183 protein-coding genes, 4 tRNA genes, 3 rRNA genes and 3 pseudogenes (2 of these 193 only partly in view) are annotated in these 230686 nt (G+C 41.5%); 71 read left to right on the top strand and 122 right to left on the bottom strand.

Annotated elements, in window-relative coordinates; genetic code table 11:
- From DSM08_RS06505 to DSM08_RS06475, 7 genes are all read left to right on the top strand, one after another.
- Nucleotides 1-468, top strand: the 3' portion of a protein-coding gene (locus DSM08_RS06505; RefSeq protein ID WP_149525399.1) for an RNA polymerase sigma factor. Its footprint begins 90 nt before the window's first position; the window shows 468 of its 558 coding nt (coding positions 91-558); its start codon lies off the left edge, out of view; the stop codon is at nt 466-468.
- 213 nt (nt 469-681) lie between these two features.
- Complete coding sequence (locus DSM08_RS06500; protein ID WP_149525398.1) at nt 682-1866, top strand: FecR family protein; 1185 nt, start codon at nt 682-684, stop codon at nt 1864-1866.
- 166 nt (nt 1867-2032) lie between these two features.
- Complete coding sequence (locus tag DSM08_RS06495; protein ID WP_149525397.1) at nt 2033-5407, top strand: TonB-dependent receptor; 3375 nt, start codon at nt 2033-2035, stop codon at nt 5405-5407.
- A 10-nt stretch (nt 5408-5417) separates the two neighbouring features.
- A complete protein-coding gene (locus DSM08_RS06490) occupies nt 5418-7100 on the top strand; it encodes a RagB/SusD family nutrient uptake outer membrane protein (RefSeq protein WP_149525396.1) in 1683 nt (560 codons plus the stop codon).
- A gap of 9 nt (nt 7101-7109) precedes the next feature.
- Nucleotides 7110-9149: an FAD-dependent oxidoreductase gene (locus tag DSM08_RS06485; protein WP_149525395.1), complete on the top strand. Its 2040-nt coding sequence runs from the start codon at nt 7110-7112 to the stop codon at nt 9147-9149.
- A 77-nt stretch (nt 9150-9226) separates the two neighbouring features.
- A complete protein-coding gene (locus tag DSM08_RS06480; RefSeq protein WP_187773993.1) occupies nt 9227-10789 on the top strand; it encodes a DUF4886 domain-containing protein in 1563 nt (520 codons plus the stop codon).
- 34 nt (nt 10790-10823) lie between these two features.
- Nucleotides 10824-12776: an NHL repeat-containing protein gene (locus DSM08_RS06475; RefSeq protein ID WP_149525393.1), complete on the top strand. Its 1953-nt coding sequence runs from the start codon at nt 10824-10826 to the stop codon at nt 12774-12776.
- A 59-nt stretch (nt 12777-12835) separates the two neighbouring features.
- Here DSM08_RS06475 and DSM08_RS06470 read toward each other — a convergent pair whose 3' ends face one another.
- From DSM08_RS06470 to DSM08_RS06460, 3 genes are all read right to left on the bottom strand, one after another.
- Complete coding sequence (locus DSM08_RS06470; protein WP_149525392.1) at nt 12836-14353, bottom strand: RagB/SusD family nutrient uptake outer membrane protein; 1518 nt, start codon at nt 14351-14353, stop codon at nt 12836-12838.
- A 17-nt stretch (nt 14354-14370) separates the two neighbouring features.
- Nucleotides 14371-17481: a SusC/RagA family TonB-linked outer membrane protein gene (locus tag DSM08_RS06465; protein WP_149525391.1), complete on the bottom strand. Its 3111-nt coding sequence runs from the start codon at nt 17479-17481 to the stop codon at nt 14371-14373.
- A gap of 655 nt (nt 17482-18136) precedes the next feature.
- Nucleotides 18137-19783 (bottom strand): sulfatase family protein, encoded by a 1647-nt coding sequence (locus DSM08_RS06460; protein WP_149525390.1) that lies wholly within the window; start codon nt 19781-19783, stop codon nt 18137-18139.
- 105 nt (nt 19784-19888) lie between these two features.
- On the opposite strand from DSM08_RS06460, the gene DSM08_RS06455 reads away from it, so the two are divergent.
- Genes DSM08_RS06455 through DSM08_RS06445 form a run of 3 tightly spaced genes read left to right on the top strand, consistent with a single transcriptional unit; the run spans nt 19889 to nt 24223 of the window.
- The gene (locus DSM08_RS06455) at nt 19889-21274 is read left to right on the top strand and encodes a WG repeat-containing protein (RefSeq protein ID WP_187773992.1); all 1386 of its coding nucleotides are present in this window, start codon (nt 19889-19891) and stop codon (nt 21272-21274) included.
- A 52-nt stretch (nt 21275-21326) separates the two neighbouring features.
- Nucleotides 21327-23588 (top strand): sensor histidine kinase, encoded by a 2262-nt coding sequence (locus DSM08_RS06450; protein WP_149525388.1) that lies wholly within the window; start codon nt 21327-21329, stop codon nt 23586-23588.
- Nucleotides 23585-24223, top strand: coding sequence for a response regulator transcription factor (locus DSM08_RS06445; protein ID WP_149525387.1), 639 nt, complete (start codon nt 23585-23587; stop codon nt 24221-24223). The genes DSM08_RS06450 and DSM08_RS06445 overlap by 4 nt, the downstream gene beginning before the upstream one ends.
- 111 nt (nt 24224-24334) lie before the next feature.
- Here DSM08_RS06445 and DSM08_RS06440 read toward each other — a convergent pair whose 3' ends face one another.
- The 4 genes from DSM08_RS06440 to DSM08_RS06425 all read right to left on the bottom strand — a co-directional run bounded on the left by DSM08_RS06440 (nt 24335) and on the right by DSM08_RS06425 (nt 30062).
- Entirely contained in the window at nt 24335-24520 is a 186-nt protein-coding gene (locus DSM08_RS06440) for a CsbD family protein (protein WP_149525386.1), read from the bottom strand.
- A 76-nt stretch (nt 24521-24596) separates the two neighbouring features.
- A complete protein-coding gene (locus tag DSM08_RS06435; RefSeq protein ID WP_149525385.1) occupies nt 24597-26726 on the bottom strand; it encodes a catalase in 2130 nt (709 codons plus the stop codon).
- A 148-nt stretch (nt 26727-26874) separates the two neighbouring features.
- The gene (locus DSM08_RS06430; protein WP_149525384.1) at nt 26875-29406 is read right to left on the bottom strand and encodes an ABC transporter permease; all 2532 of its coding nucleotides are present in this window, start codon (nt 29404-29406) and stop codon (nt 26875-26877) included.
- Nucleotides 29403-30062, bottom strand: coding sequence for an ABC transporter ATP-binding protein (locus DSM08_RS06425; protein ID WP_246172493.1), 660 nt, complete (start codon nt 30060-30062; stop codon nt 29403-29405). The genes DSM08_RS06430 and DSM08_RS06425 overlap by 4 nt, the downstream gene beginning before the upstream one ends.
- A 50-nt stretch (nt 30063-30112) precedes the next feature.
- Here DSM08_RS06425 and DSM08_RS06420 point away from each other — a divergent pair, with 50 nt between their 5' ends.
- A complete protein-coding gene (locus tag DSM08_RS06420; RefSeq protein ID WP_149525382.1) occupies nt 30113-30799 on the top strand; it encodes an arylesterase in 687 nt (228 codons plus the stop codon).
- Between the two features lie 159 nt (nt 30800-30958).
- On the opposite strand, the gene DSM08_RS06415 is transcribed toward DSM08_RS06420, so the two are convergent.
- Nucleotides 30959-31405, bottom strand: a complete 447-nt coding sequence (locus DSM08_RS06415) for a hypothetical protein (protein ID WP_149525381.1) — start codon at nt 31403-31405, stop codon at nt 30959-30961.
- 205 nt (nt 31406-31610) lie between these two features.
- On the opposite strand from DSM08_RS06415, the gene DSM08_RS06410 reads away from it, so the two are divergent.
- Complete coding sequence (locus tag DSM08_RS06410) at nt 31611-33140, top strand: SulP family inorganic anion transporter (RefSeq protein WP_149525380.1); 1530 nt, start codon at nt 31611-31613, stop codon at nt 33138-33140.
- 67 nt (nt 33141-33207) lie between these two features.
- Here the strand turns inward: DSM08_RS06410 and pstB are convergent, their stop codons facing one another.
- From pstB to DSM08_RS06380, 6 genes are all read right to left on the bottom strand, one after another.
- Complete coding sequence (gene pstB / locus DSM08_RS06405; RefSeq protein WP_149525379.1) at nt 33208-33954, bottom strand: phosphate ABC transporter ATP-binding protein PstB; 747 nt, start codon at nt 33952-33954, stop codon at nt 33208-33210.
- Nucleotides 33944-34801 carry a phosphate ABC transporter permease PstA gene (gene pstA, locus DSM08_RS06400; protein WP_149525378.1) on the bottom strand — a complete coding sequence of 286 codons (858 nt, stop codon included), beginning with the start codon at nt 34799-34801 and terminating at the stop codon, nt 33944-33946. Before pstA ends, pstB begins: the two co-directional genes overlap by 11 nt.
- Nucleotides 34791-35681, bottom strand: a complete 891-nt coding sequence (pstC, locus tag DSM08_RS06395) for a phosphate ABC transporter permease subunit PstC (protein ID WP_149525377.1) — start codon at nt 35679-35681, stop codon at nt 34791-34793. Before pstC ends, pstA begins: the two co-directional genes overlap by 11 nt.
- Entirely contained in the window at nt 35671-36546 is an 876-nt protein-coding gene (locus DSM08_RS06390; RefSeq protein WP_149525376.1) for a PstS family phosphate ABC transporter substrate-binding protein, read from the bottom strand. Before DSM08_RS06390 ends, pstC begins: the two co-directional genes overlap by 11 nt.
- Before the next feature lie 204 nt (nt 36547-36750).
- On the bottom strand, nt 36751-37896 hold the full coding sequence (locus DSM08_RS06385; RefSeq protein WP_149525375.1) for an Sb-PDE family phosphodiesterase: 1146 nt from the start codon (nt 37894-37896) through the stop codon (nt 36751-36753).
- A gap of 117 nt (nt 37897-38013) precedes the next feature.
- Nucleotides 38014-38556, bottom strand: a complete 543-nt coding sequence (locus DSM08_RS06380) for a TlpA family protein disulfide reductase (protein ID WP_149525374.1) — start codon at nt 38554-38556, stop codon at nt 38014-38016.
- A 207-nt stretch (nt 38557-38763) separates the two neighbouring features.
- Here DSM08_RS06380 and DSM08_RS06375 point away from each other — a divergent pair, with 207 nt between their 5' ends.
- The 5 genes from DSM08_RS06375 (at nt 38764) to DSM08_RS06355 (ending at nt 46936) form a co-directional block, all read left to right on the top strand.
- Nucleotides 38764-39954: a FecR family protein gene (locus tag DSM08_RS06375; protein ID WP_187773991.1), complete on the top strand. Its 1191-nt coding sequence runs from the start codon at nt 38764-38766 to the stop codon at nt 39952-39954.
- 255 nt (nt 39955-40209) lie between these two features.
- Nucleotides 40210-43626, top strand: a complete 3417-nt coding sequence (locus DSM08_RS06370) for a SusC/RagA family TonB-linked outer membrane protein (protein WP_246172492.1) — start codon at nt 40210-40212, stop codon at nt 43624-43626.
- A gap of 9 nt (nt 43627-43635) precedes the next feature.
- Entirely contained in the window at nt 43636-45327 is a 1692-nt protein-coding gene (locus DSM08_RS06365) for a RagB/SusD family nutrient uptake outer membrane protein (protein ID WP_149525372.1), read from the top strand.
- A 19-nt stretch (nt 45328-45346) separates the two neighbouring features.
- On the top strand, nt 45347-46180 hold the full coding sequence (locus tag DSM08_RS06360) for a hypothetical protein (RefSeq protein WP_149525371.1): 834 nt from the start codon (nt 45347-45349) through the stop codon (nt 46178-46180).
- 171 nt (nt 46181-46351) lie between these two features.
- Nucleotides 46352-46936, top strand: coding sequence for an RNA polymerase sigma factor (locus DSM08_RS06355; protein WP_149525370.1), 585 nt, complete (start codon nt 46352-46354; stop codon nt 46934-46936).
- An 18-nt stretch (nt 46937-46954) separates the two neighbouring features.
- Here the strand turns inward: DSM08_RS06355 and DSM08_RS06350 are convergent, their stop codons facing one another.
- The 4 genes from DSM08_RS06350 to DSM08_RS06335 all read right to left on the bottom strand — a co-directional run bounded on the left by DSM08_RS06350 (nt 46955) and on the right by DSM08_RS06335 (nt 50074).
- Complete coding sequence (locus tag DSM08_RS06350; RefSeq protein ID WP_149525369.1) at nt 46955-47581, bottom strand: Crp/Fnr family transcriptional regulator; 627 nt, start codon at nt 47579-47581, stop codon at nt 46955-46957.
- Nucleotides 47582-47591: 10 nt separating this feature from the next.
- Nucleotides 47592-48968 (bottom strand): MBL fold metallo-hydrolase, encoded by a 1377-nt coding sequence (locus DSM08_RS06345; RefSeq protein WP_149525368.1) that lies wholly within the window; start codon nt 48966-48968, stop codon nt 47592-47594.
- 137 nt (nt 48969-49105) lie between these two features.
- Entirely contained in the window at nt 49106-49519 is a 414-nt protein-coding gene (locus DSM08_RS06340) for a DUF6691 family protein (RefSeq protein WP_149525367.1), read from the bottom strand.
- 6 nt (nt 49520-49525) lie between these two features.
- Nucleotides 49526-50074, bottom strand: coding sequence for a YeeE/YedE family protein (locus DSM08_RS06335; protein WP_149525366.1), 549 nt, complete (start codon nt 50072-50074; stop codon nt 49526-49528).
- A gap of 190 nt (nt 50075-50264) precedes the next feature.
- Between DSM08_RS06335 and DSM08_RS06330 the strand changes: the two genes are divergently transcribed.
- The 3 genes from DSM08_RS06330 (at nt 50265) to DSM08_RS06320 (ending at nt 52590) form a co-directional block, all read left to right on the top strand.
- Nucleotides 50265-51050, top strand: a complete 786-nt coding sequence (locus DSM08_RS06330) for a sulfite exporter TauE/SafE family protein (protein ID WP_149525365.1) — start codon at nt 50265-50267, stop codon at nt 51048-51050.
- 153 nt (nt 51051-51203) lie between these two features.
- Entirely contained in the window at nt 51204-51512 is a 309-nt protein-coding gene (locus tag DSM08_RS06325) for a DUF4342 domain-containing protein (RefSeq protein ID WP_149525364.1), read from the top strand.
- A 169-nt stretch (nt 51513-51681) separates the two neighbouring features.
- A complete protein-coding gene (locus DSM08_RS06320; protein WP_149525363.1) occupies nt 51682-52590 on the top strand; it encodes a transposase in 909 nt (302 codons plus the stop codon).
- Between the two features lie 573 nt (nt 52591-53163).
- Here DSM08_RS06320 and DSM08_RS06315 read toward each other — a convergent pair.
- Nucleotides 53164-53589: a Dabb family protein gene (locus DSM08_RS06315; RefSeq protein ID WP_149525362.1), complete on the bottom strand. Its 426-nt coding sequence runs from the start codon at nt 53587-53589 to the stop codon at nt 53164-53166.
- Nucleotides 53590-53810: 221 nt separating this feature from the next.
- Between DSM08_RS06315 and DSM08_RS06310 the strand changes: the two genes are divergently transcribed.
- The 4 genes from DSM08_RS06310 (at nt 53811) to DSM08_RS06295 (ending at nt 62909) form a co-directional block, all read left to right on the top strand.
- Nucleotides 53811-59078 carry a translocation/assembly module TamB domain-containing protein gene (locus tag DSM08_RS06310; RefSeq protein WP_149525361.1) on the top strand — a complete coding sequence of 1756 codons (5268 nt, stop codon included), beginning with the start codon at nt 53811-53813 and terminating at the stop codon, nt 59076-59078.
- A complete protein-coding gene (tamL, locus tag DSM08_RS06305; protein ID WP_246172490.1) occupies nt 59068-61365 on the top strand; it encodes a translocation and assembly module lipoprotein TamL in 2298 nt (765 codons plus the stop codon). The genes DSM08_RS06310 and tamL overlap by 11 nt, the downstream gene beginning before the upstream one ends.
- Nucleotides 61366-61484: 119 nt before the next feature.
- Nucleotides 61485-62429, top strand: a complete 945-nt coding sequence (locus DSM08_RS06300; RefSeq protein ID WP_149525359.1) for a malate dehydrogenase — start codon at nt 61485-61487, stop codon at nt 62427-62429.
- A 27-nt stretch (nt 62430-62456) separates the two neighbouring features.
- The gene (locus tag DSM08_RS06295) at nt 62457-62909 is read left to right on the top strand and encodes a retropepsin-like aspartic protease (protein ID WP_149525358.1); all 453 of its coding nucleotides are present in this window, start codon (nt 62457-62459) and stop codon (nt 62907-62909) included.
- Here DSM08_RS06295 and DSM08_RS06290 read toward each other — a convergent pair.
- A complete protein-coding gene (locus tag DSM08_RS06290; RefSeq protein WP_149525357.1) occupies nt 62876-64105 on the bottom strand; it encodes an MFS transporter in 1230 nt (409 codons plus the stop codon). The genes DSM08_RS06295 and DSM08_RS06290 overlap by 34 nt on opposite strands.
- A gap of 127 nt (nt 64106-64232) precedes the next feature.
- The gene (locus tag DSM08_RS06285) at nt 64233-65141 is read right to left on the bottom strand and encodes a transposase (RefSeq protein ID WP_149525356.1); all 909 of its coding nucleotides are present in this window, start codon (nt 65139-65141) and stop codon (nt 64233-64235) included.
- A 284-nt stretch (nt 65142-65425) separates the two neighbouring features.
- On the opposite strand from DSM08_RS06285, the gene fsa reads away from it, so the two are divergent.
- From fsa to rnr, 3 genes are all read left to right on the top strand, one after another.
- Complete coding sequence (fsa, locus tag DSM08_RS06280; protein ID WP_149525355.1) at nt 65426-66085, top strand: fructose-6-phosphate aldolase; 660 nt, start codon at nt 65426-65428, stop codon at nt 66083-66085.
- A gap of 86 nt (nt 66086-66171) precedes the next feature.
- Nucleotides 66172-66630: a Fur family transcriptional regulator gene (locus tag DSM08_RS06275; protein ID WP_149525354.1), complete on the top strand. Its 459-nt coding sequence runs from the start codon at nt 66172-66174 to the stop codon at nt 66628-66630.
- Nucleotides 66631-67184: 554 nt separating this feature from the next.
- Nucleotides 67185-69314, top strand: a complete 2130-nt coding sequence (gene rnr / locus DSM08_RS06270; RefSeq protein ID WP_149525353.1) for a ribonuclease R — start codon at nt 67185-67187, stop codon at nt 69312-69314.
- 186 nt (nt 69315-69500) lie between these two features.
- Here rnr and DSM08_RS06265 read toward each other — a convergent pair.
- Nucleotides 69501-69734, bottom strand: a pseudogene (locus DSM08_RS06265) (discoidin domain-containing protein); the annotation flags it as partial.
- 67 nt (nt 69735-69801) lie between these two features.
- Between DSM08_RS06265 and DSM08_RS06260 the strand changes: the two are divergent.
- The 5 genes from DSM08_RS06260 to rpsJ all read left to right on the top strand — a co-directional run bounded on the left by DSM08_RS06260 (nt 69802) and on the right by rpsJ (nt 73500).
- Complete coding sequence (locus DSM08_RS06260; RefSeq protein ID WP_149525351.1) at nt 69802-69999, top strand: hypothetical protein; 198 nt, start codon at nt 69802-69804, stop codon at nt 69997-69999.
- Complete coding sequence (rpsL, locus tag DSM08_RS06255) at nt 69974-70381, top strand: 30S ribosomal protein S12 (RefSeq protein ID WP_103907777.1); 408 nt, start codon at nt 69974-69976, stop codon at nt 70379-70381. The genes DSM08_RS06260 and rpsL overlap by 26 nt, the downstream gene beginning before the upstream one ends.
- 19 nt (nt 70382-70400) lie before the next feature.
- Complete coding sequence (gene rpsG / locus DSM08_RS06250) at nt 70401-70868, top strand: 30S ribosomal protein S7 (RefSeq protein ID WP_149525350.1); 468 nt, start codon at nt 70401-70403, stop codon at nt 70866-70868.
- A gap of 128 nt (nt 70869-70996) precedes the next feature.
- Entirely contained in the window at nt 70997-73120 is a 2124-nt protein-coding gene (gene fusA, locus DSM08_RS06245) for an elongation factor G (RefSeq protein ID WP_149525349.1), read from the top strand.
- 74 nt (nt 73121-73194) lie between these two features.
- Entirely contained in the window at nt 73195-73500 is a 306-nt protein-coding gene (gene rpsJ, locus DSM08_RS06240) for a 30S ribosomal protein S10 (protein WP_013667229.1), read from the top strand.
- Nucleotides 73501-73641: 141 nt separating this feature from the next.
- Here rpsJ and DSM08_RS06235 read toward each other — a convergent pair whose 3' ends face one another.
- Nucleotides 73642-74280 carry a porin family protein gene (locus DSM08_RS06235; protein ID WP_149525348.1) on the bottom strand — a complete coding sequence of 213 codons (639 nt, stop codon included), beginning with the start codon at nt 74278-74280 and terminating at the stop codon, nt 73642-73644.
- A 106-nt stretch (nt 74281-74386) separates the two neighbouring features.
- Entirely contained in the window at nt 74387-75022 is a 636-nt protein-coding gene (locus DSM08_RS06230; RefSeq protein ID WP_149525347.1) for a porin family protein, read from the bottom strand.
- A 315-nt stretch (nt 75023-75337) separates the two neighbouring features.
- On the opposite strand from DSM08_RS06230, the gene DSM08_RS06225 reads away from it, so the two are divergent.
- Nucleotides 75338-75408: transfer RNA gene (locus tag DSM08_RS06225), tRNA-Cys, on the top strand.
- 31 nt (nt 75409-75439) lie between these two features.
- Nucleotides 75440-75619: a spore protein gene (locus tag DSM08_RS06220; protein ID WP_149525346.1), complete on the top strand. Its 180-nt coding sequence runs from the start codon at nt 75440-75442 to the stop codon at nt 75617-75619.
- Nucleotides 75620-75656: 37 nt separating this feature from the next.
- On the opposite strand, the gene DSM08_RS06215 is transcribed toward DSM08_RS06220, so the two are convergent.
- Nucleotides 75657-76403: a copper homeostasis protein CutC gene (locus DSM08_RS06215; RefSeq protein WP_149525345.1), complete on the bottom strand. Its 747-nt coding sequence runs from the start codon at nt 76401-76403 to the stop codon at nt 75657-75659.
- Between the two features lie 130 nt (nt 76404-76533).
- Here DSM08_RS06215 and DSM08_RS06210 point away from each other — a divergent pair, with 130 nt between their 5' ends.
- Nucleotides 76534-76941 (top strand): hypothetical protein, encoded by a 408-nt coding sequence (locus tag DSM08_RS06210; RefSeq protein ID WP_149525344.1) that lies wholly within the window; start codon nt 76534-76536, stop codon nt 76939-76941.
- Nucleotides 76942-77119: 178 nt separating this feature from the next.
- Here DSM08_RS06210 and DSM08_RS06205 read toward each other — a convergent pair whose 3' ends face one another.
- From DSM08_RS06205 to DSM08_RS06180, 6 genes are all read right to left on the bottom strand, one after another.
- Nucleotides 77120-77965 (bottom strand): glycerophosphodiester phosphodiesterase, encoded by an 846-nt coding sequence (locus DSM08_RS06205; protein ID WP_187773990.1) that lies wholly within the window; start codon nt 77963-77965, stop codon nt 77120-77122.
- Nucleotides 77966-78052: 87 nt separating this feature from the next.
- Nucleotides 78053-79300: a DUF3748 domain-containing protein gene (locus DSM08_RS06200; RefSeq protein ID WP_149525342.1), complete on the bottom strand. Its 1248-nt coding sequence runs from the start codon at nt 79298-79300 to the stop codon at nt 78053-78055.
- A gap of 3 nt (nt 79301-79303) precedes the next feature.
- Nucleotides 79304-80227 (bottom strand): dihydrodipicolinate synthase family protein, encoded by a 924-nt coding sequence (locus DSM08_RS06195; RefSeq protein ID WP_149525341.1) that lies wholly within the window; start codon nt 80225-80227, stop codon nt 79304-79306.
- 25 nt (nt 80228-80252) lie between these two features.
- Nucleotides 80253-81806, bottom strand: a complete 1554-nt coding sequence (locus DSM08_RS06190) for a sodium:solute symporter (RefSeq protein WP_149525340.1) — start codon at nt 81804-81806, stop codon at nt 80253-80255.
- Nucleotides 81807-81816: 10 nt separating this feature from the next.
- Nucleotides 81817-83445: a ribulokinase gene (locus tag DSM08_RS06185; protein ID WP_149525339.1), complete on the bottom strand. Its 1629-nt coding sequence runs from the start codon at nt 83443-83445 to the stop codon at nt 81817-81819.
- A 12-nt stretch (nt 83446-83457) separates the two neighbouring features.
- Nucleotides 83458-85065 carry a fucose isomerase gene (locus tag DSM08_RS06180; protein WP_246172489.1) on the bottom strand — a complete coding sequence of 536 codons (1608 nt, stop codon included), beginning with the start codon at nt 85063-85065 and terminating at the stop codon, nt 83458-83460.
- Between the two features lie 144 nt (nt 85066-85209).
- On the opposite strand from DSM08_RS06180, the gene DSM08_RS06175 reads away from it, so the two are divergent.
- Nucleotides 85210-86064 carry an AraC family transcriptional regulator gene (locus DSM08_RS06175; RefSeq protein ID WP_149525338.1) on the top strand — a complete coding sequence of 285 codons (855 nt, stop codon included), beginning with the start codon at nt 85210-85212 and terminating at the stop codon, nt 86062-86064.
- A 4-nt stretch (nt 86065-86068) separates the two neighbouring features.
- Here DSM08_RS06175 and DSM08_RS06170 read toward each other — a convergent pair whose 3' ends face one another.
- From DSM08_RS06170 to DSM08_RS06125, 10 genes are all read right to left on the bottom strand, one after another.
- Complete coding sequence (locus DSM08_RS06170) at nt 86069-87004, bottom strand: polysaccharide deacetylase family protein (protein ID WP_149525337.1); 936 nt, start codon at nt 87002-87004, stop codon at nt 86069-86071.
- Between the two features lie 46 nt (nt 87005-87050).
- Nucleotides 87051-87908 carry a glycerophosphodiester phosphodiesterase family protein gene (locus DSM08_RS06165; RefSeq protein WP_149525336.1) on the bottom strand — a complete coding sequence of 286 codons (858 nt, stop codon included), beginning with the start codon at nt 87906-87908 and terminating at the stop codon, nt 87051-87053.
- The gene (locus DSM08_RS06160) at nt 87902-89581 is read right to left on the bottom strand and encodes a SusD/RagB family nutrient-binding outer membrane lipoprotein (RefSeq protein WP_149525335.1); all 1680 of its coding nucleotides are present in this window, start codon (nt 89579-89581) and stop codon (nt 87902-87904) included. Before DSM08_RS06160 ends, DSM08_RS06165 begins: the two co-directional genes overlap by 7 nt.
- Before the next feature lie 12 nt (nt 89582-89593).
- Nucleotides 89594-92923: a SusC/RagA family TonB-linked outer membrane protein gene (locus tag DSM08_RS06155; protein ID WP_149525334.1), complete on the bottom strand. Its 3330-nt coding sequence runs from the start codon at nt 92921-92923 to the stop codon at nt 89594-89596.
- A 66-nt stretch (nt 92924-92989) separates the two neighbouring features.
- Nucleotides 92990-94060 (bottom strand): sialidase family protein, encoded by a 1071-nt coding sequence (locus DSM08_RS06150; RefSeq protein ID WP_149525333.1) that lies wholly within the window; start codon nt 94058-94060, stop codon nt 92990-92992.
- A 149-nt stretch (nt 94061-94209) separates the two neighbouring features.
- Entirely contained in the window at nt 94210-96381 is a 2172-nt protein-coding gene (locus DSM08_RS06145) for a hypothetical protein (protein ID WP_149525332.1), read from the bottom strand.
- Nucleotides 96382-96400: 19 nt separating this feature from the next.
- Complete coding sequence (locus DSM08_RS06140) at nt 96401-97576, bottom strand: sialidase family protein (protein WP_149525331.1); 1176 nt, start codon at nt 97574-97576, stop codon at nt 96401-96403.
- A 3-nt stretch (nt 97577-97579) separates the two neighbouring features.
- Complete coding sequence (locus DSM08_RS06135) at nt 97580-99364, bottom strand: purple acid phosphatase family protein (RefSeq protein WP_149525330.1); 1785 nt, start codon at nt 99362-99364, stop codon at nt 97580-97582.
- A gap of 307 nt (nt 99365-99671) precedes the next feature.
- On the bottom strand, nt 99672-101357 hold the full coding sequence (locus DSM08_RS06130) for a protein-disulfide reductase DsbD family protein (RefSeq protein WP_149525329.1): 1686 nt from the start codon (nt 101355-101357) through the stop codon (nt 99672-99674).
- A gap of 114 nt (nt 101358-101471) precedes the next feature.
- The gene (locus DSM08_RS06125; RefSeq protein ID WP_187773989.1) at nt 101472-102548 is read right to left on the bottom strand and encodes a PLP-dependent cysteine synthase family protein; all 1077 of its coding nucleotides are present in this window, start codon (nt 102546-102548) and stop codon (nt 101472-101474) included.
- Between the two features lie 182 nt (nt 102549-102730).
- Between DSM08_RS06125 and DSM08_RS06120 the strand changes: the two genes are divergently transcribed.
- Nucleotides 102731-103189 carry an Lrp/AsnC family transcriptional regulator gene (locus DSM08_RS06120; protein ID WP_149525328.1) on the top strand — a complete coding sequence of 153 codons (459 nt, stop codon included), beginning with the start codon at nt 102731-102733 and terminating at the stop codon, nt 103187-103189.
- A gap of 6 nt (nt 103190-103195) precedes the next feature.
- On the opposite strand, the gene DSM08_RS06115 is transcribed toward DSM08_RS06120, so the two are convergent.
- The 6 genes from DSM08_RS06115 to DSM08_RS06090 form a co-directional block, all read right to left on the bottom strand.
- A complete protein-coding gene (locus tag DSM08_RS06115) occupies nt 103196-103792 on the bottom strand; it encodes a TlpA family protein disulfide reductase (protein ID WP_149525327.1) in 597 nt (198 codons plus the stop codon).
- 9 nt (nt 103793-103801) lie between these two features.
- Nucleotides 103802-104356 (bottom strand): TlpA family protein disulfide reductase, encoded by a 555-nt coding sequence (locus DSM08_RS06110; RefSeq protein WP_149525326.1) that lies wholly within the window; start codon nt 104354-104356, stop codon nt 103802-103804.
- A gap of 54 nt (nt 104357-104410) precedes the next feature.
- Nucleotides 104411-105511 (bottom strand): efflux RND transporter periplasmic adaptor subunit, encoded by a 1101-nt coding sequence (locus DSM08_RS06105; RefSeq protein WP_149525325.1) that lies wholly within the window; start codon nt 105509-105511, stop codon nt 104411-104413.
- Nucleotides 105512-105521: 10 nt separating this feature from the next.
- Nucleotides 105522-108692 carry an efflux RND transporter permease subunit gene (locus tag DSM08_RS06100; protein ID WP_149525324.1) on the bottom strand — a complete coding sequence of 1057 codons (3171 nt, stop codon included), beginning with the start codon at nt 108690-108692 and terminating at the stop codon, nt 105522-105524.
- Nucleotides 108693-108701: 9 nt separating this feature from the next.
- Nucleotides 108702-110090: a TolC family protein gene (locus DSM08_RS06095; RefSeq protein WP_187773988.1), complete on the bottom strand. Its 1389-nt coding sequence runs from the start codon at nt 110088-110090 to the stop codon at nt 108702-108704.
- A 111-nt stretch (nt 110091-110201) separates the two neighbouring features.
- The gene (locus DSM08_RS06090; RefSeq protein WP_149525322.1) at nt 110202-110558 is read right to left on the bottom strand and encodes a hypothetical protein; all 357 of its coding nucleotides are present in this window, start codon (nt 110556-110558) and stop codon (nt 110202-110204) included.
- Between the two features lie 151 nt (nt 110559-110709).
- Between DSM08_RS06090 and DSM08_RS06085 the strand changes: the two genes are divergently transcribed.
- From DSM08_RS06085 to DSM08_RS19415, 6 genes are all read left to right on the top strand, one after another.
- Nucleotides 110710-111021 carry a hypothetical protein gene (locus tag DSM08_RS06085; RefSeq protein WP_187773987.1) on the top strand — a complete coding sequence of 104 codons (312 nt, stop codon included), beginning with the start codon at nt 110710-110712 and terminating at the stop codon, nt 111019-111021.
- A gap of 3 nt (nt 111022-111024) precedes the next feature.
- The gene (locus tag DSM08_RS06080; RefSeq protein WP_149525320.1) at nt 111025-111732 is read left to right on the top strand and encodes a DUF2931 family protein; all 708 of its coding nucleotides are present in this window, start codon (nt 111025-111027) and stop codon (nt 111730-111732) included.
- A 72-nt stretch (nt 111733-111804) separates the two neighbouring features.
- A complete protein-coding gene (locus DSM08_RS06075) occupies nt 111805-112431 on the top strand; it encodes a Crp/Fnr family transcriptional regulator (protein WP_149525319.1) in 627 nt (208 codons plus the stop codon).
- Between the two features lie 70 nt (nt 112432-112501).
- On the top strand, nt 112502-112741 hold the full coding sequence (locus DSM08_RS06070; RefSeq protein WP_149525318.1) for a YgaP family membrane protein: 240 nt from the start codon (nt 112502-112504) through the stop codon (nt 112739-112741).
- A 79-nt stretch (nt 112742-112820) separates the two neighbouring features.
- Nucleotides 112821-113222, top strand: coding sequence for a transposase (locus tag DSM08_RS06065; RefSeq protein ID WP_149525317.1), 402 nt, complete (start codon nt 112821-112823; stop codon nt 113220-113222).
- Complete coding sequence (locus tag DSM08_RS19415; RefSeq protein ID WP_149527657.1) at nt 113189-114166, top strand: IS3 family transposase; 978 nt, start codon at nt 113189-113191, stop codon at nt 114164-114166. Before DSM08_RS06065 ends, DSM08_RS19415 begins: the two co-directional genes overlap by 34 nt.
- On the opposite strand, the pseudogene DSM08_RS19410 reads toward DSM08_RS19415, so the two are convergent.
- The 23 genes and pseudogenes from DSM08_RS19410 to DSM08_RS05945 all read right to left on the bottom strand — a co-directional run.
- Nucleotides 114098-114541, bottom strand: a pseudogene (locus DSM08_RS19410) (cytochrome-c peroxidase); the annotation flags it as partial. The gene DSM08_RS19415 and the pseudogene DSM08_RS19410 overlap by 69 nt on opposite strands.
- A gap of 507 nt (nt 114542-115048) precedes the next feature.
- Nucleotides 115049-115579: a glycosyl-4,4'-diaponeurosporenoate acyltransferase CrtO family protein gene (locus tag DSM08_RS06050; protein WP_149525315.1), complete on the bottom strand. Its 531-nt coding sequence runs from the start codon at nt 115577-115579 to the stop codon at nt 115049-115051.
- Nucleotides 115580-115585: 6 nt separating this feature from the next.
- The gene (locus tag DSM08_RS06045; RefSeq protein ID WP_149525314.1) at nt 115586-115939 is read right to left on the bottom strand and encodes a YciI family protein; all 354 of its coding nucleotides are present in this window, start codon (nt 115937-115939) and stop codon (nt 115586-115588) included.
- A gap of 1 nt (nt 115940) precedes the next feature.
- Entirely contained in the window at nt 115941-116180 is a 240-nt protein-coding gene (locus DSM08_RS06040; RefSeq protein WP_149525313.1) for a DUF1761 domain-containing protein, read from the bottom strand.
- 261 nt (nt 116181-116441) lie between these two features.
- Complete coding sequence (locus DSM08_RS06035; RefSeq protein WP_099365238.1) at nt 116442-117008, bottom strand: Crp/Fnr family transcriptional regulator; 567 nt, start codon at nt 117006-117008, stop codon at nt 116442-116444.
- Nucleotides 117009-117043: 35 nt separating this feature from the next.
- A complete protein-coding gene (locus DSM08_RS06030; protein WP_149525312.1) occupies nt 117044-117610 on the bottom strand; it encodes a dihydrofolate reductase family protein in 567 nt (188 codons plus the stop codon).
- 97 nt (nt 117611-117707) lie between these two features.
- Nucleotides 117708-118058, bottom strand: a complete 351-nt coding sequence (locus DSM08_RS06025) for a DUF4180 domain-containing protein (protein WP_149525311.1) — start codon at nt 118056-118058, stop codon at nt 117708-117710.
- A gap of 42 nt (nt 118059-118100) precedes the next feature.
- Nucleotides 118101-118478 carry a nuclear transport factor 2 family protein gene (locus DSM08_RS06020; protein WP_149525310.1) on the bottom strand — a complete coding sequence of 126 codons (378 nt, stop codon included), beginning with the start codon at nt 118476-118478 and terminating at the stop codon, nt 118101-118103.
- A gap of 14 nt (nt 118479-118492) precedes the next feature.
- A complete protein-coding gene (locus DSM08_RS06015; RefSeq protein ID WP_149525309.1) occupies nt 118493-119005 on the bottom strand; it encodes a GNAT family N-acetyltransferase in 513 nt (170 codons plus the stop codon).
- Nucleotides 119006-119017: 12 nt separating this feature from the next.
- The gene (locus DSM08_RS06010) at nt 119018-119377 is read right to left on the bottom strand and encodes an MmcQ/YjbR family DNA-binding protein (protein WP_149525308.1); all 360 of its coding nucleotides are present in this window, start codon (nt 119375-119377) and stop codon (nt 119018-119020) included.
- 6 nt (nt 119378-119383) lie between these two features.
- On the bottom strand, nt 119384-119764 hold the full coding sequence (locus DSM08_RS06005) for a nuclear transport factor 2 family protein (protein ID WP_149525307.1): 381 nt from the start codon (nt 119762-119764) through the stop codon (nt 119384-119386).
- Nucleotides 119765-119836: 72 nt separating this feature from the next.
- Entirely contained in the window at nt 119837-120619 is a 783-nt protein-coding gene (locus DSM08_RS06000; RefSeq protein ID WP_149525306.1) for a MerR family transcriptional regulator, read from the bottom strand.
- 177 nt (nt 120620-120796) lie between these two features.
- Nucleotides 120797-121273, bottom strand: coding sequence for a VOC family protein (locus DSM08_RS05995; protein WP_149525305.1), 477 nt, complete (start codon nt 121271-121273; stop codon nt 120797-120799).
- A 254-nt stretch (nt 121274-121527) separates the two neighbouring features.
- Entirely contained in the window at nt 121528-121803 is a 276-nt protein-coding gene (locus tag DSM08_RS05990) for a hypothetical protein (protein ID WP_099365229.1), read from the bottom strand.
- 137 nt (nt 121804-121940) lie between these two features.
- Nucleotides 121941-122783 carry an alpha/beta hydrolase gene (locus DSM08_RS05985; protein ID WP_149525304.1) on the bottom strand — a complete coding sequence of 281 codons (843 nt, stop codon included), beginning with the start codon at nt 122781-122783 and terminating at the stop codon, nt 121941-121943.
- A 10-nt stretch (nt 122784-122793) separates the two neighbouring features.
- Nucleotides 122794-123285 carry an SRPBCC family protein gene (locus DSM08_RS05980; RefSeq protein WP_187773986.1) on the bottom strand — a complete coding sequence of 164 codons (492 nt, stop codon included), beginning with the start codon at nt 123283-123285 and terminating at the stop codon, nt 122794-122796.
- The gene (locus DSM08_RS05975) at nt 123282-123653 is read right to left on the bottom strand and encodes a hypothetical protein (RefSeq protein ID WP_149525302.1); all 372 of its coding nucleotides are present in this window, start codon (nt 123651-123653) and stop codon (nt 123282-123284) included. Before DSM08_RS05975 ends, DSM08_RS05980 begins: the two co-directional genes overlap by 4 nt.
- A gap of 144 nt (nt 123654-123797) precedes the next feature.
- Nucleotides 123798-124331: a GNAT family N-acetyltransferase gene (locus tag DSM08_RS05970; RefSeq protein WP_149525301.1), complete on the bottom strand. Its 534-nt coding sequence runs from the start codon at nt 124329-124331 to the stop codon at nt 123798-123800.
- A 12-nt stretch (nt 124332-124343) separates the two neighbouring features.
- A complete protein-coding gene (locus DSM08_RS05965) occupies nt 124344-125336 on the bottom strand; it encodes a PD40 domain-containing protein (protein WP_149525300.1) in 993 nt (330 codons plus the stop codon).
- The gene (locus DSM08_RS05960; protein WP_223110873.1) at nt 125337-126185 is read right to left on the bottom strand and encodes an arginase family protein; all 849 of its coding nucleotides are present in this window, start codon (nt 126183-126185) and stop codon (nt 125337-125339) included. It lies immediately after the preceding gene.
- A 112-nt stretch (nt 126186-126297) separates the two neighbouring features.
- Entirely contained in the window at nt 126298-126759 is a 462-nt protein-coding gene (locus DSM08_RS05955) for an SRPBCC domain-containing protein (protein ID WP_149525298.1), read from the bottom strand.
- Nucleotides 126756-127268 (bottom strand): DinB family protein, encoded by a 513-nt coding sequence (locus DSM08_RS05950; RefSeq protein WP_149525297.1) that lies wholly within the window; start codon nt 127266-127268, stop codon nt 126756-126758. The genes DSM08_RS05955 and DSM08_RS05950 overlap by 4 nt, the downstream gene beginning before the upstream one ends.
- 126 nt (nt 127269-127394) lie before the next feature.
- Nucleotides 127395-127865 (bottom strand): hypothetical protein, encoded by a 471-nt coding sequence (locus tag DSM08_RS05945; RefSeq protein WP_149525296.1) that lies wholly within the window; start codon nt 127863-127865, stop codon nt 127395-127397.
- Nucleotides 127866-128148: 283 nt separating this feature from the next.
- Between DSM08_RS05945 and DSM08_RS05940 the strand changes: the two genes are divergently transcribed.
- Entirely contained in the window at nt 128149-128784 is a 636-nt protein-coding gene (locus tag DSM08_RS05940; RefSeq protein WP_149525295.1) for a CGNR zinc finger domain-containing protein, read from the top strand.
- A 567-nt stretch (nt 128785-129351) separates the two neighbouring features.
- Nucleotides 129352-129615: an RteC domain-containing protein gene (locus DSM08_RS05935; protein ID WP_223110872.1), complete on the top strand. Its 264-nt coding sequence runs from the start codon at nt 129352-129354 to the stop codon at nt 129613-129615.
- Here DSM08_RS05935 and DSM08_RS05930 read toward each other — a convergent pair.
- From DSM08_RS05930 to DSM08_RS05915, 4 genes are all read right to left on the bottom strand, one after another.
- Entirely contained in the window at nt 129571-129924 is a 354-nt protein-coding gene (locus DSM08_RS05930) for a hypothetical protein (protein ID WP_149525294.1), read from the bottom strand. The two genes, DSM08_RS05935 and DSM08_RS05930, sit on opposite strands and share 45 nt — an antisense overlap.
- 85 nt (nt 129925-130009) lie before the next feature.
- Nucleotides 130010-130942 (bottom strand): ISAon1 family transposase, encoded by a 933-nt coding sequence (locus DSM08_RS05925; protein WP_223110871.1) that lies wholly within the window; start codon nt 130940-130942, stop codon nt 130010-130012.
- Nucleotides 130935-131288 (bottom strand): ISAon1 family transposase N-terminal region protein, encoded by a 354-nt coding sequence (locus tag DSM08_RS05920; RefSeq protein WP_149525293.1) that lies wholly within the window; start codon nt 131286-131288, stop codon nt 130935-130937. Before DSM08_RS05920 ends, DSM08_RS05925 begins: the two co-directional genes overlap by 8 nt.
- Before the next feature lie 142 nt (nt 131289-131430).
- A tRNA-Pro gene (locus DSM08_RS05915) sits at nt 131431-131504 on the bottom strand.
- A gap of 272 nt (nt 131505-131776) precedes the next feature.
- Here DSM08_RS05915 and DSM08_RS05910 point away from each other — a divergent pair.
- Nucleotides 131777-132664, top strand: a complete 888-nt coding sequence (locus DSM08_RS05910) for a hypothetical protein (protein WP_149525292.1) — start codon at nt 131777-131779, stop codon at nt 132662-132664.
- Between the two features lie 41 nt (nt 132665-132705).
- Nucleotides 132706-133011 carry a Smr/MutS family protein gene (locus tag DSM08_RS05905; protein WP_149525291.1) on the top strand — a complete coding sequence of 102 codons (306 nt, stop codon included), beginning with the start codon at nt 132706-132708 and terminating at the stop codon, nt 133009-133011.
- On the opposite strand, the gene DSM08_RS05900 is transcribed toward DSM08_RS05905, so the two are convergent.
- Nucleotides 133006-134070: an SMP-30/gluconolactonase/LRE family protein gene (locus tag DSM08_RS05900; protein ID WP_187773985.1), complete on the bottom strand. Its 1065-nt coding sequence runs from the start codon at nt 134068-134070 to the stop codon at nt 133006-133008. The two genes, DSM08_RS05905 and DSM08_RS05900, sit on opposite strands and share 6 nt — an antisense overlap.
- A gap of 411 nt (nt 134071-134481) precedes the next feature.
- On the opposite strand from DSM08_RS05900, the gene DSM08_RS05895 reads away from it, so the two are divergent.
- Entirely contained in the window at nt 134482-135867 is a 1386-nt protein-coding gene (locus DSM08_RS05895; RefSeq protein WP_149525289.1) for an NAD(P)-binding domain-containing protein, read from the top strand.
- Between the two features lie 153 nt (nt 135868-136020).
- Nucleotides 136021-137469: an IS1182 family transposase gene (locus DSM08_RS05890; protein ID WP_149527655.1), complete on the top strand. Its 1449-nt coding sequence runs from the start codon at nt 136021-136023 to the stop codon at nt 137467-137469.
- A gap of 241 nt (nt 137470-137710) precedes the next feature.
- On the opposite strand, the gene DSM08_RS05885 is transcribed toward DSM08_RS05890, so the two are convergent.
- Nucleotides 137711-138712, bottom strand: coding sequence for a 3-keto-disaccharide hydrolase (locus DSM08_RS05885; protein WP_149525288.1), 1002 nt, complete (start codon nt 138710-138712; stop codon nt 137711-137713).
- 25 nt (nt 138713-138737) lie between these two features.
- Entirely contained in the window at nt 138738-140153 is a 1416-nt protein-coding gene (locus tag DSM08_RS05880; protein ID WP_149525287.1) for a Gfo/Idh/MocA family oxidoreductase, read from the bottom strand.
- Nucleotides 140154-140275: 122 nt separating this feature from the next.
- Here DSM08_RS05880 and DSM08_RS05875 point away from each other — a divergent pair, with 122 nt between their 5' ends.
- Nucleotides 140276-141679 (top strand): 3-keto-disaccharide hydrolase, encoded by a 1404-nt coding sequence (locus DSM08_RS05875; protein ID WP_149525286.1) that lies wholly within the window; start codon nt 140276-140278, stop codon nt 141677-141679.
- Between the two features lie 76 nt (nt 141680-141755).
- On the opposite strand, the gene DSM08_RS05870 is transcribed toward DSM08_RS05875, so the two are convergent.
- The 5 genes from DSM08_RS05870 to alaS form a co-directional block, all read right to left on the bottom strand.
- Entirely contained in the window at nt 141756-143930 is a 2175-nt protein-coding gene (locus DSM08_RS05870; protein ID WP_149525285.1) for a DUF4954 family protein, read from the bottom strand.
- Between the two features lie 8 nt (nt 143931-143938).
- A complete protein-coding gene (glmS, locus tag DSM08_RS05865; RefSeq protein ID WP_149525284.1) occupies nt 143939-145780 on the bottom strand; it encodes a glutamine--fructose-6-phosphate transaminase (isomerizing) in 1842 nt (613 codons plus the stop codon).
- 136 nt (nt 145781-145916) lie between these two features.
- Nucleotides 145917-146609 (bottom strand): response regulator transcription factor, encoded by a 693-nt coding sequence (locus tag DSM08_RS05860; RefSeq protein ID WP_149525283.1) that lies wholly within the window; start codon nt 146607-146609, stop codon nt 145917-145919.
- A gap of 104 nt (nt 146610-146713) precedes the next feature.
- The gene (locus DSM08_RS05855; RefSeq protein ID WP_149525282.1) at nt 146714-147817 is read right to left on the bottom strand and encodes a TlpA disulfide reductase family protein; all 1104 of its coding nucleotides are present in this window, start codon (nt 147815-147817) and stop codon (nt 146714-146716) included.
- A gap of 6 nt (nt 147818-147823) precedes the next feature.
- The gene (alaS, locus tag DSM08_RS05850; protein WP_149525281.1) at nt 147824-150439 is read right to left on the bottom strand and encodes an alanine--tRNA ligase; all 2616 of its coding nucleotides are present in this window, start codon (nt 150437-150439) and stop codon (nt 147824-147826) included.
- Nucleotides 150440-150577: 138 nt separating this feature from the next.
- Here alaS and DSM08_RS05845 point away from each other — a divergent pair, with 138 nt between their 5' ends.
- The 6 genes and pseudogenes from DSM08_RS05845 to DSM08_RS05825 all read left to right on the top strand — a co-directional run.
- Nucleotides 150578-151411 carry a universal stress protein gene (locus DSM08_RS05845; RefSeq protein ID WP_149525280.1) on the top strand — a complete coding sequence of 278 codons (834 nt, stop codon included), beginning with the start codon at nt 150578-150580 and terminating at the stop codon, nt 151409-151411.
- A gap of 19 nt (nt 151412-151430) precedes the next feature.
- The gene (locus tag DSM08_RS05840; protein WP_149525279.1) at nt 151431-152294 is read left to right on the top strand and encodes a universal stress protein; all 864 of its coding nucleotides are present in this window, start codon (nt 151431-151433) and stop codon (nt 152292-152294) included.
- A gap of 101 nt (nt 152295-152395) precedes the next feature.
- Nucleotides 152396-153724 (top strand): OmpA family protein, encoded by a 1329-nt coding sequence (locus DSM08_RS05835; RefSeq protein WP_149525278.1) that lies wholly within the window; start codon nt 152396-152398, stop codon nt 153722-153724.
- A gap of 366 nt (nt 153725-154090) precedes the next feature.
- On the top strand, nt 154091-154705 hold the full coding sequence (locus DSM08_RS19115; protein ID WP_223110870.1) for an IS110 family RNA-guided transposase: 615 nt from the start codon (nt 154091-154093) through the stop codon (nt 154703-154705).
- 41 nt (nt 154706-154746) lie between these two features.
- The gene (locus tag DSM08_RS19110; RefSeq protein ID WP_223110869.1) at nt 154747-155316 is read left to right on the top strand and encodes a transposase; all 570 of its coding nucleotides are present in this window, start codon (nt 154747-154749) and stop codon (nt 155314-155316) included.
- Between the two features lie 378 nt (nt 155317-155694).
- Nucleotides 155695-157236: pseudogene (locus DSM08_RS05825) on the top strand (IS1182 family transposase); the annotation flags it as partial.
- A gap of 169 nt (nt 157237-157405) precedes the next feature.
- Here the strand turns inward: DSM08_RS05825 and DSM08_RS05820 are convergent.
- Entirely contained in the window at nt 157406-159199 is a 1794-nt protein-coding gene (locus DSM08_RS05820) for a DEAD/DEAH box helicase (protein WP_149525277.1), read from the bottom strand.
- Nucleotides 159200-159680: 481 nt separating this feature from the next.
- On the opposite strand from DSM08_RS05820, the gene DSM08_RS05815 reads away from it, so the two are divergent.
- Nucleotides 159681-161171 carry an amino acid permease gene (locus tag DSM08_RS05815; RefSeq protein ID WP_149525276.1) on the top strand — a complete coding sequence of 497 codons (1491 nt, stop codon included), beginning with the start codon at nt 159681-159683 and terminating at the stop codon, nt 161169-161171.
- A 74-nt stretch (nt 161172-161245) separates the two neighbouring features.
- Here DSM08_RS05815 and DSM08_RS05810 read toward each other — a convergent pair whose 3' ends face one another.
- The 6 genes from DSM08_RS05810 to DSM08_RS05785 form a co-directional block, all read right to left on the bottom strand.
- Entirely contained in the window at nt 161246-161806 is a 561-nt protein-coding gene (locus tag DSM08_RS05810) for an HPP family protein (protein WP_149525275.1), read from the bottom strand.
- Nucleotides 161807-161865: 59 nt separating this feature from the next.
- Complete coding sequence (gene rlmB, locus DSM08_RS05805) at nt 161866-162642, bottom strand: 23S rRNA (guanosine(2251)-2'-O)-methyltransferase RlmB (protein WP_149525274.1); 777 nt, start codon at nt 162640-162642, stop codon at nt 161866-161868.
- A 79-nt stretch (nt 162643-162721) separates the two neighbouring features.
- Nucleotides 162722-164551, bottom strand: coding sequence for a DNA polymerase III subunit gamma/tau (locus tag DSM08_RS05800; protein WP_149525273.1), 1830 nt, complete (start codon nt 164549-164551; stop codon nt 162722-162724).
- Between the two features lie 137 nt (nt 164552-164688).
- Entirely contained in the window at nt 164689-165414 is a 726-nt protein-coding gene (locus tag DSM08_RS05795; protein WP_149525272.1) for an MIP family channel protein, read from the bottom strand.
- A gap of 321 nt (nt 165415-165735) precedes the next feature.
- Nucleotides 165736-166236, bottom strand: a complete 501-nt coding sequence (locus DSM08_RS05790) for a hypothetical protein (protein ID WP_246172487.1) — start codon at nt 166234-166236, stop codon at nt 165736-165738.
- A 110-nt stretch (nt 166237-166346) separates the two neighbouring features.
- Complete coding sequence (locus tag DSM08_RS05785) at nt 166347-166934, bottom strand: C40 family peptidase (RefSeq protein WP_246172485.1); 588 nt, start codon at nt 166932-166934, stop codon at nt 166347-166349.
- A gap of 526 nt (nt 166935-167460) precedes the next feature.
- On the opposite strand from DSM08_RS05785, the gene DSM08_RS05780 reads away from it, so the two are divergent.
- The gene (locus tag DSM08_RS05780) at nt 167461-168366 is read left to right on the top strand and encodes an EamA family transporter (protein WP_149525270.1); all 906 of its coding nucleotides are present in this window, start codon (nt 167461-167463) and stop codon (nt 168364-168366) included.
- Nucleotides 168367-168430: 64 nt separating this feature from the next.
- Complete coding sequence (locus DSM08_RS05775) at nt 168431-170701, top strand: inorganic phosphate transporter (protein WP_149525269.1); 2271 nt, start codon at nt 168431-168433, stop codon at nt 170699-170701.
- 61 nt (nt 170702-170762) lie between these two features.
- Here the strand turns inward: DSM08_RS05775 and mtaB are convergent, their stop codons facing one another.
- Nucleotides 170763-172082, bottom strand: coding sequence for a tRNA (N(6)-L-threonylcarbamoyladenosine(37)-C(2))-methylthiotransferase MtaB (mtaB, locus tag DSM08_RS05770; RefSeq protein ID WP_149525268.1), 1320 nt, complete (start codon nt 172080-172082; stop codon nt 170763-170765).
- Nucleotides 172083-172428: 346 nt separating this feature from the next.
- On the opposite strand from mtaB, the gene DSM08_RS05765 reads away from it, so the two are divergent.
- Genes DSM08_RS05765 through DSM08_RS05755 form a run of 3 tightly spaced genes read left to right on the top strand, consistent with a single transcriptional unit; the run spans nt 172429 to nt 175565 of the window.
- Complete coding sequence (locus tag DSM08_RS05765) at nt 172429-173250, top strand: thymidylate synthase (protein WP_149525267.1); 822 nt, start codon at nt 172429-172431, stop codon at nt 173248-173250.
- Nucleotides 173251-173267: 17 nt separating this feature from the next.
- Nucleotides 173268-173771 carry a dihydrofolate reductase gene (locus tag DSM08_RS05760; RefSeq protein ID WP_149525266.1) on the top strand — a complete coding sequence of 168 codons (504 nt, stop codon included), beginning with the start codon at nt 173268-173270 and terminating at the stop codon, nt 173769-173771.
- A gap of 45 nt (nt 173772-173816) precedes the next feature.
- Complete coding sequence (locus DSM08_RS05755) at nt 173817-175565, top strand: M61 family metallopeptidase (protein ID WP_149525265.1); 1749 nt, start codon at nt 173817-173819, stop codon at nt 175563-175565.
- Nucleotides 175566-175671: 106 nt separating this feature from the next.
- Here the strand turns inward: DSM08_RS05755 and DSM08_RS05750 are convergent, their stop codons facing one another.
- Together DSM08_RS05750 and DSM08_RS05745 are read right to left on the bottom strand one after the other, a co-directional pair.
- Entirely contained in the window at nt 175672-176178 is a 507-nt protein-coding gene (locus DSM08_RS05750) for an outer membrane beta-barrel protein (protein WP_149525264.1), read from the bottom strand.
- A gap of 270 nt (nt 176179-176448) precedes the next feature.
- Complete coding sequence (locus DSM08_RS05745) at nt 176449-177357, bottom strand: transposase (protein WP_149525263.1); 909 nt, start codon at nt 177355-177357, stop codon at nt 176449-176451.
- A 674-nt stretch (nt 177358-178031) separates the two neighbouring features.
- On the opposite strand from DSM08_RS05745, the gene DSM08_RS05740 reads away from it, so the two are divergent.
- The 3 genes from DSM08_RS05740 to DSM08_RS05730 are packed head-to-tail and all read left to right on the top strand — an operon-like array spanning nt 178032 to nt 181612.
- Nucleotides 178032-179792: an AMP-dependent synthetase/ligase gene (locus DSM08_RS05740; protein ID WP_149525262.1), complete on the top strand. Its 1761-nt coding sequence runs from the start codon at nt 178032-178034 to the stop codon at nt 179790-179792.
- 9 nt (nt 179793-179801) lie between these two features.
- Nucleotides 179802-180785 (top strand): YihY/virulence factor BrkB family protein, encoded by a 984-nt coding sequence (locus DSM08_RS05735; RefSeq protein ID WP_149525261.1) that lies wholly within the window; start codon nt 179802-179804, stop codon nt 180783-180785.
- On the top strand, nt 180785-181612 hold the full coding sequence (locus DSM08_RS05730; RefSeq protein ID WP_223110868.1) for a DMT family transporter: 828 nt from the start codon (nt 180785-180787) through the stop codon (nt 181610-181612). The genes DSM08_RS05735 and DSM08_RS05730 overlap by 1 nt, the downstream gene beginning before the upstream one ends.
- Before the next feature lie 132 nt (nt 181613-181744).
- Here DSM08_RS05730 and DSM08_RS05725 read toward each other — a convergent pair whose 3' ends face one another.
- The 9 genes from DSM08_RS05725 to DSM08_RS05685 all read right to left on the bottom strand — a co-directional run bounded on the left by DSM08_RS05725 (nt 181745) and on the right by DSM08_RS05685 (nt 193332).
- Nucleotides 181745-184453 (bottom strand): carboxypeptidase regulatory-like domain-containing protein, encoded by a 2709-nt coding sequence (locus DSM08_RS05725; RefSeq protein WP_149525260.1) that lies wholly within the window; start codon nt 184451-184453, stop codon nt 181745-181747.
- An 84-nt stretch (nt 184454-184537) separates the two neighbouring features.
- The gene (gene cls / locus DSM08_RS05720) at nt 184538-186010 is read right to left on the bottom strand and encodes a cardiolipin synthase (protein ID WP_149525259.1); all 1473 of its coding nucleotides are present in this window, start codon (nt 186008-186010) and stop codon (nt 184538-184540) included.
- A gap of 162 nt (nt 186011-186172) precedes the next feature.
- Complete coding sequence (locus DSM08_RS05715) at nt 186173-186865, bottom strand: sulfite exporter TauE/SafE family protein (protein ID WP_149525258.1); 693 nt, start codon at nt 186863-186865, stop codon at nt 186173-186175.
- A 3-nt stretch (nt 186866-186868) separates the two neighbouring features.
- Nucleotides 186869-187291: a FixH family protein gene (locus tag DSM08_RS05710; RefSeq protein ID WP_149525257.1), complete on the bottom strand. Its 423-nt coding sequence runs from the start codon at nt 187289-187291 to the stop codon at nt 186869-186871.
- 79 nt (nt 187292-187370) lie between these two features.
- Nucleotides 187371-188768: a cytochrome c oxidase accessory protein CcoG gene (gene ccoG, locus DSM08_RS05705; protein ID WP_149525256.1), complete on the bottom strand. Its 1398-nt coding sequence runs from the start codon at nt 188766-188768 to the stop codon at nt 187371-187373.
- 18 nt (nt 188769-188786) lie between these two features.
- Entirely contained in the window at nt 188787-189698 is a 912-nt protein-coding gene (locus DSM08_RS05700; protein WP_246172483.1) for a cbb3-type cytochrome c oxidase N-terminal domain-containing protein, read from the bottom strand.
- Nucleotides 189699-189716: 18 nt separating this feature from the next.
- Nucleotides 189717-189902: a hypothetical protein gene (locus DSM08_RS05695; protein WP_149525254.1), complete on the bottom strand. Its 186-nt coding sequence runs from the start codon at nt 189900-189902 to the stop codon at nt 189717-189719.
- Nucleotides 189903-189927: 25 nt separating this feature from the next.
- Complete coding sequence (ccoN, locus tag DSM08_RS05690; protein ID WP_149525253.1) at nt 189928-192075, bottom strand: cytochrome-c oxidase, cbb3-type subunit I; 2148 nt, start codon at nt 192073-192075, stop codon at nt 189928-189930.
- A 606-nt stretch (nt 192076-192681) separates the two neighbouring features.
- Nucleotides 192682-193332, bottom strand: a complete 651-nt coding sequence (locus tag DSM08_RS05685; RefSeq protein ID WP_187773984.1) for a lytic transglycosylase domain-containing protein — start codon at nt 193330-193332, stop codon at nt 192682-192684.
- Nucleotides 193333-193794: 462 nt separating this feature from the next.
- Between DSM08_RS05685 and DSM08_RS05680 the strand changes: the two genes are divergently transcribed.
- On the top strand, nt 193795-195237 hold the full coding sequence (locus DSM08_RS05680; RefSeq protein WP_149525251.1) for a pseudouridine synthase: 1443 nt from the start codon (nt 193795-193797) through the stop codon (nt 195235-195237).
- A gap of 68 nt (nt 195238-195305) precedes the next feature.
- On the top strand, nt 195306-195773 hold the full coding sequence (locus DSM08_RS05675) for a pyrophosphohydrolase domain-containing protein (RefSeq protein ID WP_149525250.1): 468 nt from the start codon (nt 195306-195308) through the stop codon (nt 195771-195773).
- Between the two features lie 383 nt (nt 195774-196156).
- Here the strand turns inward: DSM08_RS05675 and DSM08_RS05670 are convergent, their stop codons facing one another.
- The 20 genes from DSM08_RS05670 to ettA all read right to left on the bottom strand — a co-directional run bounded on the left by DSM08_RS05670 (nt 196157) and on the right by ettA (nt 223266).
- Entirely contained in the window at nt 196157-197383 is a 1227-nt protein-coding gene (locus tag DSM08_RS05670) for an IS110 family RNA-guided transposase (protein WP_149525249.1), read from the bottom strand.
- Nucleotides 197384-197749: 366 nt separating this feature from the next.
- Nucleotides 197750-198976: an IS110 family RNA-guided transposase gene (locus DSM08_RS05665; RefSeq protein ID WP_149525248.1), complete on the bottom strand. Its 1227-nt coding sequence runs from the start codon at nt 198974-198976 to the stop codon at nt 197750-197752.
- Between the two features lie 109 nt (nt 198977-199085).
- Complete coding sequence (locus tag DSM08_RS05660; protein ID WP_149525247.1) at nt 199086-200036, bottom strand: TIGR01212 family radical SAM protein; 951 nt, start codon at nt 200034-200036, stop codon at nt 199086-199088.
- A 414-nt stretch (nt 200037-200450) separates the two neighbouring features.
- Entirely contained in the window at nt 200451-201386 is a 936-nt protein-coding gene (locus tag DSM08_RS05655) for an ISAon1 family transposase (protein ID WP_223110908.1), read from the bottom strand.
- 28 nt (nt 201387-201414) lie between these two features.
- Nucleotides 201415-201780 carry an ISAon1 family transposase N-terminal region protein gene (locus DSM08_RS05650; protein ID WP_149525245.1) on the bottom strand — a complete coding sequence of 122 codons (366 nt, stop codon included), beginning with the start codon at nt 201778-201780 and terminating at the stop codon, nt 201415-201417.
- Nucleotides 201781-201957: 177 nt separating this feature from the next.
- A 5S ribosomal RNA gene (rrf, locus tag DSM08_RS05645) occupies nt 201958-202069 on the bottom strand.
- A 95-nt stretch (nt 202070-202164) separates the two neighbouring features.
- A 23S ribosomal RNA gene (locus DSM08_RS05640) occupies nt 202165-205046 on the bottom strand.
- A gap of 225 nt (nt 205047-205271) precedes the next feature.
- Nucleotides 205272-205345: transfer RNA gene (locus tag DSM08_RS05635), tRNA-Ala, on the bottom strand.
- 13 nt (nt 205346-205358) lie between these two features.
- Nucleotides 205359-205435: transfer RNA gene (locus DSM08_RS05630), tRNA-Ile, on the bottom strand.
- A 120-nt stretch (nt 205436-205555) separates the two neighbouring features.
- Nucleotides 205556-207084, bottom strand: a 16S ribosomal RNA gene (locus DSM08_RS05625).
- The 16S, 23S and 5S rRNA genes sit together here with 2 tRNA genes alongside, the layout of an rRNA operon.
- 1131 nt (nt 207085-208215) lie before the next feature.
- Nucleotides 208216-212784 carry an efflux RND transporter permease subunit gene (locus DSM08_RS05620; RefSeq protein ID WP_149525244.1) on the bottom strand — a complete coding sequence of 1523 codons (4569 nt, stop codon included), beginning with the start codon at nt 212782-212784 and terminating at the stop codon, nt 208216-208218.
- Nucleotides 212785-212801: 17 nt separating this feature from the next.
- Entirely contained in the window at nt 212802-213908 is a 1107-nt protein-coding gene (locus tag DSM08_RS05615) for an efflux RND transporter periplasmic adaptor subunit (protein ID WP_149525243.1), read from the bottom strand.
- 111 nt (nt 213909-214019) lie between these two features.
- Complete coding sequence (locus tag DSM08_RS05610; protein WP_149525242.1) at nt 214020-214385, bottom strand: hypothetical protein; 366 nt, start codon at nt 214383-214385, stop codon at nt 214020-214022.
- 72 nt (nt 214386-214457) lie between these two features.
- Nucleotides 214458-214637 carry a cbb3-type cytochrome oxidase assembly protein CcoS gene (ccoS, locus tag DSM08_RS05605; protein WP_149525241.1) on the bottom strand — a complete coding sequence of 60 codons (180 nt, stop codon included), beginning with the start codon at nt 214635-214637 and terminating at the stop codon, nt 214458-214460.
- Between the two features lie 10 nt (nt 214638-214647).
- Nucleotides 214648-217044, bottom strand: a complete 2397-nt coding sequence (locus DSM08_RS05600; RefSeq protein ID WP_149525240.1) for a heavy metal translocating P-type ATPase — start codon at nt 217042-217044, stop codon at nt 214648-214650.
- Nucleotides 217045-217054: 10 nt separating this feature from the next.
- Nucleotides 217055-218419: an oxygen-independent coproporphyrinogen III oxidase gene (hemN, locus tag DSM08_RS05595; protein ID WP_149525239.1), complete on the bottom strand. Its 1365-nt coding sequence runs from the start codon at nt 218417-218419 to the stop codon at nt 217055-217057.
- A gap of 1 nt (nt 218420) precedes the next feature.
- Complete coding sequence (locus DSM08_RS05590; protein ID WP_149525238.1) at nt 218421-218840, bottom strand: Rossmann-fold NAD(P)-binding domain-containing protein; 420 nt, start codon at nt 218838-218840, stop codon at nt 218421-218423.
- 487 nt (nt 218841-219327) lie between these two features.
- Nucleotides 219328-220386 (bottom strand): response regulator, encoded by a 1059-nt coding sequence (locus DSM08_RS05585; protein ID WP_149525237.1) that lies wholly within the window; start codon nt 220384-220386, stop codon nt 219328-219330.
- A complete protein-coding gene (locus DSM08_RS05580) occupies nt 220386-221573 on the bottom strand; it encodes a PAS domain-containing sensor histidine kinase (RefSeq protein ID WP_149525236.1) in 1188 nt (395 codons plus the stop codon). The genes DSM08_RS05585 and DSM08_RS05580 overlap by 1 nt, the downstream gene beginning before the upstream one ends.
- A 10-nt stretch (nt 221574-221583) precedes the next feature.
- On the bottom strand, nt 221584-223266 hold the full coding sequence (gene ettA, locus DSM08_RS05575) for an energy-dependent translational throttle protein EttA (RefSeq protein WP_149525235.1): 1683 nt from the start codon (nt 223264-223266) through the stop codon (nt 221584-221586).
- Between the two features lie 170 nt (nt 223267-223436).
- Here ettA and DSM08_RS05570 point away from each other — a divergent pair, with 170 nt between their 5' ends.
- Together DSM08_RS05570 and DSM08_RS05565 are read left to right on the top strand one after the other, a co-directional pair.
- Nucleotides 223437-226001 (top strand): ATP-dependent Clp protease ATP-binding subunit, encoded by a 2565-nt coding sequence (locus DSM08_RS05570; protein WP_149525234.1) that lies wholly within the window; start codon nt 223437-223439, stop codon nt 225999-226001.
- 149 nt (nt 226002-226150) lie between these two features.
- Nucleotides 226151-226564, top strand: a complete 414-nt coding sequence (locus tag DSM08_RS05565; RefSeq protein ID WP_149525233.1) for a hypothetical protein — start codon at nt 226151-226153, stop codon at nt 226562-226564.
- 43 nt (nt 226565-226607) lie between these two features.
- Here DSM08_RS05565 and recN read toward each other — a convergent pair whose 3' ends face one another.
- Nucleotides 226608-228260 (bottom strand): DNA repair protein RecN, encoded by a 1653-nt coding sequence (gene recN / locus DSM08_RS05560; protein ID WP_149525232.1) that lies wholly within the window; start codon nt 228258-228260, stop codon nt 226608-226610.
- 92 nt (nt 228261-228352) lie between these two features.
- On the opposite strand from recN, the gene DSM08_RS05555 reads away from it, so the two are divergent.
- Both DSM08_RS05555 and DSM08_RS05550 read left to right on the top strand, forming a co-directional pair.
- On the top strand, nt 228353-228991 hold the full coding sequence (locus DSM08_RS05555) for a SprT-like domain-containing protein (protein ID WP_246172479.1): 639 nt from the start codon (nt 228353-228355) through the stop codon (nt 228989-228991).
- Nucleotides 228992-229033: 42 nt separating this feature from the next.
- Nucleotides 229034-230686, top strand: the 5' portion of a protein-coding gene (locus DSM08_RS05550) for a M28 family metallopeptidase (RefSeq protein WP_149525231.1). It continues 12 nt past the right edge of the window; the window shows 1653 of its 1665 coding nt (coding positions 1-1653); it begins with the start codon at nt 229034-229036; its stop codon lies off the right edge, out of view.

The following is a 230686-nucleotide window of genomic DNA, read 5'->3' as shown; positions in this document are numbered from 1 at the left end:
CCGCTTCTTTACAACCGAATAATCAAATTGATCAAGAGCCCTGAAATTGTAGAAGAAATCTTGCAAGAGGTCTTCCTTAAGGTTTGGAATATGCGCGCACAGCTGGAAGTGGACCGGGGTCTGAAGACGCTTCTTTGTCGGATCGCCGATAACCTGGCCATCGATCATTTCAGAAAAGCGAGCCGGGATAAGGCCCTACAGGAAGAACTGTGGGCATCTTCCGTTGGCTTCTATTTACACACGGAGGAGTCGATCTTTGACAAAGAAAAGCAACGAATCCTGAACGAAGCCATACAACTTCTTTCGCCCAAACGAAAGGAAATATTGACGCTATGCAATATTGAAAACAAAAGTTATAAGGAAGTTGCCAGCATGCTCGGTATTTCGGTAAATACCGTCAGCAATCAGCTGGTGAGCGCCATGAAAGACATTAAAAATTATATACATTCCAAATACAAGGGCGCATAAAGTCTTCGTCGCGCTAAAGCCCTTTCAAACCCAATGCAAAGCCCTTTCTAAGCCGTATCAAACCTCTTTTCAAAGGGCTTTGATTGGGGTTTGAAAGGGCTCTAATTGGGCACCTCCTCGAACAAGGTTAAAAAAATGCATTTCTCAATAGTGCATTCTATATAGTCGTTCGTATATAGAGATAAGTAAGTAACCAAAACTTAGACTATCTAAATGAATGACACTAACAAAGAAAGGATCAATATCCTTCTGAACCGATATATAAATGATAAGCTATCCAAGTTAGAATTTGACGAACTCATGCATTTGGTCGATGCTTGCGACGATGAGCCTTTCCGTGAATCGGTGCGCGAAATTATCGATCGGAATACATCACAACTTCCTCGCGAGTTTGTGGATAACCGAATTTCTACAGTTCATGCGAATCTCCGGTTGCTTATTGCTCAAGATATTCAGGAGCAAGAGGTGGCGCGAGTTCGAAGAATTAGACCGTTGTGGTATTGGGCGGCGGCAGCCTCGCTTGTACTTGCAGGTTTGTTCACCTATCAACGATTCCAACAAGCGCCTGTTCCAGAACTAGTACAAACGGCGCCCCTGGACGACATTGAACCCGGCAGCAATAAAGCCAGCATCATCATCGATGGTCAGGAACATATCCTGAAAGATGGGGAGCAGGGGTTGATTATTGGAGACAATAGCATCAGCTATGAAGACGGGGATGTCGCGCTTGCAGGAATACAGACCAATAAAACCATCAGAATTGTGACTCCCTATGGCGGACAGTATAACCTCGTATTATCCGATGGTTCTAAGGTTTGGTTAAATGCGGGGAGCGAAATCAGCTATCAGACAGACTTCGCCAGGGAGAACCGAACTATTGATCTGAAAGGCGAAGCTTATTTTGAGGTTCAAAAGAATAAGAACTTACCATTTATCGTCCGCAGTCGCGAGCAGGAAATACGTGTTTTAGGAACAGAATTCAACATCAATGCCTATTCCGATGAGAAAATAATAAAGACCACCCTAAAAGGGGGCTCACTGCGGGTGACAGCGAACAAGCAGCAAACGGTTTTAAAGCCAAATCAACAAGCGCAGTTCAATACAGGCTCCAATGCCCTAGCAACCAAATCGGTCGATGCGGATGCCGCTATTGCGTGGAAAGAAGGGATTATCGATCTGCATGGCATGAGTTTGCAGGAATGTATGCGCAATATTAGTCGCTGGTATGATGTGGAGATTGTTTACCAAAACGATATCCCCGCTATCGAATTGGGAGGTAGAATGAGCCGTGGACTCAAACTATCCACCTTTCAGAAGTTCTTGGAAAACAACTTTAGTATCCATACCAAGTTAACCTCCGACAGAAAGCTTACCGTAGCCTACGCTAATAACAAATAACCAATATAATAACCTCAGGAATTACCATGAAAACGAACGCAAACCCACCATAGAAATAATCGATAGACTAGCAAAGAAGGGAGATGTTGGCCCATCTCCCCAGATAATGTCTAGTATAATTATTGGGAATAATAACCAAACTTAAAACATTATAGATTACAATATTATGAAAAACTATCAAGGATTGAGAAATCCTTATCCAATTCGTTTTATCAATACTTTTTTATCCCGTATTCGATATCAAATTATGATTTTTAAAATCCTATGCATCTTCCTTGTCATTGGAAGTTTCCAGCTGCAAGCGAAGTCATTTTCTCAGCAGCTTTCGTATAAAAAGAAGGCGGCGAAAGTAGAAAGTGCATTTAAATACCTCGAAGACAAGACCAGCTTCGTGATCTTGTATGATCTGAAAGAGCTGAAATCACTCAAACCAATGGATATCAATATCTCCAATGCGAGTGTAACGCAGTTCCTAAATACCCTGTTGAAAGATCTTCCTTATGATTATACGATTGAGGATAAAACTATTCTTATCAACAAAGCTAATAAACCAGCAAAGCAAGTGTCAACGGCAAGCAGCAAGGTTACTACTGTGGCTCCGATACAACAAACGCTTCGCGGAGTTGTAAAAGCGGAAGACGGCTCGGCTCTGGAAGCAGTTAGCATCGTGGATGTGAATAGCAAACAAGGTGCAAGCACAGACGCTAGCGGTAATTTCCAGATTACGATCAACTCCTTCCCTACTACGTTGCGCTTTAGCTTGGTAGGCTATGCTACTGCAGAAAGACAAGTAACTTCAGCTTCGCAGGTTCTTAACATCAGCTTGGCGCCACAGGTAAGCGACTTAGATGAAGTTGTTGTGATAGGTTATGGTACGCAAAAGAAAGTAAACTTAACGGGGGCAGTTGCCGTTGTTAAAAGTGAGCAGTTAACAAAACAACCGGTCGGACAAGCATCCACTGCGCTACAAGGTGCGGCTCCGGGACTGACGGTGACACAAGGTTCCGGACAGCCAGGACGCGATGATGGCGGTCTGCGTATCCGTGGTATCGGGACTTTAGGCAATGCCAACCCATTGGTATTGATCGACGGTGTTGAAGGAAATATCAACAACGTGAACACCAATGATATCGAGAATATCTCGGTTCTTAAAGATGCCTCTTCGGCTGCTATCTACGGTTCGCGTGCCGCAAACGGAGTTATTTTAGTAACCACCAAGCGTGCGAAGAACGAGGGCGTCACAGTAGATTATAACAACTATGCGGGTTGGCAGACTCCAACGCAAATGACGGACATGGTTAGCGGCTTGGATCATATGAACTTATTGAACGAGGCCTATACCAATACCGGCAAGAGCCCCATCTTTACGGAGCAGATGATCAAAGATTATACAGCCGGCATGGAAAGCAATCCTGACCGCTTCCCGAATACGGATTGGCAAAATCTGACCATGAAAAACAATGCGTTCATGCAGAACCATTATATCGCCGCGCAGGGTGGATCGGAAAAGGTGAAAGTTTTAGGATCCTTAGGTTTCTTTGATCAGGACGGTATCTTGGAAAACACCAATTTCAGACGTTATAACTTTAGATTGAACAGTGATCTGCAGATCTCCAATAAGGTAAGCGCAGCTTTAGACTTTTTCTTCACCAAATCGGAATTGAAAGAGCCGGCAGGCGGAACTACTTCCATTTTCCATTGGATGCGTCGTATTCCGGCAAATCAAGCGGGGATTCTATCGACAGGTCAATATGGCGAGGGATGGAACGGCGATAACCCAATTGCAAAAGCAAGAGATGGCGGGTTGAACCTGGAAAATCCTTTGAATTCCGTTTTTAATATCGATTTAAAGTATAAGCCTATTGACGGAATGACCGTTAATTTGGTTTATTCTACGAAATACGAGATCAATCATGAGAAGTTGTTCTACAATACCGTGCAATCCTATTATTGGAATGGCGATAAAGCATATTTGACTCCTCAGAAAAACAGCTTGACGGAAAAATATGAACAATATTGGTACAACAACCTACGTGCAGTTGTTTCTTATGAGAAAACATTGGCTTCAGACCACAACTTCAATGTGATGGCAGGTTTCCAACAGGAAGACCAACGTGATAATTTCTTATCAGGCTATCGTGAGATTTTCTTGATCCCTGAATTACAGGAGTTGAATGCTGGAAATCAAGAAAATAATATAGCGCGCGGAACCTCCTCAGAATGGTCGCTACGTTCGGTTTTTGGACGCTTAAACTACGACTTCCAAGGGAAGTATCTATTTGAAGCGAATGCTCGCTATGATGGGTCGTCAAGATTTGCTGTAGGGAATAAATTTTCATTCTTCCCCTCTTTCTCCGCCGGATGGCGCGTTAGTCAGGAGCCTTTTATGGAATCCTTGAGCTCGGTTGTTTCCGACATGAAGATCCGCGGTTCTTGGGGTAAATTAGGAAATCAAAATATCACAGGCTTATATTCATTTGCCTCTTATTTCAATATTGGTGCTACAAACTATGCTTTTGGAGAGAATATCAGTACCGGCGCGGCATTGACGACGATGGCAAATTCGGATATTCGATGGGAAACGACAAATGTGAGCAATGTAGGTCTTGATTTGACTCTTTGGAGAAATCTGAACATTACAGCAGATTATTTCTATAGAAAAACCTCAGGGATTCTACTACAATTAGACATTTCAAGATATCTGGGTTTCTCTACGCCACCTTTCCAAAATGCTGGAGTTGTTGAAAATAAAGGTTGGGATGTGTCTGTTGCATACAACAACGCTATCGGCGACTTTAAGTACAATGTGGCAGTCAATCTTTCTGATGTGCAGAATAAAATATTGGACATGCGCGGCGTATTACGTACTGGTCTGACAGTAAACCATGAGGGACATCCAATCGGTTCGCTATATGGCTACGAAGCGATTGGTTATTTCAGCTCAGCGGAAGATGTGGCTGGCTCAGCAACACAGATCGGTAACATCGCGCCGGGGGATATCAAATATAAAGATCAGAACTGGGATGGCAAGATTGACGCAGCCGATGAGATCATTATGGGAAGCCCGATTCCTCGCTATACTTACAGTGCTAATTTAGGTGCTTCGTATCGCGGATTGGATATCGCGTTGTTCTTCCAAGGTGTAGGAAAGGCAGATGGATACTTGTATGGACAAGGAATTATGCCTTTCTATCAGGGCGGAACGATTCAAGAGCAACATAAAGATCGTTGGACTCCGGACAACCCGAACGCGGCATTCCCTCGCTTTGCTTTCAATGAGAATAACAACATTCAAAACTCTACTTTCTGGATGAAGAATGCGGCGTACCTAAGATTGAAAAACGTGACTTTAGGATATAACGTACCACTTCCGACATCAGCTAATATGCCAGTGCGTGCATTGCGCATTTTCGCTTCCGGACAGAATTTATTTACGAAAACAAACTTCTGGAAAGGATATGACCCGGAAGGTCCGATCAGTACCGGTGGATGGTATCCGCAAATGAAAGTTTACAGTTTTGGATTAAGTGCCAAGTTTTAATTAAAGAATCATGAAAAGAAAAACATTATCATATACATTAGGACTGCTACTCAGTATTTCGCTCTACTCGTGCAAGGAAGATTACCTGATTAAATACCCTTTGGATAGCCCTTCTACGGAGACTTTTATCTCGAATGAAGAGGAACTCAATATGGCGATCACAGGCGCGTACAACGCGCTATATCAAGCGCCAAAGGCAACGCCTATGCCTTTCCCGTTGACAATAGACTATGCATCTGATATTGGTTGGGAAAGAAATACCAATGCCTTACAAATATTAGGCTTAGGAAATGCGGATGCGAACAATGATTTCACTTCTGATTTCTGGAACTTACTGTATGTGGGGATACAACGCTGCAATACCATTTTAGACAAAGCTGAAGGCTTGAATGGCGTGGTCCCTGCGGAAACCCTGAACACAAGAATAAGCGAAGTAAGATTTCTGAGAGCTTATTATTATTTCTTCCTGAATGAGCTTTTCGGCGGAGTTCCATTGCTTACCACGACCATCTCGCTTGCTGACTCGAAGAATGTGACTAGAGAATCAAAGGAAGCGGTGAACGACTTCATTATGTCGGAAATAGATGCAATTGTTGGCTTTCTTCCAGAGACCGTTACAGGCAATAATCTAGGTCGCGCGACGCGTGGCGCTGCGTTGGCTTTAAAATCAAGATCAGCTCTTTTCAACAAGAAATATCAGGAAGCGGCCGACGCGGCAAAGGCTGTCATGGAATTGAATCAGTATCAATTGCATAATAACTTTGAGCAGCTATTTAAATATGCGGGCGAGTCTTCTAAGGAGATTATTTGGGCAATTCAATATAAGCGAGGCTTAGCGACGCATAGTATCTCATCGCAGTTCTACTCGAGATTGATGCAAGGCTTTTCGAATAAAATACCGGTTCAATCTTTAGTGGATTCTTACGAATGTATTGATGGTTTGAATATTGATAAATCACCTTTATTTGACCCTACCAAGCCGTTCAAGAATCGCGACCCTAGATTGACGCAGACCGTGGTATTGCCGCAGACACTTTCCTTAGGTGTGATCTTTGAAACGCATCCGGATAGTACCATGACTTGGGATTATAGAGAGGCTACGCCTAAGCGTATAGCCAACACGGATGCTACGAACGCTTATGCGACTTTCTCAGGTTATTTATGGCGCAAATACGCGGATCCTGCGGATTTCATCGACCGTTCGAATTCGGAGTTGAATGCCATCTTATTCCGATATGCCGAAGTACTATTGAATTACGTAGAGGCGAAGACTGAGCTTAATCAGATTGACAATTCGGTTTATGAAGCGATCAATCAGGTTAGACAACGTCCTTCTGTTGCGATGCCAGCCATCAGTACTGGCAAGTCGCAGGCACAGATGCGTTCCATCGTGCGTAAAGAAAGAAAGTATGAGCTAGCTGCTGAGGGTCTTCGCTTATTCGATATCCGCAGATGGAACATTGCGCATCAGGTGATGCCAGGCGATCTGCTAGGCCGTATCCGCACCGGATGGTTGGCAAATGCACCGACGATTGACGAGAATGGTACACCGAACTATAGCCAGGTGACGAATAGAACAGAGATGCGCGTCATTGAGAAGCGTAATTTCAATGCAGATCGTGACTACGTATGGCCTATCCCTCGCATTGAAACGGAAACTAATCCTAACCTTACACAAAATAAGAACTACTAATATTTACCTATGAAAAAGCTATTATTGATATGCTTTATGGTCTTCAGTATTTCCAGCTTTGCTAAAGCTGGAAATAAGACTGTAGAGGTCGACATTTGTATTTACGGCGGGAGCTCCGCTGGAATTATCGCCGGATACACAGCAAATAAGTTGGGCAAGAAAGCGCTTGTAATTGAGCCGCGTAACTACTTGGGCGGTCTTACGACGGGCGGTCTAGGTGCAACAGACATCGGGAATAAATTTGCCATTACTGGATTAGCGCGTGATTTCTACCGCCGACTAGGCGTTGAATATAATCGCTTTGAACAATGGACATTCGAGCCGCATGTGGCAAGCAAAGTCTTTAACGATTATATACAAGCTGCAAAGCTTGACATTGAAAAGAACTACCTTTTAGAAGAAGTCATTAAAGAGGGAAATACGATTAAAGAAATTGTAGTTCGTAAGAACGATGCTTCGAATCAGCAGCTTAGAATTAAGGCGAAGATGTTTATCGACTGTACCTACGAAGGTGATTTAATGGCAAAGGCGGGTGTTAGCTATGCTGTGGGTCGGGAGGCAATTTCTCAATATGGCGAAAGTCAGAATGGGGTGCAATTGCAAGAAATCCACCAATTCCCTGATGGAATCGACCCTTACAAGATTCCCGGAAAACCGGAAAGTGGCTTACTGTGGGGAATATCCAACGAGAAGCTAGCACCACATGGTTCCGCGGACAAAAAAATTCAAGCATACAACTTCCGTTTGACGCTGACGCAAGATAAAAGCAATCAGATTCCATTTACCAAGCCAGACAACTACAATCCAGAGCAATTTGAATTGTTGTTAAGACAAATCGCTAAAGAGAAATGGACAACGATCTTCAGTAACCTTGATATTGTTGATCTTCCGAACGGAGAGAAAGAATACAGACATACAGGCGGCTTTTTGATTAAGTACATGCCTAACGGCAAGACAGACTTCAACAACTTTGGTGCTTTCTCAACCGACATGATCGGTGAGAATTACGATTACCCGGAGGGTGATTTTAAAACAAGAGAAGCGATTTGGAAGAAGCATGAGGACTACACAAAAGGATTACTCTATTTCTTAAGTCACGATGAGCGCGTTCCTGCACATATCCGTGCTGAAATGAAATCATGGGGTTTCTGTAAAGACGAGTTCAAAGAAACTAATGGTTTTTCCAACCAATTATATGTTCGTGAAGCACGCCGTATGATCGGACGTAAGGTCATGACTCAAAAACACTGTGAAGGTGAAGAAGTGATCGACGACCCGATCGGCATGGCGGCTTACCAAATGGACTCTCATAATATCCAACGTTTGGTAGTGAACGGCATGGTGAAAAATGAAGGTGATGTGCAGAAGCCAGTACCTGCACCCTACCCCATCTCTTACCAAGCTATCACTCCAAAAGCTGAAGAATGTTCGAACCTGTTAGTTCCTGTTTGTATGTCATCTTCACATATCGCTTTTGGATCTATCCGTATGGAGCCAGTATTCATGGTTTTAGCGCAATCGGCAGCTACTGCAGCTACACAAGCTATTGACAATAAGCAATCTGTTCAAGATATCGATGTTCAGAAATTAATCAACAAGCTTCAAACTGATCCCCTTGCAGATGGCAGCACGCCAGAGGTCTTGGTTGACAACCTAGACGAGGAAAATGTCACAGTTACCGGCAATTGGAATACGATCCGTGGAGGATATGTTAAAAACAAATATGCCTTAGATCAAAAAGATGAGAATGCTTCTATCAGCTTTCATGCGAACATCGCGGAAACAGCAAAGTACCGTATCTATTTTTACATCGCTGAAGATAAGGCGCTAGCTGAGCAATTAAGTTTTGAGATCTTTGATGGAAAGTCAAAAAAACAAGTCAATATCAATAAATCGGATATCAAAAGCCTAGGCTTGGCATCAGGTGAGTGGGTTGATTTAGGCGAATATCAAATCAATAAGAACGCAAAGAGTTATGTGAAAGTTAAGGCTGTACAGAACTCCGGCAGAGTGATTGCCGATGCGGTGATTTGGAAAAAAGTAAAATAAAGCAATAAGTTAAACTCACTTAAATATTTGATATGAAACTCAAGTGGATAGGTCTATGTATAAGCCTTTCAATAACCATGCTATCGCAAGCTGTTCAAGCCCAAGAAAAGGATAGCTTGGTGTTCCTAGGCGACACGCTAAGCCTAACACCGAAACAAATAGGTGAATGGGAAAAATCCGGAAAGCAGTATCTGCGACCGGTTAATGACCAACCTTCAAAATTTATTATCAACAAATTAGGTACCCTTTCATTCGAAGGTCAGCGATTCCAAATCGCTGACCCATTGGATGATGGAGTAACGAAGGTGCTAGTTATCGGGAATAGCTTTTCCGACGACGGTGTGGAGTATTACCTGCACGATCTGGCTAAACAAACCGGCAAGCCATTAGTAATTGGCAACCTTTTTCGTGGGGGTGCTCCATTAGACTTCCATCTAAAAAATGCACTGGAAGATATAGCCATCTACGACTACCGCAAGACCTTTATTGATGGCGCAAAGATCAATACCCGAAAGACTTCTATCCTGTCGGCATTGAAAGATGAGAATTGGGATATTATCTGCTTTCAGCAAGCGAGCGTCTTGTCAGGAGATTTGACCTCTGTTCAAAAAGATCTGCCAGAACTCTTCAATTACGTTCAAGCGAATTACCCGATCTCCAGCGTTCGCTATGCATATCATCAAACTTGGGCATATGCCAAGAATGCATCTACAAAGAACTTCGAGAAGTATAATCGCGACCAGAACTATATGTTCCAACAGATCGTCCAAGTGGCAAAGGAAGTGAAGCACATCATGCCTGTCGATATCCTAATCCCTTCAGGAACAGCAATTCAGAACGGGAGAACGTCCTATATCGAGGATAACTTCACCAGAGAAGGATATCATCTGGATCTAAAGATTGGCCGCTTCACGGCAGCATGCGCCTGGTATGAAAGTCTATTTGGCGATTTGGAAAACAATAGTTTTAAACCTTTCAATCTGAGCAAAACGCAGGCTGCGATAGCGCGCGAAGCTGCTATCAACGCCGTAAAAAATCCTTTCGTAGAAACAGTATCTGCAGAACGACTCAAAAAGATAGAGAAAATAGCATTTGCAACCATACAAGTCAACTTTGGAGCTGACTTGGTTATGCCAGGATGGAACTCTTTCTTATTTGAAAAAGCGAATACAAAGCTTTCCGACCTCAGCGATAATCAGAATAAGAATACCGATGTATCCATCCGCTTGCTGCAGAACTTTGATGCCCGAGCTGCCAATGGACCGCAACGGACAGCTACGAATTTCAAGATGCCGGCGGAAGTGTCCAAATCCTATTTTATTGTAAGAATTGATAAGGAAAATCAGAAGAGCCCATTCTTAGAAATTGCAGGACTCGACAGTTCAAAATCCTATAAAATCAACATTTACGCTGCTCAGAATAGCCAACAGAATCCTTTATTTTACTGGATAAAATCCGAAGCTATAAAAGGGAAAAAGTCTTTAAATAGCAGCTTCAATTTGGATAAAACCGCTACTTTCGAAGCAATAAAACCTACAAAGGATGGCAAACTGTTCATCGGCTTTGAATTGACAAAAGGAATTCAAGATGCAACAGCCGTAATCAATGCTTTAAGCATCACAGAATCACCAAACAAATAAGCGCTCTGACCGCTTAAGAACACGCGAAACTTACATGAAGACAAAATCAATTTTATTAGCTCTATCCCTTTGTTGTTTATTAACACCCAGCCAAGCCCAGTTTCAGAATCACGGCCCTCAGGTATTTGCGAAAGCAGTGCAAGGAAGCCATTTCATGAAGGATAAGCAGGGTAAAGAATACCTATTTACTGTTGTTCGAGGAATTCCAGGTAGAATATTGGGATATGAACTAAGTACTGGAAACAAAATATTAGAATCCGAATTAACGGGTACTGACGGCTCTTGGGACATGACGGTGTCGACGGATAATATCCTATATGCTACAGGAAATGGACATATTTATTCCTACAAGCTTGGCGATGCTAAACCTACCGCCCTACCGCTAAATGAACTCCATCAGAAAGTCGTTTGGGATTTACATCCCGCTGAAAACGGCGTAATTTACGGTGGAACCTATCCGGATGGCTTGGTATTCAAGTATCATCCCAAGACGGGTTTCGAAGAAGTTTCGGGCGGACCCATTTACGAAGGCGAAAATTACGTACGCGGATTGGTGTATAACAAAAACGATAAAAAGATATACGCTGGTACCGGATCGAATGCTAAGTTTATCCTACTCGACCCGAAGACGAAGCAAAAAACAACTTTGCTTCCTCATGTCAAAGACTTCAAGGAGTTCTTCTATGACATGGATATTGTGTGTAACATCAATGGAAAGGATCTTATCCTAGGTTATATCAACAGTAATACAAACTCGCAGAACTTTGTATATGATATACAATCCAAAGAAATCCTGCGCTTCCTCCCTCCTTTCGACATGAAATCTGTGGTCAAAGATCCGAAGTCTAATACCATTTATTACACCTCGAGATCTCAAGTTTATGCCTTAGACTTAGGAAATAAGAACGCGGAACCTATCGCAATTAGCGATATCAAAGGTGCTGGCAAAGCCGGGACATGGACTAACAAAGGCGAATACCAGGTTTTCAGCAATGCGCAAATCGTCTATCGTATCCAGCCGAAAACAAAGCAAAAAGATAGCCTGACCCTGGAAGTACCAAACTCGCCTATTCATATTCAAACGATCTATTGGGGGCCGGACGATAAAGTCTGGAGTGCCGGATATCTTGCAGGGCAGCATGGAAGCTATGACCCAAAAACGGGAGAGCATCAAGAGTATCCCGGTCTCCATCAAACGGAAGGTATGAGCAGCCTGAACAACAAGCTGTATTTCGGCATCTATACCAAGGCGCATATCTATTCATATGACTTGACGAAACCATGGAAAGTAGGCTCCGGAAACCCTAAACATCTAGGACAGATCAAAGATCAAGACCGACCATTTGCAGTTATTACGCTAGCAGACCGAAACGAGCTGATCTTCGGAACAGTGCCACCATATGGCGAATTAGGCGGTACGATCAGCCATCTTGATGCAGAAACCGAGCAGATCAAGACGTTCGAAAATGTCATTCCCAACCAATCGATCATTTCATTACTTAACCATAATGGACGCGTATTTGGTGGATCGTCAATCTCCGGAGGCTTAGGTATTCTACCTACAGAAAAAAGAGGGAAGATCTTCGAATGGGATCCTGAGCGCAAGCAAGTATTATGGACAGATAGCGTAGCAAATTACTGGTCTATATCCGGGTTATTTTCCGGACCGAACGGCCATATCTGGGGATTCGCAGATGGTACGTTGTTCGAATACGACCCGGACCAAAAGAAAGTGATCTATGAGCTTCCTGTCTATCGTTATCCGAAATATCCTAGTCATATTTGGCGCAACGGTTTAGGTGTTTATCATCCGAACGGGATGATTTATTTTACGCTTTCCGATAGCATGTACAGTTTCGATCCGAAAAGCAAGAAGCTTACAAAGCTAAGGGATAATGCATCCCTGATGATCCTTGGAAAGGATAATAAATTATACTTCCGAAGGGATACCGACCTCTGGAGCTATACGCCCGAGGAAAAGCACTAAAATAAAAAAAGGCAGCGACTTCAAAAGTCGCTGCCTTTTCTCTTATCTAAAGCAACAGCTTAATAGCTATAATGCTCATTCTGCTCAAGCGCTTTATTTCTATCCCATGCATCTCGAGGAATTGGGAATACGATCGGCGTGGTCTTCAACCAAGGTTTCTGCGCCACATTTAGATCCGCATAGTTAGGGCGTTCTTGTTCAATGAATTTCAAGAAGCGACCGCTACGGTTCAAATCAGAGAAACCGCCTGTAGGTTCCCAAATAAACTCCAGACGACGCTCTTTAAAGATTGCATCCAGTGTCTGGCTCTTGTTAAGGGTTGTTGGAAGGTTGTCCAATCCGGCGCGCGTTCTAATTTTATTCACCTCGCCAATCGCCTTTGCCGACTGGTTCAACTCATTCAACGCCTCAGCATAGTTCAACAAGATCTCCGCAAAACGAATAACCGGTGGATTGACCCCTGAGTTGTTTAACGTCGGCTTCTGCCAATACTTCGTCATAATAAATCCCGATCTGGACCAACCTGCAGGTACATTGGTCGGCATTACAAATGCAGGCATATCCTGATGCTTCTCGCCAGGACCAATGATAGAAGCCCAATAGCGCTTATCTTTTATTTTCCCGCTGGCATCTTTTTCATGCGCATTCACCCAGTGCTGCTGTGGTACGAAGTTACTCCATGCCGCGCCGCCGGTAAATTCCGCAGGAGCCCCACGAGGTGCCGTACGCTTCACTAAGTTATTGCCCTCTGCATCCACACCTTCTTTAAATTGCGTAGAGAATAGAATCTCCGCATTATTCTCGTTCGTCTCCATGAAAACCGAGCGATAATCTGGTAACAAAGAGTAATGGCCTTCAGCAAACAATTCCTCCGTCACGCTAACCACCTCCTGATATTTCTTCTGCCACAAATACGACTTATTCAATAATGCTTTACAAGCGCCGGACGTCACTTTACCCACATTATTGCCTTCCCATTTTACAGGCAAGTCCGCCTTTGCTTCCTGTAGATCCTTCTCGATCTGTCCCCACACATCGGTAGAACTTGATCTCGCAATCTGCAGATCCGAACTCGCATCCAGAGGCTCTAAAATCAAAGGAACACCGCCAAAATAAGTTACCAAACGATAGTAGAATAAAGCACGAACAAACTTCGCCTGCGCAATGATTTTCTTCTTCGCATCTTCCTCGCCGTCCGTCATGCTTGCCACTTTAGCTATAACCGTATTCGCGCGGCTGATCCCTAAATAGGCTGCGGTGTACACATCGCGCAAGATTGTATTTGTTGAAGGAAAAGCTAAGGAGTGCAATTCGATACGGTTTGCACTACCGTCCATCTCATACATATCTCCGGAAATAGCCCATTCTATATCTGCTGCATCGCGAACATTGGTAAAAGCTTCCTCTTTCTGCAGCGACCCATAAACACCGATCAGCGCAGCCTCCGCATCGGAGATGCTGGTGAAAAACTTATCCTCCACTAGTATATCGGTAGGTGATAACGTTAAAAAGCTATCACTGCACGCTGTTGCTGAACTCAACAAAGCAAACAACGCTATATTTCTTATTATTTTCATTGTTATTCTTCTTAAGGTTAGAATCCTACTTTCACTCCAAACATAAAGGTTCTCGGCATTGGGTAAACCCCATCATCCACACCCGATGCTAACGGGTTTGTCGACCCTACTTCCGGATCGAATCCTGAGTACTTCGTAAATGTTAATGCGTTTTGAACCGAACCATATACGCGTACGCGCTTCACCATCTTACTGTTTTCGAAGATATTCGAAGGCAAGCTATAGCCTAGCGTAATGTTGCGAAGACGCAGGTAAGAACCATCTTCAATATAGAAAGATGATAAATTCGCATAGTTCCCATTGACATCGGTGTACTTTAAAATTGGCACCGAGTTACCACCATTTTCAGGAGTCCAACGGTTCAATACCTCTGCTGATGCATTGATTACGCCACTACCGCCAAAATATTTAATCGGATAGGTCGAAAACTTAGCGACGTGAAAGATCTCGTTTCCAGCAACACCCTGCCACAACATATTCAGATCGAAACCCTTGTACGATAGATCCATGTTCATACCGTAAGTCAAGCTAGGCCAAGGTGTCCCCAACATTACGCGGTCTTCATCCGTTAAAGCATTATCGCCATTTACATCGCGGTATTTAAAATCTCCAGCCGAAGCATTTGGTTGGAAAGCCTTATCGACTTCCGCATTCGTCTGATAGATACCATCCACGATATACCCTCTAAAGTAACCTATAGGATTTCCAACTTCCGTATACGAACTGTTCATGCTTGTAAAGCCTACAATCGGTCCCGAAATTGGGTTTCCGGCACCCATTGAAATCACTTCATTCTTTAAAGTTGATAGATTCACACTCACATCATACTTGAACTCATTGCCGCTCGCATAACCCAACAATAATTCAAAACCCGAGTTTCTGATCTTACCGCCGTTTACTGAAGGAGCTGATTCAAAACCCGCCTCCAACGAAACCGGTAAGCTCACGAGCATATCGCGCGTATCTTTGATATAGTATTCTGCTGTTAAATAACCCTTGTTGTTCAGGAAAGTCGCATCCACACCAAAATTGATCTGCTCACTGGTTTCCCATTTCAAGTCCATATTGCCCGGACGCATCATACTCGCTCCAGTCACCAAAACTTGGCCTGGCCCCAATATATAGTTGTCTGATACGCGACCTAAGCCGTAGGTGCTCGAATAGCCGAAGGCTCCGATTGCGTCATTACCCAATTGTCCCCAGCTACCGCGAAGCTTTAAGCTATTGATAGGCCCAGCCTGATTGAAGAAGCTCTCCTCAGAGATATTCCATCCTGCCGATACCGATGGGAAGTTACCCCACTTATAAGATGGTCCAAAATTAGAAGATCCATCACGACGAATACTTGCCGAGAAGAGATACTTATTATCGTAGGAATAATTGACACGGCCAAGATAGGAAGCCAAAGTGTAAACCGAACCTGTACCGGAACCACGACGATTGGCTTCGGAACTCGTATTCACGACGCGGATTGTTTCATTTTGGAATTCGCGCGCTGTAATTGAAATCCAATCGCTCGCATTGCGTTGAGCGGTTTGACCTACAATTGCCGATAGGTTGTGTTTATCAAATTGTTTGGTATAACTTAGCGTATTCTCGATCAACCAATTTAAACCTTGAGTCTGTGTTTCGCCCAATACAGCTTGCGGGTTGCTATAGAATCCGCGTTGCACCTTAGGTTCCCAGGTGCTCGTACGATTGGAGTTGAAATCCAAACCTACACTCGACCGGAACTTTAATCCCTCCATAATGGTCAACTCTCCGAAAGCATTACCATAAAGACGCATATTTCTAAGGTAGTTTTCATCCGTCTTCGCACGCAAATAAGGGTTATCACCCTGCGTAGAATAGTATGCTGAAGAACCACTAACCACATCCTCCAAGCCTAAGGTAGGGTAGAATTGCTGCGCTAGGTTGAAGATACCCAAGCGGAAATCCTCATTCTGCTGTCCCTTCCCTTGTGTGTATGTGAAAGCCATACTACCACCGAATTTTAAGCGCTCATTGGCTTGGATATCGACATTCGCACGACCTGTATAGCGTTTATTCCAAGTCTCAATCAAGGTACCGGTCTGATCGCGATAGCCTAAGGATAGTGCATTCTTAATCTTTTGGTTGCCCCCTGTCATAGAGACATCTAAGTTATACATAGGCGCCGTACGGAAAACTTCGTTGATCCAGTTGGTTCCCTCGCCCAAAGAAGCTGGATTTGCCCATTCTGGATTAGGAGCCATATTTGAGTTTTTGTAAAGCTCATTGGCAAGCGTCGCAAATTGCTCAGCATTTAAGAACTTCGGCTTTTTCCATAAGCTCTGAAATCCGGTATAGGCATTCACATCTACCGATGTTACCCCTTCTTTACCACGCTTGGTCGTAATCAAAATAACCCCGTTTGCCGCGCGAGCTCCATAAATGGATGCGGCAGCAGCATCTTTCAATACTTCGATGGACTCAATATCGTTGGGATTAACGATCGACATACCATCCACTTGATCCGAACTCCCGCTGATTCCGATATTGCCACCGCCTACCGGGAAGCCATCAATAACGTAAAGCGGTTGGTTTCCACCCGTGGTCCCTACCCCGCGGATACGAACCGAACTCGAACCGCCCGGTGCACCACTGGTTTGTGTAATCGTCACTCCAGGGACTTTACCCTGAATAGCAGAAGTAAAGGAGTTTGTTGCTACTTTCTCCAAATCGCTCGCCTTCACCGAGGATATCGAACCGGTCAATTCTTTTCTGCGTTGCGTACCATAACCTACAACGACCACTTCTTCTAAATTGGCCTGTTCAGATTCCAAAATAACTTGTAAATTGCTGTTATTAGCAACAGTTACCTCTTTTGGTACGTACCCGACATAGGTGAAAACCAAAGTTTTCCCCTGGAGTTGACCCGCGATCTCAAATTCGCCGGCATTATTCGTGCTAGCAGAAGCCGAGCCGTCCTTCACTCGAACAGTTACCCCCGCCAATGGCTGATTATTTGAATCGGTCACCCTTCCCGATAGTTTCTCCTGTGCATACACCTTTAAATAAGACATCTCCGTTGCATGAGCATACAAATCGGTTTGACTTAATAAAGGAGAACTCAAAAAGAAACATAGCATGTAGATTTTTGATCTCATAATGTTGAATTTATAATGTTGATTTTATTTTTAATAACAATACTATGCTGGACTCGTTCGAAACCAGGCAATTAGCTAGCTTGATCTGAATTTATTGAATTTCAATAAAATCCTCTGTCCTATCGGCTAGATCAAGAGAGCTAAATATGTAATGTTATAGGCTTTAAGTTTTTCTCAGTTAGTACAGTACGCTTAGGAAACCCTAAACGCTCGCAACATGACTCATCGTCAATTGGGTACGTTAACGAATATACAAGTTTTTTGTAAAAAAGATATAATATAGCCAAATTTTTGTTCCCGTAAGGAGGAAATTTCGTCTTGCCCCAGTCGAGTTTAGGAAAGACCTCCTTTTGCATAGTTCTCTTTCAAAGCCCTTTCAGAACCCTTATAAACCCCTATCAGAACCCTTCTCGAAAGGCTTTAATTTGGGTAAATAAGGGTTATGGAAAAAGTGAGAGTAGACGAAGGTACCTTTGCAACAAAACCTTCCTGTGTCCATAGTAACAGGAACAGTGATAATCGATCTTAATCGTCATTAAAAGAATATACTTTCTGAAGAACAGAAGGACACGGACGGCGCAAAATAGGAGGCAGAAAGAAATCCACGACACTAGTTCGTGGATTCGAGGTTAATTGATTTGGTTGGTGAGTATTTTTAATCTGCTTGATTTAAAATCTTTGCAGCATCTTGATCATCGTATTGTATTATTAAATCTTTTAATGTGTTTTTTAAGTGCTGTATTGTCTTTTCGTATTTCTTCTGCCCGTATAAATTATTCAGCTCTTTTGGGTCTTTCTTCAGATCGTAAAGCTCCCAAGCTTCTTGTCCTTTATAAAAACGAACCAGTTTATAGCGTTCTGTGGTTATCCCAAAATGCGGAGACACATGGTGCGGTTGTGGAAATTCATAATAATGATAGTAGCTAGCTTCGCGCGTCACTACGTTCTTTCCGTTCACTTTCAATAGATCAAGGAAAGATGTTCCTTGTATATCCGAAGATACGGAAACTCCGGCAATTTCCAATAAGGTTGGCGCCCAATCTATATTTAACACATGCTGTTTGAATTTCGTGCCTGGCTTAATGACCTTGGGATAGCGGATGACGAAAGGTGTCTTCAAGGATTCCTGATAAATGAAACGTTTGTCGAACCAGCCGTGCTCACCGAGGTAGAATCCTTGATCGGAGCCATAAATGACAATGGTATTCTCTGCTAACCCATGCTGATCCAAATAGGCCAGCAGCTTTCCGATATTGCGATCCAGCGAATTGGCGGTTGCCAGATAATCTTTTAGGTAACGTTGATATTTCCATTCGGTCAATGCGTTGCCCGTTAATTTCTTTGCATCATAATCTTTTGCAATTTCATCATAATAAGCTTGTACCTTGGCAGCTTGCTCTTTATTCAGGCGTTCGTACATACCCTGATAGACCAAGCGTTCTACGGCCTGCTTCTCGCGATCGTTCAATACCTTATCGCCATAGCGCCGCTGTGTTATTCTTTTGCGCTTTGCCGCTGCCTGTTCATCCGACAGTCCAAACTTCGCATGTACTTTTAGATCGTCTGAAATGCGCATGCTTTTTTCGATGGTCATGTCCTGATCGGCGGCTGCTTTTCTACCTTCATAAGAATCATAAAATGTTTCCGGCAGAGGAAACTCGACATCATCATAAATGCCTAAATCTTCAATTGACGGTAACCATTCGCGATGGGTAGCCTTCTCACCCACAACCAAAAAGAAAGGCTTGTCCTTATCTCGTTTATCCATCCAATCAGTTGCAAACTCGGTTATGATATCCGTCACATAACCCTCATATCGCGCTGTATCGTTCTTCGAATCAATGAAATCGGGATTGTAATAATATCCTTGACCGGGCAAAATTTTCCAATCATCGAATGCATCGCCTGGCAATGAACCTAAATGCCACTTCCCTATCCAAGCGGTTTGATAATCACCTTGTTTCATCAACCGGCTGAACAGCGTTTGGTCCATATCAAATTTACCTTCATTGGCTAAGTATCCATTTTTATGGCTGTACTTTCCGGTAAGCAGATTTGCGCGCGAGGGGCCGCAGATGGAATTGGTGACCAGAAAATTTTCAAATAAGCCACCCTCTTTCGCTATCCGGTCAATGTTTGGCGTTTTCACGTGCTTATTACCATAAGCACCGATTGCCTGATAGGCATGATCGTCAGAAAAAATAAAGATGATATTAGGTTTCTTCTCCTGTGCATAGATCTGCATGGCGCTGAAAGACAGTAAACTTAGAGCAGAAAATAGGAAGGAAACGTATCTTTTCATAGCTAGCGGATTGGGTTTATTTAAACGAAGGTAGCAAATTAGCCATAATCAGGGATATGGAAATCTAGAAGAATTTGGCAACTTTGTTTTAGATAAATGCGAACTATGAAATCATTATTTCTTTCCCTATCCCTAAGTGTATTTTCGCTAGGGTCTACTTATGCTCAGATGCAAAAATTTTTCAAATTAGACTACCGATTTGTTGCTTCTGAAATGCCGAGCGATGCCGAGATGGCCGAGATAGAAGCCTTTCAAACAGTCTATGTTAATGACAAACTGATCAAAGTATCTCCAAGCACTTTGGAAAGCCCAATTTATTTAATAAACAAAGAGTCGAACAAGGGTTCTATCCTATTCCCAGAAGAGAAACAATTTGTTGAGGTTAGCACTGGCGGTACAACGATGGACGCGGTTGAAGGCATGAGTTTTGACTTTGTCGAGGGGAAGACCAAAAAAATTGCAGGTTATGATTGTAAATTAGCTCAGCTGCGTATTGAGTCTTTCGCAGAAGGTGTTGAGGCAAGTATTATTGACTTTTGGTATACCGAAGCTATCCCATCAATCTATTGGGGCGAATTTGAAATGCTATCATTAATTCCAGGCGCGGTATTGGAATTTACGAGTGCAGGAAATGGATTTGTCGTCACGAAGGTTTCGAAGGTTGATGTAAAGCAATCGGAATTTGAAGTTCCGAAAGACTATACCCTATTAGAATTAGATGAAGAAGAAGCGAATGAGGTAGATTCAATCGGTAGTTTGACAGGCATGCAAGTGGCGGACAACCGTTTTATCTATTCAAATGATGAGGGCACGCTATATGGTTTGGCAGACCATGATGACCAACATATCACTGGTTTGGAATTCACATTTATTGATTATTATCGGGATGACGTTGCTATCGCATCCGATCCAGATAACAAGTTTGGTTTAATCGACATCAACGGAAAGCCTGTTGTTCCATTGAAATACGAATATGTAGCGGTGGATTATAATTCGGAAGCGTATCTTTTTAGTGAAGATGGAAAAGTAGGTTTATTGAATAAGGAGGGAAAAATATTAGTGAAGCCGGAATATGATCAAATTGCAACGATGATCGATGGAAAAGCCGCAGTTTCTAAGGACGATCTTTGGGGAATCATCGATGTAAATGGTAAAATCGTTATTCCTTTTGAATACGAAATGATTACTGAACTAAATAAGACGAATTTCGTTGTTTACCACGAGGGAATAATGGCGCTATACAATTTAAAAACGAATAAATTGGTCAAAGAGGGCTACGACTATATCTCGCTATCGCAAGATTCGCCATTGATTACCGTGCAGCAAGGTGCAAAGTTTGGTTTCATCAATCCATTGGGGGAAGTTGTGATCCCGATCAAATATACGGCGGCCGGTACCTTCGCGAGCGGCGAAGCTATTGTTGCAGAAGATCCCGATGGTGAAGACCAATATATCATTAATATGAGAGGCGAGCGCGTGGAGGAAAACTAACTCAAAAAAGAAAGACTTATCTTCGCCCAAGAATAAATGCTGTTAACGGTTCATGTTGAGATATTACGCCATATTTACTAAATACGTTCCTCGGATAATCATTTTATCTGTCATGCTTTCCTTGGGGAAGTCTGTGATGGCGCAAGATCTGCTTAGCAGTTTAGCGTCGCAATATCAGAAAAGTGCAGCGAATAGCGCCGAGCGATATTTATTGACCGGCAAATATGCGCAGGCTATGTTTTTTAATGATCAGGTGGACGAAGCATTTAAACTTTTGCATGATAATATTGCCTCGGCATCGAAACTTAAAGAGGCTAAATATGTTGCTTATCTGCAGACCGTATTGGCTATTAATTTTCAGATTGCAGAGAACCCGGCGCAGGCGAATATCCAAATCTCCAAAGCTAGGAGCAACATGGCTCGAACGCTGGACAACGAAACCAAAGGCTACGTGATGTATGGGCAGGGTTGGATTCAATCGCGACAGTTGAAGGAAGCTGAAGCGGTGCGTAGTTTTGTCACAGCGCTAGAATATTTAGATAGAGCGCCGCATTCGAATACTTTGTTAGGCCGGAAATCGTCCATCTATAAGGAATTAACGGCAATATATTCCAACTGGAATGAAACTGAATTGCAGGATAAGTACTCTAAGTTATCCTTAGACTTGGCGATAAAGCAAAAGGATCCGTCTTCCATATTTGATGGGTATATGTCTTTAGGATACTTACATGAGCAGCAGTTTTTAAGAGATGAAGCAGATTTGAAGCATCGGGATCTAGCAGAAAAATACTATCTACAGGCATTAGAAACCTATCAGAATAATAAAGCTGAAATTCCTTTTTCCTCTAATTTATCCTTTGTTTCCAGCAACTTAGCACATCTTTATTTGCGGTCATATCCGGCCTCGTATCGCGCGAAAGCAAAGAAATATGCCGAATTAGCGAAGCAGCATGGGCAAGAAAGCAATGAACATAATCATGTATCATCGGCATATGGTATTATGGCGGAAATGGCGATGCAGGAGAACAACCCTGCCTTAGCCAAGGAATATCTATTGGCATCGCTTTCCGAGATCAACAACTCAAGCAATCAGGATCAGAACGTTTTGATGAGCATCTATGAAAGTCTTTCGAATATTAGTGAGAAGGAAAAGAAATTTGATGAGGCGGTAAACTATTATAAGCGGTATATCGAAATATTCAAGCGGGTTTACGATCAGGAGCAATTGAATTTAGGGAAGCGACTGGAAGCGCAGTTTGAGAAGGGTCGGCAAGAGCAACAAGTGCAGAATTTACGCTTGGAATCGGAAAAGAAAGAACAGCAATTGAGTTTAATGGCAGCTCTTGGTATTCAACAGAAGCAAGATCTGGAAAACATGAAGCTTATTCAAGATAACCAATCGAAAGAATTGGAATTAGCGAAACTGGAAACTGAGAAACAGAATCAGGAACTGCGGATGTCGAAACTCGAGGCACAAAACATAGCCGCGGAGATCAGCAATTATCAGCAGGAAATCAATTTCAGGGAAAAAGTAAACACTTATTTCATTCTTTCGTTTGCGACTATATTTTTATTGTTCTTGGTCTTGTTATATGCTTATCAACAGCGTTCCAAGCATATGAAACAGAATGATGCGCTGCATCAATTAGCGTTAGAACAGGAGCGTCAGCATTCAAAAATATCAACGCTGACCGCCATGCTGCATGGGCAAGAATTGGAAAGAGGCAGATTAGCTCGCGACCTGCACGATGGTTTAGGTGGGTTACTTTCAGGCACGAAGCTTCATTTATCGCAATTAAACGACCGCATTACAGAAAACAACAAGGAAACCATGGACAAGACGATGGGGCACTTGGATTTAGCTGTGGATGAGTTACGCCGTGTTGCCCATAATTTGATGCCAGATCTGTTGCAAAAGTATGGATTGGAAGAAGCGTTATCAGACTATGCTACTCGCATGTCAACCGACACATTAGACGTGGATGTGCAGTTTCTGCACTACGATAAGCAGCTTCCGATCGATAAACAACTTATCGTGTATCGAATTATCCAGGAATTGGTAAATAATGCGATTAAGCATGCCAAGCCAGCACAAATCTTGATACAGGTAGTGGAAGAAGAGAACAGCTATCAGATTACGGTAGAAGATGATGGCGCAGGATTCGACTTTAAAACATTAAAAAACAATCAGTCTGCCGGACTGCATAATATCCAATCGAGAGTAGAATTCTTAAAAGGATCAGTCCAAATTAACTCGGAAATTAATCAAGGAACGAGCATTGAGTTTCAGTTTCCCAAATCTCAAAACGTATGATAAACATTGCGATCGCGGATGACCACCCTTTATTATTAGAGGGTCTACGAAATATACTATCCAAGGAAGAGGATCTAACGGTTGTCGGATGCTTCCCTAGTGCTGAGGCACTACAAGCGGCACTAAAGTATGAAAAGATTGATATTCTCTTATTGGACATCAACCTTTCTGACACCAATAGCTTAGAACTTATTCGTCCACTGCGTGCGAGTTATCCTAGCATGCACATCATCATTATTAGTGTGCATAATGAATATGCAGTTATCAACTCAGCCTTTGAAGAGGGCGCGGAAGGGTATATTCAAAAGAACTCCTCTATTGATGAGATTCTGACAGGAATTCAGCATATCTTGCATGGTAAGCGCTTCATGTGTTCTCAAACCAAGAGCATCGTTGATAAAAAAAATCAGAGCGAACTGAAGAGCGTCCCGAAACTGACCCGCCGCGAGAAGGAGATATTAATAGAAGCAGCAATGGGATTAACAACAATTCAGATTGCCGAAAAACTATTCATCAGCCACCATACGGTTGAAAGCCATCGAAAGAATTTGATTGAGAAATTCAAGGCCTCAAATTTGAGTTCGGCCATTAAAATGGCTTATGAATATGGGCTTATTTTGGAGGTAAAGTCATAAATCAAGAAGGGTTGTCCAAATTGAACAACCCTTCTCTTTTTAAAAAAACTTCTATTCGTTTTCATCCGAATTTCCGCTTTTCAATATCTGACTACTCAGAAGTCAAATTGATTACATTTCATCTAACCAAGATTCAACTTCTTCTTTAGTCTTCCCTGTTTTCTTTTGAAGTTTTCCTAATAACTCGTCTTCTTTTCCTTCTGCATAAAGTAGATCATCATCAGTAAGATCTGCGTATTGTTGCTTCACTTTTCCTTTGATTTCGTTCCAACGGCCTTTCCATGTTAACTTGTTCATACTTTTTCTCCTTTTTAATGTTTATTAATGTGATTTATATAGAGAACAACTCAAAAACAAAATAGTTTGCTTTTTTTTAAACTGGTATTTTTCTATCGGCTTCTCTTTCCCAAATACGATGACCCTTCATGACTTCGATGAAATCGCCTGTTAAATCGTTAGCCGATTCAAGCACGACACCTTTGTCCAAGCCCTTCATTTTAATATAACTGAGATCAATCAAAGACTCCGCACCTTTTGCAAATGCCAAGGCTTTGCAATGTCTGTATCCCTCGTTAATAAATTGAATATAGTCGGGTTCCGATTTTAAAACTTCTATCGAGTCTCCCTCTGGCGTATAGAAGGCATCAAAGCATACGGAAGCGTCGGTTAAGTAAGAATGCTGAACTTCTTCCGTATCTCCTTCTTTATACTTCAGCGCGCCTACTTTTGTCGATATCAAAACTGCTTGTGCTTTCTCTGCTTTCAGTGCTTTTCTCATTTTGTCGACTGATTTCTTGCTCACGCCGTCAGCGACGAGGAACGCCACTTTTCGTGTTTCAATACTACCCTCTCCTGCTTTAGTCTCCATGCTTAACGCTGGCGATTTCTCAATTTCGGGTTTATTCGGTTTAATTGGGTAGTTTGGATGATTTTGACGTGCAAACTGCAAGGTCAATTCATCCAATTGCTGAGGAGGCTCAATCCCTAGGTTTTTACCAACGCCATTTGCTAATTTCTTATCGATTTGATTTAAAATTGCCAATTCGCGCCTACGCACGGCAACCGAATTGACCTTGGATAATTCAAAGCTAAAAGCGCTGATAATATGTTGTTGCTCGGCTTCAGATTGTGAATTGAAGAATAAGCGAGCTTGTGTAAAATGATCAGCAAATGAACTAGAACGTCCGCGGATCTTCTTCGCATCTATTTTTTCAGCATGCGATTCAAAACCTTTTTCACCTTTCAGCATCGCATGATATGGACATCCTCCACCTAAACTGTTTGGAAAATAGCTGACATTGCCTTTCAGAACGTCGGTTCTATGGAAGCCATCTTTTTGGTTGTTATATTTCCCATTAACGGGTCTATTAATCGGAAGTTCATGGAAATTCGGCCCACCAAGGCGATAGTTCTGTGTATCGGCATAAGAGAACACTCTACCCTGCAATAGCGGGTCGTTACTGAAGTCTATACCAGGTACTAAACGGCCTGGGTCGAATGCGATCTGCTCAGTTTCCGCAAAGAAGTTTTCCGGGTTTCTGTTCAGGGTCATTGTTCCTATAATTTGAACAGGCACAAGCTCTTCCGGTATTATTTTAGTAGGGTCAAGAATATCAAAAGAGTATTTCATCTCATCTTCTTCCGGAATCAACTGCACGCCTAAATCCCATTGCGGAAAGTCTCCATTATCGATGGCTTCCCATAAATCACGACGGTGAAAATCAGCATCGTATCCAGATATCTTTTGCGCTTCTTGCCAAGCTACCTGATGAACGCCCAATTTAGGTTTCCAATGGAACTTAACGAAAGTCGCCTTACCTTGGTCGTTGATGAATTTGAACGTATGGACACCAAAACCCTCCATCATTCTTAAAGAACGAGGGATAGCACGGTCGGACATAACCCACAACGACATATGCGCTGATTCGGGCATCAAAGAGATAAAATCCCAAAAGGTATCGTGTGCCGAAGCGGCTTGCGGAATTTCTTTGTCTGGTTCTGGTTTCACCGCATGTACGACGTCTGGAAACTGCATAGCATCCTGAATAAAGAAGACCGGGATATTGTTTCCGACAAGATCGTAATTCCCCTCTTCGGTATAGAATTTTACGGAGAAGCCACGTACATCGCGTGCTAGATCGGTAGATCCTTTAAAGCCCGCTACCGTAGAAAATCGAGTAAACAAGGGCGTCACAGTTCCTTTTTGTAGGAACTTGGCTCTTGTGTACTTGCTCATATCCGCCGTAGCTTCAAAAACACCATGTGCTCCGGATCCACGCGCGTGAACCACGCGCTCAGGAATACGCTCGCGATCAAAATGGGCTAGCTTATCCTGATAGATAAAATCTTCCAATAGAGATGGACCGCGTTCTCCAGCTTTTAACGTATTATTATTATCATGAATAGGAACCCCATCATTGGTTGTCATGGTCCGATTTTGATTATCAACAACATGAGCATCAATCTGAACAGTCTTAGGATTTGGCTTATTCTGTTTTTTCATAGTTAAGAGGATTGAGTGTTTTATTAATACGTTGTAACAACAATCCATCATGAAAAAGGTTCTTGGGAAATAAAAAAATCTAGCCTCTATATAACCTCATCGACATATATAGAGACTAGATTTGAGGCTTTAATTGCGCTTCTTAATTCTACGACGTTCTCAATACTTCCAGTGGCGATTTTCGCAAAACCGAAAGGCTGTTTAACAGTCCGATTATGACTGTCATTGCACTGACCAAAAGGATGAGCAGCAATACAAAGCCGATATTTGGAACAAATGCGCTTTCGAAGACAAAGATAGCGAGGATATTACTTGCTATCAGCGAGATGAACAGACCAGTAATTGCCGCTAATAGGCCGAGAAACATGTATTCGCTAATGGTAATAAGGAATATTTGTTTTCGACTCGCTCCTATCGTACGTAATAACACATTCTCACGAATACGCTGGTACTTACTGATCCGCACCGAAGAGATCAATACGACGATTCCGGTAAGAATACTGAATCCTCCGATAAATTGAATAATGAAACCGATTTTTTCTAGAATGTTGTTAAGAATAACTAGGATCGCATTCATATCGATTACCGAGACATTCGGAAACTGATTGACTACTTTTTGTTGAAACTGGCTCGCCTCCCGTTCTCCCGACACCTTGGTCATCATGAGATAAAATTGAGGGGCATCATCGATACTTCCTTTGGCAAAGACCATACGGAAATTTGACTGAAAGCGGTTCCAATCTACTTGCCGCAAGCTGCTCACTTTAGCAGGCAAACGCATTCCTTGGACATTCATCGTTAAGATGTCTCCGACTTTTACACCAATTCCTTCAGCGTAGCGTTCATCTAAAGATACCGAAGCCGTATCACCAGCGGCCACCTGTCCTACCCACTTCCCCGCTGTTACCTTCTCAGATGCAGAAAGGCTATCTCGGTAGGTCGCCCGTATCTCTCCGCGAAATGCACGATTAGAAATCTCAATGGTGGTATCTTTCAACACGTCTTTCAAGGAGGTGCCATTTACCTCTTCCATGAACATTGTTACGATCGGCACACTTTCTACTATTGGATAGCCCGCAGCCGTCGCCATATTTTGAAGGGAGTCCCGTTGAGATGGTTGAATATCAAACATCAGCATATTTGCCTCATTTTGCTCCGCAGAGACAGAAATGCGCTTCAGCAGAATATCCTGAACGAAATATAGGGTTGAAATTAACGTGGTTCCTAAGCCAATAGAGACGATCAAAATAACTGTTTGATTGGTCGGTCGCCAAAGATTGGAAAGTCCCTGGCGCCAAAGATATGGCCATTTAGAAGGGAAAAACTTGCGTATAAGCCAGGTAAAACCTTTCGCTACTCCATAGAGTAAAAAGAAAGTCAAGGATATCCCTAGGCTAAATAATAGGGTCTGTGTCCAATTCTCCATTTGTATCCTGGCGAACATAACAATGAAGCCAGCAATCAAAAGATAGATCCATCCCTTTAACGGGTCCTTAAAAAGCCCCTCATCATCATCTTGGACGCGCAAGGAATTCAGCGGAGATATATGCCGGACGGAAAGTAATGGCAATAAAGCAAATAATACCGCGATCACTAAACCGATGATAATCCCTTCAAAAATAGCAGGCCATACGATTTGTGTAGTCAACTGAACAGGAAGCACATCCTGCATCACAAAAGGGATGGCATACTGTATTGCCGTACCGAGCACAGCGCCGATAACTCCTCCGATCAATCCTATAGCAGCAAATTGAATCAGAAAGATAAAGAATGCTTGTTTTGCGGTCGTTCCTAAGCAACGGAGGATAGCAACCGACATCAACTTTTCCCGAACGTAGATCTGCACCGCAGAAGAAACTCCAATGCAGCCCAACAACAGCGCAACAAAGCCAACCAACTCCATAAAACTGGCCATATCAGCAAATGACCGTCCGGTGTTTTCTTTCGTCGTCGCAATGGTCGAACTCCGAAGCTGAAGCGTACTGAGTTTGTCTTTCCAATCCGCTATCTTCTTATCGACAGCAAAATTTTTAGGTAGTTTAAAATAGAAATGATATTCAATGCGGCTACCTTGCTGCTGTAGTCCCGCATCTTTCAACTGTTCCAAAGGGACGAACAGACTCGGAGCCATTGCGCCCGAAAAGGCACTCTGACCGGGTTGAGACGTCATGCTTCCCAAAATAGGATAGCTTTTAGTCCCTAACTGTACTGTATCTCCTAGAGAAGATTCATATTGTAAAAACAGCGAGTTGTCGATGTAGAGCCCTTCATTCTTTCCAAATTCTTTAAAAACGTGATCCGGATGAGTTTCTACAGCACCGTAAAATGGATATGGCCCTTCCAACGCCCTGACCTGAACAAATCGGGAAGCATTTGCCTTTGGAATACGTAGCATCGACATGAAGCGCTCCTCTTTAGCGAATCCTAAGCTGAGATCTTTAAGCGAATCAATAAAGGCTAAGGTCTCCGCTGTAGGTTTGCGATTGCTCTCCAAAGCTAAATCAGCACCAATCAACTCTGCCGCCTGATTATCAATATCAACTTTCAGGTTTCGATTGAACGAATTCATGGAAACCAAGGAGGCAATACCTAAGATAATAGATGATATAAATAGAAATAATCGAGATCTGTTCTTTCGACTATCTCGCCATGCCATTAAGAAGATCCATCGCCAATTCATTGAATCTGCCCTCCTTTAATGGGAATAACCTGTTGTGTCTTTGCAGCTAATTCAAGGTCGTGGGTGACTATAATAAGGGTCGTACCGGAAGCCCTATTGAGTTCAAAAAGCATCCCTTCAATAATTTGGCTTGTCGCCGCATCCAGGTTTCCAGTTGGTTCGTCGGCAAATAGAATCTTGGGTTTGTTCGCAAAAGCGCGAGCAAGCGATACGCGTTGCTGTTCACCTCCGGAAAGCTGCGAGGGATAATGATTGGCTCTTGCAGCAAGACCAACACGTTCCAGCAGCTCCATAGCGACTGCTTGATTATTGCGAATCCCCTTCAGCTCCATCGGAACCATAACATTTTCCAAAGCTGTCAACGTCGGCAATAGTTGGAAGTTCTGGAATACGAATCCCACATGTTCATTACGTATCTGTGCCAGCTTGTCTTCGCTTAACCCGGTTAATTCGATACCATTCAAGCGAATGGAGCCTTCGGAAGCCTGGTCAAGACCAGCACATAGGCCCAGCAAGGTGGATTTACCACTCCCCGACGGGCCTACGATGGCTACCGTCGCCCCTTCTTCCACTTGAATATTAATATCTTTTAAAACTGGAATATCCTTCCCTTCTAAGCTGTAGTTTTTGAAAACATGCTGTAATTCTAAAATCATAGTAGACATATATCACTAAAAGTATATCTTTTTTTGGTTAATTTAGTTCCATGAACTATATCAAAACGACTTTTTCGACATTATCAGCCATAATTTTACTTACGGCTTGCAATAATCCCCAAACGCAACAAGCGACTGAACAACAACAGGATACTGTAGTCCGAGAAGCGACACCCACTGAGAAAAAGCAGAATATTGTTTTCTTTGGTAATAGTTTAACTGCAGGCTTAGGTTTAGAGAATCAAACTGAGGCATTTCCTGCATTGATTCAACAGAAGATCGACTCATTAGGATTAAACTATACCTGCATTAATGCCGGTTTAAGCGGTGAGACAAGCGCTGGAGGAAAAGATCGTATTGATTGGTTACTGAAAGAACCTATCGACGTTTTTGTGCTGGAGTTAGGAGCAAATGACGGACTGAGAGGAATTAAACCTGAGGCCACGAAGAAGAATTTGGGGGAAATAGTCGATAAGGTTATCAAAGCTTATCCCAATTGTAAATTGGTATTGGCGGGGATGAAAGTTCCGCCGAGTATGGGCGAAGCTTATTTCAAAGAGTTCGAAGCAATCTTTCCAGCATTGGCTCAAGAAAAGAACATGACCTTGGTTCCTTTTCTACTAGATAATGTTGCTGGAATTACGAAGCTCAATCAACAAGACGCAGTGCATCCGACCAAGGAGGGACAGCTTATCCTAGCTGAGAATGTTTGGAAGCATTTAAAAGGCATCCTGTAATTCTGCATGCAGCGATTGCGAGCGCGTACGGTTCACCATCGCTATTGGTTCGAGGTATCCCGATATTTGATTGGCAGCACATCAGCGACGGAAAATATTGTTAATAAAAAAGGCCACCTACATCAGGTGGCCTTTATATTTTAACGTATTACCGATCGGCTACTTCACAAATACCTGTTGGGTTTGCTTTCCGAGTTGCACATGAGGAAACTGCTTATCAAAGTCGATCATGACATCACCTTCTTCAATCTTCCCATCCGCATTCGAATCCCATTCGATTGCTACATAATACTTCACCGAATCACCTTTAGTCACCTCAGGCTTTATAAGCTTTAGGTAATCCTTGGGCAATTCGAAATCCACGTTAAATGGGATGGCTTTTGCATCAAAGTCTGCCACAGCAATCTCCGTTGCTGCAGCATCAGCTAGGTTTGCTGCAACTGCAAATAAGGTGGCTTTTCCTTTTGTATTTGAAATGGTTGGCGTCGTTGTTCCGATAAACTCAACCCTTAATGCCTTTTCTTCTTTGAAAGATTCCGATGAGTTCTTCAAACCGCAGCTTGAGATCAGCATCGAAACACCTAAAATTAATAATAATTTACCCATAAATAATTTAATTTTCTTATTTAGATAAACGTATAAAATCGTATTACGCTAAATAAAAGGAAACAACCGTGCCAAAAATCTTTTCACTAAGAAAATTTAACGATTAACTAGACCTATAAAACATTAAAAATTGTCAGAAATTGAAATCTCTTAGATTTCGAAAACCTATCTTTGTCTGTTTTTAATTGCCCAACTAAACACATTCATGTTCAAATTCTCCATTCAAGACGTAAGACAAATCAATTGGAAGACGGAAATTCTCTCCGGCTTAACCGTCGCGATGACGATGATTCCGGAATCCTTATCCTTTGCGATCTTGGCAGGTCTAAGTCCGCTGACGGGATTATATGGAGCATTTTTAATGGGTTTAGTGACGTCGATCTTAGGAGGTAGACCAGGTATGGTATCCGGCGGTGCTGGAGCCACCATCGTCGTCTTGATCGCTTTAATTAGTTCGCATGGGGTGGAATATCTATTCGCAACAGTGGCACTCGCCGGAATATTACAGATAACAGTAGGTGCATTCAAACTGGGCAAGTTTGTGCGATTGATTCCTCAACCGGTCATGTTCGGCTTCTTAAATGGTCTCGCCATCATTATCTTTATGGCACAACTTGAACAGTTTAAAATCGTCGAAAACGGTGTAGCACAATGGATGACAAGTTCCATGCTTTATACCATGTTAGGATTAACAGCCTTGACCGTTGCGATTGTATTAATCGTCCCTAAAATCACCAAAGCGGTACCTTCATCTTTAATAGCAATCTTAATCGTATTTGCCATAGTACAGTTAATTGGCATCGATACGAAGAAGGTTGTAGATATCGCAAGTATTGCCGGAGACTTCCCTCCATTTCATATCCCGGCAGTTCCATTAAACTTAGAGACGCTGCAAATCATTTTCCCATATGCGTTGATTATGGCTTCAGTAGGTTTAATCGAATCATTATTAACGCTTAGTATGGTGGATGAACTGACGAACTCAAAAGGGTCCTCCAATAAGGAAGCCGTTGCACAAGGAACAGCTAATATCGTCAATGGATTTTTCACCGGTATGGGAGGTTGCGCGATGGTCGCGCAGACCCTAGTGAATATCAATGCAGGTGCGAGAACAAAACTATCCGCATTCATTGGAGCAATAACTATTCTAATTATCATCTTGGTAGGCGCTCCTTTTATCGAATTAATTCCACTTGCGGCACTCGTCGGTGTGATGATGATTGTAGCTATTACCACCTTCAAATGGGGCTTCTTTAAGATGCTGAGCAAAATGCCGAAGTCCGATATCTTTGTGGGCATTTTGGTCGCAGCGATTACCGTAGTGCTCCATAACCTTGCATTAGCCGTGCTCGTAGGTGTAATTATCTCCGCACTTGTCTTTGCATGGGACAGTGCTGTGCGGATCCGCGCAAGAAAATCAAACGATGAGTATGGCAATAAAGTGTATGAAATTTATGGGCCGCTGTTCTTTGGTTCAGTGACTCACTTCATGGACAAATTTGAGGTTGATCAAGATCCAGAGCGCATTATCATAGACTTCCGAGAATCAAGAATTGTCGACATGTCCGCCATCGATGCAGTCAATAAACTGACCTCTCGCTATGCTAGCCAACAGAAAACTGTAGTACTTCGTCATTTAAGCGAAGATTCGATTAAGCTATTAGACAATGCTAAAGGAATTATTGAGGTTAATATTCTAGAAGATCCGACTTACAAAGTCATGCCCAAAAAATAAAAAAACCGACTTTTTCAAGTCGGTTTTCCTGCATCAATATCAGATGTGCATTATCAAGTTTTATCTTCTATCCGAATTGCCCGTTAATATAATTCGCGGTCATTTCATTTAAAGGGTTTCCGAAAATCTGCTTCGTCGGTCCCTCTTCTTTCACTTCACCTAAATACATAAATACCGTTTTATCGGCAATACGTTGTGCCTGCTGCATATTGTGTGTCACAATAACAATGGTATAATTTTTCTTCAGATGAGTGATTAGTTCTTCAATCTTCAAGGTACTTACAGGGTCCAAAGCTGAACATGGCTCATCCATCAGAATTACTTCCGGACGTAAAGCCACTGCTCTCGCAATACATAATCGCTGCTGCTGACCACCAGATAAGCGAGTCGCCGGCATCTTCAAGTCATTCTTCACTTCTTCCCAAAGGAATGCCTCGCGCAATGCTTTCTCGATCACCCCCTTATCATGTGGGAGATTATTAATTTTCAAACCGTAAGCGATGTTATCATAGATACTCTTCGGAAATGGATTTGCCTTCTGAAACACCATCCCTATACGTTTTCTAATTTCCGTTACAGGAACACCTTTGGAATAAAGATTAAGTTCCTCCAGTTTCAAACTACCGTCAATCTTCGCATCGGGAGATAGGTCATGCATGCGGTTAAAACTTCTCAACAAAGTACTCTTCCCACATCCCGAAGGACCAATCAATGCCGTAATCTCATTCTCTGCAAAAGAAATGTTAACATTCTTTAATACATGCTTTGCTCCAAAGCTGATATTCAAATTTTCAGCTGATAATTTAGACTTCATTTTTTCTATACTTATAACGAATGTAGAACGCAGTAAGGTTCAATAAAAAGACAACAACAACAAGCACTAAAGCCGTTCCGTAAGCGATAGGACGAACCTCATCGATGGACTGATGCTGTGTCGATAACATATATAAGTGGTATGGCAATGCCATAAACTCTTGGTTGATAAATCCGGTGGTGCCATTGATATAGAATGCAGCACCCGTGAATAAAATCGGTGCGGTTTCACCAGCTGCGCGACTTAAAGTCAATACGACTCCCGTCAAAATACCTGACATCGCAGAGGGAATAACCACATCTTTGATGGTCTCAAACTTCGTTGCTCCCACTGCAAGCGCAGCTTCGCGCGTGCTGTTTGGAATTCGCATTAATGCCTCCTCGGTAGTTGTGATGATATAAGGCAAGGAAAGCAAGCCCAATGTTAATCCGGCAGCCAACAAGGACGTCCCGAGTTCCATAGACTGTACAAACAGTGCCAGACCAAATAAACCGTAAATGATACTCGGCACGCCTGATAGATTACGAATAGAAGCTCTGATTGTTCGGGTCAACCAATTGTCCTCCGCATATTCGTGCAAGTAAATCGCACAACAAACACCAAATGGTATCGAGAATATCGCGGTGATCAAAGTCAATAATACAGTTCCTATAATTGGAGTTAGAATTCCTCCCTTTGTCATTCCGTCTGTTGGAACAGTCGACACAAATTCCCATGAAAGTTGTCCAGCACCCTTGGAAACAATCTCCCAAATAACAACAACTAAAAAGAAACAAACCAGGGTGGTACTAGTCAATAGAGTACCCCATTCTACAACTTTAGATAATTTCGATGATCTATACTGCATGGAATTTTCTAAAACGGTTAATGAAATACTCCCCTAGCATATTTGCTGCAAGGGTCATCATAAATAGAACGGTTGCTATGGCATAAAGTGCAAAATAGTGCGTCGTTTGATAAGGTACTTCGCCCATTTCAATCGCAATTGTCGCTGTCATCGTTTTTACTGAGTCAAAGAAACCAGTCGGCATCAATGCGGCATTACCCGTTGCCATCAATACGGTCATCGTCTCTCCGATGGCACGCCCAACACCTAACATCACCGCAGCGATAATACCAGGCGCAGCAGCAGGAATGACGACTTTAATCAAAGTTTCCCATTTCGTCGCTCCGACACCATAGCTTGCTTCCTTATAAGTCTTCGGAACAGCGTGAATAGCATCCTCAGCAACAGTAATAATTGTAGGTAAAGCCATAACCGCTAAGAGGATAGCACCATTCAAAGCGTTTAAGCCATTCGACAAGTCCGCTAAACTAGCGATACCCGGACTCACTACTACAATACCTAAAAAGCCAATTACAACCGATGGAATTGCAGCCAACATCTCTACAGTAGGTTTCAAGATATTCTTAACTCTCGGACTCGCATATTCTGCGATAAAAGCGGCTGTACCAATTCCCAACGGAATAGCAATTAGCATCGCGCCGAATGTCACCAAAGTCGTACTTAGAATCAACGGAAGCATGCCATACTTCGGATCATTAGCCGTCGGATTCCACTCCATCCCTGTGATAAAGTCCAAAGGCTTTACATCCAGGAAAAAAGAAAAAGAATTATAAACTAGCATGGCAAGAATACCGCCTAATAATGCTAGAACCAGTAAACCTGTTGCTTTAAAAACATATTTAAAACAAAGGTCTAAAGACAATCGAGTTTTATATTTCATGTTGTTGATTTTCTAGCGTATAATAACCGTGATCTTCAATCAATTTTCTACCGATTCCACCACGCTCAAAGTTGATAAAAGGCCTTACTTTATCCCAGGATTTAGCCAATACAAATTGGTATAAGGGACGTTGGAAATAGTACAAGCTATTGTTAATAGCGTCAGGATCCAATGGAGAGTAAGCTACTGCAGTAGCATTTTCGCGAATCTTTAAAATCTTCACCTTCTGACCACTATTCGGATCATGAGCAACATAGCCAGCTCCCACATAACCAATACCCGTTTTATCAGCTTTTACTCCCTCAATAATCTGGGCATTACCAGTCATTTCCTTTGCAGTGTTGGAGAATTCAATCTTAAGCTTCTTCTTGATAAAAGAATGCGTTCCTGAACTGCTCTGTCTACCATAGATATTAATAGGCTGATCAACTTCAATGATCTCATTCCAGTTCTTGATCTTACCACTTAAAATCAGTCCTAGTGTATCTACAGAAAGCTCCTCCAAAGGCAGGTCTTTATGCACCACAAATGCCGTTGCATCTTCCGCGAATACAATCGTCTTTATCTCTATATCTTTCTCCTTAAATTGTTGAATCTCTTCATCCGATAATGGGCGCGATGAGTTTGCAATATCGGCTTGACCATTCATGAGCGAGGTTATCCCTAAACCAGAACCACCGCCAGAAATCGCAATACTGAAAGTGGGATCGAGCTCTGTGAATTCTTCAGCAAGGTTGACCGCCAAATTCACCTCTGTATCAGAGCCTTTCATCTTAATCGAACTCGTATTCGTACTACACGAATTGAAAAACAATAGAGAAATGACACAAAAACTCGGGAAATAGTTAATAATCTTTTGTTTCATCCCTACAAAATTGAGGTTTCAATATTACCTCAATGTTAAGCTAATATTATCGTAATGGTAGATTATCAGATTCATGTAAGAGAATTGTAAAGTTGATGAGAACTGAATATTAATTAGCGGCAAAAGTACAGCATAGTGCATAAAAAAAGCCGCCCAGCAGAGCTGGACGACTTCGATTATGAATTGTAAAAGGTTAGTTGAATATTATAACTTAACATCAAACATTAAGTGCTTGTCGCTACGGATAAAAGTAGACACTACTTCATACGATAATTTAGACTGTCCGGCTTCCGCGGTTAGGATTTGTTTAGACTCTGGATATAGAACAATCCGTTTTGTTCCATTTCCGGATTTCAACTGCATCTCAAAATAAAGATCAGAATTGTTCGATATTTCATAATACTTCGTTGTTGATCCTGAATTTTTATTTGTCTTTTCATGATACGGAGCACCAACCGAAACGCAAGCATTCATCAGATTTCTAACATGCTCTTCTTTGCCAAATAGATATTTACTAGACCATGCTACAGTACGTCCTGCTTCCAAAGCTTCTCGGATACCAGCTGCCGAACGATCTTTTGACATAATCAGCGTCATGGTGCGGTGTACACCCTCCTGCCCAATATTATAATCATGGGCAATTAGGTTATGAATATCCGTATTTCCGATAATGGTCAAATTACGGTCTAATGCCCAATCCAACGCTTTTTTATGAAATCCTAAACCATTCACTACTTCAATACCGTGAAGTTTCTTCTCCTGGTACATTTTTTCAACAAAATCAATCCATTCGTAAGAGCCTTCTATCGTCGTTGCCTTCCATCCCGGGTGATTCCAAAAAATAAAAGCCTTCTGAGCAGCAACCTTATCGATGGCTTCCTGATCTAAAGCAGAATCATTATTCTCAACCAAAGTAGAAGCGTCTTGGATAAACAGCGCATTGAAATGTCCTGGAGGAGTTTTACGAGTAACCTCTGTCCCTTTCACCAAAACAATATTATTTTCTTTTGCTAGTTCTACCGCCAAATCGTGGGAGCGATTATGATCTACTTTAACATCTTTTGAATGCGGATTGTATTCCATATGCTCGGTATAAGAGATTGCATCTAACCCTTCGCGCCATGCTTCCTGTACGCGGACATTAGGCCATACATGTCCGTCTGTAAAGACCGTATGCATATGGAAATCACATTTCAACACTTGGAGACCATTAACATTCGGAATATTTAAAATCTGACGCTTTGCAGGATATGCGAATTCTTGAAGGCGCATAATTCCAGGATCAGTCTGTGCCTGGAGAAACGAAACGCTTAATAGCAAAGCGCTTGCTAGGGCTGAAGTAAATTTCATGATAGAGGTTATTTTATTTTATCCAAAAATAAAAGCAGGTTATTAATAGAATATTAAATCTATGTTTAATTTTATTTAAAAACCCTTCCTCTAAGGCTATTTCGAAAGAGATTTCAACTAAAGATAAGAAATATCCGCTCGCTCTTTCGTTAATTGGAGCAAATTGTTGCGAAGTTTCGCTGATCCAAAATCAATCATCCCGATCTTTTTCACTACAATTTCTCCGTTTTTTGCGATGATGACAGTCATCGGGATAGAGTTCGTATGCATTTGTGAGGGCAATGCTGAACCTAAGGAGTATAAAGGAATACTATATTTTCTCTTTTTAAAGAATTTCGCCGCTTTCTCCGGATCCTGATCCATCTCAACAGCCGCAAATACAATATCCTCTTCAGACGCTAAAGAAGAATAAAGTTTTTCTAAAGAAGGTAGTTCAGCTATACAGGGCTGGCACCAGGTAGCCCAAAAATTCAAAACAATCACTTTCCCTTTCATTTCCGATAACTTGATCAGCTTTCCATCTTTATCAACCAATGCCAAGTCAGAGGAATCAACATCGCTGTCCGAAGTCACTGTTACTTCTTCCTGTGCAATTAGCTCAACAGAAGTAAAAAGAAAAAAAATCAAGAAAGAGAGGGCGAAAGGATATTTAAACTTCATGAATTACATTTTAAGAATACCAAACAAACGATTCCGTCTCAAAAATATGGAAAAACTATGTTTTTAAAAATTTTCATCATTCCATAAAAACCCCAACAGGGATGAAAACTCTTGATGGCCATAATCTGTCGCTTCAAAAAATTTCACTTTTCTACTAAGGTTTATCCGCCCCTGTCGTTTGAACAAGTAACAACCATTATAAACAACATGAAATTAAGTGCTGAAATTGCTGCTCTCATCAAGAAGCATTTAGAGGGAAATTTGTCATCAACCGACGCTATTGAATTGAACCAATGGCTTGAGGAAGATATAAGTCATCAACAGTTTTTCGATAAACTCATCCAAAGTGACGAACTGTATGAAGATGCACTTTCCTATTTACAACTAAAATCCGACGATAGCGAAGATTGGTTGAATAGCTTAAAAGCAAAAACTATTCAGAAAATAGACAGCCAGAAGGAAAGACCACTAAAACGCAGAAATAATTGGTTGGGATATGCCGCAGCAATCATACTTCTAGCCGCTATTTCATACGTTTTCCTAATCCCAAACTGGGAAAAACAAGCAAGTCAACTTCCAACTTCCTTTAGCGACATACAGCCAGCTGAGAATAAAGCCGAATTGAGACTCTCCAACGGTCAGACCATCCAATTAAGAGCTGATAAAGACGGAATAAAGATCAACGAGCAATTAACCTATCAAGACGGAACAGACTTACTCAAGCTCGATGATCAAGAACTTTCAAAGTTGACTGCGACCGTACAAGTTCCAAAAGGCGGGAAATATCAAGTCACCTTGCCCGACGGTTCAACGGTTTTTTTGAATGCTTCAAGTCAACTTAGTTATCCTTTAAGATTCCCTCAAGAGCGTAGAGTAGTGAAGTTAGAGGGTGAAGCCTACTTTTCGGTAAACGAATCTTACCATCAAGGGATGAAAAAGGCATTTATCGTAACATCACGAGATCAGGAAGTCCACGTAACGGGAACAGAGTTTAATATCTCTGCTTACCCCGACGAATCAGACATCACAACAACATTAGTGGAAGGAAGCGTCAATGTATTACATGGGCAGAAGCTGTCCAGCCTAAAACCGAATCAGCAGCTAACCTGGAAAAACAAAAAGGCGAGGGTTCAAACGGTGGATGTCACGAGCTTCATCGCCTGGAAAAACAACAAGTTCCTGTTCAACGAAACGGACTTACGCCAAGTAATGAAGGATATCTCTAGGTGGTACGACATCGAAGTGGGATATAATGGCACCATTCCGGCAACCTACTTCTACGGAGAGATCGAACGTAATAAAAACCTTGCAGAGGTGCTGACATTATTGGAAAAAAGCGGACTCAAATTTAAGCTAGATCATCAAGGTAAAGAACCTAAACTAATTGTACTCCCTTAAAATCATACCTATTAACGACAAACCATGAATAAATCGATACCACCCTGAACAGGCATCAGATTATCAAAAAAATACCGAACAATGGTTGCAACATTGCTCGGCAGATATTAAGATAATCTTGAGCCAAGAACGAAATGCTGAATTTAATCCTTAACCAATGTTTAATCCTAATTGTACAAAAATATGATTTTTATACAACAAAACGATGGTACGCGCAGTTGCGCAATACCAAAAATAAAACCATGGGTACTCCATATGAAATTAACCTTTTTTTTAACCGTCTTATGTGTGTTTAAGCTATCTGCAAATGGTTTCGCACAGCATGTCTCGCTAAAAGCGGTCAATAGCCCTCTGATTGAGGTCATGCGGAAAGTGCAGCAACAAAGTGGCACACCCTTTTTGCTGCAAGGAAAAGAATTAGCGAATACCAAGATTGACGCCGAATTGAAACAGGTCGAACTACAGAAAGCATTGGCTTTGATTCTCGCCGACAAACCCATCTCTTGGGAGATATCGGGCGGAACGATTATTCTCCGAACGGACCTGCAGAAACGATTGATCGATAATAGCGAGAAAAATCGAACCGCTGTTCAGCAACGAATCTCTGGAAAGGTCGTTGGCGACGATGGAAAACCGATTGCCCGAGCCTCGGTGACTGTCAAAGGTACCAACTTGGGAACAACAACAAATGAACAAGGTGATTTCGAATTGGAAAGTGTAAATAGCAATGCAACAATCGTTGTCACCTATCTCGGATACTTGCGCTCTGAAACTTCATTGAACGGTAGAACTGCCGTACGCATCAACCTTAAGGAAGAAATGAGCGATTTGGATGAGGTCATCGTTATTGGCTATGGAACTCAGAAAAAGAAATTAAACACGGGTGCAACTGTACAGGTTAAAGGGGAAGACATCGAAAAACTCAGCACGCCAAATGTACTCGAAGCCATGCAAAGCCAATCCCCCGGCGTCCAAATTACCCAAAGCTCAGGGATGCCCGGGGAGAATTATAAAGTCACGATACGCGGACTCGGAACGATACACAACTCCAACCCGCTATATGTTATAGATGGTGTACCGGGGGGTGACATCAATAACCTAAACCCTGCTGATATTGAAAGTATCGATGTATTGAAAGATGCAGCATCGGCGGCAATCTACGGTTCAAGAGCAGCTAACGGGATTATCCTTGTGACGACCAAACAAGGAAAAGCCGGCAAAATGTCTGTTTATCTCGATTCCTACTTAGGTATGCAGCAAGCGCAAAAGCTGCCCTCCCTCCTAACGGCAAAGGAATATATGATCATTCAAGATGAACGTCGATTTAATGAGGGTTCAACCCCGTATAATTGGGAAAGCATTATTCCGAAACAATACCAACAAATCCAAGATGGCACATGGAATGGCACAAATTGGATTAAAGAGGCGTACAACGAAAATGCAACCTTATTTAACACAGCAGTTTCTCTCCTCGGCGGAACTGACGCCTCCAAATTCTCCTTTGGTTATTCTAACAGCCACCGGGAGGGAATTTTTGGTAAACCGGTACAGCCAGACTACAAAAGAAATAACGTCCGCTTAAATTCCGATCATGTCATCCTAAAAAATGAAGCGTTCGATATCATCAAATTTGGCGAAAACATTACATATACATTTAATAAGAAAACGGGATTGGGTATCGGAAATATTTTCTGGAATGATATCCACAATTTGTTGGTTGGAAACCCATTGCTTCCACTCTACAATGCAGAAGGCGAATACTACGATCAACCAAGCAAAGTTGCCGACAAATGGGGATTGGATGGCGCTATCGCGAATCCTATTGCTGAGATGGTGTACCGCAGAGGTCAAAACTTAAGCAACAGTCACGCATTGAATATCAATGCCTACCTGGAAGTGCAACCCATTAAAAATCTAAAATGGAGAAGCAGCTTCGGCTATAAAATGAACAGTTACAACTACAGACAATACACCCCCGCCTACCAACTATCAACCACTTTGGTCAACGCTGATGACGATATTTCCCAAAATCAAGGAATGGGATACAGTTGGGTCGTTGAAAACACAGTAAACTACCGTTATGCGACGAACGGTGGCCATGATTTCGACTTCCTCATCGGTCAGTCTTTAGAGAAATCAGGCATGGGCTCGGACCTAAGTGCGACACATACCAACTCATCCTTCCCAAATAGCTGGGAACATGCTTGGATCTCCAATGCCCAAGGCTATGATGGCTATATTCCTGCAGTAAGCGGAATGGGATGGGGACAAGGAAGCCTTGCTTCATTCTTTGCGCGTGCGATATACAACTATAAGGAAAAATATATGGCCAGTGTAAGTCTCCGTGCCGATGGCTCCTCCAATTTCGCAACGGGCGAACGATGGGGATACTACCCTTCTGTTTCTGTTGGTTGGCTATTGAGCAGCGAAGACTTTATGGAAGCATCCTCCGAATGGCTGGACTTCTTTAAATTACGCGCCAGCTGGGGACAAAATGGTAATCAAAGTATCCCGAACTTCAATTACCTTTCCACCGTAGCCATCGATAATCGCAATGGCTATTATTTCGGAAACAATAAGAATACGTTGATTAAGGGCGCTTACCCTGATATTCTCTCCAATCCAATTGTCACTTGGGAAACCTCAGACCAACTTAATATAGGCTTCGACGCTCGCTTCGCAAAAGATAGGCTCGCAGTTGTATTCGACTGGTACAACAAGAAAACAATTGACTGGTTGGTACAAGCGCCGATCCCAAAAATATTCGGAACGGGTGCACCCTATGTGAACGGTGGTGAAGTTCAAAATAAGGGTGTCGAACTCGGCTTAAACTGGAGCGATAAGAAACAGGATTTCCGTTATAGCATAGGAATAAATGGAGCCTACAATAAAAACAAAGTGTTGAAAATCGAAAATGATGAAGGCATTATCCACGGCGAGAACCATGTGCTGAGTCAAGGAACCACGGAAATGTATCGTGCACAGGTTGACTTCCCAATTGGCTATTTCTACGGATACAGAACAAACGGAGTCTTCCAAACACAAGAACAGATTAATGAGCTTAGGGCCAATGGAGTTGGGGTATTACCAACTGCACAACCGGGAGATCTTTATTTTGTGGATACAAACCAAGACGGCTCCATCACTGATGCGGATAAAGTAATGATTGGAAATCCACATCCCGACTTTACTGCAGGTATGAATATCAGCTTAGGCTATAAAGGCTTCGACTTCGCAGCAACTGCTTTCGGTGCCTTCGGCCAACAGGTGGCTAAATCCTACCGCTCATTTGCAGATAGTCCCTTGCAGAATTATACGACGGAAATATTCGGTAGATGGCATGGCGAAGGAACCTCCAACAAGATACCTAGGCTAACCTCGGGAAGTCACACCAACAATCAATATGTGTCCGACTTATATATTGAAGATGCAGATTTCCTGAAACTGCAGAATATTACTATCGGTTATGACTTTGCTAAGCTATTTCCAAAGTTACCATTCAGCCAAACACGTCTTTATTTCACCGTACAAAACCTTTACACCTTTACCGGCTATTCAGGCATGGACCCTGAAGTCGGATACGGAGATACGGCACCTTGGGTTTCCGGAATCGATCTGGGATTCTATCCACAGCCTAGGACTTATATGTTTGGTATTAACCTTAAATTTTAATCGAAGATCATGAAAAAGACAATTATATTATTAGCTACCGCATTCCTCATGACCTCTTGCGAAAAGTTCCTGGACACCGATAGCTTAGATAAAAAGAATACAGGAAATTTCCCGGTCAACGTGGCAGATGCCAATCAGATGCTCACCGGAATATATGCCAGCCTTAGTCGTGCAGTTTCCAACCCACAGCATAGTCACTTTTACATGGCCGAACTCGCATCCGACGACCGCTTCGGTGGCGGAGGAGAGAACGACCGTGATATGCAAGGTCTAGATCATTTAATGAATACACAACCCGATCGCTTCCTTAACTTTTGGGAAGCACGATACGAGGGAATATTCCGTGCAAACACGGCAATCGAAACCCTAGATAAAGTATCCGGATGGAGCGGCGATGCTGAGAAAAACCAACTGCTCGGAGAAGTACACTTTCTTCGCGCACTATATTATTTCGAACTCGCTCAAATGTTTGGTGAAGTGCCTTTACTAGTCGAATCTGTCGCTACTGTCAAACCAAAGGCTTCAGCCGATGAAATATTCGCGCAAATAGCATTTGACCTACAGAAGGCTATAGAGCTGATCCCGGCACGTGCCTATAATGCAGTTCCTTCGGGCCATGCAACAAAATGGGCAGCACAAGCCCTATTGGCGAGAGCCTATCTTTTCTATACGGGCTATTATAAAAAAGCAGACTTGCCAGTCGCTGGCGGCGGAACTATAGCTAAAAATTTAGTAATTCAGCATCTCGAGGATTGTATCCAAAACTCAGGACACAATCTAGTCCCTGAATTTAGAAACCTTTGGCCGTACAGCAATGAACATACCGCGAAAGACTACGAATACGCGAAAGATAACAACCTTAAATGGGTCGGCGATGGACATATGGAAACCGTCTTTGCTGTTAAATTTGGAACTTTAGCAGATTGGGGCGATCAATATATTCTCGGATATTCCAATCAGTATTTATTACATTTTGGTTTGCGCTCTAACAATGGGCTTGCCGGCACTTTTCCATTTGGGCAAGGTTGGGGAGCAGGACCTGTCAATACTAGTTTATGGAACGAATGGCGACAAGCTGAACCGACCGATATCCGAAGAACCGCATCTATTATCAATGCCGATGTAGATTTACAAGATTACGTCTATGGCGCAGATAATCAGATGGAAGAAACTGGGTTTTGGCAAAAGAAGTACATCCCTGTAACCGCCTATCGCGAAGGTGCTTTACTACCTTCTTACGCGGTATTAAGCGACGCTGCAGCGGTAGACTATCAACTTGCACATACGCAAGACTTGGTTTTGATTCGCTTCGCCGATGTGCTCCTGATGCATGCCGAGCTAAAAGAGGACGCAACAAATCTCAATCGAGTTCGCGCAAGAGCAAAACTACCTGCTGTAGCTTATTCTCTCGCCGCGCTAAAGCGTGAGCGACGTTGGGAACTAGCGTTCGAAGGATTGCGTTATTTCGATCTAATGCGCTGGCATGACGCGGCAGATGCCTTAGCGAAACAAGAAGGGGTCACCATCAAAAACAAAGGCGTAAATACGGCGATGAAAGGCTTTGGCGGCGGATATAAAGCTCGCTATGAAGCAACGGGTGGATTCTGGGCGATTCCAAACTCAGAAATAATCCTAACCGACGGTGTATTAACACAAAACAAAGGTTGGGGAACGCCTGCAGCGGAATTTACAGGTTGGTAATATCAAATAGAGCTTAATCATGAAACAAATTATAACATATATCGGTCTCCTAATCCTCGGATTATTGGCGTATGCCTGCGAGCCGATTGAAGACCGTATGGAACTTGGCAGTACCATTACTGCCGACCAATTAGACATTACGGCGGCTCCAGTGATCATCAATGGAAAGAAATCCAACAAAGTCGTGCTTGACAATAAAAGTCCCGTTCTTTCTTCTTGGGACTTTGGAACCGGAACCACACAGAAAAAAACCGATACCGTTCTATTGGTGACCACAGGAACGAGTGAAATCATCTTCACCGGTTTAAATCCAGAGGGCACCAAAATCACTAAAAAAGTGGAAGTAACAGTTGATGAACTGACCTTTCCTGTACCATTAGAATGGGGATACCTAACTGGAGGAACCGAACGGAATTGGAAATGGGATGAAACAGCACCCGCCGTATGGGGCAATGGTGGTTATCTAGGCAACTCTGCTCCGGCATGGTGGACATTGAAAGAAGCCGATATTAACGGACAAGCACCGGGTGAAGGCATTGGCGCAAAGATGACATTCAGCCTTCGGGGAGCCAAGTTGACCAAGACAAAATCTACAGGAGAAAAAGAAGAAGGAGCATTCTCATTTGATATGACCAAAGTCACCAAGCTTGATGACGGAACCGTGTGGGCAAAAGGCAAACTTACTACAAGAGGTGTCACCGTACTATGTGGCAAATCTCCAAATGAGGGCAATGCACCGGTTTATGAATACGACATTATGATTCTGAACAACGAAAAAATGATCCTCAGCTATGCCGAGCCGGGCGCCGCAGCCTGGGGAACCGCATGGTTTTGGGTATTTCGAGCCGAATAAATCAATAAATTAATAGTTAGTGTGAATAGGGCTGTATCATCGAAAGAGATACAGCCCTTTGTCATATTTGCTTTTTTAACGTCTAAGCTAAGATTAGACTAATAGTTAGCCCTTGCATTTCATTTTTTAATGTTAAATTTACGGTAGCCAGTTATACAACTTAAAAATCACATGAATAAGAACTTTGAACAGCAAATACTTGATTTGCGCGCTGGAAAAGAATCAGCCCTCAGTTTCTTCATGGATAGTTATGCCCATTCACTCCGTTTCTTTGCGATGAAAATGGTCAAAGATAAACTCATTAGCGAGGAAATCGTTTCCGACGCCTATGTCAAATTATGGGAAAGAAAATCAAATTTTAGCTGCGCGGAAACCATTAAGTCCTTCCTTTATCTAGTCACCAAAAATGCTTGCTTAGATTACGTAAAGCAAGGACGCCTCCGATTCGAGCATGAAGAAGAGTGGTTGTATGAATTAGAAAATCCAGACAAGGATATGCTGACTAAGATCATATACTTTGAGTTGCTGGAATTGATCGTTAAAGAAATAGAGAAGCTGCCCAAGCAGCAGGCACAAATTTTCAAAATGTCCTTTTTTGAGGGTAAGAATGCTGACGAGATATCGTCAGAATTGGGGACAAGCGCAAACAATGTTTACTTTGCGCGCTCTAAAGCAATCTCATTGCTTAAAGAAACATTCAAAAATAAGGATATCTCATTCTATGCCATGCTAATATCCTTGATTTCAACGAACTGACATCTATAGCAGGCGCAACTAAACTAACACCCTAATTTCGTTCCTTAGCAGCACAATCTGTTCTTCGTTTTCTAACTTTTTTAATATCCTAGAGACCACGACCCTAGAGCTATTCAAATCAGAAGCAATATCCTGATGCGTTAAAGTCAAAATCGGATTTTCCGTCAATTTTACCTTTTCTTTCAAATAATTCATGATGCGCATTTCCATGTTGGAAAACGCCAAGTTGTCAATAGCGCCCAACATCTCGTTCATTCTGGAAGAATAACTGCTCAGGATAAATTCCCGCCAGGAGCTGTATTTGGCGAGCCATTCATTTAAATATTGATTGGGGATCATCGCCACCAAGGTATGCATCTCCGCTTGTGCTCTGATCTCACTTTTCTTCGTCCCAACGCAACAAGCAATCGACATCGTGCAAGTCTCTCCTTTGGCCAAATAATAAAGCAGAATCTCCCCTTCTTTCGAATCTTCACGCACAATTTTAATGGCGCCGTCAATCAACAGTGGCATGGAGCGCACATACTGTCCAATATCGATAATGACTTCTCCAGTTTCGAAAGTCTTCATAATAGCAACCGCCTCAATCTCTTCGATCAAGGCGGGTTCTAATATATTTTGATAAGCGTCTGCTATTAAACTCATAAAGCGTTTGCTAGGTTGTTTCTTTTCCTTTGTTTTTCCAATCAATGAAACTGCCTGCATAATTATAAACTTTTTCAAATCCGTTCCTTTCTAAAAAGGAGGTCGCGATTGTGGCGCGGTCACCGGATTGACATTGTATAATAATTTTCTTGTCTTTATACTCCGTTGGCAGTTTCTTCGGTAAGTTACCAATAAATTTATGAATTGCTCCAGGAATGTGAGCCGTTTCAAATTCTGTTTTACCTCGAACATCTAATAGAACTGTATCATCCCTATCTTTCCAAGCCGCAACCGTATCAGCATCGACAAGCTTTGTTTCCTCCAAAGGCACACCGGATAAATCCGTCACAAATCCGTGGATATGATCCATTCCAATACGCATCAGCTTTCGCGTAATCTCTTCCTGACGCCCCTCTTCAGCCACAATAACCAATTTCTTATCGTAAGGCAACATCCAACCGGCCCAATTCGCAAGAGAATTATTATTTTGAATATTTATAGAATCCTTTACATGTCCTTTGGCAAACTCGACCTTATTGCGCGTATCGACTAGAATACTATCTGTTTTCGCCAAACCTTCCTCAATAGACAAGGTCGGATGGGTCGGCACTTCCACTAACAATGGTCTATCGATCTTGTTTAGCTTCTTCATCATCGCAAAGTAGGTTGGAGCCTCCGGTTGATCGCTCAATAGATAGTTCTTAAAACCTTCATAGTCGTCGCCGAATTGGAAAGCCCAATTACGTATTTTTTCATACCCAACTGTACTGCTAGGCACGGCTCCTAGGGCTTTCCCACAGGCAGAACCTGCGCCATGGCCAGGCCATACCTGAACATAATCGGGCAATGTCACAAACTTCTTCAATGATTGAAACATCTGTTCTGCGCCAATTTCCTTCGTACCGATCAAGCCTGCCGCTTCCTCAAGCAAATCAGGTCGGCCGATATCGCCAACAAAAACAAAGTCGCCTGTAAAGATCATAACAGGTTCATCGGATGCTGGATGATCGCGAAGAATGAAACTGATGCTCTCCGGAGTATGCCCCGGTGTATGCATCACGGTAAGGCTCAAGTTCCCAACTTTAACTACATCCCCGTCTTTTAATCCCTCGTGTGCAAATTCGTACTGCCAATTCTCGCCGCCTTCATCTGATAGATATAACTTTGCGCCAGTAACCTCCGCGAGTTCGCGAGAACCGGCCAGAAAGTCAGCGTGGATATGCGTTTCAGCGATGTGAGTTATCTCCAAATTGTTCTGCTTTGCAATGTCCAAATAAACATCGATATCTCGCTGTGCATCAATAACGATCGCAACTTTTTTTGCTTGGCAGCCTATAAAATAACTAGCTTGAGCTAGCGTCTTGTCGTAAACTTGTTGAAAAAACATCTTTAAATTTATATTTCGTTTAAAACTTGTCCCTATTGTCTATAATTAAAACGTGGACAATAGAAACTTTCATAATATAACAAAGCTATAGCTTAATTTCAGCATAGACAGTTACAAATGTTACACAGAACGATAGATTAGTGAGGCAATTTATGTTTCAGCAAACCATAAAGATAAGTACCCAATAGGGCGAATGCGATTACAATCAACATCGGATAAACGCCAGCACCCAATAAAACAAAGATCGGACCAGGGCATGCCCCTACTAAAGCCCAACCCAAGCCGAAAAGGATACCTCCAATAAGATAGCGAGGAATAGATTTTGCCTTATCGGCAATAACAATATCACCACCGTCTACATCCTTCGCACGCGTGCGTTTAATCAGCTGCACAGCAATTACACCAACTACAAGTGCCGTTCCGATAAATCCATACATATGAAATGATTGGAAATTGAACATTTCATAAATCCGAAACCATGACGCAGCTTCCGCTTTATACATCACCACACCAAACAATATTCCTAAAAGGATAAATAATACTTTTCTCATAATAGTCTAGAAGATTAAGGGGAATAATACGTGAACCATCATTAGCCCACCAATAAAAAATCCGATTACCGCCACCAAAGATGGCCATTGCAGATCGCTCAAACCTGATATTGCGTGTCCGGAGGTACAGCCGCCTGCGTAACGTGTACCGAAACCTATTAAAAGACCTCCAATCGCTAAAATAAGAATGTTCTTTACACTCATCACTTCAAAAATTTCCGAAGGAGAGTACGCTGCTCCGGCGGATTCAATGCCTATTGCTTTTAACTGTACAATACTGCTTTCCGAAATCGCTGGCACTTGATTGTCGGACAGATAATGCGCCGCAACAAAACCTCCAATAACAGATCCTACAAGAAACAATAGGTTCCAACGCTGTGCTTTCCAATCGAAATCAAAAAAACTGCAGGACTTTCCAGCGCCCAATGCAGAACAGAGATTCCTAAAATTGGATGAGAATCCGAAGCTTTTCCCTAGATAGATTAATGCCACCATGATTAGCGCAACAAGCGCTCCACCCACATACCATGGCCAGGGTCCTAAAATTAATTCCATATTTCCTTTCATTTTTTTACAAAGGTACTGCCCTGATAACAGACGAATGGTAACATAAGTTACACCGACAAGCGCATACGCACCCCATTCCTAATTGATCATTTCTAGGTCAGTAATCTCCCTCTGTAACAAAGGTAACCAAAATAGCAAAGCGAAACTGTCACCTTTGAACCATCAAATTATAGAAGGAATGGAAATATTAGGATTTATAGCAGCTATAGGTATAGGATTGATATTGGGGTTAATCGGTGCTGGAGGTAGTATATTAACTGTCCCGGTCATGGTTTACTTATTTGCAATCGATCCCTTTTTAGCGACGACTTATTCCCTGTTTATCGTGGGCATCAGCAGCTTGGCGGGTATTGTACCGTATACCTTAAAAAGACAAGTGGATTTTAAGACTTCCATATTCTTCGGACTTCCGTCCATTTTGGGGGTATTTGTCTCTCGGCGTTATATACACCCTATAATACCAAATGATATCATCCAGATTAACGGTTGGATGCTCAGTAAGGATATGCTCTTAATGTTGCTTTTCGCAGTGCTAATGGTCTTCGCTGCACTAAATATGATCTGGAAGAAGGAGATAGCAACAGACGTTCATCAAGCAAATGACCAAATTGGAAAAATAATCATTCAGGGAATATTAATTGGGATCTTAGTTGGATTAGTTGGCGCAGGTGGAGGATTTCTAATTATCCCTGCACTGATTATTTTCAATAAAATGTCACTAAAGACCGCTATTGGTTCTTCCTTATTGATTATCGCATTGAACTCCTTATTTGGTTTCATCAGCAGCACAAATATCGACGAGATTCACTGGCCGCTATTGCTCGAAATCACAGCAATCGCACTCGCTGGTATGCTCCTCGGCAGCTGGATAAGCCAAAAAGCGGATGCTGCAAAATTAAAACCTTTCTTTGGCTATTTTGTACTGTTCATGGCAATATGGATCCTCTACCAAGAGTTGCATTAGTCTCATCGAATTCACCGAATAAAACGTGTAGTTCACCGAATTTTATACTCTTTTAACCTATTCCTAGTTACAGATATTAAGAAGTTCACGTACTTTTGAATAACAAATTAAACAAGTAACGTAAATAATTGTTAATCAAATAAAAGAAGAGATATGTCAATCAAAGAAACATTCACTATTACAGGTGAGAACTTATTAAAAAGAGTAAAGGAATTAATTGCTGAAGGTAATGTTACAAAGATCAGCATTTCAGACAAATCAGGAAAAGAGATCATGAGCTTCCCTGTGACCCTAGGTGTTATCGGTGTCGTATTAGCACCCATATTCGCAGCCGTTGGTGCACTAGCAGCATTACTAACGGAGTGTAAAATCACAGTAGAGCGTTCGGAGAAGCCTACAGAACCTGAAAAAGAAGCTGCCCCAGAGCAGAACGATGGCCCTAGAGATATTGAAGTCCATTAATAAAATAAAAAGAGATGCCGAGGCATCTCTTTTTATTTTATAGTAGTTAGTAATGCGAATTAAGGGTTGAAATATATTGGAAAAATCTTCTTAAAAAGAGGGTCGAAAACTTGTATAAAAGCCTGATTATCAGTATATTTATAATGTTCCTTAAGCATTATAAAACAACATGATCAATCAGGCCAAGGCTCTAAAATTAATAAAATTATACCAGTATGTGTGTGATAAATATGACAGTGAACTGCAATATTACTGTCAGCGATTTTCAAACAATAACAAACCTGACTTTACTGATCAGGAGGTTTTGACCATCTATTTATTCAGTGTGCACGAGGAACAGCGGCTAAGGATCAAGCAGATTCATAAATTCGCCTCGGATTATCTGATGGATTGGTTTCCCAAGCTAACTTCGTACGTAGCATTCAACACCCGTATCAACCGCCTTTTTGATGTTTTGAGATCTCTCTGTCAGTCAGTTATAGAGGACTTTGCTCCAGAAGAGTGCTCCAAAGAATTTTCCTTACTGGACTCTATGCCCATCATAACCTGCAGTGGGACTAGAAGAGCAAAGGTAGCTCTGGAGATAACGGATAAAAGCTTCTGCTCAACGAAGAGGCTTTGGTATTTTGGATTAAAACTTCATGCGCTCAACAGCTATAACAAATCCAAGCTGCCTCGTCCGGAAAGCATAGTAATAAGCAAGGCATCTGAAAGTGACCTGAACATATTTAAGGAGAATTGGGCATCCATCGCAGGTAGGACGTTCTTTGGTGACAAGATATACCGTGACGCCCCATTCTTCGAGTGGTTTTATAAAGAAAAGAAATCAATTATGTATACCCCGATAAGGGAAACCCAAGGAAAGCCGGATTGTTTAAAAAACAGGGATCGTGCTTATAATGATCTGTTTTCAAGAGCAGTATCTAGGGTAAGACAACCAATCGAATCCTTTTTTAATTGGATAAATGAAAAAACACAGATACAAAACGCAAGTAAGGTCAGATCTACCAAAGGACTATTAGTACATGTGTTCGGTAAATTAACAGCCTGTTTCATAAAGCCTATTTTCAACCCTTAATTCGCATTAGTATTTAGTACTTAGTAGTTAGACCTATGGCGGCTACCGGAATTTAGATTTTAGATGTGAGACATTAGAGGTTAGATTTTGGACGTGAGATTTGTCTTTGAACCAGAAAAAAAAGGATGTAAGGATGGTCAGGATCAATAATCTGCTAATGTTGGAGACGTTTAGTGAAACGTCTCTACGCGGCTCGCCATGATTACCACCTATATGGTTCAAAATTGTATAGAAGCCAATTGGACGCCAATGCGTAGAGACGTTTCACTAAACGTCTCCTGAAACTTACGATTAAGACCAACATCTAACACCGTACTAGATCCTGACAATCCTTAAATCCTTCCTTTCCTGGTTCAAAACAAACATCCAAACGAAACATCCCGCGAATCCTTAAATCCTTCCTTTCCTGGTTCAGACTCTACTGTCTCATATCTAAAATCTAACATCTAAAAGACACCTAAACCCCACTTCCCTTTCAAACCCAATGTAAACCCAATACAAACCCCAATCATAGCCGCTCCGAAAGGGTTATGATTGAGGTTAGAATTGGATTTGATTAACGTCTGCTATTTGTTACATCAGAATCGCGTCTTTTACTTCTACCTTCGTCCAGTACTTTTTGTAGATTTCTATTGCGGCGAGGTGATCAGGGTGATTTTCGTACACGTTTATTTCATCCATATTGTTGAAGGTAATCAGCAGGAGATATGAAAATGAGTTGTCGACGACGGGGCGTGGGGTTGTCGGAGCGGGCTTGCCATATTTTAATTCCTTGATACCTTCTATCTTGCTGAGGGTTGTAAAGAAATTCAAAAAATCCTTCTCTTCTTCCGCTGTAATGCCTTCTTTGAGCCAAAAATAAACTGAGTGTACAATTGTTTCCTTTGATAGGGATGTGTCCATATTTGTAGTATTTGTTTTAGGTTCTGCACAGCTGTTGAGGACAGAGCCTGCCGCTGCTCCCACAAGGAGGCTTCCGATAAATGCTTTTCTTTTCATAGGTAATGTTTAGATTGATGTTGTAAACAATAAATATACTAATTTACTAGAATATTCTACCTGTCGATTGATTAGCAATAATTTAGCGCATTTTGCACAGCAAAAGCTATATTTGTAGGGATATTGGGGATAATTAAATTGTCGAAAAACAAACAAAAACCCTTTTATTACGTTAATACTTAAGTATAAAAAGATAATCACAAAACAAGACATCTTCAGCTTTGAATAAATTCGGCCGTATTGCAATCAAAACTTTCTTATGGATAATTGGTTCCATCATCGCTTTGCTATTACTGGTTATTTTCCTCGTAAGATTACCTGCTGTACAAAATTACATTGTCGGCAAGGTGACGAATTACTTGGAAAATAAGATCGGTACGCAGGTAGATATCGGTCATATCAATATAACCTTTCCTAAAAAACTAGTATTAGAAAACGTCTTCTTCGCAGATCAGTCAAAGGACACTTTAATTGCCGGCGAGCAGTTGCTCGTTGACATCAATATGTTCAAACTATTAAAAAACACTGTCGAAATCGAAGAACTCGAGTTGAAAGGTATCACTGCAAAAATCAACCGTAAGCTACCGGATAGTGCTTTCAACTTTAGTTACATCGTCAACGCCTTTGCCACCGAAAAAGAAAGCACAGCGACTGCAGATTCTACGTCGGCATTAACATTCGATATCGATAAGGTACTGTTCGAACGGATTAAGTTTGTATATAAAGATGATGTTATTGGTACCTCGGCCGATCTTTATCTTAACCATTTCGATACTCGCATCAAAACCTTCGATCTTACGAAAAATATGACCTTCGATATGCCGAAGATCAATATCGACGGTTTGCAGGCAAGGATTAAGCAATGGCAGGTTACTGCGGAAGAGGAAGCACCCGATGCCTCCGACTTCGGAATTACCGACCCATCCGTAGAAGCGTCCTCGCTCTTACCAAATTTGGCAACTGAGGTTCTCGGCTTGAAGAATATTTATATACAGTATGATGACGAGGCATCGAACATCAATACCAAATTTACGATTAAAGAACTCATCGCGAATGTCGATCAGATTGATCTGAACAAGGAACTGGTCAAACTGAAAGAGGTAAAACTAACAGACTCAGAATCTGAAGTATTCCTAGGAAAATCTGCTCCAAAGGCAGAGACGGAGAGCGCTGACAGCAGTTCTGTAAATTGGATTGTATCGGTTGATAAGATTGGTATTGCGAAAACAAACGTTTGGTTTAGAGATGATAATCAGCCAAGAATGAAAGGTTTGGACTATTTCAACTTGAAGTTGACCGACCTTGCCGGCGCGATGGACAATGTCTACTATTCAGCGGATTCCATTTCCGGAAATCTGGCAAACCTTGCCGTTAAAGATCATTCGGGATTTGAGCTACGACAGTTAAAAGGTGATTTCGTATACACCAATACCGGGGCTATCGTAAAAGATTTCTTGATCGAAACTCCGAATTCAATAATCCGTGATAATATAAAAGTTTCTTACCCTTCCCTAGCCGCCGTTTCAGAAAATCCTAGCAACGTCACGATCGAGGCTACGCTAAAGAAGACGCAGATCGATATGCGCGATATCCGCTATTTGGCTCCGGATCTCGAAAAAGAGGAAACGATGAAGCCTTTAATGGATAAGAAATTCTATATCGATGGAAAGGTATTAGGAAAATTGAACGATTTAAGAATTCCGAAAGTGGAGTTCAAAACATTAAATAACACCCATCTTATCGCCTCGGCTCACATCAAAGGGCTTCCGGACATGAACAAAATGTATCTGGATCTAGACATCCGAAAGATGACGACGAGTCGTGCTGACCTTAACCGTTTGATTGCTCCTTCCTTATTACCAGACAGCATTCAATTACCAAGAAATATTAGCTTGGTTGGTACGTTCAAAGGTGGCATGAGCGGTTTTGATACCGATTTGAAATTGGTTACGGAACAGGGAAATGCAACTGTCAACGGGACATTAAATATGGGTAGAGATACAACCTATAATGCTTTCGTATCGGTTGATAACTTCAATTTAGGCGAATTCTTAAAACAAGATTCCGTTTTAGGTTTCATTGCCGCACAGGCACAGGTAAAAGGCACCGGCTTGAATCCGAAGACGATGGTTGCTGATGCGACCGGAACCTTAAAACGATTCGACGCCATGGGTTATGGCTACCGAGATATCGACTTTGACTTTACAGCGGATCGAGGTGACATTTCGGGCAATCTACATAGTCCGGATCCAAATGTGCAGCTGAATGCAAGCATCCAAGCAAATATGCAGGGGCAATATCCGAGGCTCTATGCCGAGATGATGATCGACAGCATCAACTTAAAGAATTTGAAGTTGATGGATGAAAATCTACGTTATCATGGAAAAATCATCGCAGATTTCGAGACTTTCGACTTAGATCATTTGAACGGTTCCCTACAGATTGCAAATTCGTCTATTGCTTACAATGATGATCGATATGTGCTAGATACGGTCGCATTAACAGCACAGGCGGACACGAACAGAAACATTTTAATACTCAGTTCCGAATTTATGAATGCGCATTTGGCGGGCAAATATAAATTGACTGAGTTAGGAGCTTCAGTACAAGATATCATCAGAACTTATTATAACCCATCTAATGATCATACGCCGCTTGTTTATTCCCCACAGCAGTTTGAGTTTAGTGCGCGCTTGAATAATGCGAGGATTATCAGAGAGTTTTTCCCAGCATTGGAAGAATTACAAGATATAACCTTAGACGGTACTTTTAATAGTGAGGATAAGGCCTTGATGGCGAAGTTGCTCGCGCCAAAGATAATGTACGACGGTACTGAAGTTGAGAATATTGGTATGGATATTATCACTGTTGACAGCACCATGTATTATAACGCCTTGATCGAGCACATCAAAGTGAGCGGTGTGGAATTGCGTAATACCGTATTAAGTGGAAATGTCGTTGAAAACAAAGTCGACTTGGGACTTTGGATAAAAGACAAAGAAGACAAAGAACAGTACCATTTGGGTGCGAATATGTCGGTTGATGCTAATAATTACAATTTCTCATTGAAAGAGGACGGCTTAATGCTGAATTATGAGAAATGGGGCATCAATCCGAATAACTTATTAAGTTTTGGTAGCGCAGGGATTCGAGCAAATGACTTCCATCTTTCCAAAGATGGTCAGGAGATGATTATTCAGTCGAAAGACTCCACCATGAACTCCCCTATCGATTTAACCTTTAATAACTTCCGTATTGAAACCATTACGCGCATGTTGAATTCCGAGAACCTAACATTAGGTGGGGGAATCAATGGTACTGCAACGGTTTCACGATTGGAGGCGAACCCTGTATTTGTTTCTGATTTGAACATCGAAAAGTTCTTCTTCGGAAAAGATACGATTGGGAATGTGATGTTGAAGGTAAACAACATTAAAGAAAACACATACTCCGCCGACGTTAGAATTACCGAGAATGGCAATGATGTTCAATTGATTGGTGATATTATCGTTCCGGCAGAAGGCGATATGCAAATCGATGCGACTTTGGATCTTAAACCAATGACCATCAAAACAATTGAAGCCTTTAGTATGGGGCAACTTAAAGGCTCCCAAGGCGACTTATCAGGATCTTTGCGTATAACCGGCACGACATCTGCCCCTCGTATAAATGGTGATTTGACTTTTAATGATGCCATTATTAACGCCTCGATGTTGAACTCCAATATGAAGATTGACAACCAGAAGATCTACTTTAACGATCAGGGAATCACCTTCCGTCAATTTAACTTGTTAGATTCGAGAAACAACGTTGCTCGCCTGAACGGGTCGATAAGAACAACAACCTATACGGACTTTGTATTTAACTTGAACCTGACCACGGATGATTTTGAAGTGATGAACTCAACTCGTGAAGACAATGACATGTTCTTTGGAAAGATGTACATCACATCCAATCTACGTATTACAGGAGATTTGAATAAACCTAGAATCGATGGTAATGTGAAGGCTAATGATCGTACGGATTTTAGTTTCATCGTACCAAACGATGACCCTGGAGTAACGCAACGTGACGGCGTGGTTAAATTTGTGGATAAGAGTGATACCGCACGTGCTAACGTTTTCGCGAAACTAGATTCCATGACGACTGCGACGACGCTGTCGGGCTATGACATCGCCTTAAATTTAAGTACCGATCCGGACGCAAAGTTTAAAATTATTCTGGATGAAGGAACGCAGGACGCCTTAAATATTCAAGGTATCGCCGAGATTAACACCACAATCGACGCCAACGACAAGATTACGATGTCAGGAACATTCACGGTCGAAGATGGTGATTACACGTTCTCATTCGGTCCGATATCGAAAGACTTTAGGTTCCAAAAAGGTAGTACAATTACCTGGAACGGGGATCCGCTGGATGCCCGATTGGATATCACTGCCCTTTACTCTGGTAAGTTCGCAACATTAGAACTGGTTCAGAACCAAATCGGCGCAGAGAGTCAGAACCTTTATAAGCAACGTATTCCATTCAACGTAAAATTGATTTTGACTGGTGAGCTGTTTAAGCCGCAAATCAACTTCGATATAGATGTCGATGAGAATAACGCAGTGGCTTCACAAGATGTAATCAGCAAGGTGAATATCGCCTTAGCGAATATACGAGAGGATCCTGCAGAACTTAACAAGCAAGTTTTCTCGCTAATTGCCTTAGGTCGCTTTATGTCCAATAATCCATTTGAAAGTTTATCGGGCGGTGGACCGGAGTCATTAGCGCGAAGCACGGTGAGTTCTTTCCTAACGAGCCAGCTGAATAATCTTGCTTCCGATTTGATCAAAGGAGTGGAATTAGATTTTAACTTAAATTCGGAGGAAGACTATTTGACGGGATCAGCGCAAACACGTACGGATCTGAACGTCGGTATTTCTAAAATGTTATTTGATGATCGATTGAAGATCACAATTGGTTCGAACTTCGAGGTTGAGGGCAATTCTAGACCGGGAGAAAAAGCAACAAATATTGCCGGTGATATCTCTCTTGACTATCAGTTATCGAAAGATGGTCGCTATTTTGCGCGCGTATATCGTAAGAATCAATATCAAGCGACGCTACAAGGACAATTTGTTGAGACGGGTATTGGTTTCATCATCAACATGAGCTACGACAGATTCAGAGAATTGTTCATGAGCTCAAAAGCTATCGCAGCGTATAACACCGATAGCCGAGGATTTAGAAGACGTTTCGATGTTGAGCGTATGGATACGGATTCGGTATATCGCGACAGCGTCCGCATGGTCATCCGCGATAGTTTGATGACGCACAGTCCTGAGTACAGAAAACGCATCGAAAAAGAGCAACAGGAAGAATTGAAAAAACAACAAGAACAACAAGATAGCACGAGGAATTTGCCTGATACAAGCAAAGTAACCGAGCCGAAGAAAGCTGCGATAAAAAATGAAGAAGAGGAAGGGGAATCCAATGAGAAATAAACTAATATTACCTTGCTTTTTAGGGTTATTACTTAGCAGTTGTAACCCCACCAAATATGTTGCAGAGAACGAAAAGCTTTATAAGGAAGGTGATGTAGTCATACATCATGATTCTATTTCTGAAGAGCGTAGAGAAGGCTTTGAAACTTTTCTAGAATCATCGCTTATGCCGAAGCCAAACAAGAAGTTTGCTGGCATTTACTTTAAATTAGGGATGTGGAATATGGGTGGCGGTCCTGATTCAACCAATAACTTCGTTCGTAAATGGTTAAAGCGCAATGGTGAAGAACCGGTATTATTGAGCGATGTGAATCGTGAATACAATCAAAACCTCTTACGCGGTAAGATGGAGAATCTGGGGTTCTTCCAAGCGCGCGTAACTTCCGATACCCTAATCGATGGCAAATTTGCTACTGTTCGATACGACGCATTCCCCGGAAAGATATACCGTATCAATAAGGTGCAAATCGATATCGATAGTACAACACAAATCGGACGCTCTATCCATGACGTTCATAATAAATCGGTGTTACGCCCTGGCAACAACTATAATCTTGACGTCATTCTGAATGAGCGCGAGCGAATTGACAATGAACTTAAGTACAAAGGATATTACTATTTCGGCGCAGACAATATTTTAGTGGAAGTGGACAGCACAATCGGGAATAATAAAGTTGATATGTTCCTAACGATCAAACCAGAGACTCCCGAAAAGGCAAAAACACCGCAAAAAATCGGGAATGTTTATATATTCCCTAACTATCGCGAAACCACAGGCACGAATAGACGTCGTATCCCTCGCGGGACAGAGAAATATGATGGCAAATATTATATTATTGACCGGGAAAACCGCTTTCGTAAGAAGGTGTTGGCAAATCACATCTTCCTAGAACCTGGAAAACTGTATCATCGTTGGGAACATCAGCAAACGATCAATCACTTAGTTAATTTAAATGCTTTTAAATTTGTGAAGAACGACTTTGTTGATAGTCCGGATTCTGCAAATACACTCGATGTTTATTATTACCTCACGCCGATGCAAAAACGGGCTTTGCGCTTAGAATTGATCGCGAAGACCGCTGCAGTATATAATGGTACCGAGGCGAATATCAATTGGACCTTTAAGAATGCATTTAAAGGCTTTGAAACAGTTACATTATCCGTATTCGGTGGATATGAAACGCAAACGGGCGGAAATGTCAATTTGAATTCCAGCTATATCCGCTATGGCGCAGAAGTTGGGATCAATTGGCCACGACTCCTTTCACCTTACAAATGGGCGCCGGGAAAACAATATATTCCTAGAACCTTCTTGAAGGTTGGCTATGAATTCCTGAACAGAAGAACGGCTTATACCCTGAATTCTTTCACGACGAACTTCGGTTATGCCTGGAAAGAAAACGGGCAGAAAGAGCACAACTTAACACTTGCGGAGATTATCTACGTTCAGCCTCGTGGGATATCCGATGAGTATAGGGCGCAGATGGATACCGTCCCTACCCTTCGCCATATTGTCGATCCGCAATTCTCGTTTGGCCCTAATTACACCTATACCTTCACCAATACGATGGAGGAGAAAAAGCATACTTTTTATGCTAAAGCTGGTTTAAATACGTCGGGAAATATCCTGGGTTTGATTCAAGGTGCAGACTACAAAGAGGGAAACATCAAAGAATTGTTTGGGACACCGTATTCACAATTTGTGAAGGCTGAGGCTGATTTACGTCATTATATGAAATTATCGGCGTCTTCGCAATTAGCATCCCGTATTATGATCGGAACAAGTTACTCTTATGGTAACTCCCGTTCCCTTCCCTACTTAAAACAATATTTCACAGGTGGTCCAAATGGGTTACGTGCATTTAGAGCGCGTTCAGTAGGCCCCGGGTCGTCACTTCCTGAAAACATCGGAGAAGACAACTTCTTCGCTGACCAAACCGGTGACTTAAAGCTGGAATTAAACACAGAATATCGTTCTAAAATCGCTGGCATGTTCCATTGGGCAGCTTTTATCGATGCTGGAAACGTATGGCTGCAGCGCGAGGATGAAAACAAACCAGGTGGAAAATTCAGTAAGGCATTCTTGTCAGAACTGGCCGTTGGCGGCGGTGTCGGACTGCGTGTGGACCTAGACTTCTTGATAATACGTACAGATTTTGCAATTCCGTTCCGCGTACCTTATCGCGATAAAGGCGACCGTTGGGTGTTCAAATATATCGATATTCGTGAACGCGACTGGCGCCGTGACAACTTAGTATTCAACCTAGCAATCGGATATCCATTCTAAGGTCAAGGCTTTTTCAATCAACTTGTGACATAGCGCATTATTCGAAATTTTAAGGGGGATTTACAAGTGATTCACGATAAAATTTATTACATTTAAAGGTAAATACAAACCCCAATACTATGAAAATAACCGTTGTTGGTGCAGGCGCAGTTGGAGCAACTACCGCAGACAATCTGGTAAGACGCAATGTAGCAGAAGAAATTGTGCTGCTTGATATTAAAGAAGGCTTCGCAGAAGGTAAAGCACAAGATATGATGCAAACCGCTGCTTTATTAGGCTTCGAATCGCATATCAAAGGCGTCACGAACGATTATCAAGCGACTGCAGGTTCCGCCGTAGCAGTTATTACCTCCGGAATTCCGCGTAAACCCGGCATGACGCGCGAAGAACTAATCGGAACGAATGCCGGAATCGTTAAATCAGTAGTAGAAAACCTGATTAAACACTCTCCAGACATCATTATTCTTATCGTTTCCAACCCAATGGATACGATGACTTATTTAGCTTTGAAAACCAGCGGGCTTCCAAAGAATCGAATCATTGGAATGGGAGGTGCATTAGATTCCGCACGTTTCAAATATCAGATCAGTGATAAATTGAATGCATCGGCAAATGATCTAAATGCTATCGTTATCGGTGGCCATGGCGATACGACCATGATTCCATTGATCAAACATGCCACTTGGAACAGTGTAAAAGTTTCATCTTTCCTAACAGAGGAGGAAGAAGGGGAAATCGTAAAGAAAACGATGGTCGGTGGAGCTACATTAACTGCCTTGATCGGTACCTCGGCTTGGTATGCACCAGGAGCCGCGGCAGCAGCGATGGTCGAAAGCATTGTTAAAAATCAAAATAAACTGTTCACAGCTTCTGTATTCTTGGAAGGCGAGTTTGGACAGGAAGATATAAATATCGGCGTCCCTGTAATTATTAACAATAAAGGTTGGGACCGAATAGTACCTATGGAGCTTTCTGATAAAGAGCAAGAATTGTTTGCTGCTTCGGCCGACGCGGTTCGAAAAATGAACGACGTTCTTTATGATGAAGGCATTTTAAAGAAGTAAAAAACAGACATATAACCTATACTTTACATGTATAAAATCCCATTTGAAGTCATCGGCCTACAAGCCGATGGCTTTCATATTATAACTAAAACCACTATCTACGACAAGACGTTCAAGATTGTTATTGACACAGGGGCTTCAAAGACCGTTCTCGATAAACAAACGCTCTTAAGTTCGGGATTAGCAGAAGACAATTTCCAAAATACAGATATCCTTTCCACTGGATTAGGCACTAATACCATGGAAAGCTTTATGCTTAGTATTCCAGAGTTGAAACTTCATGATTGGTCGGTGAAGAATTTCACAGTCGCAGTTCTTGACTTGAGTTCGATCAATTATGCCTATACGCAAATCGGAATAGCCCCTGTCATCGGAGTTTTAGGCGGTGATATCCTTAAAGCTTACGGAGCGATCATCGATTATAAAAAAAATGAGCTCAGGCTAAATCAACGGAAATTAGCTTTAAATAGGCGCCGTTGAATATGAATTCTTAGATAGATATAAAAGCCAACAGATATTAGCACCCCGCATGCTCCCATAATGTAGAGGGTGTTTTTTATGCCTACAATTTCAGCAATAGCTCCTGTTAATAAACTACCAATAGGGAATATCCCTTGAAATGCCATTACATAATAAGACATCGCCCGAGCCCGATACGCTGGCATGGCATGAGTCTGAATATAGGTGTTGATTGACGAATTCTGCATCATCATCGCAAAGGAGACGCCCATAGTAAAGAATAAAGCTGCGGGAAGATATTGCGCGTATGCTAACAAAGCTAATGAAATACCCATCGCTAAAGCGGAGAATAGGACCCGATAACGAAGGTTATCGCCAGATTTTAGACGTGCCATGTTGATGGCACCAATCATTGCGCCTAATCCAGCTGCACTCTCAAACCAAGAAAAAGTGCGCTCATCCCCTGCAAATAGTTCTCGAGCGACGGCTGGTAACAAGGATGTATAGGGAATTACTAAAAGACTCGAAAAGGTCAAAATAACAATGAGCGACATAATATGCGGAGACCTTTTCAGGTACTCAAATCCATGCTTCAGCCCTTCAAATGCACTTTCGTTAGGGATTATAATCACCTTTTCCTGCACCTTCATCAGCATTAAACATATGATAACCGGGATAAAACTGATAAAATTTAGCGTAAAACAAGCTAATTCACCGTAAGTAGATAGCAACACCCCGCCAATCGCGGGTCCTACCATTCGTGCAGCATTGAATATGGACGAATTCAAAGCTATTGCATTCGGCAGATCCTTTCTATCATCAACTAAAGAAACCAATAAGGATTGTCTACCAAGCACATCAAAAGCATTGATAACACCTTGGATAAAGCCTAGAATTGACAAATAAAGAACAGATTCTAGTTTCAAATAAACCAACAACGCCAACAATCCGGCTTGTATCATCAAGCCTATCTGCGTAATAAATACTAATCTATACTTTTTATGCCTATCGACGAAAGCACCGATAAACGGTGATAGCACTAAAGAAGGCAATAGGGAGATAAAAGAAACGAATCCTAACCAGAAAACGGAGCCTGTTAACTGATATACCAACCAACTAATAGCTATCCTTTGCATCCAAGTTCCCAAAAGTGAGATGGCTTGTCCAATGACGTGGAGTCTAAAGTTCGGATATGCTAATGATCTAAATAACTGCATAGATATAGGGTCGCCTATATAATGTAACCCAAAGCAACCTAAAGAGTTTGCCCTAATACGATAAATGTAGCATTTTATAATAGTAAACGGAAACTAATCAATAGTATTTAGTAGTTAGTAATGCGAATTAAGGGTTGAAAATAGGCTTTATGAAACAGGCTGTTAATTTACCGAACACATGTACTAATAGTCCTTTGGTAGATCTGACCTTACTTGCGTTTTGTATCTGTGTTTTTTCATTTATCCAATTAAAAAAGGATTCGATTGGTTGTCTTACCTTAGATACTGCTCTTGAAAACAGGTCATTATAAGCACGATCCCTGTTTTTTAAACAATCTGGTTTTCCTTGGGTTTCCCTTATCGGAGTATACATAATTGATTTTTTTTCTTTATAAAACCACTCGAAGAACGGGGCGTCACGATATATCTTGTCACCAAAGAACGTCCTACCTGCGATGGATGCCCAATTCTCCTTAAATATGTTCAGGTCACTTTCAGATGCCTTGCTTATTACAATGCTTTCCGGACGAGGCAGCGTGGATTTGTTATAACTGTTGAGCGCATGAAGCTTTAATCCAAAATACCAAAGCCTCTTCGTTGAGCAGAAGCTTTTATCCGTTATCTCCAGAGCTACCTTTGCCCTTCTAGTCCCACTGCAGGTTATGATGGGCATAGAGTCCAGTAGGGAAAATTCTCTGGAGCACTCCTCTGGAGCAAAGTCCTCTACAACTGACTGACAGAGAGATCTCAAAACATCAAAAAGGCGGTTGATACGGGTGTTGAATGCTACGTATGAAGTTAGCTTGGGAAACCAATCCATCAGATAATCGGAGGCGAATTTATGGATCTGCTTGATCCTTAGCCGCTGTTCCTCGTGCACACTGAATAAATAGATGGTCAAAACCTCCTGATCAGTAAAGTCAGGTTTGTTATTGTTTGAAAATCGCTGACAGTAATATTGCAGTTCACTGTCATATTTATCACAAACATACTGGTATAATTTTATTAATTTTAGAGCCTTGGCCTGATTGATCATGTTGTTTTATAATGCGTAAGGAACATTATAAATATACTGATAATCAGGCTTTTATGCAAGTTTTCACCCCTCTTTTTAAGAAGCTTTTTCCAATATATTTCAACCCTTAATTCGCATTAGTACTTAGTAATTAGACCTGATGATGCTAATCTTAGGTGGAGCATAAGCGTCAATTAGTTGACGTTCATCTTTTCAATCTGAAACAATATAGCTACCTTTGTGGCAACAAAGCGATTAGCTTATTTTAGGACAAGAATAAACACAATCATTCAACACTTTACAACATGAAATTTTTTATTGATACCGCTAATTTAGAGCAAATCAAAGAAGCGCAAGATTTAGGCGTTTTAGACGGTGTAACAACAAATCCTTCCTTAATGGCTAAAGAAGGTATTTCTGGCGAGGAAAACGTAATTAATCATTATAAAGCGATTTGTGCAATCGTCGATGGCGATGTGAGTGCGGAAGTAATTTCTACGGATTACGAGGGTATGATTAAAGAAGGAGAAGCTTTAGCGGCATTGGATAGCAAGATCGTTGTAAAGGTTCCGATGATTAAAGACGGCGTAAAAGCTATCAAATACTTCAGTAAAAAAGGGATTAAAACAAACTGTACATTGGTATTTTCTGCTGGTCAAGCTTTATTAGCTGCGAAAGCAGGAGCAACTTATGTATCTCCGTTTATCGGTCGTTTAGATGACATCTCTGTTGATGGTTTAGGCTTAATCGAAGAGATCCGTGAGATCTATGATAACTACGGTTTTCAGACACAAATCTTAGCAGCTTCTGTACGCCACAGTGCACATATTTTAGGCTGTGCGAAGATTGGAGCTGACGTAATGACAGGTCCTCTATCAGCAATCACCGCGCTTTTAAAGCACCCATTAACGGATAGCGGATTGGCGCAATTCTTAGCAGATCACGCAAAAGCTGCAGGCAAGTAAGCAAGCATCAAATGCAAATATACAGGCCTCCGGACTTGCGTTCGGAGGCTTTTTTATTCACATAAATATTTCGTAAATTTAACCTTATGAAAGTGGACATGGACTCGGAAAATTTAGATCATCAACAAGAAGAATTCGCACAAATTCTAAAGGCAAATAAGTTAAAAATTACCCAGCCTAGACTCCGTGTTTTGGACACCATCTCTACTAAAACTGCAGCGATATCTCAACCCGAATTAGAAAAAATATTAGGCTCCGAAATAGATCGGGTTACCTTATATCGAATACTCGCGAGCTTCGAAGAGAAGGGGATTCTTCATAAAGTTTTTGACCTGAACGGTACAGCGACTTATGCCCTTTGTTCGACGAAATGTACCGAGCATCATCACCACGACCAACATGTACATTTCATCTGTTCAGTATGCAATTCGGTATTTTGTTTAGATGAAACGAACGTTCCAAAAATCAATCTTCCGAAAGGTTTCAGTCTGCAATCCATCGCCGTAAATGCTGTCGGTCTATGCAATCAATGCACAGAAAAATAAGCTAGAAACTCAACTTTTTTTTGTAATTTTCCCCCTCTATGCCATTCCACTGGAGTGGTACCCCGTGCTCCTAAAGTAACCAAAATTACTTGCTAAACACACCTCATTTTTTACTTGCTAATATTTATCATTATAATTTATAATACTTTATAAAATAACAACTTACAAAGTATTATAAAAACAAATAATTCAATATTTATGTTTTAGCAAACCACTTAAATATAAACAGCGAAATGAAAGAACTTTACAAAAACACTGATAATCAGTCAAATACATACAAATAGGCTGGTACAATATTTTAGCAAAAAAAATATTATACACTTATAATCAGGTAATTAAAAACGCTAAAATCAATTTTTTATACACTTTCAAAATCCAAATTTACACTACTCGATCCGTACGAAAAACTAGCACGAAATTTGAACTATTTTTCCATACCTTAGTTCTATTGTCGTTGGGGACAAATAACAGGAGTGTATCGGCTATCGTCAAAGCCTCCCCTCCCCTACAACAATTAAAATAGCTCCGTTAAATTTGGAGCACAACACAGACATATGAAATCAAAAAAAGAAAACCCTTACAAAGAAGTTTTAACCCAACTGATCGTAGACGTTTTTGAAAAATCAGGAAACACAGCACTCAACTATAAACAGGTTGCCGCCAAACTCAATGTTAAAGATTCGGATGCTAAAGTGGCCATCGCCGACATACTAAACGACGGCACTCGCGCGGGTCAATTTGAGCAACCAGAAAGAGGCAAATTCAAGCTTCGCCAACTCAATGTTTACATCACGGGTAAAGTTGATATGACAGCCGACGGATCGGCTTATATTGTACCCGAAGATGAACTCGAAAACGACATCTATGTCGCTCCTCGAAAACTTCGTCAAGCCTTACATGGCGACCGTGTGAAGGTCCATGTTTACGAGCGCAAAAAAGGACGTAAGCGCGAAGGCGAAGTAGTGGAAATTTTGGAACGCGCGAAGACTGACTTCACCGGAACTATTGACATGTCTAACAGCTACGCATTCTTCTTACCGGATGACAGAAAAATGTTGCATGACATCTTCATTCCGCTCGACAATCTGAATGGAGCGAAGGACGGAGAAAAAGTTTTAGTGTCGATCATCGAATGGCCGAAGAATGCTAAGAACCCTATCGGTCGTGTAAAACACGTACTTGGTAAAAAAGGAGAAAACAACACGGAGATGAACGCGATCTTGGCAGACTTTGGATTCCCTTTGGAATTTCCGAAAGAAGTCGAAAAAGAAGCTAACGCCATCCCTGAAGATATCACTGCGGAAGAAATTGCGAAAAGAAGAGATTTCCGAAGCACCACTACCTTTACTATTGACCCTGCCGATGCAAAAGATTTTGATGATGCCATCTCCTATCAAGTATTAGAGAATGGTAATTATGAAATCGGTGTTCACATTGCTGACGTGTCGCACTACGTTATTCCTGATACGGCACTTGATAAAGAAGCGTTCGAAAGAGGAACCTCAGTTTATCTGGTAGACAGAGTTATTCCGATGCTCCCTGAGCGACTTTCGAATAATTTATGTTCACTTAGACCTAATGAAGACAAACTTTGTTTCTCGGCCGTATTTGAGCTTGACGACAAAGCCAATGTTATAGACCAATGGTTTGGAAGAACGGTCATCCATTCGGACCGCCGCTTCAGTTACGAAGAAGCACAGGAAATCATCGAGGGCAAAGAAGATACTTTGGCGCCTGCAATCTTAAAACTTAATGAGCTAGCTTTTATTCTTCGCGACCGCAAGTTCAAGAACGGGGCCATCAGTTTTGAATCGGAGGAAGTAAAGTTCCATTTAGATGAAAATGGCAAGCCAATAGGCGTGTATACGAAAATCCGTAAAGAAGCCCATAAGCTGATCGAGGATTTTATGCTCCTTGCAAACCGTAAGGTTGCCGAGTTTATCGGAAAACAAGGGCGTGGGAAAAATAAACTTCCGTTTGTTTACCGTTTCCATGATGTTCCGAACCCAGAGACTTTAACGAATTTCTCGCAATTCGCATCGCGTTTCGGCCATCGCTTGGTTATTAAGTCTGACAAAGAGACCGCAAAATCATTAAACAGCTTAATGACGAAGATAGAAGGATCAAAAGAGCAGAATTTGCTAACCTCACTTGCTGTGCGTTCTATGGCGAAAGCTATCTATACCACGAAAAAGACTTCACATTACGGTCTAGCATTTGATTACTATACGCACTTTACCTCTCCTATCCGCCGCTACCCCGATGTGATGGTGCACCGACTGTTGCAATATTATCTGGAAGGTGGCAACAAGATCAATGCGGATCACTACGAAAAGATGTCCGAGCACTCCTCACAGATGGAAAAGAAGGCAGCGGAAGCGGAAAGAGCATCTATCAAGTACAAACAGGCAGAATTCCTACAAGATCAAATTGGTGTCGAATACACAGGAATTGTTTCCGGTGTTACGGAATGGGGTATGTATGTAGAAATCGAAGAGAACAAATGCGAGGGTATGGTTCGCCTTCGCGATATCACGGATGATTTCTATACCTTGGACGAGAAGAATTATGCGATCATCGGTCAACGCAAGAAAAAAGTATATCAATTAGGCGATGAGGTTCAGATCAAAGTTAAGAAGGTGGATTTGGAGAAACGACAGATTGACTTTACGTTAATCAGCTAGCACAGCAGCTTAAACAGACAGCGATGCTACGCTGAACGATATTATAGAATAACATATTGTTCTTCAATATCGTTTTTAACATATCAAAAAAAATAAGGAGCCCCGCCATTTTTCCATGACGGGGCTTCTTATTCTAAAATATGCCTTTGATTAGAACTTTTTTTCGAGCAAGCTGATTATCGATTATTAATAGAGATCGAGCTCTGCAATAGAGGCATGGTTCTCTCCTTTAAAATCATTCACTGTGACGATTCGAAAATATCTGAAAGTCTTTGAGGTAGCAAAAGGAAAGTACTGACGTCCGTTGAGCGCCCCACGACCTGAATAAGCGACTTCCCAATGCTGATTGTCCATGCTAACTTCTACCTTGAATTCCTTAATCTTTGCAGCCGCCCCTGTATTATCTGGACGCGTCAAATACGAAACACCATTTGCTGTTAAGAATTATCGAATTCAACACAAGGTCCCGTACAGCAACATTTATAGCATGAAAAAACCATTGACGTATGGTCAGGAACTGCAACAGAACGGCCGTGGAATCGACGCATCCATTTTATTTAAAAACTTTATCTCACAACTCTTTACGATTCGAAATATTCTTTATATCTTTGCAGACTTAAAAATTAATTTTACACAAATTAAAAACACAAAACAGGTAAATGCCTACTATTCAACAATTAGTTAGAAAAGGTAGAGTAGCTCTGGTTGATAAGAGTAAGTCACCAGCGTTGGATTCATGTCCACAGCGAAGAGGTGTGTGTACACGTGTATACACTACTACCCCTAAAAAACCAAACTCAGCAATGCGTAAAGTAGCTCGTGTTCGTTTAACGAATGGAAAAGAAGTGAATGCTTACATTCCAGGAGAAGGACACAACCTACAAGAGCACTCAATCGTGTTAATCCGTGGTGGTCGTGTTAAAGATTTACCAGGAGTTCGTTACCACATCATCCGTGGTGCATTAGACACATCAGGTGTAGCAGGCCGTAACCAACGTCGTTCTAAATACGGAACAAAACGTCCAAAACCAGGTCAAGCAGCTGCTCCAACAAAAGGTAAGAAATAATTAAACGGAGGAAAAGAAAATGAGAAAAGCAAAACCAAAAAAGAGAATCATTTTACCTGATCCAAAGTTTAATGACGTTCAGGTAACACGTTTCGTAAATAACATGATGTTCGACGGTAAGAAATCTATCGCGTACTCAATTTTTTACGATGCTGTAGAATTAGTAGAATCAAAAACGCAAGAGAACGGTTTAGAGACTTGGAAAAAAGCTTTAAACAACGTTATGCCAGCAGTAGAGGTTAAATCTCGTCGTGTTGGTGGTGCTAACTTCCAAGTTCCTATGGAAGTTCGTCCAGAGCGTAAGATCGCTTTAGGAATGAAATGGTTAATCTCTTATGCTCGCAAACGTGGTGAAAAAACTATGTTCGAGAAATTAGCAGGAGAAATTATTTCAGCTTCTAAAGGTGAAGGTGCTGCTGTAAAGAAGAAAGAAGATACGCACAAGATGGCGGAAGCTAACAAAGCGTTCTCACACTTCAGATTCTAATTTTGAAGATAAAGAATCAAATATGATTACACCGACTTTAGATAATAGAATATTCATTATCGAGAGTCGGTGTATTTGTTTAAGAACAAAGCAACAAAAAACGCCAATAGGCAAACTGCAAAATTAATATGGCAAAAGACTTAAAATTAGTTAGAAATATTGGTATCGCTGCCCACATCGATGCTGGTAAAACTACGACTACAGAGCGTATCTTATTCTACTCTGGAGTTAACCACAAATTAGGAGAAACTCACGAAGGTTCTGCTACTACAGACTGGATGGCGCAAGAGCAAGAGCGTGGTATCACGATCACATCTGCTGCTGTTACTGTATTCTGGAACTACCGTAATAAAAAATACCAAGTAAACGTAATTGATACTCCTGGACACGTTGACTTTACTGTAGAGGTAAACCGTTCATTACGTGTATTAGACGGGTTAGTATTCTTATTCTCAGCTGTTGATGGTGTTGAGCCTCAATCTGAGACTAACTGGCGTTTAGCTGATGGTTACAAAGTTCCTCGTATTGGTTTCGTTAATAAAATGGACCGTTCAGGAGCTGACTTCTTGAAAGTTGTAAAACAAGTGAAAGAGATGTTAGGTTCTGAGGCTGTAGCGCTTCAATTACCTATCGGTGCTGAGGACGACTTCAAAGGTGTAGTTGACTTAATCAACAACCGTGGTATCGTTTGGAACGAAGCTGATAAAGGTATGACTTTTACAGAAGTTCCAATTCCTGACGATATGTTGGATGAGGTTGCTGAATACCGTGAGAAATTATTAGAAGCTGTTGCTGGATATGATGAGTCTTTGATGGAGAAATTCTTCGAAGATCCAGATTCATTAACAGAGCGTGAGATCTTAGACGCTTTACGTAAAGCTGTTTTAGATAACGCTATCGTTCCTATGGTTTGTGGATCATCATTCAAAAACAAAGGTGTACAAACAATGCTTGACTTCGTTATGGAGTTATTGCCTTCACCTCTTGACCAAGAGGCTGTTAAAGGTACTGACCCACGTAACGGTGAAGAGATCGTTCGTAAGCCATCTGAAACTGAGCCTTTCGCGGCATTAGGATTCAAGATTGCTACTGACCCATTCGTAGGTCGTCTATGTTTCGTACGTGCATACTCAGGAGTATTAGAGGCTGGTTCTTATGTATTGAACACTCGTTCAGGAAACAAAGAGCGTATCTCTCGTATCTTCCAAATGCACGCTAACAAGCAAAACCCAATCGAAAGAATCGGTGCTGGTGATATCGGTGCGGTTGTAGGTTTCAAAGACATCAAAACTGGTGATACACTTTGTGACGAGAAAAACCCTATCATCCTTGAGTCTATGACTTTCCCTGAGCCAGTAATCGGTTTAGCGATCGAGCCTAAAACTCAGGCTGACGTAGATAAATTAGGTATCGCTTTAGGTAAATTAGCTGAGGAAGACCCTACATTCGTAGTAAAATCTGATCAAGAGACTGGTCAAACAGTTATCTCAGGTATGGGTGAGCTTCACTTAGATATCTTGATCGACCGTTTGAGACGTGAGTTCAAAGTAGAAGTTAACCAAGGTGCTCCACAAGTAGCTTATAAAGAGTCTATCAACGGAACATCTGAGCACCGTGAAGTTTACAAAAAACAATCAGGTGGTCGTGGTAAATTCGCGGATATCAAAGTTGTTATCTCTCCTGCAGACGAAGATTGGGATGTTGTTAAATCACCTCTTCAATTCGTTAATGAGATCGTTGGTGGTGCTATTCCAAAAGAATACATTCCTTCGGTTCAAAAAGGATTTGAATCATCGATGAACAATGGTGTATTAGCTGGTTACCCACTATCAGGAATGAAAGTGCGTTTGATCGATGGATCTTTCCACGCAGTCGATTCAGATTCATTATCTTTCGAATTAGCTGGTAAAATGGCTTACCGTCAAGCATTACCTAAATGTTCTCCAGTATTAATGGAGCCTATCATGAAAGTTGAAGTATTGACTCCAGAGGAAAACATGGGTGATGTAATGGGTGACTTAAACCGTCGTCGTGGTCAGATGCAAGGTCTAGACTCACGTAACGGAGCTCAAGTTATCAAGGCTTTAGTACCACTTTCGGAGATGTTCGGATATGTTACTCAATTACGTACTATCACTTCAGGTCGTGCAACTTCAACAATGGAGTTTGACCACTATGCTGAAGCACCTCGTAACGTAGCTGAAGAAGTTATCGCGAAATCAAAAGGTAAAGTAAAAGGTCTAGAAGACTAATATTAGCATACAAAACAACCGATCCCTGATTATAAATAGCTCTAATCGGGGGTCATTTTAAAAACAAATATATAATGAGCCAAAGAATCAGAATCAAATTGAAATCTTACGATTACAACTTGGTTGACAAGTCAGCTGAGAAAATCGTGAAAACAGTAAAACCTACAGGTGCAGTTGTTAGTGGTCCAATTCCATTGCCTACTGAGAAAAAAATCTATACAGTTTTACGTTCTCCACACGTTAACAAAAAAGCACGTGAGCAATTCCAATTATGTTCTTACAAGAGATTGTTAGACATTTACTCATCAAACTCTAAAACTGTTGATGCGTTAATGAAATTAGAATTACCTTCAGGTGTTGAAGTTGAAATCAAAGTGTGATAGATTTCTTTGAGAAAACAAAACTCCCCTTTATTGAAAGATAAAGGGGAGTTTTTTTATTTAGTTATTGGGTGTAAGATCTCTGGTACAAGCGTGTCGTCTGAACATGAGATTTCTAGAATCTGATTGCGAACAGCTTTCTTAAAATTGAAAACCCACTCCAACAGAAATCACCCTATTTTTGATGTTTTGCCCGTCGCTATCTGGGTTCAAGTTCGTCAACCCCAGTCCATATCCAGCGTTGATTAAGAATCCATTGCTTAACTTATAGCCAGCTAAAAAGTTAATACCGGCTTCGAATGCATTCATGTCCTTATCATCGCCTGAGAAGGATAGATCGGTATCCTCGGTTGACTCATCATTACCCGTAGTCTTTGATTTGACTTTTCCGCTGATGTTATATCCAGCATATGGGCCAGCTCCTAAAAATACGGAACCTGGACCAGCGGGAATATAATACACCGCGTTTACAGGAATCTCAATAGACATGGTGTTGATAGTGATAGTTCCTGTCGTTCCTCCCTCCTCGCCTTTATACTTCGCTCCTTTTCCCTGTAAGGAAAGGCCTGGTTGGATAGAAAATTGAGGAGCCACGGGAATATCGGCAAATCCAGTAACATAAAATGTCGGGTTCATCTTGGCATAGTCCTCCAAGCCCTCAATGGCCACTTCGGAATATTTCGCCAAATTTAAACCTGCTTTCAGGCCATAACTCACTTGGGAGAAGGCTGCACCTGAGAATGCCAGTGAGGCAATTACTGCTAAAATTAATCTTTTCATGATTTTACGATTTAGTTTATGATTGTATATCAATGACATGACAAATTTTAAGCCACAAAAAAAGGCAATCTTTCGATTGCCTTTTCACATAAGGTATTATTTTCAATTAGAATTGGAAACCAACTCCGAATGATAATACGCGGTTAGATGTTTTCTCACCATCACCTGGATTCAGGTTAGATAAACCTAAACCATAACCAGCGTTAATTAAGAAACCGTTGTTCAATTTGTAACCTGCTAAGAAGTTAACACCTGCATCGATTAAGTTCATGTCTTTATTATCGCCAGAGAATTCAAGTTTTCTGTCGCCAGAAGTACCACCTTCTCCTAAAGAACCGTCCCATTTATCTTTACCTGAGATGTTGAAACCTACGTAAGGACCAGCACCTAAGAATACATTACCAGCACCAGCAGGGATGTAGTAAACTGCATTCACTGGAACCTCGATCGACATTACATTACGAGATAAAGATCCGCTAGCATTGTCACCTGATGCTTCGTATTTAGCACCTTTACCTTGTAAGGATACTCCTGGTTGAATCGAAAACTGAGGAGCAACTGGAAGGTCAGCATAACCTGTTACATAAAACGATACGTTGTTTTTTTGATAATCTTTTTCAAGATCGCTAACATTAGAGTATTTACCTAAGTTAACACCAGCTTTTAAACCATAGCTAGTTTGAGCTTGTGCTCCTGCTGCCAATAAAACTACAGCTCCGAATGATAGTAATAATTTTTTCATATTCTTTAAATTTTTCTTTTTCAACAGGTCAGCATCTGCTAACACGGTAACACACTTACAAAGTTTAGACCAAAAAAATAGCGAAGCTAACTACATCAATATATATTCATGATTTTCAAACACTTACGTTTAATAAAAATTTAAACAATCTAAAATTCAGTTCCGAAATAATTGAATACTAATGATTGATTTCTTGATAAAGCGATTAAAATCAGACGCTTATCTATGAAAAAATCATTTCAAAGAATAAAAAGCAAAAAAGGTTTTTATATGTGAAAAGTAAATCCTATTTTTGCATGCCTGTAAGGGTAAAAGGGTCGGATGGCCGAGTGGCTAGGCAGAGGTCTGCAAAACCTCCTACAGCGGTTCGAATCCGCTTCCGACCTCGTTTGAACATTAGAAAAAATATTAACAACAATGGGAGTTACACGTTTAAAAAGAAAAGATAGAAGAAATAAAACTGTTTCACGTGTTGAAGTACAGTTTTTGAAACTTGGACGTAATATTGAATTAGGTTCAAAAAACAAAATGTCTGCGAAAGGTCAAATCGCTAAGAATGATGAGATCTTAAACAAATTAGCTGCTGACGCTAAATAAGCATTTGTTTTAAAATATTTAAAGCCTTTAGTTTTCACTAAAGGCTTTTTATTTGTTCTATAATTTGGGCAACTCTTTCAGAAGAGCTGCTTATTACGTTTTCATCCATCCCCGTTACATTTATTTGATTATAGGCCATTTTAGAGGCTTCTACGACCTTAGCGGATGAATGTACACTCCTTACCCCTGTAAATTCTATTATTGCTTTGACATTGCTCTCATCGATCCCAGCGCCCGGCATAATTTCGATTCGACCATCAGCTTGAGCGAACAGAGTTTTTATAAGTTCTCTTCCCTCCCATGCAGAATTTTTTAATCCTGAAGTTAGGATTCTATCGCACCCCAATTCGATAATATCTTCAAGGCTTTTTAAAGGCTCAGCGCATCGATCGAATGCTCTATGAAAAACCACACACATGGGCTTCGCCAAATCAACTAGCTCTTGCATGCGCACCTTATCAACTCCTCCGTCCTTTGTCAGTATGCCGATCACGACGCCATCACATCCCACTTCTTTACAATACAGAATATCTTCCTTTATTTCAGCAAACTCATCGTCGGAATAAAGAAAGTCTCCAGCACGTGGCCTGATTAATACATGGACTCCAATTTCTAATGCTTCGCGAACGAGCTTAATTTGTCCATATGAGGGTGTTGTGCCACCATTCTCCAGGTTTTGACATAATTCTACACGACTTGCCCCGCCCAACTGCGCTTTCTTCGCTGAGGACAGTGAATTCGCACATATTTCTAAATGAATTCCATTTATACTTTTTTCTATCATATTGCCAAATATATTTCTTTTACGATGAATATGTATTAAATTAGTATAATAATCACAAAATCAGTCATCTACCAAAACCAATCTACTAATTATTTGTTAAAACACTTACGAGCATCAAAAAATAAATGTTATGCCACTTATTTCGCAACACAAGGAAGTGCAACTCCATCTCTCCCACATGTATGATTCTCTTCAGGACAGTGTCGAGAAAATGAAACAAGAGCTACAAACAAGTCGTACTCAATACGAACAAGCTTGTCATAAGCACATCGAGTCTGGCTTCCAATTTGAAAATCTTTGGTTGAATGCTGATCGTAATTATCAGCGTAAATTCAGGGAATTTGAAACTCATTGTGTCCTTTTGGATATTCTAGGGGACTATCGGGATGAAGAAGGTAACTTCATTCATATTTCTGAAATTACTTTAACCTTAGAATCGCTTCTTCGTTCATTTGAACAGCAAGAAGCTTATGAAGTATGCGCTATTATTAAGAAATGGCAAGAGCACATGCTTTCCAAGTATTACACAACTATCTAAGAAATAAAACAATCTACCTAAGCGAATAACTATTCAATTTTCTGAGTGACTTAGCCAGTTTATTGCCAAGCCTAGGCAACGACTTTTCTTCCTTTTTTAAGTTTTCGGCAGCATATTTCATACGTTAAATAACATCACTGTAATTTAATAAACAAGCCGGCTAGCGAGCCGGCTTTAATTATTTTAGCTTGATCCAAGCTGCATTATTCTTTACCCATTTGGATACTTCAATGGGCACATCGGTACACAGGTAATCAGATCCCAGAGACAATCCCAAAAGGAAATCATCCACAGAACGACCTGGCCACAAGCTGACCGTCATCCCTTGCTTTTTAGCGTCTTTCACCATCGCACGCGTCGTCTGCGTAATGTTAGCCGCGATACGCTTGATTCCAAGTTCCTTTGTCTCGTCTATTAAAGCTTGTGTCAAAGCCTCACCTTTGATAAACATCAAATCGGCATCGGGGTATTTAGCCTTCAAATAGCGCAAGGGACGTTTATCAAAAGAAGTTAGCAGATAGTCTGAATCTTGCGGACGGTTTGAATAAACCTTGTTATAGAGCATATCGCAATATTTGTGGAGCTTTGCTTCTTCATACAATGGTTTATTGGTTTTCATTTCAAATTCAATGTAAACTCCAGGCTTATCTTTAAAATAAGCAACGACCTCATCTAGGGTCGGTATTTCATTGCCCTTAAGTGTTTTTAGCTTTTTTATCTCGGAAAGGGTCATTTCTTCGATTGCCCCCTCCCTGCCTACGATACGCTTTAAATTATCATCATGAAAAATAACCAGCTGTCCGTCTTTGGAAATACGGACGTCCGTTTCATAGCCTCGCATACCTTGTTCATAGGTTGCTTTAAAGGCTGCTAATGTATTTTCATCATATTCATATGCGCCAGCACGATGTGCAAATATTTTCACTTCATTGAGCTGAGCCACTGACACTGAAATCGTCGATAAACTTAGAGAAATTCCTAAAAGCGATAGCTTGAATGCTTTTTTGATGGTTCTAATTTTCATGGTAGTATTATGCTTAGGTTGAAGCATAAAAATACTGAAAAAAGAATAGGTCCAAGGTAAATTATTTGTTAACAAATCAACAGGATATCAATAATTAGCCATTTTTATTTGAATAAACTCTCCATCCTTACCTTTTATAAATTGGTTGTACAAAATCTTCCTTTCACCAACATCAAATAATGGAGCACCTACGAGTTGTCCTTCACTCACATCACGATCTGTTAATTTGAGGAGTTCCTTTGTATGGATTTGAAAAACATATAGATTATTATCCGCTGTGAAAGTTATCCATTCCCCCGATGCATCAATGTTAATCGGCGAAGCAACAGAAAAGTCAAAATTTGAAACAAAACTTAATTCTCCAGTATTGGTATTGCATTGTACAATTTGATTTTTATTGAACTGATCTTTGGCCAATGCATATATAGATTTGCCATCGGGACTCGCTCTCAACCAATGGCGTAGGTTTGAAAGACCTTTAGGACTTCGGCTAAGTCTTTTTTGTCGTATGCCTTGCGGCACTTTTGGACGCTCGCCTTCCATTCCGACAGCAGACTTATCCTTAAATGCGAGATTCAAATCTACATCAACTAAAAAAATTTCTGTTATTGTTTCACCCGAAGCATTCACGGTGTTACCTTGAAAAGCGATACAATATGTATCGCCATCCTCCAACGAACTCTTCACCCAACATTCATCAAAAGCTTTATTGATTTCGTCGGATCCGGGTTGCGGGCTTTTCGTTACATCAGAGACAATCACAGCATAATAGGTTCCTTGCACATTACCACTTCTGTCTTCCACAAAATCTTGCTGTTTCACAGGAAACATAAGACCCACCACACGTAATTGTGGATCGACCAGTTCATCGTTATAGGTGAAACTTAGTAATTTCCCATCTGGGCTCCACATATGGGAATGTGTCCCACCTCTAAGGCTACCTGCAGCATAGGGAGCTACCAAATCACGACTGTCCGCATACGTGGCCTGCATTTTATTCTCTAGGTCGACTATTACCGCAGTGCGACGGGTGATATCATAGGGGTTCTCTTTATCTGCATCCAGCAAGCCATGGATGAAGACAACCTGATTGGCACAAGGATTAAAAGACGCCGCTCCCACCCCCGGCCCATAAATAGACTGTCCTAGCGTTTGATAGATGGCGAACTGACTGCCCGTGCGCCGGTCTAATACTGCAATGGTTCCTGTTCTGCCAATATGCGTATCGTCGTTTCTGTAATCAAATACAATCCAGTTTCCATCGCTGGAAATCGCACCATTATGGTGCATACTGTGTCCATGTTGCTCGTGTGTGAGTTGTGTTACCTCCGGCATAATTTAGTTGTCAATTATCGTTCTCAGCACTTGATAATCCATTTTTAGTTTATCTAGTGCCTCTCCTACCTTGTTATCAAAAGCTTCAATATCCGTTCGCCTAGTATGCTGCTCGATTGGAAAGCCTTGCTCTTTTAAATAGTATTTTGCAGATATGGGATATGCATAGTGCATCACATCCATTTGATCTATCAAAAACTGCTGGACCGCTTCAACTTTCGTTTGCTGAGCTACATCGTCGTAGTTTTCACATAACCAAACAATGAGCTCTGGAAAATAGTTCCCCTGTATACAAGAGAGCCCCGCGGACCCTAGTTTCAATGAATTTACCGCGTGTACCATATATGCATCGAATAAGCCAAAGTCAAATGTACTATTTGTATAGGTTAATTTACGCTCAATATGATCGATATCTAAGGAAGTATCTTTATGATACTTGACTCGGCCGCTTTTTACGAGTTTTCCTAAAAATGTAGGTTCAATAAGTCTTTTGTAAGGCACTGGACATTCATAAAACCCGAGTGGTACATTGTCCGTTTTTTGTATTAGTTCTAGAACATTCTTTTCAAACTGTTCATTGCTGTCATTTTCCTGCGCAAGGAGGCTTGTTATGACAATAACGCTGTCGATACCCGTAGCATAGATTTCTTTGATAAAAGCTGCCTGTTTATCGATAGGCTCCTCAAAGGTTCCTGTCGCCACCACCGGAACTCGACCATCAACATGCTCGACAATAAAATTCACAGATTCCAACATTTCAGCTTTGCTAAGTTGAAACATTTCGCTGGACAAACAATTTGCAAATAATCCAGCAGCACCGGCATCTAAATAAAAATCAATCAACTTTTCTAGTGCTACATAGTCGATAGCTAAGTTCTCCTGAAAAGGCATGAGCATGACAGGAATAAATTTTTTAGGTTTATTCATAGAGATAAAAGATATGTTAGGTTAATTATTTACGTTGCTTTTTATCTTTCACTAAAATGCCAACTAAGCAAATTGTAAGTGTTCCGAAAACGATAATTAGATTTGTATGTAATGGATATTTAAGATAATCGAGTTCCGCAGGCAATAGATAAGATAGGGACATCCATACAATGAGTACCACGCCCATGATTACAGCGATAATAGCCGAACGGTTAGATGCTTTCTTCGCAATCAGGCCTAGTAAAAATAATCCTAGCATCCCTCCTGCGAATATTCCGGATAAGGTCCACCAGATATCCAAGAGACTTTTAACCCCAATCATAGCAATACCGCAGCACATACCTATTAGCCCTACGATTACCGTAGCGATATACAGAACCTTTAGGTTTTTCGACTCATCGCTATTTTTGTTGACATATCGTTTGTAGATATCTTCTGTGAAAACCGTCGCTGAAGCATTCATTCCAGAACTTATGGTACTCATCGCTGCAGAAAGCAACGCCGATATAATCAGCCCTAAAACTCCTGTTGGAATCATATTTACCATGAAATGAGGCATCACCTTATCTCCATAATCTTCAGGCATTAAGGTGGTAGCTAGCGCGCTAACTTCCGAGCTCCCTAAGGGCATTTTCAAACGCTCTGAGGCAGTTTGTAATTTCAAAGTTTCGACCAGCTCAGGATGCTGCTGGTAGTACACGAAAAGACATGCTCCGATGATAAAAAAAAGCAAAGATACCGGCACATAAATCCATACGCAGAGCCAAACGGATTTATTAGCTTCTTTCGCCGAGCTTGCGGTATGATATCGCTGCACGTAATTCTGATCCATTCCGAAGTTGTTGAGATTCATGAAAAAACCATACAACAAAATGACCCAAAAACTGGAGGAGACAAAATCGAAATCCAATGTTCCAAGACTCATTTTATCGAAATCTTTTGCCGTCGTGTATATTTCTGGAATTCCGCCCGGCACCTCGCGAACTACTAGCCAAATGATAATCAATGCACCGACTGTCTTCAATATACCCTGTACAACTTCAGTCCAAATAACTGCTTCAATCCCGCCCATGACTGTGTAAATCACAATGCACACACCTGTCAACAGCATGATGGCAATCATGTTATATCCTGTTAGGGCTTGCAGCGTGAGGGAGATTCCGAAAAAAATAGAGCCTATTCTCGCTAGCTGAGTCAGTAAGAAACAAATGACTGCATATGTCCTTGCCCAGGTTCCAAATCGTTTTTCCAAGTTCGTATAGGCAGAGACTTCTCCGGTGCTGCGATAGAAAGGAACAAAGTATTTGGTGGCAATCCACGCTGCCAAAGGCATAGATAAACTAAAAACAAAGGCGTTCCAATTGCCACCGAATGCTTTTCCTGGAACACCTAAAAAAGTATTTGAGCTTAAGAATGTCGCGTAGATCGAAATACCGATTGCCCAGCCCGGTATTCGACCTGCCGCCTTTGTAAAATCGTCTGCCGATTTGTTTTTCCTTGAAAAATATACACCTACAAGCACCATCGCAAGGAGGTAGATTAAAATAATAACGATATCAATAATTGGAATATTGTTCATGATTCTTGGCTTAGACAGCAGCTAATTCTAGATAACGAGTGTATAGTGTTTCATATACCTCCTTGTTTTTCAGATTGGGTTTATAAATACGTGCAATCCTTGGACAGATTTTCTGCTGAGCAGTTGCGATGCTTTCGAACGCTCCAATTGCCGTGCTAGCAAAAACTACAGATCCCAATGCACAGACTTGATCACTTTTCAGAACATTGATTTCTCGTTGCAAGATATCTGCTAGTACTTGTACCGCATATGGCGATTTCTCGGCAATCCCACCTATGGCAATAACGCCCGCAATATTCACATTAAACGCTTGGAACCGCTCGATGATCGAACGTGAACCGAATGCTGTAGCTTCTACCAAAGCTTTAAAAATATGCGCAGGTTCGGTAGAAAGAGAAAAGCCATCCGCAGCCGATTTAAGGGCAAGATTTGCGTCTGGTGTTCTACGTCCATTGAAGTAGTCAGTAAAAACCAGATCATCTGCTTGCGGATTAAGTTTAGAAGCATGTTCGGTTAAAATTGTGAAAAAGCGCTCGTCCATCCTTTCCAGATCTTCTTTGTTTAAGGTGTCGCCCAGGATATCGATCATCGTCTTCATCTGCAGTTGCTTGAACCATTGGAAAACATCACCATATGCAGATTGTCCGGCTTCATAGCCTATATAATCAGGAATTATTGAACCATCAACCTGCCCACAAATACCATCGACGATTATTTCTTCCATGTTCTTCGGAGCGATGAGCATATCGCAGGTTGAAGTGCCCATCACTTTCACGAGGATGTTAGGAGAAATACCCGCGCCTACGGCACCATGATGTGCATCAATCGCTCCGACGGTTATTTTTAGATCCTTCGAGAGACCATACTTTTCCGCTAAAGAAGGGTCGATTGTTCCAAAAACGGCATCACTAGTAAATGTTTCCTGATAGAATGGCAATTGATATCTTTCAAATTTCGGTTCTAATTCCAGCAAAAATGCCGGTGAAGGGAGGCCTTCATGCGCCTCATTCCACATCGCTTTATGCCCTGCAGCACATCGATTTCTCTTTACTAAATCTATAGCAGTATTTCCACATAAATAGTTCGGCACCCAATCAGATTGCTCTAACCAAGAATAAGAAGCATTTAATACAGCTTCGTCTTCCCTAATAATATGTGTGATTTTAGACCAATACCATTCCGATGAGTATATTCCGCCGGAATATAGAGAATAGTCGGGAGAATAGGTCTTTAGGATTTGATTGATCTCATCAGATTCCTTTAATGCGGTATGATCTTTCCAAAGGACGAACATGGCGTTAGGATTATCCTTAAACTCCTCGAGAAGAGCTAACGGCTGCACTTCAGCATCGACAGCGACCGGAGTTGAACCCGTTGTGTTTGTGCCGATTGCCTTGATCTGTAGTCGCTCCTCTTTAGACAAATCAGAGAGCAGACCATTAAATATTTCTGCTAGTGCTTCGATATAGTCTAAGGGATGCTGCCGATATTGGTTGTTTTCGGGTTTGCAGTATAGCCCTTTCTTCCAACGGGGAAACTCGGCTAAGACCTGTTTTTCGACTCTTAGCGAAGTCAGATGATACAAAATTCCCCTCGCGGAATCTGTTCCGAAATCAATGCCTATGACGTATGTCTTCATGTAATCAAAGGTTTAAAAACCACAGATATTAACTTGTATGCCTAGATTCTCGAATGAACGAGCTTTTGCAAGCGCCATCTGCTCGCAATCATGTTCATCATCCACATAAACCACCTGCACATGATTCGACTTATGTTTTGCCATCATCTGATCTCTGGAAACCCCATTAAAAACAGCATGCATTATTGGCCACTCAGGATTCGTCATATTCCATCGTCGCTCCGTCTCTTCTGTTGGAAGTAGTGGTACTCTTCCGGTTCCTACATCTGCTTTTAAGACGTTATCCTCGATAAAGATTCTACTCCAAACGATATTACCCGGTTGAGAAATACCGCGCAGTGTCCCTCCTCCTTTCTTGAAAAACATAGAAGGCTGACGAAGACTCTCAGCACCAGCATAGCCGTTTATAAAATGCGAGGCTGGAGCAGCCCCAGATATGAGAAGAACCCATACGAACTCTTCATTTTCATCCAGCGTATAAGGTGCAGCATATCGAAGGTCGTGAAGCGTATTATCCCCTTCCATACCGAATTTTCTCCATAAATGATAAGTTATGTAGCAATCAATTCCTGCACACTCGTCTACCTCGTTGAAATGTGGCAGTGCTTCCCCCGCTAGGATCTCTTTTCCAATTTCATTAATTACTGGAGGTCGCTCTGTACTGTTCAGTAAACCTTCGACCAAATCGCTCGCAGCAACAAGATCTTTCAGACCTTGTTGATATTGTATACCTATTGTTCCACATCCGTACTCATCCGCTAAACGCAGTGCTGCAACATACATCTTGCATTGTTCCAGACTTTGTTTGGTTGTAAGTTCCGTATCTTCATCGGCGCCCCAATGAAAATTAACCCCCTTCTCTAACAGCCAGTTCAATACCAATAAAGCTTCATCATCAGTAATCGTGAGCATCTTGGCGTATAACGTTGATTGGCTAAGCCGCTCCTTAAAGAATCCGAGAGGATGAAGTAAATGGTCAGGGACAATAGCATTAAACATGCCCATACATCCCTCGTCAAAAACCCCCATAATCACTTTGGATTTTAATACTTGGGATGATAGGTCATCTGCGATTTGTGCGTAGTCCGACCGAACTTCCCTTCGATCGAACTTGCGCACATGTTTATTTATATGATTGATTGTTCCGGTTTCCAGCCATTCTTGAAGCCCATCTAAAAAGAAAGAGTCTTCAAAATCTTCACTCCAAAGAAAGCTGTATTTTACATTAGCTTTGGTTAATGAACCAGTTAAATTCAACGCACCAACCAAGCCGGGGAATTGTCCATCCCAATTGGCGACAATCAATATAGGCCCCTGATGAGAGATCAAGCCCGCGAGAATATGCTGACTATATTGCCACACCGCCTCTGCGACAATCAATGGCGCGTTTGGATCGATTTCACGAAATACGCGTAGCCCCTCAATTTGGTAGTCAATAAAACCGTGACCCTTTTCCGGGTTAAAATCATGCGCCCTTTTAATGTGCCATCCAAATCCCGCAAGAGCCTGGCTAAGTTTCTCCTCCATTGCCTGCTGAGTTGGCCAACAGCTAAGATTGGCCGAAGGCCGAAGATCTCCGCTACATACTAAAAACGCTTGATTTTCCATCACTTTGATCATATTGATTTATAATTAGTTATACGAAATAATAAAATTCAGAAGGCTAATAACTTTTAAAAATTGCCCGATCATTCTAATATATTATCATGTTTTAGGTCGGTTCATGTTTTTTATTTAAATTAGATGACACAACACCAATGTATTATGAAACCTAAATTCCACCAGGTTCCCAAACAATCAGATAACACTTTCCGTATTCGGCATGATCTGCTGCCAAACTTTGGTACGATATGGCATTATCATCCGGAGATCGAGCTGCATTATGTGATTAAAGGTCAGGGGCTGAAGTTTATCGGAGATAATATCAGCAACTTTCAAGAGGATGAAATGATTCTTCTTGGCTCCAATCTTCCTCATACCTGGAAATGTAGCATCAATAAGCAATCTGATCATTATGTAGAGGCTTTAGTTTTACATTTCCACCCAGACTCATTAGGTAAAGAATTCCTCCATATTCCTGAAACATCTGACCTACTTAAGCTTTTAAACACATCGAAATCAGGACTATACATTGTCGGTGAAACAAAAGCACAAATCCGCAATTTAATGGTCAAAATGCACGAATCTAGTCGATTGCGGAAGATTATCTATCTTTTAGAGATCTTCGAACTATTGGCCTCTTCCTGCGAATACAAACTCATCTCACATGAATACGCTCAACACAAATACAATAGCATTGACGAAGAGCGTATGAATAATATATTCAATTATACTTTTAAGAACTTTCAAGAGAAGATTTACATCGAAGATATTGCCAACATCGCTAACCTAAGTGTTACTTCATTTTGTCGTTATTTCAAACAGATGACGAACAAATCCTATTTTGATTTCCTTACAGAGGTTCGTCTAAATCATGCCTGCCGTCTGCTCATCAACTCTAACTTCGCAATCAAACAGATTGCCGAAGAGTCAGGGTTTGAAAATAGTTCGAACTTCTACAGGCATTTCAAGATTTTAAAGAAATGTACCCCTAAAGCGTACATACAGCAATTTAATTAGAAGGTTATTTTTTGTTCTGCCTTTGTTGAAGGTCATACAATGACTTATAGCTAATGATATGAATATTCCGTCCTTTAATAGCCGCCTTAATCTTCTCACTCTTCGTGAATACCTCCAATTCTGCGATTCTCTTTTTCCAGCTACCCGTAAATACACGTAGATCATCGGTATCTTTAGACGCATGCAGATATAACTCGGTCACACCCGGTTTAAGGTCATTGATTACCTTAAGCCAAAAACCTTCGACATCGTCCTTGTAGTTTGCTAGCTCTTCATAAACCATATAATCAGTAAACACCAATCCTTTTTTCGCGCAATCTCGGCGAAGATTAGGCATGCCATACTTTGCTAAAGTAGATTGTGAAGCCATACGAAGTGGTAAATTGAAATCAACCGCCAATTGCACATATTTCTCAATATACGCTGGTTTTAACTGAAATGTCCCCATATGCGAATCAATATGTGTAATGGGCAACCCATAATGAAGCGCCTTTTCGATCTGTGCTTTACCCTCTAGATAAGCATGTTCAGGATCTCCATGCTGATATACTTCTTCCACCGATTTCCATAAGTAGCCATTTGGATCTAGTAATGATGAAACGGTATTGGAGGAGGCAACTGAAGACCACTTGTAATTCTTCCATTCTGAGGTAAGCGTTAAATGAACACCAAAATGCTTATCCGGATGTTGTTTCACATAGTTAACTATATCCAAACTCCAAGGGCAATTGAACATAATGGTCGAAGAGCTTATCAATCCATTTTCCATCCCTTCAATCGTGCCCTGATTCGATGCATAGCTCATTCCCGAATCATCGTTATTGATGATTAAAAGGATGTCATTCTTCTTATAACCAAGCTTTTCGGCAAGGGTCTTTTCCTGAGCAAAGGCAGGCTGGAAGAATAGAAGAATTAAAAAGAATTTAAATAGTGTTTTCATAATCAATTTATTGTTAATTCATTGGTATAATCTTCAAGTAAAAGCATCATCTGTTCAAATAGCGGATGAGTTCTAAACCCAAGTCGGTTTGAATGATCGTAATATGTGGATATTTTTTTAGAAACTGCTCAAAACCGTTTCCATTTGACTTCTGAAGTCTGTCGTAATGTCCTAAACTGTTCAACCAGACTTCATAACCTTTGTCGATCAAAGATTTCATAGTCGCATCAGCGTAGCACTCCTCGTCGATATGTATATAGCGAATGAATGGATACTGCTGAACAAGGTTAATTTCCTCGGAGTTTCGGACGCGTGCCAATATCTGCGCATTTGGGGCAAGCTTATGAAGGGTTGGTATATCTGCTACATCATACAAGAAGAATAGAACATTTTCATTCATGTCATACTTTTTTACCAATTCAACAATCCTTCTATAAGAATCTTCGCCCTCAATCTTTATATCCAAATCGAGCATCACTTTTCCTTTTGTCAACTTCAACACCTCTTCCAAAGTTGGTACTTTCAGACGTGTTATTTTGCCTTCGTGCTTCAAATTTAATTGTTGAAGCTCGTGAAGAGTGAGGTCCGCAATATTACCTTTCCCGTTTGTTGTTCGGTCTACGGTTTTATCATGCAGAATAACGAGTTGTTTATCCTTTGTTTGACGAATATCTAGCTCAAGAATTTGAAGTCCCTGATCCAAACATGACTGAATCATCGTAATGGAATTTTCCGGATATTTTTCCTCTCCGTTGTTTGCCCGATGGGCTACCACTTTAATATTCCGTTTTGATTCTCTACCTGAGGTCGAGTGATGTTTTATTTGTGCAAACGATAGAATAGTATGTCCGAAAAATATCAGACATACTAAACTTAAGGATACGATAGGATTGTTGATTACCATGGTTTATTTGTTCCTTGCAAAATCCAGGGCTTCGACCATTGACTGTTCTTTCCACGCACTTTTGAATATGGCGTTTCTTGCAAGCCTTCAATTGCAGCTTCTAGATTTTCTCTATTCGCATTTATTTCATTGTTCCCATAAATAAAGCGTACAGGCAATACAGTTTCAGCAGATGCAGGGCCAGCGACTAGCTTTGGAAAACCCGTTCTTCGGAAATCCATCCACGACTCAGTCGCACAATTCCAGCTAGCCACCCATTTTTGTTGAATAATCTGCTCTAAAGTGCCTTTATACTTGACATTAGGCTGCGCGATGTAAGCAGCATATTTATCCGGTACCCCCCAAGCAGTCAACGAAGCTTTGATAGCCTCATTATATAAAGTCTCCGCATTCCCGCCAATCCATCCACGTTGCGCAGCTTCAGCCAATATGAAATAGGTTTCCTCAGTAGTTGCTAATCGACGTTTTAAATAAGTACCAGTCGGTTGTCGATACATGGCAGACAACTGCGACACATGTTGGTTTTGAACAATTTGCCCAGGAGTCGGATTCAGATTATAAGAACTCGGCTCGAGCGATCCAGCAGGAACCCCTACATACTTCGCTGTATCAAGTCGATATCCGAGGATATTTGGGTTGTAATGGCGTGTAAATTTATGCCCCGCTGCAATCTCGGTCTGATATTGCACAAATGTCAAGCTGTTATAGCTTTGCGGCACATTATTCTTCCGCACAAAAGCATCATATGCGGTGCTGAGCGTTAGGTCTTCCACCCATTGACAGTGCACCGGCGACACCCATACCGTTAGTCTAGGATCCTTATTCGCTATCAATAAATCCATTATTGTCTTTGCCACCTTTCTGCGACGGAATATACTCCCGTCAGCATCAAATTGGGTGGCTAAGAAATAAGAATCGCCGCTGGTATTGCCCAGATAATTTACAGAAGCATTATTAGCAGTGTTCGATAAATAAACTCCGCTGTCGTAAACTCTTTTTATAATTTGAGCTGCTTCATTTGGCATTTTTTCAGAAAGGCGCATGGCGTAACGAAGAAGCATGCTATTTGCAAATTGATGCCATTTCTTGATATCTCCCTTATAGATTAAGTCATTATTAGCGATAATACCCGATGTATTCCCTGCTTGAAAAAGTTCGGATGCCCTTTGTAAATCGGCAAGTATACCTTTATAAATAGTTTCCTGCCCATCAAATTTAGGCTGTGTAATTTGTTCATTCGCTTTGATCGCTTCGGTATAGGGCGCATCGCCCCAAAGGTCAGTGACTACGCCAAAGGCAAATGCTCTAACGACCAAACCAATACCCTCATGCATGGGCAGCTGATTGGTTACAGCAGCTTTCAACATCACATCGTTGTTCGCTAATATTTCGTACCATTCCCCCCAATCTTTCGAGTCCCAACGATAATGATTATACCCATCAAACCATCCGTCTTCCTGCATATGCTGCATAATTCCGCTGGAAAGGCTGTTATCCAATATGGCGTAATGTCCAGATAAACTGCTCAGTAATCCCGGCAGCATCAAGTTGACATTTGCTCGACTCGGATCAACACCATTCGGATTGATATTAATTTCCGAAAGATCTTTACAACCAGCAATTGAGAATATCAAACTGGCAGCTACAATATATTTTATGAATCTTCTTTTCATGACATTTAGGCTTTATAGGGTTAAGTCTAATTTGAAACCAAATGGAACAGTCCAAGGGCTAACATTCTGGATCTCTATACCCTGACGGAAGCTATTTCCGGTTGCTTGGAAAGCACGCTCTGGATCAATCCCGATTCCGGCCTTCGTCCAAAGCATAATATTCCGCGTAAAGAGTGACACTCTTAAGTTTTTAACACGCTTGATATTTGTGAAATCATAACCAATAGAGAGTTCTCGCAACTTGATGAAATCAGAATCAAAAATCACTTGTTGGTTGTAATTCCATGGGAACTGCTGTCCGATTGGATAAACATTGGTACCCGCCCCGCCTAGGTTCTCTCGGTAGCCAATGAGGTTTCCAGATTGATCATATTCAGCAATAACGCCGGGAATAAATGCACCGTCATAAGCTTCAACACCATCAAGAACCAGTTTGTAACCGCCACTTTCCTGCGTTAAACCACCTACAAGTGGGAAACGTCCGTTAGAAGGGATGATATACTTCCCGGGATCAGACTTCAATAGGGCAACGATTTCCTCTGCCGAGTAATTACCTCCCGGGATTAATGAATTCAACAAATGCTGTGATTTCCAGTTCGAACCACCATAACGGTAGGTTGACGACATAAACTGACCACCGTAGCGCCAGTCTAAGCTAAAGCTTAGGCTAATCTTCTTATACGTCAATGTAGATTGCATACCTGCGAGGAAATTCGGATTAAAGTTACCCACCTTCATCTTTGCATCAATCGCATTGTCTTGAATCCATTGCCCTTGTCGGTCTAATATCGGCCATTTATAGTATTCAGAGTTCGGATCTTTAACATGCTGGTAGCCACGGCTATATAGGTTTCCGACCTCATCTCCGACCCAAGTAAGGGCTCCGCCGTTATTTTCTTCCCAATAAGCGATATAATCGATACCTGGTGCCAACTCTAGAATACGTGTTCTTGTATTGGTGAAATTAACATTTACATCCCAGGTCAAGCCATTGTCGCGCTTGATTGGAGTACCACCTAAAACAAATTCCCAGCCCTTACTTTGCAATCTACCGGCATTGATCAACTTGCTCGAATAACCTGAGGACCATGGCATCTGCACCGAAAGGATTTGATTTTTGTTTTCTGCAATAAAATAAGTTCCTTCAAAACGAAGACGATTATTATAAAGGTTCAGATCGAATCCAAACTCCGAGGATGTCGCAATTTCAGGCTTAAGCTGGGCGTTCAACAAAGTGCGAGGCATAGCCGTATAGATTATGTCGCCCCATCGCGCTGTTCCCAAAACCGGATTTAATTGATAAGGATTCGTATCATTACCTACCTGCGCAAAACCGGCTCTAAGTTTTAACATCGATATAGCGGATGGTAATTGAAGAGTTTCGTTCGCTATCCAGCTTAAAGATGCCGAAGGATAAAAGTAGGAACGATTGGATTCTGGAAGTGTACTCGACCAGTCATTTCGTCCCGTTAGATCCAAAAACAACTGATTCTTATAACTTAAATTCGCCATCGCATATAAGCTGTATACCGCTTTTTCATACTCGCCATTTGCGATAATCAAGCCCGCACTTGGGATATTGGACAGACGGTATAAGCCCGGAATAGTCAAACCAGCGTTACGCTGCGAGCCAGAATAGAAATCCGTATTGTACTGATACATGTAGTTACCGCCAAGGGAGATATTATAACCGAAATCCGGAATCTCATCACCGCCTTTATAGGAAACTAAGAAATCTACATTGTTCTCTCTAGTTTTGATGTCTTGCAAGTGATATCCGCCCTTTAAATCCCTGCTAAAGCTCCATGGGATTTTTGTTTCGCGTGTTTCCATAGATCGAGCTTCCGCAGCACGAAGAAAGGCTGAAATACGGTCATTCACTTGCCAATCTAGCTTCAGGTTTCCGAAGACCCTGTCGCGTTTAAATGCATTGGTCAAACCATAAGCTAAGAAATAAGGATTATCAAGACCTGGCGCAACTTGTCGTTGTTTAATTTCCTCCTGTCCAGGTTCCCAGTAGTCCTTTAAATCTAACACATTAACGTGTGGATAGATATAAACTGCTTGCAGAGGACTACCTGCGCGATTACCAGCATCCGGCATATCGTTCGACTTATTACGAACGAAATTAATATCCGTAGAAAGCTTCAGATTATCTAGAATAGAATAAGTAACACTGGAATTCAGCCCGCTCCGTATTAGGTCAGTGTTTGGAATCATCCCTTTATGCGTCAAGTTGTTGAGCGACGCCCGATAAAGCACCTTCTGACCTGCTCCGGTTATCGACAAATTGTTTGTTGTCGAGAATCCTGTATTCAGGAAGTTCTTCATATTGTCCTTGTATGAACGAAGTTCCGTCGGAATCTTGTTACCATTGGCATCCAAAGGGCTATTCCACTGTACCGCCAAATTGCCTTTATCAAGCTCTGGACCATACCAATATTCTGCCGACTCATTGTAAATTTTCGTTCTTGCACCGGATGCAAACTTGTAATGGAAGTCCATAAATCGATACGGAACCTCAAACACATTATTGGTAGAAAAATTAACCGTCGTTTTCTGGCCCTCTTTACCTGACTTAGTCGTAATTAAGACAACGCCATTACCAGCGCGTGAGCCATATAATGCTGCAGCACTCGGCCCCTTTAAGATTGAAATACTCTCAATATCGTCAGGATTGATATCTGCAATAGGGTTACCATAATCCACTTCATTACGGTCACCCATCGCGCGCACATTGTTCATCCCGCTGATCATAGGAACGCCGTCAATCACATAAAGTGGCTGATTGTCTGAACTCAAAGACGTTGCTCCGCGGATGATCATACTCATCGATGAACCGACACCCCCAGTTTGACTAATCGTCACGCCTGGGACCTTTCCTGCAATACCTCCCAATACGTTCTCTTGAACGACTTTATTCAGGCTCTCGCCATCTACTTTGCCTACCGAGTACCCCAGAGAGCGCTCGCTACGCTTAATGCCCAGCGCTGTAACGACTACCGATTCAAGAACTTGATTCGAAGGCTTCAAAAAAATCTCTACGTTACGTCTATTTTGGATTGGAAAATCCACTGATTCATAGCCTACAAAGGAAACCTTTAGGAGTCGGTCTTCATTTGTTATTCGAATGGTAAATTGCCCATTCGCGTTGGTTCCAGCAGAATTTCCCGATTGATCGGTGCGAATACTCACACCCGTCAATGCTGCACCATCTGCTTCCGATTTCACCACTCCACTTAGAGTGAGTTGTTGTGCTTGCACTGATAAATTTGGCAATAGGCCGGCCAAACATATCAGAATACACAACTTAATCGTTGTTATAAACTTGTATGCTGTCATAATTTTCTGAAATAAGATTTTGGTCTGAAATGTTTAATTAACAAAGAGTTGTAAATTAATTTGTCATTATTTATCGTTTATTTTAAAATGTTTGAATGCTATGTTAGAGCGATTCCATGTATAGGTCATCGCGATATGGTCTCCCCATTGAATAATCGCAGGATAAGAATACTCGTCGCCCTCTTTCCCCTTCTCGAGGTCAATTAAATCTTTCCATGTCTTACCATTGTCCGTAGAAACCGCCAGCCTTAGGTCTGCTCGAGAACCCCAGTTTTTGTTGTCCGGATTATATAATAAGCAAAGTAAACCATCTTCCATCTTGGCCAAATCAATGCCGCTGTTTGGATTTGGAAGATCGATCTTATAAGATGGGTTCCACGTTTTACCATAGTCTTTTGAGTCGCTACGGTAGATATACCCACCGCTGCTGCGGAGAAGCATATGAACATTTCCAGGGTCAGACTCCCATAGGGTCGGTTGAATCATCCCCTCTCCACCTAAACTATCTACATTAAATGTTAAGTACTCTGATGCTTCCCAAGTCTTTCCTTGGTCTTTGCTGATATCTACGAATGGGCGCCAAACGCCATCTTCATTTGATGCGCCAGCAAGCCAGCTACCATCCGACAACACAATCGGTTTATTTCTAACTGGACCGCGGCCACCCTTATCTCCGGCAACTAACTCCTGTGCTGTCGACCATGTTGCGCCTTGATCTGATGATTTGATATACCAGGTTTCCCAGATAGAGATTTCCGAGCCTACCTTAAAAAATAATATAATATCATTATTCGCATCCTTGAACAGAACTGGATTCCAATGCGGCACTTCTCTTATCTTAGCGATCTCTACTGGAGCAGACCACTGCTTCCCATCCCCTTTCGTCAGCCAAATACCGACATCATTATCCTTCTCTTTAGTACCGCCAAACCAGGCGATAAGAAAAGTATCGTCCTGCAAATGCACCAATGTTGAAGCGTGCGCTTGAGCAAAGGGCCTCACTTCTGGTAAAACAAAGGAGCTGTCGATTATATCTGCGGAAATTACGCTTGCTGCCTCTTCTTTTTGTTGATTTTGACAGCTTTGTAAACAGGCAATTAGAGCGACCAATATCAAAGGTATTATGTTCTTTTTCATAATTATTGCTTTTGATGAAGAATCGGATTGAACCCGCTAAAGGAGTGTTTATCTATTGGTTATATCAAAATTAGCGGATGATACCTACCGTTCTTTCTAATAAATTATCTAGTATATATGAAATTTTATCATTCAGTAGTTAAAATCTATTAATCAATTACCTGTAGGTATTTCCCCATCCAATAAGGCAACAACCAAATATCGCCTGCTGAATTTTCTGCAGCACCGTCGTGACCGCCATCAAGGATAAATCGGTTAGCATTATGTCTGGATATTTTCAATTCATCCGGCGGGAGTACCTCCTTCGTGTACTGATTGCGGAAATTCTTTTCCAACAGATCAATATCCGAACGCTGACTGTTTTTAATAGTCCATTGAATCAGATCCATAGGATATTCCTGTAAAAACCACATCGCATCGCCCAAAGCGAAATCCTTAACACCTGTCATCGCCGTCATGATATTCCATACAGCATCTTTTTCCGGACGCTCGGCCTCAAAATGATCGATAATCGATGCCTTATATTTTTCCTTTAGATCATTGTTTAATGCATACCGATATAAGCCCCAATACCCTAAGAAATACATCTCATCGTCGGAGTGATTCCAATACACCGAGAGAAGCTGACTCAGGTTGTCAGACTGCTTGTCTGCCTTGCCAATTTCTTCCATCGGTCTCATCAGATTTTCCAAGTACCCATGTTTATCAAAAAGCTCTTGAATCTTCTCTTTATATTTCGGTTTTTTCGTAAAGTGGTAGGCAGTTTGCAGCATGCCGATAATATTCGATGAGTTCAGCTTTCGATCGCCGATGTTCTTGTCAAATCCATTCACATAACTAGGATTCCATTTCCCCCATAGCGTCGGCTTGCCATCGAAATCAACTAGGTACATGTCGTTTTCAATAATATGCGTCATCATCGAGTCGATAAGCTTAACCGCTTGTTGCTTGAGCTCAGGCACATCAACGACTTCTGCGATGACGCCGAAGGCAAAAATATGACCGATAGCTTCATCGCTACTCGTCGTAGCCTTCCAATCCCAATCTTTCTCCGCTGCTTTCTGCCAATGCTCCGGATCGCCCAACTTACTTTTATGGCCGGTACGCTCGAATGTTCTCGCCGGAAATCCCTTGACAGGATTGATTGAATACAGCCGCTCCATCGCGTCTAGCGACTCGCGCGTATTTTGCAGAGCATCAGGACTCTTGGTGACAGCATATCGAAATGCCTGCGAAGCCAAATACATAGAGGTCCATAAACCGTCATTGTCCGAGTCGACCAAGTAGCCCGTGCTGATATCACCATCTTTCATACCGAAAAGATTTGAATTAAATCCATTGCGGATATGTCTAATGCGCGATTGCTTTTCATAGAATTCCGCTTTTTGTGCCAGGGTCATCTGCTCAAATACGATCTTCGAAAGCCCCCCAGCATTCAGAATAAGAACAGACGTCTGAGGTCCCTTTTTGATATCGACTACACGATCATTGTTCAACCATCGTTTACTCGCGTAATAGTCATAGCGCCCGTTCTGAGCTAGCTTAAAAGCTCCTTCATCACTACCCATCCACAATTGTCCATCAATGCTGCGAACCTTTGTTAATTTCAGCGAAGGGAGCCTGCGATCCGCTTTCTGCAACTTATGCTGCTTATCTAGGAAAAGTAACCCTTCCGATTCATGCGCCAGTACAAGATGCCCTTCATGAACAGCCATAGAAGCAACCCCAGGCTTCGCAAAAACAGACTTTAATGAAGCCGAATTCAAACTTCCCTCAAATACAGCTTTATCGGTCAATACGTAGTATCCACCATGACTTCCCAGAGCCAATTCTTTTATTGCGTCTTGAAGTTTAATCTCCCGCACTTTCTTTCCTGCTCGGATATGAGTTACGACTGAACGATTGTAAACAAGAAATTCGGATTTATTCAACGCTAAGAAACCAATGGGACTCTCCACTTGATGTTCTATATATAAGCTCCCGGCCCAAGCATTTGAAAAAATGACTTTTTCATCTAAGTAAACGAGTTGTTGATCCACCTGGGTTAAGTCGACAATCGATTTATCCCCCATAAACCGATATAAATTATCATCCACTATTTTCCCCGGCACAAGTAACTGTCCAGGTGTCAAACGTTTTAAACCAGACTCGGCAAGCACCTGTATATGTCCGTTTCGGTCGAAGTCGACTGCTTTGGCAGCAACTGCCCCCTCGTATTTAATCGCATAGTCTTGCGTAAAAGGAATATCTTTATGTCGCTGCTGCCCCAACAACAAAAAGCTGTTGAGCAGAAAAATAATCGTTAAGAAATTTGATCTCATTATTTTTGGTTTTAAAAGGTTATTGGATTGATTTTCTATCGATTACAACATGCTCGATAGATTTACTATTTGGCGCTTTATGGTGAGAATAAGTAATATGTATGCTGCCCTTTGAATCCGCAATCATTGCCGGGTAAGAAAAGCGCCCTACCTTTGTCTTATCTTCTACGATAATACCTATAGACTGCCAGCTTGCGCCCTCATCTTTCGATTGGTATAAAGAAAGTCGCGCTCGCCCCTCTTCATTGTCATTGGTCAATAAAATCCAATTTGAACGGTCCAACTTCAAGACATCAACACTGGCTGTACTCTTCACATTGAATTCCTTATTTACCGACCAACTCTTCCCCTGATCTTTGGAAACACTCTGCTGAAGCAAGGCGGGGTCATCGCCCGAATCTCGCATATAGGCTACAATTTCGCCTTTAGAGTTCTCAATCAAGGCCGGCTGGATATTCCCCCGCCCTACAATTGGCTCCGAATAGTTCCACGACTCCCCATTGCTGTCGGAAAAGGCAATCATCGAAAAATTAAATCCATCGGAATATACAGGTAGCAAGATCCGACCCGAAGACAGGATCAAGGGCTTGATACGGGTCATCCATCCGAATGCTCTTTTTGTAGGATCTTCTGTCGCTTGGATAATCTGTGCATCATAACGAGGAGCATATTCCGCCCAGGCATGATTGCGAGGAGGCAGCTCCTTGAATCTCGCCTTAACAGCAGCAACAAAGTCATCTCCGGGCTTCAACAGAATATTATCCTGCCATTCCCACTTCACCTCATCACTCTCAAATTCTGCACTCCTGCGGAACCTCAACACAGAGTTTTCCCAGCGATTTGCCTGCACCGCGATCCAAACCAAGAAGAGTTTATTTCGATGCATAAAGAGTACCGGGTTACAATCAGGAAGACCCTCCGTATCGGCAAGTACATAAGGCGACCCCCATCGATTTGTAGCCTGCTTATACTTCGCGCCCATAATCTTCACATCATCGGAACCCCGCTCACCAGAGCCTTCAAACCAGGTCGATAACAAATCACCAGAAGGCAGTTCGACAATACTGCTGCCATGCACATGCAGCGATTGATGCGGAAATATAAAATTTCGTTCGAGAACCTTGAACTTATTTTGTTGTGCTTGCACCGTATAGGCTAGAATCAATAAGGTCATGGTTAGTAAAGTTTCTTTCATAGGTTAGTTTTTTTTGATGATTTCAAATTGGTCAATAATAGAAAGATGTTCATCCAGCGATGTCATAATCAATCGCTCCGGATCAATCTTTACGTGTTGATATAGGTATCCCCGATTTACCCACTTCCCCCGCGTGGAATCGGAAATTATTTTATCGTTCTTAACAGAAGTGCCGATAGACATAACATATCTTGGGCCTTTCACTTTTGGTTTAAATCGTTGATAGAAATGAAAATGTCCATTGACTACTAGGTCGACACCGTATTGTTCAAATAATGGAATCCAGTGCTGTTGAATATCCAAATATTCCCCCTCGGTGGTATAAGGCGCGAAATGAAAAGCTACAATCTTAAATTGCTCTTTACTTTGCACAAGCGTTTCCTGCAGCCATTTCTTTTGCAATTCAACCCCAGTACCTACCGCGTCTAAGACAACAAAAAGAGTATTTTGGTAGACAAAGGAATAACTAGTAGTTTGCTCGACTAGCTTGGTCCCATTTTTTGGACTTTTCAAATAATTGTAGAATAATGTTGCAGGCAGCCCCTCCTGACTATCATGGTTACCCGGAGCCGAAAAAACCGGTCGATCTAAAATTGGCCCAGCAGCGTTCCATAATACATCCCATTGATCACGATAAAGGCCTGTATTCACGAGGTCACCTACAAACAAATGGAACTTCACGTCGGGGTATTTCGAGCCCCAAACCGGCAATTTAGCACCCCAGTCTGGGTCATTATGGATATCGCCAAACCAAGCAAACTCAAAACCTCCTTCTGGATGAGCCGTCTTGAACTCCCCCTGAAAATCATCCCGACCGTCGACCATAATTCTATACCCATAGCGGGTTCCGGACTTCAAATCTGAGATGTTTGCCGAGAAGCGCTTATTTTCCAAATCATTGATCAATAAAGGATCTTCTATATATTCATATCCCGCCTGTAAAGACATAGTATCCCTCGTCGATATTTCCCAATATTTAATATTTGCACTTTCAACGGAAGGATGTGTTCGCCAGCTGATATATTGCGACGATAGTGGCGAGTCCACCCAGCTCAATAATACTTGATCCGCCTGCTCGCTAGAGGGATATAATGTCTCTCGAAAGCCATCAATCAGATGAGCTTCACGAGATCTACCGCGAAAAGTCGGAATAACATAAGCACCTTCCAGTAGCGAAGGAATCTTTGTGAGGGTCAATTCATCCCAATCGGTATAAATGTATTGTCCCTTCGTCATAGAATACAGATTCTGCTGCTCCGGAAATATTGGCTTAAAATCTAAAAATTGATCCGAATCCACTGGCTTTAACGCAACGAAATAGGTAAAACGATGCCGGTCGAAACCGTTTATCCCCAATCCGATTCTCCCTTTTGCAAACCGTTTCTGCCAAACTTCATATCGGACTAAATCATTCTCAACAATCGCGTTTGTTCTGATAAAGCCCTCCTCAATAAGCCAAAATGGAACCTCATTTTGTGCCGTATCACGGCATACAAATACATCGACATCCTGATTGACATCAAACTGCCAATATGCAGTAGACAGTACCTTTAAATCTTGCACGGAAAATAATGGAATTAGCTCGGCTTGTTTGACATTCTGAAACTGCTGCCAGTTGCCTTTCTCTTTAATCGCATAGGTGAAGTTGTCAATCACTTGCTTAATGGAATTTTGGGGCTTATTAGATTTACAGGAAAAAAGAAACAGCCAAAAGAAGAGTGCAATCAAGACTAGAATGCCAAGACGTTTAAAAGCATGAAGTAAATTCGTATTAAATGAGCATTTCATTGTTTAAATAATTTACTAGTACTTAAAACATTGCCTATTACGCCCGCTATCACAAAGGCAAATTAATTAATCGGTCATATCGAAAAACAGCTTTTTTAGGTTGATAAAATTGTTAGCACTCGCTTTTCTTCGATTTCTTACCTCAAAGATATTCAGCTAAACAGGGGCATTTGTCTAATATATTATCATAAATATGGCGCATTTTGCCCTGAGAGGTTAAATAATTTTTAATAGTATATTTCGAAAAAAAAAAGCCCATGTTCAGCGTAGGCTTCACATGGGCTCATGAATGATTTATTAGGGTTCTTTATTTCGCTTTATAAGCGTCTATTGCGCTCTGCAGGTAGGCTGCATAGCTGTCGATATCATAGTTTGCACCGCTTGCCGGAACGAGTAACTGCTCATCAGCACCTACGATCGCATACAAAGGTTGCGAGTTGCTCTGGAAGCGGGTAATCTGGAAGTCGGTATTCTTTTTACCAACGGTATTGATCTTCTTGCCTGTTTCTTTGGAAACATATTGCTCTGCTTCCGGCAATTTCAGGTCATGCTCATCCACATATAGCTCTACCAAGATAAAGTTCTCATTGATCAGGTTCCGAACTTTCGGATCTGACCATACCGAAGCTTCCATCTTACGGCAGTTGACACAAGTCCAACCTGTAAAGTCGATCATCAAAGGCTTATTCTGCGCTTTCGCTGCTGCTAATGCTTCATCGTAATCATAGTAAGGATCGAATCCTTTGATGGTCGCACGGCTGTGGAAATGTGTGTAGTGCTTTCTGCTGCTCGCGTCTCCTGAAGCAGCCGGTGCAGCATGCGTCGCAGAACTTAAATCAAAGTCTTGCGTCCCGATTGGAGGAAGGAAGGCTGCGATAGATTTCAAAGGCGCTCCCCACATACCAGGGATCATGTAGACTACGAAAGAGAATACAATGATTGTCAAGACCGTACGAGGTACAGAAAGATAAGGTAGGTCGCTGTCATGCGAAAACTTGATCTTTCCTAATAGGTATAGTCCCATTAAGCCGAATATCACGATCCATAGCGCTAAGAAGACCTCGCGGTCTAATAGCTGCCAGTTATAAGCTAAGTCTACATTGGAAAGGAATTTCATTGCTAGCGCAAGCTCTAAGAAACCCAACACGACTTTCACACTGTTCAACCAACCGCCTGATTTCGGCAGTGACTTCAATAAAGAAGGGAACATTGCGAACAATACGAATGGGATAGCCAATGCTAAAGAGAATCCGAACATCCCTACGGCCGGGCCTAAGCGCTCGCCTTTGGTAGCTGCCTCAACAAGTAAAGTACCGATGATAGGCCCTGTACAAGAGAAAGAAACCACGGCTAAACTAGCCGACATAAAAAACAAGCCGATCAAACCGCTCTTGTCCGAGTTGGAGTCGATCTTGTTCACGAATGAACTTGGCAGAGTGATTTCGAAGGCACCGAAGAAGGAAGCCGCGAATACCACCAATAGAAGGAAGAATAGGAAATTGAAGATACCATTGGTCGACAGGGCATTCAACGCCTCCGCACCGAATGCAATGGTGATCAACATTCCTAAAGCTACATAGATCACAATAATGAACAAGCCATATAAGAAGGCTTGAGATACCGCTTTGCTCTTGCTGCCGGATTTCTTGGTAAAGAAAGATACCGTTAGAGGTACCATCGGGAAGATACAAGGCATCAGGAATGCAGCGAATCCGCCGATAAGACCGGCGATAAAGATTCCCCAAAGGGATTTAGACTCTTCTGGAGCTGCAGTAGCAACAACAGTGCTTGCAGCCGTCGTGTCTTGAGCGACTGAATCCTGGCCATCGGTGAATACAACATCTTCAGTTAAGGATGTATCCAATACTTGCGTATCTGCCCCCGACGAGAACTCTACATCATCTAAGCTGATCAAACTATCAGCCTCTTGCGCCTGCACAGTTCCTGCGAAGAAAAGCGTCAATATTAATAAAACATGAAAAATATACTTCATAATTCGGTTCTATTGAGATTAAGTTAATTACAAAAATTAAGTTAACCGAGCTGGAACTCGGCTAACTTCTACTAGAAAACTTAACAGCCAACAACAGCTGTATGAAACAAAAGACTATTTATTGAAACCAATCAATGGTTTTTCTAATCTTGCAATCGGATGGAATCCTGTAAAATCAAGATCTGTAGAGATGTAACCCTCTTTAACTGGTTGCTCCTTAACTAAATCAGTAGTTAAATATTTCTTATTATCGTCGCATAATAATGTCACTACAACAGCGTCATCACCCAACTCTTGTTTTAATTTAATGGCACCAATTACGTTTGCACCGGAAGAGATTCCTACTGCTAAACCTAATTGTTGTGCTAATTTTTGCGCCATAATGATCGAATCACCATCAGAAGCACAAATTACAGGATCAAGCTCGTCCAACTTAACGATAGCAGGAATGAACTCATCAGAGATACCTTGAATACGGTGAGCTCCAACTTTATATCCTGTTGTTAATGTAGGACTTTCTTGCGGCTCCAATGGATGGATTCGTACGTTAGGGTTGTAGTTCTTCAACTGCTTGCCCACGCCCATAACTGTACCGCCGGTACCCACGCCCGCAACGAAAGCATCCGCAACCAAGCCCTGAGATTCTAATTGTAAAGCAATCTCTTTACCGGTTGTCAGTTCATGGGCCTCCGCATTGAACAGGTTCTCAAATTGTCGTGGCAAGAATACGCCACCCTGTGCCGCTAATTCCTCACTGAGTTTGATACTTCCTAAGAAACCACCTTCTTCCTTGCTGATCAATTGAATATCCGCGCCCATCGACTTGATAATGTCGATACGCTCTTTGCTCAGCCAGTTTGGCATAATGATTTTTACAGTATGTCCTAAAACTTTTCCGATTGCCGAAAATGCAATCCCTGTATTTCCACTTGTCGCCTCAACAATCATGTCCGTTGGGCGAATCTGACAGTCAGCATATGCTTTATACAAAATGTATAAGGCCATACGGTCTTTGATACTTCCCGTCAAGTTATAGTTCTCACACTTTACATAGATCTTCCCTGGCTTACCTTGGTAAGTATATTGAAGTTCTAACATCGGTGTATTACCTACTAAACACCATAAGTGTTTAAAGCGACTATCCAATTCAGGAGATAAACATTTGCTAACTGTTGCTTCCTCGATCATCATTAAAAGTTAATTGTATTAGGTGTTATTCGTTATTTGTCAACAATACAAAAGTGCCTCAAAACAAAATATTATTCAACACCTCAATAGATATTCAGTAAATTTTATTGTTTCAGTGGTATTTATCAATTAATTCTTCAGATATTTACCCATATCAATTAAGAAGTCTGAAAAATATAAAGACGATGGATTTAGACCAAACAGATATGAAGCTGCTCAAGCTTCTACAGGAAGATGCAACATTAAGCAATAAAGAGTTATCATTGAAGCTGCATAAATCAATCGCAGCAATACACGAACGCGTAAAAAAGCTTAAATCAGCGGGTTACATCAAAAAAACAGTAGCCATTCTGGATCGACATAAAATCGGAATCGGACTCATCTCCTTCTCTCAGGTATTCTTGAAGGCGCATACCTTTGAAGTTTTAGGCGAATTTGAAAAAGAAGTCTCCAAGTTCCCGGAGGTCATGGAATGTTACCAAATGGCTGGCTCCTATGACTTTATGCTGCGAATTGCAACCAAAGACATGGAAGCCTACCATCAGTTCCTGCGACATAAACTCGCCGTATTACCACATGTCAATACCGTACAGACCTACTTCGTATTGTCCGAAACAAAAAGCGAAACGGCCTATCACTTTTAATTGACTTTAATTCTTATTAAGTAATTCCTCCAGCTGCGCAATAAACTTTGTAGAGCCATAATTCGCGAAGCCTTCATGTTTAAAACGAATGCTTCCCGCTTTATCCATAACTAAAGTTGTAGGCAGCGAACCGGTATAGATCGCATTCGCTAAGGGACCATGAAGCCTATGCATAGGAAATGTAAAACCTTCTTTATCAAGGTATGACTTCCCTGCTGCCGCGTCATCATCCTGATTGATCATAATGAAAACGACATCCGGATGATCCTTAAACTTCTGATATAGCGCCTCTATCGACGGAAACTCTGCCCGACAAGGAGGACACCAAGAAGCCCAAAAATTAATAAATAATACTTTTCCTCTTAGTTGATTCGTCGAAACGATATTTCCGTCGGGGTCTGAAAAGGAGAAATCATGAACCAGCTTATCCGCTGGCGCCGCTTCTTCAATCTTCGCATTGAAGACTCCCGTCTTCATCAACTGACGAATGGCCCAAGCTTTAGCATCGGGAGAAACCAACAGTATAACTACGGCAAGCCCTAAGAAAATACTGAAGCCATGCTCCTTTAAGAATAAGAGGGTTCTATTCGAAGATTTCGACATAAGATATCCCTACTGCTTCGCTAAGCTGCTCAACTTATCTTTCATCTCCGGCGTATCATAGTCACGACCGCCTTCCATCCGATCGACCATATTACCCTGTTTATCGAGGATTACTGTTGTAGGAATAGCGCCTGCAAGGAAATCCGAAGGAATCTCGCTATTTGGAATAAAGACCGGCAGGTCATATTGATTATCTTTCATAAAAGCTGTAGACTGCTCAATCTCGGAGTCTACATCAACCATCAAGAAAACGACATCTTCGTTATCCTTGAAGTTCTTGCGCAAATTGTTGATTGAAGGTAACTCCTCGATACATGGAGGACACCATGTTGCCCAAAAATTGATGAAGACCACTTTCCCTTCTAATGAGTTCAGATCAACTGCATTTCCTTTATCGTCAAGAAAGGAAATATTATGGTTCGTTGTTTGAACTGTTTGCTGCGCTGTGTCGTTGTTTACAACAGCTGTATCCTGCGTGTCTGCTTTCTTCTCGATGCTATTTCCGCAAGCTGTAAGTCCTAATACTGCTAATCCTAGGAAAGCAGGTAGCCATGTTTTTTTCATTATAAGTAAGATATGATGTTTTATTATATTTTTAATTTAATGATCCAATTTTGCCTAAGGCTGAACCCTACCCTCTTTAATTTCGTCCGATGGTTTCAACAAAATAAGGTCTGTCGCTGCCAGATCACCGAATACTTCGACTAAGCTGTCTTGACGGATTCCTTCCTTCACAGCCACCTTTTTTATCTCTTGATTGTTCAAGGTCATTACAAATGTACCCATTTGCGTTTGAAGTACACTCCTCATTGGCACCCAAAAGGTACTACTTCTGCGTTGAAGTCGCAACTTTGCCTGTGCATAGTCTCCGCCCTGTAGTGCTCCGTCGGCATTGTTTACATCGAACTCCAGAGTCAAGGATCGGTCCTGTTGATTCAGCATACCTGCTGAACGCGAAAGCACCGCATCAAAAGTCTTCCCCGGTTGGGAGCTCACCTGAAAGCTAGCCTTCATCCCTTCCTGTACAGATGCCGCATGTTTTTCCGGCAGTGCCAAGGTCAGACGTAGCTTATTCCCCTGCGCCATCATGAACATGGGCTGAGCAACATTCGCACCTGCCAGTGCTCCCACTGATACATTTCGCTCAGTAATAATACCATCAAATGGTGCCGTAATACGTAGATATTTCTGGAGTTGCGAGGAATGGGCCGACCCTGCCTTTGAGGATTCATAGGCGGACTTCGCGCTCTCCATCGCACTCTTTGCATGGTCCAATTCAATCGCTGCCACGGCACCGCTGGTTGCCGACGCTTGCTTCATACGCTCATAGGCCTGTTGCGCATACAGGTAATCGTTGTAAAGTTTCTGCTCCGTCGACTTATCCGAAAGATGTTGCTGGTTCATCTCCGGCGCTTCCAAGACCGCCAGGAGCTGACCTTTGCCAACGCGGTCGCCACGATCCACCAACAGGCGTTGCACGAAGCCACTGACTTTTGCATAAACCGCGACTTGCTCATAAGGCTTGAGTTCTGCAGGAATCGATAGCTGATACTCCGGATTGATCAGCTGTATTGCTGCCGTCGGATAGGAAGCAATCACAGGCTGCTTCTGCTTTGTCGCTTGCTCGTCCTTGGCTTCCGAAGAGCAGGCGGTAAAAAGTGCAAGCATGGCGAATACCGCCAAAGCTTGCTTGAATATATATTTATATGCAGTTTTCATAATCTTGCTATTAAGAATGTATTTGTTTTTGAAAATAAGGGCTCGCGGTATCATCAGGATCCAGCGAAGGATCCATGGTCGACGATTTAGCTAGCAAGGCACTAAAGAAGTGGGGCAATAACAGCAGAATGCTAAAGGTCGAAGCAATCAACCCGCCGATTACCGCTCTTCCCAAGGGCGCAATCTGTTCCGCACCATCCCCAATTCCGATAGCCATCGGCAACATACCGGCAAGCATCGCTGCCGCAGTCATCAGTACCGGGCGCAAGCGCGAGGAAGCCGCCATGCGTGCTGCATTTGCAGGACTTAAGCCCACTTGCTTCCGATAATATTCAGCCTGATTGATCAGCAACACTGCATTCGAAACAGAAACCCCCAAGGACATAATAATCCCCATATAAGATTGCAGGTTCAGCGTGCTTCCGGTTAAGAACAAAACCAACAAAGCACCTGAAATTACCGCGGGAAGTACCGATAAAATAATCAACGGTACTTTGAAAGATTGATAATAAGCCGAAAGCATGAGGAAGATCGCAATAATTGCCAAGCCCAATCCTGCCAATAAGCTATCTAAGGTATCATCCAAGAGCTGCAAGGTTCCTTCCGTCCATACGGAAGTTCCACGAGGAGCATCTCCCGCATCTGCAATAGCCTGCTTCACCGCTCGAGATGCTGTTCCTAAGTCTTTATCATAAATGTTCGCAATAAGCGTCACATAGCGATTTGGACCCTTCCTATTGACCTGCGCAGGCGCTGTTACTCGTTTCACAGTCGCAACATCCTCGAGGACCGGGCGCAGACTCCCCTTTGTCAAAGGCATCGCACGCAAGGCCTCCTCCGATGACATCAGCGCCTCCGGAATCTGCACCTGCACCTGAAACACCAGACCCGAACGTGGATCCACCCACAAGTTCTTATCGGTAAAGCGAGTCGACGAAGTCGCCGTTACTAAGCTCTTCGTAATATCCTGTATCGTCAGTCCATACTGCCCCGCTAAATCCCGGTTGACTTCGATCTCCAAAGTCGGATAATTAATAGGTTCCGCAATGCGGATATCCCGTAAATAAGGTACTTCCTTCAGCTCCCGCTCGATCTTCGCCGCATGCGCATATGCCGCCTTCACCTGATTAGCACCTACTTTCACCTCGATTGGCGTCATTGCGCCTTGCCCCATAATCTTTTCCGTCAATTCCATCGGCTCATAATTGAATTGCGCGTCTGGAAATTTAGCTGCTAAAGCAATTCGAATACGTTCCTTGAGTGCTTCAATCGACCCTTTATAGACTCCCTGATTGACGGAAACCTGCAGAACAGCCTCATGCGAAGCATTGGTAAAAAGAAAAATCGGGTTGATTGGATTGCCCGGAGGTTGCAGACCCACATAGGCCGAAGTCAGGTTGACGGCGTCCTCGGGCAACTGCGCTTTTATTTCCTCGGTCACCCCCTGTACTAGCGCCTGCGTCTTCTCCAATCGGCTACCTTGGGGCGCCTGGATCCGCAGTTGGAAATCGCCAGAGTTCGAAACCGGCATCACATCCATCCCTACCTGCGTAAGCAATAAAGCCGATAGGCCGCCAGCAAGCAGCAGGTAAACCAAGAACAATGGCAATGCCCGACCCGACCAACGACGCATCCGCGATGAATAACGAAGGTTGAAGCGCTCGAACAGCTTCCGCTTCCGCTTCCCTTGTTGCCTATCATGCTTCTTCGTCTTCATCATCCAATTCGCCAAAATCGGCACAAAGGTCTGTGAGGCAATAAAAGAAGCAATCATCGCAAAGGCAACGGCCATAGACAAAGGCATGAACATATCCTTTGGAATACCGGTCATAATAAATGCCGGCGTCAATACCGCCAGGATACACAGCAAAATCAATAGCTTAGGAATAGATATTTCCAATAGCGCATCGACAATTGCACGTGGCTTTGCTTTCCCTTGCTCCATATGCTGATGTATATTCTCAATGGTAACCGTCGCTTCATCCACGAGAATACCGATCGACAAGGCTAGTCCACTTAAAGTCATGATATTGATGGTCTGCCCAAACAGATACAAGACCATGACCGCGGTTAATATCGCGATAGGAATAGTCAATACGACAATCAAAGCGCCACGCGAATCCCCAAGGAATAAGAGGATCATCAAGCCTGTAAATATAGCGCCCAGTATGCCCTCGTGGATCAGATTAGTCAGCGCCCGCTCGATATATTTCGACTGGTCAAACTCATACCGAACCTCCACGTCTTCAGGCAACTGATCTTTGATTTTTCCTAGGGAAGACTTTAAATTTTCCACAGCAGTCAGTGTAGATGCATCGGCCTTCTTTATAATCGGCAGATAAACCGAGCGCTTCCCATTCACTAAAGCATAACCCACCGTCTGGTCGGCTCCATCCTCTACGCGAGCAACATCCCGAACATAAATCGTACGGTTCTCGCCTGTTTTAATCGGCGTATTTAAGAACTCCTCGGCACCCTTGGCAATCGAATTAATCGGTGCCATCAGATTCTCATCGCCGATGCGAATATTGCCCGCCGGGGAGGGTAAGCTGTTCTTGCTAATCGCTAGCGTAATCTCCTCCGGGCTCAGACCATTGGCCTGCATCGCTTCCGGGTCGATGTTGACCACAATCGAACGAATGTTCCCACCAAAGGGTGCTGGTGCTGTAATCCCCGGGATCTCGACGAACATTGGCCGTACCTTGGTGATTACCAACGTCTGAATCTCATTCACCGAGCGCTGCTCACTTTCAAAAACCAGTTGCCCGACCGGCAGCGAACTCCCGTCAAAACGAACGACCATCGGTGGCACAGCGCCCGCCGGCAGGAATCCCATCGCCCGGGATACCGAGGTCGAAACTTCCCCCGCCGCTTGCGCCATATTCGTACCTGGATAGAAGGTCAGCTTCATCAATGATAGACCCTGTATACTCTTAAAATCTATATTCTTAACCCCGGAAACAAAGAGAAGTACTTTTTGAAACTCATTGGACATAAAGCCGTCCATATAAGCGGGCGACAAACCTCCATAGGGCATCGCTATGTAAATCGCCGGAAGCTCCACCTCCGGAAAGATATCTACATTGATCTTCTTGATCGTCGTGTAAGAAAAAAAGGCAATAGCCATTACCGCAACCATGATGGCGATAGGCTTTCTTAAGGCAAATCTAATTAAACTCATAGCTGTGGATTAAAGGTTATTAAAGACGAAATCAAAATTGCTGTTCAACGACGCTTCCTCGGCCAGGAGTAACCAATAGGATTTTGCTGCATCGATATGCTTCTGCTCGGCTTCCTCCAATAGCTTCGAAATCTGAAGCAGTTCGCTTAAAGCGATCAAACCGCTCTTATAGCGCGCCAGATACATCTGATAAGCATCTTGGGCATGCTGTACAGCAAGCTTGCTGTTCTTTAAGCGTGCAAACTGCATCCTGATTTCCTGATGCAATGCCGATAGGTTGGCTTCCATTCCCTGCTTGTATTGCTCATGCAAAGCCTTCGCCGCTTCCCCCTCTTGTCTGCTCGCTTCGGCCTTATATTTATTCGTTTGCAAGCTGCTCAGATTCCAGGTTAAGCCTACGCCCGCCAACACATTGTTCGTGCTGTTCTTGAACCCATCCGACCAAGCGCCCGATACCATACCATCTTGCCCTATTCCAGAACTTCGATAGGCATAGCCACCTAACAAGCGAACCGTAGGCAAAGAAGAACGCTTATGTATTTCGGCCTCCAATTGATGATAGGTCGATGCTTGCGCTAAGTTTTCCAAAAAAGGATGATCCGTCATAGCTTGCACAACATCGCCGTCCTTTGGTTCTGCTAAACCTAAAAAGCGATTCAAAGAAGCCCGATAGTCCAGCGATTGCCCCTGAAACAAGGCTAAGAACTTGATCAGCGAAGCCTCCTTCGCACCAGTCCACCGTTGCTGCTCGCCCAGTGCTTGCACATAGGATGAGGATGCCAGCAAACTATCGGCTGCCGGCCTTAATCCTGCCGCCGATAAACCTGCCGTAATCCTGCGGATATCATCCAATCGCTGCGCGTTCTTTGCAGACCAACGCCATTTAGACTCGTCGTACAGCAGCGCGATATAATGCTCGCTACTCAGCTTCTTCAAATTCAACAGATAAACAGCCTTATCCGTCTCCGTACGCAGAACAGCCGTTCTCGCGGATTCCTTTTCTTTGCCTTGTTTTCCAAAAGTAATCAGGTCCCACTCGACTGTTGCTGAGCCAAAGTTATTCACCGCCAGCTCACTTCCACGAAGGCCCGCATTGCCACTAACATTAAAGAAACCGGGTTGCGGGAAAAAACCTCCAGAGCTGCCCTCAAACGTGCCGTAGCTATGCTGCGCCTGCATCTTCATCTGCGGTAGCATACGACTTCGCAGCGCACGCTCCTCTTGCAAAGCAACCGCGATGGCGGCATCCTTCGCCGCAAAGCCCGGAAAACTCGATTCTATTTGTGGCCAAATTGTACCCAGGGTATTCGAATTACCCAAGGTATCCTGAGCAGCGATTGCCGTACTGCTCCATGCGACCAAGCAGCAAATACCGCTCAGTACCATCTTTTTTCTCATATAAATTTGATTAAACGGCATTGCAAAGCAATGCACGGTTATTTTCGATTAAAAAATAAATACGAATGCTCGGTTAGCAGAATTGCTAAACCTAAAAAAGATGAAGGGGTACTAAATAAGTAGCTTGCGGTACTTCAGGAAAATGGGTATGCGTCCTGAGCTTGGAAAATCACCATCGGAGTAATGGCTCTTTGCGGTCCTATCGGTAATAGCAAGCAAGAAAAGAAAAGCAACAGCAAACAACATGATCGGCATCATTTGCTTCGCATCTGGCGACAGCTTGCCCGCCTGTTGGGTTAAGCTGTTTTCAAATACGCTGCACTGCTCCACTAGCACGCGAAACGTATGGCTATTCTTTTTTGCAGCACCTTGCTCAGTATTCACAGGAAAACCCGCAAGGCTCTTAATGCTACTTTTGATAGGACATGAGGTCAATAACACGAACAGCATCACTGCCATCAGCATCATGAGCTGCGGAAATGACCTCGTCAGATATATTGCTTTTTTATCCATATCGACACGAAGTTAGGGCATTTATCAATAGATGACAAATCTTCTTTCTATTACCATAGTTTTATTACACAAGAAAAATCTTATATTGAACAGTAAATTATCACCTATGAGCGAGCCGTTAAATAAAGAAAGCGAGCAAAGAAAGAACGTCATCCTATCGGTTGGACTCATCTTCCTCAATTGTACGCTTGCAATCGTCGGATTTGGTGGAGCGTATGAGCACGATCCTGACAACGTCCTCAGTATTTTCGCCTTCTTCATCAGCATCACGATCCTAACGGGAATCTTCGCATTCGCTTATCACGATAGAAAATACCGCTGGGTGAAATGGCTATTCGGCCTACTCGTGATTATTTCGCTAGTGTTGTCCGCATTGTACTGGTATGCATCAGAATTGGGAAAAGGATTTAATCACTAAGCCATGAAAATCAATACGGTCAATAAGATTTATATCCTGCTAGCCCTGCTGCTTGCTTGCTATGCTGGCTATAGAACCATGGTCTTCAAGCCTTGGGATCGCTATTACTATTTTGCTAGTGCCATGCTGCCCGCTTCATATCCTGTCCATTTGCGTGAATTGCACTTCGACACCGAAAACCCGGATGACATCATAAGCATCAATACCGAAAACACCGATTTCTACCGGGCAAAATGGGGCGAAGAGTATTATTTCCCGGAAACCTACTCCTCCGAGCTTCTGCCCAAGCGGCTGGTTATTCAATACCTCGATTACCGCTCTAAAAACTTCTATAGAGACAGCATCGCTCTTCCAACGGCCGAAATCCGAAAGTATTTCAAGGAAGCAGCTAAAACGGGAGATATGCAAAACATCTATCATTATAGTAGTAATGCCAAGGGACTCACCTTCCTAGTTGGGATCGCCAATGCCGGTAATATCATTGTATGGCTACGCACGGCGACCAAGGATCACATCATCAGCAAAACCAAACTGCAACCGAAGACCCCGCGTCCGGAGGATCTATATTTTGACGGTTTGAAAGATTTTGAAACCTACTACAAGGAAGTTTTTCGAGATATGCGCGACAGCCTGAAAATGCAGATCGACGCCGGTTGGGATCAGGACGCACAATATGTCGACAGTCTAGCCATCCCTAAAAGCATACCCTAGAATTTAACATTTCAGCTAATACTTTTTAGCGCTCCTTTTCGTATATTTAGGTTACACACTACACTATTTAATATGATTACGGTGAAAATTGACTTCTTACTCCAGCCACAATTGCGGGCGGAGTTTGAGAGGGAGGGTATTCGGCTCGAATTCAAAGCGGGCGACATACTCGTCGAACCTCACAAGTACATCAAAATCGTCCCTCTGGTCCTACGAGGAAACATTCGCGTCATCCGACAGAATGAAGTCGGTCAGGAATTATTTATTTATTACATCAAGGAAGGACAGTCCTGTGCTATTTCGCTATCGACAATGATGATGGATAAAATATCCAATATCAAGGCAATTGCCGAAGAGGATATCGAGCTTATCGGAATCCCCTCCGCGGTTGCCCGACGATGGTATGAAACCTATCCCGCCTGGCGATGGTTTGTATTGAGCACCCTCGACTTCCGCTACGACGAAATACTGAGCACTTTGGACAACGTCGCTTTCAAAAAGATCGACGAACGCCTGATCAGCTACTTAGCAACAAAGTCGGAAAGTCTACAAAGCAATATCCTCAACATCACCCACCAGGAAATTGCCAACGAGCTATCCACCTCCCGCGAGGTGATCTCCCGACTATTGAAGCAACTCGAACAGCGCGACATGCTTAAACTATTTCGTAATAAAGTAGAAATTATTTCCCTTGTGTGATAAAAGTCACTGACAAACAGCGCCTTCATTGGCCATCTTTGTCTATACAATCACACTAACACACACAACTATGAGACAAAATATAGGAAACATAGATCGAGGAATACGTGTTTTTGTTGCAATCGTAATTGCCCTACTATTCTTCACCGAACGAATCACCGGAACCATATCAATCGTTCTGATGGTATTTGCTGGAATACTCATATTAACCAGCATGATGGGCTTCTGCCCACTTTACAGCTTATTAGGCATAAAGACATATAAAAAGAAAAATGATAATCCACTACAAGGAAGAATGAATGACGATTAGATATTAGATATTAGACATAAGATTTTAGAGTATTGTGTCTTGTCCTGACATAGGTTGACAGATTAATCAACTAAAAAACATGAAAGACAAGACAAATTCAAGACAGGTTTCGATTCGGTACAGTTTTGGTTTTAAACAGAAGGTGGTTCGGGAGATTGAAGAAGAAGGGTTGAGCTATTCCCAGGCTCGACGGCGGTATGGGATAAAGGGCGGCCAGACTATTCAGCTATGGCTTGAGAAATTCGGGAAGAATCATTTGTTAAACAAAACCGTACGTATTGAGATGAAAGAGGAAAAGGACAGGATAAAGGAGTTAGAGGCCGAGGTAAAGCGTTTAAAACTAGCTTTGGCGGATAGTGTGATGGCCAAGGATATTCTTCAGGCTGTTATTCAGATTGCGGATGAGCATTACGGGTCAGATCTAAAAAAAAATTTCGGTCCCAAGTCATCTATAATCTCCAACAAGAAGGATACGCCATAACTAAGTTATGTTCTGCTTTTGGCATAAGTAGGTCAGGCTATTACAAGGGTTCTGTCGTGCGTGTGTCCAGGGATCATTTTCATAAGGAGGTGATCGCCAAAGTAAGGACGCTCAGGCAGGAACAGCCCTTTATAGGCAGTAAAAAACTGTATTATCTGCTTAAGGACTTTCTGCGCACTTCGGACTTTAAACTGGGCAGGGATGGATTCCACCGGTTACTGCGCGATAATGATCTGTTGATCAAGCGGAAACGGAAATACGTCAGTACCACCAACAGCTATCATCGGTTCTATACCTATGGCAACTTGTTGAGGGGCTGCGTCATACATAGGCCGGAGCAGGCGTACGTATCGGACATTACATACCTGCGGACTCGACAGGGGTTTGTTTATCTTTTCCTGATCACGGATGCCTATTCCAGGAAAATAATGGGATGGAATGTATCTAGGAGCCTTGGGATCGAAGGAGGGATAAAAGCACTTAAAATGGCCTTGAGGAACACCAAGGATACCAAAGGGCTCATTCATCACTCGGACAGGGGGATACAGTATTGTAGCAAGGAATATACGAAACTGCTGAAGCAAAAGAAGGTTTCCATAAGCATGACAGAGGAAAATCACTGCTATGGGAACTCTTTGGCAGAACGGGTGAACGCGCAGACCCGGTGTACGGATTTTCCCCAAATCGTTCCTGTTCTTCGTAACGATATAACGTCCATCGTCCAATTTCCCGAAAACATCCACCGCATAACCCAGGTTGTGGTAATTCAAATCCGTAAAGAAGGGACCATTATGGCAGTTGATGCACTGTCCCTTAGTGCGAAACAGGTGCAAGCCTTCGATCTGCTCATCGCTGAGGCTTTGGTAGTCTCCTGCCACGAAGCGATCAAATGCGGTGATACCGCTGCTAATGGTTTTAGAGTAGGCAGCGATGGCATCCAGTAAACCCTCGCGTGTCAATTCGCGCGTACCATAGGCCTCCTCATACATACGCACATAGCCAGGAACCGCCTGCAATTTTGCCGGCAAGGTATAGGTATTGCCGCCCATCTCGATGGGCGATTCAATCGCTTCCGCAATCTGCTCACGGAAAGTCTTTGCCCGGCCATCATGGAAAAGATGCCCCTCCAACGTCCATACATTCTGCATCGTCGGTGTGTTGCGATGATGCGTGGCAATACCATCCGCGGTGCGCTTGGCATCCGTCCGGTAGTTTTCGGGATTATGGCAGGACAGACAGGATCTTGTTCCGCTGCCCACATTATTATCCCAAAATAGGGTTTTCCCTAACGCAATCAGCGCCGGCTTCTCCTTACCCATATTTGGATTATCTACCATACCTGCCAATTCTCGACGCTCGATCCCCTCATCCCAGCTCGCGCGGCCCCAGACGCATGCCCTGAAGCTCCTTCGGATCGAACCACGGTTCGAATCTGCCACACCCGGACACAAAAAAAGCCCGACTTTAGTCGAGCTTTTTTTGTGTCGGGGTGGCAGGACGAATCCATTACCCTTCAAATATCTATTAATCAATAAATTGACTTCTTTGTTGAAGAACTACTCACCGTTTTACTCACATACAATTTGTGATTCGATGGTGCAAATATAGCCAACTTAACCCAATGGGCAATACATTTTAGAGCTTTTTTTCAAAAATATTAATATAACTTCAAGCAATTTTTCCAAAAAAACTTACATGAATGGAATATATAATTGTTAACCATTTAGTAACATATTTTTCGCTTATAGATCTTCAGTCAAAGAATAAAGAGGACAGCGTTTAATCACTGCCCTTTCAAATAATTTAAACTTAATAGAATTTACAAATCAATCCACAATTTTCTTTATTCTGATTTTATTATATTGCTGTAAAAAGATTGGAATAAGGTTGTATAAAAAATTTGCTATTAAAATAGAAAATCCAAAAAGAAAATGTTCATTGAAAAATCCATAAATGGTCGTCAATAGAAAAAAGATCAGACAGATCCAATGGTAACGTTCATACATGGCAAGGGTTTTTAAATATTCCCTCGCCTGAACTTTATCTTTAATTGAAGTAGCTCCGGGTGCCTTGGAATGGGAATTCACAATATCTCCATTTTGAACAAATTTTCTGATGAATTTTATCCCATATTTTTCATAAACCTTTTTATCTGGACTTAACGTAAACTTACTTAATATCTTCCCTGGAAGAGCCCCAAAAAGTAACGCTATGCCAAGAAATACATAAAAGTAAATATTGTCTATTCCTTCCTGAAACCAAAACCAAAATACAGGCGTAAAACAGAGTGCCGTCCAGAAAAAATTTATAATCTGATTTAGTATATCTCGTTTATATGGTTTTTTCGTATTTCGCATAAATTTCTATTCGCCGGGTTTTGCTGTTTCCCTGATTTCAACACTTGTGTTTTGACCATTTAGTATTGGACATTTTCTAGCTATTTTAGTTGCTTCGTCTAAGTTTTCAGCCAGGATAATTATATAGCCCGCTACCGATACATCATCAGCGATATAAGGTTGATGAATAACTCTGTCATTGGGTTTTAGGACTCTTCCTTCTCTTGAAAAGTGATTTCCACCATCAGCAAGCATACCTTTCTCTGCGATATCGTTGATCCACACCATCCACTGTTTCATGTAGATTTCCATTTGCTCTTTGGAGGGTTGTGCTTCTGCGCTCTTTATGTCCATTCGGAACAATAAAACAAATTCTTTCATATTATTGATTTTTTAATGATATTGATTTTTTATTAAGCCATTTGGTCAACACAATTCCCATGAATGTCATTTTCATTAACCAGTCGCCAGCATGGACAGCACCTAGCTGCCATTGCATGTGATCCCATAAAATTGCTCCCACCATTCCAACAGCATGGAAGGAAATCCACAATAGAAAAACCAGCTTTAAGGTGTCTTTATATTGTGATAAATTCAATAGCAGAGTTAATTTCGCCAGCATATGCAACAATCAATTCTCTTAAGGGACCAAACGCCATCGTCCATCTGGGTATTTCGGGGTTTGGTGGGTTTCGGTATGTCTCCCATATTTCGCCGAAAACCATCGGGCTGTACCAAATTCCACTGAGAATAAATGCTATCAATCCCGTTGCGATTATCGTCCAATAATTGTGTTGTGTAAGTTTTTCCATTGCATTGCGTTTTGTAAATGCAAAAATGCTTGGTCTCACACATATTGCTATTGACATAGGTCAAAATCGTTCTATTTTGATTTAAGCCTACTTAAAGTTTCTTCCCGGATATCCAGATAAGACGCCAATATCTTGTTGGATACCTGTTGAACTAAAGCAGGATTTTCATTCAAAATAATTTCATATCGTTGCTTCGCTGTTAGGGTTACCCTTTGCTCAATTTTCCTGTTTTGAAACGAATAAGCCATTTCCAAAATTCGCTGATAAAAATTTCTCCAATTATCCATTTGGCTATTCAGACGATAAAAATCCGCATGACTGATTGCTAAAAGCTCGGTATCTTCAAGAGCTTCTATCATTTCTACGGAGGGCTTTTGAGAAATGAAACTTGTTAAAGCTGTTCCAATATGATTATCGAGCATAATGTATCTTGTCTTTTCATGCCCGTTTTTATCTACAAAAAATATACGGACACAACCGGTTTTCACAAAGTAAAACTCTTTACAAATACTTCCCTCATGCAATAAAACATCATTTTTGCTGACGGATTTTCGCTTAAAAGAACTTAATATTCTAACCAGCTCGTTTTCGTCAAAGTCGGAAAACATTTTGAGCACTGATTGTAACTTCTCTGACATTTCTCTTTGTTATAAGATGGTTAACATGAAGGATGTCATTGGCCATTTGTAGCGCTTTTCGTTGTCGGTTCATAGTAAAGCATTACGGCTCCATTGCCGAATATTTTTGTTTTATTGAGCTTAAAAACAGTTCTGTCTATGTCTTCAAACAACGGCAAACCGCCTCCTGCCACCATAGGGTGAATACAGAGCTGGTATTGGTCAATCAAATCAAGTTTCATCAGTTGTAAAATCAGGCTTCGGCTACCAATAAGGATGTCGTTCCCCGGTTGCTGTTTAAGCTCTAATATCACTTTTTCTATATTCTGATCTGCCAACCTTGCACTTTTCCAGTTTACGCTTTCGAGGGTTCGGGAAAAAACAATTTTTGGGATATTATCTATAACCGCGGCAAAGTCGTCCATTGATTTTTCGCCGGAGGGTTTTTCAACTAAAGTCCGCCAAAATTCCATAAGCTGATACGTTACCTTCCCAAACAGAATAGCATCCGCATGGCGCAGTAAATCTGTGTAATGTTGATGTATTTCATCATCAGGAATTCCTGCGGTATGGTCGCAAACCGCGTCTAGTGTGGTGTTGATTGCTGCAATTACTTTTCTCATCGTATTTTATTTACATGTTTTTCATTTATTTTGCTGTGTTTCACTTTCGAAATCAGATTTCTTTTCTTAAAATGGCAAATCCCAAAGAACCGATGAGTTATCGTTTTATTGCTTCCGACAGAGAGCCAACGAAATTGATCTGTCGGCCTTTGTTGCTTTCATAAATGAAGTCCGTTAAACTTTGGGTTTCACATTTTGAAAAATCACCTATAATGATTAAAAGCATTCGGTACTGAGCAAATTTTTGGAGTATCTCACCTGCAATTTTGGTTTTTAAATCAAAAAAATCGGGCGTAATGTTTTTTTCATGAATAAGAATCTTATCAAATCCCTGATAGTATAGATCGCCCAATAGATCCAATCCGTCTTCGACAGATCTTAAAATAATTTCGTCAGAAATAATTTCAGCTATTTTTAAACTGTTGGTATGGTGTGTTTCAATTGTCATTGTCAGATCAATTTTTTAAATGGTTCGTATCTGTACCGCTTACTAAGCTATATCGATTAACTCAACAATTTGATCCTCAGAAAACTTGAATATGGATCTTCCGCTTAAATCAATTTGCTCGCCTTTTTTTAATCCGTTGGGAAGATCAGAAGCTAAAGTTGCAATGTAATCTATTTCAATTTTGGTGGTGTCGCCCTTATGCTTGAAAGATTTTATGGTTTGCAGCCGGCTTTCAAAATAGGATTTTGCCTGGTCAGCTTGTTTTCTAAACGCTTCAATCCCGTTTAACACTATCGTAACCTCATCATTAGTGATGTTTTTAAAAATGATAGCTTCGTTAAAATCCCGGACCATCTTGTCAATGTCGAATGCATTATAGCCGTCAACATAATTTTTTATAATTTCTTCACGTTTTGTCATTGTTCGGTATTAAATCAATTCGCCAAAAAATCTAATAAATCTTTTTCTAACAGTACCTTGTTTTCCATAGTTCCTGTTATTCTGAAACCTAGTTTTTCGGCGAATTTTAATGCGTTTATATTTTCAGCGGTTGTATTCGCTACGACTTTGTTTATTGCATATTCCCGCTGTGGATAGGGGATCAATAAGAGAAAGGCTGTTGCCATCAAACCTTTTCCCCAATAGTCGGGAAGAAGGGAGCCGCCGATTTCAATTTCGTTCCTCAGTTTGTCCCAATGGTGCAATGCGCAATCTCCGATGATTTTTTCTGGGTTTACGGTGGTGCGTATTGTGAAAATATCATTGCATTGTGAAATGATATTTTCAGTAAACTCGAAAGCAGCTCTGCTGTTCTTCTTTGATTCGACTTTTTCACTTTGCTGCCCGTCTTTTTGGAAATACAAACTGTGAAATGCAATAGCATCTTTTTCAGTTAGCCGTTTTAATAGTAGCTTTTGGTCGCTTATATCAGTAAATTCAATGGCCATGCAAGCGTATATTTAGTTATTTAGTCCATTTTTATCTGATCTAACTAAGGCGCCTAGTTTTTCGGGTGCGACTTCGCAGAACGCCGTTGTCAAAACTTCAACGAAAAGCTCCCAACTTACCATTTCGAGCTCTATTATAGTCCAGCCCTGCTTGCCCCACTTGTTTTTAACCGGATAAATGGCAGATTTATCTGCGGAAGAAAAAATATCCTGATCTATTTCTGATAACTTGACGGTAACTCTTTTTAGCTTATCATCATACGTTGCAAATATTTTTTTCTTCACCCTGAAAGAAGTCTTTTCGAAGTGGGGCTCTTCCGTCGTTTCGGGAAAGGAAAGTGCCAGTTTCCGCAATTTTTCAACTGTTACCATAACTAATTATTTTTTTACCGGGGTTAAATGGGTCAGTACACACAACCATTCGTCACCGTCTTTTTTGTACACATCTGTAATCCATTCATCAGCTTCCATTGGTTCTCCTTGCCAGGTTCCGGTATTTTGCCCCCGGCCAGTTACCAGTGCTACACCTCCGTACATTTTTACCCGCAACACTTCTTTGCTCATCGCCGAATGGGATAGCAACCCTTGTTTCAGAACTTGAAAAAACTGCTCTTGTGGTATTATTCCACCTTGACTGTCTACCAACACCCAATCGGATGTGATACATTTTTTTATTTCTGCGATGTCATTTGTGACAACCGCCCGGTCGAAGTTGTCTTCAATGTGTTGAAATTCCTTAATTAGATCTATTTCATTCATATTTCAATCTTTTATTAGGATAAGGGAAAGCCCGATGTTATCAGGACTTTCCCTAACTGTTTTTTGCTTACATTATTTTTCCAAATTATTTTCAGCAAAATATTTCATTGCTTTCTGCAAGAACAGCGCAAATTCAGGTTGCGGATTTCCGTCTGTAACATTAGCTAAATAGCGCTCGTCATTTACTAAAAGATCACCAAGCCCCGCATAAGCACAAGCTTTTTGATCTGGCATAACTGAATTGCCCCAAAATTTGCTAATTATCCCATAATGCCTTGCAATATGCTGCTGTACAATGTCCGATTCCGGACTATCGTTTCTCAGTGCAAATAGTTCGCTGAAGACATTTTTCATTTCCTTTTGAAGCGCTTCAACAACCGACTTACCAAGCTTCATTAGCTCTTTTTCAGATTGTTCAACGGTTTGTGCGCCGTACTTATTAATTGCTTCTTTTCTGTAGGCCGTTCCAACTTCTTTGGGAAAACCTTTATACAATTCTTCTGGATCTTTCATCATTTCTTTTTTTTTAAGATTATTAATAGTGATGTCGATCGTTTTCAATAAGTCAGAAATTCTTCTTTTGCGGTTGAGCAGTGCCGACTTGTGCTGCATCAGCGCTTTAACCAGATCGTAGTCAGGCTCGTCCATCATTTCCAGAATATCCTTGAGTGGAAAGTCCAGTTCACGGAAAAACAGAATTTGCTGCAAGCGCAATAGCTCGTCATTTCCATAAAGCCTGAATTTCTTCTCAGTTCTTACTGATGGACGGAGCAGGCCGATCTGGTCATAATAATGAAGTGTGCGTACGCTCACACCTGATATTTCCGCCAATTTTTTAACTGTAAGAGTTTTCATTCTTTCTTATCCTTATCGACTTTACATAGGCTATGACGTAACGTTAGAGTCAAATGTTTTTTGAAATTATTTTCAAATTTAACTACACACAACTGAAAATAAGACAATTAATATTTACATCTGTCGCTAAACACTTACTTTTGGCACCGTTGGTCGCTGCAATTTTCTCATTAAATGTCAAGAGTTTTCTAAGACATCTTTCGTTGTTTGCTCACCAAGTTGTTCGGCCAGTCCAATCAAAAGCCCTTCCGCTCCTCGTATATAGCATAGCCTATAGATGTTCTGGTAGTTAACCACCTCTCCAACAAGTTCAGCGCCGAGTTTTAAAAGTCTGGATAACAGTTCTTCAATATTATTGACCCTGAACATGATACGGAGATAGCCAAGCGAATTAACTGGTGCTGTCCTGTGGTCTGAAATTGTTGCAGGAGTAAGAAATTTTGAAAGTTCTAGGCGACTGTGGCCATCGGGTGTAACCATCATCGCAATTTCTACAGATTGAGTTCCGAGTCCCGTTACACGTCCGGCCCATTCATCTTCAACTTTCATACGTCCTTCCAGTGTAAGCCCGATTTCTGTAAAAAAAGCAATTGCTTTATCAAGATTTTCTACAACGATACCAACGTTGTTCATTTCTAATAATTTACTCTTCATCCTATTTTTATTATAAGGTTGCTGTGAACGATATACTATTTTTGTTAATCCACCTCCTGTCTAAATAAGACCGCAATTCTTCCTGTTGTTCCATTCGAAATAGCTTGGTGAATTAATGTTTCATGGTTTTCCTGTGGCAAAAAAATCAATGTGATATTTTCATCCATTTTTTGATATCTTTTGATCAGACTTGGTAAATCCATTTTCAATTTTATTGATTTTTTTGTCTTTTTTCTCCCATTTTTAATCGATTATCAAGGAATTGAAACTGCCACCCGTCTCATGTCAAATTTATTTATAATCACCCCAGGAGCTGTCCAATCAATTGTAGGAGGCATAACAGATTCGGCTTGATCCGCACTTTCAAATAGAACAAATCCAAAACCTTCATCCTTCACCGGATCTACCCAATATCCCGCGATAAAGCCCGGTGAACTTTTAACCTTGGGCAAAATACTGTTCGTGAAAGTGGTTGCTGCTTCTGAAGCAAATTGAGGGTTTATTGTTAGTTGAATTAGAATTGCATACATTGATTTTAGTTTTAAGTTGTTTTATGTTATTATTCAGTAGGCTTATTTATAATCACTAACATTCCTTAGTTTCCGAATAAACATGTTGTTTAAATATATAAAGGCTTCCATTTAGGTCTAATCCTATTTAGTTAAAATCATGGGTAAAAAAGTCTAAATGAATTGAAAACCGCCTGATGCATTATTGTTGCGTGGTTTTCCAGTGGCAAATAATCAAAGTAAACGTTCACGTTCCTGTTTTTCAGGTTTTTGATTTTATCAGCTAGAACATTTGCATCTACTTCCATTACCCGGGGAATTTTAGTGGGAGCCAAACCTTCTTTTCCAACTCCGATATAAATATCTTTGTGTTCAAAACGAGTAAGAGGTTGGTTTAATAACGACCCATTATCCCACCACAAACTGGGGCTGACGATGATATACTTGTTAAAAAGTTCCGGTTTTTTAAACAGGATTTCAGTTGCCAAAAGCCCGCCTAACGATTGTCCAATAATAGTTTTTGAAGAACTCGTCTTATACTTTTCCTGTATATACGGTTGCAGCTCTTTTTCAATGAACGATATAAATCTGTTGGAATGCCCTGAGGTCGGATTTGCACTTTTATCTTCAGTCACAGTTGTAGGGAATGTAAAATCCGTTCTCCTGTCCACCGTCGCGATACCGACTACTATCGACTTTGGAACCTGGTTAACCCATTCAAAACTATTGAACTGCACAAGCCCTACAATATGGATAAAATCCTCATCTGCTGAACCGTCAAGTAAATAAATGACAGGGTAACGTATCGTGTCTTTCTGGTTGTAGCCTTCGGGCAGATAGATATTCAACACCCTTTTTTCATTCAGTTCGTTTGATTGTATTTCATCAATCATACCGAGAATAAAGTGTTTGGCAACACCTGATTGCTCGGGTATTGGCCTCTGTCCAAAAGTTAATGATGCAGAAAAGATTACGAATAAGAAGATCAATGAAATTTTCATTTGTAATTTTCTATTCAATAAGCTTTTTTAATCCGTCTACGACTACCTCCCAATTTTCGGCAGAATGTTTTGCTTTCTCCTCGTCATAGTTTGATTGCGTAATGATTAGCTCTGTTCCGCTTTCAGTTTGGGTTACTTCATAAGAAACCAACAGATAGTTTTCGGGCTTATCGTCCAATCCGCTCCAACTGCTTAAATAACTATACGAAAGTTTCTTGTTGGGGAAATATTCCAAGACCACGCCTTTGTCTACATAGGTTGTTCCTTCATATTCACCTGTCCACAAGACTTTGCTGCCAACATTCCAATTCGTTTCCTGGTTTGAACCGAAGAAATATTGCTTTACCATTTCGGGATTGGTTAATGCATCCCATACTTTATCAATTGGTGCTTTGATAATGGTCTGATACTTTGATTGATGATTTGTCTGCATATCGATTTTATTTAAATTGTTATTTCCGTTTGTTGTATTGTGTTTATAAGTTGAAATATAACACTTCATTTTTTTATAGGTGAATATGCTTTCCATGTCAAAAACACGCCGATTAAAATTAGAACTACTTCTAAAATCATTATTGAACTGTCATTTTTGAAGGCTGTTTTTTGTATTTCCGGGAAAAGCATTCTCAGTAAACCGATCAGCATAAATGCATATCCAATTATTGTGACTAAGGTCTGCCAACCGTAAACCCAAATATGATGTTGGGTTATGATTGCTAATCCAGCCACAAAAAGTATCATTCCGTTCAGATAAATGAGAGGGGCGATCTGTGTATCATAAAGCGTCGGGTTCCAAAACCGCATTTCGGAGAAAACCATAACAATTAATGTCGGCCCAACAATTTTTGCAATTGATCTTGGTTTTTCCATTTTGATTTTATTGTTATTTTGTCCTCACAATGACCGCTAACATTGTTCATTATACTATCCCCGGTTCGATTTGTCCATCCCTCTTTAGTATATTGTAAAATTATTTCAACTTTCTTTAGCTCGGGTTAACGTATGGCAAGAATTTTAGACTATCTTATGCTCTTGCTCCAATAATCTGGAAAGCAATTCTCCTTTTGATGCTCTATATACACCCAAAATATTATTGTCATGATCAATTGTTTTTTCAAAGGTCAGACCGAGTTTTTCAATCATGTTAATGGATGGAGCATTTTCCTTAAGACTGATCGCCAGGATATCTTCCAATAGATTGTTGTTGATCAAATACAGCAAAACAGCTTTTGTGGCTTCAAATGCATATCCCTTATTGAAAAATTGGGGAAGCAGGGCAAAGCCAACATCGTTAAATTGTAGATAGTCCCGCTTTATCAAGGTTACCAGACCGATTGCTACGCGTTCCAATTTTAACTTTACCGTCCAATATGTAATATGGGGATTGTCCGTCACTTTTTTGATGTACTCCCTCGCATCCTTTTCCGAACGGATGTTTCGGTCTCCAATATTTTTTATCCATCCATCAGTATTTAAAAGTTCAGCAACAAAGGCTGCGTCTTTCTCGGATAATGGCGATAGGGTAAGTCTTTCTGTAGCTATTCGCATTTCAATTATAGATTATTCATTTGTATAATTTTCCCTATTGGAAAGCTTTTGAAAATCAATCCAAAAAATATTTCCAAGCCCATTAAAGGGTGAGTTTAACATATCGAGGTATACCTTTGTGGTCATTGGTTCTTTGCTATTATAAGGTTGACCATCCCTAAAAGAAGTAAAGAACAGGTATTTACCATCAGTTGAAACCATAGGACATTGATCCATATGCAAGGAATTGACTTGCTTTCCCATATTCCTTCCGAGTGTCCAATGATCTTCTCTGTTATAGCTTATATATAAGTCTCCGCTTCCATAACTTTCTTTATATCCTATCCCTGTATAGATTATATATTTTTCATCAGGATCAACAAATGCATCAAATTCAATATTCGTTGTGTTAAGAGAGCCACTCAAACTTACACGAGGTAAAAACTTACCGTTTCTATATTTAGATATCATTATATCATATCCGTTTTCTCCATTTTCAGCGGAAAAAAATAAATTCCCTTTTTTTGAAATAGCTGGATAAAGTTCGTCTTTATCCGAATTGATTCCGTTGCCCAAATGTTTTGGTTTGCTGAAATCTCCATTCGCATATTCTACGCACCAAATATCAAAATCCGATTTTGGTATTCCTTGTAAAACTGGTCTGGTTGATATATAGTAGAGCTTTTTCCCATCCGGAGCGAAGAAAGGGTCGGCGTCACTATATTGTCCCGAAAATTGGACGATTTGAGGCTTAGTCCATTTGCCTTTTTCCTTTTTTGTAATGAAAATTGTGTAGAACCTGTTTGCTGTAGTGTTATTTGCAATGGTAAATAACACCACATTTCCGTCTGATGAAAAAGTTATATTATATTCATTTAGATGGGTGGAAATAATTCCGTTTGCAAATAATGATGCTGAATCTTTTGATGCTTGTTGTGAATTGAAAGGGAGAATTGCACCATATTTTTGACCACATGATAAAAGCATGAATAATAATAGTAAAACAGGAGTTCCGTAAAGTTTCATTTAGTTTTTAATTTTATTAATAATAGGTATCATGTTCATCATAAACGCATTAATATATTCCTTATCAGGATCTAAATCGGGGTCAAAAATTGTAATTTCCATTCCGGAAATCTTATCATGGTTGAATAAGAGGGTTAATATTTCCTTCAATTCGGCATAGGATAATCCGCCACATTGCCTACTATCTACGGCTGGCATTAATGTATCATCCAACACGTCTACATCGAAATGGATGAAAAAACCATCAAGTTGGTTTTCAGATAATATGGCAAAAAACTGGTTTATTACATTTTGAATGCCGATTTTCCGTAATACATTTAGAGGGAAATAATGAATTCCCGAACCTCTAATTGGTTTTTCATATTCTTCGTCATACTCCCTGTTTCCGACGCAAAAAACGTTTTGAGCTTCAAAATAAGGACATAGATTATCTATATTTGTTAGATTGTCATGACCATATCCACAAACAATAGCTAAGTCCATTCCGGCAGCACCATGTGTATGTGAGCACTCTGGAATCATGTAATCCGTATGGCCGTCAAGAAAAAATAAACCAAAACGCCCTTTCTTTTTAAATGCAATTGCACTCCCTATCAGTATGCTACAATCACCCCCTAATATCAACAGAAAAGTATCCTCGCTTATTTGTTTTCCAATTACATCTGCTTGAAGAAGTGAATAATTGATTATACTTCGGGCATTTCTGATATTTGTTATTGGATCAATTTCCATTGAGTGTTTGGGCGCTTTAATATGAATTGTTTTAGTAGAGCCAATAGATGCATGAAATCTTAATTTATTAAGCAATGCTGGAAATTTTTTAACTCCAGGCTCGTTATCAATTGACATTCTTTTGAGACCCAAGTTTGAAGGGCATTCCAAGACAATTAGGTTACGCATTTCTAAGTTTATATAATGTTATTCAAATATTATGACTGACCGAATAAAGATGGTTAAGATGTTATGTATGGCTTGTTTCCCTAATCTTTCTAATTTTAATCACCTTCTCTATCGAACCGATTTCATCACTTGCTTTATAGGAATTATACCAAGATTCGCCTTCCGGGTCTATGGAAAGGTCACCTAAGAGGAACTTGATCAGCGTTCCGCTTTTCATTCCCGTTAGATGAAATTCATACGTTACACTACCCTTCGGAACGCTTTTGTCCCAACTGATATCGATTAATGAAATAACAAGTTTTGTATTCGGAACAAATGTTATGACTTCACCTTCGAGGTGAACAACGTCATTATCATTGATCCAATAAATTTTACTTCCTAATTCAATGGCTTTTTCATCTTCGGCTTTTGCAGGTACAAGCATCCAATCTTTAAAATATTTAGGAGTTGTGATTACTTCCCAAATTTCATTTTGCGTTGCATCTATTATCTTTTCTTTGCTGACGATAAGGGGGCTATTCATTTATGGCTATTTAAAATGTTAAATATTCTTGTCAATTGTTTTATATGTCTTTGTGTATGTACAACATAAAAATGCAACCATTCAAACCGTGTCATGTACCCGAATGTTGGAAATTCAAAATCTAAGCATAGCACCCTGAGATCGTTTCGGCTGGAGAAGCTAATGATACGGTCACTTATTGTCTGTATATTAGAAATCAAGTTTTCCTTTTCAATATATCCATCTGATGGATAAGTAGCATCCGAATTTTCTGCGATTAGCTTTATATTGAAATTCAAGAAAAGGCCGCTTAGCGTTTTGCAGTTCTCGTCATACTGTCTTTCGGCAAACTCCGTCTCGCCTTTGAAAATTTCCCATGAACCATACGATTTTAAAAGATGATCACCGACCTGACCTGCTGTCCAACTGTTTGGAAAAGGAATTTTATTTAGCTGTTCAGTACTAAAAGCTTCTAACATTTCCGTTAATTCCTTGATCGCTTGTTGAAACTTGTGGGTGATTGGTTCCATTTAAGTTTATGTATGAGGTTTAAAAAGGTTTAGCAGTCTTACAATTCTTCAGATCAATTTTGTAATACAAAATTAAACCTGACGAATACAATCATTACAGTGAATATTTTCCGATGGAATTAAATTTTACTTGATCTTAACGGATCCATTAGGATTTAGTGATTTATCTTGTTTTTTTGAACCATTGGCTACGTTGAAAATAAAGTCCTTGGCGTCGTACTTTCCCACAACCTTGCTAAGGTCTACATTGATATCAAATTGTTTTTCTAAGCCACAGTCTTCTTGAGATTTGTTATTGAGCACAAGGTTGATCTGCCCTGGGCTAGAAAACATTATAGATCCGTCCCACACGACATGGAAATCGTCTTGATTGCAACCACCTTTAACTGTAATGGTTAGCATATTATCATTTCTTTTAATATCTTCAATATTGAAATCTCCATCATTTCTTTTCTCTACCAGTTCCGCATATTTTTCGGCACTTCTCAGCAGATTGTTTTCAAGAACTGTTTCCGGATTATTGTCGGATTTTTCACAGGAAGTAATTGCAAAGCAAAAAAGCAATGCGAAGGCAGCATAAATTAAATTTGTTTTCATTTTTTTTTAAGTTTTTAAGTGATTAAAAGTTTAGACTAATACGACCTCCACACTAAAAACGCTACACAAATCTAAAAGAATATTTACCATCTATTTTGATTTAGATGGTAAATTTACATATTTTTAAAATACGGACAACACTAACCGTAAAGTTTTTATTCAGTCACCCTAATTTAGAAATGAATATATCGGTGCTAAAGCTTTTGATAGACATACGGTCACATTATTAAACATTTTAAGTTGTATCCTTAGGTTTAAGTAGTAAATAGCATAACTTTGTCTTATGGGGAAATTTCGTAGTATTGAGACATTGAGTATCGACAGCACTGTATTGTGCTGTAATTTCGTCAATACTGTCAGTACCTGGAAAACCGCTAAAAACTATGACTATTTTGCAGGATATGATGATTTCATTGCGTGGTGTTTTAAATTGGAAATTTCTCCACGAGAACGTCTTGAAAGCTTAAAAGAATTAGCCAACGAACAGCCCGAGCAAGCTTTGATCGCTTTACATCGCATCAAAGAAATACGCAAAGTACTACAAGGGCTGATTTCTGCTGTAGCACAAGATGATAATGATAAAAAATCAGCCTATTTACCTGCTGCTAATCTTTTGATTGTGGATGCAATATCAAGACAGCGTTTACTTTATATAGATGGTAAATTCACTATGGGTCAAATAGATTCCGCAAACGACTTACTGTCTCCTGTTTGGAAAGCGGTGCAATCGTTGTCGGAACTTTTAACTGACAATGAGACAAAACGGATCAAAGAGTGCCCGATGTGTGGCTGGGTCTTTTTGGACGAAACTAAAAACGCCAGTAGGAAATGGTGTAGTATCAAAGCATGCGGCACTACCGATAAAATGAACCGCTACAGCCAGAAGAAAAGCCTGAAGTTAAAAAAAGATAAAGGGTAATACCTTTCTTTCTGAATTCCAGAACTGCTGAACTTATATAGGCTTAGGCATTGATGTTGTTTATAAGCGAGCGCCCATGAAGGCATGTATAAAATGAATTATTACACTAATTCATGTGTATGGGGCATATAACAATTTGTCATCTCCGTTCTAATAAATTCTCAAATCAACATCTTTTCGCTTAATTATATACCATCTATTTTTGTTTAACTGGTAAAATTGTAATATTTTTGAAGGGTTTGATTTGTCATTTATATTGCGAGTTCACTTTATCCATATATTTTTAGATTGTTATGATAAGAAATGTATTAAAGTTTATAAGACTAACATAATTGAGATTTTTCAGAAAAAATCGCTTATGCTTTTATTATTTTTTTGAATTGAAAAGGATAGTTGCTATGCACTAAGTTTTATGTTTTGAGCTTTATAGCGAGTATGAATGAGCTCTTTTGCAATGTTATAATGTAAAGGTGTGGTGATAAAAAGTTAAGATAATATTCAGGTATTTTTTCTCAATATCTTATTAAATGAAAATGTATTACCTAAATCCAGTAATAAACAGACGCTATGAAATACTCGTTAGAAAACATCATCTTAGAAATTCACAATAAAGAGGATAAAATTTCATCTGTAAGTAAGAGATTAATTGACGAAGCTTATGAAATGACAGTATATCTTCAGGACCTTTTATTTTCGGTTAAAAAGTACATCATTGAAAATGAATTTAAGAATGATGCCGAAGAGATCCATTTCTTCCGTACCATAAAACCTCAAATACTGGGTAAACTAATTTATTACAATAAAGTCTACCGTATAGACAATAAACATTAATTTATCACCGACATTTCTTTTAAACTTTTCATCAGTGTTGATTTTTTTATAAAATGAAGCGATTTTCTCCTTATCAACTCTATCCAGCTCCGAAAGAAAGCCTAATATTTTTTTCAGAAACATCCTATCTGAAATTGAAACGGCCGACTTATATAAATTATATATAGAACTTACTATAGGAATATTTCCTAAAACTTCCTTATCAATATTTGATTCTAACAAAGCATCAGCAACGTCAAGATATAAATCTTTAGTATTGGAAGAAAAAATACTCTCAATTAGTGAATTGGATAAATTCTGGCTTTTCATTATATGGTTAATACATTTAATCAAAGATAATTATTAATACCTGTAAGATCTTTCTAGGACTAATGGTTAAATCTGTAAAGTTTTTCTAGGACGAGACACTCCTGAAAGCTTTGAGTTTTGCATTGAACGATTCTGCCGATGCATTAGTACTTCTGTTGTCGAAGTAATGGAGAATGTATTGATGATGAGCTGCAATGGATCTTGCTACGCTCTCAAAGGAAGCAATGCCCGCATTCTCAACCTGATTATGCCACAGGCCTAGTTTGGTAAATGCTATCGTTTTGTCCCTGCATTTGTTGAAGATGTCTCCTAAGGCAATTCCAAGATCATAAGCCTGTTTTAGCTTAGGAAACCGCATGAACAGCAATTCAGCCCTGTTTTTCTGGCTTTCTGACCATCGGCTGGGATGCTTGAACAAGAGGTGTCTGGATCTAGCCAATAGCTGTTTGAGCGTATCGCCATTGGGCAATAACTCGGGTTCATATGGGGTTCCTCGCTTTCGCGATTCCATTATCTTCTTGCTTTCTGCATCCAAGACTTCCCAACGATATTTGATACGGAGTTCCTGTACGGCATCATAGGCTAACTTTTGGACATGGAACCGATCGACCACACGTCTGGCATTTCTGAAACATCTACGGATTGCCTTGGCCATGTTGGGAGCCATATCCATGGTCACCTCCTTTACCTTATTCCTTGAGCGCAAGGGTATTCGCTCGAGAACAGCTATGATATCCTCAGCCTTTGTGCCTTTAATAGTTGCTAGGATCGTCCCTTTACGGCCTTTTGCCGATTTAGTGCTAACAATGGTATATAACTCACCGTTGCTAAAGCTGGTCTCATCGATGCTCAGGTGTTCCGAGATGTTTTCAGGGAACAATGTCCAGCTCTCTGCATGCGGCTTTTGGTCCCAATCATGGAAATCACTGAGGTGGTTCTTGTACTGATCCTGTAGTTGCTTGCCGTCCATTTGGAAGAACAGACCTACCAATTGGGCGCTTACAGGATGGTTATCCAAATATCTTCTTTAAAAAAAGCCCGAATTCCGTAGTCATTCGAGCGCCCTCACGCACCAGGTTCCAATCTCTCGTGATGATCTCTCCTGTATCCAAGACTGTCCAACGACGGCGACGGATATGTAGCGTAACTTTCTGACCTCGAATAGGAAAGTCCGAAATCTCAGTAGAAGGCATAAACCCCTTTGACTCCAACTTGCTGTTCTCATAGCCTGTCGGAGCAATATTAAGTTCATCTAAATAAATATGGAGTTGATTGTCGACCTGATCGACTTCTAAAATCTGGAAGTATTCCAAAAACCCTTCGGGCATCAATAGGGATAGTAATTTACGTTCGGCTTCTTGCAAGGGATATCTGTATTAAAGACGCTAAACTAAGAAATTTTTAGTATTCCCCCCAAGAATTCAGCTTGATCCAGTAAAATTTCCATGAAAAATATCCGAAATATGTCCGAAAAAAGAAAAAGCCACTGAATATCAGTGGCTTTTGTCGGGGTGGCAGGATTCGAACCTACGACCTCCACATCCCAAATGTGGCGCGATACCGGGCTACGCTACACCCCGATTAGGTATCACCTTTATTGTGGCACAAATATACAACCTTTACAATTACATGCAAAGCCTATTTTTCACGTATTTCAATAACATCCTGATTATTTGCGAAATAATTTAACATTTCCTCCATAGAGGCACTAAAATTCCATAATAAAGGGAAAAATCTAAGGTTTATCTGCTATATTGCTTTGCTAATTTATTAATTGCTGCAAATAGCGCATAGATGTTTTTGCCTAATGAAAACATCAACCGCTTTTATTGGTTTACACTAAAAAGTACATATGAAATTCAGGTATCTATATTTGGGCTTTATCACATTCCTCGCTGCATGTAACTCCAGCAATAATGAAGGAGGTTCCGATGCAAATTATTCCGACTCTAGTTCTACTTCAGAATACGCCCTCTCGAAAGCTGAAATGTTTCAAGACTATTTAGATGCATTAGATACGACAGATGTGAACAGTATCGACAAAGCGAATAAGAAATTTAAGGAAATATTTAATGCCGGCGATACCATCAATAATGATCAAGGCGTCGTGGATATGGTCGATTTTATGCATAAGGTATCACTGTACGGGCATCAATCAGCGATTGACGATGAGCTTGACTACAGTGCATTAGTCGACATAGAAGTTGACGGCGGAAAAGCACCTGATGAGTTAGAAGATGCCTATAAAAAAATCAATACGAATGGTTATCGAGTAAGACAGTCGGAAGGCATGTATAGTTTGCAGATTAACCCATTCTATATTCAGAAAGAGTTCTATCCATACATTTCTTCGAACATGGAAATCATGCTGCAACAGATTGCCAAGGAGAATTTGGAAGGTTATGCCGAAGATGCAGCCATCATCATTCCTTTTCAGAGTCTTGTTCAGCGAGTAATATGGTGGGAGGATTTCCTAAAGAATAATAGTAATAAAGCCTATACAGCACTTGCTCAGGAACAGTATGGTAAATACTTTAATGCGCTGACCATAGGCATGGATAATACCCCTGCTATTGAAAGCCAGCAGATATCCCCATATTTTCAGGAGGCATACAGCTATATGAAAGACTTTGCACCCTCATCTGATAGTTACAAACAGCTGCAGCCCTATATTGACTTGCTGGAACAAGGAAAAATAGACGAAGCGAAGGAACTAGTCGAAGGCCTATTAAAACACTAAACGCATTTTGACGAGGATGCTACAAAGCGTACTTTTGTAGCATGGCACGAGCATTAGGAAAACCCCAAAAAACTGTAGATCTCCATTCGGAATCGTTTATGGAAGACTTGGATCGCTATGAGCGCGACGAGCTCCTAGGCGAAGCCATAGCGTACCTCCGGGAGCAATTAGATGCCGCTATCTATTGGGACTACCCTGAAATCCGATTTATCCACGGCAAGGGAAAGGGCATTCTTAAACAAGCGGTCTATGATGAGCTGAGATATTACAAACAGTCTGGAGCGATTGCAAACTTCCACCCTGCCTACCATAATGAAGATATTGTTGTTGTTTTGATCGGTTTATAGGACCTTAACACGATAGACTTCGAAAGGATATTTGATCTTATCTTCTCCCCCATTCCATTGTGGCAATAAGTGCATCTGTGCGCAGGAGAAATATAAATAGCCATCCGAACCAACGCCCAAGGAGTCAGGCCATAACAGACGTGGACCTTGAACAATTAATTCGATCTTCCCTTCGGGTGTCACTCGGCGGATTGAATAATCTAGGGAGTTTGTGAGATAGATGTTTCCTTCATTATCTGCAACCAGACCATGCGTAACACCTACTTCAGCAACATTTTCGATCTTGTTGACCAAATCAATATCACGAAGGCTTTCATCTGCTAAGTGTTTGGTCTCGATACGATATAAGTTTAATCCATTAATTGGCTTAAAATAAAACCATTTATTATCCTTCGATAGAGCAATCCCATTGACATTGGAGGAAAATGGATTGCCATCCTTATCCCGCATTTCTCTGCCTTCATAGCTCAATACTATATTTCGGTCAGAAAGGGTGAATTTTGAATCGCCAAGTACCGTTCTTGTGGTTCCGGTTTCCAAATTCAGCACGACAATGCCCGCTTGTCCCGGATCAGAAAGATAGGCTAGGCCTTTTTCCGTATCCACGCGAACATCATTCAGCGCCGCTTTGCCTTTATTAAGGTCTTCGAAATTATAGATGCGCACAAGTTGATTACTTTTCAGATCGAACTGTATGAGTTTAAACTTTCCCTCTTGCTCTTCTGCTGCAGCACCTCCGCCAAAGATCGAACTTTTAGGAGCTGGCTTACTGTCCAACACCCACAATTGATCCGCCGTATCAACGTAGATATCCTGCACATTGACATAATGTTCCTGTTCATTACCCATGGTCAACTGCCATTTATGATTGGGGTATGGCTTCATCTTACCTTCCACAATCTCAGTCAGCCCAAACAAGTACGGCTCACGATGAGGGAAGGAGACAAAGACGCGATTTGTCGAAGAAACAGAAACACCTATTGGCTGCGCTTTATCTAATGAAGTAACGACCTCTAGCTTTCCTTGCCCCGCCGTGTCTTGAGCATTTCCTAAATTCATACTGAATAAACAAATTATAAAACCTGATAATACTTTTCTCATGATATGGATATTAACAAACAAAACAGACAAATCGTTTTTAGAATCCTGAATTTACAGCCTAACTTAACTGAAATTTTATAACTATTCCGACAAGATATTTCAAAATATCAATTATTTTTTATATATTCGCTAACAACGGTGATTAAAACATAGGAAAACTGTGCGAAATTATTCGTTTTCTACATCAAGAAACACCAAATTTTCCTTTCGCAAATAAGCTGAATCAGCAATATGAAAGTATTGCTACTCAGTGGTGAAGCTATTTTTCTTCTTTGGAGGAAAAATCAGTTCTTCTTGATACATCACACATGAAAAACAAGGTTTCTGAACGCATTGTTCACGAGCCTATTAAAAACAAATAAAGAATATATGACAAATTTTAAAGTTGGAATTATTGGAGCCGGCCCGAGTGGTTTGGCTATGTTAAGAGCATTTGAATCGGAACAGAAAAAAGGTAATCCCATCCCAGAAATTAAATGTTATGAAAAACAGGACAATTGGGGAGGTATGTGGAACTATACTTGGCGTACAGGCGTCGGAAAATATGGCGAACCCCTGCACGGGAGTATGTACAAATACCTCTGGTCTAACGGTCCGAAGGAATGTTTAGAATTTGCTGATTATACGTTTAGCGAGCATTTCGGGCAAGCTATCTCATCCTATCCTCCTCGGGAAGTGCTATTCGATTATATACAAGGAAGAATCAAGAAGAGTAACGCCCGCGATTATATCAAATTCAATACCGTAGCGCGTTGGGTAGATTACTTGGACGACAAAAAACAATTCCGAGTGGTTTTTGATGACTTGCAGAAGAATGAAACCTTTGAGGAATTTTTCGACTACCTAGTTGTCGGAACGGGGCATTTCTCGACGCCAAACATGCCTTATTTTAAGGGAATTGATAATTTCCCAGGTGCAGTGATGCATGCGCATGACTTTCGTGGCGCCGATCAATTCGTTGATCAAAAGCTGCTCTTAATCGGAAGTAGTTACTCCGCCGAGGATATCGGCGTGCAATGTTATAAGCATGGTAGCCAAGGCGTGACGATCTCTTATCGCAGCAATCCGATAGGATCCAAATGGCCTGAAGGGATAAAAGAAAAACCTTTAGTGACGCATTTTGAAGGAAGCACCGCATTTTTCAAAGATGGTACATCGGAGGAATTTGATGCTGTAATCTTATGTACGGGTTATCAGCATAAATTCCCTTTCCTTCCGGATGAACTGCGCCTAAAAACAAAAAACTGTCTATACCCGGATAATCTTTATAAAGGCGTTGTATTCAATGAGAACGAACGCTTGCTATTCTTAGGTATGCAAGATCAGTATTATACGTTCAACATGTTCGATACGCAGGCTTGGTTCGCCCGCGACTACATGCTTGGAAGAATTCAACTGCCCAGCAAAGCAGAGCGCGACGCCGACATCAAAAAATGGATGGACTACGAAGCGACAACCGTTACGGGACCGGATCATGTCGATTTTCAAACGGACTATATCAAGGAATTGATCAGCATGACGGATTACCCGAACTTTGACTTGGATAAAGTGGCCGATATGTTCAAAAGTTGGCTCAACGACAAGGAGATCAATATCCTCAATTACCGCGACCAAGTTTATCATTCCGTTATGGATGGAACGCAAGCGGAACCGCATCATACGCCTTGGATGAAGGAGATGGATGATAGCCTAGAACGCTATCTACAAGAGGTTCCAGCCGATGAGCAGGAATTAGATAAGGTGAACTATTATTAGGACCCGAAAAGGTCTACAATAAGAAAAGGGACTGCGAATCAGCGAGGGCACTGAAAAAGTCCCCTTAGAAAAAAAGGTTAAAAAAGGGAGTCGAAAACTACGGTTTTCTGCTCCCTTTTTCGTATTTTAAGGTAGGCTTTAATGGACATCAGGATGCTCTCTACCCAACAAAAAATACAGTTCAGTTCCTATTCAGGATTGTACGATATTATCGTACCAAAAGATAATCTACTTCGAAAAATCAACGATCTTATCGATTTCAGTTTTATCTATGACGAGCTTTTGGCTAAGTATTACCAGACGAATGGCCGTACAGCGGAGAGCCCTATCAAGATGTTCAAGTATCTTCTGTTAAAAACGATCTACACCGTTTCGGATGTAGATGTCGTTGAACGTTCCAGATATGATATGTCCTTCAAATATTTTCTTGAAATGGCACCAGAGGAGGATGTGATCAATTCAAGTTCGCTTACCAAATTCCGCAAACTACGATTAAAAGATATGGATCTGTTGAACCTGTTAATCAATAAGACCGTAACGATTGCTCTTGAAAAAGGCATTATAAAATCAAAGTCCATTATCGTAGACGCGACCCATACCGTTTCCAGATCGAATCCGCACACAGCATTGGCAGTACTCAGGGAACGCTCCAAGCTATTAAGAAAAGCGATATATCAGATTGATGGGGAATACAAGAGGAATCTACCACAAAAGAATGAATCCAACGACCTGGATCAAGAGCTTGCTTATTGCAGGGAATTACAGAGGGCCCTTGATGAAGATCAATCTATCAGTGAAATACCGGCTGTGAAAGAAAAGCTGAATCTGTTGAAGGAAACCATTGAAGACACAAAAGAATACTATCTGCTCTCTAAGGATGATGAGGCCAGACTTGGACACAAGTCAGTGGACAGCAGTTTCTTTGGATATAAAACACATCTGGCGATGACTGAGGAACGCATCATTACAGCAGCGGTCGTTACTACAGGCGAAAAAGGTGATGGCCCTGAACTACCTAGGTTATTAGAGATCAGCCAGCAGAATGGAATGCAAGTGGATACGATAATAGGTGATGCCGCGTATTCGGGAAAAGAAAATCTTCAGTTGGCAAAAGAACAAAATATTGATATCATCGCTAAATTAAATCCATCCATTACCCAAGGCTTTAGGAAAGATAAAGACAAGTTTGACTATAATAAAGATGCGGATATGTTTGTTTGTCCCGCAGGACATTTGGCCATCCGCAAGGCGCGTCAGGGAAAGAAGGAACAAGGTACAAATCAAACGGAGACCTATTACTTTGATGTGGAGAAATGTAAGGTCTGTCCTATTAGGGAAGGATGTTACAAGCAAGGGGCCAGAACCAAATCCTATTCAGTCTCCATAAAATCCGAACTCCATAGGGAGCAGATGGCTTTCCAGCAAACCGATTATTATCGAAGCAAGTCTAAGCAAAGGTATAAGATCGAGGCCAAGAACAGTGAGCTCAAGAATGTCCATGGCTATGGCAGAGCTGATGCTTATGGAATCCACAATATGGAAATGCAGGGCGCAATGGCCATCTTCACCGTAAACTTGAAAAGAATCCTGAAATTGATCTAAAAAGGCGGGATATTGCCTCAAAAAAAGCCTATATGGGATGCTAAAAACTCAAATAGCAAGTCCTAGTCGCTTACAGCTTCAACAAGACCATTAAAAAATAAACTTCCAGAAATCCTTTAAACAAAAATGACCGAGTAAGGGAAAACCTATACTCAGTCATTTCTTTAAGTCTCATTAGAAAGTTGAGGCTTTTTCAGTGCCCTCGAATCAGCAGTCCCTTTCTTTTTATCTGTTCTGCAGCCTATTTTGCAGGCGTCACAGTGATTTTTCTGAATTCGATAGGTCCATGGTCACCTTGGATGTAAAGTGGTCCTGGCTCGCCTTCTTTGCTATCTAGCGCACCACCAGTAATTCCTGGTATCTCTTGGTTGCTGATGATAGTTTTTCCGTTCGCTACGATAGTAACCAATCGGCCCACTAAAGTAATATCAAATTTCTGCCATTCATTCGCGCCTAATGTCGCCATTTCGTTCGGCGCCAAGAAGCCGTATACTCCTCCAAAATAAAGTGCTCCCGGGTGTTTGTCCTTTGGAGAATCTTCAATTTGAACTTCATAGCGTCCTCTCAGGTAAACTCCAGAGTTACTACCTTCAGGATAACGGAACTCCAAGCTCAGCTTAAAGTCTTCGAAACTTTGCTCGGAAATTAAGTTTGCTCCCGCCTCTTGATTGGTAAGAACACCATCTTTAACTACCCATTGATTTTTGTCGGAAGATGGCTTCCATCCGGTGAGATCTTTTCCGTTGAACAGTTCTATTGGAGTTCCCCATTCTGCTGCTTTCTCACGCACTAAATATGGTGCTTTAACACCAGTAAATGTATACTTCTCGCCTGTGTTGGAAGTAATCGTTCCTTTCAGTGCTCCTCCGGCTAATTCACCTTCAATAACGAAATCACCTTCGCCACCTTCCCACTGCGGAGGAATTGCGAATGAGAACTTGCCATTCGCTAATTTAATATGAGAGATCGGGCGGCTGCTACCGCTATCTCCTACCCATGAACCAACCAATGTCGTGAATCCCGACAACTTGATTTCGATCCATGAAGGCACTGATGTTCCTTTTTTATCAACCGTCAAATCCCAACGCCCCAATAAATCCTTTGATTCCTCTGGAATAGTTTGTGAAGCGGGATTGTGTACTTCCTCTTCCTTTTTCTCCTGAGTCGAACTGTTATTACAAGAGCTTAAGCTCAAACTTAAGATCGTGGTGAAGGCCAGACCAGTTGCAAATTGTTTAATCATTTTATTTATCTTTTTTTGGTTCTATTTAAACTACATAATATTGCTCCCATCCCTTTTTAGGCGGAGGCCCCACCAATAGGGCATTTGCAAATTTATCATTTACGATCTCTTTTTTCACCGGATCGAAATCAAACTTCGTATTCAATCGTTGTGCTATCACGCCAAGGCAGAAGATTTGACTCAATGGCCCGGCTACCTCAAAGGATGAGCGGGTTTTCTCTTGTCCCTTACACGCTTTCAAGAAATTTGCGAAGTGGTTAGAAGGCGATATCGGAACCTCCGGCAATTTGTTGGCTAAGTCTTTCGCTTTTTCCTCTGGGATAATGCTCAATGTACTGCCATGAGAGCCACCTTTAAAGGTTAAATCCTTGCTATATATAATTTTGCCCGGATTCAGTTTTGCGGGTTCCAACTTCCCGGTACTTGGTGGCGGAATATTTGGATCTAAGCCCGAAATACCATAGCCTGCAGGAATTGGAGGTAAATTATCCAAACCGTCGTACCACATGATATCAACAGCAGGCATCCGCTTACGCTTTGGAAAGCTAAATTTCAATGTCGATGACATCGGGAAGAAGAAAGAGTTATGTCCATCCAGACGCACAGCTTCCATACGTGTCGGAAGACCTAATTCTAAAAACTCATGCGCCGTATCTAAGATGTGAGCACCCCAGTCGCCAAGAGCTCCCATTCCGAAATCATACCAACAACGCCACTGACCATTGATAAAGTCTTTATTATAGTTATGGCCAAGCGTCTGCATCTGCCATAAATCCCAATCTAATGTTTCAGGTATCTTCTCCGCAGGTGGGAAGTTCTTGATATTCACATCCCAGCCATGCCATCTCCGCGGCATATTCATATGCCCCACGATTCGGGTTACATCTTTGATAATTCCGGCGTCTTTCCATGCTTTAAACTGGAAATAGTTCGCATCGGAGTGACCTTGGTTACCCATTTGCGTTGCCAGTTTTGGATTTTTCTTCGCTTTAGCCATCATCAGTTCCACCTCTAAGAACGTACGAGCCATAGGTTTTTCCACATAGACATGCTTGCCCAAGTCCAAGGCCATCATGGTAATCGGGAAATGGGAAAAGTCGGGAACACCGACCGACACCGCATCTATTTGATTGCCCATCTTATCGAACATCTGACGAAAATCATGGAAACGTGGAACTTCTGGAAACTTCTTCAGAATGGCTTCGGTATGTTTTGCGCCCATGTCTACATCACATAGCGCAACAATATTACAAAGTCCAGTCTTATGAAACTCCAAAAGAATCTCAGCAGCACGATTTCCAATCCCCACAGCCGCGAGGTTAACACGCTCGTTGGGCTTCGCCATCACTACATTCGCCAGACTACTGTTTGCCAATGCCACTGCTCCTCCTGCCATAACGGACTTCTTGATGAAGCTTCTACGAGAAAAAAAATGATCCATGAAATAGTGTTTAGGTTTAAATTTATTAATGATCGTATGTTAAAATTAAAAAAAAATATTAATTTCAACATGATAATCGCTGATTATCATTAAACCTGTTACAAAATCAACAAAAACTTAAGATGAGAAGATTTATAAAAAACTCTATTTATTCCCTATCCTCTTGTGCCCTTTCCCTCTTTGTTCTCTCGGCATCCTGTCAAAGTGCAAATAAGAACACGTCTGATAGCGATTGGGAGCAACTATTTAATGGTAAAGACTTGACCGGATGGAAAACCCTTGCCGGCAAGGCGCCTTACACGATTGAAGATGACGCGATCGTCGGCACCATGGTGAAAGGAACTCCGAATAGCTTCTTGGTAACAGAAAAAGAATACGGTGATTTTATTTTAGAGCTTGATATTAAGCTGGAAGGTGCTACAACAAATTCCGGCATACAGACCCGCAGTCATTACGATGCGAACGCAAATAACGGCAAAGGTAGAGTCTACGGTCGGCAGGTGGATGTAGACCCTACTCCGAGAGCTTGGACAGGCGGAATATATGATGAAGGGAGAAGACTGTGGCTTTACCCTTTAGATTTAAACCCTGCGGCTAAAACAGCTTATAGACCTAATGAATACAATAAGATCCGCATCGAAGCCATAGGGAATGAGATGAAAACCTGGGTAAATGATGTGCCTTCGGCGCATTTAGTTGATAGCATTGATGCCTCTGGATTTATTGCTCTGCAGGTGCATGCCATCCCCGATTCCTTAGATGGCAAAAAGGTGTATTTCAAAAACATCAAGATCCAAACAAAGAACTTAAAACCAGCGAATTTTCCTACTGATGTCTACATCGTCAATACCAATGCGAACGGTTTGACTGAGGAAGAGCAAAAAGCGGGGTATAGCCTATTGTTCAATGGGAAAGATGCAACGGGATGGAAAAGCGCGCGTGGCGGTGGATTTCCGGAAAAAGGCTGGAAGATTGAAAACGGGATCATCTCTGTGCAGAAATCTGATGGCGGCGAATCGACCAATGGAGGTGACATCATTACAGATAAGCAGTACAAAGCATTTGACCTTTCCTTCGATTTTAAGTTGACCCCGGGTGCAAATTCCGGTGTTAAATATTTTGTTACATTGAATGAGGAAACTAAAGGCTCAGCGATCGGTCCGGAATATCAAATCTTAGATGATGAATTGCATCCTGATGCTAAACTAGGCAAAGATGGAAACAGAACATTAGCATCATTATACGATCTAATCACATCGGACAAAAATAAACGTGCAAGAAAACCAATTGGCGAGTGGAACCGCGGACGCCTTGTTGTTGAACCTAACAACAAAGTAACTTACTGGTTAAACGGGTTTAAGATGTTAGAATTTGTTAGAGGTTCGGAAGAATTTAGAAAACTTGTCGCAGGCAGCAAATACAAAGATTGGAAAAACTTTGGTGAAGCCGAACAAGGACACATCCTTTTGCAGGATCATGGCGACGCAGTATCTTTCAGAAGTATAAAAATCAAAGAATTGAAATAAAAGATCTTGTTCGTCGAGACGTTCGACTTTAATAAGAAAAAGGGCGATGTAGTTGAATACATCGCCCTTTTGTATGTTATTTTAATACCGTTGAGAATCGCAGAAGCTTCTCTTTAAATATCCGCAGTTCTTCATCCTGAAGATTGATAAAAGAATTATCGCTCAACTTTCCAACCACCTCATCCATTTCTTCCGGTGAATTGTACACCATCATACGGAACGGATTACTGTAGTCTTTTTCGCGAGTCTTGCGGATCTCATCGCATATCCACTTCTTGGTCTCCAGAGCTTCGTCAAACAGCTCGTGCCAAAAGTCTAAATCCCAAGTGTTTGATTCTCTTTCTGTAACTTCGGCAAGCGAGATCAAAGCATGTTGAAGTTTGTCTTGTAAATATTCACCGCTAAGCGTACGATACTGTGCATGCACATCTTTCCAAGTAGCCACTTCTCCAGAACGAATATCCTCTAGTAAACTTTCCATTTTATGCGAAGGCATCAACTGCCCGCCCACATTGACGAAGGATACTCTTTCGGAAACCGATAAACTGTTATGCATTAACTCCCTGTCAAAATCATCAGGGCTCACGAGTTCCAATACCTGACAAACTGCATAATAGCGAATTAACTTCTTGAAAAGTGCGTATGACTCTTTCGGTTTCAACAAAACAACTTTGCGTTTCGAAAACTCTGTGTTTTGCAGAAGTACTTCCAATGTTGGACCCGATGAACCATTTAACCAAGATTCAGCGCTAATTCCATTCCCCTCGCTTACTTTAGATAGCGCTAGGGCAACAGCGGATCGTATTTCCTTCAATGAATCGAACAACTCGTTGATCGTATCCGGCGCAAGAATATCATACTCAAAATATTGATTCTTGAACTGACGTTTATCACGACTTAAGAACTTATTGGTATTGCGCATCAGCGCATACATATTGTACATAAACCAATAACCCGGCACAATAACCAACTGATCGTTCTTCACATCATTACTGATCAAAGAAAACGGGACACGAACATCCATCTCATGTTGGAAATCGCCTTTGACGATTAAGCTGTAAGATGCGAATCGTGAGTTATGTTTTAAGCTCACGCAGAGCCCAGGCCAAAAGCCACGCCCCGCGATAATTTCGCCATCGGCTCCTCTAGAATTATGGTTAGAGCCTACCGTTGCGCCTGCAGCCATATTTGACTGCCCCATAATTAAACTGGCACATAGGAAAGAGTTATTATGGTGTTGTTCATGCGCAGGAAAGATCAATGAGTTCAACACCTCGCAACAGGAAATTGTTGAGTTATCTCCTAAAAAGGAGTTGATCAAACGTGCGCCATATTTCAATTGCGAATAGGATGATAATATAAAGCGTACCGCCTTTACTCCATAGAATACACGGCAGCCATAGCCAATAATGCCATTCACTAATTCACATCCCTCACCAATCTGTGTATAAGCTTCGGATGTCGAATTGACCGTTACATTTTTTAGTTTATTAACGCCTTTAATATAAGCGTCAGAACCGATCTTGACGTTCTTGATGGTATGCGAGTTCTTGATGACCGTACGATCACCGATCTCACTATAAAATCCGCGCTCCGACGTAAAGCATTTGTTGGTCATTTCAAAAAAGCGATCCTGAAGTACCTTATCTTGTCTATTTCTCGTCCACAGATAAACATCCGCCGCTTGCATCCCATCAAATGGTAGGACTCTACGATTCCCATTCTCGTTGCAGACTTCCAAGTAAATGCGGCTTTCTTCTTTATCGCCGTCTTTTAGGATGCCGTTTCCGAACTTTGCGCTGGAACTCGTTTCCATTTCATTAACGTTGAGCAGAATAACCTCATTACCAACGATGAAATGAGCAATGTAACGAACCTGATGCAAGGCTATGCAATCTCCCAGATCACAGCTGATGATATGGGAGTTATAAATACCACATGCTAATCGGATATCACGATACTCTAAATAAACCTCTTCCATGTCGCCAATACGCACCAAGCCGTAAAACTTAGATCGTTTGATTTGATTAGGAAGGAATTTATCAGTAACGAGTACATCATTCCAATTGGTAGACTCGTTGGCATTAGCCTCTAATCTTTGGATTTCTTCTGCGGTAAGATTTCTATAGGTCTTATCGGACTTCTGTTGTTGAAAACGAAAGTAGTATTCGTCTCTCCCCTCCTCTAAGTACTCGGCAGGAATAAAATCATAACCGATGCGACTTAAAGGAATCTTATTGACATACCCCATAAGCTTGACTATTCTACTGTAACCGACTTCGCTAAATTACGTGGTTTGTCGACATCTAATCCACGATAAACTCCAATGTAGTAAGATAGTAGCTGCAACGGCACAACGGTCAAAATTGGTGCTAAAACTTCGTCCAGAACCGGAACTGTCATGATATCATCGGCGATGCTATGAGTAATCTCGTCTCCTTCCGATACCACCGCAATCACTTTACCCTTACGCGCTTTGATTTCCTGCATATTGCTGATCACCTTCTCATGGTACACATCTTTTGTTGCTACAAAAACAACAGGAAGTTTATCATCCACAAGCGCGATCGGCCCATGCTTCATCTCTGCAGCAGGATAGCCTTCAGCGTGGATGTAAGAAATCTCTTTAAGTTTCAACGCGCCTTCGAGTGCGGTTGGAAAGTTATATCCACGACCTAAATAAAGAACATCGTGCGCGTCTTTGTATTTATAAGCAATCGCTTTGATATTATCCACTTCATTTTTCAACACCCATTCTACTTTCTCCGGAACGCTATTTAATTCCTGAGATAGTTCTACGAAGCGTTCTTCGGAGATAGTACCTTTCATTTTCGCAACCTTCAACGCTAGTAACATCAATACAGCTAATTGCGCAGTATAGGCTTTGGTACTTGCTACGCCAATTTCAGGACCTGCGTGGGTATAACATCCGGCATGTGAAATACGAGCAATCGATGAACCAACCACATTGACAATACCAAAGATTGTTGCCCCCTGCTCTTTAGCGCGCTCAAGAGCAACCAATGTATCTGCCGTTTCGCCACTTTGTGAAATAGCGATAATAACGTCTTCATCCGTAATAATAGGGTTTCTATATCGGAACTCCGATGCATACTCCACTTCAACATTGATTCGGCATAACTCCTCAATCACATATTCAGCAACTAAGCCTGCATGCCAGCTTGTTCCACAAGCAACGATGATAATACGACGGGCATTTAAAAGTTTCTCCTGAATGATGTCAATACCGCTTAAAATGATCTTTGATTCGTTCAAAACCAAACGTCCGCGAAGGGAATCCGCAATAGTCGTTGGCTGTTCGAAGATCTCTTTCAACATGAAATGATCATAGCCTCCTTTTTCAATGGCGGCTAATTCCATATCAAGCTTTTGAACAAATGGTGTGATTGTTTCATTACCAAGGTTCTTTAAGATCAATTCATCCGGACGAACAATTGCCAGTTCGTAGTCGTTGATATAAACCACTTCCTTGGTGTAAGCAAGCATAGGCGAAGCATCAGATCCCAGGAAATGTTCATTATTGCCAATTCCGATTACTAATGGGCTACCCTTTCTTGCAGCAATGATCGTATCAGGCTGATCCGCTGAAACGATCAAGATTACATAAGCACCCGTAACGCGTTTTAAAGCAATACGAATTGCTTCTTCTAGACTACAGTTATTGTTAAGTTGGATATCTTCGATAAAATTCAGTAATACTTCAGAGTCCGTATCACTATGAAACTCATACCCGTCTTTAATCAGTTCGTTTTTAAGCGAGGCATAGTTCTCAATAATACCATTGTGAATCATCGCCAAGTTGCCAGATTTAGACACATGAGGATGTGCATTTCTATCAGACGGCTCACCGTGTGTTGCCCAACGCGTGTGGCCGATGCCAGTCGTCCCTTCCGTTGATTGGTCTCCCACAAACTCTTCCAGTGCTGCAACCTTTCCCTCTTTTTTATAAACTTTAACAGCATCACCCGTTTGTAAAGCGACTCCAGCGCTATCATAGCCACGGTACTCAAGTTTTTTCAAGCCATCAATAACTATTGGATAAGCTTGACGTTTTCCGGTGTATCCGACGATTCCACACATAATTGTTCTCGTTTAATTTAAGTTTTCGTTATAATTTCTTTCTAAATATAGAGATAAAATCAGTCAACGCAATCGATTGACTGCCATAAAAAACAAAAACCGGACCAAGTCCGGTTTTATATTAATTAATTTTGTGTTAATTTAATTCGAATTTATAGCCAACTCCTTTTACCGTAGTAACATAGCTATCCCCAATCTTCTCACGTAGTTTTCGAATATGAACATCAATCGTACGATTGGTTACAACTACTGAATCTTCCCAGATTGCTTTTAAGATTTGCTCTCGTGTAAAAACCTTATTAGGTTTCGAGGCTAATAAGTATAAAAGCTCAAACTCCTTCTTCGCTAATACGAACTTTTCTTCGCCACGGTACACTAAGAAAGAGTCACGGTCGATTACTAAGTCTGAAATCTCTAGCTTATCTGTCGCTTGATCATCAATAACTTCGGATGTGTTTCTACGTAAGATAGCATTGATACGGCTCATCAAAGCGCGCGGCTTGATTGGTTTAGCAATATAATCATCCGCACCAACATGGAATCCAGCAATTTCCGAATATTCCTCGCTTCTCGCTGTTAAGAAAACCATGAAAGTCTGTTTGAATTCAGGCATAGAACGCATTAAACGACAAGCTTCAATACCATCCATTTCCGGCATCATCACATCCAAGATGATTAAATCTGGATAAACTTCCTTTGCAACTTTAATTCCTTCTTTACCGTTAGCAGCGGTGTAAACTTGGTATCCCTCTTTGGTTAAATTATACGAAATCAATTCAACAATGTCTGCTTCATCGTCAACCACTAGAATTTTCTGCTTACTAGCCATATAATGTATTTTTTTTGCTAAGTTATGTACTTAATCATAAGATAAAGTTAATCAAATATTATATAATTGTTAACACTTAAATATAACTTAACAATGCATTATTCTTAATTTAAGGTTTTCGTTAAAAAATCTTCTAACTCCTGCCCTCTTAAGTTCTTAGCAATTATCTTTCCCGTACCATCCACAATGTAAGAGGTAGGAATACCTTTGATTTGGTAGTCTATGACTAGGGGTGAACTCCAAGCTTGCAGATCGGAAATATTAGTCCATTCCAACTTATCTTCTGCAATCGCGCGCATCCATGGACCTGGATTATTATCTAATGATACTCCAAGAACGGTGAAATTCTTATTCTTAAATCTGTGATATTGCTTAACAATGTTTGGATTTTCCTCACGACATGGCATACACCATGAAGCCCAGAAATCGACCAAGACGGTTTTACCTTGAAAGTCTGAAAGCTTCACAAGCTTATTATCCTTGGTGTAAGCTTGCAGTGCAGGCGCCGGCTGACCGATCGCCAACTTCCGAAGTTTATTCACCTCTGTTTTGAAATCGTTGACATAGCGATTGTCGGTGAACTTATCTTTTATTTCATCAGCATAGCTAATCAATTCTTGTTCCGCCATCTCCGGATCTAAGGTGCTCATTACATAGAAACCAGCTAGATCTTGATTCTTATTCGCAAACTCCACAGATTCTTTTACGTAATCTTTGAAGAAGGGTTCAAATTTCTGTAGCATCTCCGAACGAAGATTCTGAATTTCATTGACACCTAGATCACTTGTCGCTTTTGTAAATACTTGTTGCAGGGAGTCTCTAACAAAATCAATGCGTCCCTTCAAAGCAGCAAAGTCTTTGAGTTTTGTCGATAGCTCCGACCCTTCTACTGAATAGTTTTCAGGTTGCTGCATATCAACTGAAAAGGTGAGTGCCTTGCCAGGTTCTACAATAACCGGATAACGATTCTTGCCTACAGCAACTGTTAACAATCGCTCTTGCGTAGCCGGTCTCTCAAACTTAAATCTATTGCCGTCTGCAATAAACGTAGAATCCAACTTACGGTCTCCCTCGTAAAAATTAACCACCTTCACATTCCCCGGGTTATCAATAACTCCTTTAATCTGGATATTTTCATCATTAGCACAGGATGCAAACATCCCTCCCGCTAACAATAAACTACAAATATGTAATACGGACTTGTTCATTCTATTTTACTTTACAAATTCTCTCGCACGGTCAATCGCAGTTTGCAAACCAGCACTATTCTTTCCTCCTGCAGTTGCGAAGAATGGCTGACCACCTCCACCACCTTGGATATCTTTTGCCAACTCGCGTACAATATTGCCGGCATTTAAATTCTTTGATTTCGCTAATTCGTCAGAAATCATAACCGTCAAACTTGGTTTGCCATCAAAATTAGCTCCTAATACTAGGAATAGATTATTGACAGCTCCTTTCAACGCAAATGCTAAGGTCTTAACCGCGTCGGCATTTGGAAGATCAACAATTGCAGATAAGAAGTTGATTTCACCGATACGCTCAAATTTAGATTCTAATTCCGCACGCATCTTCAATGATTTCTCTGTAATGCTTTTCTCAATCTCTATACGCAAGGCACTGTTTTCATCGATGATTTTGCTCATCGCAGACACGAAGTCTTTAGGATTATTTAAAATCCCCTTCATGTTGTCCACCAACTCAAAGTATTCACGTATTACCTGCTGTGCTTTCGTTCCTGTGATCGCCTCAATACGACGAACACCAGCGGCCACTGCCGATTCAGAAACTATTTTAAAGAAACCAATCTGTCCAGTAGCACGAACGTGCGTACCGCCGCAAAGCTCCTTGGAATATTTATCATCAAAGGTAATTACACGTACGTGATCTCCATATTTCTCACCAAATAATGCTGTTACTCCAGATTCTATAGCCTGTTGATAAGGTACATTACGCTCCTCTTTTAGCGAAATATCCTCGCGAATCTTCGCATTAACAATATCTTCTACCTCTTTGATCTCCTCATAGGTCATTTTTGCAAAATGAGATATATCAAATCGCAAGACATCCGGCGATACTAACGAGCCTTTTTGATTTACATGTTCGCCTAATACCTGCTTCAATGCAGCATGCAATAAGTGAGTTGCGGAGTGATTTGCTTCCGTGTCTTTACGCTTTCCGGCATTCACGACAGCTTCAAACTCACCAGTCAATACCGTCGGTAATTGATTGACGAAATGAATAATAAGACCGTTTTCCTTTTTAGTGTCAACAATAGAAATCTTCTCATTCGTTTCTAGCGAACGAAGATATCCCGTGTCTCCGACCTGACCACCGCCTTCAGCATAGAACGGAGTTTCTGATAATACCAATTGGAACTGATCTTTTCCCTTAGCAGAAACCTTACGATACTTCACGATCTCTGTTTGAGCCGTTAAAACATCATAACCTACAAATTCCGTATCCTGATTATCAGATACAATAACCCAATCGCCCGTATCAATTGCAGTAGCGGCACGCGAGCGTTCCTTCTGCGCGAACAATGCCTGCTCAAAACCGGTCATATCTACTGTCAAGCCTTGCTCACGAGCAAGTAGCTCTGTTAAGTCGATTGGGAAACCATAAGTATCGAATAATTCGAATGCAAAATTACCATCGATCGAAGGTTGATTTACAACGTAGTTCTCAAATCGCTGAATACCTGTCGTCAAAGTACGTAGAAAGGAAACCTCTTCTTCCAAAACAACTTTCTCAACAAAATCTTGTTGACTATAAAGTTCATCAAATACCCCTTTAAATTGCTCCGCTAATACCGGAACCAACTCATGGATAAACGGTGATTTAAAATTCAAAAATGTATAAGCATAACGAACAGCGCGTCTTAGGATACGACGAATCACATAGCCGGCTTTATTATTCGAAGGTAATTGTCCATCGGCAATGGCGAAACTAACCGCACGGATATGATCTGACAAAACACGCATAGCGATATCCGTTTTCTCATCAGCACCATAAGCGATGGTTGATTTTTCCGCAATGTATTGGATCAATGGTTGAAAAACATCCGTGTCGTAGTTCGATGTCTTGCCTTGAATGCAACGAACCAAACGCTCGAAGCCCATCCCAGTGTCGACATGCTTTGCAGGAAGTGCCTTCAAAGATTTATCTTTAAGTCGATTGAATTGCATAAATACCAGGTTCCAGATCTCAATAACCTGCGGATCGTCCGCATTCACCAAGTCCTGACCTTTTACTTTCGCGCGCTCTTCGTCGGAACGCATATCGTAATGAATTTCCGAACATGGTCCACATGGTCCTGTGTCGCCCATCTCCCAGAAATTATCCTTCTTATTTCCTAATAGAATTCTGTCCTCAGCAATTAATGCCTTCCATAGATCGAAAGCTTCTAAATCGCGTTGTAAACCCTCTGTCGCATCACCCTCAAAAATCGTTACATAAAGACGGTCTTTATCCAGTTTGAAAACCCCTGTCAGAAGTTCCCAAGCCCATTCAATTGCTTCCTTTTTAAAATAATCGCCAAATGACCAGTTTCCAAGCATCTCAAACAAGGTATGGTGATAGGTATCAATTCCCACCTCCTCTAAGTCATTATGTTTACCAGAAACACGAAGACATCGTTGTGTGTCCGCCACACGCGGATATTTGATAGCTGCCTCTCCTAAAAACAAGTCCTTAAACTGGTTCATACCAGCATTCGTGAACATTAATGTTGGGTCGTTTTTCACTACCACAGGAGCGGATGGAACGATCTGATGTCCCTTACTCTTGAAAAAATCTAAAAAAGCCTGGCGTATTTCTCTGCTAGTCATCTATTTCGTAAATATTTTACTTGCAAACTTACTCAAAATTGACGTTAAAAGAGTCTTAAAAACCAACTTTTGTCATAATCACCGATATTTTTAGTAAATTTATATTCTTAATAAAGAACAACTCAATAAATCAAAAAGATGACGATTATTGTCCCTACCGATTTTTCCAAAAACTCGGAATTTGCCGCTCTATACGCCTGTGAACTCGCTACAAAAAGAAATGCCGGTATCATGTTGCTCCACTGTTATACAACCTCCTCTGTAGGCGACAGTATTGACGACGATCTAACGGATCCTATCTTAAAAGCAGACCTTTTGATCGCAGAGCTAAAAGATAAATTGGTAGATCAATTTCCAGCAGTAGATTTTTATATCGAATGCTCTAGAGCTTTAATCGTGGATAAGCTTGCCGAGATGTCGAATTCAGGGATGTTCGACCTGATTATTATGGGGGCGTCAGGGGCGAGCAAAGCAAAATCTGTTTATTGGGGCAGCACAACCATGGCTGTTGCCGCAAAATCAAGTATTCCGGTAGTCGTTGTTCCAAATGAAGAATATCACTTTGAGAGCAATCATATCGCCTTGTTAACAAACTTCAAGCATGAAGAGTTGGACACATTGACAGAATATCTTCGCCTTGTCGATGAAACGAAATCCCTTTCACTTATACACGTCTACAAGGCTAGCCAAAAAAGAGAAAACGTACTGGACACGTTGAATAACTGGGCATACAACATTAAGGAAATGACTCAGGTGGATCAGGTGAGCAGCTATGCCGAACCGATACAGAAAGACGATGATGAGTTGGATACTGTATCAGAGGTCGTTGAAAAATTAATCCAAGATATTAATCCAGACGTTATTCTGGTAACTCCGAGCCGCAAGACATTTTTCGAGCGCTTGTTTACAAGTTCCGTATCGAAGGCTATCGCATTAGAGATAAACAAACCCGCATTTTTTGACAAAATATAACATTCAACATATTGAAATCATGAGCAAATTATTAATACCTATAGATTTTTCGGAATACTCAGCCGTTGCTGTAGAATATGCATGCCAGATCGCACAAGAATCAGGACAGTCATTAGACTTACTGCATGTATTTGCAGATCATACTAACATTTATATAAATGCTCAAAATGATCCATCTTTGAAAGATCCTCGCGTACCGATGGCAGAGCGAGATATGAAAAATATCATTGCAGAAATCGAAAAGAATTATCCAAGCGTGCAGTCCACTGCGATCTTCCGCGACGGTAATTTATACGATGAAATCAAAAAAATCACTAATGCGGAATCGTACGATGCCGTTGTTATGGGTACAAAGGGCTCATCAGGAATGGAAGCTATCTTCATTGGAAGCAACACCTATGACACCATCCTGAACACAAGAACCCCACTCCTAGCGGTTCCATTAGATGCTACCAAACTTAAAAAAAATCGCGTAGCCTTATTATGTAATTTTAAAGATGCGGAATTAACATGCTTAAGCCAGTCATTCCCACTATTCAAAAAAGACTTTGAGTTGGTATTGATTCACGTCAATGTGAAAGATAGAGAAATAAAAGATATTGATGCTGATTTCAAAAACTTCATAAACCGTATAGAAAATGAGCTAGGCATATCTGATATTACCTACATCATCAAACCACAATCATTGTTTATGCGTCAAAAAGAAAGTGTCGCACAAGCAGTAACTTCCGTATTAATTGATGAGCAGGTTGACATTCTTTTATTAACAAAAAGCCGTAAGAGCGTATTCCGCCAACTCACTGAATCAAACGTAGTTAAGAAACTTGCGTTTGACATTAAGTTACCTACCTTCTTCGCACGCGTACTTCCTCAAAAAGACTAATACAGCTACAACGAAGCTACAAATTTTACAGCCTTTGTTGCCAAGACGCAAGTTTTGGCAACAAATTTGCCTAATCGATAGCAAGTGTAAAATTTAGTCACATGAAAACAAACTACTTAAAAAAAGCTAGCCTATTTGCTGTCGCAGGTCTTATTACCTCAACAGCTTTTGCTCAACAAAACACAACAACAGTAGAGGGAACTACACCTCTTGGATCATCATCAGAATACAGAACTTGGTCGATTGGAGTGAACGCGGGAATATTAAACCAATCTAACATCTTCGGTTTCAACAGAGCTGGATTTGACAAGTTAGACCACAACGTAGGATACAGTGCCTACATCAAAAAACAAATCTCCCCTTCTTTCGGTATTAAAGCACAATACCTAGGTGGTAAAGTTTCAGGAACAAATGAAAATGCCGCTGCAGGTACCGTATCAGCATTCGAAACAAAAATGCCTTGGTCGGCTGCATTATCAGGAGAATTCACGTTAGCAAACACAAACTGGAGATTCTTTAACAGCATTATCAAGCCTTACGCTTCGATTGGTCTTGGTGCTTTAAACTTCGAAACAACGACTACAGTTGACGGAACTGCATCAACTGCTGACTCACAAACGAAATTATACGTTCCTATCGACGCAGGTTTCAAATTTGCAGTTGCTAAAGGAATCAACATCGACTTAGGATACCAGTTAAACTGGGCTAACCAAGACTTCGACGGTGTTCCTGCAGGTCAATACAAGAATGACTTATTCTCGTATGCACACGCTGGTCTAGAAATCGCTCTTGGTGATGGCAGCAAACCTTACTTAGGTAATAGTAACCCAGTAGGTACTTTAGTTAAGAAATATGATGAGTTAAAAGCAGAGCGCGATGCATTAGTAGCATCTAACGAAGCTTTAAAATCAGAATTAGCAGGTATCAGCAGCGATTTGAACGATGATGATGGCGACGGTGTTGCTAACAAATTCGACAAATGTCCAAATACTCCAGCGGGTGTAAAAGTGGATGGTGCTGGATGTCCTCTTCCTGAAATCAAACATGAAACTAAAGTTGTAGAGAAAATCGTAGTTACTGAAGAAGATAAAAAAGTAGTTGATGAAGCAATCAAAAACTTAGAATTCGACTTAGGTAAAGCGACAATCCGTTCAACTTCTTACGAATCATTAAACAGAGTTGCTGCTTTATTGATCGAGAAAAACTTCAGCTTGAAATTAGCTGGTCACACAGACAACACAGGTTCAATGCAAACTAACTTACGTTTATCGAAAGAGCGTGCTGAATCTGTAAAATCTTACTTAGTATCTAAAGGTGCTAACGCTTCTCGCATCGAAGCTACAGGTTATGGTCCAAACCAACCTATCGCTACAAACAAAACTGCAGAAGGCCGTCAACAAAACAGACGTGTTGAGTTTACCCTTTACTAGGAATAACTAAAACTATAAACACAATAGAGAGGGGCTGTCCAAAAGACAGCCCCTTCTCATTGTATACACTTAGAACATTTTAAAGCCGTTTCCCTAATGATTAAATGACAGCTAATTAATCATTCTAGGGAAATAGTGAAAGCAACAGACGCCTTGCTAGCGGTTAAAAAAATGCTACTCAAAGCATTTATGGCTTTCTTTCAACATCGGCAGCAATGATGCATTTGATGATTTTTTAAAACAGACACTTTCCAAAAAAACATTCATGATACTCGGGTATCACCAACAGCCATGAAAGTCACGGGCTCATAGTCCCAATAGGCATTTAGCCAAAACGGTATCTTAGCACCAATAAATATAAGACCTATGGCTGTCAGCGGATTACCCTTTATTCTTGATCGTGGCTGTGGACTGGATGTCCATAAAGACACAGTAGTTGCTACCATTAAAGGTAGTGATTTTGATACAGAGACAAAAACCTTCTTAACTTTTACGGATGACCTGTATGATTTAGTGCAATGGCTTCAATCCCATCCCATTACACAGGTTGCCATGGAGAGCACCGGTGTTTACTGGCGACCGGTTTACGCGGTTTTGGAAGATTACTTTCACATTTTGTTGGTCAATGCCCGCCACATCAAGAATGTTCCGGGGCAGAAGACCGATAAGAAGGATAGCGAATGGATCGCCAAACTGCTTCTTTCCGGTCTACTGAAGGGTAGCTTCATTCCAGCACAACATATCCGGGAGCTCAGGGAGCTCTACCGACATAGACGCAAGCTGATCGCGATGCGGACTGCAGAAAAGAACCGGTTGCAGAACATCCTTGAATCTGCCAACGTCAAACTGCGGAGCGTGGTCAGCGACGTATTCGGTGTAAGCGCCATGGAAATGGTCCGATCCATGGCTAAAGGTCAGAGCGATCCTTTGCTGTTGGCAAGCATACCAAGGGTTCACTGGTCAAGAAACACGCAGAACTGATTAAAGCACTTACTGGCAAGGTCACAGATCACCACCGCTTCATGTTGACCCTTATACTGCAATCCATCGATCATATCAATCTACAAATAGCACAATCAGAGGCTCAGATGGAACAGTACGCAAGGATCATGTATCGGGAGCTGGAACTACTGGAGACTATTCCGGGAGTGTCTTCCAAAGTAGCATTAGGAATCGTCTCAGAGATCGGTACGGACATGACCCAATTTGCAACACATCAGAACCTTTCCTCATGGGCTGGTGTTTGCCCGGGCAACAATGAGAGTGCAGGAAAAAAGTATTCCTCCAGAACAACACATGGAAATAAGTATCTCAAGACGACGCTCGTAGAGGCCGCATGGGTAGCCTCTAGATCCAAGGCCAATCCCTTACTTGCAGTCAAGCATCACCAGATCGCTGCCCGAAGAGGACATAATAAGGCGACAATAGCCATTGCACATAAGATATTGACCGCTGCATACCATGTGCTGAGGGACATGGAACCCTATCAATTACATCCCCAGGATATAAAAATACTGGAAAATAGAAGACTTAAAAGAATTGACAGATTACAGAAACAATTGAGTACCCTGAAGAACACGTCTTATAAATAAAAGATCGACCTTTTTTTGGTGGTTAGACTCCCCGTGAAAAAAACTGATAACAGACGTTTAAGAACCAACAGTTGATGCCTTTAGAGCTCGAAGAAAAAATTATACTCTTGTTTTTAGTAATAAAGTCCTTTTTTTGATCAAGAAGAATACTTAAGAAACAGAAACAAAATATTCCAGACAAAAAAATAGACCCTTGAACAATCACTGGTCTGATTTTTTATTGGTTTAGATTGAAAAAACAACAATAACTTTCAGAAAAAAATGAGGCTGTCTAAAAAGGTCTCTTAAAGAAAGAACCCCGTCATTAAAAAATGGCGGGGTTTTTCTGTTTTTTTGTCCTTAAGATTTTGTATCTTAAGGTGCACCCAAAAAAACAATATGGCAAACATACAATTCAAAGCGCTTCCATCCAATAGTCCGAGTCTATTTCCTGAGAATATTTTAGATCGTATTCCAATGAATCATCCGGTTCGTTTGGTGAGTCAGGTTGTTGACCAGTTGGATCTTGAACCTATTATCCGTCAGTATAAAGGCGGAGGCACCACTAGTTTTCACCCTAGAATGCTCATTAAGGTGCTGTTCTACGCCTATTTAAGCAATATCTATTCTTGCCGAAAAATCGAGCAGGCCCTTCACGAGAACATCCATTTCATGTGGCTTTCAGGAAACAGTACACCTGATTATCGTACGATCAATTATTTCAGAGGAAAGCGTCTTAAGGGACAGATACAAGAGCTGTTTGCCAGTATCGTTCGTATGCTACATGATATGGAGTATGTTAGCTTGAAAGTTCAATATGTAGATGGTACCAAGATCGAGTCTGTCGCTGGTCGTTATACGTTCGTTTGGAAGAAATCGGTCGAGAAGAATAAGGTAAAGTTAGAAGCAAACATTACTTCGGTTCTTTCGGAAATCGAGGCTCAGATCGCCCAAGACCAATCTTTATTAGGTAATCAAGAAGTTAGCAAGGCCATCGATAGCAGTCAGTTGAAGGAAAAGATCGAAGCGATCAATGCCAAGTTCAAAGGAGCCAATAAATCTACTGATAAGCAACTTAAGAAACTTGAAGAGGACTATTTGCCTCGACTAGAGAAATATGAAGAGCAACTGGAAGTACTGGGAGATCGCAATAGTTATAGCAAGACCGATACCGATGCTGTGTTTATGCGGATGAAAGAGGACCACATGAAGAATGGCCAGCTTAAGCCAGCCTATAATACCCAAATCAGCACCGAAGATCAGTTCATCACCCATTACAGCATCCATCAAACAACTGCCGACACCACAACCCTGCCGGAACATTTGGAAGGCTTTGAGTGCCATTACGGAAAACAAAGCGAACAGCTTGTAGCAGACGCCGGTTATGGTAGCGAGCAGAACTATGAATTGATGGAAAAACAGGGCATAACTGCCTTTGTCAAGTACAATTACTTTCATGTGGAACAGAAGCGCAAGCATAAACAGGATCCTTTCTCGGTACAGAATCTGTATTACAACCAGCAAGATGACTATTATGTATGTCCCGCAGGACAGAAGCTCAGCTTTATCGGTCATGCAACCAGAGTTAGTGCCAACGGATACACAGCCCAGGTCAGCTGTTATCAGGCTCAGCGATGCGAAGGCTGCCCGATGCGCAGTGGGTGTCATAAAGCTAAAGGCAATCGGCTCATTGAAGTGAACCATAGACTCAATCAGCTCAAGGATAAAGCCCGGGAAAGGCTGGTATCGGAAGAGGGAATGTACCATCGAAGCAAGCGACCCATAGAAGTGGAATCCGTTTTCGGTCAGATGAAAAGCAACAACAGGTTTACCCGGTTCACAATGAAAGGACTGGAGAAAGTCGCTGTGGAGTTCGGATTGATGGCCATTGCCCATAACCTCAGAAAATGGGCGAAAAAGTGGGCAAACGATGTCTTCTTTGGGAATGGTTATAGCGATAAAACACTATATACAATAAAAATTGGAGTCAGGAGCGTTAAAACCATAAAATATCGACTTACTGCTTAAAACTCAAAAATGAAAACAGTAATGAAATCGCAAAAGCTATAAAACAGAAGAAGGTGCCTTTTTAGACACCTTCTCTTTCTTATTAATATCTACTTTTCGATTCTCTACGTTTTCCGGAGAAGTCGCGGAAACCACCTCCGCCGTTCGATCTACCACGATCTCTTCTATCTCCACGTCCGCCTCCAGAATTTCTGTCTGAAGATCTACCACCACGGCTACGGCCGTTTGATGACCCTCTGTCAGATCTTCCTTCACCCGAAACTTCAATACGTACGCCTCTTCCGTTGTAATTAACACCTTGGAAACCTTGGAATACTTTATTAACCTCGCCATCTTCCACTTCGAAGAAAGTGAATACGCCTTTAAGGTCAATCTTACCAATTGATTTTCCAGAGATCTTACTGTTATTACAAATGAAACCTAACATTTCACCGCGGCTGAACTCGTCCACTGAACCTAAGTTGATGAACAAACGAGTGAAACCTTTAGAAGTACGACGACCACCACCATCTCTATCTCTGTCACGATCACCTCTAGAAGATTCACGCGCTTCGATATTCAAATCTGGAGCATCTTTGTAATAGTTTAAGAATCTATTGAATTCTAATGAAGCAAATCTTTTCACTACTTCTTCTTTTGTTAAGTCTTGAAGACTCTCTAAGATTTGAGGAAGGAATGCATTAATTTGATCTTCTTGAACTTCTACATTGTGTACTTTGTCAACAAGAGCGAATAATTGTTTCTCACACACTTCAGTTCCTTGTGGAACTTGCTTGCGTTCGAAAGATTTACCAATGATCTTCTCGATGTGACGAATTTTGCTCATCTCTTTCACATTGATTAATGAGATCGAGATACCTGTTTTACCGGCACGAGCTGTACGACCTGAACGGTGCGTATAGTTTTCAACCTCATCAGGAAGAGAGTAGTTGATAACGTGCGTAACATCATTTACGTCGATACCACGTGCTGCAACGTCAGTAGCAATTAATAGTTGCAAGTTGCGTTCGCGATAGCGCTTCATCACTTTATCACGTTGTTGTTGTGATAAATCACCGTGCAATGAGTCAGCATTGTAACCATCTTTAATCAAAGCTTCAGCAATCTCTTGCGTTTCGATCTTCGTACGACAGAAAACAATACCAAAAATCTCTGGATAGTAATCTACAATACGTTTGAACGCAGCATACTTATCTTTTGCTTTGATCAAGAAATACTGGTGTTCGATATTTTCATTACCTGTATTCTTTGTACCCACTGTCAACTCAACCGGATCGGTCATGTAATTTTGGGCAATACGACGAACTTCACGAGGCATCGTTGCAGAGAATAACCAAGTTTTTTTATCAGCTGGAGTTTCTGATAGAATATTGTTGATGTCTTCTTGGAATCCCATGTTCAACATCTCATCAGCTTCGTCAAGCACAACGTACTTCACTTGCGAGAAGTCGATGGCATTACGGCCGATGATATCAAGCATACGACCAGGTGTTGCTACTACGATCTGTACTCCACGACGGATCTGACGTAGCTGGTCGCCAATGTTCGCACCACCATAAACGGCAACTACATGAACATTGTCTAAATTTTTGGCATACTTCTCTAGGTCTTTTGCGATTTGCAAACATAGCTCACGCGTAGGACACAATACCAATGCTTGAGGTTGATTGAATGAAAAGTCTAGTTGTTCTAATAGAGGAAGACCAAATGCCGCAGTCTTTCCAGTACCTGTTTGGGCTAATCCGACAAAATCGTCGTTACCAGTCAGTAACACAGGAATGGCTTTTTCCTGGATGGGAGAAGGTTTTTCAAAACCTAACTCAGTGATGGCATTAACAATCTCATGACGGATCCCCAGTTCTAAAAATGGGTTCATGAAATAAATTATACAATAGGCACAATTGCCTAAGGCGGTGCAAAGATAAGAAAAATAATTAGTTATTCCTAAAAGTCAATGTTTTATGAAAATAAATATTTGAAATGTAGCCCAATATCCTTTAATTGCATAGTCGTTTTAGCAAAACATTCAAGGAAAACTAACCAATTCAATTGCTTTCCACCGGTCTATAAACGTACATTAAACTAGCTTAAAAGCGGTTTTATATAAAAGAAGCAACACTTATTGAGTGTATAGGAACCGTATCTGCTAAATTATTTTAAAATAATATTTGGCAGAAAATAATATCTAAAGAATATGATTCCACATTCAACAAGAAAAACAAACAAATGATAATATATTGAGCAAATATTAGTTGATTATTCAACGATTATTCGCTATATCTGATAATTTGTTAAGGATTTGAAGAAATCTTTAATTTTTTTGTAGGTTTGAACCGTTAATTATCTTATCTAAATTTATGTGGTATAAAAAATCAATTTCGAAATTAATTTCCGAAGCAGAACAAAGTGGTGAAGGAACATTAAAGAGAACATTGTCCAGCACGGGATTGATCGCCTTAGGAATTGGCGCAATCATCGGAGCGGGACTTTTTTCTTTAACGGGTATTGCCGCCGCAGATCATGCCGGCCCCGCAGTAATGCTATCCTTTATTGTCGCAGCCGTTGGCTGTGCTTTCGCTGGCTTATGCTATGCCGAATTCGCATCCATGATTCCTGTCGCAGGAAGCGCCTATACCTATTCATATGCAACCATGGGCGAATTTATGGCTTGGATCATTGGATGGGACTTGGTACTTGAATATGCTTTAGCCGCAGCCACCGTCGCAGTAAGTTGGTCACAATATTTCAATGAGCTTTTGCTCATGGTAGGCATACATATACCACCAGACCTCCTTGCAGGCCCTTTTGAAGGCGGAATGATCAATCTTCCGGCAATTGTTATCGTCTGCCTATTATCGCTCCTGTTGATGCGTGGAACGCAAGAATCGTCTGCGGTGAATAACATCTTAGTTATTCTGAAGGTCGGCGTCGTTCTTCTGTTCATCGTTTTAGGCTGGCAATTTATCGAGCCGTCAAACCACACGCCATTTATCCCAACAAATGAAGGCGAGGAAATGGTGAAACAAGGGACTATGGGTTTTTGGGATTTCTGGGGATCCGACTATCGAGGACATTATGGTTGGACAGGTATTCTACAGGCAGCGGGTGTAGTTTTCTTTGCGTTCATCGGTTTTGATGCCGTAAGTACTGCAGCACAGGAAGCAAAAAATCCGAAGAAAGATATGCCGATCGGAATCATCGGCTCCTTGATTATTTGTACAGTTCTATATGTACTTTTCTCTTATGTGATGACAGGTTTAGCACCTTACACAGCTTTCAGCGGTGATGCCAAACCGGTTGCGACCGCCTTCGCAAAAACAGGATACCACTTTTTAAATACCGCAATGATCGTGACCATCATCGCCGGATATACATCCGTTATCCTCGTAATGCTATTAGGCCAAAGCCGTGTATTCTACTCCATGAGTAAGGATGGTTTATTGCCAAAATTCTTTTCCGACCTATCAAAACGTCAAACACCATGGAAAACCAATGCCATCTTCATGATATTTGTGAGTATTTTCGCAGGTTTTGTACCGGTATCCGACCTGGGACATATGGTAAGTATCGGGACCTTATTTGCATTTACGCTAGTATGTGTGGGAATATTGGTGTTGAGAAAAACGAATCCCGAAATTGAACGTCCATTTAGAACACCGTTGGTACCGTTAGTTCCTATCTTAGGAATTCTAGTTTGTGTATTGATGATGGCTGGACTTCCAATCGAAAGCTGGGAGCGTCTAGGTATTTGGATGGCGATTGGCGTAGCATTCTACTTTGCTTACGGATACAAAAATTCTGTCCTCCGAAAAGAAAAAGAAGCCAACGGCACAAAGAATATTGAATAATAAATCTCAAAAATAATTTGAAGAGCTGTATCTAGGAACTAGGTACAGCTTTTTTACAACCCATAAATTCGGAATTAAGCACCCGCTTTAAATCGCCTACTTAATTGACTGCGACGGGACTTACGTAATCTAGACGCTTTCACGGGATAGTGACGCTTCTTGGTCACATTGTTAAATAGAAGGGCAACTAGGAATAAGATTAAAGCGCCAGTGAACACAGGAGAAAGCACATACATATAGCCCATACTAGCGATCTTTGTACCTGAGCTAACCGCAATCAATGCTGTGGCACCTCCCGGAGGATGCAATGTTTTGGTAATCTGCATAAACACAATCGAAAAGGCAACAGCCAAAGGAGCCGTTAGCCAAATCACATCAGGCAACAGCTTCCCTACCGTCACTCCTACTAATGCGGAGACTACATGGCCGCCGATTAGGTTTCTAGGCTGCGCTAAGGGACTTTGGATCGCACCGTAGACCAAAACAGCCGAGGCACCAAAAGATCCTATCAGAAAGATATTCTCTAAAGCCGGAAGTTGTAAGGATTGTAAATACGCGATGATACCTATACCAACAAAGGCGCCAACAAAAGACCAGAAATGCTCCCGAACATCAACCAGAGTCTCCTTATACATGACGTAGCGGTAGACCCGATAGTGACGGTTAATCGATCTTTTGATTTTGTGAACCAATGTTAGTCTATATTGCGTTGGCGAATTGCCTCGTAGATAACAACCGCAGCCGAAACGGAAACATTCAATGAACCAATCTCACCGAACATCGGGATCTTAGCCAATTTATCTGAAATGCGGATCAGGTCATCCGATACACCGACATCTTCAGCACCCATAATAACACAGGAAGGACCAGTATAATCTACATCATAAATAGATTCCTTCGTTTTTTCTGTACTGACAACAAGCTGCACGCCAGAATCAATCAAAAACTTAGCAGTCTTGCTCAATGAATCATGACGACAGACCGGAATCTTGAACAATGCTCCTGCAGACGTCTTGATCGCATCAGGGTTGATTTCTGCAGACCCTTTCTTTGGAACTATAATCGCATGCACCCCCGCACATTCTGCCGTACGAGCAATAGCGCCCATATTTCGCACATCCGTAACACCATCTAACATTAACAGCAATGGCGTTTCCCCTTTTTCATAAATGACAGGAAGGAGATCTTCGATATTCTGATAAATGATCGGAGATATTACAGCGATGATTCCTTGATGATTCTTTTTTGTGATACGGTTCAATTTTTCGATAGGAACCTGTTGGTAAGCGACATTATGCTCTTTAATCAGCGCTTTAAATTCCGCAAACAAAGTCCCCGACAAACCACGTTGTACAAACAACGACTCGATTTCTCGTCCACTATCGATAGCTTCCATAACGGCACGAATACCAAATACCATTTGGTTAGTCTCTCTCTTTTCGGGTCTTTCCCTGCGTTGAAATTGTTGCATTTGCTGAATTATTTTAAATATAGATACCTAACTTATACATTGATAAGTCAGGAAAGTACAAAAGTAGAAAAGATATCGATTAACTTAGTCCTAAATCAAAGGTTTTTCGCAATTCTTCTAAAAGTGGATTTTTGGCAACCATCGCTTGATATTTCTCCTGAGCGGTGTACGGCTTACGATCTTTCGTTTTCTCCACCATCACGACGTTCAAATCCAAAGCGAAGTTTCGAAGCTCTACACGAAGGAAGTTCAAAATATCGATCTTACCTAGCTTCAATTGATCGGATTGTACCGCGTTCTCTACTTCTACCTCAATCGTCACCCCATTTAATGTCGGTGTGCTCGCCGTCATGATCGTAAATAGAGTGATTTTGTTATCCGCTTTTAATTTCTCGGCAAAGATATTCCATTTGGAAAGAAAAGCATTCTGAGTAACCTCTAAGTATTCAGAACCTTCAACAAGTTCGGGGCCGTCTGAATCGCTTGTTTTCTTCTCATCAAAAATGGTATTTAAGTTTGGGAGTGAATTAGCAGGTTTAAAGTTCCCCCAGCCCTTGAACGCTGGCTTCGCGGCCGATTCGTTAGATTTTGTTGTTGCATTTTCAGCAGGAGTAGTCGCCGCTGCCTTTACAGGAGCTGCATTTGATGTGGATGTCGCTGATGCGTTATTGTCAATCTGCTTGGCAACAGGACTGGTAAACTGACTGGGATTATTACTTGGAGACGTTGTTTTCGGCGCCTCCTTTATCCCAGACTCAGGGAGTTTTTTTTTTACTTCAGCTTGCGCTGGTATCCCATTTTGGGCTAGTGCGATAGCACTCGAGATATGGCACATCTTCAGCAAGGCCAATTCGACCTGCAAGCGTTGGTTCTTGCTGGTACGGTAGTTTACTTCGCATTGGTTGGCGATATTTAACGCGGATAACAGCAATCCGCTAGATAATTGCTGAGCCTGCTCCAAGTAGCGTTTTTTCACATTCTCACTAACCTCTAACAACTTTAGTGTTGATGGATCCTTGGTCACCAGTAGGTTTCTGATATGGCTTGATAGACCGGAAATAAAATGTCCGCCATCGAAACCTTTGTTCAGTATCGAATCAAATACTAAAAGGGCATTTGCCGCATCCTGTTTATATATTGCATCCAGCAATTGGAAGTAATAGTCGTAATCGAGAATGTTAAGATTATCAATAACAGCCTTGTAGGTCAACTGCTTGTTTGAAAAACTTACGATTTGATCGAACATGGATAAGGCATCACGCAACCCACCATCTGCTTTCTGAGCAATCACATGTAGCCCGTCTGGCTCGAAGGCTATCCCCTCTTTGCCAGCAATTGAAGTTAGATGATTCGCCATATCCTCAACCTTAATCCTGTTGAAGTCAAAAATTTGACAACGCGATAAAATAGTCGGAAGAATCTTATGTTTCTCCGTTGTCGCTAAAATAAATATAGCATAGGAAGGCGGTTCTTCAAGCGTTTTTAGAAACGCATTGAAAGCTTGTTGCGAAAGCATGTGCACCTCATCGATGATATAGATTTTATACTTTCCGGTTTGAGGTGGGATACGAACTTGGTCAATCAAGGATCGGATATCATCTACGGAGTTATTAGACGCCGCATCAAGTTCGTGAATACTGAATGAATTACCATTCTGAAAAGACTTACAGCTATCACATTCGCCACAGGCTTCGTTCTCTGCTGTAATCCGCTCGCAATTTATTGTTTTAGCTAAAATACGCGCGCAAGTCGTCTTACCCACCCCACGAGGTCCACAAAACAAAAATGCCTGCGCCAATTGATTATTGCGAATAGCATTCTTAAGGGTTCCGGTAATGTGTTGCTGACCTACTACCGAGTCGAAAGTAACCGGCCTGTATTTTCGTGCAGAAACAATAAAATTATCCATGTGCGAAGATAATCATTTTTGAGGGTAACAACAACAGGAATGAAAGTTCTTGATGACCATTGAAGACGGGAACTGTCAAAAAAAAGAAGCCCCCATTTGGAGGCTTCGCATTATAATTAACTTTTAAAAAGTCGAAATTATGCTTCTTTCGCTTCAGTATAAGTCACCTTCCAAAGGATCGCGCCAATAATTGCACCTAAGATCGGAGCTGCAAAAAACAACCATAGCTGCGATAGCGCTTGCCCACCAGCCAATACTGCAGGACCAAAACTACGCGCAGGATTCACAGATGTACCAGTAATTGGAATCGCAAATAAGTGAATCAAAACAAGTGTGAAGCCAATGGCTAAACCTGCCATCGTTCCATTACCCACTTTTGATGTTGTCGCCAAAATAACAAATAAGAAAACGGCTGTCAACACGGTCTCTGTAATAAAAGCAGCCGTCATATTATATTCATTCTGATATCCTTTACCCCATCCGTTTGATCCAAAGGCCCATTCACCTGCACTAAAGCCCGCAAGTTGTCCTGAAAGAACGGTTTTCAGCACAAAAGCTCCGATTAATGCTCCGATCAGCTGTGCAATGATGTAAACGATTGCATCTTTAAACGATATACGACCCGACACCAGCACACCAATAGTTACGGCCGGGTTAATATGACAGCCGGAAATACCACCTATCGCATACGCAAAGACAACAACCGAGAACCCGAATGCCAACGAGATCCCCAATAAGCCTAATCCAGATGTTTGTGCTAACGTGTCGCCACCAGCGATTGCTGCCGCACCACATCCGAATAATACTAAACCGAAAGTCCCAATCAGCTCAGCAATGAATTTCGAAGAGATTTTTGTTTCCATAATTTAATTTTTAAAGGAAAGGTAGGAAAATAATCCAAACATTCAACTTGAAAATTATCGAAACACGGCAAATCCACTTTAAAACGAAATTAACCAAGAAAATTAATTTAGGATTGTAATAAAGCAATATAGGTATAGGATAAACAAGGAATAGACTGCGATAAAAAATAAAAGAGGCCGATGGGGGGTCGACCTCTTTTTTGTTTACCTAATAACCTTTAAATCACCAAACAATTTATTGAAACAAATTACTTGACTCAAAGGTATCGCTATGTTGTAAAGTTATAGTTAAGCGAAAATTAAATAATAAAGTTTTGAATATTATCTAGCTTTTGCTGTCGCAATCATGTTTAAAACCTCATCAATAGTGGTCTTCGCAGCATCTTTCATTTTCTGCACCCCTTCATAGTCCGCATCTAAGGTCACCGACTTGGATTTCTCTTTGTAATTGAAGGTCAATTTATAACGCGGAACTCGCGCCCCGGTTGTTCTTTTATCCTCCGGAGTGGTCATATCATCCGCAACATTCCAATAACCCAATTCCATTGCTTTGCGGTGCAAGTATAATAAATCGTCATCGCGCAGTTTTAGGGTATCTTTAACGACCTCACCTTGCTTCGTCAAATATTGGTATTGATGCGTTTTAGAGTTATATTGATTTAACATGGAATCAGGGTATCCATAAACCAATTCTATCGATTCAAAATCAGAAAAACGGTAGGGCGCATTTTTAATCATTCCTGCGTAATAATAAACACAGTAAATCAGGAATGGGATAATGATACAAAGGGCAATAAATATTCGTTTTGTTCTATCTTGCATGACAAGTCTTTAAAAATTTGGACAAAAGTAAAGATTTGCAGGCATTAAAGCGACCTTTATTTCTAATATGAGAATTCCATTACTTGGGAGTTCACACATCCACGTTCACATTAGATTGTCGGTGTCCCGCAGCGCGTGAAATATTTCGAGTACCATGCGTCCTTCAAACTGGAAATGATAACGCCTTTACGTGTCGATACATGCACAAACTTATCGTTATGCAGGTAAATGCCCACATGGTCAATATTTCGACCTCCGAAAGAGAAAAACACCAAATCGCCTTCCTTTAATTGCCTATCATATTTACGTTTGATAACGTCTGCCATATCGCGTGAGGTACGCGGCAAATCTTTTCCATATGCTTTGCGATACAACATCCCTACAAATCCAGAGCAATCCACACCGCGCTTGTCCAGCCCTCCCATCCGATGTGGTGTTCCCATCCATTCGTCAATCACGTAATACAAACTTTTATTATCGAGCTCCTTTTGCTTGACCCCTAAAAGTGCAGCATAATTTTCCAACTTATTTTTCGAGTATTCCATCCCACGAGCGTCGCTCGCATCACTGATCGGAGCATTCTTATTCGGTCGAACACCTCCTACCAACGGTCCACTAGTAGATTTCTTCTTAGCACCACAAGAACTGAATAGCAAAGCACCTAATAACAAAAACAGTACGGCAAAATTAACTTTCATATCAAATCGCATCCCCAAAATATCTGAAAATCAACTAATATTCCAATCGGTTTTTTTCAACATCTGTTGGGAAGGGGTATGAGATTTTAGATGTGAGCTGCAGGATGTTTCGTCTTGAACCAGGAAAGGAAGGATGAAAGGATTAACAGGATCAAATAGGGTGCTGAATGAAAAGGGAGACGGAATGTGCTAAAGGAGACGTTTAGTGAAACGTCTCTACGCGGTTCGTCATGATTACCGCCTTTTCAGTTCAAAATTGTATAGAAGCCAATTGGACGCCAATGCGTAGAGACGTTTCACTAAACGTCTCCTGTGAAAAATACAAATTCAATTCATTCCTTTATTTCCCACCGAGCCCAATCCTGCCCATCCTAAAATCCTTCCTTTCCTGGTTCAAAGACAAGTTTCCCTTCCTTTCCTCGCTCAAAACAACTTTTCCTCATCAAACCACAGCCCTTGCTGCAGTTCCAATATCTAAAATCTAATATCTCCCATCTAATCAAAATATTCCCTTACTTTGTAACATATGAACAAAACTCAGGGAGCAATTGCAGTTTTTCTAGGTGCTGCGAGCTTTGGAATTCTCTCCACATTTGTAAAAAAAGCTTATGAACAGGGCTATTCATTAGGCGAAGTCACAGGTATACAAGCCTTTTTAGGGGCGTTGATCCTTTGGATACTTTGGATAGTTGTAGCTAGAACTAAATCACAAAAAAAATATCCTGCTAAATCTTCGAAGTGGAAAATCATCTTGGCTGGGGTCAGTACTGGAACGGTCAGTATCTTATACTACAAATGTGTGCAATTAGTACCTGCATCCTTGGCAATCGTACTGTTAATGCAGTATATATGGATTGGTCAGCTGATCGAATTTATTTTTTTCAAAGTAAAACCGAGTGCAACCCAGATTATCGGAATTGTCTGCATATTGATTGGGACTGTCTTTGCGACGGGCTTAATTGAAGAGCCACTTTCTTCTTTTTCCATACCCGGCTTAATCTATGGGGTATTGGCAGCAACAGCTTATTCTGTCTTCATGATCGTCAATGGGCGAGTTGGAAATGATTACCCTCCTATCCATAAATCTGCGCTGATGATTACCGGAGCCTTTCTGTTAATCGCTATCACGCTGCAGCCCGTTAGTTTATTACAGAGCGAAACTTTCATAGGCATTTTACCCTACGGACTTCTGCTTGCATTTTTTGGAACGGTGATACCGCCCTTGCTCTTTGCCTATGGCATGCCTAGCATTGGTTATTCGTTGGGTGCTGTATTGAGTGCTGTTGAACTGCCAGTTGCTGTGTGTATGTCTTACCTGGTATTACATGAATCGGTTTCTTGGATGAAGTGGCTGGGGGTTATTTTTATCCTGTTGATTATTGTATGGAAGAATATTCCAAAACAAAAATCTTCGAATCCGACTTTAAATTAATAATTTCGTGAATTTAATAACTTCAATTCACACAAATCCGAACAGTATCAACAGATAATGTCTTATGGAAAACTATCTTTATCTAGTTCTTATTACCCTTGCCGTCTTAGCAATTATTGATTTGATGGTAGGCGTCAGTAACGACGCTGTAAACTTCCTTAACTCGGCAATCGGCTCGAAAGCAATCCCTTTCAAGACTATCATGATTATTGCCAGCTTAGGAATTTTATTTGGATCAGTATTCTCTAGCGGAATGATGGAAATTGCACGAAGTGGAATCTACGTCCCCAGCAAATTCACCTTTGATGATGTCATGGCAATATTTCTCGCCGTCATGATAACCGACATTATCCTGCTCGATATTTTTAATTATTTCGGACTTCCTACATCGACAACGGTATCTATTGTATTCGAATTACTGGGTGCAGCCATCAGCTTAGCAGTGTTTAAAATCGTTATGACCGACGGTTCTTGGTCTAGTTTATCGTCTTATATCAATACGGAAAAGGCCTCCGAAATCGTCTATAGTATTCTCCTCTCGGTGGTCATATCATTCAGCATTGGTATGTTAGTACAATACATCTCGAGAGTATTATTTACCTTCCAATTTGAAAAGAAATTAAAAACCGTGGGAGTGGTTTTCGGTGGAATTGCTATGGCCGCGATTACTTATTTCATTCTGATCAAAGGTCTGAAAGAAGTATCTTTCCTAAACTCCGACATTAAAAACTGGATCAAAACTCATGAGCTCTTGCTATTAGGTGGCAGCTTTGTGGTTTGTACCATCATAAGTTTTATTATCACGCGGTTAGGGATCAATATCCTCAAAGTAATTATTGGTATTGGAACTTTCGCTCTAGCGCTTTCGTTCGCAGGAAACGACTTAGTGAACTTTATTGGTGTTCCAGTCGCTGCTATACAGTCTATCGAAATTTTCCAAAGCGTACCTGGCGCAAATCCCGACACTTTCACCATGGACGCACTAGCATCCTCTGAAATCGTTGCTCCGCTATGGATATTGCTAACTGCTGGTATTGTCATGGTAATTACTTTATGGACCTCTAAGAAAGCAAAAACCGTTATCGAAACGGAGATGAGTTTATCGAACCAGGGTGATGGAAATGAGAAATTCGAATCAAACTTCCTTTCCAGAACTATTGTACGCGGCTTCATCCGTATGGGCTCTGTGCTTTCCTACGTCATGCCAAAGACTTTGCAATCGAACATCGACAAAAAGTTTGAAACACCGATGATTGCCGTTGGACAACAGAAACCAAAAGGCAAAGACGAGCCGATGTTTGATATGATCCGTGCTTCTGTTAACTTGATGGTTGCGAGTAGCTTAATCGCGTTAGGAACATCGATGAAATTACCTTTATCGACCACCTACGTAACGTTTATGGTAGCGATGGGTACTGCATTTGCCGATCGTGCTTGGGGCCGTGAGAGTGCGGTATATCGCGTTTCGGGTGTATTCCATGTAATCGGTGGATGGTTCGTAACAGCGGGTTGTGCATTTGCCGGAGCCTTCGTTTTTGCTTACTTCTTGAAAGTCGGCGGAATAGTCACTTTTGTGATCGCCTTAGTGGTGCTAGCATTGCTTTTATACCGCAACGCGAAAAGCCATGATAAGAAAATCAAGGCCAAAGCTTTACAGGAACTAAACTTGGACAAATCGGATATTTTATCACTTCAACAAGTGATGGAAACCAGTGCGAACCAAATCTCAGAAACGTTCTCCAAAGCGAACGTATTCTATAAGGACGCGATTGATTCGTTGATTAAGGAAGATTTGGAAGCACTCAAGATCAATAAGAAGTTGACCAAGAAATTGATGAACGACCTTAATTCGACAAATAACTCCATGTATAACTTTATCCGTAACCTGGATGATAGTTCTGTCAAAGGAAGTCGCTATTATATTATTTCCCTTGGCTATTTGCAGGATATGATTGAGAATGTGGCAGTGATAAACTCAAATGCTTTAAATCATGTGGACAATAATCACAAAACGCTTCGCATCAGCCAGGCAAAGGACTTGAAATATGTGGTAGAAAGATTAGGAGATTGGTTCTCAAAGATCAACATGGCTTACAAACGTCAGGATTTCAGTAAGATGGACTCCTTGATTGATGAGCGCGAGGGTATTCAAGAATACATCAATAATCTATTGGATAAACAGATCGATCGAATCAGAACATCGGAAAGCAGTCCAAAAAACAGTAGATTATACTTCTCTATCCTTTTGGAGACGAACGAGTTGCTAAGTTCGACCTACAAATTATTGAGACTTCATAAGGAATTTGCTTCCTTCCGCAGACGGAATCAACAATAAAATCCTTAAAGAAAAAAGGCGATCAAAAATCTGATCGCCTTTTTTGTATATGTCTTGTTTATTAATGTACCAATACTTCTTGTATTTCCTCGATATCGACGTCGCCATTTTCTGCAATGCTAAGGAACTTGACAGGTACTACCTCGTTTACCAATAAAGGATCATAAGGCGTACGCACTTTCACGTAGTTTCTCGAGAACGCATGCATATAACCATCCTTCTCATCGCCTTCAAATAACACCATATCAGTTTTACCTAATTGAGACTCATAGAATGCACGACGTTTTTTCTCGGATAGAATATGTAACATCTTGCTGCGATCGCTACGCTGTGCTCCAGGCACTGCACCTTCCATCTGCGCAGCAATTGTGTTCTCTCTTTCTGAATAAGTGAAAACATGAAGGTAAGAGATATCCATTTCGTTCAAAAAGTTATAGGTATCTATAAAATCCTCACGTGTTTCGCCCGGGAAACCGACAATTACGTCCACCCCTATACAGCAATCGGGCATCAAAGACTTGATCTTTGCTACGCGTTCATTATAAAGTTCGCGCTTATAGCGACGACGCATCTTCGCTAATACTGCATTATTCCCAGATTGCAAGGGCATATGGAAATGCGGAACGAAGCGTTTCGATTGAGCGACAAACTCAATAATCTCGTTCGTCAACAAATTAGGTTCGATCGAGGAAATACGAATTCTATCGATGCCTTCCACTTCGTCCAATGCTTTTACTAAATCGACGAAACGATCCTGACGCTTGCCATCACGGACTCCGAAATCACCAATATTAACCCCTGTCAACACTATTTCCTTCACCCCTGACGCTGCTATTTCTTCCGCTTGCTTCACGATATCCTCAATCTTGCCCGAACGGCTTGCACCACGCGCTAATGGAATGGTACAGAACGTACATGAATAGTCGCAACCGTCTTGAACTTTCAGAAAAGTACGCGTCCTGTCACCAATAGAAAAGGCCGAAACAAATTGGTTGGTCTCGTCAATTGGCGCATTGTGCACAACTGCTTTTTCGTTCTTCGTCAGATCATTGATGTGCTCTAGAATATTGAACTTCTCCGCAGCACCCAATACCATATCCACGCCCGGAATCTCAGAAATTTCCTTCGGCTTCAACTGCGCATAACATCCAACAATAGTGATGTAGGCATTTGGAGAATATTTTAATGCTTCTTTTACAACCTTTCTACACTTACGATCTGCATGATCGGTTACCGAACATGTATTAATGACATACACATCTGCCTGACTGTTAAATGGCGTAGTCTCGTAGCCCGCATCCTTGAAGATTCGACCGATGGAGGATGTTTCTGAAAAATTCAGCTTACAGCCCAGTGTATAGAAAGCAACTTTTTTTCCCATGATATTTTGCAAAAATACACAAAAAGACGCAAAATGTGAGTTGTTGAAAAAATCTGATATTCCAATGATTTTAAAACTTTCATGTTTCCATTGAAAAACAAACAGGAATGAAAGTTCTTGATCGCCAATGAAAACTTACACTTTCAGAAAAAACTTTCATACTTCCATTGAAAAACCAACAGGAATGAAAGTTCTTGATGGCCAATGAAAACTTACACTTTCAGAAAAAACTTTCATACTTCCATTGAAAAACCTACAGGGATGAAAGTTCTTGATGGCCAATGAAAACTCACACTTTCAGAAAAAAAAGGTATCTTCGTAGCTAATATAAAAAGGAAACGAACCTATGAGACAGTATTTGGATTTATTGGAGCATGTTTATCAAAATGGGGTTGTTAAAACCGATAGAACAGGCACCGGAACGAAAAGTGTTTTTGGATATCAAATGCGTTTCAACCTAAAAGAAGGGTTTCCGTTAGTAACGACCAAAAAACTACACCTACGTTCCATCATCCATGAATTAATATGGTTCCTGAAAGGGGAAACCAATATTCAATACTTGAAAGAGAATGGTGTTAGTATTTGGGACGAATGGGCGGATGAAGATGGAAACCTGGGTCCTGTTTATGGATCGCAATGGCGTTCCTGGCCAAAGCCTGACGGTGGCCATATCGATCAGATCACCCAAGTAATCAATCAATTAAAGAATACACCTGATTCTAGACGGATTATTGTATCAGCTTGGAATGTGGCTGAGGTCGAAAACATGGCTTTACCTCCATGTCACGCCTTCTTTCAATTTTATGTTGCTCCGGCAGAGCCTGAAAAAGGAATTCATAAACCGCAGCTATCTTGCCAACTATATCAACGCAGTGCCGATATCTTCTTAGGCGTACCTTTCAATATTGCATCCTATGCACTATTGACCATGATGGTCGCGCAGGTCTGCGACATGGAAGCTGCCGAATTTGTACATACGCTAGGCGATGCCCATATTTATAGCAACCATTTTGAGCAGACCGAATTGCAGCTATCCAGAGATCCGAAACCACTTCCAAAAATGATCATCAACCCGGATATCAAAGACATCTTTGATTTCAAATTCTCAGATTTCGAACTGGTAGACTACGAATTCCACCCGCATATTAAAGCACCTGTTGCCGTATAATCATATTAAAACATTACATGAGTTATCCAACATTCACACTAATCGTTGCCGCGTCGGAAAACAATGCTATAGGAAAAAACAACCAAATGTTATGGCACCTTCCGAACGATTTTAAATATTTTAAGAACAACACAATGGACCATTCCATTGTTATGGGCAGAAAAACCTTTGAATCGATCGGTAAAGCCCTACCTGGCCGTAGAAACATCGTAATCACGCGACAGCCAACTTTTCAGGCCGAAGACGTCGATGTTGCAAACAGTTTGCAGGAGGTAATGACTTATTGCAGAGACGAACGTGAAGTTTTTATCATCGGTGGTGCTCAAATCTATCAGCAAGCACTTTCCCTTGCTTCCAAAGTTCTTCTTACACGCGTGCATGCTGAAATTGATGATGCTGACGCTTACTTCCCTGCCCTACCTGCAGAAGATTGGGAGCTAGTATCGTCTGAAGCCCATTCAAAAGATGAAAAGCATCAGTTTGACTACACTTTCGAAGTATATAACAGAATTAAAAAATAAAGGGAATGCTTAACTAGCTTCCCTTTTCTCATAACTATAAAAAGCATGAACAGTAGTATCGATTTTCAGATCTCTTTTATTGAGCCACAGGCACACTATGTTGAAATGGAGATGTACATTCAAGGTTTTGCCAACACCTTTTTAGACATCAAAATGCCTGTATGGACGCCCGGCTCCTACCTTGTGCGCGAATTCTCCAAAAATATCGAACAAGTTTCCGCGGTGAAGGACAATGCTGAGGATCTGAAAATCTATAAGGTGTCCAAAAATACATGGCGCATCGACAATCCGAGCGACAGTGTGATGATCAAATATCGCATCTATAGCTTTGAAAAGTCTGTTCGTACGAACTTTGTGGATGCTGAGCATGCTTTCCTTAGCCCGGCGGGGACTTTCTTCTATGTTGCCGGCCACCTCAATCACGACGCAATCGTACGGGTAAACTTGCCAAGTTATTGGTCTAAAATATCAACAGGTTTACCAAAAGTCGACAACGAAGAAAACACATTTTATGCGGAGAACTTCGACATCCTTTTTGATTCACCATTAGAAATTGGAAACCAGGATATATGGAGCTTTGAAGCTGCAGGAATACCGCACGAATTTGCAATGGTGGGCGTAGGAAGCTACGATAAGGATATGCTTTCCTACGATATCAAGAAAATCGTGGAAGAGGAAACGAAATTGTGGGGTTCTAATCCAAACGATCGATATGTTTTTATAACACATAATTACCAAAGTGCACACGGAGGCTTAGAGCACTTAAACTCTACAGTATTAGCGTCGGGACGCAATGCTTACTCCAATGCGATTGGTTATACAAATTTCTTAAGCCTTGTTGCTCATGAGTATTTCCATTTGTGGCACGTGAAACGCTTGCGTCCGAAGACATTGGGACCATTTAATTATGAAGAAGAGAACTACACGCATCTTCTTTGGATCTTTGAAGGGTTTACTGCTTATTACGACAACCTCATTACCCGTAGATGTGGCTTTCGTGATGAGGTAGACTACTTACAAGCTTTAGTCAGCGAGTTCAATATGGTGTTGAATAAGCCCGGTCATCTAGTGCAATCCGTAGGGCTATCGAGCTTCGATACCTGGATCAAACAATACCGCCCGGATGAGAATTCCCAAAACTCAAGTATTTCCTACTACAATAAGGGCGCTATGCTGGCCTGCATGTTGGATATCAGTATCCTCGCGCAAACCAATGGAGAAAAGCGATTAGACCAAGTCTTACAAGCTGCCTATAAACAATTCTACTTAATTGATGGTAGAGGGATCGAGGAAGCTGAATTTAGAAAGCTTGCGGAGGAAGTGTCGGGCACAAGCCTAGGCGAAATTTTCGACGCTGCTCATACTTGCGAAGAACTCGATTACAATGCTTACTTCAACCTAGTAGGCTATCAGTTTATCGATCAGAATAAAGCGAATATTGTTCCTAGTTTGGGTATCAAGGTATCTCATCACGACGGACGAACCGTGATCAAAAATATTGATCGCCACTCGTCGGCTTGGGAGTTTGGACTGAATGTGGATGATGAAATCGTAGCAGTCAACGGTACGAGAATCGACCCGCAAGGTCGGGAACTTGATTTAGCAATCAGTAGCTCAGCGATTGGAACTACGCTGAATATCATGATCGCGCGAGAAGGATTGATTCGCGAAATCCCTGTTACGTTGAAGGTTAGCGATCGTGTGTCGTATTATATTGAAAGAAATCCGGAAGCTACGGCAGAACAACGCGTATTGGGAGATATTTGGTTGTCGTTGGCACCCACTAATCAATAATTACTTCATGCGTCTACTGAATACTAACAGGAACAAAAATTTCTGAAAGTTTTCTAACTAAAATCTTTATAAAACAAAGGCTCGCGATTGCGAGCCTTTGTTTTTCTTAGAATGTGTACCTAACAGAGAATCCGAAGGTATCAAATATTTTAAAGCCCGAGCTTTGCAAGAAGTCAAAGTGAGGTTTGATATCCAATGAAAGAGCGATTGGCGCTGAAGGTATTTTGTATTCTACCCCTGCGATACCATCCACACTCAATGCAAGTTCAGAATACTTGTCAAAGCGATTTCCCTTATCGTCGGTATAAGCTTTGCCAGAATAGGATCCAACACTACCACCAAATCCCCAGAACCAAGAAAAGTCGTTTGCGATAGGCATGTGATATTCATACAAACCTACCAAACGAAATCTACTATATTTCGAATTACTTTGCACACTCAAGATACCCTCGATGGCATTGGTTTGGTTCAAGCTATAGCGGTAAGTCACACCTGTTGCAGATCCGAAGCGAGCCCCAATAGCATGTGTTGTTGGCAATTGTGCCTGAGCAATGTTCATACCCGCAAATACAGTCAAAACTAGAATGAAAGTTAATTGTAATGTTTTCTTCATAAATTATTTATCTATCTAACTAAACGCCCAAATGTAGCATTAATTTTTAAACGGTAAAAACGCGACTTAAGTATATCGTGGACTATAAAGTAGGGAGTATTTAATAGTTAGACCTATGCTTTTTAGGTTTGAACCAAGAAAGGAAGGATCGAAGGATTGGCAGGATCATGTTGAAAGAAAAAAAGGGGCTGTTTCTGAACCAGGAAAGGAAGGATTAAAGGATGGGCAGGATTTTACGCCATAGGTCTTTATACTAACTACTAATGCGAATTAAGGGTTGAAAATAGGCTTTATGAAACAGGCTGTTAATTTACCGAACACATGTACTAATAGTCCTTTGGTAGATCTGACCTTACTTGCGTTTTGTATCTGTGTTTTTTCATTTATCCAATTAAAAAAGGATTCGATTGGTTGTCTTACCTTAGATACTGCTCTTGAAAACAGGTCATTATAAGCACGATCCCTGCTTTTTAAACAATCTGGTTTTCCTTGGGTTTCCCTTATCGGAGTATACATAATTGATTTTTCTTCTTTATAAAACCACTCGAAGAACGGGGCGTCACGGTATATCTTGTCACCAAAGAACGTCCTACCTGCGATGGATGCCCAATTCTCCTTAAATATGTTCAGGTCACTTTCAGATGCCTTGCTTATTACAATGCTTTCCGGACGAGGCAGCGTTGATTTGTTATAGCTGTTGAGCGCATGAAGCTTTAATCCAAAATACCAAAGCCTCTTCGTTGAGCAGAAGCTTTTATCCGTTATCCCCAGAGCTACCTTTGCCCTTCTAGTCCCACTGCAGGTTATGATGGGCATAGAGTCCAGTAGGGAAAATTCTCTGGAGCACTCCTCTGGTGCAAAGTCCTCTATAACTGACTGACAAAGAGATCTCAAAACATCAAAAAGGCGGTTGATACGGGTGTTGAATGCTACGTATGAAGTTAGCTTGGGAAACCAATCCATCAGATAATCCGAGGCGAATTTATGGATCTGCTTGATCCTTAGCCGCTGTTCCTCGTGCACACTGAATAAATAGATGGTCAAAACCTCCTGATCAGTAAAGTCAGGTTTGTTATTGTTTGAAAATCGCTGACAGTAATATTGCAGTTCACTGTCATATTTATCACAAACATACTGGTGTAATTTTATTAATTTTAGAGCCTTGGCCTGATTGATCATGTTGTTTAATAATGCGTAAGGAACATTATAAATATACTGATAATCAGGCTTTTATGCAAGTTCTCACCCCTCTTTTAAGAAGCTTTTTCCAATATATTTCAACCCTTAATTCGCATTACTAACTACTAACTACTATTTCTGAACCAAGAAAGGAAGAATCGAAGGATAGCCATGAGCGGGTCTAACGACTAAGGCACTAAGTACGAACTTCGACTTAAAACCCTTTCACTCCCCTTTCAAACCCAATATATAACCCAATCAAAGCCGCTTCGAAAGGGCTTTGATTGGGTTATATATTGGGTTTGATATGCGAATGACATATCGTAGGTTCAAAGCAATCACATCGTTAGCTTTGCCAAGAAAGATGAAGTGATTATCCATAATTTTTATTAACTTATTGAAGTAGCAAGTGATTTTGCAGGCGAGGGAATAAAGATGTTTTTGAAAATTTTTAATGAACTCAAATTAGATATAAGTTAATATTCAATAATCGCTTCGCTACTTTGGTTAACAGAATTTGATAATCTATCTATATCATTGATTTTAACCAAGATGTGAAATTAGATAGCATAATTATTACTCTGCTAGCATAGTTTTTAATCAAAAAAACGATATATTAGTCAGACCTAAATTTTGAAGATTATAAACTGTTATTTAATAAAAGAGAACAAGATATGAACAAGTTCAATAGATTATTCGATATCATTATAAATTATAAGACGGAGTATGCCAAGGACATTATGGTTGCTGGTCGTGCGGGAGATAAATGGCGTACCTTTTCTACGGCGGAATTCGTCTATATAGTTAATAATTTAAGCAAGGGTCTGATTGCACGCGGCATCAAGAAAGGCGATCGCGTGGCTATCATGTCGGGAAACCGTCCGGAATGGAACTTTGTTGACTTCGCATGTAACCAATTGGGCGTTGCAACGGTACCATTATATCCTACCCTATCCAATCAGGATTTGATATACATCATCAATGATGCCGACGTAAAAATGGTGTTCGTTAGTAACGAAGACCTAGCTGCAAAAGCAGACTTGGCGATGAAAGAGAATAACATCAATATAGAAACCTATACCTTCGATAAGTTGGAGGGCCGGAAATATTATATGGAGGTCGCGGACTTAGGAAAGGCGAATGATGTAGACTTAACGTCTTACAACGATGCTGTTGAGGCGGAAGATTTATTGACATTGATCTACACATCCGGGACTACAGGGAAGCCTAAGGGAGTTTACCTTTCGCATGAGAATCTGTTGAGCAACGTACAAGCGTGTAATCACCTGATTACCACCGAATATAAGAAAGCTTTAAGTTTCTTGCCGCTCTGTCACATCTTTGAGCGCATGGTTGTTTATATGTATTTCTCTCGTGGTGTGCAGATTTACTACGCTGAAAATCTAGATAATATCGTCGTCGATATCAATGATGTAAAACCTGATCTATTTACCACTGTACCGCGTGTACTTGAAAAAGTATATGATAAGGTTGTTGCAAAGGGCAAGGATCTGACGGGGATTAAGAAATCGCTTTTCTTCTGGGCATTGGATTTAGGGCTGAAATATCAGGAGCCGAAATCGAACTCTGCTTTTTACAATTTTAAACTGGGTATCGCGCGCAAATTAATCTTCTCGAAATGGAAAGAGGCTTTGGGTGGCAACAGCAAGATTATCATTTCCGGTGGAGCGGCACTACAGGAGCGTTTAGCACGTGTATTTTGGGCAGCAGGAATTAAAGTTCTGGAAGGCTATGGTCTTACGGAGACTTCTCCTGTTATCGCTGTTAATTCCTGGGATGAAAATGACGTAAAGTTCGGTACGGTAGGTCGCGTATTGAAAAACTTGGATGTAAAAATTGCTGAAGACGGCGAGATCATGGTTAAAGGTCCTAGCATTACGAAAGGATACTATAAAAACGAGGAAGCGACAAAAGAGGCCTTCGATGGCAATGGGTATTTTCATACCGGCGATATTGGCGAGCTAACTCCGGACGGATTCTTACGGATTACGGATCGGAAGAAAGAAATGTTCAAAACTGCTGGCGGTAAATACGTCGCGCCGCAGGTGTTGGAAAACAAATTGATGGAGTCGACTTTGATTGCGCAAGTGATGGTTATAGGTGAGAATCAACGTTTCCCTGCGGCATTAATCGTTCCTGCATTTGAAGAATTAGAAAAATATTGCAAGCACAAAGGGATCCCGTATAGCTCTAGAGAAGAAGCGATTAAGCAAGGTGAAGTTTTAACAAAATATGAGCATATAATTTCGCAAGCAATGGCTAACTTTGGGCATTGGGAGCAAGTGAAGAAATTTAAATTGCTTTCAAAGGAATGGACCATCGACAACGGAGAGCTAACGCCGAAGTTGAGCCTTAAGCGCAAGGTTATTCTACAGAAAAACGAAGAACTAATCAAAGATATTTATAAGGAATAAGAACTGCCTATGATAATTACTATTTGGACCAAACTAAAAGAATTTTGGGGGCTATTAATCAATGCTGTAAATGGTTTTATCGAGGACAATTGTATGAAGCTTAGTGCTTCATTAGCTTATTATACTGTATTTTCTATAGGTCCACTGTTATTGATATTAACGTGGACCTTAGGTTTTTTTTATGGGGAGCATTTGGATGGCACTAGCGGTGCCCGCGAACAGGTTATGGACGAGCTGAGCGAGCTCTTCGGACGGGAAATTGCGTCAACCTTGGAATCCACGGTGTCAAAGATTTCCTTAGATAGCAAATCCAACATCGGGATCATCATCGGTTCGGCTACCTTAATGTTCACTTCAACGACCATCTTTGTTGATATTCAAAACTCCATTAATACGATCTGGAAAGTAAAACCAAAGCCGAAGAAAGGCTGGCTAAAACTGATCATCAACCGTTTGATTTCCTTCTCTATGATATTAGGGCTAGTATTCCTATTGATGGCATCCTTAATTGTGAGTAGTTTGATTGGGATTATGACTGATTACTTCAATCAATTTATACAACATTGGGATATCAGCCTGATCGACATGGTGAATACGACTATTACTTTCTTGGTCATCACTACCCTCTTTGGTACTATCTATGCCTTTCTTCCGGATGCGAAGGTTCGCTTTAAGGATATCTTAGGTGGAGCGCTGTTTACCTCTTTCCTATTTATGCTCGGCAAGTATGGTATTTCGGTTTATTTAAGTCAGAACATGACAGCTTCGTCCTACGGCGCCGCAGGGTCAATCATTATCTTATTGGCATGGGTTTATTACTCTTCGGCAATTCTATACTTTGGAGCAGAGTTTACTAAGGAATATGCCGTAAAATATGGGAAGGGTATCCAACCTTCTTCATTTGCGGTACTCGTGAAGCAGACTGAATTAGAGATCGACCCCGAAACCGGTATTCGCGAAGTAGTTAAAAAACATAATGACCCTGTGCAATAGTGGAAGAAAAAGATAGTATTAAATACATGCTTTTAGCAGGGCTATTTTTTGCGCTGATGAATGTATGTGTGAAGTATGTGTCTCATATTCCAACGGTCGAAGTTGTTTTCTTTCGATCCATCTTTAGCCTAGTCGCGTCGTACATTATTCTTAAGCGCGATCATATCCCTGTATTTGGGAACAACAAACCGCTGTTGATTTTGCGTGGTGTAGCTGGTTGTATTGGTTTGGTTGGTTCCTTTTATACCTTGCAGCATATTCCGCTCGCCTCCGCAGTGACAATAAATTACCTCTCTCCTTTCTTTACGGCTATATTGGGAATCTTTATCGTAAAGCAACCCGTCAAGCCTATCCGCTATCTTTATTTCGCATTGGCAATTGCCGGAGTCATCATGTTGAAAGGCTTCGACCCGAGGATCTCTACTTTAGACCTGATCATCGGGTTAACAGCGGCATTGTTTGCCGGCCTTGCATACAATATCATCTCCAAACTGAAGACCTCCGAGCATCCCTTGGTGATCATCTTTTATTTTCCACTTATCACCCTCCCCTTCGTCGGTGTCTATACGCTCATGCATTGGGAAAATCCTCAAGGATGGGATTGGGCAATATTGTTGCTGATCGGAATCTTTACGCAAATAGCGCAGTATTATATGACGCTGTCCTATCAGCGCGCTAATCTTGCCAAAGTAGCCAGCTTAAACTATTTAGGTGTAATCTATGCGTTAGTATTTGGATATTTTCTGTTCCAGGAAACATTTAGTGAGTATGCTCTTTTGGGTATCGCGGTAATCCTTGCAGCGGTAATATTAAATATTAGAAAGTAGCGCATATAACGAATAGGATAACGCTAAAAAATCTTATCAACATATCGCTATAGAATGCAAAAAGGTCCGAAGTAGCCTTCGAACCTTTTATGCAATGTCTAATATCTAATATATGATATCTTATATCTAATCCTATTTAACATTGTAATAGTAAACCTTTCGGCCCACATTACCTTGTATATCGTTTCCTTCGACAACCACCTTGTACTTACCAGTACCATCAGCATTGAAGAATTCCAGGTCTATTTCTCCATTCTTTTCTACTCTGATTTCAGGATTCCAGTAAACGGTTGTTCTGTAATCGTTGGTATTCTTGCTCTCCGGTGTAGCATATTTCGGCGTGTAGAAAGCGCGTTGTTTCACGTATCCCAATGGATGTAATTCTACGACATTGGACTTCGGAAGCATGGCTTCAATCTGCGCTGCTGTCATACGAGGCTGCTTCTTCTCCTTCTTCGTGATGATAGACACAACACCATCGTTTTGGTAGATGTTGCGAACAGTTCCTAAATCATCTCGCAAGAAGATCTCAATGCCTTCGATTTCAGGTATAGTTATGGAGTTTAAAGATGGTTCATCAATCGGCATCCCGTTCAAGAAGAACTGCACCGGAACGCGGCTTCCTTGGTTGTAGTTACGTGTGACATAGTATTTCAAGGTATTGACATCATACGTAATACCCGTAAGCAAAGTATTTAAACACATGCTCAATACGTTACATCCCTGTAATCGACTACCTTCGATTCGGTGATCTGGCATAGATAATCCGGATAGCGCAGAGAAATCTTTACTCGATTGCTTCTTCTCTTGCGTCGCTGTCACGACTACCTCATCAATCAAGATGGAAGTACGGAATTCCTTTTTACTGTTATCTAAATATGCAGACATATTCTGGTCGATGTTCTGGATACCTGCACTGAAGTATGGACTATTCTGATCAACTTCTGGATAGAATGTCTGATCCATATTAATAACAAGGTTACGGAAATTGTCGTTTCCTCTAGCGTTGATGGTTGCTTTCAACGAATCTTGGAATACAAGATTCTCAAACTTGAACACACCGTTCTTATCAGTGTAAGTGTCTTTCTTAACGGCCGCGCCTGGAATTGTCAACAATAAACCTCCATTCGGCTGCGGACGACCAGTGTTTAAGCGTAATATACCGCTCAAAGTAATACCCTGCTCAGGCATAAAACGTACCTGAGGAAGCTTTCCTTGCACCAATTCTTTATAATCAAAACGTCTGAAACCTTGTGTCATCATCAATGCATCCAAAGCGTCTAAACGATTGGTATTCTTCTCATTGAAATAGTAATTCGGTTTCTCCACATAGCCTTTTAGATCGGACGTAAGCAACATACTGCTAACGATCGTTCTATCATTGTCATCATTAAACGGCACCTTCGATTCATCGATTACAGAGACAGAATAGTTTCCGATTAAGCTATCAACTGGACTATTCACATTTAGCTTCATTTTCACTAAGTCTTTACGAGCGTAACTATCCTTATCGGTTTTTACTTGTATATCGATTAGTTTTTGCGGCTGTATAAATACAAGGCGTTCCGAAAGCGGCTCTCCATCTGGTGAAAGTAGGGTTATCTGGACAATCCCGTTCGGAAGTTCCTTGATAGGAATACGAATTGATACCGCCGCACTCTTCATCGAAGCTTGGGCAGCATATACTAAATGACCGTTCAGCTGCCCGAAAACATAGAATGGTTTGTTCTGAACGGCTTGGAAATGGCTATCATTCGTAACAATGCCTAGGTTGATAAACTCGCCTTCTTGTTTTGCAAATACGACGTTGACTTTATTATCTACAACGGCTGGTAAGTCGAATGTTTTTTGTTCTCCATTCTCAAAAGTTACCATAGCTTTGTAACTCTCTCCACTAACAGGTACAAGATTAAAAGATCCCATTCCTAGTCCAAGGTCCTCAAAACTTGCAACTTCTTGCTTTTTGCTATCGATAATCTTACCTTTTACTTTTAGACCGAGACCAGTCGAACTGACTGCTTTGAAAGCTACTTTCTTTGAGATACCCGATATTAAATCACCTCCTTCCGGAAAGAATTGCACATCGGCCTCCCATATGGCGTTACGTAATGGATATTGTCCGACTAAGGTCTCCCCATCTTCAAGTTTGACAACTAAGCGTCCGTTCTTAAATTTCTCTTTCTCTTTGTTAGATAAACTGACAACGACACGACCTAGAGCATCAGTTTCGCCTTTGCCTTTATCAAAAGGATCCCAACCATCGTTGGCTTCCCAACTTAGCTTTTTACGACTTAATAGCTGTCCTTGTCGATCACGGAATTGCAGAATGGCTTTGGTTTTATTGCCATCTGGTTCAAAGCTTACGTCTGATCCTAATTTCTTATTAATTGCATCTCCGATTGGAATTACCTTATTATAAAAGTATCCCATATCAAAGTTCATCATCCATTTGGTGTAAGCGCGGACCCTATAGTTGTCCTGCGACCAGAACTGCGGGTCTAATACTAATTGACCTTTTCCAGCACCATCCTTCAGTGGCACACGAAGAGTTTGCATTAAGGAATCACGACTATTAAGAATCTCTATATAAGCGACCTTACTCGGGTCGTAATTAAATAGGTTAGTATTCAAATAGGTTTTGAACCATAGCGTATCCCCTACTGCGTAATAAGGTTTGTCGAAATGTAGGTGAATTTTTTCTACTGGATAGACTGTAAAGAACTTTTGCACATTCTCCACCGCAGTATTTATCGGGATGGCGGGTTTTTCTTGGGCTTTCGAGAAATTGGAGACAGCTAAAAGTATTAGAATTGTGAAAAGTATGCGATTTATTTTGCTCATCGATTCTTCAGTTTTTCAAAAAGCTAAATATATCTAATTTTTGGAGAAGAACGCCATGAATCACGAAATTTAACAATGCTTAAGCTATAATAAAGGGGCAAGCAAGCGGCATAGTGAGTCTATTCCACGTTTCCAAGCCTTTCTTCTTTTCCAATCTTTTAGGGTCACAACGGAACATTCTTTCTTATCTATTTCAAACTGTTCGTCCATTTGGGCGCAGAAGGCCTTATTAGAAATTACGGTCGCTACCTCATAATTGATGTAGAAACTACGGAAATCTAAGTTCACAGTCCCCACATAAGCTATCTTGCCGTCGATTACTGCTGTCTTAGCATGTAAGAATCCCTTCTCATAAAGATATACCTTGACTCCACGTTCAAGTAAAGGTTTCAAGAATGAAAAAGATGCATGTTGCACAATCCAAGAGTCGCCGGTTGATGGGATCATCAATTCCACATCAACACCCGCTCCAGCGGCAGTCTTCAACGCGGTAGCTAACTCCTCTGAAGGAATAAAATAGGGAGTACATAACTTGATGCTTTCATTGGCTTCGCCGATACTTAACAACAGCGCCTCCATATTAAAAGGCCCTAACGATCCGGGGTCGCTTGATACCAATGCAACAGCACTCAGTTGCTCGGCAACTACAGGCATATCCCGCAGGTAGCCATCTTGTAAATCGAAAGGATCTCCGTCGGTTTGATTCCACGAATTCCAAAAACTGATTTGGAACATTGTTCCGGCATTCCCCACTACTTTAACGGAAGTATCTCGCCAGTAAAGTCCAAACCCATTTGGATTAATATAGCGGTCCGAAATGTTGATTCCACCGATATATGCAATGTAACCATCAATCACAGCAATCTTACGGTGATTACGGTAATTACTATTGGCTAAGGAAGTAAATGTCACAGGTAGAAATGCTTGGAATTCAATATTCGTTTTACCTCGCATCTTACGCATGTGACGTACTAATTGCGGCGACCCGAAACTATCGACAATCAAACGCACCTTCAATCCGGCTGTAGCCTTTTGTTCGAGGATATTCAGCACTTTTGTTCCTATATCATCGAGGTCGAAGATGTAATATTCCATATGGATGGAATGTGTTGCACTTTCTAATGATTCTAAGAAATATTTAAATTTCTCTTCCCCATTGACCAACAGCGTCACCTCATTATTCAGCGTAGGTGATGAAAGGCGTTCATTTTTTAAATAAGAATAAACACGAGCAAAATCCCCAATCTTATTATGGATATTCTGTATAGACCAAGCCATCAATGGCTCTAATCGCTTAAACTCTTTCTTCAGCCGGAGCGACTGCTCCTGATTGATACGCTTAAGTTTCTTGACTTTAGAAAACTTTTGTCCGAATAAATAATAAAGAATAACCCCGACAAGAGGAAGGAAGACAATTACCATGACCCAAGAGATAGTCTTGGTTGGGTTTCTATTCTCGATAAGAATCGTGATGATAACGCCTAGGTAAATAATCGAAGAGGGAATCCATCCCCATTGTTCAAAAAACTGTATTATAGGCTGTAAATATTCAGTCATATCGATAGAAAAAGTACTGTAAAAGATGTCCTCTCTATACAACCATACTTCTAACCAAAAGTTTGAGGAACAAGAGCAAGATAGAAAAGAAATAGCAATAGCGGAAATATACGCTAGGTATATACTCTTTTAAACAGTAAAGAAGTAGGAAAGCAGTATAGATTATGCGCAATTCATTGCGCCGTCGACATGCAATAATGGCGATAAATAGGGAATATCTAGATTTGCACCACGTAGGATAAACCAGACCCCCATCAGGATAAAGAGTATGGGTAACACAGTAGTGAATCCCTTTTTGAAGATCTTTCTTGGAAAATTGCCAACGAAAGAGAATAGTAATAATAAAGGTAATGTCCCTAATCCGAACAGCACCATAAACATAAAGCTGTTTTCAAGAGAACTCGCATTCACGGCAGATGCCAAAGCCATATACACCATCCCGCAGGGCAAGACTCCATTGAGAACGCCTGCAACAAAACTGCCGCCAGGACGGTAGAGCCATTTCCCCATAAACTTAGCAAAAGGCTGAATTGCTTTGGTTTGAAAGCTTGCCAATTGCTTGGAACTTTTTCCAAAAATGTAGAACAAGCCCAATGCAGTTAATATAATACCAGTAACCAGACTAAATATCTGCTGCCAACCCTGTATCGCTGCAGCATTCCCCAATAAACCTAAAATTAAGCCCAACATTCCATAAGTCAGAATGCGGCCAAGCTGGTAAATCAGCTTATTGAAGGTTGTTTTCCAGGAAATTTGATGCCCACCTTGAATTGCAATCAGTAGAGGACCGCACATAACTGCGCAGTGAATACTGCCCAAAAGGCCCATAAAGAATGCAAGATAATGGTAAGTCATTTGTTAATAGTAAACGTGTTGATCGACTAAATAGCTATCAGCACCACTTTTCCAATCGATTTCCAAATTCCAGTTACCTTTCTTAAAGGTACTCAATGGTAATTTGAATAGGTCGGTCGTTGTCGCGAAGGGGAGCGAAACATCCAGCTTATTATCATCAGGACGCTTAAAATGAAGCTGCCCCTTATTATCCGCCGATATGAATTTGATCAGCAATGTATCCTGACTAATCCGTATCGTCGGTTTTGCGTGATTATTATTCAAGTTCTCTTTCTTACGATATGTTTCATCGTAATTCAGACTGCGTTCGTAATAATCATCATCTTCCAGCGTATCTGTATCGTTTGAAACCATATAGATGGCTAAGCCCACGATGAAGAGCACAAATGCCCCTAATCCAAATACAATTTTATATCCCCAGTTCATTCCTTTGTTTGTAAGTGTGTGTTTTCAACAGCCTCCAAGTATTCTCATTCTTGCGGATGCTACTGGAAACATGAAAGTTTTATTTCGCTGGCGGAGCAATAAAGGTTGTCTTCATTGTTTCAATCACTTCACCGTCTGCCACAACATTCAATTTAATATTTGTTTTGTATTCCTTGATATTCGATTTCTTCGCAATCAAGAACAAGCTTAACTTAGCATTGCCTTCGCGCGTTAGATGCGAAATCGGGTTTACGATTTGAATCTCTACGTCCTTATCTTCGCTTACCAGCTCGTAATCAATATCCCTCGTGGTTTTATTGATTAACTCTAAAGAATATAGATTCGTTACTGTTCCATCATCACGGAACTGATAGGTACTTCCTTTTGCTCTCAATAATCGACCGTCGACATCGGTACGGCTAAAGATCATCGCAGTAAAGATACCCATTAATACGAGCAAAATACATGAATATACAATTGCTCTGGTATTTCTCTTTTTACCATCTTGCACCGTTGCTTTACCATCCGCTTCTGCCTGCGTATAGAAACCAATCAGACGTTTAGGCTTATGGATCTTATCCATAACAGCATCACAAGCGTCGATACAAGCAGTACAAGAAACACATTCCAACTGCGTTCCCTTGCGGATATCAATACCGGTAGGACAAACATGTACACATAGGTTACAGTCAATACAATCTCCAGTAACCACATCGCTGTTCTTGCGAATCTTACCTCTAGGCTCCCCTCTTGCTACATTATAAGCTACAGTAACTGAGTTTTCGTCTAATAGCACACCTTGCAAACGTCCGTAAGGACAAATACGTGTACAAACGATCTCGCGAACATAAGCGAATACAAAGTAAAAGACAAAGGTAAAGGCCCAAATGGAGATAAAACCAGCGATATGTTGATCAACAGGATCTGTAATAATCTTGAACAACGCGTCCACACCTATTATATATGCCAAGAATAAGTTGGCGATAATGAAGGAGACCGTTATAAAGACGGCATGCTTCAATATCTTCCGCCATGCTTTTGCATCCGTATCTGGCCCTTCGTTTCTTTTCTTCTGCTGATTCCAATCGCCTTCGATAAAGTATTCGATCCTACGGAATATGAGTTCCATAAAGATCGTTTGAGGACAGGTCCAGCCACACCAAACGCGACCATATACTGCAGTAAACAACACAATACAGACCATAATGATCAACATCCCGAAAAGGAAGATGTGCATATCCTGCGGCAAGAAAATATTCCCAAAGATGGAGAATTTACGTTCTACGATGTTAAACATCAAGAACGGATTTCCATTTATCTTGATAAATGGAGCTGCAAAAAGAAACAGCAGCAAAGAGTAACCAACAACCTGTCGATAATTATAAAGCTTCCCGGCAGGCTTCTTAGCATAAACCCACTTTCTTTTAGATTTTTCTGGTTGGTTAGTATTCTCATTCCCCTTTGCTGCTATTTCCATGGTATTGTATTATTTAATTTAATTAGTTGCTGTTGCAGTGCTGTCTGTTGCTGCTGCAGGTTCAGCTGCTCCGCCTTCTGCTTGGTAGCTTGCTACTTCAACACCCTCGGCTGCTTTTGGATTCGCAGGTTTGGTATCACGCAATGTGACGATGTAGTTACTTACCTCAGCAATCTGTGCTGGAGTTAATGTTTGTTCCCAAGGAACCATCCCTTTATCTGGCACACCGTATTTTACAGTTTTGAAGATGTCTTTAATCTCTCCACCGTGTATCCAGAATCTATCGGTTAGGTTTGGACCGATTGTTCCTTCACCCGCTTGTCCGTGACATGCTTGACAATTTGCTGCAAATATCGCCTTACCGTTCGCTGCTAACGTACCGGTAGCATCAATCTCTACGGTGTTCTCATCAAATGCATTTGCTGATTTGGATAAAAATTCGGCCTTCTCAATCTCTGCCTGTGCCATCTCACGTTCGTATTCCTGATCTTGGTTCAGTCCACCAAATACGTGGTAGATCAAAATATAAACTACCGCGAATACAACTGTAGAGTAAAATAACGCGTTGAACCATAATGGAATAGGATTATTCAACTCAGCAATACCATCGTACTCGTGATCTTCGATCTTCAAAGACTCTTCTTGTTCGATAGGTTTTAAACCGATGAAGTGATTCCATCTTCTAGCCCAAGCTGATTGGCTTGAAGCTTTTCGCTCTGCTTTTAGGCGAGCTTCTTCTTGTACAACATCTGGCATCGTCACTTTCAACATCGTGCGCAGGGCCTTGTTGATCGTAATGGCTGCAAATAAAACCGCGATCAATACGATGAATACGACGATATAGAAAATATCATTATATAAATTTCCCGTTCCAAACGTCTGTGGTGCTGCTGCTGCAACTTCTGTAGCAACAGTGTCTTGTAATATCATAGAAATCATAGGTCTTGTCTATTCGGGTAATTTGTCTAATTCGCGCTCAGTATCCTCCAATGGCAATTCCTTCATATAGTCCACAAAGTTTTTCTTCATGGTGAATAACATGACACTCACTAGGATAAAAAAGCTAAGGAAGATACATAAGGAGACGATCAAGTAAATCTCGTCCCCGTGTAAATTTGTTATCTGCTTAAACATAATCTTTCTTTTTCTATGTTAGCTATTAGTTATTGTTATCTATCGTTGCAGCTTCGTTATCAGCTTTTGGTGCAGATTTAATATCGGTACCTAAGCGCTGTAAGTAAGCAATCATCGCAACGATCTCTTTGTTCGGTTCTACTTCCACTTGGTTGGCAGCTAGATCTTTCACAATTTCTAGTGCTTGTTTTTCCGAATCTTCAACCGCGTTATTAATCTCTGCATCCGTGTATGGAACGCCTAGATTACGCATCACTTTCATCTTACCAGTTAAGTATTTAGTTTCGATATCTTGGCTAATTAACCATGGATACTGAGGCATGATACTACCTGGTGAAGTGATTGTTGGATCTAACATGTGGTCATAGTGCCATTTGTGAGGATATTTACCACCGATACGGTGCAAATCTGGTCCTGTACGTTTTGATCCCCATAAGAATGGACGGTCATAAACGAACTCACCGGCTTTACTATATTCACCGTAACGTGCTGTTTCCGAACGGAATGGACGAATAGTTTGCGAGTGACAGTTCACACAACCCTCGCGGATATATAAGTCGCGACCTTGTAATTCTAATGCTGTATATGGTTTTACAGAACTGATTTTTGGAACGTTGCTACTTACTGTAAACGTTGGAATCATTTCCACGATACCACCAATCAAGATTGCGATCAAAGCCATCACTAAGAATAATAGTGGCTTGCGCTCTAAACGACGGTGTTGTGAACGTTCTGTTGTATGTACTGGCTCTAAAGCTGGTGCTTCAGCAGCTTCGTTTGCTACTAGTTTACCTTGTTTTACAGTTTTGATTAAGTTGTAGGTCATTAATATAACCCCTACTAAATACATCGCTCCACCTGCTGCACGCATCATGTGCATTGGTAAAATCTCTAAAGTAGTCGCTAAGAAGTTAGGGTATTTCAATACACCCTCTGGAGTAAAGTCTTTCCACATTAAACCTTGAACTACAGCCGCCCAGTACATCGGGATTGCGTAGAATAAGATACCTAATGTACCGATCCAGAAGTGCGTATTCGCCAATTTCTTAGAGTAAAGGTTTGTTCTATAAATTCTTGGGAACAACCAGTAAAGGATTGCGAAAGTCATGAAACCGTTCCATCCTAATGCACCAATATGTACGTGTGCTGGAATCCAGTCAGTAAAGTGCGCAATAGCATTTACTTGTTTTAATGATAATAATGGTCCTTCTAATGTCGCCATACCGTAACATGTCAATGCTACGACCATGAATTTCAACATTGGCTCAGTACGTACCTTATCCCAAGCACCACGCAAGGTCAATAGACCGTTGATCATACCTCCCCAACTTGGTGCGATCAACATGATGGAGAACACAACTCCTAATGACTGAACCCAGCTTGGTAATGATGTATATAATAAGTGGTGTGGTCCGGCCCAAATGTAGATGAAAATTAAGGACCAGAAGTGTAGAATACTTAATTTATAGGAATAAACAGGACGATTAGCCATCTTAGGTAAGAAGTAATACATCATTCCTAAGAAAGGAGTAGTTAGGAAGAACGCAACAGCGTTGTGTCCGTACCACCATTGTACTAAAGCATCTTGAACTCCTGAATACACATAGTAACTTTTCCAGAAACTCACCGGAATCTGAATAGCATTAACAATGTGCAATACAGCAACAGTTACGAAAGTTGCGATATAAAACCAAATAGCCACATACATGTGACGCTCTCTACGTTTGATAATGGTACCAAACATATTGATTCCGAAAACGACCCAAATTACAGCGATAGCGATATCGATTGGTAATTCCAATTCCGCATACTCGTGCGAAGAAGTGATACCTAATGGAAGTGTAATCGCTGCGGCTACAATGATTAATTGCCAACCCCAGAAATGGATCTTACTGAGTAAATCGCTAAACATCCTTGCTTTCAACACGCGTTGCATTGAGTAGTAAGCCCCCATAAAGATGGCATTACCAACAAAGGCAAAAATTACGGCATTGGTGTGCAAAGGTCGGATACGACCGAAAGTAGTAAATTGGGTGCCGAAATTCAGTTCGGGCCATACTAGCTGCAAGGCTATTAATAGACCCACCGTCATTCCGATGATACCCCATGTTACAGTTGCGATTCCAAAATCTCTGACAATCTTGTTGTCATAATTAAATTGCTCTACCTGCATTATTCTATTAAATTAAGTTAACCTGATTCAAAGGTACCGGTAACCACATGACATTCTAATGATAAACCGAAGCACTAAAATGTGATATACATCACATTTTGTCCTTTAACCATAAAATGATGGTAGAAATGGAACATTAGTTAGCCGCTTTAGTCGTTACTCTATATTTTTCAATTGGATAGCTAATGAGACAAGAGTCTCATTTTTATAAAAGGTAACAATAATATTTATCATATGTTTTAGGAAAGGGCATAAAAATCAGGTTGGTATACCCAAAGAATCAAACACCTTATCAGTTAGTAATCAAAGCATAAGAGGCTAAGCAGCGTTCAGTAATATTAAGGCAATACAACAATAGTACCTGACAGGAGACAAAAACCTAATACCGCCTATCTGAAATTTAATCAAACCCCAATCATAACCCTTTCGAAAGGGTTATGATTGGGGTTTGTATTGGGTTTGAAAGGGCTTTGAAAGGGAAGAATGTCGAAGCAGTCACATCACTCGGTTGGTGTAACTCTTAAAGACAGATCCTATAAAATAAAAGAAGCTGCCCTTTTGAGGCAGCTTCTACTAAAATAATATCTAGTATTATATTTTTCCCGACTAACTATTTTCTAAGATAGTTTTCATAGAAATGATTTTATAAACATACGCCGCTGTTTCAGCATTAAGCTTTAGCTCGTAGTAATTATCTTTCTTCTGTCTTCTTAATGAAGCGCGAAGACTACCTCCTCCTACGTTATAGGCAGCAGCAGCTAAAGTCCAATCACCGAATTCTGCATGTAGCGATTTCAGATATTTGGCAGCAGCATGTGTTGATTTAACGAGATCGAGACGTTCATCAACAGTACCATCAACGCGCAATCCGTAAAGTCTTGCCGTTGCTGGCATAAACTGCCAATAACCGCCAGCACCTTTATGCGACGTTGTGGATGGACTTAAACTACTTTCAACAACTGCAATGTACTTGAAGTCTTCGGGTATCCCATAACTTTTAAGAATCTTTGCGATGCGTGGTAGTAATTTGTCCGCCTTCTTGTGGATTTGATTTGAGGGCTTTTTAATATAGGCAAACTTGCTTAAGTACTTGTCTATTCTTTTTCTGAAAAAGCTCTCCTCGTGGGGGATAGTTTCGTTTGCAAAGGAGATTTGGCTATAAAAATCATCCTTAGAATTCTTTTTTGATAGTTCCTTAGCCGCAATGACTTGGGACATCATAGACTGATCTAGGGCCTTTCTAAAAGGATCAGTCATCGACTCTGGTTGGGGGTTTGAGTATAGTTTTGACAACAACATTACCGTCAAAAGCATACTACAACATAATACTCTTTTTTTTATCATTTATTCCCTTACTGCTACCCTATCCACGATATCAAATCGATCAAAAAATAGCTTGGTTAAAAAAACAGCCTCAAAGATAAGGCAAAACAGAGCTATGCGCCAAATAGTTACAATCGCATAGCACGTTAAGAAAAGTTAAAACCTTGTAAAATCATTGTTTAGACAACTTTAAACGGATTTGTTGAATATTAATAAATTGTAACATTTTTTGAAAAATTTGGATTATAAATTATTTTTATTAAAAGTATTTCTGTATCTTATAAGATTTGCCAGCCAAGAATTGTCTTCTCAATCTAACATTAATGCAGCAATAAATATATTGCTTCGCCTGTATCAAAAAATTAACTATCTTTGTGGCTCAATTTTTTTAAAATTATGCCATTTAGCAGCAACAGGAACAGTCGAGAGGACAACTCCAAAAAACCAAGAAGCAACTCAGATAGCTTCCGCGGGGATAAAAGATCATCTTTTAACTCCTCAAGAGATTCTAAATCTGGTAGACCAGACCAGGACCGCAAATTCAACAAATTCGACAAATCAGGATCACGCGATAACAAATTCGAAAGAGGAAATCGCGATGACAAGTTCGACCGCTCGAATAGAGACAACAAATTCGAAAGACCTAACAGAGATAATAAATTCGACCGTCCGAGCAGAGATGGCAATTTCGACAGATCTTCTCGCGACAATAGATATGACCGCCCAAGCAGAGACGGTAATTTCGACAGACCTTCTCGCGACAACAAATTTGACCGCCCAAGTAGAGACGGAAAATTTGAAAGACCGAGCAGAGATAACAAGTTTGATAGACCGGCTAGAGATAATAAATTCGATAGACCTTCTAGAGACAATAAATTTGACAGACCATCTCGTGATGGCAAGTTTAGCAAGCCATCAGGCGACCGTAAATTCGGGAAACCTAGATTTGGCAACGACGATAAAGGCTATGGCGATAGACGCCCATCTAGAAGATTCGAAGATGGTGACCAAAATAGAGACTTCCGCGATCGTAGAGATGACCGCAGAGACGACCGTAACGATGGAAGAGCAAGAAGATCTGCTTCTCCTGACAGAAAATTCCAAGCAGATGCTAACGACGACGGACTAATCCGTTTGAACCGTTACATTGCAAACTCAGGCATTTGTTCTCGTCGTAAAGCTGACGAGTTGATCGAAGCAGGGGTAATCAGCGTGAATGGTGAAGTAGTTACTGAATTAGGCTCAAAAGTTGACCCGGCAAAAGACGAAATCAGATATAACGATGAGCGTTTGAAGCGTGAGAAAATGGTTTATGTACTTTTAAATAAGCCAAAAGATTATATCACGACTACTGATGATCCGCAAGAACGTAAAACGGTAATGCACTTGGTTTCGAAAGCGACAAAAGAGCGTATTTACCCGGTTGGACGTTTAGATAGAAATACAACAGGCTTATTGTTGTTAACTAACGATGGTAATTTGGCTGAGAAACTTTCTCACCCAAGAAACAACATCAGCAAGATCTATCAAGTTGAGTTAAGCAAGAACTTAACACAAGGTGATTTCAACAAAATTCAGTTCGGTATTGAGTTGGAGGATGGATTTATCAAACCAGACGATCTTAGCTTCGTTGTAGGAGCTTCGAAACGTGAGATCGGTATTCAGATCCACAGCGGTAAAAACAGAATCGTACGTCGTATCTTTGAATCATTAGGATACGAGGTCGTAAAGCTTGACCGTGTAGTTTATGCAAACTTAACGAAAAAGGATCTTCCGCGTGGTCGTTGGAGATATCTAGAAGAAAAAGAAGTTGTTCAATTGAAACATTTGATGAAATAAGAAGAAGACGCCAAATGGCGTCTTTTTTATTCCCCACTTTTCGTATTTTTAAAAAAACAAAAAACATTATGACAGATCCAAAGTGTTTAACATCGGTTGCAGAATTTCATAAAACATTTCAACATCCGATTTTAGATTCGCCAACAATCCCTTCAGAAACAAGATGTAAACTACGGGTATCCTTGATAGCAGAGGAATTGAAAGAACTTCAAGAGGCTATTGATGATAAAGATATCGTAGAAATTGCAGATGCTCTAGCTGATATTCAATACGTATTATCGGGCGCAATTTTAGAATTTGGACTTGCTGAAAAGTTTAACGATCTGTTTAATGAAGTGCAGCGCTCGAATATGAGCAAAGCTTGTAAGACGGTAGAGGAAGCTGTAGCAACCCAAGAACACTACCGCGCAAAAGGCGTGGAATCCTATTACAAAGAAATTGACGGCAAGTTCTTAGTATTCCGCAAAGGCGATGACAAGACTTTGAAATCAATTGCATATTCGCCTGCTGATCTAAAGTCTATTATTGAAAGATAAGTAAAATATAGGGTATGATATCGTAATCTTTCGAATGAGTATTACGGATAGAATCATTTATCGACAGCGTGTCGACCTGCATATCATAAAAAAAGAAGAGGATGATCATTCATCCTCTTCTTTTTTTTCTGAAAGTTATTGTTGTTTTTTCAATTTAAACCAATAAAAAATCAGACCAGTGATTGTTCAAGGGTCTATTTTTTTGTCTGGAATATTTTGTTTCTGTTTCTTAAGTATTCTTCTTGATCAAAAAAAGGACTTTATTACTAAAAACAAGAGTATAATTTTTTCTTCGAGCTCTAAAGGCATCAACTGTTGGTTCTTAAACGTCTGTTATCAGTTTTTTTCACGGGGAGTCTAACCACCAAAAAAAGGTCGATCTTTTATTTATAAGACGTGTTCTTCAGGGTACTCAATTGTTTCTGTAATCTGTCAATTCTTTTAAGTCTTCTATTTTCCAGTATTTTTATATCCTGGGGATGTAATTGATAGGGTTCCATGTCCCTCAGCACATGGTATGCAGCGGTCAATATCTTATGTGCAATGGCTATTGTCGCCTTCTTATGTCCTCTTCGGGCAGCGATCTGGTGATGCTTGACTGCAAGTAAGGGATTGGCCTTGGATCTAGAAGCTACCCATGCGGCCTCTACGAGCGTTGTCTTGAGATACTTATTTCCATGTGTTGTTCTGGAGGAATACTTTTTTCCTGCACTCTCATTGTTGCCCGGGCAAACACCAGCCCATGAGGAAAGGTTCTGATGTGTTGCAAATTGGGTCATGTCCGTACCGATCTCTGAGACGATTCCTAATGCTACTTTGGAAGACACTCCCGGAATAGTCTCCAGTAGTTCCAGCTCCCGATACATGATCCTTGCGTACTGTTCCATCTGAGCCTCTGATTGTGCTATTTGTAGATTGATATGATCGATGGATTGCAGTATAAGGGTCAACATGAAGCGGTGGTGATCTGTGACCTTGCCAGTAAGTGCTTTAATCAGTTCTGCGTGTTTCTTGACCAGTGAACCCTTGGCCATGCTTGCCAACAGCAAAGGATCGCTCTGACCTTTAGCCATGGATCGGACCATTTCCATGGCGCTTACACCGAATACGTCGCTGACCACGCTCCGCAGTTTGACGTTGGCAGATTCAAGGATGTTCTGCAACCGGTTCTTTTCTGCAGTCCGCATCGCGATCAGCTTGCGTCTATGTCGGTAGAGCTCCCTGAGCTCCCGGATATGTTGTGCTGGAATGAAGCTACCCTTCAGTAGACCGGAAAGAAGCAGTTTGGAGATCCATTCGCTATCCTTCTTATCGGTCTTCTGCCCCGGAACATTCTTGATGTGGCGGGCATTGACCAACAAAATGTGAAAGTAATCTTCCAAAACCGCGTAAACCGGTCGCCAGTAAACACCGGTGCTCTCCATGGCAACCTGTGTAATGGAATGGGATTGAAGCCATTGCACTAAATCATACAGGTCATCCGTAAAAGTTAAGAAGGTTTTTGTCTCTGTATCAAAATCACTACCTTTAATGGTAGCAACTACTGTGTCTTTATGGACATCCAGTCCACAGCCACGATCAAGAATAAAGGGTAATCCGCTGACAGCCATAGGTCTTATATTTATTGGTACTAAGATACCGTTTTGGCTAAATGCCTATTGGGACTATGAGCCCGTGACTTTCATGGCTGTTGGTGATACCCGAGTATCATGAATGTTTTTCTGAAAGTTATTGTTGTTTTTTCAATCTAAACCAATAAAAAATCAGACCAGTGATTGTTCAAGGGTCTATTTTTTTGTCTGGAATATTTTGTTTCTGTTTCTTAAGTATTCTTCTTGATCAAAAAAAGGACTTTATTACTAAAAACAAGAGTATAATTTTTTCTTCGAGCTCTAAAGGCATCAACTGTTGGTTCTTAAACGTCTGTTATCAGTTTTTTTCACGGGGAGTCTAACCACCAAAAAAAGGTCGATCTTTTATTTATAAGACGTGTTCTTCAGGGTACTCAATTGTTTCTGTAATCTGTCAATTCTTTTAAGTCTTCTATTTTCCAGTATTTTTATATCCTGGGGATGTAATTGATAGGGTTCCATGTCCCTCAGCACATGGTATGCAGCGGTCAATATCTTATGTGCAATGGCTATTGTCGCCTTCTTATGTCCTCTTCGGGCAGCGATCTGGTGATGCTTGACTGCAAGTAAGGGATTGGCCTTGGATCTAGAAGCTACCCATGCGGCCTCTACGAGCGTCGTCTTGAGATACTTATTTCCATGTGTTGTTCTGGAGGAATACTTTTTTCCTGCACTCTCATTGTTGCCCGGGCAAACACCAGCCCATGAGGAAAGGTTCTGATGTGTTGCAAATTGGGTCATGTCCGTACCGATCTCTGAGACGATTCCTAATGCTACTTTGGAAGACACTCCCGGAATAGTCTCCAGTAGTTCCAGCTCCCGATACATGATCCTTGCGTACTGTTCCATCTGAGCCTCTGATTGTGCTATTTGTAGATTGATATGATCGATGGATTGCAGTATAAGGGTCAACATGAAGCGGTGGTGATCTGTGACCTTGCCAGTAAGTGCTTTAATCAGTTCTGCGTGTTTCTTGACCAGTGAACCCTTGGCCATGCTTGCCAACAGCAAAGGATCGCTCTGACCTTTAGCCATGGATCGGACCATTTCCATGGCGCTTACACCGAATACGTCGCTGACCACGCTCCGCAGTTTGACGTTGGCAGATTCAAGGATGTTCTGCAACCGGTTCTTTTCTGCAGTCCGCATCGCGATCAGCTTGCGTCTATGTCGGTAGAGCTCCCTGAGCTCCCGGATATGTTGTGCTGGAATGAAGCTACCCTTCAGTAGACCGGAAAGAAGCAGTTTGGCGATCCATTCGCTATCCTTCTTATCGGTCTTCTGCCCCGGAACATTCTTGATGTGGCGGGCATTGACCAACAAAATGTGAAAGTAATCTTCCAAAACCGCGTAAACCGGTCGCCAGTAAACACCGGTGCTCTCCATGGCAACCTGTGTAATGGAATGGGATTGAAGCCATTGCACTAAATCATACAGGTCATCCGTAAAAGTTAAGAAGGTTTTTGTCTCTGTATCAAAATCACTACCTTTAATGGTAGCAACTACTGTGTCTTTATGGACATCCAGTCCACAGCCACGATCAAGAATAAAGGGTAATCCGCTGACAGCCATAGGTCTTATATTTATTGGTACTAAGATACCGTTTTGGCTAAATGCCTATTGGGACTATGAGCCCGTGACTTTCATGGCTGTTGGTGATACCCGAGTATCATGAATGTTTTTATGATAATGAGTAAGCTGAACCTTGCTTCACTCCTCTTTCTTCTAAACCTTTATCAATTTTCGTCTGAATACCGGATTTCGGGAATCCCCAATTGGGTGCAATTAACAGTTCTTTGTCTGCAATCCCGAAAATACGTTGAATGATGATATCCGGACGCAGAAGCGGAATAAACTTGCTCAGGAACTCTGTATACTCCTCGATGCTAAATAAGTGGAATGGCTCTCGCTTATATTTAACGCCCATGATGGAGCCCTCAACAATATGTAAGTGATGTAATTTAACAAACTTAATCTTCGGATGTTTATTGATTTCTTCCGCGTATTTAAGCATCATCTCTTCCGTCTCCCAAGGGAATCCAAAGATCGTATGCACACATAGCTCTAAAGATGTATTCTCTAGCATCTTCATAGTAGACAAGAATTCATCGTGAGAGCATCCGCGATTAATCCGCTCTAGTGTATCGTTGTAGATAGACTCCATGCCCATCTCTAAGTCAACATCATAGCGATGAGTATAACTCTCCAACAAAGCTATCTTTTCGAAATCAAGACAATCAGGACGAGTACCAACCGAAAGCCCCAGGGTATGTTCCGGGCATATGCTTAAAGCCTCGTCATACATCATCTTCAGTAAATGCGTAGGTGCGTAAGTGTTTGTGTTTGGTTGAAAATAAATAATGAACTTCTCAGCACCATAACTATTTCGAGCCCGCTCAATCCCGTTCTCCACTTGCTCTCTGATAGATGGAATCTTGCGAGCCGTATCTGGTGTAAAAGAGTCTACATTGCAGTATGTACATCCGCCATATCCCTTCGAACCATCCCGATTAGGACAAGTAAAATTACCATCCACAATAACCTTGAACACTCGCTGCCCATTATACTTCTCCTTCAAATAAGCACCATAGTGATTATAAGGTTTAACTCCATTATCTAGTTGCGTCGCCATAAGGGTACAAAGGTATGAATTAGATTTTAGACTTTAGATATAAGAGTTATTAGATATTAGACGCTAGATATAAGACAATAGAGTATGGCTTCTCTGGATATCTCTAATAGAGATTAGATATTAGACATAAGATTTTAGACATGCTGTCTGAACTTTTGGTTTAGAAAGGGAATTTTGTTTTGAATACCAGGAAAGGAAGGATGCAAGGATAAACAGGATCATGTTGAAAGAAAAAAAGGAGTCGTTTCTGAACAAAGAAAGGAAGGATTAAAAGATGAGCATGATCCCGCCAATCCTTAAATCCTTCCTTTCCTTGTTCAAGACAAACATCAAAAAATCATCTTTCCTTACCAATCCTTCCCCTTCACGCAAAAGCAACTCACAAAGAAAGGGATCAGTTTCAAAACCTGTGGATTACGCAAATAATTTGGTCAATCTGAACAGGAAGAAATTAATGTCACCTACACCTCTAAATTGACTTCTGAAAGCTTTTATCTTTGCATTGAAAGATTCTGCTGAAGCATTTGTACTCTTGTTGTCGAAGTAGTTCAATATTTTTTTGTGATGGATATTTATGGTTCTGGAGACGGTGTTGAATGACTTGAAGCCGGCCTGTTCCACTTTATCCGCCCATTTTGCCAACCTAGTAAAAGCGTAGATCTTATCTATGGTGGTGTTGAATATCCAAGAGAGTTCTTGGGATAGCCTGTACGCCTTTTCAATATCAGGATATCGCTCAAAGAGTACAGCAGCCCTTTCTCTTTGCTCCAAAGTCCATTTATGTTCACTTTTATAAAGCAGGTATCGGCTTCTTGCAAGTAACTGTTTGATGGTGTCACTGTTGGATAGGACTTCCGGAAAATAGGTTTCTTTATTCTTTCGTGCTTGGTCAATTGCCTGATTTTCATCGTCAATGGCCTGCCAGCGGTGCTTTATCCTTATTTCCTGAAGCGCTTCGGTAGCAAGTTGCTGAACATGGAAACGGTCTATTACCTGAACAGCATTGGGAAAGCATCTTTTGGCTATCAATCCCATATTACCGGCTAGATCAAGCGTTATCTCTTGAACTTTATTTCGTAATCTCTGTGGGATCTTTTGAAGGATCGGGATAATGTTCTCTGATTTTGTCCCGTTCAGTATGGCTACAATAGTCCCTTTTTTGCCCCGTGCTTCTTTATTGGTGACAACGGTATAGAGCTCGCCATGGGATAGGCAGGTCTCGTCAATAGAAAGATGGCCGCTGACATTCTGTGGGAAGATCAATCCATCTCGCGCATTTTCGCGATGCTCCCAATCCTGGAAACCGCTCAGTTTATTGCGGTAGTATCTCCTTAGTTTACTGGCTGATATCCCATAGAATGAACTGATGGTCTGAATGCTATGAGCCTGGTTGTCCGCTGATACCTTTTAAAAAAGCTGCGAAATCCTGTGTGATGCGCGTCCCTTTGGCTACTAGTTCCCAATTTCTGTAGACTACTTTATCGGTATCCTGGTTGAGCCACCTGCGGCGCTTGACATGAAGATAGACCTGCATGCCACGGATAGGAAAATCTTGAAGGGTAACGGGTTCGAAAAACCCCTTGGAAATCAACTTCTGGCCTTGATATTCTTCAGGTGTAGTATTGACTTCCTCCAGAAAGATATCCAGTCTTTTTTCTTCTTTGGAATAGTGGGTCATCTCAAAATAATCGGAAACTCCTTCGGGAATAATTAAGGGCATTAAAGCGTTGAAAGATTCGTGCATCTGTATAAATATCAAAGCACAAATATCTAATTATTTTTTATCCCCTCCACAACTTTTGTACATGATCCAAAGAAAGGCGCCCTATCGGCGCCCTACTCTAATATCTAATGTCCAAAATCTCGCAGTCTAAATACCAAAAAAGCCCGTCATCTTTCGATAACGAGCTTTTCGTATAAAAATAGGCGCCGACCTACTCTCCCACCTGTTACGGCAATACCATCGGCTCTGGCGGGCTTAACTTCTCTGTTCGGAATGGGAAGAGGTGGACACCGCCGATATAGGCACCTGAATATCTTTTTGTTGAACCTGCACTTTGCAAGTAACAACATTGACATGTTATTGGAAGAAAAGATTCAAAAAGAGAGAGGACAACAGACTATCTGCATTGGAAAGCTTCGGGCTATTAGTATCACTTGGCTTTGGTCTCTCAACCTTTACACCTATGACCTATCAACGTCGTCATCTACAACGACCCTATAAGGAAGTCTCATCTCGTGGCTAGTTTCGCACTTAGATGCTTTCAGCGCTTATCTATCCCGGACGTAGCTACCCTGCCGTACACCTGGCGGCATAACAGGTTCACCAGCGGTCCGTCCAACCCGGTCCTCTCGTACTAAGGTCAGATCCACTCAAACTTCCAACGCCCACAACAGATAGGGACCGAACTGTCTCGCGACGTTCTGAACCCAGCTCGCGTGCCACTTTAATGGGCGAACAGCCCAACCCTTGGGACCTTCTCCAGCCCCAGGATGTGACGAGCCGACATCGAGGTGCCAAACCTCCCCGTCGATATGAGCTCTTGGGGGAGATCAGCCTGTTATCCCCAGAGTACCTTTTATCCTTTGAGCGATGGCCCTTCCATACAGAACCACCGGATCACTATGTCCGTCTTTCGACCCTGGTCGACTTGTAGGTCTCACAGTCAAGCAAGCTTATGCCATTGCACTCCTCGTACGGTTACCAAGCGTACTGAGCTTACCTTTGAAAGCCTCCGTTACCTTTTTGGAGGCGACCACCCCAGTCAAACTACCCACCAAACAATGTCCTCGGCACAGCCGAGTTAGAAACCGAATACAGAAAGGGCGGTATTTCAAGGTTGTATCCACGATTCCTGGCGAAACCGCTTCACATACTCCCGCCTATCCTACACATCCTGTACCCAATTTCAATGTTAAGCTATAGTGAAGGTTCATGGGGTCTTTCCGTCCCGTTGCGGGTAACCGGCGTCTTCACCGATACCACAATTTCACCGAGCTCATGGCTGAGACAGCGCCCAGATCGTTACACCATTCGTGCAGGTCGGAACTTACCCGACAAGGAATTTCGCTACCTTAGGACCGTTATAGTTACGGCCGCCGTTTACTGGGGCTTCGATTCAATGCTTCTCCTTGCGGATGACATCCCCTCTTAACCTTCCAGCACCGGGCAGGTGTCAGGCCTTATACTTCATCTTTCGATTTCGCAAAGCCATATGTTTTTGCTAAACAGTCGCCTGGGCCTTTTCACTGCGGCTTCTCCATCACTGGAGGAAGCGCCCCTTCTCCCGAAGTTACAGGGCCATTTTGCCGAGTTCCTTAGCCATGATTCACTCGAGCACCTTAGGATTCTCTCCTCGACCACCTGTGTCGGTTTGCGGTACGGGTGTTGATAACCTGAAGCTTAGCGGGTTTTCTTGGAAGTCTGCTTACCTGCACTATCAGCGCCCCCGAGGGTTTGCTGTACTATCAGATTTCAGCTAGACCGGCGGATTTGCCTACCGGTCCAATACCTACGTCCTTCAACGAACTATTCCGTCAGTTCGCGGCAGTGTCACTACTCCGTCACCACATCGCAGTCATCAACAGTACGGGAATATTAACCCGTTGTCCATCGGCGTTCTCCTTTCGGATGAGCCTTAGGCCCCGACTAACCCTGATCCGATTAGCGTTGATCAGGAAACCTGGGTCTTTCGGTGGGCGGGTTTCTCACCCGCCTTATCGTTACTTATGCCTACATTTGCTTTTCTATAAAGTCCACCACAAGTCACCTTGCGGATTCGCCCCCTATAGAATGCTCCCCTACCAGTGCAATAAATTGCAATCCATAGCTTCGGTAGTAATCTTGATGCCCGTTTATTATCCACGCCCGGTCGCTCGACTAGTGAGCTGTTACGCACTCTTTAAATGAATGGCTGCTTCCAAGCCAACATCCTAGCTGTCTGGGCAACCGGACCTCGTTAGTTCAACTTAGACTACATTTAGGGACCTTAGCTGATGGTCTGGGTTCTTTCCCTCTCGGCCTTGGACCTTAGCACCCAAAGCCTCACTGCCGGCCATATCTAACAGCATTCGGAGTTCGTCTGGATTTGGTAGGATTTGACTCCCCCGCACCCAATCGGTAGCTCTACCTCTGCTAGACTCAATGCCGACGCTGTTCCTAAAAACATTTCGGGGAGTACGAGCTATTTCCCAGTTTGATTGGCCTTTCACCCCTACCCTCAGGTCATCCGGAAACTTTTCAACGTTTATCGGTTCGGTCCTCCAGTACGTGTTACCGCACCTTCAACCTGCCCAAGGGTAGATCACAAGGTTTCGCGTCTACCTCATCCGACTATGCGCCCTATTCAGACTCGCTTTCGCTTCGGCTCCTTGACTTAATCAATTAACCTTGCCGGACAAGAGTAACTCGTAGGCTCATTATGCAAAAGGCACGCCGTCACGGAACAAGTCCGCTCCGACCGCTTGTAAGCACACGGTTTCAGGTTCTTTTCACTCCTCTGTTCGAGGTTCTTTTCACCTTTCCCTCACGGTACTGGTTCACTATCGGTCTCTCAGGAGTATTTAGCCTTACCAGATGGTGCTGGCAGATTCCCACAGGATTTCTCCGGTCCCGCGGTACTCAGGATACCACTATGCCTGTATTCTTTACCTGTACGGGGCTATCACCCATATCGCGCAGTTTCCCACCTGCTTCCAGTTCATAGCACAGTACAATGTCGTGGTCCTACAACCCCCATATTGCCGTAACAATATAGGTTTGGGCTTTTTCCCGTTCGCTCGCCACTACTTGGGAAATCATTATTATTTTCTCCTCCTACGCTTACTTAGATGTTTCAGTTCGGCGCGTTCGCGTATTATACAATATACCTTCAGTATATTAGGTTGCCCCATTCGGAAATCTGCGGATCGAATCGCATTTGCCAATCCCCGCAGCTTATCGCAGCTTATCACGTCCTTCATCGCCTCTGAGAGCCTAGGCATCCCCCGTGTGCCCTTATTTACTTTCTTCACACTATCACCCCTTTTGCTAAGTGATAGGTTGCTTTCGCTTATTCTACAAGTAGAAAAAGCTTCTGTTGTCTTCTCTTGTGTCTCTTTTCTTCCAATATGTCAAAGAACTCTTTGTCTTCGCTAGATAATAGATGTCAGATATTAGATCGTAGACCTAGAGCGCCATAAAGGCCTCTGATGTCTATTGTCTGATGTCTCACATCTGTCATCTTCGATGACTCGTGGAGAATAACGGATTCGAACCGTTGACCCCCTGCGTGCAAGGCAGGTGCTCTAGCCAGCTGAGCTAATTCCCCATCGTGTGTCTTATGGTAGTCCCGAGCAGATTTGAACTGCTGACCCCTACATTATCAGTGTAGTGCTCTAACCAACTGAGCTACGGGACTAGCTTAATTCTCATCTTCTCAAGATACCATGCCAACTTACGCTGGGCAGGTACTTTCTTCTAATGTGTTTCTTGTTTTAACGATCAAATGTTGCGCAGACGAGCCGGAATCAGGCTCTAGAAAGGAGGTATTCCAGCCGCACCTTCCGGTACGGCTACCTTGTTACGACTTAGCCCCAATTACCGGTTTTACCCTAACACGCTCCTTGCGGTTACATGCTTTAGGTACCCCCAGCTTTCATGGCTTGACGGGCGGTGTGTACAAGGCCCGGGAACGTATTCACCGCGTCATTGCTGATACGCGATTACTAGCGAATCCAACTTCACGGGGTCGAGTTGCAGACCCCGATCCGAACTGTGAATGGCTTTTCGAGATTGGCATCATATTGCTATGTAGCTGCCCGCTGTACCATCCATTGTAGCACGTGTGTAGCCCCGGACGTAAGGGCCATGATGACTTGACGTCGTCCCCGCCTTCCTCTCTGCTTGCGCAGGCAGTCTGTTTAGAGTCCCCACCTTAAATGCTGGCAACTAAACATAGGGGTTGCGCTCGTTGCGGGACTTAACCCAACACCTCACGGCACGAGCTGACGACAGCCATGCAGCACCTAGTTTCCTGTCCCGAAGGACGGATGCGTCTCTGCATCCTTCAGTAACTTTCAAGCCCGGGTAAGGTTCCTCGCGTATCATCGAATTAAACCACATGCTCCTCCGCTTGTGCGGGCCCCCGTCAATTCCTTTGAGTTTCACCCTTGCGGGCGTACTCCCCAGGTGGATAACTTAACGCTTTCGCTTGGACGCTTACTGTATATCGCAAACATCGAGTTATCATCGTTTAGGGCGTGGACTACCAGGGTATCTAATCCTGTTCGATCCCCACGCTTTCGTGCATCAGCGTCAATAACGGCTTAGACAGCTGCCTTCGCAATCGGTGTTCTGAGACATATCTATGCATTTCACCGCTACTTGTCTCATTCCGCCGTCTTCAACCGCATTCAAGCACTTCAGTATCAAAGGCACTGCGACAGTTAAGCTGCCGTCTTTCACCCCTGACTTAAAGTGCCGCCTACGCACCCTTTAAACCCAATAAATCCGGATAACGCTCGGATCCTCCGTATTACCGCGGCTGCTGGCACGGAGTTAGCCGATCCTTATTCTTCGAGTACATTCAGCTATCTACACGTAGATAGGTTTATTCCTCGACAAAAGCAGTTTACAACCCATAGGGCAGTCATCCTGCACGCGGCATGGCTGGTTCAGACTTCCGTCCATTGACCAATATTCCTTACTGCTGCCTCCCGTAGGAGTCTGGTCCGTGTCTCAGTACCAGTGTGGGGGATTCTCCTCTCAGAGCCCCTAGACATCGTCGCCTTGGTGAGCCGTTACCTCACCAACTAGCTAATGTCACGCGAGCCCATCCATATCCTATAAATATTTAACTACTTGATGATGCCATCTCGTAGTCTTATGCGGTGTTAATCCGAATTTCTTCGGGCTATCCCCCTGATATGGGTAGGTTGCTCACGCGTTACGCACCCGTGCGCCACTCTCACCATCTGTTAGCAAGCTAACAAATGGATCCCGTTCGACTTGCATGTATTAGGCCTGCCGCTAGCGTTCATCCTGAGCCAGGATCAAACTCTCCATTGTAAAATGAAGTGTAAGATCAAGACTATTTATAATAAATAGAATTGTCTTTATTTAAATATCTGTTTCCCTGGTTCCGATCTGGTTGAATTGATTTCTAAAAATCTTCTTGTTCAACTTTCGACTTGCGTCTACTCGCTGCGCTACATGATCATTATTTCTTAAAGAACTTTTCGCTTCCGCATCACGCTTCCGCTTCTCTTATGTTGTGCGCCTTGTTTCCGTGGCGCTCAAACTTTCAGTTTTATCAGCTTCGAGCCTTGCGCTCTCAGCCGTTCCCCGTAGTTGGGACTGCAAAGGTAGAAGGTTTTTTTTAATCTGCAAAATTTATTTTAAAATATTTTTTGAGGCTTTTTTTTGAGGTGGATCCTGAGTGCTTTTCAGCCCTGCAGATCCTGCTCTTTCCTTCCCGATGTCATGGCCGTTTCGGCCGTCCCTCCCTTGCGGAGTGGTGCAAAGATAGGGACAAATTGACCATACTTCCAAGACCTGCAAACGAATATTTTTAGCGGAACAGCGTAACTCGCTAGCAATGTGAGCAATAATTTATCGAGAAATAGGTAGGAAAGGACGGTTGCGGGGGATTGTGGAGGGAAATGGAGGGTTGAAAGGAGCTTGGAAGGGGACTGCGTTGGGTCAAAGCTTTTGGTGTACCACTGCTCTCCCCTATCAGAGCCCTCTCCGAGCGGGCTTGATTGGGTTATGTATGGGGTCTGAATTGGGAGAGCAAGGGTTCTGAGCCGTCGGAGCTGTGTGGAGGGGGTTGGGGAGTTGACTTTGAAACTTTGTTTTAGAAGTGGGATTTTGTCTTATTCGGCGTTTGTCTTTGAGGGAAGGAAGAAAGGGAATTTTGTCTTGAACCAGGAAAGGAAGGATACAAGGATGATCAGGATCAGGTATGGCGGCGGATAAGGGGAACAATTATATATCTTTTAAGAAACGTGTGCCCGATCCTGTCAATCCTTAAATCCTTCCTTTCCTGGTTCAAGACAAAACAATTGAATAGCTCCATCAACTGCCAAACAATAGTGCCTGCGTGCTTATAAAAACAAAAGAAGCAGCCCTTATCGGGCAGCTTCCTCGTCTTTTGGAGAAATCTACATTATCTCCAACCATCTATTTTATTTTACCTATTTATTTCCATCCACCACCAAGGGCTTTATAGAGAACTACTTGATTAAGCATTTTCTCTTTTAGGATGTCGACTTCTGCAACTTGAGCGACAACCAGTCCTTTTTGTGCGGTGATGATGTCCAGGTAGGTTACCCGGCCTGCTATGAAAAGTTCTTCGGCGGCTTGGATCGATGACTCCAGTGCCGCGACTTGTTCTTGAACAAAATCTTCACGGTTCTGAATTGTTCCGTGGGTTTTCAACGCTAAGGATACTTCATTTACCGCATTTAACACCACTTTCTCGTATTCCAGGAAGCTTATTCCGTAGGAAGCTTTCATGGTTTCGTATTGGGATTTCAATTCACGTTGTCTAAAGATTGGCAACGTCACGCCTCCAAACAAGCCGTACGTCACGGATTTATCGATGCTAAACAATTTGTCTAAGCTAAAGCTTTGCAAGCCTAGATAAGGGCTAATAGCAACCGATGGCAAAAATGACAAGCGCGTGCTTTCCAATTCATGGAAATCAGCTTTCAAATCCAGTCCCGCTTTTCGAATATCGATCCTGTTATTGAATAGGTCTTCCAGATTTCCAACCGAAAGATCGGCAAACAGCAAATTTTCACGCAATTGATTATTAGAACGCACAATAGGCTGATATACTCTACCGATCAGGGAATTGATCTGGTGTTCATATGCCAAAATCTCCTGCATCGCATTTTCACGTCCTGCTTTGGACTCCGCTAATATGGATTTAAATTGTTGAACCGCTAACTCATCTGCACGCCCCGCTTCCTTTTGCGCCTGCACGATCTCCAAAGCACGTTCGTGAAGATTGATATTCTCTTCGTAAACCTTAATCTTTTGGTCTAAGCTGATCAGTTCAAAGTAAGCCGAAGCAATACTACTGATCAGTTCCGTCTCCATCAAGCGTTTCAGTTCACTTTCCGACATCAGCTGCATAAATGCTGCCTCTCTCCTATTTCTGAGCTTCCCCCAAAGGTCGATCTCCCAAGAAGAGCGCACTCCGACGAAGTAATCCGGAATAAATGGTTCCGGTAGCTTCTCATCGTCCGTTAGGTTTTCGGAGAAATTAGAATCGTAGTTACCGATTCCCGATTCCGTATAATGTCCATATTTTCGTAAGCCCGCTTCGACCGCTGCGTCAATTGAAGGATAAAGCGAAGATTTGCGGAACCTGAAATTCGCCTGAGCTTTCTTGATACGCAAGACCGCTTGTCGCAAATCTCTATTGTTCAGCAGCGCAGAATCTACCAGGGATATCAAATTTGCATCGGTGAATACCTCACGCCAAGGCAAGTTTGCGACATTGGACGAATCAGTCAATACCTGCTTTGCCTCTGTATTCAATCTTTGGTCGATCTCCGGGCTGCTCGTTTGTTTAGGTACCGAACAAGAAGAAATAAACAACAAGATAACCATCGCAACAGTTGCTTCTTTCAGTCGCTTTGGTTTCTGCTTTTCTGCTTTCTTTTTTCTACGTGAGAAGAGAACTACCAGTCCAGGAATTACCAGAACACCCACAACAGTACCGATTACCATCCCTCCAACTGCAGCCGTACCGATTGTACGGTTACCGATAGCACCGGCTCCCGACGCTAACATCAATGGAATAAGTCCGGCAGCGAATGCAAAGGATGTCATCAAGATTGGGCGCAGACGTGCCACGGCCCCTTCGATGGACGCTTCCAAGACATCCATTCCCTGCTTGCGCTTCAGGTTTGCATATTCTACGATCAGAATCGCATTTTTACCTAATAGACCAATCAGCATGACAAGAGAAACCTGCGCATAGATATTGTTTTCCAATCCGAATAACTTCAAGAAAATGAATGCTCCGAAGATACCAGCAGGCAAACATAAAATTACAGGCAATGGCAGCAAGAAGCTCTCGTATTGCGCACATAACAATAGATACACGAATACAAGACAGAGCAAGAATATATAAGCCGCCTGATTACCGGAAATCTTCTGCTCGCGCGTCATTCCCGACCATTCAATTACATAACCCTGTGGCAATTCAGCAGCAATGCGCTCAACCGCCTCGATTGCTTGTCCGGAACTAAAGCCCGGTGCAGCCTGACCGGTCACCATCGCTGATGTAAACATATTATAGCGCGTGATCTGCTCAGGACCATAGATACGCTTCATTGTCATAAACGAAGAATAAGGCACCATCTCGCCATCTGCGGTTTTCACGTAAAGGTTCAAAATATCCTCCGGGCGCTTTCTGGAGAAGGCATCAGACTGTACCATTACCTTATACATCTGTCCGTACCGGATAAAGTTCGTTGCATATTGACTACCCAATAAGGTCTGCAAGGTACTCATGGAGTTCTCTACGGAAATACCCTTCTTCGCCGCTAAATCATAATCAATTTCCAGCATATATTGTGGGAAGTTCACGTCAAAGGTCGAGCTCACACTTTCAATGACCTCATCTTCCGTCAACTTCGTCATGAAATCCTTCACCACTTTATCTGTCGCTGCCAGATCCTCATTACCCGTTCTATCAAGAACGCGCAGCTCGAAACCAGATGAGTTACCGAAACCAGGAACTGTTGGCGGCGGAAAGAATTCGACTTCGGCATCAGCGATATGCGCCGTTTTCTCACGAAGCACGCGCATGACATCATCAACGGTCTGGTCTCTTTCTTTCCATTCCTTTAAGTTGATCATCCCCATACCATACGAAGCACCAGACACTTCCGTTACGATACTGTAGCCCGCAAGGATAGAAACCGTTTCCACGACATCCATTTCACGCGCCAAAGCATCCACTTCGTTCAATACAGCTTCGGTTCTATCGACGGTTGCTCCCGGCGGCGTAGTTACCGCAACATAGATCATCCCTTGGTCTTCCGTAGGGATAAACCCTGATGGCAATATTGCCGCAGATCCCCAAGTCAACACAAACATGATTGCTAATGATGCCAGCGTAATTACACGGCGTCCCGCTATTTTACTAAGCGTACCTTTATAGCCACCACTGATACGGTCGTAAACCCGGTTAAAGCCTTTAAAGAATTTATCCAACCAGTTATTGCTAGGTTTTTTATCGTGTGGTGATTTTAGAATAATAGCACATAGCGCCGGCGTTAATGTCAATGCATTGATACCCGAGATAACAATCGCCGCTGCTAAGGTCAGCGAGAACTGACGATAGAATATCCCGACAGGTCCGTCCAAGAAGGCTACCGGAACGAATACTGCAGACATGACTAGCGTGATTGCGATTACTGCAGATCCCACTTCGTCCATTGCAGCAAGTGTAGCGTCCATCGGCGAAAGATGTTCTTCTTCCATTTTCGCATAGACGGCCTCGACGACGACAATTCCGTTGTCGACGACAATACCAATTGCTAAGACGAGCGCAAATAGGGTCAGTAGGTTAATGGAGAATCCCATCATCTGCATAAAGAACAGCGATCCGATCAAACAGACAGGCACTGCCAAGATTGGGATGACCGTTGCTCTAAAATCCTGCAAGAAGATAAATACCACTAAAAATACTAAGATAAAGGCCTCTACTAGCGTAATCAATACACTGGATATGGACGCATTCAAGAAACGAGAAACGTCATATCCCATAGTATAGGTCATTCCCGGCGGGAATGTTGCCCCTTTCAGCTCTTCCATTCTGTCTTTTACACGTTGGATTACTTCCTGCGCATTAGATCCCGGAAGCTGCTTCAACATGATGGATGCCGATGGGCGGCCATCCGTTTCGGATACCATTTCATAATCCAAAGATCCAAATTCTACATCGGCGATATCCTTCACGCGAATGATAGAACCATCCACATTGGCACGGATGGGGATATTCTCATATTCCGAAACCTCGGTAAATTTACCAGGATAGCGGAGTACATACTGCTGCATGTTGACGGTTTTATCGGAGCTGATTCCTGTTTGTCCAGGCGCTGCTTCGATATTTTGTCTACGCAGGGCAGTTACTAATTCATCCGTCGAAATAGAATATGCGGACATACGGTCAGGTCTTACCCAAATACGCATGGCATAATCCTTCATTCCCATAATCTGCGCGAAACCCACCCCTTCAATACGCTTTAACTCTTTGAGGATATTGATATCCGTAAAGTTGTAGATAAAGCGTTCATCAGCCGTTTCATCATCCGTATAGAGGTTTAAGTACATCAACATACTATTCACCTCTTTTTCTGTAGTTACTCCGGCCTTGATTACCTCTTCGGGCAATTCATCGAGCACCGTGGTCACCCTGTTCTGCACGTTTACCGCAGCAATGTCGGGGTCAGTACCTACCTTAAAGAAAACTTGGATTAGGGTCGTACCATTGTTGGTGGATACGGTATTCATATAAGTCATACCTGCTACACCATTGATTGCCTTTTCCAAAGGAATTGCCACGGCGTTGGTACTCACCTCGGCGTTCGCACCGGTATAGTTCGCCGTTACGACTACTGAGGGCGGAACGATATCCGGGAACTGGGTAATTGGCAGGGTAAAGAGAGCCAATAGCCCCAATAGGGTAATAAAGATCGATATGACCAATGATAATACTGGTCTTTTAATAAATTTTTCGAACATGAAATTGCCTTCCTCCTTTAGTTATTTACCATTTTTGGTTTCACGATCATTCCATCACGTAGTGAGTTTACCCCTTCGAATACAATTTTCGAATCCTTCGGCAAACCATTTTCCACTACATAGTAATGTCCGACACGTTGTCCATTCTGGAAAGGCGTCATTTTTACGGTATCTCCTTTTAAGGTATAGACATAAGCTTTATCCTGAATCTCCACGACCGATTTCTGATGAACCATTGTGAGGTTCCCTGTCTGTGTTGGGACACCGATTCGGCCAGTAGCACCGTGTTTTAAGATTCCATTCGGATTGGGGAATTTAGCGCGGAGGGAAATCGAGCCTGTACTCGCTTCAAATTCTGACTCTACAATCTCCGCTAGTCCGCGGTGTGGGTATAACTGTCCGTTGGCCAAGATCAATTGTACTTCTTTGCTGAATTTCTGCCCTTTTGCTTCAGGATCCGTCACGATCGCTAAATACTCAGGTTCTGAGATGTCAAAATAAACATTGACGTTATTCAAATCCGAGATCGACGTGATGAGTGCTCCTTCATTTAATAAAGAGCCTTCTTTTAGAAGAATACGGTCTATCCTTCCATCAAAAGGAGCGCGGATTTGAGTATTTGCTAATCGAGTACGGTTTTGATTCAACACTGCTTCCGCCTCTCTAGCTTTCGCATGAGCCGCACGCAACTGTACGCGCAAGAGTTCATATTCTGTTCCGCTGACGATATTTTTGTCTACTAGTTTCTTAGTTCGCTCCATCTCCAGCTCCACTTTTTTCACTTCTGCCTCTGCACTATTTACAGCGGCTTGAGCTTGTGCAAAATCAGCTTTATACTCTTCATCGTTTAATGAGAACAACACCTGCCCTTTTCGAACATGTGCACCCTCATCGACATATATTTTATTTAAAAATCCCGTAAGGCGCGAACGGAGTTCGACGTTTCTTTGGGACTGAATGTCCGCAATATATTCCTTGTAAATAACGGTATCCATTTGGATTAGATTCGTAACGGGAACTACCTTTGGTTGTGCGGTAGATACTTTTTCATTACTGTTTGCCGTACAAGATGCGGCGAGCAATGCCCAGCCTAAGACAGGCAGTAGCATACGATTATTTTTCATAGCAAATTAAAATGTGGTATATATAAAATAAAATAGAATACAAGAGGACGAGGGGTGTCAACCTTTCGGTGCACCAGTACCAATCCCTAAAAGCGGCTTAAAGGGCAGAAATTAAAATGGGCGGTATCTATACAAAAAGCTGTAATAGCCAGGGAGGCATAGCGTTTTTGAGAGATAAAATGGGTGATCTTGATCTTTGAGTCGATTGATCAATCGCGATAACAGCCAAGTAAAGACCATTACCATAGGCAGGAAGCCTACTAATAGTGAAAAAATACGATAATCGTCAAAGATAATTCCCGGTAGAGACTCCGGCAATTCGGAATGGTTGATATTTAAGAGTTCTTCCAGTACGACTTCCACGAAGGTTTCGTTCGACTCTTTAGTCGCAAGACCGAAGTAGTCAGTCTGCTTGACCTCATAACAAAGGATGTTGAGGTAGCCGAACAATGCCAAGAAATGGAGAAATCTGAACATACGCTGCAAAGATACACAACAGCGTTAGGGCACAACTATGCCTATTGTAAAAAAACTGTGATAGAAAGGCGTTTAAGCCTTTTTTTCTGTCATTTCAGTGTCGTTATCTGCTGGTTCGTCATCGAATAGAATGCGAACAGAAGGGGTATAAGTATCCTCGTGTTGTCCGTTTTTAGCCGCCCAAAAGAAAGCGCCCAGAAAGAACAACGCAATAATAACACTACAACCGATCAGCATAAATATGATGTTCATAAGGACAAATTTAAATTAATTTTCTACGTTTTGCATATGCACGTGTCATCAAACTAGTAAACGAGATGATCGTCACTGTACTTATCGGCATCAGTATCGCTGCAAATAGAGGAGACATTGTTCCCTGTACAGCAAAGCTCAAACCGATCGTATTGTATGCCAGCGAGATCATAAAACTCATTTTGATCACCTTTACGGCATCTTTACTAAACTTAAAGAACTTAGGGAGCTTACTGAACGATGCACCGTCCAAAATAGCATCACAACCTGGTGAGAAGTTATTGATATCGTCGGACACGGCAATTCCTAAGTCAGCCTTTCTTAACGCTCCAGCATCGTTCAATCCATCGCCCAACATGCAGACCTTATGGTTTTCTTTTTGCCAATGCTCGATCTTGTTCAATTTATCCGAAGGAGTTTGATTGAACAACAAGCTGGCTTGTGTTGGGAAAATAAGCTTTAGGGCATCTGCACGGCGCTCATTATCCCCTGATATCAGATGCAACTGATAATGATTGCCTTTGAGTTGATTTATAACATCAGTCAAACCTTCGCGCCAAGATTGCTCTAGGGTAAATAAACCTTTAATCTGACCATTTACGCTGATGTAAACAACCGAGCCTTCGAAATCTTTTGTCTCGGTTCCGACGAAACTTGCCGAGCCGACTTTCATTTCCCAATCTTGATATACTGCCGCTTGTCCTTTTCCCACTGTTTCGACATAATTTGAAATCGGTAGTACAGGAACTTCGCCCAGCCACTTAATAATCTCTCTGCTTAAAGGGTGGTTGGAGTTACGACAAATTGAGAATAACAGGCTTCTTTCCTGTGCCGTCAACTCGCCTTCGAAATACATGCTCGATACGTTGGGTGAAGAAATTGTTCCGGTCTTGTCAAAAACAACGGTATCAATCGCCGCCATCTGCTCGATTGCAGCAGTATTTTTGATGTATAGTTTGTTCTTATCGAATATACTGAGCGCGGCAGAAAGCGTAAAAGGCGAACTTAAGGCTAATGCACAAGGACAGGCAATAATCAATACTGCAGTAAATGCTGCCCATGCTTTCTCGGCATTTCCTGTAATTCCCCAATATGCTGCCGCTGAAAATGCGATCAATAGCAATCCGATAGTAAAGTATTTACTGATGTATCCAATGAAGGTTTCAAATTTCTTTTCTACTTGCTTAAAACTTTCATTGTTCCATAACTTCGTAAGGTAACTTTGCGATACTGCCTTTACGACTTCCAGTTCAATCGCTTCACCGATCTGTCTACCTCCGGCATACACGACCTCACCTAGCACCTTTTCTACCGGTTTGCTCTCGCCGGTTACAAAACTGAAATCCACCGCAGCATTCCCTTTTAGTAGAATGGCGTCGGCAGGGATTATCTCGTTATTGCGCACCATGATGCGATCCCCTACTTTCAAGTCTGCAATCTGCGTCGGTTTATTGATTTCATTTTCAATAACCGTCACTGCGACCGGAAAATAAGAACGGTAGTCGCGTTCGAAGGATATATGATAGTAGGTACGCTGTTGCACCCATTTACCAATCAGGATAAAGAATACCAAACTACAGAGGGTATCCATGAAGCCAGCTCCGGTTTGCGAAATAATTTCAAATGCCGAGCGGAAGAACAAAACGAAAATACCTAGAGCCAAAGGCACATCTAAGTTCAGACGTTTTTGTTTGAGACTATACCAAGCGGACTTGAAGTAGTCAGAGGCACTAAATAATAGCACCGGCAGTCCGAACGCGAGATTCATATAGCCAAAGAAACTGGTATATTGGCGTTCGAATTCTGCCATTCCGAAATACTCCGGAAAGGAGATCATCATGGAGTTACCGAAACAGAATCCTGCAACTGTAATCTTGGCGATCAGTTTATTCTGATTTACTTTTTTGCTTTCCTTGATTACATCTTGCAGTGTAATTTTCGGGTCGTAGCCTATTTGATGTAATAATTCTACTAAATCGCGAAGTGAAATTTCATTTTTGAAGAAAGTTATACTCGCTTGCTTCTTCATAAAGTCAACTTGGGATGTCTTAACTCCCGGGTTTAACTTATAAAGATTTTCTAGCAACCAAATACAAGAAGAACAGTGTATTGCCGGCACGTAGAACGTGATAATCGCCATATTGTCGTCTTGATAGTCTACTAACTTGGCGATAATATTTGGCTCATCGAGATAGGCTAAATCTTCTTTTTGCGCTTTCTGCGATTTTCCCGGATGGGTATTATAGCGGTAATAGCTTGCTAAGTTGTTTTCATTAAGGATTTGGTAGACTGTTTGGCAGCCCAAGCAGCAGAAGCTATGTTTATCTAAAATATAGGAAGTATCTTCAATTGTGTCACCACAGTGGTAACAATTGGTATCCAGCTTTAATTCATTCCTTACATCCATGGCATTACGACTATATAGCTTGGCTGAACAGGTTTTCTCTTTCTTGAGTTTCGTGTAATCTTACGTCAAATGCCATACACACATTGCGCAAGAAGGATTTCCCTATTTGTGTTATTTCTACTTTATTGTTCGTTACGGTCACTAAACCATCGGCTATCATTGGTTGCAAACGTTTCAGTATATCCTCGTTTTCTTTTACGCTATCCTTCAATATAACCTTTCCGCGGCACATCATGTCCAAGATATATTGGCGAATATGTGTATCTAACTCTGTCAATAGGTGTCCTTTCACTACTGGAAGTTTCCCTTCCCCTATTAACGCATGATATTCCTCTACTGTTTTAACATTTTGCGCGAAGCCTGTCCAAGCATCACTGATAGACGACACTCCCAGTCCAAGCAACAAGGGTGTATAACGATCGGCATAACCCATAAAGTTACGGTGTAGACCGCCATTTTTCGATGCAATATATAGAGCATCTTCCACTTTTGAAAAGTGATCCATACCTACATCTTTGAATCCCGCAGCTTGGATCATTTCTTTTCCCAGTTTATACAAATTAAGTTTTTCTTCGCCAACCGGAAGATCATGCTCTGTAAATCGGCGTTGTCCAGGTTTAATCCAAGGCACATGCGCATAACTGTAGAAAGAAATACGGTTGGGATTTAAACGTAAAGAATGTTCAATTGTCATCTTTACTGACTCCGCCGTCTGTAATGGCAGACCATAAATTAAATCAAAGTTGATGGAGTCGTATCCAATTCCACGAGCATCCTTCATTACGCGATCAACGTCCTCTACAGTTTGGTGGCGGTTAATGATAAACTGAACCTTTTCATCAAAATCCTGAATTCCTAAACTCAGTCTTTTGAACCCTAAATCATAAAGGGTTTTCAAATGATCGTATGTTGTATTTGCTGGATGTGCTTCGAAAGAGAATGATGCTTCTGCAGCCTTTCTATTTCCAGATAGCAACCCGTTGATCAATCTTCTTAAGTTCTCTGCTTTAAAGAAAGTAGGGGTACCGCCTCCTAAGTGAATCTCACTGATTAACAGGGACTCGTTACCAAGGATTCGTTTATACATGCTCCATTCTTTTAGCAGCGATTCGATGTATGGTGTTTCTACATTATGGTTCTTGGTGATTCGCGTATTACAACCGCAATATGTGCAGAGGCTTTCACAATAAGGAAGATGGACATAAATGCTTATCCCATTATGCTTAGAACTCTTAAAGTTTTGGGCGACTCTAAAGCGCCACTCCTGTTCGTTAAAAGCATCGTTTTCCCAAAAAGGGACAGTTGGGTAACTCGTGTAACGAGGTGCAGCAACGTTGTACTTGCTGATCAATTGATTTAAATCTGGGTTTTCCATCTTAACTTTGTTTAGTCCTGTTAGCACAGTCCATTCGACATTGGCACGCTTCGCCGGCACATCCCCCGACCATCCATTGGGTTAGATTCTGGATAGTTTGCTTGGCTATACTTTCCATTGACGAGTCAAAAGGAACGTTTGCCACGTGCATTTTTAATTCACCAGCGTAATCAAGGTCGATATGATCGGTAGTTTTAGAACGAGTAATTACGCTTTTAACCCCCATTTTGTACAATTCAAATAACATTACACGATCAAGAATATCACGATCGGAAATCAATACGGCCTCTTTACCCATTGCAAAGTGGATCGTACTAAAGTTCAGTTCGTTCGATATCAAAGTCAGATCATGGACTTTGGCATTTGCCTTAGCCAAGACTTCCTTCTCTTGATCTAATATATTGTATGCAATCACTCTCATTCCTAAATTTGTAGCTAAGTAGCCCAAAGGTAGGCTTAAAACGAGGATGAACTAGTGAATGGCATCATGTAAAGAAGTGATATATATCACACCAACCGCATGGCATTAATTCGCTATTGAATGGTACCTGTTACAGTAATCATGAATTGTGATAAATATCAGTTGCATGAAACGATATAGATTTTAACCACTTAATTATCAATATCATACCAGTGATATGTAAAATTATATTTTAAGAACAAGATTGATCAGCGAACGAAAAATAATTAGATGCGATTTAATTCGGTTTGATGGGGTGAAATAGATGATTGTAACAAGAATTTATTTTTTTGATTTAGGAGATCTAATGGAGGACGGCGAGGCGTTAATTCGTTAGAAAATTTAGAAATAGAAAGAGCCCTTTTTTAGGGCTCTCCGTGTTTTATTCTGTAAATCGGAACTGCAAAGTAGAACATTTCACAATTCTTATCACCATCAACTGAGTGGTTTATTGTTTGATGTTTTTAAGCTTTGTAATCGAGAATATTTTGATTGCATTGCCTTCTTTTGTTAATAGACGTTCGTCTTTAAAGTCTGCCAGCATTCTAGATATTGTTTCGTTTGCTGTTCCTGCTAATGCAGCCAGGTCATCACGTGATATTTTGATAGTAACCTCGTCCATATCTGCTTCCGATTTTTCTGCGACATTGACTAAGGCATTTGCTACGCGCTTCCTTACGGAGTCGTACGCAAATCCAAGCATCTGTTCTTCCTTATCGCGAATATTTTGAGATAACAATTTGATTAACTTCGTTGCGATTGCAGGCTTCTTGTACATCAATTCGAAGAAGGCATCCTTATGAATCAGAGCGATTTCTGCATCTTCCAAAGTCGCTGTATTATCTCCGTATTTGATATTCAACAGGACAGATTCCAAACCGAAGAATTGGTCTTCGATATAAATATTGGTCGAGAGCTCTCGGCCATCTTTGTAATTTAAGAAACTGCGTACTTTTCCTTTTTTAATGTAATAGACGTATACCGGAGTATCACCTGCTTCGTAAATCGTTTGTTTTTTCTTGATCGACTTTACGCGTCCGTTACTTGCTAAATCCTGCAACAGATAAGCTTGTTCTGATTCATCCAGACGGAGGCTATCCATACTCGGGCTTGCTTTCGCTTGTAACTGCTGGCGTTTTTTGAATCGACTTTCAATGGCATTTAATAGTTCCAGATCGTCGAACGGCTTGGTCAGGTAATCGTCTGCTCCCATCTCCATGGCTTTTCGGACGTCAGCTTTTTCAGTTTTCGCCGTTAGGAAAATGAATGGAATATGCTGCGTTTCCTCGTGCTTTCCTAACATGTACAACACGCCATAACCATCCAATTCAGGCATCATAATATCGCATAGAATTAAGTCAGGATGATGTTTCATTGCCATCTCTACTCCTGTCTTTCCTTCTTCCGCGACAATGACGGTATATTCACCTGTTAATTCTAAAATCTCTGCTGTGCTCTCTCGGATATCACTATTATCTTCGATGATTAAGATTTTTCTTTTTTCCATTATAGTTGGGTAAAACTCATTTTAAAAATAGCACCTTGGTTTACTTCGGACCAATAATCCATCTCTCCTCCCATCAATCCTACGTAACGCTTCACAATATTTAGCCCCAAGCCGGTACCTGGTATATTTCCTGTATTATTTGCTCTAAAGAACGGTTCGGTTAGATTTGCTTGCTCCTCCGCCGGGATTCCAATGCCATTATCTTTAACGGTCACCAAAAGATTGTCCTTATCGATTTCTGTGCTGAATTCGATGAAGGTATCCTCGCCAGAGTATTTGATGGCATTGGAGACCAGATTGATAATACTATTTTTCAATAGATTGGGATCGACATAAAAGTTGGAAGCTTCGCCGGTGTGTTGATACACAATGTGCTGGTTCTTTTTACAGATCAGCTGCATCTCCTCGGCTATCTCTTCGCCCAACTGAACGATATTAGTTTCCGCCTTATTCACAACTACGACACCTGCTTCTAGTTTTTCCAAGGAAAGGAAATCATTCAGGATGGTATTCAATAATTGAACAGATCCTTTTATGCGCGCCGTATGCTTTTCAATTGGACCATATTCGGACTTCTCGACATAGCGGTCGATTAGGGAAGCGGATAGCTGCACGGAGCTCAATGGTGTTCTGAATTCGTGCGACGCCATCGAGACGAAGCGTGATTTCAGTTGGTTGAGTTCCTTCTCTTTTTCCAAAGAGACGCTGACGTCGGCTTTGGCTTTTTCGAGTTCCGAAACAAGTTTTATCAGGTCTTTCGTTCTTTCTCTAACTTTTGTTTCAAGTTCTAGAGCATGCTTCTTTAGTTCGTCTTCTGCTTGCTTCTCTTTCGTTAGATCATGAACAAAGCCGGTGAAGATTTTTCCGTCTTTATAGAACACTTCACTTACCGACAGTCGGAAAGGGAAAGTGGAGCCGTCTTTTTTGAGACCGCGCACTTCACGTCCGATTCCGATGATTTTTTTATGACCGGTTTCCTCATAGGTCGAGATATACCGATCATGATTCGAGCGATCAGGCTCGGGCATTAGCATGGAAATATTATTTCCAATCACTTCTTCGGCACGGTAGCCGAATAGCACTAATGCGGAAGGGTTTATACTCTCCACGATGCCATGCGGATCGATAGTAATGATACCATCGATCGCATTTTCAATGATTGCTTCGAGTAGTTTTGATGAATCCAAGGGTACTGTACTATTTTACTAATTTTTTATATTTCACTCTCTTTGGAGCGACATCGCCTAAGCGTTTTTTACGATTTTCTTCATATTCCGTGTAGTTACCTTCGAAGAAGTAAACTTGCGAGTCACCTTCGAACGCTAGGATATGTGTACAAATTCTATTTAAGAACCAACGGTCGTGGGAAATAACAACAGCACATCCGCCGAAGTTATCTAATCCCTCTTCCAATGCACGTAAGGTATTCACGTCGATATCGTTGGTAGGCTCATCCAGTAATAATACGTTTGAACCTTTCTTCAATGTTATTGCCAAATGTACACGATTTCTCTCACCTCCCGATAATACGGATATTTTCTTTTGCTGATCACCACCGTTGAAGTTGAATTTCGACACATAGGCTCTCGAGTTGACCTGCTTATTTCCTAACAGGATATTTTCATTACCCCCTGTAATATTCTCCCAAACAGTTTTGTTCGGATCAAGGTCATCGTGCATTTGGTCAACATAGCCTAATACTACGGTTTCACCAACTTTAAACGTTCCTGAATCAGGCTGCTCTTGGCCGGTAATTAGTCGGAAAAGAGTCGTTTTACCAACACCGTTAGGTCCGATAATTCCGACGATTCCTGCCGGCGGTAAAGAGAAACTTAGGTTCTCGAATAAAATGCGATCTCCATAGGATTTTGAAACATTGTCGGCCTCAATTACCACATTACCCAATCTTGGGCCCGGTGGAATGAATAGCTCTAATTTCTCTTCGCGTTCTCTCGTTTCCTCTGACGCTAACTTTTCATAATTATGCAAACGCGCTTTTGACTTGGCGTGGCGTGCTTTAGGAGCCATTTTAACCCACTCTAACTCACGCTCTAAAGTTTTCTGACGTTTCGTTTCTTGTTTTTCTTCCTGAGCTAAACGTTTCGCCTTTTGATCCAACCACGACGAATAATTACCTTTCCAAGGAATACCTTCTCCGCGATCAAGCTCTAAAATCCATCCCGCTACATTGTCAAGGAAATAACGGTCGTGGGTAACTGCGATTACTGTCCCCTTGTATTGTTGCAAGTGTTGCTCTAACCAATCAATAGACTCGGCGTCCAAGTGGTTGGTCGGCTCATCTAACAATAATACATCTGGTTCTTGCAATAATAATCGACACAATGCCACCCTTCTTCGCTCTCCACCTGACAAATTGGCAATTAGCGCATCTGGCTCTGGACAGCGTAATGCATCCATTGCACGCTCTAGTTTTGCATCTAACTCCCAAGCGTTGGTTGCATCAATAATATCCTGCAATTCACCTTGTCTCGCTAATAATTTATCCATTGCATCAGCATCCTCGTAAACCTCAGGCAACCCGAATTTCTCGTTGATTTCTTCATATTCCTGAAGGATTGCGGTTGTTTCTGCTACGCCTTCTTCTACGACCTGCTTTACGGTTTTAGTTAGGTCCAGTTCGGGTTCTTGCGCTAGATATCCTACGGAATATCCCGGTGAGAACACGACTTCACCTTGGTATGATTTATCAATTCCTGCAATAATTTTTAATAAGGATGATTTTCCGGAACCGTTTAAACCTATAACACCGATTTTAGCTCCATAGAAAAAAGACAGATAGATATTTTTCAGAACTTGTTTGGATGGTGGGTGTATTTTATTGACACCAGCCATCGAAAAAATGATTTTTTCGTCAGACATAAGAGAAATGTAACTTTTTACACAAAGATAATGGAAATACTGACAAATTGGTAGTTTTACGGGTATGGTCTAATTGTTGATAAATAATATCTATAACAAAAGGCGGTACCATGTATTTTTATTACATTTATAATGTTTGGTACATCCACTAATTGAGAAAGGTAATTTAAATGGAAGCAAAATTTTCACCCCGCGTAAAAGATGTCATTTCCTACAGTCGTGAGGAAGCATTACGCTTGCGTCACGATTATATCGGGACTGAGCACCTTTTACTCGGATTAATACGTGAGGGCGATGGGGTTGCGATCAAGATATTGAAGAATATCGGAATAGACATGGCGGCAGTTCGTCAGTCTGTGGAGGATGCTGTGAAAGGTTCTTCCGTTTCGCGTTCTCCAGTGAACAACAACATGCCCCTAACAAAACAAGCCGAAAAGGTTTTAAAGATAACTTATTTAGAAGCTAAGATTTTTAAGAGTGATATTATTGGCACCGAGCATCTGTTGCTAGCGATTTTGCGCGACGAAGAAAACATCGCCTCGCAGATTTTGCAGCAGTACAAAGTATCGTATAATACTTTCAAATCTGAGGTTGAGCAAAATGCTTCTGGCATTACGGATGAAGCATCGAGTACCCCTCCTAGTGGCGATGATGATTATGCGGAAGATGATTCGCAATTCTCTGCTCCGAAGAAGGTTTCTGATATCAAATCTAAAACTCCGGTATTGGATAACTTCGGTCGCGACTTAACAAAAGCTGCGGAAGAAGGTAAGTTAGATCCTATTGTAGGACGTGAGAAAGAGATTGAGCGCGTGTCGCAAATCTTATCACGTAGAAAGAAGAACAACCCTATTCTAATTGGAGAACCGGGAGTTGGTAAATCTGCTATTGCAGAAGGACTAGCATTACGCATCATACAACGTAAGGTTTCACGTGTATTGTTCAATAAGCGTGTTGTTACTTTAGACTTAGCGTCATTAGTAGCAGGCACGAAATACCGTGGGCAATTCGAGGAGCGTATGAAGGCGGTAATGAACGAATTGGAGAAATCTCCGGATGTTATCTTATTCATTGATGAGATCCACACCATTGTTGGTGCAGGTGGTGCTTCAGGTTCGTTAGATGCGTCTAATATGTTCAAACCAGCTTTAGCACGTGGAGAAATCCAATGTATCGGTGCAACGACATTAGACGAATACCGTCAGTATATTGAGAAAGACGGTGCTTTAGATCGTCGATTCCAAAAAGTAACGGTAGAACCGACTACCTATGATGATACGATTGAGATCTTGAACCGCATCAAGGACAAGTATGAGGAGCACCACAATGTAACTTATACTCCGGAAGCGATTGAGGCTTGTGTGTCATTGACAACGCGTTATATCACCGATAGATTTCTACCGGATAAAGCGATTGATGCTTTAGATGAATCGGGTTCTCGAGTTCACTTGAACAATATCCATGTGCCACAAAGCATCATTGATATTGAAGAGAAAATCGAAGAAGTAAAGGTTGAGAAAAATAAAGTTGTCCGCAGTCAGAAATACGAAGAGGCAGCGAAATTACGTGATACCGAGAAGAAGCTGATCGAAGAGCTTGAAAAAGAAAAGGCTGTTTGGGAAGCTGAAACGAAGACTACACGTTATACTGTTACGGAAGATAATGTTGCGGAAGTTGTGTCGATGATGACAGGTATCCCTGTTCAACGTGTTAGCCAATCGGATAGCCAAAAGCTATTGAATATGGGCGAATCGATGAAAGGCCGTATCATTGGTCAGGACGATGCTGTTCAGAAGCTTGTAAAAGCTATTCAGCGGACGCGTGCCGGCTTGAAAGATCCTAAGAAACCGATAGGTTCATTTATCTTCTTAGGTCCGACTGGTGTTGGTAAAACGGAATTAGCGAAAGAGCTTGCTCGCTTTATGTTTGATTCTGAAGATGCATTGATTCAGATTGACATGAGTGAGTACATGGAGAAATTTGCGGTATCTAGATTAGTAGGTGCGCCTCCAGGATATGTGGGATACGAAGAAGGTGGTCAGTTGACAGAGAAAGTTCGCCGTAAGCCTTATGCAGTTGTCTTATTAGATGAGATTGAAAAAGCGCACCCTGATGTGTTCAACTTATTATTACAGGTATTAGATGAAGGACAGTTGACCGACAGTCTTGGCCGTAAGGTTGACTTCAGAAACACGATCATCATCATGACCTCGAATATTGGTGCACGCCAGTTGAAAGAGTTCGGACAAGGTGTTGGATTCACGACTGCTGCGAAAGCAGATCAGGCAGACTCACACTCTCGTGGAGTAATTGAAACTGCGTTGAAACGTGCTTTTGCTCCTGAGTTCTTGAACCGTGTTGATGATGTGATTGTCTTCAACTCGTTGAACAAAGAACATATCTTTAAGATTATTGATATTGAACTTAAATCTTTATTCACTAGAATTGAAGGTTTGGGACACAAAATCACTCTTACAGAGAAAGCGAAGAATTACATTGCTGAGAAAGGATATGACAGTAATTTTGGAGCTCGTCCGTTGAAGCGTGCGATTCAAAAATACTTAGAAGATCCGATTGCAGAGGAAATTCTGAAAGGCGAGTTAAAGTCTGGTGAAGCCATCTTAGTGGACTTCGATGAGGCTAAGAGCGAGATCAAGGTTGCTGCGGCAAGTAAAGATGAGAGCGATGATTCTAACCTCGCATCTGACGTAAAAGACAACAAAAAAAAGGATTAATTCTGTGAAAATTTAATATATGAAAAGGCGGTTGCTAAGCAACCGCTTTTTTTATGGCAATATTTTTGTTTAGTTCTGTTAAACTATTGAGTCTTTCAATTGTCTTAATCTACAAGAAACATATTTTTAACAACATAATCTTACCAAACATGAAAAAACTGTTATTAGCATTTGCAATTGGAACCGCTTCACTAGTAAGTTTCACTGGATGTACAAAAGAATATATCACTAACAACTATTTACCAGGGGTAAGTTATGTTATCGATGTGGCCTCAGCGGATTGGAATCGTGACGGTACGGAATACGCTACAAGCATTAATATGCCAGAATTGGATGATCGATATTTCCAAGATGGTCACGTGGATGTTTCTATCTCTTTAGATAGTGCACCAGAATATTACGAAAACATCCCTGCAGAGATTGGAAACTATTCTTACTCGGCACGTTATGGAAAAGGTGTTGTTCACATCTATGCCGTATATAAAGGCGCTATGGCAAACATTAAAGCTCCTGAAGGGATGCTAATTAAGATTGTTCTTAGCGATGCAGAAATTGGTGATTAATCAGCAATTCAGAAATAAAAAAAGGAGCTAAAAGCTCCTTTTTTTATTTCAACATCTCTTCGGCATGCTTGATAGCCGTTGCTTCAGGATTCGCTCCACTCAGCATTTGTGCTATTTCCAAGACACGTTCTTCTTTCTTCAATAGTACAATATTGGACTTCGTCTTTTCACCCAGATCTTCCTTATACACTTTAAAATGCGCAGTTCCTTGTGACGCAATTTGCGGAAGGTGCGTAATACTGATCACTTGCATATGTTCAGCAAGCTGCTCCATGATCTCCCCTACTCGTAAAGCAACTTCGCCGGAGATACCCGTATCAATCTCATCAAAGATAATAGTCGGTAGTGATGAAGACTTTGCAACGAGCGATTTGATAGCAAGCATAACACGCGAAAGCTCTCCTCCAGATGCTACTTTATGAATAGGCTGTAAAGTTTGTCCCTTATTAGCCGAGAATAAAAAGGCTACTTCATCCTGTCCAGTGGATTTAAAGTCTTCCTTTTTCTTTAATTCTATCTGTAACTGCGCATTCGGCATGCCGACTTTCGAAAGCACATCTTGCACTTCTTGTTCGATGGTTTGTTTTACCTGCGTTCTATTCGCGGTGATCTGATCAGCTAATGCTTTTAAGTTACTTCTTAATTTTTCTATAGTTACTTTCAAGACTTCAATCTGCTCCTCCTGCGAGTCTGACGCTTGAAGCTTCTGTTCCAGTTCTTCTTGAAGCTGCAACAGATCCTGAATCTTGTCGACGCGATGTTTCTTCTGCAATGAATAAAGAACAGAAAGTCGGTCATTGACAATGTTCAATCGCTCTTCATCCATCGTTACCCCGTCTGCTACCTGCTCCAATTCGGCTGCGATATCTTTCAATTCAATCAATGAACTTTGCAAACGCTCCTGTAATGCTTCTGCTGAAGGGAGATATTTTGTTCCATTCTGCACAAAGGAAAGCACTGACTTTAAGCCGTCTAAAACATTTACCTCTTCAGATTGCATCAAATTTGCTGCTCCATGGAAATGCCGTTTTATTTCTTCCGCATTTTCCAATTGATTTTGCTCCGTTTCTAAAGTTTCTTGTTCGTCAGCTTGAAGATTTGCTTGCTCCAACTCGTTGAATACAAATTGATTAAAATCATACTCCGCTCTCGATTTTGCTAATTCTTCCTCAAGTGCCTGCAAGCTTGCTATGGACTTCTTATAAGACAGATAGGTCGTTTTGTACTCATTTAACAATGCTTGTTGCTGCGCAACAGTATCCAATACCAAAAGTTGGAAAGACTCGGTATTAATCTGCAAAGTCGCATGTTGTGAGTGAATATCAATCAGGCGTTCGCCCAATGTTTTTAAGGTTTGTAAAGTTACAGGCGTATCATTGACAAAAGCTCTGGACTTTCCATCGGCATGCAGTTCACGACGGATAATCGTTGTATCCTCATAGTCTAGATCCAATTGATTGAACAGATCGCTTAAGTCGTACTGGGCAATTTCAAAATGACCTTCGATAATACATTTGGAAGACTCATCAAAGAAATGCTTGCTCTCGGCGCGATTTCCAAGTATCAACCCCAAAGCCCCCATAATGATGGATTTACCAGCCCCGGTCTCGCCCGTAATAATGTTCAGCTTCCTGTCGAATTCTATATCTAATGCATCAATTAATGCATAGTTTTTAATCTGTAATTTACTTAGCATGCCCGATCAATGTTCAGATATCAAATATAGTTATTTCTAAATCCTCCTCGAAATATTGGTTTTTGTATTCTGAAATCTGCCAATTATATAATATGTTTGTAGACATGCCGGATTTCAGCAAACAATTAAGCAAGTATATTCCCCTATCTGCCGCCCCTATCATCTCCCAATGGATAAATGATACAGGCTGTAGATTTAAGGTGACTAAATCCAGAGCATCAAAACTTGGGGATTACCGCTCTCCCCATCGCAACGAACCTCATCAGATTACGGTAAACCATGATTTAAATCCATACTCCTTTCTGATTACCACCGTTCATGAATTTGCTCATCTGAAAACATGGCAACAATTTAAGAACAAGGTAAAACCGCATGGTACGGAATGGAAACAAAACTTCAAGGCTTTGATGGATCCTTTTTTAAGGCTCGACATTTTTCCGGTCGATGTTACGCATGCCTTGGTAAAATACATGAATAACCCGGCCGCTTCCTCCTGCACAGACCTAAATCTATTCAGAATCCTACGGTTGCATGACACGAAGCAAACGGAAATCATCACCATTGAATCTATAGAATACGACGGTTATTTTTCCATTAAATCGGGCAGAGTATTTCAGAAACAAGAAAAACTAAGAAAGCGATATAAATGTATGGAAGTAGCTACCAAACGTATCTACTTGTTCCATCCGATAGCGGAGGTATTTCCTATCGAGACTCCCGTACAGGCATAAACTTTATTATCAATCGTTAAACCAAGAACAATATCATTCATTATGAAAACAAAACTATTCATTGGAACGGCTTTTTTGCTTGGACTGGCTTCCTGTAAATCTGGAGATACCGGATCATCCTACGATCCGACGGTCTTAGACTCAGGTGCTATCAACGCGATCACTGAAGCCGGATATCGTGCCTATGTAGAGAAACTAGCTTCCGACGAGTTTATGGGGCGGATGCCTTTCACGAAGGGCGACACCCTCACTGTAAACTATCTGGAAGAGCAATTCAAAGCATTGGGTTTAGAACCTGGAAATGGGAATTCTTATTTTCAAGAAGTACCTATGGTGGAGATCAAATCAGAACCTATAGCGCCTAAACTAATTTTCACAGGAAAAAACTCCAATCTTTCCATTAACTATCTGGACGATTATGTTGTCGGCACACCACGCATGTCCAACAATATCGACATCAAAGACACAGAGCTTGTTTTTGCCGGCTTTGGCATTGTAGCTCCAGAATATAAATGGAATGATTATGAAGGGCTTGATGTCAAAGGAAAAACAGTAGTCGTGATGGTCTCTGACCCGGGACGCTATGATAAAACATTATTCAAAGCCGATACCATGACCTATTATGGTCGTTGGACTTACAAATTTGAGGAGGCGTCCAGACAAGGAGCAGCCGGTGTATTGATTATCCATGAAACGGCAGCTGCATCCTATGGGTGGAATGTTGTGCGTAGTGGCTGGACCGGCCCGCAACTATCTTTAGTACCAGAGAATAAAGGCGCTAATCTGGTAAACTTCCAAGGCTGGGTAACGACTGAAACTGCGAACAAGTTATTTCAATTGGGTGGTTTGGACCCCAATATTATCGAACAAGCGAAGAAGCCCGGATTTAAAGCTGTCCCTATGAACGTCAAAACTTCTGTGGCACTGAAAACAACCTTTCGGGAGTCTAAATCCAACAACGTCATCGCGACAATCAAAGGCAGCAAACGCCCAGACGAGACGATTATCTACTCTGCACATTGGGATCACCTCGGTATAGGAGAAGCAGTCGATGGCGACTCGATCTTCAATGGAGCGATCGATAACGCAACGGGAGTTGCTGCTCTCTTCGAGATTGCAAAGGCTTTCAAAGCTGCGAAGGTAAAACCGGAGCGCAGCATTGTTTTCTTGGCGGTTACTGCAGAAGAGCAAGGTCTGTTAGGTTCTCAATATTATGCGGAACATCCTATCTATCCTTTAGCAAAAACTGTTGCTAACCTGAATATGGACTCCTTCAATCCCGTGGGTGCCATGAAGGGCTTCCGGGTTGTAGGTACAGGGCAGACAGAATTAGAAGATTATGCCATTAAATCTGGTGCTAAGTTCAATCGCGAACTACAGCCTGAGGGAAGTCCGGCTTCGGGTGGCTTCTACCGATCAGACCACTTCAACTTTGTCAAAGTAGGTGTTCCTGGTTTGTATATGGGCAGTGGAGGCGATTATTTAGACCCAGATACTGTTGCGTTGAACAAGCGTCAGCAAGCATTAGCCGGGCGTTATCACGCAGTCACTGATGAATTGGATGAGCACTGGAACTTTGAAGGACCACTAGCCGATACCCGGTTGTTCTTCGACATCGGCTATATGCTCAGTATGGAGAAATCATTTCCAAACTTTAAGGCTAAATCTGAGTTTAAAGAATTAGGCGATAAACGT

This window comes from Sphingobacterium hotanense (assembly GCF_008274825.1).
Lineage (GTDB): Bacteria > Bacteroidota > Bacteroidia > Sphingobacteriales > Sphingobacteriaceae > Sphingobacterium > Sphingobacterium hotanense.
The sequence above is the reverse complement of the archived record's forward strand: the minus strand, read 5'-3'. Positions and strand labels throughout refer to the sequence as shown.

What these genes read in the sequence shown, in the direction of transcription:
- DSM08_RS06500 (WP_149525398.1), top strand. Translation starts at nt 682, where the DNA reads ATGAATGACACTAACAAAGAAAGGATCAATATCCTTCTGAACCGATAT.
- DSM08_RS06495 (WP_149525397.1), top strand. Translation starts at nt 2,033, where the DNA reads ATGAAAAACTATCAAGGATTGAGAAATCCTTATCCAATTCGTTTTATC.
- DSM08_RS06490 (WP_149525396.1), top strand. Translation starts at nt 5,418, where the DNA reads ATGAAAAGAAAAACATTATCATATACATTAGGACTGCTACTCAGTATT.
- DSM08_RS06485 (WP_149525395.1), top strand. Translation starts at nt 7,110, where the DNA reads ATGAAAAAGCTATTATTGATATGCTTTATGGTCTTCAGTATTTCCAGC.
- DSM08_RS06480 (WP_187773993.1), top strand. Translation starts at nt 9,227, where the DNA reads ATGCTATCGCAAGCTGTTCAAGCCCAAGAAAAGGATAGCTTGGTGTTC.
- DSM08_RS06475 (WP_149525393.1), top strand. Translation starts at nt 10,824, where the DNA reads ATGAAGACAAAATCAATTTTATTAGCTCTATCCCTTTGTTGTTTATTA.
- DSM08_RS06470 (WP_149525392.1), bottom strand. Translation starts at nt 14,353, where the DNA reads ATGAAAATAATAAGAAATATAGCGTTGTTTGCTTTGTTGAGTTCAGCA.
- DSM08_RS06465 (WP_149525391.1), bottom strand. Translation starts at nt 17,481, where the DNA reads ATGAGATCAAAAATCTACATGCTATGTTTCTTTTTGAGTTCTCCTTTA.
- DSM08_RS06460 (WP_149525390.1), bottom strand. Translation starts at nt 19,783, where the DNA reads ATGAAAAGATACGTTTCCTTCCTATTTTCTGCTCTAAGTTTACTGTCT.
- DSM08_RS06455 (WP_187773992.1), top strand. Translation starts at nt 19,889, where the DNA reads ATGAAATCATTATTTCTTTCCCTATCCCTAAGTGTATTTTCGCTAGGG.
- DSM08_RS06450 (WP_149525388.1), top strand. Translation starts at nt 21,327, where the DNA reads ATGTTGAGATATTACGCCATATTTACTAAATACGTTCCTCGGATAATC.
- DSM08_RS06445 (WP_149525387.1), top strand. Translation starts at nt 23,585, where the DNA reads ATGATAAACATTGCGATCGCGGATGACCACCCTTTATTATTAGAGGGT.
- DSM08_RS06440 (WP_149525386.1), bottom strand. Translation starts at nt 24,520, where the DNA reads ATGAACAAGTTAACATGGAAAGGCCGTTGGAACGAAATCAAAGGAAAA.
- DSM08_RS06435 (WP_149525385.1), bottom strand. Translation starts at nt 26,726, where the DNA reads ATGAAAAAACAGAATAAGCCAAATCCTAAGACTGTTCAGATTGATGCT.
- DSM08_RS06430 (WP_149525384.1), bottom strand. Translation starts at nt 29,406, where the DNA reads ATGAATTGGCGATGGATCTTCTTAATGGCATGGCGAGATAGTCGAAAG.
- DSM08_RS06425 (WP_246172493.1), bottom strand. Translation starts at nt 30,062, where the DNA reads ATGATTTTAGAATTACAGCATGTTTTCAAAAACTACAGCTTAGAAGGG.
- DSM08_RS06420 (WP_149525382.1), top strand. Translation starts at nt 30,113, where the DNA reads ATGAACTATATCAAAACGACTTTTTCGACATTATCAGCCATAATTTTA.
- DSM08_RS06415 (WP_149525381.1), bottom strand. Translation starts at nt 31,405, where the DNA reads ATGGGTAAATTATTATTAATTTTAGGTGTTTCGATGCTGATCTCAAGC.
- DSM08_RS06410 (WP_149525380.1), top strand. Translation starts at nt 31,611, where the DNA reads ATGTTCAAATTCTCCATTCAAGACGTAAGACAAATCAATTGGAAGACG.
- pstB (WP_149525379.1), bottom strand. Translation starts at nt 33,954, where the DNA reads ATGAAGTCTAAATTATCAGCTGAAAATTTGAATATCAGCTTTGGAGCA.
- pstA (WP_149525378.1), bottom strand. Translation starts at nt 34,801, where the DNA reads ATGCAGTATAGATCATCGAAATTATCTAAAGTTGTAGAATGGGGTACT.
- pstC (WP_149525377.1), bottom strand. Translation starts at nt 35,681, where the DNA reads ATGAAATATAAAACTCGATTGTCTTTAGACCTTTGTTTTAAATATGTT.
- DSM08_RS06390 (WP_149525376.1), bottom strand. Translation starts at nt 36,546, where the DNA reads ATGAAACAAAAGATTATTAACTATTTCCCGAGTTTTTGTGTCATTTCT.
- DSM08_RS06385 (WP_149525375.1), bottom strand. Translation starts at nt 37,896, where the DNA reads ATGAAATTTACTTCAGCCCTAGCAAGCGCTTTGCTATTAAGCGTTTCG.
- DSM08_RS06380 (WP_149525374.1), bottom strand. Translation starts at nt 38,556, where the DNA reads ATGAAGTTTAAATATCCTTTCGCCCTCTCTTTCTTGATTTTTTTTCTT.
- DSM08_RS06375 (WP_187773991.1), top strand. Translation starts at nt 38,764, where the DNA reads ATGAAATTAAGTGCTGAAATTGCTGCTCTCATCAAGAAGCATTTAGAG.
- DSM08_RS06370 (WP_246172492.1), top strand. Translation starts at nt 40,210, where the DNA reads ATGAAATTAACCTTTTTTTTAACCGTCTTATGTGTGTTTAAGCTATCT.
- DSM08_RS06365 (WP_149525372.1), top strand. Translation starts at nt 43,636, where the DNA reads ATGAAAAAGACAATTATATTATTAGCTACCGCATTCCTCATGACCTCT.
- DSM08_RS06360 (WP_149525371.1), top strand. Translation starts at nt 45,347, where the DNA reads ATGAAACAAATTATAACATATATCGGTCTCCTAATCCTCGGATTATTG.
- DSM08_RS06355 (WP_149525370.1), top strand. Translation starts at nt 46,352, where the DNA reads ATGAATAAGAACTTTGAACAGCAAATACTTGATTTGCGCGCTGGAAAA.
- DSM08_RS06350 (WP_149525369.1), bottom strand. Translation starts at nt 47,581, where the DNA reads ATGAGTTTAATAGCAGACGCTTATCAAAATATATTAGAACCCGCCTTG.
- DSM08_RS06345 (WP_149525368.1), bottom strand. Translation starts at nt 48,968, where the DNA reads ATGTTTTTTCAACAAGTTTACGACAAGACGCTAGCTCAAGCTAGTTAT.
- DSM08_RS06340 (WP_149525367.1), bottom strand. Translation starts at nt 49,519, where the DNA reads ATGAGAAAAGTATTATTTATCCTTTTAGGAATATTGTTTGGTGTGGTG.
- DSM08_RS06335 (WP_149525366.1), bottom strand. Translation starts at nt 50,074, where the DNA reads ATGGAATTAATTTTAGGACCCTGGCCATGGTATGTGGGTGGAGCGCTT.
- DSM08_RS06330 (WP_149525365.1), top strand. Translation starts at nt 50,265, where the DNA reads ATGGAAATATTAGGATTTATAGCAGCTATAGGTATAGGATTGATATTG.
- DSM08_RS06325 (WP_149525364.1), top strand. Translation starts at nt 51,204, where the DNA reads ATGTCAATCAAAGAAACATTCACTATTACAGGTGAGAACTTATTAAAA.
- DSM08_RS06320 (WP_149525363.1), top strand. Translation starts at nt 51,682, where the DNA reads ATGATCAATCAGGCCAAGGCTCTAAAATTAATAAAATTATACCAGTAT.
- DSM08_RS06315 (WP_149525362.1), bottom strand. Translation starts at nt 53,589, where the DNA reads ATGAAAAGAAAAGCATTTATCGGAAGCCTCCTTGTGGGAGCAGCGGCA.
- tamL (WP_246172490.1), top strand. Translation starts at nt 59,068, where the DNA reads ATGAGAAATAAACTAATATTACCTTGCTTTTTAGGGTTATTACTTAGC.
- DSM08_RS06300 (WP_149525359.1), top strand. Translation starts at nt 61,485, where the DNA reads ATGAAAATAACCGTTGTTGGTGCAGGCGCAGTTGGAGCAACTACCGCA.
- DSM08_RS06295 (WP_149525358.1), top strand. Translation starts at nt 62,457, where the DNA reads ATGTATAAAATCCCATTTGAAGTCATCGGCCTACAAGCCGATGGCTTT.
- DSM08_RS06290 (WP_149525357.1), bottom strand. Translation starts at nt 64,105, where the DNA reads ATGCAGTTATTTAGATCATTAGCATATCCGAACTTTAGACTCCACGTC.
- DSM08_RS06285 (WP_149525356.1), bottom strand. Translation starts at nt 65,141, where the DNA reads ATGATCAATCAGGCCAAGGCTCTAAAATTAATAAAATTATACCAGTAT.
- fsa (WP_149525355.1), top strand. Translation starts at nt 65,426, where the DNA reads ATGAAATTTTTTATTGATACCGCTAATTTAGAGCAAATCAAAGAAGCG.
- DSM08_RS06275 (WP_149525354.1), top strand. Translation starts at nt 66,172, where the DNA reads ATGAAAGTGGACATGGACTCGGAAAATTTAGATCATCAACAAGAAGAA.
- rnr (WP_149525353.1), top strand. Translation starts at nt 67,185, where the DNA reads ATGAAATCAAAAAAAGAAAACCCTTACAAAGAAGTTTTAACCCAACTG.
- DSM08_RS06260 (WP_149525351.1), top strand. Translation starts at nt 69,802, where the DNA reads ATGAAAAAACCATTGACGTATGGTCAGGAACTGCAACAGAACGGCCGT.
- rpsL (WP_103907777.1), top strand. Translation starts at nt 69,974, where the DNA reads ATGCCTACTATTCAACAATTAGTTAGAAAAGGTAGAGTAGCTCTGGTT.
- rpsG (WP_149525350.1), top strand. Translation starts at nt 70,401, where the DNA reads ATGAGAAAAGCAAAACCAAAAAAGAGAATCATTTTACCTGATCCAAAG.
- fusA (WP_149525349.1), top strand. Translation starts at nt 70,997, where the DNA reads ATGGCAAAAGACTTAAAATTAGTTAGAAATATTGGTATCGCTGCCCAC.
- rpsJ (WP_013667229.1), top strand. Translation starts at nt 73,195, where the DNA reads ATGAGCCAAAGAATCAGAATCAAATTGAAATCTTACGATTACAACTTG.
- DSM08_RS06235 (WP_149525348.1), bottom strand. Translation starts at nt 74,280, where the DNA reads ATGAAAAGATTAATTTTAGCAGTAATTGCCTCACTGGCATTCTCAGGT.
- DSM08_RS06230 (WP_149525347.1), bottom strand. Translation starts at nt 75,022, where the DNA reads ATGAAAAAATTATTACTATCATTCGGAGCTGTAGTTTTATTGGCAGCA.
- DSM08_RS06220 (WP_149525346.1), top strand. Translation starts at nt 75,440, where the DNA reads ATGGGAGTTACACGTTTAAAAAGAAAAGATAGAAGAAATAAAACTGTT.
- DSM08_RS06215 (WP_149525345.1), bottom strand. Translation starts at nt 76,403, where the DNA reads ATGATAGAAAAAAGTATAAATGGAATTCATTTAGAAATATGTGCGAAT.
- DSM08_RS06210 (WP_149525344.1), top strand. Translation starts at nt 76,534, where the DNA reads ATGCCACTTATTTCGCAACACAAGGAAGTGCAACTCCATCTCTCCCAC.
- DSM08_RS06205 (WP_187773990.1), bottom strand. Translation starts at nt 77,965, where the DNA reads ATGAAAATTAGAACCATCAAAAAAGCATTCAAGCTATCGCTTTTAGGA.
- DSM08_RS06200 (WP_149525342.1), bottom strand. Translation starts at nt 79,300, where the DNA reads ATGCCGGAGGTAACACAACTCACACACGAGCAACATGGACACAGTATG.
- DSM08_RS06195 (WP_149525341.1), bottom strand. Translation starts at nt 80,227, where the DNA reads ATGAATAAACCTAAAAAATTTATTCCTGTCATGCTCATGCCTTTTCAG.
- DSM08_RS06190 (WP_149525340.1), bottom strand. Translation starts at nt 81,806, where the DNA reads ATGAACAATATTCCAATTATTGATATCGTTATTATTTTAATCTACCTC.
- DSM08_RS06185 (WP_149525339.1), bottom strand. Translation starts at nt 83,445, where the DNA reads ATGAAGACATACGTCATAGGCATTGATTTCGGAACAGATTCCGCGAGG.
- DSM08_RS06180 (WP_246172489.1), bottom strand. Translation starts at nt 85,065, where the DNA reads ATGATCAAAGTGATGGAAAATCAAGCGTTTTTAGTATGTAGCGGAGAT.
- DSM08_RS06175 (WP_149525338.1), top strand. Translation starts at nt 85,210, where the DNA reads ATGAAACCTAAATTCCACCAGGTTCCCAAACAATCAGATAACACTTTC.
- DSM08_RS06170 (WP_149525337.1), bottom strand. Translation starts at nt 87,004, where the DNA reads ATGAAAACACTATTTAAATTCTTTTTAATTCTTCTATTCTTCCAGCCT.
- DSM08_RS06165 (WP_149525336.1), bottom strand. Translation starts at nt 87,908, where the DNA reads ATGGTAATCAACAATCCTATCGTATCCTTAAGTTTAGTATGTCTGATA.
- DSM08_RS06160 (WP_149525335.1), bottom strand. Translation starts at nt 89,581, where the DNA reads ATGAAAAGAAGATTCATAAAATATATTGTAGCTGCCAGTTTGATATTC.
- DSM08_RS06155 (WP_149525334.1), bottom strand. Translation starts at nt 92,923, where the DNA reads ATGACAGCATACAAGTTTATAACAACGATTAAGTTGTGTATTCTGATA.
- DSM08_RS06150 (WP_149525333.1), bottom strand. Translation starts at nt 94,060, where the DNA reads ATGAAAAAGAACATAATACCTTTGATATTGGTCGCTCTAATTGCCTGT.
- DSM08_RS06145 (WP_149525332.1), bottom strand. Translation starts at nt 96,381, where the DNA reads ATGAGATCAAATTTCTTAACGATTATTTTTCTGCTCAACAGCTTTTTG.
- DSM08_RS06140 (WP_149525331.1), bottom strand. Translation starts at nt 97,576, where the DNA reads ATGAAAGAAACTTTACTAACCATGACCTTATTGATTCTAGCCTATACG.
- DSM08_RS06135 (WP_149525330.1), bottom strand. Translation starts at nt 99,364, where the DNA reads ATGAAATGCTCATTTAATACGAATTTACTTCATGCTTTTAAACGTCTT.
- DSM08_RS06130 (WP_149525329.1), bottom strand. Translation starts at nt 101,357, where the DNA reads ATGAAGTATATTTTTCATGTTTTATTAATATTGACGCTTTTCTTCGCA.
- DSM08_RS06125 (WP_187773989.1), bottom strand. Translation starts at nt 102,548, where the DNA reads ATGATGATCGAGGAAGCAACAGTTAGCAAATGTTTATCTCCTGAATTG.
- DSM08_RS06120 (WP_149525328.1), top strand. Translation starts at nt 102,731, where the DNA reads ATGGATTTAGACCAAACAGATATGAAGCTGCTCAAGCTTCTACAGGAA.
- DSM08_RS06115 (WP_149525327.1), bottom strand. Translation starts at nt 103,792, where the DNA reads ATGTCGAAATCTTCGAATAGAACCCTCTTATTCTTAAAGGAGCATGGC.
- DSM08_RS06110 (WP_149525326.1), bottom strand. Translation starts at nt 104,356, where the DNA reads ATGAAAAAAACATGGCTACCTGCTTTCCTAGGATTAGCAGTATTAGGA.
- DSM08_RS06105 (WP_149525325.1), bottom strand. Translation starts at nt 105,511, where the DNA reads ATGAAAACTGCATATAAATATATATTCAAGCAAGCTTTGGCGGTATTC.
- DSM08_RS06100 (WP_149525324.1), bottom strand. Translation starts at nt 108,692, where the DNA reads ATGAGTTTAATTAGATTTGCCTTAAGAAAGCCTATCGCCATCATGGTT.
- DSM08_RS06095 (WP_187773988.1), bottom strand. Translation starts at nt 110,090, where the DNA reads ATGAGAAAAAAGATGGTACTGAGCGGTATTTGCTGCTTGGTCGCATGG.
- DSM08_RS06090 (WP_149525322.1), bottom strand. Translation starts at nt 110,558, where the DNA reads ATGATGCTGATGGCAGTGATGCTGTTCGTGTTATTGACCTCATGTCCT.
- DSM08_RS06085 (WP_187773987.1), top strand. Translation starts at nt 110,710, where the DNA reads ATGAGCGAGCCGTTAAATAAAGAAAGCGAGCAAAGAAAGAACGTCATC.
- DSM08_RS06080 (WP_149525320.1), top strand. Translation starts at nt 111,025, where the DNA reads ATGAAAATCAATACGGTCAATAAGATTTATATCCTGCTAGCCCTGCTG.
- DSM08_RS06075 (WP_149525319.1), top strand. Translation starts at nt 111,805, where the DNA reads ATGATTACGGTGAAAATTGACTTCTTACTCCAGCCACAATTGCGGGCG.
- DSM08_RS06070 (WP_149525318.1), top strand. Translation starts at nt 112,502, where the DNA reads ATGAGACAAAATATAGGAAACATAGATCGAGGAATACGTGTTTTTGTT.
- DSM08_RS06065 (WP_149525317.1), top strand. Translation starts at nt 112,821, where the DNA reads ATGAAAGACAAGACAAATTCAAGACAGGTTTCGATTCGGTACAGTTTT.
- DSM08_RS06050 (WP_149525315.1), bottom strand. Translation starts at nt 115,579, where the DNA reads ATGCGAAATACGAAAAAACCATATAAACGAGATATACTAAATCAGATT.
- DSM08_RS06045 (WP_149525314.1), bottom strand. Translation starts at nt 115,939, where the DNA reads ATGAAAGAATTTGTTTTATTGTTCCGAATGGACATAAAGAGCGCAGAA.
- DSM08_RS06040 (WP_149525313.1), bottom strand. Translation starts at nt 116,180, where the DNA reads ATGCTGGCGAAATTAACTCTGCTATTGAATTTATCACAATATAAAGAC.
- DSM08_RS06035 (WP_099365238.1), bottom strand. Translation starts at nt 117,008, where the DNA reads ATGTCAGAGAAGTTACAATCAGTGCTCAAAATGTTTTCCGACTTTGAC.
- DSM08_RS06030 (WP_149525312.1), bottom strand. Translation starts at nt 117,610, where the DNA reads ATGAGAAAAGTAATTGCAGCAATCAACACCACACTAGACGCGGTTTGC.
- DSM08_RS06025 (WP_149525311.1), bottom strand. Translation starts at nt 118,058, where the DNA reads ATGACAATTGAAACACACCATACCAACAGTTTAAAAATAGCTGAAATT.
- DSM08_RS06020 (WP_149525310.1), bottom strand. Translation starts at nt 118,478, where the DNA reads ATGACAAAACGTGAAGAAATTATAAAAAATTATGTTGACGGCTATAAT.
- DSM08_RS06015 (WP_149525309.1), bottom strand. Translation starts at nt 119,005, where the DNA reads ATGGCCATTGAATTTACTGATATAAGCGACCAAAAGCTACTATTAAAA.
- DSM08_RS06010 (WP_149525308.1), bottom strand. Translation starts at nt 119,377, where the DNA reads ATGGTAACAGTTGAAAAATTGCGGAAACTGGCACTTTCCTTTCCCGAA.
- DSM08_RS06005 (WP_149525307.1), bottom strand. Translation starts at nt 119,764, where the DNA reads ATGAATGAAATAGATCTAATTAAGGAATTTCAACACATTGAAGACAAC.
- DSM08_RS06000 (WP_149525306.1), bottom strand. Translation starts at nt 120,619, where the DNA reads ATGAAAACTCTTACAGTTAAAAAATTGGCGGAAATATCAGGTGTGAGC.
- DSM08_RS05995 (WP_149525305.1), bottom strand. Translation starts at nt 121,273, where the DNA reads ATGAAGAGTAAATTATTAGAAATGAACAACGTTGGTATCGTTGTAGAA.
- DSM08_RS05990 (WP_099365229.1), bottom strand. Translation starts at nt 121,803, where the DNA reads ATGTATGCAATTCTAATTCAACTAACAATAAACCCTCAATTTGCTTCA.
- DSM08_RS05985 (WP_149525304.1), bottom strand. Translation starts at nt 122,783, where the DNA reads ATGAAAATTTCATTGATCTTCTTATTCGTAATCTTTTCTGCATCATTA.
- DSM08_RS05980 (WP_187773986.1), bottom strand. Translation starts at nt 123,285, where the DNA reads ATGAAGTGTTATATTTCAACTTATAAACACAATACAACAAACGGAAAT.
- DSM08_RS05975 (WP_149525302.1), bottom strand. Translation starts at nt 123,653, where the DNA reads ATGGAAAAACCAAGATCAATTGCAAAAATTGTTGGGCCGACATTAATT.
- DSM08_RS05970 (WP_149525301.1), bottom strand. Translation starts at nt 124,331, where the DNA reads ATGCGAATAGCTACAGAAAGACTTACCCTATCGCCATTATCCGAGAAA.
- DSM08_RS05965 (WP_149525300.1), bottom strand. Translation starts at nt 125,336, where the DNA reads ATGAAACTTTACGGAACTCCTGTTTTACTATTATTATTCATGCTTTTA.
- DSM08_RS05960 (WP_223110873.1), bottom strand. Translation starts at nt 126,185, where the DNA reads ATGTCAATTGATAACGAGCCTGGAGTTAAAAAATTTCCAGCATTGCTT.
- DSM08_RS05955 (WP_149525298.1), bottom strand. Translation starts at nt 126,759, where the DNA reads ATGAATAGCCCCCTTATCGTCAGCAAAGAAAAGATAATAGATGCAACG.
- DSM08_RS05950 (WP_149525297.1), bottom strand. Translation starts at nt 127,268, where the DNA reads ATGGAACCAATCACCCACAAGTTTCAACAAGCGATCAAGGAATTAACG.
- DSM08_RS05945 (WP_149525296.1), bottom strand. Translation starts at nt 127,865, where the DNA reads ATGAAAACAAATTTAATTTATGCTGCCTTCGCATTGCTTTTTTGCTTT.
- DSM08_RS05940 (WP_149525295.1), top strand. Translation starts at nt 128,149, where the DNA reads ATGGGGAAATTTCGTAGTATTGAGACATTGAGTATCGACAGCACTGTA.
- DSM08_RS05935 (WP_223110872.1), top strand. Translation starts at nt 129,352, where the DNA reads ATGAAATACTCGTTAGAAAACATCATCTTAGAAATTCACAATAAAGAG.
- DSM08_RS05930 (WP_149525294.1), bottom strand. Translation starts at nt 129,924, where the DNA reads ATGAAAAGCCAGAATTTATCCAATTCACTAATTGAGAGTATTTTTTCT.
- DSM08_RS05910 (WP_149525292.1), top strand. Translation starts at nt 131,777, where the DNA reads ATGAAATTCAGGTATCTATATTTGGGCTTTATCACATTCCTCGCTGCA.
- DSM08_RS05905 (WP_149525291.1), top strand. Translation starts at nt 132,706, where the DNA reads ATGGCACGAGCATTAGGAAAACCCCAAAAAACTGTAGATCTCCATTCG.
- DSM08_RS05900 (WP_187773985.1), bottom strand. Translation starts at nt 134,070, where the DNA reads ATGAATTTAGGAAATGCTCAAGACACGGCGGGGCAAGGAAAGCTAGAG.
- DSM08_RS05895 (WP_149525289.1), top strand. Translation starts at nt 134,482, where the DNA reads ATGACAAATTTTAAAGTTGGAATTATTGGAGCCGGCCCGAGTGGTTTG.
- DSM08_RS05890 (WP_149527655.1), top strand. Translation starts at nt 136,021, where the DNA reads ATGCTCTCTACCCAACAAAAAATACAGTTCAGTTCCTATTCAGGATTG.
- DSM08_RS05885 (WP_149525288.1), bottom strand. Translation starts at nt 138,712, where the DNA reads ATGATTAAACAATTTGCAACTGGTCTGGCCTTCACCACGATCTTAAGT.
- DSM08_RS05880 (WP_149525287.1), bottom strand. Translation starts at nt 140,153, where the DNA reads ATGGATCATTTTTTTTCTCGTAGAAGCTTCATCAAGAAGTCCGTTATG.
- DSM08_RS05875 (WP_149525286.1), top strand. Translation starts at nt 140,276, where the DNA reads ATGAGAAGATTTATAAAAAACTCTATTTATTCCCTATCCTCTTGTGCC.
- DSM08_RS05870 (WP_149525285.1), bottom strand. Translation starts at nt 143,930, where the DNA reads ATGGGGTATGTCAATAAGATTCCTTTAAGTCGCATCGGTTATGATTTT.
- glmS (WP_149525284.1), bottom strand. Translation starts at nt 145,780, where the DNA reads ATGTGTGGAATCGTCGGATACACCGGAAAACGTCAAGCTTATCCAATA.
- DSM08_RS05860 (WP_149525283.1), bottom strand. Translation starts at nt 146,609, where the DNA reads ATGGCTAGTAAGCAGAAAATTCTAGTGGTTGACGATGAAGCAGACATT.
- DSM08_RS05855 (WP_149525282.1), bottom strand. Translation starts at nt 147,817, where the DNA reads ATGAACAAGTCCGTATTACATATTTGTAGTTTATTGTTAGCGGGAGGG.
- alaS (WP_149525281.1), bottom strand. Translation starts at nt 150,439, where the DNA reads ATGACTAGCAGAGAAATACGCCAGGCTTTTTTAGATTTTTTCAAGAGT.
- DSM08_RS05845 (WP_149525280.1), top strand. Translation starts at nt 150,578, where the DNA reads ATGACGATTATTGTCCCTACCGATTTTTCCAAAAACTCGGAATTTGCC.
- DSM08_RS05840 (WP_149525279.1), top strand. Translation starts at nt 151,431, where the DNA reads ATGAGCAAATTATTAATACCTATAGATTTTTCGGAATACTCAGCCGTT.
- DSM08_RS05835 (WP_149525278.1), top strand. Translation starts at nt 152,396, where the DNA reads ATGAAAACAAACTACTTAAAAAAAGCTAGCCTATTTGCTGTCGCAGGT.
- DSM08_RS19115 (WP_223110870.1), top strand. Translation starts at nt 154,091, where the DNA reads ATGGCTGTCAGCGGATTACCCTTTATTCTTGATCGTGGCTGTGGACTG.
- DSM08_RS19110 (WP_223110869.1), top strand. Translation starts at nt 154,747, where the DNA reads ATGTTGACCCTTATACTGCAATCCATCGATCATATCAATCTACAAATA.
- DSM08_RS05820 (WP_149525277.1), bottom strand. Translation starts at nt 159,199, where the DNA reads ATGAACCCATTTTTAGAACTGGGGATCCGTCATGAGATTGTTAATGCC.
- DSM08_RS05815 (WP_149525276.1), top strand. Translation starts at nt 159,681, where the DNA reads ATGTGGTATAAAAAATCAATTTCGAAATTAATTTCCGAAGCAGAACAA.
- DSM08_RS05810 (WP_149525275.1), bottom strand. Translation starts at nt 161,806, where the DNA reads ATGTATAAGGAGACTCTGGTTGATGTTCGGGAGCATTTCTGGTCTTTT.
- rlmB (WP_149525274.1), bottom strand. Translation starts at nt 162,642, where the DNA reads ATGCAACAATTTCAACGCAGGGAAAGACCCGAAAAGAGAGAGACTAAC.
- DSM08_RS05800 (WP_149525273.1), bottom strand. Translation starts at nt 164,551, where the DNA reads ATGGATAATTTTATTGTTTCTGCACGAAAATACAGGCCGGTTACTTTC.
- DSM08_RS05795 (WP_149525272.1), bottom strand. Translation starts at nt 165,414, where the DNA reads ATGGAAACAAAAATCTCTTCGAAATTCATTGCTGAGCTGATTGGGACT.
- DSM08_RS05790 (WP_246172487.1), bottom strand. Translation starts at nt 166,236, where the DNA reads ATGCAAGATAGAACAAAACGAATATTTATTGCCCTTTGTATCATTATC.
- DSM08_RS05785 (WP_246172485.1), bottom strand. Translation starts at nt 166,934, where the DNA reads ATGAAAGTTAATTTTGCCGTACTGTTTTTGTTATTAGGTGCTTTGCTA.
- DSM08_RS05780 (WP_149525270.1), top strand. Translation starts at nt 167,461, where the DNA reads ATGAACAAAACTCAGGGAGCAATTGCAGTTTTTCTAGGTGCTGCGAGC.
- DSM08_RS05775 (WP_149525269.1), top strand. Translation starts at nt 168,431, where the DNA reads ATGGAAAACTATCTTTATCTAGTTCTTATTACCCTTGCCGTCTTAGCA.
- mtaB (WP_149525268.1), bottom strand. Translation starts at nt 172,082, where the DNA reads ATGGGAAAAAAAGTTGCTTTCTATACACTGGGCTGTAAGCTGAATTTT.
- DSM08_RS05765 (WP_149525267.1), top strand. Translation starts at nt 172,429, where the DNA reads ATGAGACAGTATTTGGATTTATTGGAGCATGTTTATCAAAATGGGGTT.
- DSM08_RS05760 (WP_149525266.1), top strand. Translation starts at nt 173,268, where the DNA reads ATGAGTTATCCAACATTCACACTAATCGTTGCCGCGTCGGAAAACAAT.
- DSM08_RS05755 (WP_149525265.1), top strand. Translation starts at nt 173,817, where the DNA reads ATGAACAGTAGTATCGATTTTCAGATCTCTTTTATTGAGCCACAGGCA.
- DSM08_RS05750 (WP_149525264.1), bottom strand. Translation starts at nt 176,178, where the DNA reads ATGAAGAAAACATTACAATTAACTTTCATTCTAGTTTTGACTGTATTT.
- DSM08_RS05745 (WP_149525263.1), bottom strand. Translation starts at nt 177,357, where the DNA reads ATGATCAATCAGGCCAAGGCTCTAAAATTAATAAAATTACACCAGTAT.
- DSM08_RS05740 (WP_149525262.1), top strand. Translation starts at nt 178,032, where the DNA reads ATGAACAAGTTCAATAGATTATTCGATATCATTATAAATTATAAGACG.
- DSM08_RS05735 (WP_149525261.1), top strand. Translation starts at nt 179,802, where the DNA reads ATGATAATTACTATTTGGACCAAACTAAAAGAATTTTGGGGGCTATTA.
- DSM08_RS05725 (WP_149525260.1), bottom strand. Translation starts at nt 184,453, where the DNA reads ATGAGCAAAATAAATCGCATACTTTTCACAATTCTAATACTTTTAGCT.
- cls (WP_149525259.1), bottom strand. Translation starts at nt 186,010, where the DNA reads ATGACTGAATATTTACAGCCTATAATACAGTTTTTTGAACAATGGGGA.
- DSM08_RS05715 (WP_149525258.1), bottom strand. Translation starts at nt 186,865, where the DNA reads ATGACTTACCATTATCTTGCATTCTTTATGGGCCTTTTGGGCAGTATT.
- DSM08_RS05710 (WP_149525257.1), bottom strand. Translation starts at nt 187,291, where the DNA reads ATGAACTGGGGATATAAAATTGTATTTGGATTAGGGGCATTTGTGCTC.
- ccoG (WP_149525256.1), bottom strand. Translation starts at nt 188,768, where the DNA reads ATGGAAATAGCAGCAAAGGGGAATGAGAATACTAACCAACCAGAAAAA.
- DSM08_RS05700 (WP_246172483.1), bottom strand. Translation starts at nt 189,698, where the DNA reads ATGATATTACAAGACACTGTTGCTACAGAAGTTGCAGCAGCAGCACCA.
- DSM08_RS05695 (WP_149525254.1), bottom strand. Translation starts at nt 189,902, where the DNA reads ATGTTTAAGCAGATAACAAATTTACACGGGGACGAGATTTACTTGATC.
- ccoN (WP_149525253.1), bottom strand. Translation starts at nt 192,075, where the DNA reads ATGCAGGTAGAGCAATTTAATTATGACAACAAGATTGTCAGAGATTTT.
- DSM08_RS05685 (WP_187773984.1), bottom strand. Translation starts at nt 193,332, where the DNA reads ATGACTGATCCTTTTAGAAAGGCCCTAGATCAGTCTATGATGTCCCAA.
- DSM08_RS05680 (WP_149525251.1), top strand. Translation starts at nt 193,795, where the DNA reads ATGCCATTTAGCAGCAACAGGAACAGTCGAGAGGACAACTCCAAAAAA.
- DSM08_RS05675 (WP_149525250.1), top strand. Translation starts at nt 195,306, where the DNA reads ATGACAGATCCAAAGTGTTTAACATCGGTTGCAGAATTTCATAAAACA.
- DSM08_RS05670 (WP_149525249.1), bottom strand. Translation starts at nt 197,383, where the DNA reads ATGGCTGTCAGCGGATTACCCTTTATTCTTGATCGTGGCTGTGGACTG.
- DSM08_RS05665 (WP_149525248.1), bottom strand. Translation starts at nt 198,976, where the DNA reads ATGGCTGTCAGCGGATTACCCTTTATTCTTGATCGTGGCTGTGGACTG.
- DSM08_RS05660 (WP_149525247.1), bottom strand. Translation starts at nt 200,036, where the DNA reads ATGGCGACGCAACTAGATAATGGAGTTAAACCTTATAATCACTATGGT.
- DSM08_RS05650 (WP_149525245.1), bottom strand. Translation starts at nt 201,780, where the DNA reads ATGCACGAATCTTTCAACGCTTTAATGCCCTTAATTATTCCCGAAGGA.
- DSM08_RS05620 (WP_149525244.1), bottom strand. Translation starts at nt 212,784, where the DNA reads ATGTTCGAAAAATTTATTAAAAGACCAGTATTATCATTGGTCATATCG.
- DSM08_RS05615 (WP_149525243.1), bottom strand. Translation starts at nt 213,908, where the DNA reads ATGAAAAATAATCGTATGCTACTGCCTGTCTTAGGCTGGGCATTGCTC.
- DSM08_RS05610 (WP_149525242.1), bottom strand. Translation starts at nt 214,385, where the DNA reads ATGTTCAGATTTCTCCATTTCTTGGCATTGTTCGGCTACCTCAACATC.
- ccoS (WP_149525241.1), bottom strand. Translation starts at nt 214,637, where the DNA reads ATGAACATCATATTTATGCTGATCGGTTGTAGTGTTATTATTGCGTTG.
- DSM08_RS05600 (WP_149525240.1), bottom strand. Translation starts at nt 217,044, where the DNA reads ATGGATGTAAGGAATGAATTAAAGCTGGATACCAATTGTTACCACTGT.
- hemN (WP_149525239.1), bottom strand. Translation starts at nt 218,419, where the DNA reads ATGGAAAACCCAGATTTAAATCAATTGATCAGCAAGTACAACGTTGCT.
- DSM08_RS05590 (WP_149525238.1), bottom strand. Translation starts at nt 218,840, where the DNA reads ATGAGAGTGATTGCATACAATATATTAGATCAAGAGAAGGAAGTCTTG.
- DSM08_RS05585 (WP_149525237.1), bottom strand. Translation starts at nt 220,386, where the DNA reads ATGGAAAAAAGAAAAATCTTAATCATCGAAGATAATAGTGATATCCGA.
- ettA (WP_149525235.1), bottom strand. Translation starts at nt 223,266, where the DNA reads ATGTCTGACGAAAAAATCATTTTTTCGATGGCTGGTGTCAATAAAATA.
- DSM08_RS05570 (WP_149525234.1), top strand. Translation starts at nt 223,437, where the DNA reads ATGGAAGCAAAATTTTCACCCCGCGTAAAAGATGTCATTTCCTACAGT.
- DSM08_RS05565 (WP_149525233.1), top strand. Translation starts at nt 226,151, where the DNA reads ATGAAAAAACTGTTATTAGCATTTGCAATTGGAACCGCTTCACTAGTA.
- recN (WP_149525232.1), bottom strand. Translation starts at nt 228,260, where the DNA reads ATGCTAAGTAAATTACAGATTAAAAACTATGCATTAATTGATGCATTA.
- DSM08_RS05555 (WP_246172479.1), top strand. Translation starts at nt 228,353, where the DNA reads ATGTTTGTAGACATGCCGGATTTCAGCAAACAATTAAGCAAGTATATT.